General features: G+C 60.0%; 190 protein-coding genes, 3 tRNA genes, 1 other RNA gene, 1 pseudogene and 1 riboswitch (1 of these 196 only partly in view). Of the genes and pseudogenes, 111 read left to right on the top strand and 84 right to left on the bottom strand.

Going from position 1 to position 230686, the window contains the following annotated elements; all coding sequences use genetic code 11:
* The 3 genes from I7X13_RS01985 to I7X13_RS01975 form a co-directional block, all read left to right on the top strand.
* A protein-coding gene (locus I7X13_RS01985) for a beta strand repeat-containing protein (RefSeq protein ID WP_198074150.1) crosses the window boundary here: on the top strand, window positions 1–2476 show its 3' portion. It extends 1745 nt beyond the left edge of the window; 2476 of the gene's 4221 nt are visible here — the last part of the coding sequence; its start codon lies beyond the left edge, outside the window; the stop codon is at window positions 2474–2476.
* A gap of 151 nt (window positions 2477–2627) precedes the next feature.
* On the top strand, window positions 2628–3128 hold the full coding sequence (locus I7X13_RS01980; RefSeq protein WP_198074149.1) for a cytidine deaminase: 501 nt from the start codon (window positions 2628–2630) through the stop codon (window positions 3126–3128).
* Window positions 3129–3151: 23 nt separating this feature from the next.
* Window positions 3152–3805 (top strand): alpha/beta hydrolase, encoded by a 654-nt coding sequence (locus I7X13_RS01975; protein WP_198074148.1) that lies wholly within the window; start codon window positions 3152–3154, stop codon window positions 3803–3805.
* 57 nt (window positions 3806–3862) lie between these two features.
* Here I7X13_RS01975 and I7X13_RS01970 read toward each other — a convergent pair whose 3' ends face one another.
* The 4 genes from I7X13_RS01970 to I7X13_RS01955 form a co-directional block, all read right to left on the bottom strand.
* Complete coding sequence (locus I7X13_RS01970) at window positions 3863–4609, bottom strand: SDR family NAD(P)-dependent oxidoreductase (protein WP_198074147.1); 747 nt, start codon at window positions 4607–4609, stop codon at window positions 3863–3865.
* A 90-nt stretch (window positions 4610–4699) separates the two neighbouring features.
* A complete protein-coding gene (porT, locus tag I7X13_RS01965) occupies window positions 4700–5446 on the bottom strand; it encodes a type IX secretion/gliding motility protein PorT/SprT (RefSeq protein ID WP_198068098.1) in 747 nt (248 codons plus the stop codon).
* A gap of 5 nt (window positions 5447–5451) precedes the next feature.
* Window positions 5452–6180 carry a bifunctional demethylmenaquinone methyltransferase/2-methoxy-6-polyprenyl-1,4-benzoquinol methylase UbiE gene (gene ubiE, locus I7X13_RS01960; RefSeq protein ID WP_198074146.1) on the bottom strand — a complete coding sequence of 243 codons (729 nt, stop codon included), beginning with the start codon at window positions 6178–6180 and terminating at the stop codon, window positions 5452–5454.
* Window positions 6181–6358: 178 nt separating this feature from the next.
* Entirely contained in the window at window positions 6359–8608 is a 2250-nt protein-coding gene (locus I7X13_RS01955) for an OmpA family protein (protein WP_198074145.1), read from the bottom strand.
* Window positions 8609–9044: 436 nt separating this feature from the next.
* Between I7X13_RS01955 and yihA the strand changes: the two genes are divergently transcribed.
* The 3 genes from yihA to I7X13_RS01940 all read left to right on the top strand — a co-directional run bounded on the left by yihA (window position 9045) and on the right by I7X13_RS01940 (window position 10959).
* Entirely contained in the window at window positions 9045–9665 is a 621-nt protein-coding gene (gene yihA / locus I7X13_RS01950; protein ID WP_198068095.1) for a ribosome biogenesis GTP-binding protein YihA/YsxC, read from the top strand.
* An 83-nt stretch (window positions 9666–9748) separates the two neighbouring features.
* Complete coding sequence (locus I7X13_RS01945) at window positions 9749–10207, top strand: energy transducer TonB (RefSeq protein WP_198068094.1); 459 nt, start codon at window positions 9749–9751, stop codon at window positions 10205–10207.
* Window positions 10208–10329: 122 nt separating this feature from the next.
* Window positions 10330–10959, top strand: a complete 630-nt coding sequence (locus tag I7X13_RS01940) for a DUF5606 family protein (protein WP_198074144.1) — start codon at window positions 10330–10332, stop codon at window positions 10957–10959.
* A gap of 73 nt (window positions 10960–11032) precedes the next feature.
* Here the strand turns inward: I7X13_RS01940 and fbp are convergent, their stop codons facing one another.
* Entirely contained in the window at window positions 11033–12091 is a 1059-nt protein-coding gene (gene fbp, locus I7X13_RS01935; protein ID WP_198074143.1) for a class 1 fructose-bisphosphatase, read from the bottom strand.
* Window positions 12092–12263: 172 nt separating this feature from the next.
* On the opposite strand from fbp, the gene I7X13_RS01930 reads away from it, so the two are divergent.
* The 4 genes from I7X13_RS01930 to rsgA all read left to right on the top strand — a co-directional run bounded on the left by I7X13_RS01930 (window position 12264) and on the right by rsgA (window position 16573).
* Window positions 12264–13550 (top strand): aspartate kinase, encoded by a 1287-nt coding sequence (locus I7X13_RS01930; RefSeq protein ID WP_198074142.1) that lies wholly within the window; start codon window positions 12264–12266, stop codon window positions 13548–13550.
* A 167-nt stretch (window positions 13551–13717) separates the two neighbouring features.
* Window positions 13718–14302 carry a peroxiredoxin gene (locus I7X13_RS01925; RefSeq protein ID WP_198068090.1) on the top strand — a complete coding sequence of 195 codons (585 nt, stop codon included), beginning with the start codon at window positions 13718–13720 and terminating at the stop codon, window positions 14300–14302.
* A gap of 47 nt (window positions 14303–14349) precedes the next feature.
* A complete protein-coding gene (locus I7X13_RS01920) occupies window positions 14350–15615 on the top strand; it encodes a 3-deoxy-D-manno-octulosonic acid transferase (protein WP_198074141.1) in 1266 nt (421 codons plus the stop codon).
* Window positions 15602–16573, top strand: a complete 972-nt coding sequence (gene rsgA / locus I7X13_RS01915) for a ribosome small subunit-dependent GTPase A (RefSeq protein ID WP_198074140.1) — start codon at window positions 15602–15604, stop codon at window positions 16571–16573. The genes I7X13_RS01920 and rsgA overlap by 14 nt, the downstream gene beginning before the upstream one ends.
* 85 nt (window positions 16574–16658) lie before the next feature.
* On the opposite strand, the gene I7X13_RS01910 is transcribed toward rsgA, so the two are convergent.
* Window positions 16659–17294 carry a fasciclin domain-containing protein gene (locus I7X13_RS01910; RefSeq protein ID WP_233454634.1) on the bottom strand — a complete coding sequence of 212 codons (636 nt, stop codon included), beginning with the start codon at window positions 17292–17294 and terminating at the stop codon, window positions 16659–16661.
* 197 nt (window positions 17295–17491) lie between these two features.
* Between I7X13_RS01910 and I7X13_RS01905 the strand changes: the two genes are divergently transcribed.
* The gene (locus tag I7X13_RS01905; RefSeq protein WP_198068086.1) at window positions 17492–17950 is read left to right on the top strand and encodes a peptidylprolyl isomerase; all 459 of its coding nucleotides are present in this window, start codon (window positions 17492–17494) and stop codon (window positions 17948–17950) included.
* 73 nt (window positions 17951–18023) lie between these two features.
* On the opposite strand, the gene I7X13_RS01900 is transcribed toward I7X13_RS01905, so the two are convergent.
* Entirely contained in the window at window positions 18024–18605 is a 582-nt protein-coding gene (locus tag I7X13_RS01900) for a DUF3109 family protein (protein ID WP_198074139.1), read from the bottom strand.
* Between the two features lie 192 nt (window positions 18606–18797).
* Here I7X13_RS01900 and I7X13_RS01895 point away from each other — a divergent pair, with 192 nt between their 5' ends.
* From I7X13_RS01895 to I7X13_RS01880, 4 genes are all read left to right on the top strand, one after another.
* Complete coding sequence (locus tag I7X13_RS01895) at window positions 18798–21047, top strand: ATP-dependent helicase (RefSeq protein ID WP_198068084.1); 2250 nt, start codon at window positions 18798–18800, stop codon at window positions 21045–21047.
* A 125-nt stretch (window positions 21048–21172) separates the two neighbouring features.
* Window positions 21173–21904, top strand: coding sequence for a DUF4290 domain-containing protein (locus tag I7X13_RS01890; RefSeq protein ID WP_198074138.1), 732 nt, complete (start codon window positions 21173–21175; stop codon window positions 21902–21904).
* 123 nt (window positions 21905–22027) lie between these two features.
* The gene (murA, locus tag I7X13_RS01885) at window positions 22028–23332 is read left to right on the top strand and encodes a UDP-N-acetylglucosamine 1-carboxyvinyltransferase (RefSeq protein ID WP_198074137.1); all 1305 of its coding nucleotides are present in this window, start codon (window positions 22028–22030) and stop codon (window positions 23330–23332) included.
* A 147-nt stretch (window positions 23333–23479) separates the two neighbouring features.
* Complete coding sequence (locus I7X13_RS01880; protein ID WP_198074136.1) at window positions 23480–24355, top strand: DUF4349 domain-containing protein; 876 nt, start codon at window positions 23480–23482, stop codon at window positions 24353–24355.
* Between the two features lie 78 nt (window positions 24356–24433).
* Here the strand turns inward: I7X13_RS01880 and I7X13_RS01875 are convergent, their stop codons facing one another.
* The 7 genes from I7X13_RS01875 to I7X13_RS01845 form a co-directional block, all read right to left on the bottom strand.
* The gene (locus I7X13_RS01875; protein WP_211531937.1) at window positions 24434–24772 is read right to left on the bottom strand and encodes a phage holin family protein; all 339 of its coding nucleotides are present in this window, start codon (window positions 24770–24772) and stop codon (window positions 24434–24436) included.
* A gap of 26 nt (window positions 24773–24798) precedes the next feature.
* Window positions 24799–25890, bottom strand: coding sequence for an agmatinase family protein (locus I7X13_RS01870; protein ID WP_198068080.1), 1092 nt, complete (start codon window positions 25888–25890; stop codon window positions 24799–24801).
* Between the two features lie 175 nt (window positions 25891–26065).
* Complete coding sequence (locus I7X13_RS01865) at window positions 26066–26698, bottom strand: chemotaxis protein CheC (protein ID WP_211531936.1); 633 nt, start codon at window positions 26696–26698, stop codon at window positions 26066–26068.
* A gap of 55 nt (window positions 26699–26753) precedes the next feature.
* Window positions 26754–28394: a chemotaxis protein CheA gene (locus I7X13_RS01860; RefSeq protein ID WP_198074135.1), complete on the bottom strand. Its 1641-nt coding sequence runs from the start codon at window positions 28392–28394 to the stop codon at window positions 26754–26756.
* A 108-nt stretch (window positions 28395–28502) separates the two neighbouring features.
* Window positions 28503–28889: a response regulator gene (locus tag I7X13_RS01855; RefSeq protein WP_198068078.1), complete on the bottom strand. Its 387-nt coding sequence runs from the start codon at window positions 28887–28889 to the stop codon at window positions 28503–28505.
* 70 nt (window positions 28890–28959) lie between these two features.
* Complete coding sequence (locus I7X13_RS01850; RefSeq protein WP_211531935.1) at window positions 28960–29490, bottom strand: chemotaxis protein CheW; 531 nt, start codon at window positions 29488–29490, stop codon at window positions 28960–28962.
* Between the two features lie 41 nt (window positions 29491–29531).
* Window positions 29532–33929 carry a methyl-accepting chemotaxis protein gene (locus I7X13_RS01845; RefSeq protein WP_233454633.1) on the bottom strand — a complete coding sequence of 1466 codons (4398 nt, stop codon included), beginning with the start codon at window positions 33927–33929 and terminating at the stop codon, window positions 29532–29534.
* 283 nt (window positions 33930–34212) lie between these two features.
* Here I7X13_RS01845 and topA point away from each other — a divergent pair, with 283 nt between their 5' ends.
* Window positions 34213–36705: a type I DNA topoisomerase gene (gene topA / locus I7X13_RS01840; RefSeq protein WP_198074134.1), complete on the top strand. Its 2493-nt coding sequence runs from the start codon at window positions 34213–34215 to the stop codon at window positions 36703–36705.
* Window positions 36706–36773: 68 nt separating this feature from the next.
* Window positions 36774–37637, top strand: coding sequence for a DUF4846 domain-containing protein (locus I7X13_RS01835; RefSeq protein ID WP_262895081.1), 864 nt, complete (start codon window positions 36774–36776; stop codon window positions 37635–37637).
* Here I7X13_RS01835 and I7X13_RS01830 read toward each other — a convergent pair whose 3' ends face one another.
* Entirely contained in the window at window positions 37638–38306 is a 669-nt protein-coding gene (locus I7X13_RS01830; RefSeq protein WP_213019002.1) for an HAD family hydrolase, read from the bottom strand.
* Window positions 38307–38473: 167 nt separating this feature from the next.
* Between I7X13_RS01830 and I7X13_RS01825 the strand changes: the two genes are divergently transcribed.
* The 3 genes from I7X13_RS01825 (at window position 38474) to I7X13_RS01815 (ending at window position 40669) form a co-directional block, all read left to right on the top strand.
* Complete coding sequence (locus tag I7X13_RS01825) at window positions 38474–39190, top strand: pirin family protein (RefSeq protein WP_198074132.1); 717 nt, start codon at window positions 38474–38476, stop codon at window positions 39188–39190.
* A gap of 187 nt (window positions 39191–39377) precedes the next feature.
* The gene (locus I7X13_RS01820) at window positions 39378–39962 is read left to right on the top strand and encodes a nitroreductase family protein (RefSeq protein WP_198070450.1); all 585 of its coding nucleotides are present in this window, start codon (window positions 39378–39380) and stop codon (window positions 39960–39962) included.
* Window positions 39959–40669, top strand: a complete 711-nt coding sequence (locus tag I7X13_RS01815; protein ID WP_198074131.1) for a pirin family protein — start codon at window positions 39959–39961, stop codon at window positions 40667–40669. The genes I7X13_RS01820 and I7X13_RS01815 overlap by 4 nt, the downstream gene beginning before the upstream one ends.
* A 174-nt stretch (window positions 40670–40843) precedes the next feature.
* Here the strand turns inward: I7X13_RS01815 and I7X13_RS01810 are convergent, their stop codons facing one another.
* Window positions 40844–41665, bottom strand: coding sequence for an alpha/beta fold hydrolase (locus I7X13_RS01810; protein ID WP_198074130.1), 822 nt, complete (start codon window positions 41663–41665; stop codon window positions 40844–40846).
* Window positions 41666–41978: 313 nt separating this feature from the next.
* On the opposite strand from I7X13_RS01810, the gene I7X13_RS01805 reads away from it, so the two are divergent.
* The 4 genes and pseudogenes from I7X13_RS01805 (at window position 41979) to I7X13_RS22010 (ending at window position 44346) form a co-directional block, all read left to right on the top strand.
* Window positions 41979–42395 carry a pyridoxamine 5'-phosphate oxidase family protein gene (locus tag I7X13_RS01805; RefSeq protein ID WP_198074129.1) on the top strand — a complete coding sequence of 139 codons (417 nt, stop codon included), beginning with the start codon at window positions 41979–41981 and terminating at the stop codon, window positions 42393–42395.
* Between the two features lie 52 nt (window positions 42396–42447).
* The gene (locus tag I7X13_RS01800) at window positions 42448–43131 is read left to right on the top strand and encodes an SIR2 family NAD-dependent protein deacylase (protein WP_198074128.1); all 684 of its coding nucleotides are present in this window, start codon (window positions 42448–42450) and stop codon (window positions 43129–43131) included.
* A 244-nt stretch (window positions 43132–43375) separates the two neighbouring features.
* Entirely contained in the window at window positions 43376–43618 is a 243-nt protein-coding gene (locus I7X13_RS01795; protein ID WP_198070445.1) for a hypothetical protein, read from the top strand.
* A gap of 171 nt (window positions 43619–43789) precedes the next feature.
* A pseudogene (locus I7X13_RS22010) lies at window positions 43790–44346 on the top strand (metal-dependent hydrolase).
* A 139-nt stretch (window positions 44347–44485) separates the two neighbouring features.
* Here I7X13_RS22010 and I7X13_RS01780 read toward each other — a convergent pair.
* Window positions 44486–45982, bottom strand: coding sequence for an FAD-dependent monooxygenase (locus I7X13_RS01780; protein ID WP_198074126.1), 1497 nt, complete (start codon window positions 45980–45982; stop codon window positions 44486–44488).
* 112 nt (window positions 45983–46094) lie between these two features.
* On the opposite strand from I7X13_RS01780, the gene I7X13_RS01775 reads away from it, so the two are divergent.
* The 3 genes from I7X13_RS01775 (at window position 46095) to I7X13_RS01765 (ending at window position 52330) form a co-directional block, all read left to right on the top strand.
* The gene (locus I7X13_RS01775; RefSeq protein WP_198074125.1) at window positions 46095–49814 is read left to right on the top strand and encodes a BamA/TamA family outer membrane protein; all 3720 of its coding nucleotides are present in this window, start codon (window positions 46095–46097) and stop codon (window positions 49812–49814) included.
* A 200-nt stretch (window positions 49815–50014) separates the two neighbouring features.
* Window positions 50015–51238 (top strand): BamA/TamA family outer membrane protein, encoded by a 1224-nt coding sequence (locus I7X13_RS01770; protein ID WP_198074124.1) that lies wholly within the window; start codon window positions 50015–50017, stop codon window positions 51236–51238.
* 102 nt (window positions 51239–51340) lie between these two features.
* Complete coding sequence (locus tag I7X13_RS01765) at window positions 51341–52330, top strand: Ppx/GppA phosphatase family protein (protein WP_198070440.1); 990 nt, start codon at window positions 51341–51343, stop codon at window positions 52328–52330.
* A gap of 185 nt (window positions 52331–52515) precedes the next feature.
* On the opposite strand, the gene ppk1 is transcribed toward I7X13_RS01765, so the two are convergent.
* The 7 genes from ppk1 to I7X13_RS01730 all read right to left on the bottom strand — a co-directional run bounded on the left by ppk1 (window position 52516) and on the right by I7X13_RS01730 (window position 59775).
* A complete protein-coding gene (gene ppk1, locus I7X13_RS01760) occupies window positions 52516–54861 on the bottom strand; it encodes a polyphosphate kinase 1 (RefSeq protein ID WP_233454632.1) in 2346 nt (781 codons plus the stop codon).
* A 54-nt stretch (window positions 54862–54915) separates the two neighbouring features.
* Window positions 54916–55299, bottom strand: a complete 384-nt coding sequence (locus tag I7X13_RS01755) for a RidA family protein (RefSeq protein WP_198074573.1) — start codon at window positions 55297–55299, stop codon at window positions 54916–54918.
* Window positions 55300–55430: 131 nt separating this feature from the next.
* Window positions 55431–57425: a DNA topoisomerase (ATP-hydrolyzing) subunit B gene (gene gyrB / locus I7X13_RS01750; protein ID WP_198074123.1), complete on the bottom strand. Its 1995-nt coding sequence runs from the start codon at window positions 57423–57425 to the stop codon at window positions 55431–55433.
* Between the two features lie 238 nt (window positions 57426–57663).
* Window positions 57664–59148 (bottom strand): T9SS type A sorting domain-containing protein, encoded by a 1485-nt coding sequence (locus I7X13_RS01745; RefSeq protein WP_198070438.1) that lies wholly within the window; start codon window positions 59146–59148, stop codon window positions 57664–57666.
* A gap of 294 nt (window positions 59149–59442) precedes the next feature.
* Window positions 59443–59516: transfer RNA gene (locus tag I7X13_RS01740), tRNA-Arg, on the bottom strand.
* A gap of 19 nt (window positions 59517–59535) precedes the next feature.
* Window positions 59536–59609 (bottom strand) — tRNA-Pro (locus I7X13_RS01735).
* Window positions 59610–59684: 75 nt separating this feature from the next.
* Window positions 59685–59775: transfer RNA gene (locus I7X13_RS01730), tRNA-Ser, on the bottom strand.
* A 229-nt stretch (window positions 59776–60004) separates the two neighbouring features.
* Between I7X13_RS01730 and I7X13_RS01725 the strand changes: the two genes are divergently transcribed.
* The 11 genes from I7X13_RS01725 (at window position 60005) to I7X13_RS01675 (ending at window position 76245) form a co-directional block, all read left to right on the top strand.
* Window positions 60005–60985: a VWA domain-containing protein gene (locus I7X13_RS01725; protein ID WP_198070437.1), complete on the top strand. Its 981-nt coding sequence runs from the start codon at window positions 60005–60007 to the stop codon at window positions 60983–60985.
* Window positions 60982–61989, top strand: a complete 1008-nt coding sequence (locus tag I7X13_RS01720; protein WP_198074122.1) for a hypothetical protein — start codon at window positions 60982–60984, stop codon at window positions 61987–61989. The genes I7X13_RS01725 and I7X13_RS01720 overlap by 4 nt, the downstream gene beginning before the upstream one ends.
* A 148-nt stretch (window positions 61990–62137) precedes the next feature.
* Window positions 62138–63322 carry an acetyl-CoA C-acyltransferase gene (locus tag I7X13_RS01715; RefSeq protein ID WP_213019001.1) on the top strand — a complete coding sequence of 395 codons (1185 nt, stop codon included), beginning with the start codon at window positions 62138–62140 and terminating at the stop codon, window positions 63320–63322.
* A gap of 123 nt (window positions 63323–63445) precedes the next feature.
* Window positions 63446–64891, top strand: coding sequence for a toxin-antitoxin system YwqK family antitoxin (locus I7X13_RS01710; RefSeq protein WP_198074121.1), 1446 nt, complete (start codon window positions 63446–63448; stop codon window positions 64889–64891).
* Between the two features lie 560 nt (window positions 64892–65451).
* On the top strand, window positions 65452–67986 hold the full coding sequence (locus I7X13_RS01705) for a TonB-dependent receptor domain-containing protein (RefSeq protein ID WP_198074120.1): 2535 nt from the start codon (window positions 65452–65454) through the stop codon (window positions 67984–67986).
* 178 nt (window positions 67987–68164) lie between these two features.
* Window positions 68165–69535: a serine hydrolase domain-containing protein gene (locus I7X13_RS01700; protein ID WP_198074119.1), complete on the top strand. Its 1371-nt coding sequence runs from the start codon at window positions 68165–68167 to the stop codon at window positions 69533–69535.
* A 63-nt stretch (window positions 69536–69598) separates the two neighbouring features.
* A complete protein-coding gene (gene hisS / locus I7X13_RS01695) occupies window positions 69599–71032 on the top strand; it encodes a histidine--tRNA ligase (RefSeq protein WP_198074118.1) in 1434 nt (477 codons plus the stop codon).
* A 107-nt stretch (window positions 71033–71139) separates the two neighbouring features.
* Entirely contained in the window at window positions 71140–72633 is a 1494-nt protein-coding gene (hutH, locus tag I7X13_RS01690; protein ID WP_198074117.1) for a histidine ammonia-lyase, read from the top strand.
* A gap of 131 nt (window positions 72634–72764) precedes the next feature.
* Window positions 72765–74747, top strand: a complete 1983-nt coding sequence (locus tag I7X13_RS01685; RefSeq protein ID WP_198074116.1) for a T9SS type B sorting domain-containing protein — start codon at window positions 72765–72767, stop codon at window positions 74745–74747.
* 117 nt (window positions 74748–74864) lie between these two features.
* On the top strand, window positions 74865–75203 hold the full coding sequence (locus I7X13_RS01680; RefSeq protein ID WP_198070429.1) for a YbaB/EbfC family nucleoid-associated protein: 339 nt from the start codon (window positions 74865–74867) through the stop codon (window positions 75201–75203).
* Window positions 75193–76245, top strand: coding sequence for a glycosyltransferase family 2 protein (locus tag I7X13_RS01675; protein ID WP_213019000.1), 1053 nt, complete (start codon window positions 75193–75195; stop codon window positions 76243–76245). Before I7X13_RS01680 ends, I7X13_RS01675 begins: the two co-directional genes overlap by 11 nt.
* A gap of 210 nt (window positions 76246–76455) precedes the next feature.
* Here I7X13_RS01675 and I7X13_RS01670 read toward each other — a convergent pair whose 3' ends face one another.
* Window positions 76456–76674 (bottom strand): PspC domain-containing protein, encoded by a 219-nt coding sequence (locus I7X13_RS01670; RefSeq protein ID WP_198070428.1) that lies wholly within the window; start codon window positions 76672–76674, stop codon window positions 76456–76458.
* A gap of 162 nt (window positions 76675–76836) precedes the next feature.
* Between I7X13_RS01670 and I7X13_RS01665 the strand changes: the two genes are divergently transcribed.
* The 3 genes from I7X13_RS01665 (at window position 76837) to I7X13_RS01655 (ending at window position 80144) form a co-directional block, all read left to right on the top strand.
* Window positions 76837–78645, top strand: coding sequence for a tetratricopeptide repeat protein (locus tag I7X13_RS01665; RefSeq protein WP_198074115.1), 1809 nt, complete (start codon window positions 76837–76839; stop codon window positions 78643–78645).
* A 2-nt stretch (window positions 78646–78647) separates the two neighbouring features.
* A complete protein-coding gene (locus I7X13_RS01660; protein ID WP_198074114.1) occupies window positions 78648–79079 on the top strand; it encodes a hypothetical protein in 432 nt (143 codons plus the stop codon).
* An 81-nt stretch (window positions 79080–79160) separates the two neighbouring features.
* Window positions 79161–80144 carry a pyruvate dehydrogenase complex E1 component subunit beta gene (locus I7X13_RS01655; RefSeq protein WP_198070426.1) on the top strand — a complete coding sequence of 328 codons (984 nt, stop codon included), beginning with the start codon at window positions 79161–79163 and terminating at the stop codon, window positions 80142–80144.
* A gap of 70 nt (window positions 80145–80214) precedes the next feature.
* Here I7X13_RS01655 and I7X13_RS01650 read toward each other — a convergent pair whose 3' ends face one another.
* Entirely contained in the window at window positions 80215–81621 is a 1407-nt protein-coding gene (locus I7X13_RS01650) for a hypothetical protein (protein ID WP_198074113.1), read from the bottom strand.
* Between the two features lie 157 nt (window positions 81622–81778).
* On the opposite strand from I7X13_RS01650, the gene I7X13_RS01645 reads away from it, so the two are divergent.
* A complete protein-coding gene (locus I7X13_RS01645; RefSeq protein WP_198074112.1) occupies window positions 81779–82351 on the top strand; it encodes a DinB family protein in 573 nt (190 codons plus the stop codon).
* Window positions 82352–82409: 58 nt separating this feature from the next.
* On the opposite strand, the gene I7X13_RS01640 is transcribed toward I7X13_RS01645, so the two are convergent.
* Together I7X13_RS01640 and I7X13_RS01635 are read right to left on the bottom strand one after the other, a co-directional pair.
* Window positions 82410–82838 (bottom strand): acyl-CoA thioesterase, encoded by a 429-nt coding sequence (locus I7X13_RS01640; protein ID WP_233454631.1) that lies wholly within the window; start codon window positions 82836–82838, stop codon window positions 82410–82412.
* Window positions 82839–82932: 94 nt separating this feature from the next.
* On the bottom strand, window positions 82933–83676 hold the full coding sequence (locus tag I7X13_RS01635) for a class I SAM-dependent methyltransferase (protein WP_198074111.1): 744 nt from the start codon (window positions 83674–83676) through the stop codon (window positions 82933–82935).
* Between the two features lie 149 nt (window positions 83677–83825).
* On the opposite strand from I7X13_RS01635, the gene I7X13_RS01630 reads away from it, so the two are divergent.
* Both I7X13_RS01630 and I7X13_RS01625 read left to right on the top strand, forming a co-directional pair.
* Window positions 83826–84002: a DUF2256 domain-containing protein gene (locus tag I7X13_RS01630; RefSeq protein WP_198070422.1), complete on the top strand. Its 177-nt coding sequence runs from the start codon at window positions 83826–83828 to the stop codon at window positions 84000–84002.
* 91 nt (window positions 84003–84093) lie between these two features.
* Window positions 84094–84396 (top strand): hypothetical protein, encoded by a 303-nt coding sequence (locus tag I7X13_RS01625; RefSeq protein ID WP_198070421.1) that lies wholly within the window; start codon window positions 84094–84096, stop codon window positions 84394–84396.
* 100 nt (window positions 84397–84496) lie between these two features.
* Here I7X13_RS01625 and I7X13_RS01620 read toward each other — a convergent pair whose 3' ends face one another.
* A complete protein-coding gene (locus I7X13_RS01620) occupies window positions 84497–85330 on the bottom strand; it encodes a molybdopterin-dependent oxidoreductase (protein ID WP_198074110.1) in 834 nt (277 codons plus the stop codon).
* 15 nt (window positions 85331–85345) lie between these two features.
* The gene (locus I7X13_RS01615) at window positions 85346–86071 is read right to left on the bottom strand and encodes a cytochrome b/b6 domain-containing protein (RefSeq protein ID WP_198074109.1); all 726 of its coding nucleotides are present in this window, start codon (window positions 86069–86071) and stop codon (window positions 85346–85348) included.
* A gap of 278 nt (window positions 86072–86349) precedes the next feature.
* Here I7X13_RS01615 and I7X13_RS01610 point away from each other — a divergent pair, with 278 nt between their 5' ends.
* From I7X13_RS01610 to I7X13_RS01600, 3 genes are all read left to right on the top strand, one after another.
* On the top strand, window positions 86350–87774 hold the full coding sequence (locus tag I7X13_RS01610; RefSeq protein ID WP_198074108.1) for a site-specific integrase: 1425 nt from the start codon (window positions 86350–86352) through the stop codon (window positions 87772–87774).
* Window positions 87775–88140: 366 nt separating this feature from the next.
* Window positions 88141–89640 carry a hypothetical protein gene (locus I7X13_RS01605; protein ID WP_198074107.1) on the top strand — a complete coding sequence of 500 codons (1500 nt, stop codon included), beginning with the start codon at window positions 88141–88143 and terminating at the stop codon, window positions 89638–89640.
* Between the two features lie 21 nt (window positions 89641–89661).
* Window positions 89662–90003 (top strand): hypothetical protein, encoded by a 342-nt coding sequence (locus I7X13_RS01600; protein ID WP_198074106.1) that lies wholly within the window; start codon window positions 89662–89664, stop codon window positions 90001–90003.
* A gap of 91 nt (window positions 90004–90094) precedes the next feature.
* On the opposite strand, the gene I7X13_RS01595 is transcribed toward I7X13_RS01600, so the two are convergent.
* From I7X13_RS01595 to I7X13_RS01585, 3 genes are all read right to left on the bottom strand, one after another.
* Entirely contained in the window at window positions 90095–90613 is a 519-nt protein-coding gene (locus I7X13_RS01595) for a hypothetical protein (RefSeq protein WP_198074105.1), read from the bottom strand.
* Window positions 90614–90643: 30 nt separating this feature from the next.
* Complete coding sequence (locus I7X13_RS01590) at window positions 90644–91429, bottom strand: hypothetical protein (protein WP_198074104.1); 786 nt, start codon at window positions 91427–91429, stop codon at window positions 90644–90646.
* 403 nt (window positions 91430–91832) lie between these two features.
* The gene (locus I7X13_RS01585; RefSeq protein WP_198074103.1) at window positions 91833–92495 is read right to left on the bottom strand and encodes a recombinase family protein; all 663 of its coding nucleotides are present in this window, start codon (window positions 92493–92495) and stop codon (window positions 91833–91835) included.
* A 172-nt stretch (window positions 92496–92667) separates the two neighbouring features.
* Here I7X13_RS01585 and I7X13_RS01580 point away from each other — a divergent pair, with 172 nt between their 5' ends.
* Window positions 92668–93000, top strand: a complete 333-nt coding sequence (locus tag I7X13_RS01580) for a hypothetical protein (protein WP_198074102.1) — start codon at window positions 92668–92670, stop codon at window positions 92998–93000.
* A gap of 446 nt (window positions 93001–93446) precedes the next feature.
* Here I7X13_RS01580 and ffh read toward each other — a convergent pair whose 3' ends face one another.
* On the bottom strand, window positions 93447–94811 hold the full coding sequence (ffh, locus tag I7X13_RS01575) for a signal recognition particle protein (RefSeq protein ID WP_198070418.1): 1365 nt from the start codon (window positions 94809–94811) through the stop codon (window positions 93447–93449).
* A 158-nt stretch (window positions 94812–94969) separates the two neighbouring features.
* Here ffh and I7X13_RS01570 point away from each other — a divergent pair, with 158 nt between their 5' ends.
* Both I7X13_RS01570 and I7X13_RS01565 read left to right on the top strand, forming a co-directional pair.
* Window positions 94970–96274, top strand: coding sequence for a glycosyltransferase family 4 protein (locus I7X13_RS01570; protein ID WP_317191511.1), 1305 nt, complete (start codon window positions 94970–94972; stop codon window positions 96272–96274).
* Entirely contained in the window at window positions 96222–99740 is a 3519-nt protein-coding gene (locus I7X13_RS01565) for an FG-GAP-like repeat-containing protein (RefSeq protein ID WP_317191510.1), read from the top strand. The genes I7X13_RS01570 and I7X13_RS01565 overlap by 53 nt, the downstream gene beginning before the upstream one ends.
* 74 nt (window positions 99741–99814) lie before the next feature.
* Here I7X13_RS01565 and I7X13_RS01560 read toward each other — a convergent pair whose 3' ends face one another.
* Together I7X13_RS01560 and I7X13_RS01555 are read right to left on the bottom strand one after the other, a co-directional pair.
* Window positions 99815–100744: a hypothetical protein gene (locus tag I7X13_RS01560; RefSeq protein WP_198074100.1), complete on the bottom strand. Its 930-nt coding sequence runs from the start codon at window positions 100742–100744 to the stop codon at window positions 99815–99817.
* Between the two features lie 2 nt (window positions 100745–100746).
* Complete coding sequence (locus I7X13_RS01555; protein ID WP_198074099.1) at window positions 100747–102219, bottom strand: MBOAT family O-acyltransferase; 1473 nt, start codon at window positions 102217–102219, stop codon at window positions 100747–100749.
* A 233-nt stretch (window positions 102220–102452) separates the two neighbouring features.
* Here I7X13_RS01555 and pseB point away from each other — a divergent pair, with 233 nt between their 5' ends.
* The 13 genes from pseB (at window position 102453) to I7X13_RS01490 (ending at window position 116800) form a co-directional block, all read left to right on the top strand.
* On the top strand, window positions 102453–103472 hold the full coding sequence (gene pseB, locus I7X13_RS01550) for a UDP-N-acetylglucosamine 4,6-dehydratase (inverting) (protein ID WP_198070414.1): 1020 nt from the start codon (window positions 102453–102455) through the stop codon (window positions 103470–103472).
* Between the two features lie 16 nt (window positions 103473–103488).
* On the top strand, window positions 103489–104673 hold the full coding sequence (gene pseC, locus I7X13_RS01545; RefSeq protein WP_198074098.1) for a UDP-4-amino-4,6-dideoxy-N-acetyl-beta-L-altrosamine transaminase: 1185 nt from the start codon (window positions 103489–103491) through the stop codon (window positions 104671–104673).
* A gap of 115 nt (window positions 104674–104788) precedes the next feature.
* Window positions 104789–105442, top strand: coding sequence for a pseudaminic acid biosynthesis-associated methylase (locus tag I7X13_RS01540; protein ID WP_198074097.1), 654 nt, complete (start codon window positions 104789–104791; stop codon window positions 105440–105442).
* Window positions 105442–106176, top strand: coding sequence for a cytidylyltransferase domain-containing protein (locus tag I7X13_RS01535; protein ID WP_198074096.1), 735 nt, complete (start codon window positions 105442–105444; stop codon window positions 106174–106176). The genes I7X13_RS01540 and I7X13_RS01535 overlap by 1 nt, the downstream gene beginning before the upstream one ends.
* Complete coding sequence (locus I7X13_RS01530) at window positions 106173–107063, top strand: class I SAM-dependent methyltransferase (RefSeq protein WP_198074095.1); 891 nt, start codon at window positions 106173–106175, stop codon at window positions 107061–107063. The genes I7X13_RS01535 and I7X13_RS01530 overlap by 4 nt, the downstream gene beginning before the upstream one ends.
* Window positions 107064–107084: 21 nt before the next feature.
* Window positions 107085–107837, top strand: coding sequence for a class I SAM-dependent methyltransferase (locus I7X13_RS01525; RefSeq protein WP_198070409.1), 753 nt, complete (start codon window positions 107085–107087; stop codon window positions 107835–107837).
* A gap of 57 nt (window positions 107838–107894) precedes the next feature.
* Window positions 107895–108521 (top strand): GNAT family N-acetyltransferase, encoded by a 627-nt coding sequence (locus I7X13_RS01520; RefSeq protein WP_198070408.1) that lies wholly within the window; start codon window positions 107895–107897, stop codon window positions 108519–108521.
* Entirely contained in the window at window positions 108505–110457 is a 1953-nt protein-coding gene (locus I7X13_RS01515; protein WP_198074094.1) for an NAD-dependent epimerase/dehydratase family protein, read from the top strand. Before I7X13_RS01520 ends, I7X13_RS01515 begins: the two co-directional genes overlap by 17 nt.
* Window positions 110458–110602: 145 nt before the next feature.
* Complete coding sequence (locus I7X13_RS01510) at window positions 110603–111250, top strand: HAD family hydrolase (RefSeq protein WP_198070406.1); 648 nt, start codon at window positions 110603–110605, stop codon at window positions 111248–111250.
* A 120-nt stretch (window positions 111251–111370) separates the two neighbouring features.
* On the top strand, window positions 111371–112414 hold the full coding sequence (gene pseI / locus I7X13_RS01505; protein ID WP_198074093.1) for a pseudaminic acid synthase: 1044 nt from the start codon (window positions 111371–111373) through the stop codon (window positions 112412–112414).
* 92 nt (window positions 112415–112506) lie between these two features.
* Complete coding sequence (locus I7X13_RS01500; protein ID WP_233454630.1) at window positions 112507–113850, top strand: hypothetical protein; 1344 nt, start codon at window positions 112507–112509, stop codon at window positions 113848–113850.
* Window positions 113851–113880: 30 nt separating this feature from the next.
* Window positions 113881–115251 (top strand): DUF7033 domain-containing protein, encoded by a 1371-nt coding sequence (locus I7X13_RS01495; RefSeq protein ID WP_198074092.1) that lies wholly within the window; start codon window positions 113881–113883, stop codon window positions 115249–115251.
* Window positions 115252–115321: 70 nt separating this feature from the next.
* Complete coding sequence (locus I7X13_RS01490) at window positions 115322–116800, top strand: oligosaccharide flippase family protein (protein ID WP_198074091.1); 1479 nt, start codon at window positions 115322–115324, stop codon at window positions 116798–116800.
* 134 nt (window positions 116801–116934) lie between these two features.
* On the opposite strand, the gene I7X13_RS01485 is transcribed toward I7X13_RS01490, so the two are convergent.
* The 6 genes from I7X13_RS01485 to I7X13_RS01460 all read right to left on the bottom strand — a co-directional run bounded on the left by I7X13_RS01485 (window position 116935) and on the right by I7X13_RS01460 (window position 127986).
* The gene (locus tag I7X13_RS01485; protein WP_198070402.1) at window positions 116935–120081 is read right to left on the bottom strand and encodes an efflux RND transporter permease subunit; all 3147 of its coding nucleotides are present in this window, start codon (window positions 120079–120081) and stop codon (window positions 116935–116937) included.
* Window positions 120082–120661: 580 nt separating this feature from the next.
* Window positions 120662–123820, bottom strand: coding sequence for an efflux RND transporter permease subunit (locus I7X13_RS01480; protein WP_198074090.1), 3159 nt, complete (start codon window positions 123818–123820; stop codon window positions 120662–120664).
* A gap of 168 nt (window positions 123821–123988) precedes the next feature.
* On the bottom strand, window positions 123989–125068 hold the full coding sequence (locus I7X13_RS01475) for an efflux RND transporter periplasmic adaptor subunit (protein ID WP_198070400.1): 1080 nt from the start codon (window positions 125066–125068) through the stop codon (window positions 123989–123991).
* A gap of 110 nt (window positions 125069–125178) precedes the next feature.
* Window positions 125179–126489, bottom strand: a complete 1311-nt coding sequence (locus I7X13_RS01470; RefSeq protein WP_198070399.1) for a TolC family protein — start codon at window positions 126487–126489, stop codon at window positions 125179–125181.
* A 137-nt stretch (window positions 126490–126626) separates the two neighbouring features.
* A complete protein-coding gene (locus I7X13_RS01465; RefSeq protein WP_198074089.1) occupies window positions 126627–127391 on the bottom strand; it encodes a DUF937 domain-containing protein in 765 nt (254 codons plus the stop codon).
* 256 nt (window positions 127392–127647) lie between these two features.
* Window positions 127648–127986 carry a tetratricopeptide repeat protein gene (locus I7X13_RS01460; RefSeq protein ID WP_198070397.1) on the bottom strand — a complete coding sequence of 113 codons (339 nt, stop codon included), beginning with the start codon at window positions 127984–127986 and terminating at the stop codon, window positions 127648–127650.
* A gap of 154 nt (window positions 127987–128140) precedes the next feature.
* On the opposite strand from I7X13_RS01460, the gene I7X13_RS01455 reads away from it, so the two are divergent.
* The 4 genes from I7X13_RS01455 (at window position 128141) to I7X13_RS01440 (ending at window position 131465) form a co-directional block, all read left to right on the top strand.
* A complete protein-coding gene (locus I7X13_RS01455; RefSeq protein WP_198070396.1) occupies window positions 128141–128881 on the top strand; it encodes an electron transfer flavoprotein subunit beta/FixA family protein in 741 nt (246 codons plus the stop codon).
* Window positions 128882–129004: 123 nt separating this feature from the next.
* Window positions 129005–129982 carry an electron transfer flavoprotein subunit alpha/FixB family protein gene (locus tag I7X13_RS01450; RefSeq protein ID WP_198070395.1) on the top strand — a complete coding sequence of 326 codons (978 nt, stop codon included), beginning with the start codon at window positions 129005–129007 and terminating at the stop codon, window positions 129980–129982.
* Between the two features lie 211 nt (window positions 129983–130193).
* Window positions 130194–130826, top strand: a complete 633-nt coding sequence (locus tag I7X13_RS01445; protein WP_198070394.1) for a bifunctional nuclease family protein — start codon at window positions 130194–130196, stop codon at window positions 130824–130826.
* A 102-nt stretch (window positions 130827–130928) separates the two neighbouring features.
* Window positions 130929–131465, top strand: coding sequence for a YfiT family bacillithiol transferase (locus I7X13_RS01440; RefSeq protein ID WP_198074088.1), 537 nt, complete (start codon window positions 130929–130931; stop codon window positions 131463–131465).
* A gap of 76 nt (window positions 131466–131541) precedes the next feature.
* Here I7X13_RS01440 and I7X13_RS01435 read toward each other — a convergent pair whose 3' ends face one another.
* Both I7X13_RS01435 and I7X13_RS01430 read right to left on the bottom strand, forming a co-directional pair.
* Complete coding sequence (locus I7X13_RS01435) at window positions 131542–132357, bottom strand: ABC transporter ATP-binding protein (protein WP_198070392.1); 816 nt, start codon at window positions 132355–132357, stop codon at window positions 131542–131544.
* Between the two features lie 21 nt (window positions 132358–132378).
* On the bottom strand, window positions 132379–133110 hold the full coding sequence (locus tag I7X13_RS01430) for an MlaE family ABC transporter permease (protein WP_198070391.1): 732 nt from the start codon (window positions 133108–133110) through the stop codon (window positions 132379–132381).
* Window positions 133111–133200: 90 nt separating this feature from the next.
* On the opposite strand from I7X13_RS01430, the gene I7X13_RS01425 reads away from it, so the two are divergent.
* Window positions 133201–133932 carry an SDR family oxidoreductase gene (locus I7X13_RS01425; RefSeq protein WP_198074087.1) on the top strand — a complete coding sequence of 244 codons (732 nt, stop codon included), beginning with the start codon at window positions 133201–133203 and terminating at the stop codon, window positions 133930–133932.
* 6 nt (window positions 133933–133938) lie between these two features.
* Here the strand turns inward: I7X13_RS01425 and I7X13_RS01420 are convergent, their stop codons facing one another.
* Entirely contained in the window at window positions 133939–134736 is a 798-nt protein-coding gene (locus I7X13_RS01420) for a GIN domain-containing protein (RefSeq protein WP_198074086.1), read from the bottom strand.
* A gap of 27 nt (window positions 134737–134763) precedes the next feature.
* Here I7X13_RS01420 and I7X13_RS01415 point away from each other — a divergent pair, with 27 nt between their 5' ends.
* The 4 genes from I7X13_RS01415 (at window position 134764) to gldG (ending at window position 139090) form a co-directional block, all read left to right on the top strand.
* Window positions 134764–135456, top strand: a complete 693-nt coding sequence (locus I7X13_RS01415) for an SDR family oxidoreductase (RefSeq protein ID WP_198074085.1) — start codon at window positions 134764–134766, stop codon at window positions 135454–135456.
* Between the two features lie 118 nt (window positions 135457–135574).
* A complete protein-coding gene (gene gldA / locus I7X13_RS01410) occupies window positions 135575–136483 on the top strand; it encodes a gliding motility-associated ABC transporter ATP-binding subunit GldA (protein WP_198074084.1) in 909 nt (302 codons plus the stop codon).
* Between the two features lie 151 nt (window positions 136484–136634).
* Window positions 136635–137360: a gliding motility-associated ABC transporter permease subunit GldF gene (gene gldF / locus I7X13_RS01405; RefSeq protein WP_198074083.1), complete on the top strand. Its 726-nt coding sequence runs from the start codon at window positions 136635–136637 to the stop codon at window positions 137358–137360.
* Complete coding sequence (gene gldG / locus I7X13_RS01400) at window positions 137360–139090, top strand: gliding motility-associated ABC transporter substrate-binding protein GldG (protein WP_198074082.1); 1731 nt, start codon at window positions 137360–137362, stop codon at window positions 139088–139090. The genes gldF and gldG overlap by 1 nt, the downstream gene beginning before the upstream one ends.
* Here gldG and I7X13_RS01395 read toward each other — a convergent pair.
* Entirely contained in the window at window positions 139087–139524 is a 438-nt protein-coding gene (locus I7X13_RS01395) for a BLUF domain-containing protein (protein WP_198074081.1), read from the bottom strand. The genes gldG and I7X13_RS01395 overlap by 4 nt on opposite strands.
* 237 nt (window positions 139525–139761) lie before the next feature.
* Between I7X13_RS01395 and dnaN the strand changes: the two genes are divergently transcribed.
* Together dnaN and gldC are read left to right on the top strand one after the other, a co-directional pair.
* Window positions 139762–140886 (top strand): DNA polymerase III subunit beta, encoded by a 1125-nt coding sequence (dnaN, locus tag I7X13_RS01390; RefSeq protein WP_198070383.1) that lies wholly within the window; start codon window positions 139762–139764, stop codon window positions 140884–140886.
* Window positions 140887–141006: 120 nt separating this feature from the next.
* On the top strand, window positions 141007–141351 hold the full coding sequence (gene gldC / locus I7X13_RS01385) for a gliding motility protein GldC (protein ID WP_198070382.1): 345 nt from the start codon (window positions 141007–141009) through the stop codon (window positions 141349–141351).
* 110 nt (window positions 141352–141461) lie between these two features.
* Here the strand turns inward: gldC and I7X13_RS01380 are convergent, their stop codons facing one another.
* The 5 genes from I7X13_RS01380 to I7X13_RS01360 all read right to left on the bottom strand — a co-directional run bounded on the left by I7X13_RS01380 (window position 141462) and on the right by I7X13_RS01360 (window position 147070).
* Window positions 141462–142007, bottom strand: coding sequence for a hypothetical protein (locus I7X13_RS01380; protein ID WP_198070381.1), 546 nt, complete (start codon window positions 142005–142007; stop codon window positions 141462–141464).
* Between the two features lie 132 nt (window positions 142008–142139).
* Entirely contained in the window at window positions 142140–142679 is a 540-nt protein-coding gene (gene dcd / locus I7X13_RS01375) for a dCTP deaminase (RefSeq protein ID WP_198070380.1), read from the bottom strand.
* Window positions 142680–142738: 59 nt separating this feature from the next.
* Window positions 142739–143650: a hypothetical protein gene (locus I7X13_RS01370; RefSeq protein WP_198070379.1), complete on the bottom strand. Its 912-nt coding sequence runs from the start codon at window positions 143648–143650 to the stop codon at window positions 142739–142741.
* Window positions 143651–143791: 141 nt separating this feature from the next.
* Complete coding sequence (gene hemL / locus I7X13_RS01365; RefSeq protein WP_198074080.1) at window positions 143792–145090, bottom strand: glutamate-1-semialdehyde 2,1-aminomutase; 1299 nt, start codon at window positions 145088–145090, stop codon at window positions 143792–143794.
* A 108-nt stretch (window positions 145091–145198) separates the two neighbouring features.
* The gene (locus I7X13_RS01360; RefSeq protein WP_198074079.1) at window positions 145199–147070 is read right to left on the bottom strand and encodes an ABC transporter substrate-binding protein; all 1872 of its coding nucleotides are present in this window, start codon (window positions 147068–147070) and stop codon (window positions 145199–145201) included.
* A 151-nt stretch (window positions 147071–147221) separates the two neighbouring features.
* Between I7X13_RS01360 and I7X13_RS01355 the strand changes: the two genes are divergently transcribed.
* Window positions 147222–147902, top strand: a complete 681-nt coding sequence (locus tag I7X13_RS01355; protein ID WP_198074078.1) for a DUF1361 domain-containing protein — start codon at window positions 147222–147224, stop codon at window positions 147900–147902.
* 34 nt (window positions 147903–147936) lie between these two features.
* On the opposite strand, the gene I7X13_RS01350 is transcribed toward I7X13_RS01355, so the two are convergent.
* Together I7X13_RS01350 and I7X13_RS01345 are read right to left on the bottom strand one after the other, a co-directional pair.
* Entirely contained in the window at window positions 147937–148440 is a 504-nt protein-coding gene (locus I7X13_RS01350; RefSeq protein ID WP_198074077.1) for a DUF1648 domain-containing protein, read from the bottom strand.
* 75 nt (window positions 148441–148515) lie between these two features.
* The gene (locus I7X13_RS01345; RefSeq protein ID WP_198074568.1) at window positions 148516–148950 is read right to left on the bottom strand and encodes a DUF1810 domain-containing protein; all 435 of its coding nucleotides are present in this window, start codon (window positions 148948–148950) and stop codon (window positions 148516–148518) included.
* A gap of 164 nt (window positions 148951–149114) precedes the next feature.
* Here I7X13_RS01345 and I7X13_RS01340 point away from each other — a divergent pair, with 164 nt between their 5' ends.
* Window positions 149115–152126: a M1 family metallopeptidase gene (locus I7X13_RS01340; RefSeq protein ID WP_198074076.1), complete on the top strand. Its 3012-nt coding sequence runs from the start codon at window positions 149115–149117 to the stop codon at window positions 152124–152126.
* Window positions 152127–152269: 143 nt separating this feature from the next.
* On the top strand, window positions 152270–153637 hold the full coding sequence (gene dgt / locus I7X13_RS01335) for a dGTP triphosphohydrolase (RefSeq protein ID WP_198074567.1): 1368 nt from the start codon (window positions 152270–152272) through the stop codon (window positions 153635–153637).
* A gap of 307 nt (window positions 153638–153944) precedes the next feature.
* Here the strand turns inward: dgt and I7X13_RS01330 are convergent, their stop codons facing one another.
* Entirely contained in the window at window positions 153945–154649 is a 705-nt protein-coding gene (locus I7X13_RS01330) for a type 1 glutamine amidotransferase (RefSeq protein ID WP_198074075.1), read from the bottom strand.
* Between the two features lie 173 nt (window positions 154650–154822).
* Complete coding sequence (gene guaA / locus I7X13_RS01325; protein ID WP_198074074.1) at window positions 154823–156358, bottom strand: glutamine-hydrolyzing GMP synthase; 1536 nt, start codon at window positions 156356–156358, stop codon at window positions 154823–154825.
* Between the two features lie 218 nt (window positions 156359–156576).
* Between guaA and ffs the strand changes: the two genes are divergently transcribed.
* The 8 genes from ffs (at window position 156577) to I7X13_RS01285 (ending at window position 162217) form a co-directional block, all read left to right on the top strand.
* Window positions 156577–156674: signal recognition particle sRNA small type (gene ffs, locus I7X13_RS01320), an RNA gene on the top strand.
* Window positions 156675–156860: 186 nt separating this feature from the next.
* On the top strand, window positions 156861–157517 hold the full coding sequence (gene fsa / locus I7X13_RS01315; RefSeq protein ID WP_198074073.1) for a fructose-6-phosphate aldolase: 657 nt from the start codon (window positions 156861–156863) through the stop codon (window positions 157515–157517).
* 105 nt (window positions 157518–157622) lie between these two features.
* The gene (locus I7X13_RS01310; RefSeq protein WP_196288256.1) at window positions 157623–157826 is read left to right on the top strand and encodes a fructose-6-phosphate aldolase; all 204 of its coding nucleotides are present in this window, start codon (window positions 157623–157625) and stop codon (window positions 157824–157826) included.
* A 5-nt stretch (window positions 157827–157831) separates the two neighbouring features.
* Window positions 157832–158518, top strand: coding sequence for a cell division ATP-binding protein FtsE (locus I7X13_RS01305; protein ID WP_198070369.1), 687 nt, complete (start codon window positions 157832–157834; stop codon window positions 158516–158518).
* A 31-nt stretch (window positions 158519–158549) separates the two neighbouring features.
* Window positions 158550–159446, top strand: coding sequence for a glycosyltransferase (locus I7X13_RS01300; protein WP_198074072.1), 897 nt, complete (start codon window positions 158550–158552; stop codon window positions 159444–159446).
* Window positions 159447–159489: 43 nt separating this feature from the next.
* Entirely contained in the window at window positions 159490–160641 is a 1152-nt protein-coding gene (locus I7X13_RS01295; protein WP_233454628.1) for a DegT/DnrJ/EryC1/StrS family aminotransferase, read from the top strand.
* Window positions 160642–160650: 9 nt separating this feature from the next.
* Window positions 160651–161682: a Gfo/Idh/MocA family protein gene (locus tag I7X13_RS21855; protein ID WP_317191509.1), complete on the top strand. Its 1032-nt coding sequence runs from the start codon at window positions 160651–160653 to the stop codon at window positions 161680–161682.
* Window positions 161683–161719: 37 nt separating this feature from the next.
* A complete protein-coding gene (locus tag I7X13_RS01285) occupies window positions 161720–162217 on the top strand; it encodes a TlpA family protein disulfide reductase (RefSeq protein ID WP_198074071.1) in 498 nt (165 codons plus the stop codon).
* An 18-nt stretch (window positions 162218–162235) separates the two neighbouring features.
* On the opposite strand, the gene I7X13_RS01280 is transcribed toward I7X13_RS01285, so the two are convergent.
* Window positions 162236–163180 (bottom strand): DUF3078 domain-containing protein, encoded by a 945-nt coding sequence (locus tag I7X13_RS01280; protein WP_198070364.1) that lies wholly within the window; start codon window positions 163178–163180, stop codon window positions 162236–162238.
* Window positions 163181–163355: 175 nt separating this feature from the next.
* Here I7X13_RS01280 and I7X13_RS01275 point away from each other — a divergent pair, with 175 nt between their 5' ends.
* The 3 genes from I7X13_RS01275 to I7X13_RS01265 are packed head-to-tail and all read left to right on the top strand — an operon-like array spanning window position 163356 to window position 167351.
* The gene (locus I7X13_RS01275) at window positions 163356–163814 is read left to right on the top strand and encodes a BLUF domain-containing protein (protein WP_198074070.1); all 459 of its coding nucleotides are present in this window, start codon (window positions 163356–163358) and stop codon (window positions 163812–163814) included.
* Between the two features lie 53 nt (window positions 163815–163867).
* Entirely contained in the window at window positions 163868–166888 is a 3021-nt protein-coding gene (locus I7X13_RS01270) for a PD-(D/E)XK nuclease family protein (protein ID WP_198074069.1), read from the top strand.
* 10 nt (window positions 166889–166898) lie between these two features.
* On the top strand, window positions 166899–167351 hold the full coding sequence (locus tag I7X13_RS01265; protein WP_198070361.1) for a nucleoside deaminase: 453 nt from the start codon (window positions 166899–166901) through the stop codon (window positions 167349–167351).
* An 89-nt stretch (window positions 167352–167440) separates the two neighbouring features.
* Here the strand turns inward: I7X13_RS01265 and I7X13_RS01260 are convergent, their stop codons facing one another.
* From I7X13_RS01260 to I7X13_RS01215, 10 genes are all read right to left on the bottom strand, one after another.
* Window positions 167441–168199 (bottom strand): enoyl-CoA hydratase/isomerase family protein, encoded by a 759-nt coding sequence (locus tag I7X13_RS01260; RefSeq protein WP_198074068.1) that lies wholly within the window; start codon window positions 168197–168199, stop codon window positions 167441–167443.
* 1 nt (window position 168200) lies between these two features.
* Window positions 168201–170264, bottom strand: coding sequence for a phenylacetic acid degradation bifunctional protein PaaZ (paaZ, locus tag I7X13_RS01255; protein ID WP_198074067.1), 2064 nt, complete (start codon window positions 170262–170264; stop codon window positions 168201–168203).
* Between the two features lie 70 nt (window positions 170265–170334).
* Complete coding sequence (locus tag I7X13_RS01250) at window positions 170335–171510, bottom strand: 3-hydroxyacyl-CoA dehydrogenase NAD-binding domain-containing protein (protein WP_198074066.1); 1176 nt, start codon at window positions 171508–171510, stop codon at window positions 170335–170337.
* A complete protein-coding gene (locus I7X13_RS01245) occupies window positions 171507–172292 on the bottom strand; it encodes an enoyl-CoA hydratase-related protein (RefSeq protein ID WP_198074065.1) in 786 nt (261 codons plus the stop codon). The genes I7X13_RS01250 and I7X13_RS01245 overlap by 4 nt, the downstream gene beginning before the upstream one ends.
* Window positions 172293–172435: 143 nt before the next feature.
* Window positions 172436–172945, bottom strand: coding sequence for a 1,2-phenylacetyl-CoA epoxidase subunit PaaD (gene paaD / locus I7X13_RS01240; RefSeq protein ID WP_198074064.1), 510 nt, complete (start codon window positions 172943–172945; stop codon window positions 172436–172438).
* Window positions 172939–173742: a 1,2-phenylacetyl-CoA epoxidase subunit PaaC gene (gene paaC, locus I7X13_RS01235; protein ID WP_198074063.1), complete on the bottom strand. Its 804-nt coding sequence runs from the start codon at window positions 173740–173742 to the stop codon at window positions 172939–172941. Before paaC ends, paaD begins: the two co-directional genes overlap by 7 nt.
* A gap of 11 nt (window positions 173743–173753) precedes the next feature.
* Window positions 173754–174041 carry a 1,2-phenylacetyl-CoA epoxidase subunit PaaB gene (gene paaB / locus I7X13_RS01230; protein ID WP_198070354.1) on the bottom strand — a complete coding sequence of 96 codons (288 nt, stop codon included), beginning with the start codon at window positions 174039–174041 and terminating at the stop codon, window positions 173754–173756.
* Between the two features lie 116 nt (window positions 174042–174157).
* On the bottom strand, window positions 174158–175108 hold the full coding sequence (gene paaA / locus I7X13_RS01225; RefSeq protein WP_198074062.1) for a 1,2-phenylacetyl-CoA epoxidase subunit PaaA: 951 nt from the start codon (window positions 175106–175108) through the stop codon (window positions 174158–174160).
* A 60-nt stretch (window positions 175109–175168) separates the two neighbouring features.
* Window positions 175169–176248 carry a 1,2-phenylacetyl-CoA epoxidase subunit PaaE gene (gene paaE / locus I7X13_RS01220; protein WP_198074061.1) on the bottom strand — a complete coding sequence of 360 codons (1080 nt, stop codon included), beginning with the start codon at window positions 176246–176248 and terminating at the stop codon, window positions 175169–175171.
* Between the two features lie 2 nt (window positions 176249–176250).
* Window positions 176251–176829 carry a TetR/AcrR family transcriptional regulator gene (locus I7X13_RS01215; protein WP_198070351.1) on the bottom strand — a complete coding sequence of 193 codons (579 nt, stop codon included), beginning with the start codon at window positions 176827–176829 and terminating at the stop codon, window positions 176251–176253.
* A gap of 711 nt (window positions 176830–177540) precedes the next feature.
* On the opposite strand from I7X13_RS01215, the gene I7X13_RS01210 reads away from it, so the two are divergent.
* The 3 genes from I7X13_RS01210 (at window position 177541) to I7X13_RS01200 (ending at window position 181293) form a co-directional block, all read left to right on the top strand.
* On the top strand, window positions 177541–178083 hold the full coding sequence (locus I7X13_RS01210) for a TetR/AcrR family transcriptional regulator (protein WP_198070350.1): 543 nt from the start codon (window positions 177541–177543) through the stop codon (window positions 178081–178083).
* Window positions 178084–178270: 187 nt separating this feature from the next.
* Window positions 178271–180058 carry a chloride channel protein gene (locus I7X13_RS01205; RefSeq protein ID WP_198074060.1) on the top strand — a complete coding sequence of 596 codons (1788 nt, stop codon included), beginning with the start codon at window positions 178271–178273 and terminating at the stop codon, window positions 180056–180058.
* Window positions 180055–181293: a BaiN/RdsA family NAD(P)/FAD-dependent oxidoreductase gene (locus I7X13_RS01200; RefSeq protein WP_198074059.1), complete on the top strand. Its 1239-nt coding sequence runs from the start codon at window positions 180055–180057 to the stop codon at window positions 181291–181293. Before I7X13_RS01205 ends, I7X13_RS01200 begins: the two co-directional genes overlap by 4 nt.
* 128 nt (window positions 181294–181421) lie before the next feature.
* Here the strand turns inward: I7X13_RS01200 and I7X13_RS01195 are convergent, their stop codons facing one another.
* A complete protein-coding gene (locus I7X13_RS01195) occupies window positions 181422–181682 on the bottom strand; it encodes a hypothetical protein (protein ID WP_198070347.1) in 261 nt (86 codons plus the stop codon).
* Window positions 181683–181876: 194 nt separating this feature from the next.
* Here I7X13_RS01195 and I7X13_RS01190 point away from each other — a divergent pair, with 194 nt between their 5' ends.
* Entirely contained in the window at window positions 181877–183325 is a 1449-nt protein-coding gene (locus I7X13_RS01190) for a diadenylate cyclase (RefSeq protein WP_198070346.1), read from the top strand.
* Window positions 183326–183373: 48 nt separating this feature from the next.
* Here I7X13_RS01190 and I7X13_RS01185 read toward each other — a convergent pair whose 3' ends face one another.
* The gene (locus I7X13_RS01185) at window positions 183374–184366 is read right to left on the bottom strand and encodes an aldo/keto reductase (RefSeq protein ID WP_198074058.1); all 993 of its coding nucleotides are present in this window, start codon (window positions 184364–184366) and stop codon (window positions 183374–183376) included.
* 330 nt (window positions 184367–184696) lie between these two features.
* On the opposite strand from I7X13_RS01185, the gene I7X13_RS01180 reads away from it, so the two are divergent.
* The 8 genes from I7X13_RS01180 to I7X13_RS01145 all read left to right on the top strand — a co-directional run bounded on the left by I7X13_RS01180 (window position 184697) and on the right by I7X13_RS01145 (window position 192339).
* Complete coding sequence (locus I7X13_RS01180) at window positions 184697–185155, top strand: hypothetical protein (RefSeq protein ID WP_198070344.1); 459 nt, start codon at window positions 184697–184699, stop codon at window positions 185153–185155.
* Between the two features lie 10 nt (window positions 185156–185165).
* On the top strand, window positions 185166–185861 hold the full coding sequence (locus tag I7X13_RS01175) for an SCO family protein (RefSeq protein WP_198070343.1): 696 nt from the start codon (window positions 185166–185168) through the stop codon (window positions 185859–185861).
* A gap of 187 nt (window positions 185862–186048) precedes the next feature.
* A complete protein-coding gene (locus I7X13_RS01170; RefSeq protein WP_233454627.1) occupies window positions 186049–186414 on the top strand; it encodes a c-type cytochrome in 366 nt (121 codons plus the stop codon).
* Between the two features lie 246 nt (window positions 186415–186660).
* Window positions 186661–187590 carry an enhanced serine sensitivity protein SseB C-terminal domain-containing protein gene (locus I7X13_RS01165; RefSeq protein ID WP_198074056.1) on the top strand — a complete coding sequence of 310 codons (930 nt, stop codon included), beginning with the start codon at window positions 186661–186663 and terminating at the stop codon, window positions 187588–187590.
* Between the two features lie 242 nt (window positions 187591–187832).
* Complete coding sequence (locus tag I7X13_RS01160) at window positions 187833–189188, top strand: M28 family metallopeptidase (protein WP_198074055.1); 1356 nt, start codon at window positions 187833–187835, stop codon at window positions 189186–189188.
* A gap of 90 nt (window positions 189189–189278) precedes the next feature.
* Window positions 189279–190070, top strand: a complete 792-nt coding sequence (locus I7X13_RS01155) for a hypothetical protein (protein ID WP_198074054.1) — start codon at window positions 189279–189281, stop codon at window positions 190068–190070.
* 86 nt (window positions 190071–190156) lie between these two features.
* Entirely contained in the window at window positions 190157–190915 is a 759-nt protein-coding gene (locus I7X13_RS01150; RefSeq protein ID WP_198074053.1) for a slipin family protein, read from the top strand.
* Window positions 190916–190992: 77 nt separating this feature from the next.
* The gene (locus tag I7X13_RS01145; protein ID WP_198074052.1) at window positions 190993–192339 is read left to right on the top strand and encodes a T9SS type A sorting domain-containing protein; all 1347 of its coding nucleotides are present in this window, start codon (window positions 190993–190995) and stop codon (window positions 192337–192339) included.
* 89 nt (window positions 192340–192428) lie between these two features.
* Here I7X13_RS01145 and I7X13_RS01140 read toward each other — a convergent pair whose 3' ends face one another.
* On the bottom strand, window positions 192429–193292 hold the full coding sequence (locus I7X13_RS01140) for a DUF2911 domain-containing protein (protein WP_198074051.1): 864 nt from the start codon (window positions 193290–193292) through the stop codon (window positions 192429–192431).
* Window positions 193293–193431: 139 nt separating this feature from the next.
* On the opposite strand from I7X13_RS01140, the gene I7X13_RS01135 reads away from it, so the two are divergent.
* Both I7X13_RS01135 and I7X13_RS01130 read left to right on the top strand, forming a co-directional pair.
* Entirely contained in the window at window positions 193432–194937 is a 1506-nt protein-coding gene (locus tag I7X13_RS01135; protein ID WP_198074050.1) for an SDR family oxidoreductase, read from the top strand.
* 177 nt (window positions 194938–195114) lie between these two features.
* Window positions 195115–196992 carry a prolipoprotein diacylglyceryl transferase family protein gene (locus tag I7X13_RS01130; protein ID WP_198074049.1) on the top strand — a complete coding sequence of 626 codons (1878 nt, stop codon included), beginning with the start codon at window positions 195115–195117 and terminating at the stop codon, window positions 196990–196992.
* 12 nt (window positions 196993–197004) lie between these two features.
* On the opposite strand, the gene I7X13_RS01125 is transcribed toward I7X13_RS01130, so the two are convergent.
* On the bottom strand, window positions 197005–199584 hold the full coding sequence (locus I7X13_RS01125) for a type IA DNA topoisomerase (protein ID WP_198074048.1): 2580 nt from the start codon (window positions 199582–199584) through the stop codon (window positions 197005–197007).
* A gap of 148 nt (window positions 199585–199732) precedes the next feature.
* Window positions 199733–200458, bottom strand: coding sequence for a GAF domain-containing protein (locus I7X13_RS01120; RefSeq protein ID WP_198074047.1), 726 nt, complete (start codon window positions 200456–200458; stop codon window positions 199733–199735).
* Between the two features lie 202 nt (window positions 200459–200660).
* Here I7X13_RS01120 and I7X13_RS01115 point away from each other — a divergent pair, with 202 nt between their 5' ends.
* Window positions 200661–201119 (top strand): hypothetical protein, encoded by a 459-nt coding sequence (locus I7X13_RS01115; protein WP_198074046.1) that lies wholly within the window; start codon window positions 200661–200663, stop codon window positions 201117–201119.
* 59 nt (window positions 201120–201178) lie between these two features.
* Here I7X13_RS01115 and I7X13_RS01110 read toward each other — a convergent pair whose 3' ends face one another.
* Together I7X13_RS01110 and I7X13_RS01105 are read right to left on the bottom strand one after the other, a co-directional pair.
* Window positions 201179–202639 carry an amino acid permease gene (locus I7X13_RS01110; protein WP_198074045.1) on the bottom strand — a complete coding sequence of 487 codons (1461 nt, stop codon included), beginning with the start codon at window positions 202637–202639 and terminating at the stop codon, window positions 201179–201181.
* 232 nt (window positions 202640–202871) lie between these two features.
* Window positions 202872–202963: riboswitch (SAM riboswitch) on the bottom strand.
* A 228-nt stretch (window positions 202964–203191) separates the two neighbouring features.
* Window positions 203192–205171 carry a TonB-dependent receptor plug domain-containing protein gene (locus I7X13_RS01105; RefSeq protein WP_198074044.1) on the bottom strand — a complete coding sequence of 660 codons (1980 nt, stop codon included), beginning with the start codon at window positions 205169–205171 and terminating at the stop codon, window positions 203192–203194.
* Window positions 205172–205397: 226 nt separating this feature from the next.
* Here I7X13_RS01105 and I7X13_RS01100 point away from each other — a divergent pair, with 226 nt between their 5' ends.
* Window positions 205398–207884, top strand: coding sequence for a M1 family metallopeptidase (locus tag I7X13_RS01100; protein ID WP_198074043.1), 2487 nt, complete (start codon window positions 205398–205400; stop codon window positions 207882–207884).
* Between the two features lie 131 nt (window positions 207885–208015).
* Here the strand turns inward: I7X13_RS01100 and I7X13_RS01095 are convergent, their stop codons facing one another.
* The 6 genes from I7X13_RS01095 to I7X13_RS01070 form a co-directional block, all read right to left on the bottom strand.
* Window positions 208016–208753: a carbonic anhydrase gene (locus I7X13_RS01095; protein WP_198070326.1), complete on the bottom strand. Its 738-nt coding sequence runs from the start codon at window positions 208751–208753 to the stop codon at window positions 208016–208018.
* Between the two features lie 168 nt (window positions 208754–208921).
* Window positions 208922–209116, bottom strand: a complete 195-nt coding sequence (locus I7X13_RS01090) for a hypothetical protein (protein ID WP_198074042.1) — start codon at window positions 209114–209116, stop codon at window positions 208922–208924.
* A gap of 16 nt (window positions 209117–209132) precedes the next feature.
* Window positions 209133–210776 carry a SulP family inorganic anion transporter gene (locus I7X13_RS01085; protein WP_198074041.1) on the bottom strand — a complete coding sequence of 548 codons (1644 nt, stop codon included), beginning with the start codon at window positions 210774–210776 and terminating at the stop codon, window positions 209133–209135.
* Between the two features lie 257 nt (window positions 210777–211033).
* Complete coding sequence (locus I7X13_RS01080) at window positions 211034–212434, bottom strand: sensor histidine kinase (protein ID WP_198074040.1); 1401 nt, start codon at window positions 212432–212434, stop codon at window positions 211034–211036.
* Window positions 212435–212638: 204 nt separating this feature from the next.
* Complete coding sequence (locus tag I7X13_RS01075) at window positions 212639–213319, bottom strand: response regulator transcription factor (protein ID WP_198070322.1); 681 nt, start codon at window positions 213317–213319, stop codon at window positions 212639–212641.
* A 101-nt stretch (window positions 213320–213420) separates the two neighbouring features.
* A complete protein-coding gene (locus I7X13_RS01070; protein WP_198074039.1) occupies window positions 213421–213609 on the bottom strand; it encodes a hypothetical protein in 189 nt (62 codons plus the stop codon).
* A 448-nt stretch (window positions 213610–214057) separates the two neighbouring features.
* Between I7X13_RS01070 and I7X13_RS01065 the strand changes: the two genes are divergently transcribed.
* From I7X13_RS01065 to I7X13_RS01055, 3 genes are read left to right on the top strand one after another with little or no spacing between them, the layout of a single operon-like run.
* Window positions 214058–214654, top strand: coding sequence for a (2Fe-2S)-binding protein (locus I7X13_RS01065; protein ID WP_198074038.1), 597 nt, complete (start codon window positions 214058–214060; stop codon window positions 214652–214654).
* A gap of 24 nt (window positions 214655–214678) precedes the next feature.
* Window positions 214679–215704, top strand: a complete 1026-nt coding sequence (locus tag I7X13_RS01060; protein WP_198074037.1) for an FAD binding domain-containing protein — start codon at window positions 214679–214681, stop codon at window positions 215702–215704.
* Window positions 215701–217941 carry a xanthine dehydrogenase family protein molybdopterin-binding subunit gene (locus I7X13_RS01055; protein ID WP_198074036.1) on the top strand — a complete coding sequence of 747 codons (2241 nt, stop codon included), beginning with the start codon at window positions 215701–215703 and terminating at the stop codon, window positions 217939–217941. Before I7X13_RS01060 ends, I7X13_RS01055 begins: the two co-directional genes overlap by 4 nt.
* A 77-nt stretch (window positions 217942–218018) precedes the next feature.
* Here I7X13_RS01055 and arr read toward each other — a convergent pair whose 3' ends face one another.
* Window positions 218019–218456 carry an NAD(+)--rifampin ADP-ribosyltransferase gene (arr, locus tag I7X13_RS01050; protein WP_198074564.1) on the bottom strand — a complete coding sequence of 146 codons (438 nt, stop codon included), beginning with the start codon at window positions 218454–218456 and terminating at the stop codon, window positions 218019–218021.
* A 196-nt stretch (window positions 218457–218652) separates the two neighbouring features.
* A complete protein-coding gene (locus I7X13_RS01045) occupies window positions 218653–219579 on the bottom strand; it encodes a hydrogen peroxide-inducible genes activator (protein WP_198070317.1) in 927 nt (308 codons plus the stop codon).
* A 202-nt stretch (window positions 219580–219781) separates the two neighbouring features.
* Between I7X13_RS01045 and katG the strand changes: the two genes are divergently transcribed.
* The 4 genes from katG (at window position 219782) to I7X13_RS01025 (ending at window position 228488) form a co-directional block, all read left to right on the top strand.
* On the top strand, window positions 219782–222034 hold the full coding sequence (gene katG / locus I7X13_RS01040; RefSeq protein ID WP_198074035.1) for a catalase/peroxidase HPI: 2253 nt from the start codon (window positions 219782–219784) through the stop codon (window positions 222032–222034).
* Window positions 222035–222591: 557 nt separating this feature from the next.
* A complete protein-coding gene (locus I7X13_RS01035; RefSeq protein WP_198074034.1) occupies window positions 222592–223677 on the top strand; it encodes an efflux RND transporter periplasmic adaptor subunit in 1086 nt (361 codons plus the stop codon).
* A gap of 169 nt (window positions 223678–223846) precedes the next feature.
* The gene (locus I7X13_RS01030; protein ID WP_198074033.1) at window positions 223847–227038 is read left to right on the top strand and encodes an efflux RND transporter permease subunit; all 3192 of its coding nucleotides are present in this window, start codon (window positions 223847–223849) and stop codon (window positions 227036–227038) included.
* Window positions 227031–228488: a TolC family protein gene (locus I7X13_RS01025; protein WP_198074032.1), complete on the top strand. Its 1458-nt coding sequence runs from the start codon at window positions 227031–227033 to the stop codon at window positions 228486–228488. The genes I7X13_RS01030 and I7X13_RS01025 overlap by 8 nt, the downstream gene beginning before the upstream one ends.
* 124 nt (window positions 228489–228612) lie before the next feature.
* Here the strand turns inward: I7X13_RS01025 and I7X13_RS01020 are convergent, their stop codons facing one another.
* From I7X13_RS01020 to I7X13_RS01010, 3 genes are all read right to left on the bottom strand, one after another.
* The gene (locus tag I7X13_RS01020) at window positions 228613–229092 is read right to left on the bottom strand and encodes a hypothetical protein (RefSeq protein ID WP_198074031.1); all 480 of its coding nucleotides are present in this window, start codon (window positions 229090–229092) and stop codon (window positions 228613–228615) included.
* A 68-nt stretch (window positions 229093–229160) separates the two neighbouring features.
* Window positions 229161–229640, bottom strand: coding sequence for a GNAT family N-acetyltransferase (locus I7X13_RS01015; protein WP_198074030.1), 480 nt, complete (start codon window positions 229638–229640; stop codon window positions 229161–229163).
* A gap of 138 nt (window positions 229641–229778) precedes the next feature.
* Entirely contained in the window at window positions 229779–230660 is an 882-nt protein-coding gene (locus I7X13_RS01010) for an SDR family oxidoreductase (RefSeq protein ID WP_198074029.1), read from the bottom strand.
* Window positions 230661–230686 lie beyond the last annotated feature (26 nt).

The following is a 230686-nucleotide window of genomic DNA, read 5'->3' as shown; positions in this document are numbered from 1 at the left end:
CGTGACGGCCAGCCTGCCCAATGGCCAGGCCGACAGCAACGCCACCAACAACAGCCGCACCACCACGGTGTACACGGCCCTGCGCGGCACCTACACCATCAACCAGCAGCTGCCCACCGGCGGCACCAACTTCGCCAGCTTCGCCGATGCTGCCACCCGCCTGAACGGCGGCGGCATCAGCGGCCCGGTGCGCCTGAACGTGCTGAACGGCCCTTACCAGGAGGCTTTTGTGCTGGGCGTAGTGCCCGGCGTGAGCGCCACCGACACGCTGGTAGTGGACGGCGGCAGCGCTAAGCAAACCATCAGCTTTGCCGGCACCGCTTCGCAGCAAACCGTTGTTTCGCTGCTCGATACCGACTACGTGACCCTGCAAAACCTGACCATCGACGGGTCGGGCGGTACTACGTTCAGCAACGGCGTGCAGCTGGTGGGCGCGGCCGAAAACAACCGCATTCAGGATTGCAACATCCTGGTGTCGTCCACCCTCACGTCGGGCAGCTTCGGCATCGTGGCCCTTAACCCGTTTGGCGCGCTAGTGCCCCCCGGCAACGCCAACAACCTGCGCCTCGAGCGCAACGTCATCAGCGGTGGCTATGGCTCCATTCAGATTAACGGCCTGTCGACGACGAACCGCGTGGCCGGCCTGCGCATCAGCGGCAACGACCTGCGCGACTTCTACCAGCGCGGCATTGAGCTGTCATCGAGCACCGGCGCCCGCCTGCTGGCCAACAACATTTCCCGCCCCACCCGCACCAGCAATTTGACCACGTTCTACGGCATTTACTGCATCGGCAACGTGAGCACGGCCATTGAGCGCAACCGCATTCACGACCCGTTCACAACGACCGTTACCACCGGCGCCTACGGCATTTACTACATCAACAACAGCGGGCTGGCGGGCCAGGAAAATGACGCGGTCAACAACATCATCTACAACTTCAACGCAGCGGGCCAGGACTACGGCATCTACAATGCGTCTTCGTCCTACTGCCGCTACTACCACAACACCATCTCGTTCGACAACACGGCCAACGCCGGCAGCATCAACTGCTACGGTTTTTACCAGGTCACCGCTTCGACCAACATCGACTTCCGCAACAACCTGATAAGCATCACGCGCGGCGGCACGGGCAGCCGCTACGCCCTGTATTTCAGCACCACTACCTCGTCCATCCTTTCCGATTACAATGATTTGTACCTCGGCACGGGCACCGGCTTCTACACCGGTTACTACTCCACCAACCAGGCCACGCTGGCCAACTGGCAGGCCGTGAACAGCAGCGCCTACGACCAGCACAGCTTCCAGACCAACCCGCAGTTTACGGCCGCCGCCACCGGCAACCTGCTACCCACCGCCATCGGCCTCGATGCCTCGGGCACGTCGGCCGTGCTCACGCGGGTGCCGCGCGACATTGTGGGCGTGCAGCGCGGCAGCACCCCCGACGTAGGCGCGTTTGAGCTGACCGTGGTAGCCAACGACGTAGCCGTGGTGAGCATTGATGCCCCTGTCACGCCCGCCGTGCTGGGCGCCAACCCCGTCACGGTGACCATTCGCAACGGCGGCACGGCCGTGCTGACGTCTGTCACGCTGGCCTACGCCATTAACAACGGCGCCACCCCGGCTACCAACCAGCAAACCTTCAGCGGCTTGAGCCTGGCCGCCGGCGCCACCCAGCAGCTCACGTTCAGCACCGGCGTCACCCTCACCCAAACCACCAGCTACACGCTCACCGTGACCGGCAGCCTGCCCAATGGCCAGCCCGACGGCAACGCCGCCAACAACACGCAGACGGTGACGTTCGACCAGCCGCAGCTGCTCAACGACGAGCCCTGCGGTGCCGTGGCCCTCACCGGCCAGGTCAGCAGCACCAACGCCAACGCCACCACCAGCATTGGCGGCGGCCTGGCCAACGCGCTGCCCACCTGCGCGGGCAGCCAGGCCCCGAAGGATGTGTGGTTTACTTTCACGCCCAGCAGCAGCAGCTTCACGCTCTACACCAGCGGCACGGCCGCCGGCACGGTGCGCGTGTTTTCGGCCACCAGTTGCTCGGCCGGTTTCGCGCAGGTATTCTGCCGGGCCAGCGCGGGCTCCAACCAAAACGTGGGCAACGTAGCCATTACGGGCCTCACCGCCGGGCAGCGCTACTACCTGGCCGTGTCGGGCTACAGCTCGAACGATGCCGGCGGGCCGTTCACCCTCGGCCTGAGCCCGCTCAGCACCCGCTCGGCCCTCGACGCCCTGGTGCGTCTCTACCCCAATCCCGTTACTGGCGGCGAATTCACCCTTGAAGTACAAGGCCTTGCCCCCGCCGCCGGCACCGTGGCCTTGTACAACGCCCTGGGCCAAACCGTCCGCACGCAGGCGCTGGCCGCTGGCACCCAACAGCTGGCCACCCGCGGACTGGCCCCGGGCCTTTATACCCTGCGCGTGCAGCAGGGCACCGATGTGCTGCTGCGCAAGGTGGTGGTTGAGTAATTAGTCATTACGCAACCGGTTGCCGACGTTCCGGCCCATTCGTTTGGGCCGGAACGTTGTGCTTTAAGCAAAATCGTTTGCCCGGCCGGTTGGCAACTTAAGCAAAAGTGCGGCAACCGTATTACCTTCGCCGCCCCCTAATCCCATCCGCATGGCCCGCAATTCCCGCCAGCAGCTTATTGACTTCGATGAGCTGGACGCCGCTACCGACCTCACCCCCGCTGAGCACACCACCTGGCAGGCCGCCCGCGATGCCACCGCGCACGCCTACGCCCCCTATTCCGGCTTCCATGTCGGGGCCGCGCTGCTCCTCGCCGATGGTACCCTTTTCAAAGGCACCAACCAGGAAAATGCCGCTTATCCCAGCGGCCTCTGCGCCGAGCGCACGGCCCTGTTTGGCCTGGCCGCCGCGCAGCCCGGCCACGCGCCCATCGTGGGCATGGCCGTGGCCGCCCGCCCCCGCCACGGCAGCTTTGGCCCTGCCCTTCCCTGCGGTGCCTGCCGCCAGGTAATGCTGGAATACGAAAGCCGCCAGGGTCAGCCCATCCCCCTGCTCCTGCCCGGCCGCGATGGTACCATTCTGCGCTTCAGCACGCTCAGCGCCCTCATGCCCTTTTGCTTCTCCCCCGACGACCTGCCGCCCGTTGGGTAGCCAGTCGTCGGCCCCACGGTTTCATGGAGCGCCATATCACCGTTGCCCGTACCGCCCGCTACCAGCAGCTGGGCATTTTATCATCCCAAACGCGGCGTGTTTGGTTCGTCTGCCACGGCTACGGGCAGCTGGCGGCGTATTTTGTTCGCCACTTCGCTTTTCTGGCCGAAGCCGACCCGGCCACCGTCATCATCGCCCCCGAAGGCCTCTCGCGCTTCTACCTCAGCGGCAACGGCGGCCGCGTAGGCGCCAGCTGGATGACCCGCGACGACCGCCTGCACGAAATCCAAGACCACGTCAACTTTCTCAACCAGCTGGCCGCAGCTGTGCTGGCCCAATGCCCGCCCGATGTGCACGTGACGGTGCTGGGTTTTTCGCAGGGCACGGCCACCGTGGGGCGCTGGCTGGCGCAGGCGGCGTTCCGGCCCGCGCATCTCATTCTCTGGGCCGGTGGCTTTCCTGAGGACCTTGCCCCCACCGCCGCTAGCAAACTTCTGAAAGGCCTGCTGCTTACCATCGTCATCGGTACCGCCGACGAGTACATTTCAACCGCCCAGGCCGAGCAGCAACACCAGCAGCTACAGCAGTTCGGAGCCGCAACCCGGCTGCTCACTTTCGCCGGCAGGCACGAGCTGAACCGTGCCCTCCTGGAACAGTTGGCCGCGGTGAGAAAATAACAAAGCCCCACCGCATACGCTTTTGCGCAGCCGCGGGGCTTTTCTGTTTGCAGCAGATTACTTCCGGTTAATCGTCGTGGCCGCGCCCTGCGCCCCGGCCAGCACCAGCACCTCGGCAATGGTTACGTGCGGCGGCCGGGTCACCATAAACACAATTACCTCGGCAATATCCTCCGGCTTGAGCGGCTCGAAGCCCTCGTACACCTTTGCCGCACGCGCCTCATCACCTTTAAATCGCACCTGCGAAAACTCGGTTTCCACGGCTCCAGGATTTACTTCGGCCACCCGCACGCCGGTGGGCAGCAGGTCGAGACGCATGGTTTTGGTGAGCATTTGCACCGCGGCTTTGCTGGCGCAGTACACATTGCCGTTGGCATAGGCTTCCTGCCCGGCAATGGAGCCTATGTTTAGAACGAAACCCGTTTTGCGGGCCGTCATGCCCGGCAGCAGCGCGTGGGTCACGTTCAGCAGGCCGCGCACGTTGGCATCCAGCATCTCATCCCAATCGGCCGGGTCGCCGGCTTGGATGGGGTTCAGCCCATGCGCTCCGCCGGCGTTGTTCACCAGTACATCCGGCGCCCGCAGTGCCTCAGGCAATGCTGCCACGGCCGCATCCACGGCCGCCCGGTCGCGCACATCGAACGTGAGCACGTGCACCTGCACCGGGGCCAGCTCCGCTACCAGCTCATCCAGCCGTTCGCGCCGCCGCCCAGTCACCACCAATTGGTAGCCGGCCTTGGCCAGCGCCACCGCCGTAGCCCGGCCAATGCCCGACGAAGCGCCGGTTATAAAAGCAGTTTTCATATAGTTTGAAATGAAAAGTCGGCATTGAGTAGTCAACTGCCGGAACCACATGGTCCAACATTTGGCTACCCAATACCGACTACAAGTAAATCAGTTTTGAATGTTGATGTACAGCGTCACCGAATTGGTGCTGATGCTTTGCAGGCTATTACTGAATACATCATTGTGGCCCACGAGCAGGTTTTTCAGCCCGTGCGAAAACCGAATTTCCGGGGCCAGTTTAAACAGCGGGTAGAACAGGTCCAAGCCCACGCCATACTCCAGCGTCAGGTCGCTGCCGAGCGCCTGAAGCTGATTACGCAATGGGTCGCTGCGGCGGTTGCTGGCCGTGAGGCTGGGGCTGATGCCCGCAATCATGTACATCCGCGAGTTGCGCCGCCGGTCCGACTGGTACTTAATCAGCAGCGGAAACTGCACCACCGTCGAGGTCACTTCCTGCGTAACTACTGAATCCGGCACTGGGTAATTTCGCGGCGTAAATTCCACTTTCCGCGTCAGGAAATTAACCCCCGGCGCAAAGCGAAAAATAAACGGCGAGCGAGGCCCGCCAATCCGCGCGTCGCCAATAAAACCCACCCCCAAACTTGGGCTGTAGATGGAATTGGCCGTCACGTACTGGTTACTGATATACGAGCTCGACTGCTCAATCACGAACCGCGAAGCCGAGCCGCTGATGTACATGCCCGGATGAAACCACCGGTCGTCGTAGCCCGGCAGATTATTCACCGTGATGGATTTGAGCGTGCCGTTTTTGCCCCGGTTAGCCCGCGACTGGGCTTTGCGCTGCGCCATTGCGGCCGTGGGCAGCAGCAGCGCCAGCACGCCCAGCAGCAGCAAGCGCTTTATTTCTGCGCGGTGTAAATGGAGCTTATGCCGAAGGTGAGTGGTTGCCATGCAGGTTCTTTGAAGCCAACTTTGGTCAGTATAGCCAGGAAATCGGGGCCGTCGGGGAAGGCCTGCACCGATTCGGGCAGGTACGTATATGCTGACTGGTCCTTGGAAATCATCTTGCCAAAAACCGGCAGCACCCGACTGAAATAAAAATTATAGGCTTGCTTGAGCGGGAAAGCGGTTGGTTTGCTGAACTCCAGCACCACCAGCTTGCCGCCGGGCCTAAGCACCCGCCGCATTTCGGCCAAGCCTTTTTCTAAGTGCGCAAAATTGCGCACGCCAAACGAGGCCGTCACCGCGTCGAACTCGTTGTCTCCAAACGGCAGGTTTTCCGAGTCGCCGAGCTCCAGCTGAATGCGGTTGCCCAACCCTTTGGCAGCAAGCTTGCGCCGTCCTACCTCCAGCATCCCTTCCGAAATATCGACGCCCGTTACCTGGGCATCGGGCGCGGCCGCCCGCAGGGTTTCAATCGCGAAATCGGCGGTGCCGGTGGCAATGTCCAGAATGCGGGCCGGGCGCAGGGTTTTCAGCTCGTCCACCGCCTTGCGCCGCCAGTAGATGTCGGTGCCGGCACTGAGGAAATGATTGAGAAAATCGTATTTGCCCGCGATGGAGTTAAACATCTGGGCAACCTGCGATTTCTTATCGGCGGAATTGTCTTTGTAGGGTACGACGGCCATGTGCGGGCGCAAAGAACGTTAATGAAGCAGGAAAATTGTTCTCCCCCAACGCCCAATTGGGCTGGTTTGTTAGCAGGCGCCGCCAGAAAAGAATAGCGACACTTTTGAACGCTTGATAATAAAAGCGGGCCGGACAAATTGCCCGGCCCGCTTCCCAACTTAGTAGGCTGAACGATAATTAGTTCTTGCCTTTTACTTTGGTTTTTTCGCCGCTGGCGTCTTTGGCTTTGGCGTCGAGTTCACCGTCTTTGGTGATGGTCTTCGATTTGTCGCCGGCCGAGCCTTTGGTTTTCACCTTCACTTTGTCCGAGTCCTCATCCACCTTGGTTTTCACCTTGGTGCCGTCGGCCATCTTCACTTTGCTCTTGCCTGGGTTCAGCGGAGCAGTCGTGGTCGTGGTGGTGGTCGAGGAACCGCTCATGCCCGTGCCCGTACCGCTGGTCGGAGCATTCATGGTCGGCATGGTTTCGCCTTCCTTCAGCACCACCTTGAACTCATCGCGACGGTTAAGCTGCATGTTCTCAGGCGAATCGTTCGGCGCTGCCGGACGACGCTCGCCGTAGCTTACGGTCGTCATACGGGCCTCGGCAATGCCTTGCTTCTTCAGGTAGTTGAAGGCGGCGTTGGCGCGGTTCTGGCCGAGTACCATGTTGTACTCGTCGGTGTTACGCGAGTCGCAATGGCCTTCTACCGAGATGTTGATGCCGGGGTTAGCCGTCAGCACCTGGCTGATTTCATTCAGGGTCTTAATCGACTCCGGACGCAGCTTGTACTTGTCAGTATCGAAGTAAATGTTCTTGGTAGCGAACATATTCACCGCCGACGTATCTACGAAGTTGATGTAGAAATTCTTCGTGATAGTCGTCGAGTCGTTCGTCGAAACCGGCACGGCAAATTCCTGCGTCTCAATCGGCTTGCCGTCCTTGCTCACGGCCACTTGGTAGGTACGGCCCGAAAGCACGGCTACCTGGTAAGCACCATCCGGCTTGGTCACGTCGCGGAAGCTCAGGGCCGTTTTATCAGCCTGCGAACCGCTGAATACCAGCTCCACACCCGGAATCACCGTGGTGCTGTCTTTCGACGAGAACACCTTACCAACGATGTTGGCGTTCTTGATGTAGTTGATGGTGTAGATGTCCTTTTCCCCGTAGCCACCAATGCGGTACGAGCTCAGGTAAGCATACGAGCCGTCGGGGCTCAGGCGGTAGTAGGAGTCATCATCCGGCGTGTTCACGGGGTAACCCATGTTCTGGGCCGGGCCCCACTTGCGGCCAGCCTCGTCGTACTCCGACTTGAAGATGTCGTAGCCGCCCATGGTGTTGTGGCCGCGCGACGAGAAATACAGCGTTTTGCCGTCCTTGCTTAGGTAAGGGCTGTCGTCGTCGTACTTGGTGTTGATGTTGGCACCCAGCGAGCGGGCCGTACCCCAGTCCGAGCCCGTGGAGGTGCGGGTAGCAGTGTACAGGTCCAGCGTGCCGTCTTCCGAGTATTTGCCGGTCGAGAAGTAGATGGTCAGGCCGTCCGGCGTGATGTAAGCATCCGACTCAAACGCTTTCGAGTTGATGTTGCCATCCAGAGGCTTGGGAGCCGTCCAGTCGCCGCCGCTCTTATCCGTCACGAAGATGTCGCCGTTGTTGTCGTTGCGGTACATCAACATTTTGGTATCGTTGTCGAACAGCTGAATCGAGGCGTCGTGGCCTTTGCCGTTCAGCACACCGCTCAGCGAGCGGGGCTTCTGCCAGTTCTCGTCATCTACGCGGGTGGCTTCGAAGATGTCTTCGTAGTACTCACCGTCGGCAGCAACGCTTTTGTTTTTCTTGTCGCTCACGCTGCCGCTGGCACCGGTCACGCTCTCGCCACGCGAGGTGAAGATGAGGATTTTATCATCCGACGAAATCACGGGGCTGTGCTCCGAGAACTGCGTGTTGATGGTAGGACCCAGGTTTTTTACAAAGATGTCTTTGGGCGAGTTGAATTGTACCTTGGCATTCTTGCTGTGCTGAATGAGCTGGGCCAGTTCTTCTTTACGCTGGTCGTTTTTCTTCAGCGTTGCGTTGTAAGCCTGGAAGTGGGCCACGGCCTCGTCGAAGTTGTAGTTGAGGTGGTCAACGCGGCCGAGCCAGTATTCCACGTCCTTCGAAACCTTCGGCTTCAGCTTCTGCGCTTTGTAGATGTAGTCGCTGGCCTTCTCCTTGTCGAACGACATATAGGAGATACCGGCGTTGAACAGCGCTTTGGCATTGTTCGGGTCTTTGGCCAATACCTTTTCGTAGTAAGGCAGGGCCGCGCGATAGTTTTCCTGCTCGAAGAACTTGTTGCCGGTTTTCAGGTCCTTACGCGTGCTTTGCGCCTGTGCCGGGGAGGCGATGGTGGCGGTGAGGGCAACGGCGCACGACGCTTGCAGTAACCTTCTGGATAAGTTGTCCATTGGAGGAGAGGTTTGAAAAAAAGAAATTTCTGAAGGGATTGTAAGAGCAGAATGCGCCGCCGGAAGCAGCCGCAGAAAACTATATTTTGGGCTTATACTGAAAAACCACGATAGGGTTAGGCTTTAATGCACATTTGCGCAGAAGGTAACCGATTACAGGGCCGAAAAGCCCGAACGACGCCGCGTCAGGGCAGCGCCAATGGCGGGCAAAGATAGGCTGTTTGCTTACGAAAAGCGGTTTTTGGCAAAATTTCGGCCATTTGGGTGTGGTCGAGTGCGGCGGCAGCGGCCTGCTGGTTTGGCGGGCATGCCGCGCAAATATAGAAGCACCAATGAAATAGCCATTCATTGGTGCATTTTTATTTATTCATCATCGGGTTGCATTCCAGCGTAATTTTGCGGCTCGTTAATTTCCCGTTTATTTCCCGCCCTATCCATGATTATTCACGACGCGCGCTTTCTGACCAGTAATTCGCGGGCCGATTTGTGCCCCGCTCCTACACTGCCCGAATACGCATTTATCGGCCGTTCCAACGTGGGCAAATCGTCGCTTATTAATATGCTGACGGAGCGCAAAGCACTGGCCAAAACGTCGTCTTCGCCGGGCAAGACGCAATTAATTAACCATTTTATCATCAACGACAATTGGTTTCTGGTCGATTTGCCGGGCTACGGCTACGCCAAGGTGAGCAAAGCCGCGCGCGCCGAATGGGCTAAGATGATTAATTACTACCTGCGCAACCGGGCCAACCTGATGTGCGTGTGCGTGCTGATTGATTCGCGCCACGCGCCGCAGGCCGTCGATTTGGAATTCATGGAAAAGCTGGGCGAGGAAGGCATTCCGTTTGTAATGGTATTCACGAAAGCCGACAAGCAATCGACGGCCCAGACCAAGGCACTGGTGACGGAGTACTTGCGCAAGATGAGCGAAATCTGGGACGAGCTGCCGCGCTATTTCCTCACCTCGGCCGAAACGGGATTGGGGCGCGATGAAGTGCTGGACTTTATTGCGGAGGTAAACAGTGAATGGAAGGCCGATGCCGCCGCCAATGCGTAGATTGGCCCTTAAATTGCCAACCGCCCACTGGCCCGCATGGGCTGCTGTTAACCCCTGTTTCCCCGCCCCTCTTTATTAACATCATGACCAAAAACATTTCCATTCCGCAGCTGGCCCTAGGCCTGCTGCTTGTAGCGGCCGCGCCGGCCGCCGCCCAAACCACTCCTAACACTGCGCCGCCGAAATCCCAGACGGAGCAAGGTACCGGCATCGGCTCGGTGGGCAAATCCATCCCTGTGGCCGAATACTACGAGGGCGGCCAGACGGCCATGTACGAGTTTATTGCCAAGGAGCTGAAATACCCGCCGCTGGCCAAGCGCAACCGCATCCAGGGCCAGTGTATCATCAGCTTCCAGCTCAACGCCGATGGCACGATGCAGGACCTGCGAATTGTGAAGCAATTGGGCGGCGGCACGGGCGAAGAAGCCCTGCGCGTGGTGCGCCTGCTGAAGTTTAAAAAACCGGAACTGCCCATTCGGGCCAGTCTGCCCATCGTGTTCAAGCTCGGCGTGACGGGCTCGAACGCGTTGGATGCACAATAATCCGTAGTTTTGCCCTGAAGAAGGACGAATGAGGAATGAAGCTGATGAAATGCCCTCACGGCGTTTCTAGCTTTATTCCTCATTCTTTGTTCTTTCATTCTTCATTCTCAATATTCCCAAAAATGCCCTACGAATTGCAAGAGTTGGCCGCTATCAGCGGCATGCCCGGCCTGTACCGCCTGGTGCGCGCCGCCCGCCACGGCGTGCTGGTCGAAAGCCTCGACGAAAAAGCAACCCGCACGCTGGCCCCGGCCCGCAACAAAGTGTCGCTGCTGTCGGAGATTTCCATCTATACCCAGGACCCCGAAGAAACAGTGCCGCTGACGGAAGTATTCGAGCGCATTTATCAGAAGCACGGCGCGGCCTCGCCCGTGACGTCGAAGTCGAGCGAAGGCGAGCTGACCGATTTCCTGGCCGGCGTGATTCCCGACTACGACCGGGACCGCGTGTACCTATCTGATATCAAGAAACTGGCCTCCTGGTACGGCATCGTGAGCAAGCACCGCCCCTACCAGGAAGCGGCTGCCGCTGACGCTGCCACCGAAGAAACTCCGGCTGCTCCCGCTGCCGAAGAGACTCCGAAGGCCAAAGCCAAATCGACCAAAGCCGCTAAAGCGGCAGCCACCGAGCCCAGCGCCGACGAGCCCCTGAGCACCGGCGGCGTGATTGGCGCAGCGGATGCTGCTCCGGCCGCCGAAGGCAACCCGGAAGCTGCCGCCCCGGCCAAGAAAAGCCGCAAGAAGGCCGAGTAGTTTCGACCTGATTAATAACAAAAAAGCCGCTCCCGAAATCAGGAGCGGCTTTTTTGTTAGCTGAATGCTTGGCTTATTTTGCAGTGTCGGCTTTGGCTTTGGGCTCTTTGGCAGGCTGCTCTTTGGGAGCTTGCTGGGCCTGGGCAATGAGGGCCTCGGCCTGCTCTACCAGCTCTTTGCTGCCAATGAAAATGGGGCAGCGCTCGTGCGGGGCCTGGGGCTCGATTTCCATGGTGCGGCGGTGGCCGTTACTGCTTTTGCCGCCGGCTTGCTCCACAATGAAGGCCAGCGGATTGCACTCGTACATGAGGCGCAGCTTGCCGTTGGGGCTTTTAGCGGTGGCAGGGTAGATGTAGATACCGCCTTTGAGTAGGTTGCGGTGGAAATCAGCCACGAGCGAGCCGATGTAGCGAGCCGAGAAGCTCTGGTCCTTGCACTGCTGCACGAAGGCGGCCACGCCGGGCGAGAACGAGTCGGAGCTGCCCTCGTTGATGGAGTAGATAGTACCGGTTCGGGGCGTAATAATGTCGGGGTGCGAGAGGAAAAATTCGCCCAGCGAATGCTCGTAAGTGAAACCGTTGACGCCATTGCCGGTCGTGTACACCAGCATGGTGCTGGAGCCGTAGATGACGTAACCGGCGGCCACCTGGTGGGTACCGGGCTGCTGGCAGTCGGCGGCGGTGCCCTCGCGGCCGGTGGGCGACACGCGGCGGTAGATGCTGAAAATGGTGCCGATGCTGACGTTGACGTCGATATTTGAGGAACCGTCGAGCGGGTCGATGGCCACCACGTACTTGCCTTGGTTGTTGCCGGTCTGAATCATCTCGTCATCTTCTTCGGAGATGATGGTGCAGACTTCACCGCCGTTGCGCAGGGCGCGGATGAAGCGAATGTTGGCAATGACGTCGAGCTTCTGCTGGTCCTCGCCCTGCACGTTCTGGCTGCCGTAGGCGCCGGCAATGTCGATGAGGCCGGAGCGGTTGATTTCGCGGTTAACTATCTTGGCAGCCAGGGCGATATCGCGCAGCAGCTGGGATAACTCCCCCGTGGCGTAGGGAAAATCTTCCTGCTTGCGCATGATGAAACGGTCGAGGGTAGTGCCGACGGGCAGGGCCAGTTTATTGTGGTCCATATAGCGGATTGGGAATCGAATTGAGGTAGCGGGAATGCCCAACAAAGCTACTCTAGCCGGGGCGAAGTGCAATCGGTTGCGTTTAAACGCGGAGTGTTACACCCTGCTTCGAAACAGTAAGGCGCTGCCCTAAAAACCGCATTTGCGGACGGCGGCGCTACTTTTGAGGCCTATGGAGAAAGTACAGGGACTTCAGGTGTATAAATTCGGCGGCGCGTCGGTGAAGGATGCGGCGGCTATTCTGAATCTTCGGAAAATTGTCGGTTCCCATTCAGGGCCGCTGGTGATTGTGGTGTCGGCGATGGGGAAGACGACCAACGCGCTGGAGGAAATTTTTGACCTTGCTTATCATGGCAAAGACTATGCTGATGCATTAAATCGTGTTGAGGACTTTCATCGAAACACCGCTGCTTCGCTAGCAGCTGGTGCCGGTCCTTATATGATGGATGATATTAACGAAGGATTTCGGGATGCCTTCGATGCATTGGAAGCACAATTGGCAGTTGTAAGCACCTTAAAGGACTACGACGAACAATACGACCAAGTCGTCAGCTACGGGGAATTGCTAGCCTCAGAGTTTGTGGCCCACGTATTGAACGATTTACGGCACACTAGATGGCTCGATTGCCGTTCACTGTTACGCACGAACGAAAGCTGGCGGGAAGCGCAAGTTGACTGGCAGGCAACGGAAGAAAATCTTCGCGACAAGGTGTTACCGTGCTTTCAACAAGTTCGAACTATTGTCACGCAGGGCTTTATCGGCGGCACGGCCGATGGTCGCACCACCACCCTCGGCCGCGAGGGCTCCGACTACACGGCCGCCATCTTAGCCTACTGCCTGCGGGCCGAGTCGGTGACCATCTGGAAAGACGTGGCGGGTCTGCTGAACGCGGACCCCAAAATCTTCCCCGACACGGTGCGCTACCCTGAAATCAGCTACCGCGAAACCATTGAGATGGCCTACTACGGAGCATCGGTCATCCACCCCAAAACGCTGAAACCGCTGGCCGACCGCAACATTCCGCTGCGCGTGAAGTCGTTTCTGGACCCGGCGGCGGAAGGCACGCTCATTCACGACTGCCAGCACCCGGCGCTGGCCCCGGCCTTCATTCGGAAGACCGACCAGGTGCTGCTGTCTTTCGCCAGCAAGGACTTTTCGTTTATCTCGGAGGAGAACATGGCGGTGATTTTTGCGGGGCTGGCGCAGGCCAAGCTCAAGATTAACGTGATGCAGAACTCGGCCATCAGCTTTTCGGTGTGCGTCGATTATTCGGAGCGGCGGGTGCACCAGCTGTTGGATTTGCTGCGGGCGCAGTTCACGCTTCATTATAATACCGGGCTCACGCTGTTCACCATTAAGAACTACGATGCGGCCAGCATTGCGCGCCTCACAGCCGGCAAGCGCCTGCTGCTTGAGCAGCGCACGCGGCACACGTTTCAGTTCGTGTGCCAGGACTGAAGCGGGGCGCATGAGCCAACCCAGGCAGTAAATAAAGCGTTTGTCATCCTGAGCGTAGCGAAGGACCTTCTCACGGTTGAGCAGCGATGTGCTGACGTTAGAAGGTCCTTGGCTACGCTCAGGATGACAAATTGCGCAAGCAACTAACCAACAATTTCCCCTTCCGCATGGCAGTTCTCGTGGGCAAGCGCGCCCCTTCCTTTAAGGCCACGGCCGTGATTGACGGCAAGGCCGAAGAAGAGTTTTCGCTCGACCGCTACCTGGGCAAGAAGCATGTACTGTTCTTCTTCTACCCGGCCGATTTCAGCCGTGTGTGTCCCACCGAAATACTGGCGTTTCAGGACCGACTGGCCGAGTTTGAGCAGCGCGGCGTGGCCGTGGTAGGCTGCTCCACCGATTCGCACTACGCCCACCTGGCCTGGCAGGAAACGCCGCGCGCGCAGGGCGGCATAGGGGGCGTGACGTACCCGCTGGTGGCCGATGCTACCAAAACCATCTCGGCCAACTACGACGTGCTGGGCGGCCACTACGACTATACCGAGCAGGCCGAAATGACCTTCGTGGGCTCGCCCATGGCTTACCGGGGCTTGTTTTTGATTGACAAGGATGGCATCGTGCGGCACCAGCTGGTGAACGACCGGCCGCTGGGCCGCAGCCTCACAGAAGCCCTACGCATGATTGACGCGTTGCAGTTCTACGAGAACAACGGCGAGGCTTGCCCCGTGGATTGGGAAGCTGATAAGGCAGTTTAATCGTGGCCCGAAACATCGACTGGGCGCGTAGTGCGTAATTTTGGGGCTTGCTTTTTCTCTACGATATCGCCCTGGGCCTGTACGGCCTGCTGCTGCGGCTGTTAGCGCCGTTTGTACCTAAGGCTGCCGCTTGGGTGACGGGTCGGCGCGGGCTGCTGGCTCACATCCGCCAGACCATTGGGGCCGATGCCGCGCCCCGCGTGTGGTTTCACTGCGCCTCGCTGGGCGAGTTTGAGCAGGGCCGCCCGCTGATTGACACCTACCGACAGGCACACCCCGGCACCAAAGTGGTACTAACCTTCTTCTCGCCTTCGGGCTATGAAGTGCGCAAGAACTGGCCGGGAGCCGACTACATCTTCTACCTGCCGCTGGATACCCGCGCCAATGCCCGCGCCTTTCTGGACGCGGTGCAGCCCCGGCTGGTGGTATTTGTGAAGTACGAATTCTGGTATCATTTCCTGAGCGAGGCGTTTCGGCGGAGAATTCCGGCCATCGTGGTGTCGGCCATCTTCCGGCCCGAGCAGGTATTTTTCAAGCCCTGGGGCGGCTTTTTTCGGAAGATTTTGGGCCGGTTCGCGCACATCTTTACGCAGAACGAAGCCTCGGCTCAATTGCTGCGCGACGCAGGAATGGACAGGGTAAGTATCGCAGGCGATACTCGTTTCGATACGGTGGTCGCTACCGCGCTGGCCCCAGCCCGCGCGCTGCCGCTCGTGGATGCCTTCGTGGCCGATGGCGCGCCCGTGCTGGTGGTAGGCAGTTCCTGGAACGAAGACCTGCCCGTGCTGCGCCCCCTGCTGGAGCGCTACGGCGCCGAATTGCGCGTGCTCATCGCCCCGCACGAAGTGACGGAAACCAACATACGGCAAGTGGAAACCACGCTGCCCGGCCCGGTGCAGCGCTATTCGCAGGCCGAGGCCGCTACTGTGGCCCAGGCCCGCGTGCTGCTGTTCGACAACGTGGGGTTGCTGAGCCAACTCTACCGTTTTGGGGAGTATGCCTACGTGGGCGGCGCCTTTGGCAAGGGCCTGCACAACACGTTGGAAGCCGCTGCCTTCGGGCTGCCGCTGTTCTTCGGGCCTACCTACGCCAAGTTTCAGGAAGCCGTGGAATTGGTGGAACTGAAGGCCGCGTTTCCGGTGCGGGACGGGGCCGAGCTGCTCGCGGCCTTCGCCTTCCTGTGGAACGACGACGCTGCCCGCTTGCGCCTCCAAGACACGATTCTCGACTACGTGCACGACCAGGCCGGGGCCACGCGCACCATCATGGCTGCCCTGCGCACCCTCACCCCTGCTCCCAATGAAAACCGCTGATTCCTACCTCCCCGATGGCCCCACCGGCCTGCTGCACGGCATCGTGGTGAAGTCCACGGGCTCGTGGTACCTCGTGCGCGGCCTCGAAACCGGGCAGCTGTACCGCTGCCGCCTGCGCGGCAAATTCAAGATAAAGGGTCTGAAAGCCAGCAACCCGCTGGCCGTGGGCGACCTGGTCGATTTCAGCATTGAGGCCCAGACCGAGGGTGCGGGCGTTATCTCGCACATCGCGCCGCGCCGCAACTACATCGTGCGCAAGTCGGTGCACAAAACCGGCCACGTCCATATCGTGGCGGCCAATATCGACCAGGCGCTGCTCGTGGTTACGCTGGTGTCACCGGCTACCTCGTTTGGTTTTATCGACCGCTTTCTGGTTACGGCCGAGGCCTATCACATTCCCGTCACGCTGCTGTTTAACAAGACTGATTTGTACGACGAGGACGGCTTCGAGTATCAGGCCCAGATTGCGGGCATGTACGCCAGCCTGGGCTACCCCAGCCGCACCTGCGCCGCCACCACCGGCGAGGGTGTGGCCGAAATCGACCAATTACTCGACAGCAAGGTGAGCTTGTTGGCGGGCCATTCCGGCGTGGGCAAAAGCACGCTCATCAACGCGCTGGTGCCCGACCTCGACCTGAAAACCGCCGAAATCAGCGAGTTTTCGGATAAAGGCGTGCACACCACCACCTTCGCCGAAATGCTGGAAGTGCGCCCCGGCACCTTCATCATCGACACGCCCGGTATCAAGGAACTGGGCCTTGTGGATTTGCCGCCCGCCGAGCTGGCCGGCTACTTCCCCGAATTCCGCGCCTTGCTGGGGCAGTGCCGCTACCACAACTGCCAGCACACCCACGAGCCCGGCTGCGCCGTGCGCGAAGCCGTGGACCAGGGCCGCATTGCCCTGCCCCGCTACGACAGCTACCTGAGCATGCTGGCCGGCGAGGATAACCGGCACTAACGCCTTCGGCTCAAAGAAGAATGAGGGATGAGGAATTACCCAAATGGCAATTCTTCATCCCTCATTCTTCTTCAAATGCAGCGACTTACTTGGCGGTAGGCAGCACCACGCTGTCAATTACGTGGGTTACGCCATTGCTCGAAATCACGTCGGCGATTTGCACGGTGGCGGGGGCATCTTTGCCGTTGCCGACCATAATCTGGCCATTTTTCACCGAGATGTGCAGCTTCTCGCCGTTCACGGTGGTCAGTTCCTGCCCGTCTTTCAGGTCGGCGGCCACGAGGCGGCCTGGGATGACGTGGTAGGTAAGCACGCCTTTGAGTTTCTCTTTGCTGGCGGGGTCCATCAGGCCGGCTACGGCACCTTTGGGCAGCTTATCGAAGGCCGCATTGGTGGGCGCGAACACGGTAAAGGGGCCCGCGCCGCTCAGGGTTTCTACCAAGCCCGCCTGCTTCACGGCGGAAACGAGAGTGCTTACGCTTTTCGCACCAGAAGCATTGGCAACAATGTTTTTATCAGCCGTCATGGCCACACCGTCCACCATCACGCCCTCGGGCTTGGCCATGCGGGCCGAATCGCCGGCCACGGCGGCGATGGAATCGGCCGGGTTTACGGTGCTCACGGTTTCGGTTTCGGTAGTAGCGGGCTTGTCGTTGCCGCAGCTAGCCAGCATGAGGGAGGTAGCGAGGGCAACCAACATGGGAGCAAAAGATTTTTTCATGAAATCAGGTGACTGTGAAAGAAGAAAAATGGGTAAGTAAAAAATCATTAACGGCGTAAATGTCCCTACGGCTGTGAGCTTACGTAGTAACGGCCCGTCCCGGTTGTTTCGTAAGTCTATCAAATTATTACCTTCGCCGGCCGAAAGCAGCACCTGCTTCCGGCAAATCCGTTTAATCCGCTAAAAATCCGCGATTCATGAAAACTGCCGAAATCCACACCAAAAAAGGTGTCATGAAAGTTGAGTTCTACGAGCAGGACGCTCCGAACACTGTTAAAAACTTTACCGACCTCGCCAAAAAAGGCTACTACGACGGCCTGAAATTCCACCGCGTCATCCCGAATTTCGTGATTCAGGGCGGCTGTCCCAACACCCGCGAAGGCGCGAAGGGCATGCCCGGCACCGGCGGCCCCGGCTACAAAATCGACTGCGAAACCAGCGGCGACCACCAGTACCACGAGCGCGGCGCGCTGAGCATGGCCCACGCCGGCAAAAACACCGGCGGCTCACAGTTCTTCATCGTGCACGACCGCCAGAACACCGCCCACCTCGACCGCGTGCACACGGTATTCGGCAAAGTGGTGGACGGCGTGGATGTTATCGACAAGATTCAGCCCAACGACGAAATCGAGAAAATTGTGGTGACGGAGGCGTAGTTTCCGGACCAGTTTGAAATGTAGAACGTCATGCAGGGCTCAGCATGACGTTCTTTTTTTGTGGTGCTCGCCCCTACTTCTTCCCTTCCGGCGACGGGTTCTCAATTTCCTGCACCAGCTGCCCGTACCAGTCCTCGCCGTACTTGCGAATCAGGGGCTCCTTGAGAAACTGGTACACTTTCACCCCCAACTTGTTGCCAAAGTCGCAGGCCGGGTTGCAGATGTTCCACCGGTCGTAGTTTAGCGCGTCGAAGCCTTCGTACTTCGTGATGCGAATCGGGTACAGGTGGCAGCTGATGGGCTTTTTAAACGTGGTGGCGCCTGCCAGATAGGCCTGCTCGATGCCGCATTTCAGAATGCCGCGCTCGTCCCAGAGTGCGTAGGCGCACTCCTTGTCGTCAATTGTTGTTGTGCTGAAGTCGCCTTCCCAGTCTTTGATGTAAAGGCCTTGGGCCTCGATGGCGGCTTGGCCGGCCTCGGTCAGGAAGGGCTTGATATTGGCGTATTCCTGCTCCAGAATCTTCAGCTCGGGCTCTTCGAGCGGCGCGCCGAGGTCGCCCTCCACGCAGCAGGCGCCTTTGCAGGCGTCGAGGTTGCAGACGAAAAAGTTGTCGGCGATGTCATCGGAAATGACCGTTTCCTGGATAATAATCATTGTAGGTAGGGTGCGGGGCTTGCCCCCGCCCGCCGTTGAACGACATGTAAGAGTGGCGTATGCGACGGGCGGGGGCAAGCCCCGCACCCTACGATTAACCAGTACAAAGATAAGCCTTGATAAGGGGCGACAGGCTTTGCACCGGGGCTCCGTACCTTTGTAGACCCGCCCAAAAGGCGGCTTATTTCGCACATGGCACTAGATTATCTTTCCCTCCTGAATCCATCGCAAGGCGCCGCGGTGATGCAAACCGAAGGCCCCTGCATGATTATCGCCGGCGCTGGCTCGGGCAAAACCCGGGTGCTCACCTACCGCATCGCCAACCTGCTCGAAAAAGGCGTCGACCCGTTCAATATTCTCGCGCTCACCTTCACCAACAAGGCTGCCAAGGAGATGCGCGCCCGCGTGGAAAAAGTGGTGGGCCCCGCCGCCCGCAACCTGTGGATGGGCACATTCCACTCGGTTTTTGCCAAAATTTTGCGCTCGGAGGCCGATAAAATTGGTTTCCCCCGCAGCTTCACCATCTACGATACGCAGGACTCGAAAACCCTGATTGGGCAGATTGTGAAAGAACTGGAGCTCGACGACAAACTCTACAAGCCCAGTTTGGTACTTGGTCGCATTTCGGCCGCCAAGAACAAGCTGATTTCGCACAACCAGTACCTGAACGACCCGGCTATCAAGGCCGACGACGAGGCGGCGCTGCGGCCCAAAATTGGCGTTATCTACCAGCAGTATTTTCAACGCTGCCTCAAGGCCGGCGCGATGGATTTCGACGACCTGCTGTTTAATACCAACGTGCTGTTTCGGGACCACGCCGACATTCTGAACAAATACCAGAATATGTTCCGGTTTGTGATGGTGGACGAATATCAGGACACCAACTATTCGCAGTATTTAATTACCCGCAAACTCGCGGCTAAGGAACGGAATATCTGCGTGGTAGGCGACGATGCGCAAAGTATTTACGCCTTCCGCGGCGCCGATATTTCGAATATTCTGAATTTCGAGAAGGACTATCCCGAATTACAGGTATTTAAACTGGAGCAGAATTACCGTTCCACTAAAAATATTGTGTGGGCCGCTAATTCGGTGATTAAAAATAACCAAGCGCAATTGCGCAAGGACGTTTTTTCGGAGAATGAGGACGGCACGCTGATTGAGGTTATCAAAGCCGCTTCGGATAACGAGGAAGGCAAACTGGTGGCCAATTCCATCTTCGAGGACAAGATGAACGGGCATTTGTCGTACGACGATTTTGCCATTCTCTACCGCACCAACGCGCAAAGCCGCGCGATGGAAGAATCGTTGCGAAAATTAAATATCAAATATAAAATCGTTGGCGGCCTGTCGTTTTATCAGCGCAAGGAAATCAAGGATTTGGTGGCGTATTTGCGGCTCACGGTCAACCAAAACGATGAGCAGGCCATTCGCCGGGTAATTAATTATCCGAAGCGCGGAATTGGCGATACCACCATCAGCAAATTGATAACCACGGCCGACGAAGCCAACCACACGCTGTGGGAAGTAGTGGCCCATGCCGACCAGTTTATGCCGGCCCGCGTGAGCAATCCGGTGGTGGGATTTGCTGAGAAGATTAAGAGCTACATTGTGGTTGCCGAGAAGGAGGATGCTTTTGAAGCAGCCAAATTCATTGCCAAGAACTCCGGAATGCTGGAGGAGCTTTATGCGGATAAAAGCATCGAAGGCCTTTCGCGCTACGAAAACATTCAGGAGTTGCTGAATGGCATCAAGGAATACGTGGACGACCCCGAGCGCGAAGACAAAAGCCTCGGCGCGTTCCTGCAAGACATTGCGCTGGTAACGGATTCGGACCTGAAGGACGCCGCCCAGGAAGGCGAGGCCGTAACGCTGATGACCATTCACTCAGCTAAAGGCCTGGAATTCCGCAATGTGTACATTGTGGGCATGGAAGAAAACCTCTTCCCGAGCCAGATGATGATTACATCACGGGCCGATTTAGAGGAAGAGCGCCGCCTGTTCTACGTGGCCATTACGCGGGCCGAAAAGAAGCTCACGCTGAGCTACGCCACCTCGCGCTACCAGTGGGGCAACCTGCGCAGCTGCGAGAAAAGCCGCTTCTTAGATGAGATTGACCCGCAGTACGTCAACTTTAAGTTTGCCGCCGGGCCGGGCGCGGGCGAAGGCTCACCGTTTCAGCACGTCTTTGAGCGCCGCTCGAACCTGATTCCGACACCACCGCGCAAGGTACAGGCCACCAAATACGTAGCCCCGGCCGACTTTGCGCCTTCCGATACCTCCAAGCTGCAAACCGGCCAGCGCGTGGAACACGCAAAGTTTGGCTTCGGCACGGTGAGCGCGCTGGAAAACCAGCAGGGTACTACTAAAGCCACCATTCAGTTTGAGGAAGTGGGCGAGAAGGTGCTGTTGCTGAGCTTCGCCAAGCTGCGGGTACATTAGAGTTGAGTGAGGAAGTAGAGACGCAAAATATTGCGTCTCTACTTCCCTTTTGCGCATAACCGACCCCTTCTCACGCCGTATCTTTGGCCTGAGCCCTGCCCTCGGCAGCCTCTCTCCTGCTTTTTATGACCGATATTAATTCCCTGCCCTTCCACCTGCAGCTGCTGGTGCGTGAATATGGGCACAGCACTTACCTGCTCATTCAGGGCCTCAAAGACATTGAGGACGTGGGCGAGCGTACCAAGCGCGCCTCGGCAATTGTGCAGCTCATGCTGCGCCTGCAGCCGGCCCTGCGCGATTTGCCCGAAATCCAGACTCGCCTCTGGAACCACCTGCACGCCATGGCCGGCGAAGACGTGGCCCTGGAAGCGCCCGTGGCCCTGCGCAGCCTCACGGTACGCACTGAGAAGCCCAGCCGTGTGCCTTACCCGCGCACCGCTCCCAAGCTGCGTGCATATGGTGCTGCCATCGAAGCCCTGATTGCCAAGGCCCTCACCCTGGAAGATGCCGCCGAGCGCGAGCAGGCCACCATCCAGATTGGCCGGACGATGAAGTTCCTCTACCGCCAGCACAACAAGGAAAACGCCAAGGACATGACCATTCTGCGGCACATGAGTGAACTTTCGGGCGGCCAGCTCAAGCTCGACCCGGCCGTGGTGGACAGCGAAAACCTTTTTGAAATGCCGGCTGCTCCGGCAGGCAGCAAGCCGTTCATCGTGCCCCAGCCCCAGCAGCGCGAAGGCCGCGACCGCCGCGAAGGCCGCGACCGCGACAACCGGGGCAATGGCTTCGGCAACAAAAACGGCAAGAAGCGTAAAAAAGGCCGTAGCCAGGAGCCTCAGCAGCCCCCTCAATAGTTTTCTCTTTTACCTCTTGTCATCCTGAGCGCAGCGAAGGACCTTATCATGAGGAACAGTTTGTTCCAGCGTGGTAAGGTCCTTCGCTGCGCTCAGGATGACAGATTTTTACTCTTAAATTATATGGCTGCATTTGAAGTACGCGGCGGCAAACCACTGCGCGGCGAAATCACGCCCCAGGGCGCCAAAAACGAAGCCCTCCAGATTCTCTGCGCGGTATTGCTGACCCCGGAACCCGTCACCATCAGTAATATTCCCGACATCCGTGACGTCAACAAGCTAATCGAGCTGTTGCGCGATATGGGCGTGAAAGTGGGCAAGCTGGCTTCCGACACCTATATTTTCCAGGCCGAGGACGTGAACCTCGACTACATGGACACGCCCGAGTTTGTGGCCCAGGCTGGCGCGCTGCGCGGCTCGGTGATGATTCTTGGCCCCATGCTGGGGCGCTACGGCCGCTGCCAGCTGCCCAAGCCCGGCGGCGACAAAATCGGCCGCCGGCCGATGGATACACACTTTCTGGGCCTCGAAAAGCTGGGCGGCAAGCTCACGCTCGAAGGCACCGACTTTTACCGCATCAAGGTCGATGGCAAGCTCACGGGCACTCACATGCTGCTCGACGAAGCCTCGGTAACCGGCACCGCCAACATCCTGATGGCCGCCGTGCTAGCCGAGGGCACCACCACCATCTACAACGCTGCCTGTGAGCCTTATCTGCAGCAGCTCTGCCGCATGCTGGTGCGCATGGGAGCTAATATTCAGGGCATTGGCTCGAACCTACTCACCATCGTAGGCGTGGAGAAGCTGGGCGGTACCGAGCACCGCATGCTGCCGGACATGATTGAAATTGGCTCTTTCATCGGCCTCGCGGCCATGACAGGCTCCGAAATCACCATCAAAGACTGCCAGATTCCGGAACTTGGCCTCATTCCCGATACCTTCCGCAAGCTGGGTATTCAACTGGAATTCCGGGGTGATGACATCTTCATTCCTGCGCAGGCGCACTACGAAATTGCCACCTACCTCGACGGTTCCATCCTGACGGTGAGCGACCACACCTGGCCCGGCTTCACCCCCGATTTGCTTAGCATCGTGCTGGTGGTGGCCTGCCAGGCCAAAGGCACGGTCCTCATCCACCAGAAGATGTTTGAGTCGCGCCTGTTCTTCGTCGATAAGCTCATCGACATGGGCGCGCAGGTGATTCTCTGCGACCCGCACCGCGCCACTGTAATCGGCCTCGACCAGCGCACGCGCCTGCGCGGCATCACCATGACCTCGCCCGATATCCGCGCGGGCGTGGCCCTGCTCATCGCCGCGTTGTCGGCCGAAGGCAAAAGCACCATCGAAAACGTGGAGCAAATTGACCGCGGCTACCAGAACATCGACACGCGTCTCCAGGCGCTGGGAGCGGATATTCGCCGCCTGTAATAAGCCTGCTTATCGATTCCTAAAAATGCCCGGCCCTTCCGCCGGGCATTTTTTATTGCCAGCTATATGGGTTACTTCTGGTTGTGCGTTGGCATAAAAGGAGCTGCGCAGCTACTGTTTCTGGTTTCACTTTTTACGGAATGAATCATGAAATCCTCCCTCAGCATTGCTGTTGGGCTGGCAGTCCTGCTGTGCGGCTGCAGCCACGCCAAGAAAGAAAGTGTTGCCGTTGCGGACGTGGCGCCGCAATACATGATGAGTGCACCGGCCGCGCCGCCACAGAGTTCGGATTCGGACGATAAGGAGGCTACGGCCGACGTGATTCCGGGTCCCCGGCCCTACATCGAATCCGTCGTGGCTCCCTCCCGCCTGCTCATCTACCACGCTGATTTACGCCTGAAAGTGGCCAGCTTGCCTCGCGCCAGCACCCGCCTCGACAGCCTTGTGCACCGCAACGGTGGCTACCTCAGTGCGGCCACCGAGGTGCGGGCCGATGGCGAATGGCGTCAGGCTATGACCATTCGTGTGGTCCCATCTCGCTTTGAGCCGCTGATGGCTGCGCTCGGTGGCCTGGGTACCGTGGAGGAAAAAAAGCTGACCACCGACGATGTTACGGCCCAACATGCCGACGTGGCCGCCCGCCTCGCCACCAAACGGGCCGTCGAAAAGCGCTACATCGACCTGCTGGCCCGCGCCCGCAAAATCAGCGAAGTGCTGGAAGTCGAAGGAAAAATCGGCGAGGTGCGCGAAGAAATCGAAAGTACCGAAAGCCGCCTTAAAACGCTCAACGATGAAGTGGCCTATTCCACCATCTCTCTCACCTGTTACCAGCCCCTGCCCCATTCCGTACCCGAAGCACCGGTCGTATCATTTGCCAGCCGCTTGGTAGAATCGTTCTACACCGGCTGGACTCTGATTACCAGCCTACTGATTGGCATGGTGGCCATCTGGCCCTTCCTACTGCTCGGTGGGGTTGGGTGGTGGGCCGTGCGCCGCTGGCGGCGAAGCATTGCTCAAGCCTAGCGGGTAACAAAAATCCCCGCCGCAGTACCGATAATGGCATAGCAGCGGGGATTTTTGTTTCAGGACGACGCCTGGGACTCAATCCATCACCAAATCCACCACAGCATTCACTACCGACAGCGCCAGGCTGAATAACAGGGCGTTGAAGAAGCCGTGCACATCGAAGCTGCTCATCAGGAAATCGGCCAGCTTCACAATGATGACGTTGATAACCAGCAGAAATAGGCCCAATGTGAGCACCGTGATAGGAAAGCCCAAAATTTGCAGAATGGGTTTCACGATGGCATTCAGAATGCCCAGCACGATGACCAGTATAGCTGCGCTGCCCACGCCGCCCAGCGCCACGCCCGGCAGCACCATGCTGAGGCCATACACCAGCACGGCGGTGAGAATGAATTTGAGAATGAATCCTATCATGGCAAAAGGGTTAAGGTGAAAGAAGCTTACTCGGCCTGCATGCCCTTAGCAGTCAGCCGCCCTTGCGATACGGCCATCCAGTTGCAAAGTTGGTAGAGCAGGCGTGCGCCCACGATGGCGTTCCACTCTGTGTCGCCGGGTGCTACTTCGTTCAGGTCGCAACCGATGATTTGGATGCCCGCCCGCACAATGGCACGCAGCAGATAAGTAGCTTCTTCAAACTCCAGGCCGCCGGGCACGGGCGTGCCGGTACCGGGGCATAGCTTGGGGTCGAGGCCGTCGATATCGAAGCTGATGTACACTTTTTTGGGCAGTTGCGCGATGATTTTGCCGCACACCTTCTTCCACGACTTCTTGGCGAACTTCTCGTCGCTCAGAAACCGCTGGCTGAACAGCGCCACCCGGCCATTGGACTGGTCGATGACGTCGGCTTCCTGCTGGCAAAAGTCCCGAATGCCCACCTGCACGAGTTTCTTCACCTGCGGCAGCTCCAGCGCATTGTGCATGATGCTGGCGTGCGAATATTTGAAACCTTCATAAGCGGGGCGCAGGTCGCAGTGCGCGTCGAACTGCAGGATAGCGAATTCGTCGTGGCGCTCGGCCAGCGCGTGCAGGTAGCCCAGCGGCGTGCTATGGTCGCCGCCCAGTACCACCACGCCCTTGCCGGCATCGAGCAGGGCACCGGTTTTGGCTTTCAGCCACGCCAGCATCTTGTCGCCCTCGGCAGTGGCCTGAGCTGGTACCTTTTCGTGCTTTTTGCGGTCGGCTTCGGGTTGGCCTTCTTCCAGCCAGCCAATGTAATCGGCGGCCAGTGGGCGCAGCTTGCGGCTGGCTTCGGCAATGGTTTCGTCCGCTTCCTCCATGGCCAGGCCGAGCTTCCAGGCATTGGGCACATCGGAATCGTACAGGTCGACCTGCAGCGAGGCATCGCGGATGGCGGCCGGGCCATCGGCCGTGCCGGCGCGGTAGCTCACGGTCACCTCCCACGGCACGGGCACTACTACCACCTGCGCCTCTTCGGGCGTGAAGGGCAGGCCAAACAGGCCACTGTCCGCATCGCCAGGCGCGTTGGGGTCGAAGGAAGCTATTTTTTGGGCGAGGGCGTCCGCTTTAGCCATTGGAATTGGTACGTAGGTAAACAGTAAGGTTGAATGCGAAAAATAACGTCATGCCGCGCCGGCTGTTGCATTCCCAGGCACACCAGCCAGTTCAGCGAACGGGCTCGCGGGAGAGTTGCAACGGCCGGCGCGGCATGACGGGCCGGAACGCAGTTAAGCATTCCTTAAAAGATTATTAGGCCGACATCTGGCTACCCAGAAAGTCGTAGCTGCGTATGATTTCCAGGATTTTCTGGAATGTCACGCGGTCAAAAAACAGCATCAACGGCAGTTCAACCGTGTTGTCGCGGTCCGAAAACTGCGTGATAACCGAGAAGATGAGCGGCTGCAGCTGTTGCGCCGGCAACAGGCTCTGCAGGTTCTCCGCAATATCACCCTTAGGGGCCACGGGTGGCGCACCATAGATGTTGGCCTTGAGAATGTTGGCCAGCTGCGTTACCAACGCCCCGGTAATGATGTTGCTTATTTCGAGCAACAGCGACTCCTGCAACTCGTTCAGCTCCAACGTTTCAGGGGTTTGCATGCGCAGGCACACCCGCGAGAGGCGCTGCACGTGCTGTCCGGAGAAGAACATGAGCGTGGTGCCATTGAAATCACCCCGGATATCGGACTGAATGGGCACATGACGGGTCTGGTATTCGCGCACCCGGTGCAGGATATCGTCGCTCATCAGCAAGTCAATATTCGGCACTTCAAGTAACACCCGCTCCTGGGCGATAACGGCGAATGAATCGGCGGCACGAGCCAAGCCAATGTTAAGAATCTCGCGGATTATATCACGCTCTAACTCAGTCATCGATAAATCCATAACGTCAAAGATAGGGGAAAGTGCAGCTGCGAGGACTGGGGTGAAAGTAGGAAAATTAAGGGCGTTTGGTCAGAAACAGGCGAGTCAGGGCCGGCACATCCAGCACCAGGCACACTTGCCCGCTGCCGAGCAGGGTAACTCCACCAAACAGGTCGATGGTATCCAAGGGCTTACTCAAGGGCTTGATGACAATATTTTGCTGCCGGATAAACCGGTCAACCAGCAAGCCCAGGCGGCGGTTATTGTAGTTCACAACCAGCACCTGCTGGGCACCGGTCATGTCAGCTTTGTCGGCGAAAGGCAGCATTTCGTCGCCTTCGTCGTGCAGCAGCATCCGCAGCGGTATTAGCGGCACGGCCTGCCCCTGCACGTGCGTTACCAGCACGCCGCCCACTACCGAAATCTTGTCAGGTTGCAGGGCGAGCACCGTGTCGGTGTGCATCAGCGGGATGGCGTAAGGACGCTCGTCTACTTCAATCAGCAGCGCGCCCTTCACGGCAATGGACGTGGGCAACACCAGCGTAAACGTGGTGCCAACGCCCAACTGCGATTCGACCCGCAGCTGCCCGCCCAACGAGTCGAGGGCCAGCTTCACCACATCGAGGCCCACGCCACGGCCCGAAATGTCGGTAATCTTGCTGGCCATTGAGAAACCGGGCTCAAACAGAAAAGCCCACACCGCCTGCTCGTCTAGATTAGCGGCTGCGCTGGCCGTGGTCAGGCCGCGCTCCACGGCCTTGCGGCGCACGGCTTCGGTGTCAATGCCCCGGCCATCGTCGCGCACCTGAATGAGCACATCGTCGCGCTCGGTCAGGGCCGAAAGGGTGAGGTGGCCTACCGCCGACTTGCCCGCTGCGGACCGCTGGGCCGTGGTTTCGAGGCCGTGGCTGACGGCGTTGCGCACCAGGTGGAGCAGGGCATCGGTAATGATTTGCAAGATGTTGCGGTCAATCTGCACGTCCTGTCCGCTGAGGGTTAGCTCAACTTCTTTGCTTTCGGCGGAGGCCACGTCGCGCACCACACGGGGAAACTTATTCAGCAGCACACCCACGCCTACCAGGCGAGCATCCATCACGCTGTACTGCAAGTCGTCGGAGATGCGGAACAGGTGCTGGGCAGTAGCAAGCAACGCTGGGTTACCAATTTCCTGCGCCAGGGTCATAATCCGGTCACGGTCGATAACCAGCTCCCCTACCAGATTCAACAGATTGTCAAGCTTTTTAACCTGAATGTACACCAGGTCGGAAAGCTCCATTTTTTTACCCGACTCTTCCTCTGTTTCTACCTCTTCGGTTTCTTCCAGAATTGGCTCTTCGCCCCGCACCAGGAGGTCAAGGTTATCAAGCAACACCGTGGCATCCGGCAGCGGCTGGCCGGCTCCCACCGCCCGAATCATGTTGCCCAGCGCGTCAACCCCGGCAAAAACCACTTTGATAAGGGAACCACTGAACGTGCGTTCCTGGTCCCGAATCAGCCCGAACAGGGTTTCAAGATGGTGCGCCACCTCGCCCAAATCGGTGAAGCCCATGGCACGGGCATTGGCCTTGAGGTTGTGCATGAGCCGGAACAACTCATTCAGAGCCGGGCCGGCATCGGGGTTGCGCTCAAGCTCGCTCAAATGGCGGCTCATGGAGTCGTAATACTCCAGCGCTTCGGCCATGAAAAGCTCCCGGTATTCCTGGTCGCGCGTTTTCATCAGGCCTGAGAAATTGAGTTGATAAACCAACTTTCCGGCGCGCACAGACACATCCCACCGTTTCCGATGAGATGTAGTGGGGCAACGGAATGTTGTCGCAGCAGCACCTTACGCAGCTTGTTCAGAAGCGTCGTTTTGCAGCGCCGCACCCACAATTTCCAGCACTTTCTCTTCCGAGAACGGCTTTACGATATAAGCCAAAGCACCGTTTTCAATGGCTTCGGTCACAATAACCTCCTGGCCCACTGCACTACACATCACCACCTTGGCGGTGGGTTGAATCTGGCGGAGGCTTTTGAGCACGTCCAGGCCAGTGTTGTCGGGCAGAATTACGTCGAGGGTAATGAGGTCGGGGGAAGTTGATGCGGCCATTTCCACCGCTTGTGCGCCGTTTGCTGCCTCGCCCACTACTTCGTAGCCGGCATCAGTGAGCATGTTTTTGAGCATCGTACGCATGTAAAAGGAGTCGTCGACGATGAGGATGCGCTTATTCATGGAATTGGGGAACGTAAGATTTAACGGGTAGCCGAGCAATGTTGCGGGCCACCCTTGTACGGGGCCGGGGCTACGAAGATGCCGTTTTGCCCGGCAGGCGCATCACTTCGCTTGGCGTCAGAAGCTTGCGCATGTCCAGCACGATGATGATGCCGCCTTCGGGCAGTTTGGCAATGCCTTCGAGGTACTTGTCGCGGGTGCTGGAATCCTGCACGAATTCGGGGGCCGGCTCAATCTGGCTCAGGGGCATGGTGAACGGTCGCGGTACTTCGCGCACCATCAGGCCCAGCACGTAATCGGCGGCTTCGACGGCAATGGTGTAGCTGCGCTCAGGAATTGGCCGACCAACCGGCCGCAGCCGGAACCGCTCTTCCAGGTCCAGAATGGCAATAATATCGCCGCGCAGGTTGGCAATTCCTTTGATGAAAGGCGGGGTTTTGGGCATGCGCGCCACGTCGGGCGTGACGGTCACCTCCTTCACCTGCTCGATGCGAATGCCGTAATCCTCATCGCCCAGACGGAACACGATAAGCTGCACCAGTTCGGCGGGCTTGGCGCGTTCGGTCTTGGCTATAGGAGCGGTTATTTCAGTCTCAGCCATGCGGGATTAGTCGAAAAAGGGCTAAACGAATGGATTGAGAATTATTTGGCTTTCGCTTTAGACTTTACCGCAGCTTTGTTGGCCTGGCCGTTTTTCGCAACCTGACCATTTTTTGCAGCTTTGCCATTAACAGCAGCCTCGGGCTGAGGCTTTTCCGCCTGGGCTGCCTGCGCCCGTGCCGGGCGCTCGCGGCGGGCAGGAGCTGGCGCTGCGGCGGGCACTGCGACTTCGGCACGGGCACGGCGGGGATTGGACTGCCGGCCGGTTTCAGCGGCAACTGGCGCGGCATCGCTACGGCTCTGGGCGCGGCGGGCGGCCATGCCATTCTGCGCTTGTGGCGCGGCGTCGTACGATTCGCGGGCGCGGTACGTATCGCGGGCACCACGGCGCACAGGCTCCGGCTCGGGCTCCGGCTCGTAGGAACTGAGCTGGAAGGTTTCGAGGCCGGCCTGGAGGTCGTCGGCAATGTCGGTGAGGCGCTGCGAGCTGGTGGTCAGCTCCTGCATGGCCGTCGATAGTTGCTTAGCTGTGCCGGCTACCTGCTGCGTGCCGGTAGCCGTTTGCTCAGCAATGGCTACCACTTCTTCCACGTACTTCACCACGTCGCCAATCGAAGTTTTCTGTACCTCGGTAGCCGTGAGAATGTCGCGCGAGGTGCGGAGCGTTTCGCCTGAACTGGTGGCAATGTTTTTAAAGGCCGAGCTGGCTTCGAACGTGGCGTTCTTGCCTTTCAATACGCGGTTTTCCATGGTCGAAATAGCCGTGGCTGCCGTGGTCGTATCCTTTTTCACGTCGTCAACCAGCGTGGCAATTTCGTTGGCCGAACGGCGGGAGCTTTCAGCCAGCTTCCGGATTTCCTCGGCTACTACGGCGAAACCACGGCCGGCTTCCCCGGCGCGGGCTGCTTCGATGGCGGCGTTCAGAGCCAGCAGGTTGGTTTGCGAGGCGATGTCTGTGATTACGCCCAGCGACTTGCTAATTTCGCCCGAACGGGTGCTCAATACTTCGATAGTGCGTGAAGTTTGCGAAGCGGCGCTGGATATCTCTTCCATGTTTTTCACCACTTCGGCCACCGTTTTCAGACCGAGCTGCGAGGTTTGCTCACCCAAGATTGCCGATTTGTTCACGACGTCGGCCTTGTTGGCCGTTTCCTTGGTGGCCTGCATGATTTCTTCAATCAGCTTAAAGGCCTGGTCGGTTTTCAAAGCCTGGTTCTGAGCACCTTCGGCCATCTGCTGCATGGCCAGGGCCACATCGACGGTTACGCGGCTCATTTCCTGTCCTTTGCCAGCCATTTCTTCCGAAGAAGTACCCACAATCTGCGACGAGTCGTTGATTTCGCCGAGCAGCTCGTTCAGGTTTTCGACGGCAAGGTTCAGGGCGTCGGCCATGGCCAGAATGTCGCCCGTGGTCGGCACGTCTACGCGCTGAGTCAGGTCGCCTTCCGAGATGGCGCGCACCACGCGGGCCACTTCCAGCACCGGCGAGGCGATGGATTCGAGCAGGGCGTTGAGCGTATCCACCAATTCTTTCCAGCTACCCGACACGCCGCCTACCGTGGCGCGCTCGGTCAGTTTGCCTTCCACACCGGCTACTTTCGCCACGCGGCTAACTTCGACGGCGAGGCGGTTTAGGTCATCCACCATGCTGTTGATGGTGTCGGCCAGGTCGGCCACTTCGCCTTTGGCTTGCAGCGTCAGCTTCTGCGTCAAGTCACCCTTCGATACCGCCGTCACAACTTTCACGATGCCCCGCACCTGCGTGGTGAGGTTGGAGGCCATGTAGTTTACGTTGTCGGTCAGTTCCTTCCACACGCCGGCCACGTTCGGCACACTGGCCTGGCCACCCAGTTTGCCTTCGGTACCTACTTCCTGCGCCACACGGGTTACCTCGCCGGCGAAGATGTTCAGGGAGTCCACCATCTGGTTCAAGTTGTCCTTCAGGTCCAACAGCTCGCCATTGACGTTTACCGATACCTTCTGGCTCAGGTCGCCGCGCGATACGGCGGTGGCCACGTTGGCAATGTCCCGCACCTGAGAAGTCAGGTTGCTGGCCATCGTGTTTACGTTGTCCGTCAGGTCTTTCCAGGTGCCGCGCACGTTGGGCACTTTGGCTTGGCCGCCGAGTTTGCCTTCGGTACCTACTTCGCGGGCCACGCGGGTTACTTCGTCACCGAAGATGTTGAGCGAGTCCACCATTTCGTTGAGGTTTTCCTTCAACTGGAGCAGCTCGCCGCGCACGTTAACCGTGATTTTCTGCGAAAGGTCGCCTTTGGCTACGGCCGTTGCTACGTTGGCAATGTCCCGCATCTGCGAAGTCAGGTTGCTGGCCATCGTGTTCACGTTGTCCGTCAAATCCTTCCAGGTACCCGAGACTTTCGGCACGTTGGCCTGACCGCCGAGGATACCCTCCGTGCCCACTTCGCGGGCCACGCGGGTTACCTCGCCGGCGAAGATGTTGAGCGAGTCCACCATTTGGTTCAGGTTGTCCTTCAGGTCCAGCAGCTCGCCTTTTACATCTACCGTGATTTTCTGCGAAAGGTCACCTTTCGATACGGCGGTTGCTACGTTGGCAATGTCTCGTACCTGACTGGTCAAGTTCGAGGCCATCGTGTTCACGTTGTCGGTCAGCTCTTTCCAGGTGCCGCCTACGCGGGGCACTACGGCCTGGCCGCCGAGTTTGCCTTCGGTACCTACTTCGCGGGCCACGCGGGTTACTTCGTCGCCAAAGATGTTGAGCGAGTCCACCATCTGGTTGAGGATGTTCTTCAGCTCCAGGATTTCGCCCTTCACGTTTACCGTCATCTTCTGGCTCAAGTCGCCGCGGGCTACGGCCGTGGCCACGTTGGCAATGTCCCGTACCTGCGAGGTAAGAGCTGCGGCCATGTCGTTTACGTTGTCGGTGAGGGCTTTCCACACACCGGCCACGTTTGGTACGCTGGCCTGGCCGCCGAGTTTACCTTCAGTTCCCACCTCCTGGGCCACGCGGGTTACCTCGCCGGCAAACAGGTTGAGGGACGCCACCATCTGGTTCAGGTTCTGCTTCAGCTGCAGGAATTCGCCTTTTACATCAACGGTAACCGTCTGCGTCAGGTCACCTTTAGCTACGGCCGTGGCTACGTTGGCAATGTCTCGTACCTGACTAGTCAGGTTACTAGCCATGTAGTTTACGTTGTCCGTCAGGTCTTTCCACACACCGGCCACGCTGGGTACCGAGGCCTGGCCGCCGAGGCGGCCTTCGGTGCCTACTTCCTGCGCCACGCGGGTTACCTCGCCGGCAAACAGGTTCAGCGAGTCCACCATCTGGTTCAGGTTCTGCTTCAGCTGGAGCAGCTCGCCTTTTACATCGACGGTTACTTTCTGGCTCAAGTCGCCTTTAGCTACGGCCGTTGCTACGTTGGCAATGTCCCGCACCTGAGAAGTCAGGTTGCTGGCCATGTTGTTTACGTTATCCGTCAGGTCCTTCCACACGCCGGCCACGTTCGGCACGCTGGCCTGGCCGCCGAGTTTTCCTTCCGTACCCACTTCCTGCGCCACGCGGGTTACCTCGCCGGCAAACAGGTTCAGCGAGTCTACCATCTGGTTCAGGTTCTGCTTCAGCTGCAGGAATTCGCCTTTTACATCAACGGTAATCTTTTGCGACAAGTCGCCTTTAGCTACCGCAGTTGCCACGTTGGCGATGTCTCGTACCTGCACGGTGAGGTTCGAGGCCATGTTGTTTACGTTGTCGGTCAGGTCTTTCCAGATGCCGCCCACGTTGGGCACCGAAGCCTGGCCACCGAGCTTCCCTTCGGTGCCTACCTCTTGCGCCACGCGGGTTACCTCGCCGGCGAAGATGTTCAAGTTGTCAATCGTTTTGTTGATAGTTTCGGCCATCAACTTAAAGTCGCCCGATACCGGAATCTGGAAGCTTTCGTCCAGATTGCCGCGGCTGATGTTCTTCAGTACCTTGCCCACTTCCAACACTGGCACGGCGATGCTGTCCACCAGGCCGTTGATGTTGTTTACCATGTCGCGCCAGAAGCCGGCAGCGCTATCGGCCGAGGCCCGAGCTTTCAGGTTGCCTTCCACCCCGGCCACTTTCGAGATGCGCGACACCTCGCCCCCTACCCCGGCAATCATGTCCACCATCGAGTTGTAGGCTTCCGCGATTTCGGCGAAAATGTCGTCGTTCTGCTTGGTGAGCCGCACCGACACGTCGCCCTTCTTAAAGGCATCAAGCGCGTAAAGCACCCGATTGAGCTGGTCGTTTACGTAGCCCGGGTCCTGGGTGTCGACGGAGCCGCGCGAGCCGCCCTTCTTGCGGGTCAGGTCGTTGTTGGTGCGCACCACGTCGAGCGCTGAAACAGCGCCGGCGTCCGGCGTTGCGCCGTCAATGACATCCGTAGGAGTTGCAGCGGCACGCCGAGCCTTGGGTCGCGGATTCTGGGGGGAAGCCATATTAATAGTATGGGAATCGATTCAGGAAGGGGAAAGCTAATCGGGAGGGCGAAGTACGGGGGTTAGCCGCGAATAAGCAAAGATAACCCCGCCCGGTACGGCGCTGAACCCGCCGGGCTGCTGACTCGTTCCCGAGGCGCGGCTCCGGCCGGATTATTGCTACCGGATGCGGCTGCTAAGATTTAAGCGGCATCTTTGCGGCCAATTTTAACTTTTCGTCGCAGCTGGTCGTTTCACCTTCACAGTTACCCCTCTCCTACTGCCGCACCCCTTACCCGCCCACATGGTCAAGAATTTAGTTATCGTCGAGTCGCCGGCCAAGGCGAAAACCATTGAAGGCTACCTCGGCCAGGATTTCGTGGTGCGTTCCAGCTACGGCCACGTCCGCGACTTGCCGAAGGACAACAATGCCATCGATATTGCCAACGGTTTCAAGCCCACCTATGTGGTTTCGGCCGACAAGCGCGAGCTCATCGCGCAGCTAAAAAAACTTTCGAAGGAAGCCGAAACCGTCTGGTTGGCGAGTGACGATGACCGCGAGGGCGAAGCCATCTCGTGGCACCTGGCCGAAACGCTGAACCTGCCCGAAGCCAAAACCAAGCGCATCGTATTCCGCGAAATCACCAAAAACGCCATTCTGGGTGCTATTGCCGACCCGCGCACGGTGAACCAGGACCTGGTGAATGCCCAGCAGGCCCGCCGCGTGCTCGACCGCCTCGTGGGCTTTGAACTGAGCCCGGTGCTCTGGAAAAAGGTGAAGCCCGGCCTGAGCGCTGGCCGTGTGCAGAGCGTGGCCGTGCGGCTGGTGGTGGAGCGGGAGCGCGAAATCAGCCAGTTTTTGCGGGCAAGCGCCTACCGCGTTGTGGCCCGCTTTGATGCCGGCCGCGGGGCCATGCTGGAGGCCGAGCTGCCCACTCGTTATAAGACGCGCGAAGAAGCCGAGGCCTTTTTGCAGCGTTGCGTGGGGGCGTCGTACCAGATTGAGAGCCTGGATAAGAAGCCCGGCAAGCGCAGCCCGGCCGCGCCATTTACCACGTCCACGCTGCAGCAGGAAGCTTCGCGCAAGCTGGGCTTCTCGGTGGCGCAGACAATGAGCGTGGCGCAGAAACTGTACGAAGCCGGTAAAATCAGCTACATGCGCACAGACTCGGTGAACCTGAGTCAGGAAGCACTGGCGGGCGCACAGGCGGCCATCACGGCAGCTTATGGGGCCGAATACCACCACACGCGCACATTCAAAACCAAGTCGGCCTCGGCCCAGGAGGCGCACGAAGCCATTCGCCCCACGGATTTCAGCGCGGTGAAAGCGGGCTCGGATGCGTCGGAACAGCGGCTGTACGACCTCATCCGCAAGCGGGCCATGGCTTCGCAAATGGCGGAGGCGGTGATTGAGCGCACCACGGCGGTTATCGGCATCAGCACCCAGCCGGGCGTAACACTAACGGCCAGCGGCGAGGTGATTACCTTCGAGGGCTTCCTGAAAGTGTATGCCGAGAGCAAGGACGAGGAGGAAGAGGACGACGCCAAAGACGGCGAAAGCAGCTTCTCGCGCGGCCTGCCGCCACTGAGCGTGGGCCAGAACCTGCCCTTGCAGCGCCTGAGCGCCACGGAGCGGTTTTCGTCGCCGCCGGCGCGCTACACCGAGGCTTCGCTGGTGAAAAAGCTGGAGGAAATGGGCATTGGCCGGCCTTCAACTTACGCCCCGACCATCAGCACCGTGCAGAAGCGCGGCTATGTAGAGAAGGATTCGCGGGAGGGCAAGGAGCGCAAATTCCACGTGTTGACGCTGGACGGCAACGCGGTGCAGACCGAAGTAAAAACCGAGAACTACGGCGCTGAGAAAGCCAAGCTGTTTCCCACCGATACGGCCATGGTGGTGAACGACTTTCTGGTGGCGCACTTTCCGGTGATTGTGGACTACCAGTTCACGGCTAAGGTGGAGGACGAGTTCGACCAGATTGCCAACGGCCACGAAAACTGGACGCAGATGCTGACGGGTTTCTACGGCAAGTTCCACGCGACTATTGAGGCCGGGCAGGACATCGACCGCAGCACCGTGGGCGGCACCCGCGAGCTGGGCGTGCACCCCGAAACCGGCGAGCGTATCTCGGCCCGCCTGGGTAAATACGGCCCCTACGTGGCCCTGGGCGACACCGAAGGCGAAACCAAACCGGCCTACGCCAACCTGCGCAAGGGACAGTTCATTGAAAGCATCACGCTCGAAGACGCGCTGGAGTTATTCAAGCTGCCGCGTGTGGTGGGCGAGTTCGAGGATAAGGCCATGACGGCCGCGCTGGGCCGTTTCGGTCCTTATATCCGCCACGACAGCAAGTTCTTCTCTCTTACCAAGGAGCAGGACCCGCACACCATCACGGCCGAAGAAGCCGTGGCCCTGATTGAGAACAAGCGCAAAACCGACGCCGAGCGCCTCATCAAAAGCTTCCCCGAAAACCCCGATATTCAGGTGCTGAACGGCCGTTTCGGTCCTTACATCGTGGCGGGCAAGAAGAACGTGAAGATTCCCAAGGGCGAAGAGCCTACCGAACTCACGCTGGAGCGCTGCATCGAGCTGGCCGATGCCACGCCCGAAAAGCCCAAAGGTGGCCGATTCGGCAAAAAAGCTGCTCCCGCCAAGGAGGAGAAAGACGCGGATGCGCCGGCTAAAAAAACCGCCAAGGCCACCGCTAAAAAACCAGCGGCCAAAAAGAAGCCTGCTGCCAAGAAGCCGGCCACGAAAACTGCCACCGCTAAAAAGCCCGCTGCTAAGGCAAAATAATTTTTGCGCCCTGGCGTTCAGACCGTCCAAAAAGCCCGCACTTCGCGGGCTTTTTTGGGTTTTCGCTTATGCTGTTTAGTCGCCTGTTGCTTCCGGTTGCGTTGTCCTTAATTCTCGTGAGTGCGTCGCCCGGACCCGAGGGACGTCCGGTTGACCTTGCTTACCCGTGGCTGGAGGCATGGGTCCCGGTCGGCCAGACTTTGGCGACCCGCTTTTTGCCTCCCGCCGGCTGCCAACGAGTGCCCGTGGCCGCCAGCTCGTGGGGCGAGTGGCTCCGCTGGCTGCCCCTGAAGCCGGCTGGTACCAAAGCCCGCCTCTACAACGGCCAGCTAAAGGACCGGCAAGACGTGGTGGCGGCGGTGGTCAACATCGACGTGCCGCCCCAGGATTTGCAGCAGTGCGCCGATGCCGTGATTAGGCTGCGGGCCGAATACGGTTTTAGCCACGACCCGAACAAGGTGCATTTTCACCTCACCACGGGCTATGATTTCTGGTTTTCGGACTTTGTGGCCGGGCGCACGTTTCGGGTAGCCAACGAGGAGGTGCTACCAGCAACCCGGCCCGCCGAAGCGCCCACCCACGCGGCGCTGGTCCGCTACCTGGTGCCCACGTTCGGGTACGCGGGCACGAAGTCGCTGAGCCGGGAGCTGCGGCCGGTGCCGCTGGCGCAGGTGCAGCCCGGCGACGTGCTCATTCACGGCGGCGCGCCCGGCCACGCGGTACTGGTAGTTGATGTGGCCGAGAACCCGGCCTCGCACCAGAAATATGTGCTGCTGGCCCAGAGCTATATGCCGGCCCAGAGCATTCACGTGCTTCGCAATATTGATGCACCGGCACTCGGCGCCTGGTTTGCCGTACCCGGGCCGGCCGGGGCCGAGTTTGATACGCCGGAGTGGACGTTTGCCCGCGAGGAGTTGAAGCGGTTTGAATAGCTACGCTTTAACCGGCACAATGGCTTCAATGCTGACCGCGCTCAACTCATCGAAACTCCGAATAATGCGGTCGGCCTGGTGCAGGTCCTGGCCTTCGGAATGGGGACTGAGGTAGGCGATGCAATAAATTCCGGCCGCCTTGGCCGCGGCTACGCCGTTGGCCGCGTCTTCGATGACGATGCACTTGGTGACGGGGGTTCCGGCCAGTTCGGCGGCGCGCAGGAAGATGGCCGGGTTGGGCTTGGACTCGGCAAAGTCTTCGCCGCTAATGCGGTAGGCGAAGTACTCGCCCAGTCCGAAACGGTCGAACACCCGGGCAATGGTGGCTTTGGAGGCTGAAGATGCGACTACCAGCTGCACGTCGTGGCGGCGCAGGTCTTCGATGAGCACCCGCACGCCGGGCAGCAGGTCGAGACTGGCATCTTCGTCAAAAGACTGGTTGAACAACTCGCGCTTGCGCATGACCATGGCTTCCACGTCCTGCCTGAGGCCATATTTCTGCTTAAGCAGCTGGAAGACGTTGCGCGTCGATTTGCCCAGAAAAGTCGCATACTCGGCGGCCGAAACGGGAATACCCAGTTCGGCAAACTGCGTGAAGAAAGCGTGGCGGTGAATGGGCTCGGTGTCGATAATAACGCCGTCCATGTCGAAGATTACCGTGTGAATCATGAAAGTGGAAGCAGGAGAATAACCAGGGCAAAGGTACCGGCTGGCCGCACAGCCCCTGCCCGCAACAGAAATAATAGAAGTTGGAAAACTTTTCTATCGGAAATGATGTATATACATCAAATGTATCTACATTTGTCACACCAACGCATCTAACTAACGCCCCTATCATGGCTAACACCGTTCTGCATCCCGCCAACACCCGAGGCCACGCCAACCATGGCTGGCTCAATTCCTTTCACACCTTCAGCTTTGCCGGCTACAACAACCCCGAGCGCGTGCACTTCGGCGCGCTGCGCGTGCTGAACGACGACACCGTGGCCGGCGGCATGGGCTTCAGCAAGCACCCGCACGACAACATGGAGATTATCTCCATCCCGCTCTCCGGCGACTTGGAGCACCAAGATTCGATGGGCAACAAAACCGTCATTCGCCAGCACGACGTGCAGGTGATGAGCGCCGGCACCGGCGTGGCCCACTCCGAGAAAAACCACAACCAGCATCAGGAAGTGAAATTTCTGCAAATCTGGGTGTTCCCGAAAGAGCGGGGCATCAAGCCAAACTACGGCCAGGAAACCTTCGCCCCGGAGGCCCGCCACAACCAGCTGCTGCAAGTGGTATCGCCCGCCGGCGACGGCACCAACCCGCATATCAATCAAGATGCCTGGTTCCACATCGGCAACCTCGATAAAGGCTTTGCGACCGACTATGCCGTGAAAAAATCCGGCAACGGCGTCTACGCTTTCGTGCTGGAAGGGGACGTGACCATCAACGGCCAGGCCCTGCACCGCCGCGACGGCTTCGGCATCTGGGACACCGAGAAACTCGAAATCAGCGCCGACAGCAACGCCGAGTTGCTGCTGATGGAAGTGCCGATGCAATTTTAATTGTTCTGGCGGTTCGCCTCACTCCTCAGCCCCCGCTCCGGTGGAGGGGGCGCCTGCCGAACATTTATGCGACCTTTCTTGCTAATAAGCTTCAAACAACTAACCTACTAAATCAACCCAGCCGCGCCGCCTTGGCTCTCCCTCTCCACCGGAGCGGGGGCCGAGGAGTGAGGCGAACCGCCAAAACATGAAACCCGCCCCCACCACCTACCCCGTTCACGAGCTCATTCGCAACCGTTGGAGCCCCCGCTCCTTCTCCGCGCAGCCCGTGGAGCAGGAAAAACTGAATCAGGTATTTGAAGCTGCTTCCTGGGCGTTCAGCGCCATGAATTTGCAGCCCTGGCAGTACATCTACGCGCACAAGGCCGACACCGAAGCCTTCCAGAAAATCCTCGATTGCCTGATGCCCGGCAACCAGCCCTGGGCCAAAAACGCGCCCGTGCTCATCATCGCCCTGGCCCAAACGGCCAACGCCGACGGCCAGCCCAACGGCGCGGCCATGCACGACCTCGGCGCTGCTAATGCCACTCTCTTCCTTGAAGCCACCGCGCTGGGCCTGCACGGGCACGTGATGGGCGGCTTCGACCGCGACAAGACCCGCCGCGAGTTCAATCTGCCCGACAACCTCACGCCGGCCGTGGTAATGGCCCTCGGCTACATCGGCGAGGCCGAGCAGCTTGAAGAACCCTTCCTGAGCCGCGAAAAGGCCGCCCGCAGCCGTAAACCGGTAGCTGAATTCGCCTTCCGCAACGAGTTGCCCGCCGCGCAATGAAAACCCGCCTCACCCGCGCCGCCGAGCGCGGCCTCAAGGACATTGGCTGGCTGAAAAGCAACCTCTCGCTCAGCTTCGGGCCGTATGCCGACCCGGAGCGCAGCGGCTTCGGCCTGCTCCGCACCTTCAACGACGACGTAGTGCAGCCCGGCGGCGGCTTCGGCATCCACGGCCACGCCAACATGGAAATCATCTCCGTGATGCTGGCCGGCAGCATGAACCACAAAGACACCCTCGGCTACACCGAAGTGGTGCACCAGGACTGGGTGCAAATCATGAGCGCGGGCAGCGGCCTGCGCCACGAGGAGCACAACGTGGGCGACACCGACGTGAATTTCCTGCAAATCTGGATTGAGCCCAAGCTCCAGAACATCGGCCCGCGCTACCAGCGCCGCCAGTTTCCGGAAGCCCAGCGCGTGAACCAGCTCACCACCATCGTGAGCAATGAGGAAGGCACCGCCCACTGCTGGATAAACCAGAACGCGAAACTATCCCTCGGCTACTATACTGAGACGCAAACAGTGAATTATAGCTTCATGCCGCTGAATAAGCTGCTGTTTCTGTTCGTCATCAGCGGCAGCGTAACGGTGGCCGGCCAGGAAGTGCGGGAGCGCGACAGCCTCGGCATCTGGGACACGGACCGCGTGAGCATTGAAGCGGCAGCTGGTGCGCGGTTTCTGCTCATCGAGTGCCCGATTAACCATTAAATGAGAGGCGTAGAGACGCATAATTGCGTCTCGTCATTGGACAATATCTGAACGATGCGGCCGACGAGACGCAATTATGCGTCTCTATAACCGGCCCATGTCCCTGATAACACAAAAAAAGCTGCCCCATACCAGGGCAGCTTTTTTGTTACAGTACAAACCCGCGTCAACGCCCTACCCTTGAATAAAGGCCAGCAAATCGGCGTTGATGGTGGCGGCTTCCGTGGCGGGCATGCCGTGCGGGAAGCCGGGGTACGAAATCAGCTTGCCGTGCTGCAGCAGCTTGATGGACTTGGCGCTGCTAATGCCGAACGGCACAATCTGGTCGTCCTCGCCGTGCAGCAACAGCACGGGCACGGTCACGCTTTTCAGGTCTTCGGTGAAATCGGTTTCCGAGAATGCCTTGACGCCGAGGTAGTGGGCATTGGCCCCGCCGTTCATGCCCTGCCGCCACCAGTTGTCGCGGATGCCCTGCTTCACCTGGGCGCCCGGGCGGTTGTAGCCGTAGAACGGCAGGGTGAAATCCTGAAAATACTGCGCTCGGTTGGTGGCCGTGCTCTCCCGAATTTCATCAAACACCGCCATGGGCACGCCGTCGGGGTTGGCGGGGGTTTGCGCCATGAGGGGCGGTACGGCGCTGATGAGCACCGCCTTGGCCACGCGGCCCCGGGCCGCCCGAGCGGCGTAGCGAATGGCCACGCCCCCGCCCGTGGAATGGCCGATGTGCACGGCATCCTTGAGGTCGAGGTGGTCGGCTAGCTCGATGATGTCGGCCACGTAGGTGTCCATGTCGTGGCCGGTGGCGGCTTGCCCTGAGCGGCCGTGCCCGCGGCGGTCGGCTGCAATCACCCGGTAGCCTTTGTTCAGGAAAAACATCATCTGGGAGTCCCAGTCGTCGCTCGAGAGCGGCCAGCCGTGGTGAAACACCAGCGGCTGGCCGGTGCCCCAGTCCTTATAATAGATTTCGGTACCGTCTTTAACCTTGAGAGTTGCCATAAGTACGTTGCAGAAAATGAGGTAAGAAAAGGCATCAGGGTCCTGGCGTTGGTATGCCGCCTGGTGGCCCGGCTGCGTAAAGCTAACCGCCAGGCGGCTAAATATAATGTTTCCTAAATATTAACTATTATCTCATCAGTATCCGCAGCGGTAAACCGGCTTCCCCGCCTACTGGCTGGCCCCGTAGCCCACCACTAAGCCCTTAGTAACGCCAGCCCTAACCGTTTCAAAACCCACTGCCTCCAGCGGGCTTTTTTATAAACAACCGCTCCCCTCCCAACGTATTCTGCGCTCACGCATTTCCCCCATCCTCATGGCCGAAACCACCCTTAAAGCCGTCGCCGCCAAAATGGCGAAGCTCGACATCACCCTGCTCACCACTCACACCAGCCGCGGCCACCTCAGCACCCGCCCCATGAGCAACAACGGCGACGTGGAATACGACGGCAACTCTTATTACTTCACGTATGAGGGCTCCCGCACGGTCAGCGACATCACCGAGAACCCCCACGTCAGTCTCGGCTTCTCCGGCCCCGACTGGCTCTATGTGTCGGTGGTAGGCACGGCCACCCTCATCCGCCAAAAAGCCACCTTGGAAAAGCACTGGCTGCCGGAGCTGAAACGCTGGTTCAAGGACGGGATAGACACGCCCGGCATCGTGCTGATTCGGGTGCAGGCCAAGCGCATCAAGTTCTGGCACGGCGAGGAAGAAGGTGAGCTGACGCTGTAGGTGCGCGTTACCCAACTCCTACCCTCACACCAATACCCTCTCACCTCAAAAAATGAAACACCTCGTCGTCCTCACCGGCGCCGGCGTCTCGGCCGAGTCCGGTATCCGCACCTTCCGCGACACCAACGGGCTGTGGGAAGAGCACCGCGTCGAAGACGTGGCCTCGCCCGAGGGCTTCGCGCGCAACCCGGCCCTGGTGCTCGATTTCTACAACCAGCGCCGCGCCCAGGCCCGCACGGTGCAGCCCAACGCCGCCCACCTGGCCCTAGCTGGGTTCGAAGAAGAACCCAACTGGCGCGTCAGCATCATCACCCAGAACGTAGACGACCTGCACGAACGCGCCGGCTCTACCGACGTGCTGCACCTGCACGGCATGCTGAACCAGATGCGCTCAGTGGCCGACGAAACCACTGTCTACGACTGCCCCGGTGACATCAAGCTGGGCGACCTCGCCCCCGACGGCCACCAGCTCCGCCCCCACATTGTGTGGTTTGGCGAGATGGTGCCCGCCATCGAAGAAGCCGCCGAAACCGTGAGCACCGCCGATGCCCTGCTGGTGGTAGGCACCTCCCTGCAAGTGTACCCGGCCGCCGGCCTGCTGCACTACGCCCCCGCCACCTGCCCCGTCTTCGTCATCGACCCGCACCAGCCCGAAGCCGGCCGCCGCGGCGTGCGCTACGTGGCCGAGGCCGCCAGCACGGGCGTGCCCAAGGTGCTAAGGGAGCTGGCGGGATAGCGGCGTTTGTCATTGCGAGTGAAGCGCAGCGGAACGCGGCAATCCGTCCTATCAAAACTCAGACACTTTCTCTTTTACCAGAAAGCCCGATACTTCGCAATGTCTGGGCTTTGTCTTTGTCACATCTCAGGAATGGTCGCTGAGCGAGGACGGATTGCCGCGTTCCGCTGCGCTCCACTCGCAATGACAGGCGAACCCCAAAAAAATCACCCACCAAATACCTTCTCTTTTCTACCTTAGCGCCATGTACAGACTCGTCACCAAATACCAGCTTCTCGGCCTCCGCAAGGAACACGACGCCGCCCACCAGCACAATCACATGATGCTAAGGCCCATTGCCGGCGTGCCCGAAGCCTTCGAAACCGAGCAGGCTGCCTTCGACTGGGCCCTGAGCAACCACGAAGACCTGCGCCATCACCCCGAATTCGTGGTGTTGCCCGTGCACCACATGGTCATGACCTGGCAGCCCGAGGATGCCCCCCTCTAAGGGCGGCTTCTGGGCCGAATTCTGGCCCAAAGCCCTTATCATCGTGGCCCTCATCGCCGCCCTCTGGTTGCTCGAACACTACGGCATTATCCGACGCTGGTAAACGACTTTTTGCGCTGGTCCGCCTGCCCTTGGTAGGCGGACCAGTCGCGTTTTTCCCTAACCCACTTTATGGCTTCCGCATTTGGCCATGCCGCCCTGGGGGCTACTCTGGGCAAGCTCCTGCTCCCCGACCGCCGGCACTGGCCCTATTGGGTGGCTGCTGCCCTCTGCGCCGCCCTGCCCGATGTGGACTCCGTAGGCTACCGCCTGGGCGTGCCGTATGACAGCCTCTGGGGGCACAGGGCCTCACGCATTCGCTGCTGGCCGCGGCTGTAGTAGCTGCGGTGGGCGCCCTGCTGGGCCGGCTGCCCCGCCCCGGCCAGCGGCCACCCGCTAGGCGGCTCGCGCTGCTGCTGTTTTTGGCCACCGCCTCGCACGGCCTGCTCGATGCGATGACGACGGGCGGTCTGGGGGTAGCCTTTTTCAGCCCCTGGCACCCGGAGCGCTACTTCTTTCCCTTCCGGCCCATCAAAGTATCGCCCCTGAGCATCCGGGGGTTCTTTGGCGCTAAAGGGCTGCGGGTGCTGGCCAGCGAAGCCCTGTGGGTGGGCCTGCCGTGCCTGCTGCTGTTGGGCTGGCAGCAGCTATGGACTGGCCAGCGTAGGGAGAAGCCGGTGCTACGCTAACGCTTAGCAAATATGCTGACCGATGTAGAGACGCAATATTTTGCGTCTGGTCGTGGAACGAGGATAACTACATACACGAACATGGATAAGCAACGACGAGACGCAAAATATTGCTTCTCTACTCACTTGCAGATGCGGCCTACTGCCTCAGCCACTGCCGGGCATAGGCGGCAAATTCCATTTCATTAAACGCGGCCACCACCATGCCCACGTAGCCATCGGGCCGCACCACGTACAAGGTACCAGGCGCTTCGGTAGCGGTGGGAGCAATTTGTGTGGCGGCTAAGTTGTGCGCCGCCGCCCACGCCTGCGCCGCCGGCACCGGGCCAACGTGCAGCAGGTGCCAGCCCACGGGCCGCAACGCCTCGTAGCGCCCGGCAGCCCAGGGCAGGCGCTGCCCGCCTGCCACGCCCCCGGCCCGGCCCCGGCTCAGGGGCGAATGCGGGTACTTAATGCCTATTTGAGAGATGGTACGAAACATCAACCGGCGGATGGCGGGCACGCGCACGGCCAGCGGCAGCAGTAGCGGCGCCACCCAGCTGCGCACGAAGCTGGCCCAGGCCGTGGCCCGCGTGGCGCCAGTGAACGCGCGGTCGGTGGTGGCCACCAGCTGCCGCGCAAAGGGGATGCGTTCCGCTTCGTAGGTATCGAGCAGGGCTTCGGGCGCGGTGTGCTGCAGCACGGCGGCGAGTTTCCAGCCCAGGTTCACGGCATCGCCGAGGCCGGTGTTCATGCCCTGCCCGCCGGCCGGGCTGTGGATATGGCCCGCGTCGCCCACCAGAAACGCCCGGCCTTGCCGGAAGTGGTCGGCCACTCGGTGGTGCACCCGGTAGGTGGCAAACCAGCTCACCGACTGCACCCGGACGTGCTCGGTCGCCTCCAGCCCCGGCTGCACGGTGGCAAAGGTGGCGGCTTCCGGGGCCAGCCCATCGGGCAGCAGGCCGATAATGCGCATCCGCCCCTGCGGCATCGGAAAGAAGGCGTTGAAGGTGCGCGGGGCCAGCGATACTTCCAGCATCCGCCCCAGCCGGACATCTTCGTCCAGGCCCTCGGTCACGGTATCGGCCACGAAGAAAACCTGCTCGTACGTCCCGCCCGGAAAGCCGATGCCCAGCGCGTGCCGCACGGCCGAGTGGGCCCCATCGCAGCCCGCTACGTAGGCTGCAGTCACCGTTTCGGGCGGTTGGCCAGGGGCCTGTAGGGTGGCAGTGGCCCCGGCCGCTTCCTGCGTGAGGCCCGTGAGGCTGGTGTTCCACTCCACGGCCACACCGTAAGGCACCAGTGCCTCGCGCAGCAGCCGCTCCGTCTGGTCCTGCGAGATTGTGAGGGCATAGGGAAACGGGCTCAGCCCCTCGCCAATGCGGCCCAATGGCAGCTTAGCCGCTACGTGCCCTTTCCGGCGCAGGGCCACGCCGCGCACCATTTCGCCCTGCGCGATGAACGTTCCGGCAAATCCATGCCGGTCGAGCAGCTCCAGGGTGCGGGCGTGCATGACCAAGGCCCGGCTCAGGGGCGAAGGGCCCGGCAGCGGGTCGATAATACGGGGGCGCAGGCCGTGGCGGCACAGCTCCAGCGCCAGCATCAGGCCCGAAGGGCCGGCCCCGGCAATCAGCACGTTAGCAGCAGTTGGGTTCATCGGCGAAGTCGGCTGGTGGGCCGGTAAATATAGCCGAATGCGTCTTTCAGCTCGCCGGAAATAACCGCATGCTACTCCTCTGCCGTAGAAGAGGGTTATACCTTCTTCGCTTATGCCTTTTCGCTACGTTCGCGCCCTGATTGCCGGGCTGTTTCTCACTGCTTCGGCTCCCGGTTTTGCCCAGGCCCCGGCCCACACCGTTTTCCTGCTGGGCAATACTGCGCAGGCCGATTTACCCGCCGCCCGCCTTAAGCTGCTACGCGCCACGCTGGAGCAGCAAACCGGCCCTTTCACCGTGGTGCACCTCGGCGACATCGTGAGCAATACCGGCCTCGTGGCAAAAGGCGACACCGCCCTGGCCCAGGCCGAGCGCAACCGCGCCGACCAGCTCATTGCCCTGGTAAAGGGCCTGCCACAGGGCAAAATCTATTTCCTGCCCGGCGATAAGGACTGGGCCAACTCCGGCCCCGCCGGCCTCAAAGCCGTGCGCCGCCTCGAAAAGTACATCGAGAAGCAGCTGCCCGGCCAGAATGCCTTCATCCCCACCAACGGCTGCCCTGGCCCCGAAGTGGTGGACGTGGCCCCGCTGGTGCGCCTAGTGGCCATCAACACGCCGTGGTTCACGCACCCCTTCGACCGCCCCGAGGCGCCCGACACCGACTGCAAAACCCTCACGAAAGAAGAATTCCGTGAGCAGCTGCAGGACCTGATTGACGACACCAAGAACAAGAACGTGTTGCTGCTGGGCCACCACCCCGTGGTGACCAATGGCGTGTACGGCGGCCACGAGCCGCTTTCGCGCCATCTCAGCCCGCCGGTGTTTGGCACCATCTACGCGGCCTACCGTCAAAACGTGGGCACCCCCCGCGACCTGGCCAACCCGCGCTATCAGGAGCTGAAAAAAGAGCTGCTGAACACCTTGCAGAGCAACCCCGGCGTCATTTACGCCGCTGCCCACGATTTCAGCCTGCAAGTCACGCCTTTTCAGGGTAACTACCATGTTGTTAGCGGCAGCTTCGCCGAAAGCGAGCACGTGGGGGCCAGGGGCCAGTCGCTCTACAGCAAAAGCGAGGAAGGTTACACCACCCTCGAATACTTCGCCGATGGCACGGTAAAAACGCACGTTTTCACCTTTGATGATAAAGGCCAGGCCGCCAAGGGCGCTTATACTGCTACCCTTTTCCGCTCGGCCTGCGCTGAGGGTGGCGACCAGAAAGCGCCCGCCAACCCATTCATCACCACCTGCCCCGGCGCGACCAAAACCGTAGCCGAAGCCAAGCCCGATGCGCCATTCCAAGTCACAACTACCGTAGTACCCGGCCCCGAATACAAGCCCACCGGCAGCCGCGACTTCTTCATCGGCAAAATCTACCGCTCGTCGTGGCTGCAGCCCGTCACGGTGAAAACCCTGGATTTGACCACCGAAAAAGGTGGCCTGCGCCCCACCGGCAAAGGCGGCGGACGCCAGACGACCTCGCTCAAGCTCATTGCGGCTGATAGCTCGGAGTACGTGTTCCGCTCCGTGGATAAGGACGTGACCAAGATTCTGCCGCCCGAGCTGCGTAACTCCATTGCCTCCGACGTACTGCGCGACGTGACGGCCACGGCCAACCCGTACAGCAACTTGCCCATCAGCTACATGCTGGATCAGACGGACATTCTGCACGCCCGCCCGCGCCTGTTTCGCCTACCTGACAACCAACAGCTCGGCCCCTACCGCGAAGAATACGCCAACCTGCTCGGCACCCTCGAAGACTCGCCCAAAGACCCGAAGCCCAATCTGCCCGGCTTCGGCGGCTCCGATGAGGTGACGCGCAGCTTCGGCCTGTTCCGCAAGCTCTATAAGGACCACGACAACCACGTGGACGCGCCTGCCCTTGCCCGCGCCCGCGCCTTCGACATGCTGGTGGCCGACTTCGGCAAGCACGAGGACAACTGGAAGTGGGCCGGCTACAAGCAGAAGGACGGTGGTACGCTCTACCGCCCCATCCCGCGCGACCGCGACCAAAGCTTCACCCTCTGGAACGGCTTCCTCACCTACCTCGCCAACCGCGAGTGGGCCGTGCCCAGCATCGAAGGCTTCAACTCCGAGTTTCAGGACATGAAAAGCCTGAACTGGCCCGCCCGCCACCTCGACCGCTTCCTACTCCAGGACCTCACCCGTGAGCAGTGGCAGGAAACCGCAAAGTACCTGCAAGCCAAAATCACCCCTGCCGTTATCGACGGAGCCACCGCCCAGCTGCCGGCCGAAATCCAAACGCTTTCGGCCCAGGACATCAACCGCAAGCTTAAAGCCCGCATTCAGGAGCTGCCCAAGGCCATCGATGAATATTACCTGCTGCTGGCTCGCCGTGTAGATGTGGTGGGCTCGAACAAAGGCGAGGTATTCCAGGTGAACCGGATGCCTGATGGCCAGGTGCGCGTGCAGATGTTCGACCGCGCCGGCGACACCGACAGCCCCATAGGCACGGCCTTGTTCGACCGCACCTTCAAGCCCAACGAAACCGAGGAAGTGTGCCTCTACGGCCTCGGTGGCAAGGACGTGTTTTCCATCACCGGCGACGGGGGCAAGCATAGCATTCTGGTGCGCGTGATTGGCGGCGACGGCAAGGATAAAATCGGCGACAGCTCCACGGCCAGTGGCCTGCGCGCCCGCACCAAAATCTACGACCTGCCCGACACCGAAATGCAGCTCGGCCCGGAGTCGGACAACCGCACCAGCACGCGGCCAAGCGTGAACGAGTACGACCGCGAGCAGTTCGAATTCAACTCCTATCGCCCCAGCATCGGCCTGTTCTACAACGCCAACGACGGCTTCGGGGCCAGCGCGGGCATCACCTTCCTGCGGCAGGGCTTCCGCAAGCCGGGCTACAAGAACATGTACTCGTTCGATGTGCAGGGCAGCATCAACGGCCTGTTCCAGCTCACGGCCAGCACGCGGCACCGCTACGCCATCGGCAAGGTCGATGTGGGCGCTTCGGCCAGCTACGGCAGCTATTTCCCCTTCTACCGCTTCTTCGGGCTGGGCAATAACACCGGCTTCGACCAAACGCTCTACGACAACAAGTTCTACAACGCCCGCTACCAGGGGTACACCGTAAATGCCTTCCTGGAGCGTACCTTCCTGCAACGTAGCGTACTCCGCGTGGGGCCTACGTTTGAGAACTACACCAGCGACTTCGCCGGCAACACCTACCTCGGCACCATCGATACCCGCCCTGCCGACGTTCGGCCCAACACCGCCGCCCAGCGCCTAGTGGGCCTCAACGGTGTGTTCGACCTCGACCTGCGCAACCGCCCCAGTTTTGCCCAGCGCGGCGTGCGCATCCGGGTGCAGCACGACAGCTACCGCCAGCTCAGCAGCACCAAAAGCAACTTCGGCCTCACCCAGGGCTTCGCCGAGTATTACGGCACGGCCAAAATCGGCCTGCCCGTTACCCTTGTGCTGAAAGGCGGCGGGGCCAAAAACTACGGCCCCGACAGCGACATTCCGTTCTATAAATTCGCCAGCCTGGGCCAGAACGAGGGCCTGCGCGGCTACTATCGCAACCGCTTCAGCGGCGACGCCAGCCTGTACTACAACACCGAGCTACGCCTCGCCCTTGGCCAAATCAAAAACGGCTTCCTGCCCTTCTACTACGGCGTGTTTGGCTTCTACGACCAGGGCCGCGTGTATTACCAGGACGCCTCGCTCGGCGGCTGGCACTCGGGCTACGGCGCGGGCTTCTACATTGCCCCGGTGGTTGAAACCCTGGCCTTTGCCGTTTCTTACCAGAAGTCGGTGGAAAGCTCGCTCATCCAGTTCGGACTAGGCTTCCGGTTGGATAAGTAATTGATACCAAACGGTGATTTGGGCTGGCATGCGTCTTCGATGCATGCCAGCTTTTTTTTGACGGCTCCAGCTGCCGTACCGTCGACCCGCCCCGGCCATTGGACGAGTAGCCAATCGTTCGATGTAACCTTCCGGTAATTTCGGGGTCTATGCCAAAACAGCCGGCTGAAAGCGGTTCGGTTTTATTGGGTTTTACCACTATGTTATCTTGGCTACGGGCCTTTTTTCTGCGGTGCCAGCTGCCTCTGGCAATCGGGCTGGGCCTGGCCCTGAGCAGTGCGCTAACTGCGCAGGCGCAGCATGCCCCGCTCCTGCCGGCCTCTGCCGATGTGGAGGACGTGGCCCGGCTGGCTTTCTCCCGCCTGCCCGCGCACGATTCGCTGTCAATGGAGCACGGTCAGAAAGCCCTGCTGGTAGTGCCCGTGCTCGGCTACACGCAGCAAACCGGCGGCATTGCGCAGCTGGCATTTAGCATGGCCTTTGCCCGCCCGGCGGCCAACGTCTCGACGGTGCTGGCCGGGGCTGCCTACACTGCCAACGACCAGCTCATCATCACGGCCACGTCCTCCATCTGGCTGCCCGACAACCGCTGGTATTTCGTGGGCGACTGGCGGCTAATGCGCTACCCCCAAAGCACCTACGGCCTGGGCATGTACACCAGCACCACCGACCGCGTGGTGAGCATGAACTACAACTACCTGCGCGTCTACGAAAGCGCGCTGCGGCGCGTGGCCCCAGCCTGGTACGTAGGCCTGGGCTATCAGCTCGACTACCACTGGGACATTGTGAGCCGCAACAGTTTCCGCGAGGTAAGCCGGATTTCGCGCTACCGTTTCGGGGTTGAGGGCATGTCGGTATCGTCGGGGCCGGTTTTGTCTCTGCTGCACGACAGCCGTGCCAATGCCATCAATCCACAGGGCGGCGAGTATCTCAGCACCCAGTTGCGCACCAACCTGAAAAGATTCGGCAGCACCACCGCCTCCGACATGCTGCTTATCGACGCCCGCACCTATCTGCACCCTTCACCGCGCTCAACCAATATCCTGGCCTTCTGGTCCTACAACGTCCTCACCATCGCCGGCAATCCCCCCTTCCTCGACCTGCCCAGTACCGGCTGGGACACCTACAGCAACACCGGCCGGGGCTTCATCCAGGGTCGGTTTCGGGGCGATAACCTGCTCTACGGCGAGGTGGAATACCGCTACGGCATCACTCGCAACCACTTGCTGGGCGGCGTGGTCTTCGCCAATGCCCAGAGCGTGACCGAGCAGGAAAGCCGGCGCTTCGAGAAAGTGGTGCCCGCCGCCGGTGCCGGCCTGCGCCTGCGCCTCAACAAGGTTTCCAACACCAACCTGGCCATCGACTACGGTTTCGGGGCCGACGGCTCCAATGGCTTGTCGCTGAACCTGGGCGAGGTTTTTTGAGTAAGCAGGGATTTAGCAAAGCTGCCCGCCTGGCAGCCAAAACCAATGCCCAAAGCCCCGCCCGGCGGCTTACCTTTGGGCTTTATTTACCCCTGCTCCTGCATGAATTTCCCCCTTCGCAAGCTCGCCGCTATTGATATTGGGTCCAACGCCGTTCGTTGTCAGATATCGGCCGTGCTGTATTACGAAGGACGCTACCGTCTCAAGCGCGTCGAGTACGTGCGTTTCCCCATGCGCTTGGGCGAGGACGTGTTTGCCAGCGGCGAGATTTCGCCCGCCAAGGAGGAAAAATTCGTCAAGTTCCTGCACTCGCTGCGCCTGCTGATGGAAGTGCACGACGTGGCCCACTACCTCGTGTGCGCCACCTCGGCCATGCGCTCGGCGGCCAACGGCGCGGCCATTGCCGCCCGTGTGCGCCAGGAGTTGGGCATGGAAATCAAGGTAATCGATGGGCAGGACGAAGCCTTCTACATCAACCGCGTCATCGAGCACGTTCTGGAAGACAAGCGCCACTACCTGCACATCGACGTAGGCGGTGGCAGCACCGAGTTCAACATCTACCACGACCGCCGCAAGGTGGCCGCGCAGTCGTTCGAAATCGGCTCCATCCGCCGCATGCAGCAGGAAGAAAGCGGCGAAGTCGGCACCGACGCCCAGGCCGAGCTCTGGACCCGCATGGAAGCCTGGGTGCGCGCCAACGCCCGCAAATACCACGTCACCCGCGCCATCGGCACGGGCGGCAACATCAACAAAATCTACAGCCTCACTTCTTCGGACCCCGATAAGCACATCACCCGCCGCGCCATCGAAACCACGCTCAAGCGCCTCTCCGGCCTTAGCATGACCGAACGCGTGAACGTGGCCATGCTCAACCCCGACCGTGCCGACGTCATCATTCCCGCTGGCCATATCTACCTCTCGGCCATGCAGTGGGCCAACGTCAATACCATGGTCGTGCCCGATATCGGCCTGAAAGATGGCATGCTCCAGGCCTTGTTCGAGGAGTTTTTCGACGAGCTAAGCCCCGACGGCGGCCACCCCGCCATCCTCCCCGTCCCCGACGTGCAGAATCAGCCCGCCGAAATGGAGTAATCCTGTCATTACGAGGCCGCAGCCCGCGTCAATCCGGCCCGTCAAAACCAGCCACGCCCTTATGCTAAAAAGCCCCGATACTTTACCGTATCGGGGCTTTTTGTTTATAAAATGGCTTTGTCACATCTCAGGGTGGCCCTTATTGAGAGAGCGGATTGCCGCCTCGCTCGCAATAACAGGCATTGCTACACCTTTGCTGCTCCCACCGCCGCTTCATCGATATGCCCCACGGGCGTGGCATCGTCCTCACACACATCGTCGGGCTCTCCACCTTCGCCGAAGGAATCGTCTTGCGCACTGGCTTCCACGGATTCCAATGCGGCCGCCGCTTCCGAGGCTTCCTGTGCGGCTGCCGCTTCGGCGCGGCGTTGTTCCTGCACGCCCAACAGGGCCAGCAGGCCTTCGGGCGTGGCAGTGGCCAGTTGGGCTTCGTCGCGCTTGAAAAAGTCCTTGTGCACGTTCACCACGGGCTCGCCGGGAGCCGGATGCTGCCGAATGTAAGCACCATCTTCCCGCATCACGTAGCTATTCTGGTTGTCCATCATATTCATCATCAGAATATTAATGGCTTCCCGCTTAAGCTGCGGGTTCACAATCAGGAACAAAGCCTCAATTCGCCGGTCGAACGAGCGCACCATCACATCGGCCGAGCCGGCGTACACCTTGGCATCGCCGCCGTTGTGGAAGTAGAATAGCCGCGTATGCTCCAGGAATTCACCCACGATGCTGCGCACCTCAATGTTCTCGCTCAACCCTGGCCGCCCTGGCCGCAGGCAGCAAATGCCGCGCACGATAAACCGAATGGGCACGCCTGCTTTAGCCGCACGGTAAAACTCGTCGATAATCTCCTTGTCTTCCAGCGAGTTCATCTTCATCACAATGCCGCTGGGCAGGCCTTTCTTGGCGTGCTTCACCTCCTCCCGAATCAGGTGAATGAGCTGCTGCCGCATGTCCTTCGGCGCCGTGATGAGGTATTCGTAGTCGTCGGGCTGCGAGTGGCCGGTGATTACGTTGAAGAATTCCGACACGTCGTGCCCGTACACGTCATTGGTGGTGAGCAGGCTAACGTCGGTGTAGAGGCGCGAAGTCTGCTCATTGTAGTTGCCCGAGCCGATGTGCACGTAGCGCGTTACCTTCTCGCCTTCCTTGCGGATTATCATGAGCAGCTTGGTGTGCGTCTTGTACTTGCTCACTCCGTAAATCACGAAGCAGCCCGCCTTTTCCAATCGCGCCCCTTCCCGGATGTTCTTTTCCTCGTCAAACCGCGCCTTCACCTCAAACAGCACCGAAACGTGCTTGCCGTTCTCAGCCGCTTTCAGCAGCGCAGCCGAAACGCGGGAGTCGTCGGCCAGGCGGTAAATGGTTTGCTTGATGCCCAACACGTGCGGGTCCACGGCCGCCTGTTCCAGCAGCCGTACCATCGGCTCGATGCTGTTGTAAGGGTGGTGCAGCAGCACGTCGTGGTGCTTGAGGTAATCAAACAGATTATCCTCGGCGCCCTCAGGTAGACTAAGCGGCTGCACAGTGGCGGGCATTTTAGCCGTTTTGCCCCGGAAATTGGGGTGGCGCACAATCTGCCACAAGCCTTTCAGGTCAATCAGCGAATTGATAACAAATACGTTACCGTTATCAATATTCCACCGCTCGCGCAGCACATTCATCAGCGTAATCGAGGCATTGGGCTCCACTTCCACGCGCACCACGCGGCCACGCTTACGGGTTTTCAGGCCCACCTGAATTTCCTTGATGAAGTCGTTATCAATATCGTCCGACTCCTCCAGCGTGAAATCCCCGTTGCGGGTGATGCGGAACAAGTCGGCCGACACAATTTCCACGTTGCGAAACAGGCGGGGCAGAAACTCGCGCACCACTTCCTCAATTGGCACAAAAATGACTTTGTCCTTGCGCGTGAGTTCAAAAAACCGCGTCAGGTTCTGCGGTATCTGCACGAAGGTGAGACGCTCTTGCCCTTTTTCAGCCTCGCCATCCAGCCCCACCGCAATGCCACTGCCAATGCGCGTAACCACCCCGAAGATTAGCATCTGGTTCATCATCAGCGGGAAACCGTGGTACGAGTCGTACACCATCGGCGTGAGCAGCGGAAACACGGTATTCTTGAAATAACCGTCGGCCTTTTTCACTTCAAGCTCCGTCAGGTCGCTCATCTTGAGAATGTTGAAGCCGTTCTTTTCGAAGTTGGGCTTCAACTCATTCAGATACGTCAGGCTTTGGTCATTCACAAAGCGGTGCGCGAAGTCGAGCAGCTTGCGCCGGAAAGGCAATTCCCGCAAACCCGAGTAGTCAATCCGCTCCTTGCCGTAGTCGAGGTAATTATACAGCGAGCCCACCCGAATCATGAAAAATTCGTCCAGGTTCGAGCTGGTGATGGCCAGAAACTTAAGCTTATCAAACAGGCCCCGGCTAGCGTCCTGCACCTGGTCGAGCACGCGGTAGTTAAACCGTAGCCAACTCAAATCGCGGCTGATGTACTTGCTTTTGCGGATAAGGTCGGCGGACTTGAAGAGCTTCATAATGGATGAGGATGACAGAGCAAAATACGTGAAAGATGCCCCGGGAATAACACTCTACGCGGAAATAATGGCCGTGGCTTCAATTTCGACCAACAATCGCGGGTCAATCAGCGCCTTAACTTCCAGCATGGAAGCCGTCGGTCGGATGGTCGCAAAAACTTCGCCGTGGGCCCGCCCTACTTCTTCCCACTGCGAGATGTCAGTCACGAACATGCGCGTGCGCACCACATCCTCAAACGATGCACCGGCTGCATTAAGTGCCGCGCCGATTTTCTCGAGCACGCGTCTGGTCTGGGTGTAGGCATCGGTGCCGGTCACGGTATCGCCGTCCTGCGCGGTGGTGCCGGCCACTTCCACCACGTTGCCCACGCGCACGGCGCGGGAATAGCCCACCACAGCTTCCCAAGGCGCGCCCGAAGAAATTAATTGTCGCATCAGTTCCAAAAGTTTTTCAAGCCTCACCCGAAGCCCAACGATACAAAGCAAACCCAAAAAAGAAGGGCAACCGCAACCGGCTGCCCTTCCCTACTCAGTTAAATCCGTCTAATCCGCAGAATCTGCGGTCCGGATTACACATCCAGCTTCGCGTACTTGGCGTTGCGCTCGATGAAGTCGCGGCGCGGAGCCACTTCGTCGCCCATCAGCATCGAGAACAGGTGGTCGGCTTCGGCGGCCGATTCCACCGTTACTTGCTTCAGGGTGCGGGTGGTGGGCTGCATGGTCGTCGTCCAGAGCTGCTCGGCGTTCATCTCGCCCAAGCCTTTGTAGCGCTGCACGTTCACGGTTTCGGGCTTGCCGCGGCCGAGCTCTTCCTGGGCCTGGGCACGCTCCTCTTCGGTCCAGCAGTAGCGCTCCTCCTTGCCCCGCTTCACGAGGTAGAGCGGCGGCAGGGCGATGTAAATGAAGCCCCGGTCCACCAGCTCGCGCATGTAGCGGAAGAAGAAGGTCAGAATCAGGGTCCGAATGTGCGAACCGTCGATGTCGGCGTCGGTCATGATGATGACCTTGTGGTAACGCAGCTTGTCGAAGTTCAGCGGGCCGGTTTCGGCGCCCTCTTCATCGGTAGTAAAGGCCAGCGACTTGCGCTCGTTGAAGCTCACGCCCAGCGCGGTAATCATGTTCTTGATTTCCTCGTTTTCCAGAATGCGGTGCTCCTGGGCTTTCTCCACGTTCAGGATTTTGCCACGCAGCGGCAGAATGGCCTGAAACGCCCGGTTGCGGCCCTGCTTGGCCGTGCCACCGGCCGAGTCGCCTTCGACTAGGTACAGCTCGCAGGTTTCGGGGTCCGACTCCGAGCAGTCGGCCAGCTTGCCCGGCAGGCTGTTCGATGACAGCACACCCTTGCGCTGCACCATATCCTTGGCCTTACGGGCGGCGATGCGGGCCTTGGCGGCCAGAATCACCTTCTCCATGATTTTGTTGGCCTGGTTGGGGTTTTCGTCCAGGTACTGCGTCAGGATTTCGCCCACCACCGAGTTCACCGCGCCGCTCACTTCGGAGTTGCCCAGCTTGGTTTTGGTCTGGCCTTCAAACTGCGGTTCGGCCACCTTCACCGAGATAACGGCCGTGAGGCCCTCGCGGAAGTCGTCGCCGGTAATTTCCACTTTGGCTTTCTCGAACAGTTTGTTCTTGTCGCCGTAGTTTTTCAGCACCCGCGTCACCGCCGAGCGGAAACCACCCACGTGCGTGCCGCCCTCGATGGTGTTGATGTTGTTGACGTAGGAATAGACGTTCTCCTGGTACGAAGTATTGTACTGCAGGGCCACTTCCACGGGCGTGCCGCCCTTCTCACTTTCCACGTAAATGGGCTCCGAGAGCAGCGAAGGTCGCTGCTCGCCGTCGAGGTACTGCACGAAGTCGCGCAGGCCGCCGGTCGAGAAGAATTCCTCGCCTCGGAATTCACCGCCTTCCACCTTCTCACGACGGTCGGTGAGGGTGATGCGGATGCCTTTGTTCAGATAGCTCAAGTCGCGCAGGCGGCCGGCAATGGTGTCGTAGCGGTACTCGGTTTCGGGGAAGATGGTAGGGTCGGGCAAGAACTGCACCTCGGTGCCGTGCTCATCGGTGTCGCCAATTTCCTTGACGTCGTACTGCGGGAAGCCGATTTTATATTCCTGCTGGTACACGTGGCCTTTGGTGCGCACGGTTACTTTCAGGTCTGAGCTCAGCGCGTTCACGCAGCTCACGCCCACGCCGTGCAGGCCGCCCGACACCTTGTAGGAGCCTTTGTCGAACTTGCCGCCAGCGTGCAGCACGGTCAGCACCACTTCTAGGGCCGACTTGCCTTCCTTGGCGTGGTAGCCTACCGGAATGCCGCGCCCGTTGTCGCGCACGGTGATGGAGTTGTTTTCGTTAATAGTAACGTTAATCAGGTCGCAGTGGCCGGCGAGGGCTTCGTCGATGGAATTATCGACCACTTCCCACACCAAATGGTGCAAGCCCTTCAGGCCGGTGTCGCCGATGTACATGCTAGGCCGCTTGCGCACGGCCTCCAATCCTTCGAGTACTTGGATGCTGTCGGCCGAATAGTCCGACTGCGGAGTTTTTGCTGTTGTTTCGCTCATGAGGGCGGGATTAAATCAGGTCATAAAACCGCCCCACGGGCGGCTAGGTACTGAACACTCAAAAGTACATATTTAATCCCATTTTGAGTATTTTTCGCGCCATTTATCCTCGGATTTTTTCATTTCCCCACACTTCAAAAACAGCTTCTTGCTCATCCATTTTGAGGGCGGCAATTCGGCACAAAAAAAGGGCCTTTCTCTGCAGAGAAAGGCCCTTTTCCAGAAGTAGCCGAGCTACTTAGTCAATCACAATCTTCTGGGTAGCCAGGCCGGCCTCCGTGCGGATTTGCAGGGTGTACACGCCGGTTTTCTCGCCGCTCAGGTCGAGGTTGATTTTGCGCGAGCCGATGGCAGCCGCGTTCAGCGTCTGCGACTTCACCTGACGGCCCAGAGCATCCGAAACGGTCAGTTGTGCGCCCGTTTTCAGTTCCGAACCCAGGTCCACGTTGAACACGCCCGAAGCGCTGGGGTTGGGGTACACATTCAGGGCACTCTGCAGGGCCGCATTGCGGGTTGCGGTACCCGTGATGGCACCGGCGTACTTGTAGATACCACCTACGCCGTTAACGTCGGTGTACAAGCCGCTGTAGCCAGCCGTGGTGCCAGGAGTGGTACCGGGAACCAGGTCCATGCTAAAGAAATAGCCGGGAGCATTCAGGGTAGTACCCGAGAGCGTGATGGTCGTCCAGTTCACACCATCGGTGCTGTAGGACGAGCCGAAATCTTCCGGAGCCTGGTTGGTGGCAGGCACGGGGAAACGCGGGCCGGTGCTGTAGTACACCCCGTTCACGGCATCGAGGTCGTTGCGGTAGAAGTTACCGTTGGCGTTGTTGGTGGGGGTAATCTGCGACCAGGTAGCACCGCCGTCGGTGGTACGGGCGTAAGTTACCGACGAAACCTGGTTGTTAGCCGTGTTGTAGCCGAAAGCAATGCCGTTGTTGGCATCCTTGAAGGCAACCTTGTCAATCAGGTAAGTAATTGGGGTAGGAGCCGATGCCGTCCAGGTCAAGCCTTTATCGGTCGATTTGAACACCCGAACCTGCGCAGTCTGGCTCGACGAAGCCATGCCAACCCAGATGGTGTTGCCCAGCGCGAAGTAAGCACCGGCGTTGCCGTACTCGTTGGCGAGCGGCGCAGGAATGTTGCTGGTCAGACGGTTCCAGGTGGTGCCGCCGTCGGTGGTACGCAGAATTTCAAAAGCACCGTTGGTGGGGTCGCCCAGGGCTACGCCAGTGGTTGCATCGAACATGTGCACCCAGTTGCAGAAACCGCCGGCAAACTGTGCAGCCGTCGTTACTTTAGTCCAGGACTGGCCACCGTTGGTGGTTTTCACAATCTCGCCACCGTAGGTAGCGGCACCATCAAAAGTGCTGCCCGGGAAGGAGCACGCTACTGCGGTGGTAGCGTTGATTCCGGAAATATTGCCGACCGTAGAGCTTTTGGTGGGGCCGGAGGTTACGGAAATTTCGCCCCAATCGAATTGGTCACCAGCGGCGTTGTTGCTGCGGATAAAGTTTCTTGGAATAGAAGCAGGAGCGGTTGATGCTACCTTGTCGGAAGTTACCCCCCACACCATCGTTGGCGAGAGCGTGCTGAGGTTAACAATGTTGGACTGGCCCAGAATGTTGCTGGTGGGCACGTTTACAATCGTCCAGGGATTAGTTTGCGCATTGGCGTGACCGGCAAACCCGAGCAGACCCAAAAAGAGTAGGGATTTTTTCATGGCAACTGGGTGAAATTTGAGGGGGATATTGGGGTTAAAACGGGTGGCTAAAAAGAACAGGCAACTGCCATCGGGTAGCTATTCACTAAACGAAAGAGTTTGTTTTCGGGGTCCAAGATAAGCAGGGATGTCGGTTTAACTGCAAAATAACCGACTTGTTTCGCAGAAAATGGCATTGACCATAGTCCTTCACACTCATATCTGAGGCTTCGTCGCGCTGACCAGTCTTTGTTTTGCCACCGTCTGGCCCCAGAATGCAAAAGGCCCTCCCGTTCCAGGGAGGGCCTTGTACAGTGGCCCCGTTTGGATTCGAACCAAAGACCGACTACTTAGAAGGTAGTTGCTCTATCCAGCTGAGCTACGGGGTCGAAACGGGGCAAAAAAATGTCGGGGTGGCAGGATTCGAACCTACGACCTCCTGGTCCCAAACCAGGCGCGATACCGGGCTACGCTACACCCCGAAAAAAATAATGTTGAGTTAAGAAAACGACTTGTTGGTTGGAGCCCCAACGAGCTGCTTTCGCAACCCAACATTATGGTGGAGAAGGGGGGATTCGAACCCCCGGTAACCTTTAGAGCTACGGCAGTTTAGCAAACTACTGGTTTCAGCCACTCACCCACTTCTCCGGCTGTTGTTCGCTTCCGTCCGAAGCGGGTGCAAATATACGGGCCGAAGTGAAAGAGCCATGCTTTTACCGAAAAAAATATCTGTGCCGCTAAAATATCCGACACACGTTGCGGGCCTATTTGCTAACTGTCTCAGGTCGTTGGATTGTTAATTGAGGCTGGCTAATTGATGTAAAAAAATGAGTGACCCGGCCGGCCGCAGTAATATTGGGCTCATTACAGACCAAACGTGCTGACTTGGGCTTATCCTGATTTTGTAGTGGCGGCGCTAGCGCTGGGCCTAATACTGGGCCTGCTGGTGTGGCACTGGCGGCGCGGTGGCCGGCTGGCGCACCTGCTGGGCAGCCGGCCGCGGCATCGCGGCTGGAAGGCCTTGCTGCGCATAGTGGCAGGCGGCTTGCTCCTGGCGGCCGTGCTCGGCCCGTCGCTAGGGGTGAGCCAGCGGCCCGTGCGCACGGCTGGCAAAGACGTGTGGCTGCTAGTCGATGTGTCGCGCTCGATGGATGCCACCGACGTGGCCCCTACCCGCCTGCTACGCGCGCAGGCCGAGTTGCAGGACTTGGTGGCCCAGTTCCCGGCCGACCGGCTGGGACTGGTGGTGTTTGGGGCGGAGGCAGTGGTACAATGTCCGCTCACGTATGACCAAGCGGCAGTGCAGACCTTTATTGCCACGCTGCGCACCAGCTTGCTGCCGGCTGGTCCCACCACGCTACAGGCACCGCTGGAATTGTTGTTGAGCCGCCTGACTGTGGCTCCCAGCACCGGTAGCCCTGCTCCGCCCCGCGCCACGGCCCTGGTGGTGGTGAGCGACGGCGAGGACTTTGGCGAGAACCTGGAACCCACGCTGCGCGCCCTGGGCCGCACCGGGGCCCGCATATATACCGTGGGCGTGGGCACAGCGGCGGGGGCCAAAATCCCCAAAGCCAATGGCAGCTTCGTGGTGGATGGCCGGGGCCGGGCCGTGCAAACCCGCCTGCGTGAAGGCCCGCTGCTGCAGCTGGCGGCCCAAACGGGTGGGCAGTATGCAGAGCTGACCAACCAACAGAACGGGTTCGGGCCGCTGCTGCGCTCGTTGCGGGCCATGCAAGGCACCGCCGAACAAGTGCGTACCGTGGCCGTGGCCGACAACCGCTACCGCTACCCATTGGCAGCGGCCCTGCTGCTACTGGCGCTGGACGTGGCGCTTACCATCACCACTATCCGGCCATGAAATACGCGGCGCTACTACTAGTAATGCTGAGCGGCCCGGCATGGCACCTGCTGACGGGGGTTCGCGACCGAAACGTAGCGGTGGCCGACGCCACAGCGGCGTATGCCCGGGGCAATGCGGCACGCGCGGCACAGGCATTTTCGGCGGCGCTGGCGGCCCAACGCCAGAAAAGCCCCGACCCGCGCCTGGTGCTCAACCTGGCCCATGCCCAGCTGCTGGCCAACCAGCCGGGTGCCGCGCAGGCTACTTACGGGCGCTTGCTGACGGGCACGCCGGCCCGTATGGGCAGCATTGCGAGGCAGCAGCTGGCGGTGCTGGCGGCACAGCGGGGCGAACTGGCGCAGGCCTTGAGTCTGCTGCGGCAGGCGCTGCTGCTCGACCCATCCAATGCCGGGGCGCGGTTCGACTTTGAAGCGGTGAGCGACTATCTGACCCGCCGGCCCAATAGCCCGCAGATTTCGGCCCCGCCCAAAACACCGGCTCCCGCTAAGCCCAAAGATTCGAACGAGAAGGATTCAGCTGAGAAAAATAAGCCGGGGGAAAAAGCGGGTACGGACCGCAAGGGCGAAGCCGATGACAATAAGCCGTCGCCGCCCTCCCCGACCGCACCCCAGGCCAGCCGGCCCGATGCCGCCGGCCAGCCGGACAACCAGCGCCCAGCCGAAAACCCCGGCAATGCCGCGAACGGCGGCCGCGCTCCCGGCAATGGCCCGACCCAGCCCGTGGCTAGTGGTGCCACACCCGGTACCCAGCGCGGCCTGGACCGCACGAGCGCCACCAATGGAGCATCGGCGGCAGGCCGCAGCAACCGGCCCGGCTCCGATGCCGCCACGGCCGCCGACCTCAGCCTGCAAACCCAACGCGAGCGCCTGCAGGCCATGAACCTAAGCCCGGTCCAGGCCCGGCAGCTGCTGGAAACGCTCCGGGCGCAGGAGCAACAGTATTTGCAGCAGCTCACACGCCTAGCGGCGCAGAAACCCGACCCCAACAAACCGACGTGGTAAGATTTTTTGCCTGATTCAGGAAGTCATTCTTTGTCGCAACTCCTCAATGCTAACAACTGTTAGGCAGGTCGGTGGTTGGGGCGTAGTAAATCCGTACTTTTGCGGCCTGATTCAACCTCCCACCCCAACCCTTTCAGTTTCCTGAATTATGCAGATTAAAGAAGTTGTCATCATCTCGGCCGTTCGCACGCCGATTGGTTCGTTTGGCGGGGCACTGTCGTCGCTGTCGGCTACTGAGCTGGGCGCTATTGCCCTGAAAGGCGCGCTGGAGAAAGCCGGCGTGGCGGGCTCCGAAGTGGAGCAGGTGATTATGGGCAACGTGATTTCGGCCAACCTGGGCCAGGCCCCGGCCCGCCAGGCGGCCAAGAAAGCCGGCCTGCCCGACTCTGTGGAATGCACGACCGTGAACAAGGTGTGTGCCTCGGGCTCGAAAGCCATTATGATGGCGGCGCAAAGCATCATGCTGGGCCAGGCCGAGGTGGTGCTGGCCGGCGGTATGGAGAGCATGAGCAACGTGCCCTATTACCTCGACAAAGCCCGTTTCGGCGCTAAATATGGCCACGGCCAGATGATTGACGGGCTTGTGCGCGACGGCCTCTGGGACCCGTACCACGATTACGCCATGGGCAACGCGGCCGAAAACACGGCCAAGGAAATGGGCATCACCCGCGAGCAGCAGGACGCTTTTGCTATTGAGAGCTACACCCGTAGTGCTGCCGCCGCCAAGGCCGGCAAAAAGAAGGACGAAATTGTGCCCGTGAGCATTGAGAGCCGCGGCAAAACCACCGTCATAGAAGACGATGAGGAATACACCAAAGTTGATTTTGCCAAAGTACCCGGCCTGAAGCCCGCCTTCATCAAAGACGGCGGCACCGTGACGGCCGCTAATGCCTCGACGCTCAACGACGGTGCCGCCGCCGTGCTGCTGATGAGCCGCGAGAAAGCCGAGGCCCTGGGCCTCACGCCCATCGGCCGCATCCTGGGCTTCGCCGATGCCGAGCAGGCGCCGGAGTGGTTCACGACTTCGCCCGCGCTGGCCATTCCGAAGGCCCTGAAAAACGCCGGCAAGACGGCCGCCGACGTGGATTTCTACGAAATCAACGAGGCATTCTCGGTGGTTTCGCTGGCCAACAATAAGCTGCTGAACCTGGACGGCGGCAAGGTGAACAAGTACGGCGGCGCCGTGAGCCTGGGCCATCCGCTGGGCGCTTCAGGCGCACGCATCGTAACCACGCTGATGAACGTGCTCAAGAACGAGGGCGGTAAAATCGGCGTGACTGGCATCTGCAACGGCGGCGGCGGCGCCAGCGCCATTGTGGTGGAGGCGCTGTAGCCGTTTCACACTCACTGAATTTAGGAAGCCCCGTCGTTTGAAACCGGCGGGGCTTTTTTTGGCCCGAATTTTAGCAGGAAGCCCCATCTGCACGGAAATAGCAATTCCTGCGTTCTTTCGCCTATGAAATATTTGTTGCCTTTGTTGTTGCTGCTGGCCCTCCCCTCCCACGGGCAGCAGCTGAAACGATTCATCACCTATTACGACTCGCTGAAAACCACCAAGCGCGAGGTGTATACCGCTCTGGTAGCGGCCGATACCGTGCCGCAGGGCAGCTACAAGCGGTTTTACCGCAACGGCAAGCTCGAGCAGCAGACCAGTTTCCGGCAGGGCAAGCGCGATTCGGCTTACGTGGAGTTTCACCCCAGCGGCACGCGGCGGCTGGAGGCTACTTACCAGGACGGCATCCGGCAGGGTCCGTTCAAAACCTATTACGACGATGGCAAGGTGGCCCAGGCCGGTTTTTTCGTGGACGATGAGCCCAATGGCGACCTGACCTACTACCACCCCGACGGCTCCATTCGGCTGAAAACCACGCTGGTGAAAGGCCAGCCCAACGGACCGCTGAGGGCCGTGTACCCCGATGGCAAGACCCAAGCCGAAATAAACTACGATAACGGCCAGCCCAACGGCGCGGTGAAATTCTACTACCCCAACGGCGCGGTGCAGAGCGAGGGTAGCTTCACGCGCGGGCTACTGTCGGGGCCCTACAAAACGTATTACCCGAACGGGCAGATTGAGGTAGAAGTGCTGGCCGACAAGAACGGCCGGGGCCGCTACCGCAGCTACTACCAGAGCGGCAAGCTGCAGACGGAGAGTACCTACGCGCCGGCCCCGCTGGTGCAGCGCCCGATAAAAAACCAGCTCGGCGACGACCTGACCAAGCGTGTGGCCCCGCCCACCGGCACCAGCAACCTCGACGGGCCGGCCACCAGCTACTACGAGAGCGGCCAGGTGAAAAGCAAGCTCACGTACCGCAACGGCATCCCAACGGGCAAGGGCGTGGAATACTTCGTGACCGGCAACCCGCACGAGGAAACCGACTACAGCAACTCCGGCAAAGACCGTAAGATTGTGCGCTACCAGGACGTGGCGGGCAAGGTGATGCAGGCCGAAGAGCAGTACAAGAACAACCGTCCCACTGGTACCTGGCGCGAGTTTTACCCCGACGGCAAGGCCGTGCGCAAGCAGGAAACCTACGGCCCCAGCGGCCGCCTGGTGGGCGACCGGCTCACCTATTTTGAAAACGGCCAGGTACAAACCCGGCAGCCATATTTGAATGGTTTTCTGGGCGGCGTGGGGCAGGAATACTTCCCCTCGGGCAAGCTGCGCAAGGAAACCACCTACGTGCGCAGCCAGATTCAAGGGGCGTTTAAAGAATACCGCGAGAATGGCACCGTGGCTGTGAGCGGCCAGTACCGCAACAGCCGCCAGAGCGGCGTGTGGACCTATTACAAGGAAGACGGCACCACCGTGGACCGTACGGTGACCTACCGCAACGGCCAGCAGGTGACTGACCCCATCAAGCAGCCCAAGGCCAAGCCGCGCCCGCCGCTGAAGCGGAAGTAACGGCTTGTAATTGAAACATATATAGTGTCATGCAGAGCGCAGCGAAGCATCTTTACCTTCACCACTAACCTTATTTGATTGCGTTGTACGGTAAAGATGCTTCGCTGCGCTCTGCATGACCACCCTATCAAAGCCCTGCCCTATTTGGCGGGGCTTTTTTTACGCATTCGACCCGATTCCTAACAACTCAGGCAACCGCCGGAAGCAACCCGGCATCTAACGCTTCAAACCCTATTTCTCTGCCAGGGCCGCTGAAGGCCTGATGCCAAAATTATTTTTTTGGCGCTTACAAGCTGAATTTCAACTGGTAACAATTTCAAAAGCTTTGCTTAACAGAAATTTATTCAACCAGTACCTTGTGTTACAAAGTACCTGCTTTACATTTGTTCCATACAAGGCCTAGTAGCTGCCGTCAGCGTGTACCAAAGACGGCCCGCTACCCGGCGTGGCTTCACACTCACCGGGGATTCGGGCCCCGGACCCCTCACCTCCCCAGCGGAACCGCGGCCGCTGCCGGACCTGAGCCGCCCCTCGCCCGACCTCATCTTTTTCGCTGCACCATGAAAACCTTTTTCACTCCGCTCACTGGTTTTTACTTCGGCCGCCTGCTGCTGGCTTCGGCTACAATGCTCTTTTTGCCCATCGGGGCAGCCATGGCCCAGACTGCTGGCCCCGGCCGCGTGAGCGGCAGCCTGGTGGAAGCCGGCTCTGGCCAGGCCGTGCCATTCTCCGATGTGCTGCTGCTGCGTGCGGCTGATTCTACCTTCGTGGCGGTGGCCCAGACCACGGAGCAGGGCACTTTTAAAGCAGCGACGTTGCCCTTGGGCACCTACTTGCTGCGGGTGCAGGACCTGAACTATGGCGTGCTGCGCCGCCGCTTTACCCTCACGGCCGCTGCGCCTTCGCTGGAATTATCGGGCCTTCAACTAAGTGCGGCCAAGGCTACCAAGCTGAGCGAAGTGGTGGTGACGGGCCAGAAAGCCGCTGTGGTGGAGGAGTTGGGCAAGCGCGTGATTAACGTGGACAAGGACCTGGGCAGCGTGGGCGGCACGGCGGCCAACGTGCTCCAAAACGTGCCCTCGGTGAGCGTGGATGTGAACGGCACGGTGAGCATGCGCGGCACTTCCAACGTGACCATCCTCATTGATGGCAAGCCCGCCGGCGTGAGCAACGGCGGCACCGGTGGCCCCCGCCTCGACCAGATTCCGGCCTCGCGCATTGCCCAAATTGAAGTAATTACCAACCCCTCGGCCAAGTACGACGCAGCCGGCGGCGGCGGGGTTATCAACCTGATTACCAAAAAAGAAACCCGTACCGGCACCAACGGCACGGCCGCCTTCAACCTGGGCACCGCCGACAAATACAGCGGCAACCTGAACCTGAGCCGCAAGGTGGGCAAAGCCACCTGGACGGCCGGCTACAACGGCCGCGACGTGACCTACCTCAACCACGGCCACAGCGAGCAGACGGCCCTGCTAGGCCCCGGCGAAACCGTCCGCACCACCCAGGTGGGCGTTGGCAACGAAATTCACCGTAACCACTCGCTGGAAATGGGAGTGGAACTGGAATTGCCCAAAAACCAGAGCCTAAGCCTGAACGTGAGCCCCAAAACGGAGCGCAACATCGAAGGCGAAAGCCAGGACCTGACCCAGCAAACCAACGGTGGCCCGGTGCAAAAAACCGTTGGCCGGCAGGACCTCGACGTGAAAGTGAAAATCCTGGAAGCCGACGGCAACTACCGCCGCACCTGGGAGGCTCACAAAGGCCGTGAGCTGACCGCTAACTTCGGTACGGTGATAATCGATGCCAACGTGCCGGTGGTGCAGCGGCAGTACGCCGAGGCTGGCTCGGTGGGCGTGCCGCAGCCCGGCACCCGGCAGCAGCTCGATTTGCTGGCCAACATTCAGTTTGGGCAGGTGGACTACGTGCACCCGCTGGCCGACGGCAAAGGTCGGCTTGAAATGGGCGCCAAAGTAGAACGCCAGAGCAACCACGGCAGCAACAGCTTCGGCTACGCCACCAGCGAAACCCGTCCCAACGACTTCCAGGACGACCCCGCCCGCTCGCTCACCTATACGTCCAACCAAGTGGTGCCCGCTGCTTACGTCACCGCCCAGCACAGCTTTGGCAAGAAGTGGAACGCCCAGGCCGGCCTGCGCTCCGAATACACGTACCTAAGTGGCAGCATTCAGGGCGGCGAGGGCATTGCCCAGCGCGGCAGCCTCCGCCAGGACTACCTGAGCTTCTTCCCCTCGGCCCTCATCAGCCGCGACTTTGGCAAGGAAGCTGGCCAGAACCGCCTGCAGCTGAGCTACGCCCGTCGCCTCAATCGCCCCAACTTTATGCAGCAGCTGCCGCTGGCCATTTACCAGGACCCGCGCAGCTACCGCCTTGGCAACCCGCGCCTGCAGGCTGAATTCAGCCACAACATTGAGCTGGGCCACCAACTCACCATTGGGCAGGCCACCATTACCAGCACCGCGTTTGCCCGCATCACCACCAACTCCATCCAGCGCCTGCGCTTCGTGGACACCCTGGCCACCCGCCTGGCTGGCAATGCCGGCCTAGTGACGGCCGAAACCTACGCCAACCTGGGCACCACCACCAACCTCGGGGCCGAGTTCAGCCTCAACCAGCCCCTGGCCAAGTGGTGGCGGATGAATGCCAGCACCAGCCTCTACCGCGCCCAGATTGCCGGCAACGGCATCGGCAACAATCGCACGGGCTTCATCGCCACGGCCCGCCTCACCAACAACTTCACCATCCGCCCCACCCTCGATTTGCAGCTGAGCGGCAACGTGCGCTCGGCCCAACTCACGGCCCAGGGCCGGCAGCTGGCCTCCGGGCAGGTCGACATTGCCCTGCGCCAGCGCCTGTTTTCGGACCGTGCCGCCCTCACCCTGCGCATTGCCGACTTGCTGAACACCCAGCAGTACCGCAACGAAATCGCCACCGACGTGCTGAGCAGCACCCGCTATTCCAAAGACGAAAGCCGCGTGGGCTGGCTGGGCTTCACTTGGTACATCGGGGCCAGCAAGGCCAAGCCGGGCCGCATCGAGGCCGCGCCCCAGGGCGGCGGCGGCTTCGGCGGCTGAGTTACCCCACTTCCGTTTGCCACCCCGCTTTTCTCACCTTCTTCTTTCTGCGAAAAACCCCGTCGTCGGCTTGGCCGGCGGCGGGGTTTTGTATTACCGAGGCAGCCACATTTGTTGCCTTGCTACAGCGCATGCTGCCATCTAGCCCGCCATTCCGGCTGACTACCTTTGCCGGCCTATGCGGAAATCTCCTTCATCACAAGCCTTTTATTTAACAGTAACGAGTCGTTGGCTGCTTCTATTGGCGGGCGGGACGCTGCTGCCCCTGCGCGCGCAAGGCCAGTCACTGAACACGGCCAAGCTGGATAGCCTGCTGACTTCGCTGGCCACCAACCAGAAAATGATGGGCAGCGTGGCCGTGATGCGGGCAGGCCAGGTAGTGTATAGCCGGGCGTTTGGCTTTGCCCAGCTTCGGCCGCCGCTCGCCGCCACGCCTGCCACGCGTTACCGCGTCAACTACCTGCACCAACTGCTCACGACGATATTGACGTTTCAGCTGGTGGAAGAAGGCAAGCTGACGCTGAACACCCCGCTGGCTCGGTTTTTACCCAAGTTTCCCCGCGCTGCTGACATCACCATCGAGCACTTGCTGACCGAGCGTAGCGGCCTGCGGGCCCGGGCCTACCCACCGGGCAAGCCGATGACCAGCGCCCAGCTGCTGGATTTTATTGCCGAGCCGGTGGCCCCGGCGGAGATATTTCCCGGCGTGCCCTACGTGCATGCCAACTACGTGTTGCTCGAACACGTCATCGCCCAACTCACCAAACAAACTTACGCCCAGGCCCTGCAAACCCGTATTCTGGATCGGGCCGGCATGCACGACACCTACTTTAGCCGTGTCCCCTCCCCGCAGCAGCAGGAAGCCCTGGCCTTCGAAAAACGCGCCAGCGGCTGGCAGCCCAGTCCCAATCTCAATTTTGCGGGCCCCACCGGCACGGGCACCCTCGTATCGACTCCGGCCGACCTCAACCGCCTTTCGGAAGCCCTGTACGAGGGCCGGCTGGTATCGGCGGCTCACCGGCAGGAAATGGAGCAAGGGCACGATGGGAACCCGCACCTCATTGGCAGCAGTGGGCAAAACAGCCGCTGGCCACAGCCGCTCTACTCCTACCAAGCCGACCTAAGCTCGGCCAACGACTACAGCGCCATGGCCAGCTATAGCCCCACCGAAAAGCTTTCGGTGGCATTTTGCAGCAATGCGCGGGCTTACAGCATCAACCAGGTTTGGGAAGGTATCCGCAGCATCTGCTTTGCAAAGCCTTACCGGCTGCCCGTCTTCACTACCTCCAGCTACGTGCCCGAATCTGCCGACCTTGACCGATGTGTGGGTGAATACGCCAGCAGCATGATTGGCTTGTTTTTCAGCGTAAAGCGGGAGGGCAATACCCTGCGCCTGGAGTCGCCGCGCGAAGGCAACATGACGCTGGAACCGGTGAGCAAGGGCGTTTTTCGCTACGAAGAGCGGGGGGCGCGCATCGAATTCGCGCCCGATTTTTCGGCCTTTCTTTATCAACAGAACCGCATGAATTTAGCCTATTTCAAGCGTTAGCCTGGCCACCCCACCCCTTCCCACTCCACGCTTGCGAAACGGGTATCTACCTTTGCCTGCGTTATGCAAAAACCGAGTATTCCCAAGGGCACCCGCGACTTTGGCCCCGCGCAGGTGGCGCGCCGCCAGCACATTTTCAACGTTATCCGCCGCACGTTCGAGTCGTTTGGCTTTGCGCCGCTCGAAACGCCGACGCTGGAAAACCTGTCCGTCCTCACCGGCAAGTACGGCGACGAGGGCGACCAACTCCTGTTCAAAGTGCTGAACTCCGGCGATTTTGCCAAGGACGTCACGGCCGAGGACCTAACCACCGGCTCGAAAGCCCTGCTGCCCAAAGTGGCCGAAAAAGGCCTGCGCTACGACCTCACCGTGCCCTTCGCCCGCTACGTGGCCATGAACCGCGGCACCTTAACTTTCCCCTTCAAGCGCTACCAGATGCAGCCCGTGTGGCGCGCCGACCGCCCCCAGCGCGGCCGCTACCGCGAGTTTTACCAGTGCGATGCCGACGTGGTGGGCACCGATTCGCTGCTCTGCGAAGCCGAAATCGTGCTCATGATTGCCCAGGTAATGGATGGCCTTGGCCTGCACGATTTCACCATCAAAATCAACCACCGCGGCGTGCTGCGCAATATTTACCAGGCGCTAGGCGGCGAGGGCCGCGAAACGGACTTGTTTGTGGCCATCGACAAGCTCGATAAAATCGGGCGCGACGGCGTGACCAAGGAGTTGCTGGAACGCGGCTTCTCAGAAGGCACCATCGAAACCCTGTTTGCGCTGCTCACGGTGGAAGGCAGCTACGAAGAGAAGCTCCAGCGCCTGCTGGCCGGCTTCGTGACGGCCGGCGTGGAACCCGACGGCACCCGCCCCACCGCCGCCGATGACGCGGCCGCGACGGATGAAATCACGGCCCGCTACCGCGGCCTTACCGAGCTGGCCGAGGTGCGCGACCTGCTGGTGGCCTCCGGCTTTCGGCAGTTCGACCGGCTCGAATTTGACCCCACGCTGGCGCGGGGCCTCTCCTACTACACGGGCTGCATTTTCGAAGTCAAAATCAACAACGTGCAGATGGGCAGCGTGAGCGGCGGCGGGCGCTACGACAACCTCACCGGCTCCTTTGGCCTGCCGGGCGTGTCGGGCGTGGGCTTTTCGTTTGGCGTGGACCGGCTGTATGACTGCCTGGAAGCGCTGGACCTGTTCACCCAGACCGGCGAGACGCCTACCCGCTGCCTCCTCACGCACTTCGATTTGGCCAGCGGCCGGGCGGCCCTGCCGCTGCTGGCGCAGCTACGCGCCGCCGGCATCCCTAGCGAGCTTTATCCCGACGCGAGCAAGCTGCAAAAGCAGTTCAAGTACGCCGACGCCAAGGGCATTCCGCTGGTCATCGTGCTCGGGCCGGAGGAAATCGCGGCCGGCGTGGCCAAAGTCAAAATCATGGCTTCCGGCGTGGAGCGCGTGCTACCGCTGGGCGAAGTAGTGGCTGCCCTCACGGTAGAGTAGTGTGAGAAGTACCAGTAAGCTGCTTCACGAAAACTCCCCTCCTCAAAAAAGGAGGGGAGTTTTTTTCGTTCTTTGCGGTCCCCAACCGCCCCTCACCCCCCTTTTTAATGCCCACCCACACCATTTCGCCCGCGCAGCCCCTCACCCTGGCCGCGCTGGCCGCCCTGCTGGCCGACAGCCGCCCGGTCGAACTCGGCGCCGACGCGAAGGCTCAGATTGCCGCCTGCCACACCTACCTGCACGAGCGCCTGGTGCACGACGACCAGCCGATTTACGGCATCAACACGGGCTTCGGCTCCTTGTATAATGTGGGCATCGCGCCCCAAGAGCGCACCCAGCTCCAGGTTAACCTGATGATGTCGCACGCCTGCGGCACCGGGGCCGAAGTGCCCCAAAACCTCGTGCGCCTCATGCTGCTGCTCAAGGCCCAGAGCCTGAGCTACGGCCACAGCGGCGTGCAGGTGGCCACCGCCGAGCGCCTCGTGGCCATGTACAACCGCGAGATGCTGCCCGTGGTGTACGAGCAGGGCAGCCTCGGAGCTTCCGGCGATTTGGCCCCGCTGGCCCACCTCTGCCTGCCCCTGCTGGGCCTGGGCGAAGTAAATTACCAGGGCTACCGCCTCAGTGCCGAGGACGCCTTGAGCCTCTTCAGCTGGGAGCCCCTCACCTTGCAGGCCAAGGAAGGCCTGGCCCTGCTCAACGGCACCCAGTTTATGCTGGCCTATGCCGTGGATGGCGTGCTGCGCGCCCAGCGCCTGGCCGCCGCCGCCGATGTCATCGGGGCGCTTTCGACGGAAGCCTTTGGCGGCTGCACGCACCCGTTCAATGAAAACCTGCACCGCATCAGGCCCCACGCCGGGCAGGTGCTGGTAGCGAAACGCCTGCGCGAGTTACTGGCCGGCTCCGAGCTGCAAACCCAGCCCCGCCTGGCCGTGCAGGACCCCTATTCCTTCCGCTGCCAACCGCAAGTGCACGGGGCCTCGCGTGATGCCCTGGCCTACGTGGCCCAGGTGGTCGAAACCGAGTGCAACTCCGTCACCGACAACCCCAACATCTTCCCCGACGAAGACCTGATTCTGAGCGGCGGCAACTTCCACGGCCAGCCCCTGGCCCTGGCCCTCGACCACCTGGCCATTGCCATGGCCGAGCTGGGCAGCATCTCGGAGCGCCGCACCTACCAGCTCATTTCCGGCCAGCGTGGCCTGCCCACCTACCTCGTGGCCGAGCCCGGTGTGAACTCCGGCTTGATGATTCCGCAGTACACCGCCGCCGGCATCGTGAGCCAGAACAAGCAGCTTTGTACGCCGGCTTCGGTGGACAGCATCGTGAGCAGCAACGGCCAGGAAGACCACGTGAGCATGGGCGCCAACGCCGCCACCAAGGCCCGCCGCGTCATCGAAAACGTGGAGCAGGTGCTGGGCATCGAACTGCTTACGGCCGTGCAGGCGCTGGCCTTCCGCCGCCCCGGCCGCACCTCCGAGGCCCTGGAGCGCGTGGTGGAAGCCTTCGGGCAGGAAGTGAAATTCGTGGTGCGCGACCGGGTGCTGTACCCGGATTTGCACAAAGCCGCGGCCTTCGTCCGTAAGTTTGACTGGCAGTAAAAGCCGCTGGCCTTACTTCTGGCAAAAAATCATTTCTGGTAAATGGGAATGAATGTGCCGACATGGGCGCTATACTGCTTCATCCTGCGTTACGAAGGCTGCCCGATGCAAGCGCACGAAGCTGATAAAATATGAAGCTGCTGAACCGCTATTTCTTATTGCTCCTGCTGTGGCTGCCGGGCCAGTTAGCTTGGAGCCAGTGCGAAACACTGCCCAACGACCCCACGGCATTTGTGGCGCTCGATGCCAACGGCATGGAAATAACGTCCTTTTGCGTGGGCCAGCCGGTGCATTTCGTGCATACTCGGCCCACCACCGGCGTGTTGAGCTACGGCGTGTTGCGGGGCACGGGGGTCACATTTTTCTCCTCCACTCCCCGCTGTTTCCCCCCCAACTACCTGCCGTATACGTATACTCCCACATTAGCCGAAGTAGGCCCGGTCACGGTATCGGAACTAAATAATGTGATTGGTAATCCCATCTACTACTACCGCGTTTACAACGTTTACGACACGCCGCCGCCGGCCTTCACGGTAGCGCCCTGCCCCGCCAACCAAGCCTTGGTCACGATAACTGACACGGGTTACGATACCTACACCTACACTTTTCAGACGCCCACTGGCTCTACCGGGTCGGCTTCGATTGGCCGGGGGCCAGGGGTGATTCCCGTGCCAGTCGGCGCCACCTCTATCACCCTTACCGGCCACTTTAATACCAACGGCTCGTGCGAGAGTCGCCCTTCGGTACAGCCCATCACGCTAGCCGCCCCAGTAAAGCCCACTCTTACCAGCCTCACGCTCAGCGGGCCGGTGCCCAACGGCACGGCTACGCTGGCCGTGGGCAACCTGCCGGCCGGCTACCTCTACACTTTGCAGGTTGACACCGGTACCGGTTTCCAGGATGTGCCCAGCGTAACCATAAGCCCCGGCAGCCCTCCGCTCAGCGTGCCCAACGCGGCGGCTGGCCGCTACCGCATTGCCCGCAAGGACTACTGCGGCGGCAGCCCGGATGCCTCAGTCGCCATCGGCACGCTGAGCCTTACCGGTGCGTCGGCCCGCAACCGCAACCAGCTGCTGCTGGACGACAAAGGCGGCCCCGGCACCACTTACACCGTCACCCGCAACGGCACGTCTATTACCTCCCTGGTGCCCATTAGCGGTGGGCTGGAGGATACCGACGTGGTGTGCGGCAGTACTTATAACTATGTGGTAACGGCCACTCAGCCGGGCGGCGGAGTGGCCATTTCCAATTCGTTTCCCATCCGCACGGAATCAAGCCTGCCGCCACCCCAGCCCCTCCTGGTCGCCAGCTTCAACCTCAATAACGTGGTGGTGCTGACACCGACGCTGGCCACGCCCACCCTGCCCGTTGGCAGTTCGCTCCGCTACAGCCGCACGGCCGGCAGCAGCGGAGCGGTCGATTTCGGCACCGCTACCTCACTGCGCGCGCGCCGCGATTCCACCGACCTGGCCACCCTCAAAGCCAGCCCGCCCTGCTACACCGTGCGGCTGGCGGATACCTGCCGCAACGTCTCGCCCCCCAGCTCTGCCACTTGCCCGGCCATCCTCTCAGCCAGCGCCGCCGATGCCGACGGCAGCACCGCCGCCCTCACCTGGACACCCTTCACCGGCCCCGAACCAACCATTCTGGCCACCTACGCCCTCCAGCGCCTCGCCGCCGACGGCTCCGTGCTGAGTTCCGTGGCCGTGACTGGCAACACCTACACCGACCTCACCCCACCCACCGACCGCCAGGTGTTGCACTACCGCCTGCAAATTAGCGGCGCGGGCCTGCCGGCGGGCACGTTCAGCTATTCCAACCTGGCCAGTGTCACGCGGCAACTCACGCTTACCATTCCCACCGCCTTCACGCCCAATGGCGACGGCCTGAACGACGTGCTCGAAGTGAAAGGCAAGTACCTGAACAACTACACTTTTGTGGTAGTAGACCGCAACGGCCAGCAGGTTTTTCGCGGCACCCAACGCAGCGAAACCTGGGACGGCACCATCAAAGGCCACGCCCCGGTGCCGGGCGCGTATGTGTGGCGTTTTCAGCAGGATAACGAGGACGGCACGCTGTTTTCGGCCACGGGCGCAGTCACTATTCTGAAGTAGAACCGCGCTTCGCCACCACCTTTGCGGGGAATTTTGGCCGAATACGACAGCGCAAAGCATCCTTTTGTGCCCTTTAGGTGTTCACTGCTAACTGAAAACTGTTAACCGAAATACAATATGGCATTCGACATCACCGGCATGATGGGCAAAGTGAAAGAGCTGCAGGACAAGATGCAGCAGGCCCAGCAGGAAATTCAGCACATCACGGCCACGGGCGAAGCCGGCGGCGGCATGGTGCGCGCCACGGCCAACGGCCACCGCAAAATCCTCAAGCTTGAAATTGACGAAACCCTGCTCACTCCTCAGGACCGCGACATGCTAGCCGACCTCGTGGTAGCTGCCGTGAACAAGGCCCTCGACGAAGCCGCCGAGCTGGCCCGCCAGGAGCTGCAGCGCAAAACCAGCGGCCTGATGCCCAACGTGCCCGGCCTCGATTTGAGCGGTTTTGGGGCCTAACACTGCGGCCCCGAGCGGCGTGTGCGCCGACGTGGCCATCGTCATCCTGAACTGGAACGGCGCCAAATTCCTGCACCGCTTCCTGCCCGGCGTTGTCGCCCACGCCGACGGCGCCCGCGTCATCGTGGCCGACAACGCCTCCTCTGACGACTCGGTGGAGCTGCTGGCCCGCGACTTTCCCACCGTGGAGCTGCTGCTGCTGGAGCGCAACTGGGGCTTTTGCGAAGGCTACAACCAGGCATTGGCGCAAGTCGACAGCCCATTTTTCGTGCTGCTGAATTCCGACGTGGAAGTCACGCTGGGCTGGCTGCGCCCCTTGCGCGGCCTGCTCGAAGCCAACCTGCGAATCGCCGCCGTGCAGCCCAAAATCCTGTCCCAAATCGACCCCACGCTATTCGAATACGCAGGAGCCGGGGGCGGCTACCTCGACCGCCTGGCTTACCCCTTCTGTCGCGGCCGCCTTTTCGATACCCTCGAAAAGGACCTGGGCCAGTACGACGACCCGCGTCCCGTGGCCTGGGCTACCGGCGCCTGCCTCATGGTGCGGCGCTCGGCCTGGCAAGCCCTCGGCGGTCTGGAGCCGGCTTTTTTTGCGCACATGGAGGAAATCGATTTCTGCTGGCGCCTGCAGAATGCAGGCCACGAAGTCTGGTACCACGGCGGCAGCGCCGTGCAACACGTGGGCGGCGGTACCCTGCACAAGTCCAATCCCCGCAAAACCTACCTGAATTTCCGCAATGGCCTAGCGCTGCTGTATAAAAATGCCGCGCCTGGCGAGCTCTACGGTCCCCTCTTCCAGCGCCTCGTGCTGGATGGCGTGGCCGGCCTACGGTTCTTGTTAAGTGGAGAAGTGGGGAATTTCTGGGCCGTGTTGCGGGCGCATTTCAGCTTCTACAGCAGCTTCGGGTACTGGCGCAAGAAGCGGCAAGCAGCCCGGCCGCACTTGCGGGTGCAGGACCGCGCCGGGGTTTACAACGGCAGCTTGGTCTGGGCCTACTTTGGCAAAGGCAAGCGCAAATTCAGCGAGTTGGGGCTGAAATAAAGACGCCTGTCATTGCGAGTGGAGCGCAGCGAAACGCGGCAATCCGTCCTCTCGCAGCGACCAACCCTGAGATGTGACAAAGCTTTTTTTAACAATAAGAAGCCCCGACGCTACGAAGCATCGGGGCTTTCCGGTTAACGGAAGTGTCTAGCATTTACAGGACGGATTGCCGCGTTTCGCTGCGCTCCACTCGCAATGACAAACGACAGCTTACAAATCCCAAACCGTGCTGCGCTGCTCGCGCATGGCGCGCCGCACATTCATCCAAAACGCGCCAGCGAAATACAGCACGATGGGCGAGCCAAACGTGAAAAACGAGGCATACACAAACGACAGCCGGACGCTGCGGGTGCTGAAGCCCCACTTCTGCGCCAGGGCCGAGCACAGGCCGAAGGACTGCGTTTCGAGGTAGTCGGTGAAGCGTTTCATGGGCGGTAGCGGCTAGCGAAAATCAGTTTCTCTGGGCTAAGATAAGGCATTGGCCAGGCAAGGGCAACGGGCCCGGTGTAATTTCGCCCGCCTGAAGCCGACTAATTTCGAGGCTTCTACGTTAGAAAGGGCGGTTTTTGTTTTCCCACCTCAGGTGTTTTAATGCGTAATTCTTTGCGGCCAGTGGCCCACGGGCTGCTGGCAGCCACCGTATTTTTCTCGGCCTGCACCCTGCCCCGGGTGCTGAAGCAGGCCGAAGCCGGACGCACCGTGGTGGCGCGCCCCGCCGTGCTCACGGCCTCGGGCGATGCCGTGCCCTTCGCCGTGGAAGCCCGCGTGCCGGCCAACCACCTGCACAAAGGCGTGGCCTACGAGTTGCTGTTGCGCTACCGCTACGAGCACGGCCTTCGCGAAGACACCCTCGGCCGCATCACCTTCACGTCGGGCAATTTTGTGTACGACGACGAGCACAAGGGCCAACTCCTCGCCACCCAGAAATTCACCCTGCCCAACACGCCCGGCCGCAACCCCGGCGAGCTGCTGGCCCACGCCCAGGTGCGCGAACTAAAAAAGAACGGCAAAGTCCTCAGCGCCCCCGCCGATGTACGCGTGGCCCGCGGCATTGCCGACCCCGCCCGCCTTGTGGTGCGCGAAGACACCACCCTGGCCCTGCTGCCCGAGCGCGCCAACAACAACATGAGCGGCACCCGCGTGCTGCCCTTCTTTTTCGATGAGGACAAATGGTTTATCCGGGGCTACCTGGGCACCAACGTGGCCGCCCTCGAAGACCTGATTGACGCCAACCAGCACACCCGGCAGGTGCTCATCATCGCGGGCCACTCGCCCGATTCTACTGACGCTCATAACCGCCTGCTGGCCAGCAAGCGCGTCCGCATGCTGCTCTACTACTACAAGCAGCGCGTGAAAAACTTCTCGTATCTCAATAAGAACGAGGACATCCACTACGACACACTGGCCTACGTGCGCAAGTGGGACACCTTCCTGCAAAAAGTCACGACCTCGGCCCTGAAAGCCGACCAGATTGACTCCGTTGTCACGCTCATCAACGACACCAAAGGCACTTTCGAGCAAAAAGAAAAGGCCCTGCACCGGCTTTCTTCCTTCGATTACATCGAGCAGTACATCTACCCGGTGCTGCGTTTCGGCACCGTAGCCGTCACCTACACCGCCCCCAAGCGCTACGATTCGGAGGTCTATTTGCTCTCGAAAAAGATTGTGGAGAAGCAAGTCGAGACCGACGCCCTCACGCCCGAAGAGCTGCGGTATTCGGCCACGCTCACGCCGCTGCTGGCCGAAAAGCAACGCATCTACGAAGTTTCGGCCGCCAATACCAACAGCTGGGAAGCCTTTCACAACCTGGGCGTGGTGCTGCTGATGCGCGCCGAGAAAGAGCCCACCGACAAAATCCAGAAGGCCTATTACCGTCGTGCGGCCGTCAATTTTACGCTGGCCGCCCACCGCAACCCCACGGCCGAGTTTTTCTACCATGCCGCCACCGCCTACCACCGCGCCGGTGACCGCCTCGAAGCCCTCCAGAACTACGACTACGCCATCAAGCTGGGCGGCCCGCACCCGCTGCTGCGCAAAATATTCTCCGACCGCGCCGCGCTGGAAATCGAAGTCGGCCAGCCCGATGAGGCCCTGCGCAGCCTCCAATACGCAGGCCCCAGCTACCAGAACGCCCTCAACCGCGCCCTCATCGAAGTGGGCCGCGAGCACTACGAACTGGCCCAGGAGCAATACCAGCTGGCCCAAACCTTGCGCCCCACGGCCGCCGCGCCCATCTACGGACTGGCCGTGGTGGCCGCCCGCCAGCAAAACGAAGCCGCCGTGGGCACCTTTCTCAAACAGGCCGTGGCCCTCGACCGCGCTTACGCCCAGCGCGCCGTGGAGGACCTGGAGTTTCAGGATTACGCGCAGGGCAAGGTATTTCGGGAGGCGTTGAAATAAGGATGAAGCTAGTAAATTTCTCTCTTGGCACTGATGCTATTTCGGTAGAATGGCAGGGGCAGAATATTGACCTGCATAACTGCTATGACTTCCAAAGCATAAGATATGATGTTATTGGCAGTACGCTGGAACTTAGTTGGAAAGTCTCTCCAGAATCTTGGGCAGCTAACGAGAAGCTCAGCAGCCTAAGATTAATATTCAAAAACATTATCTACCTCCAAGTGAAAGCGAGGGACGAGAAATGCTTAGCGGCTGATGATTTGTGCTTGGCTAGTTTATCATTTCATCCAAAAGAGCAGCGTGATGAGTTTGAAACTATTGTTCTTGGCGTCGCTTCAGAATCAGACGACCTCACCTTTTTCTTTGAGAGTGATTGGGGTATTATAGTAAATTCTGAGAGTGGAGAATTAATTCCAGTACTGCGGACGGAATAGCCCTTTCCACTTTGGCCCAACGCCCGTGCCTGTCGTAGCTTTGCCGAACGGCTGAAAACCGGCTTTATTCTAAAGAAAACCATGCGTCAAATTCAATTCCGTGAGGCCTTGCGCGAGGCCCTGTCCGAGGAAATGCGCCGCGACCCGCGGGTGTTCCTCATGGGCGAAGAAGTGGCCGAGTACAACGGCGCCTACAAAGTAAGCCAGGGCATGCTCGACGAGTTCGGCCCCGAGCGCGTGATTGACACCCCGATTGCCGAGCTGGGTTTTGCCGGCATTGGCGTGGGCGCGGCGGCCAACGGCCTCATTCCCGTCATCGAGTTTATGACCTTCAACTTCTCGTTGGTGGCTATCGACCAGGTGATTAACTCAGCGGCCAAGCTCTACTCGATGTCGGGCGGCCAGTACTCCTGCCCCATCGTGTTCCGCGGCCCCACGGGCAACGCCGGCATGCTCAGCAGCCAGCACTCGCAGAACTTCGAGAACTGGTACGCCAATACGCCCGGCCTGAAAGTAGTCATTCCCTCGAACCCCTACGACGCCAAAGGCCTGCTGAAATCGGCCATCCGCGACCCCGACCCGGTGATTTTCATGGAGTCGGAGCTGATGTACGGCGACAAGGGCGAAGTGCCCGAAGAAGAGTACCTGCTCGAAATCGGCAAAGCCAACATCGTGCGCCAGGGCAAGCACGTGACGCTGGTGAGCTTCGGAAAAATGATGAAAGTGGCCTACGCCGCTGCCGATGAGCTGCTCAAGGAAGGCATCGAAGCCGAAGTAATCGACCTGCGCTCGGTGCGCCCGATTGACTACGACACGCTCATCGCCTCGGTGAAGAAAACCAACCGCATGGTGGTTATCGAAGAAGCCTGGCCGCTGGCCAGCATCTCGGGCGAGCTGGCCTACATCGTGCAGCGCCGTGCCTTCGACCACCTCGACGCCCCCGTTATCCGCATCACCTGTGCCGACGTGCCCCTGCCCTACGCCCCCACCCTCATCGAAGCCTCGCTGCCCAACGTGGCCCGCGTGGTGAAAGCCGTGAAGGAAGTGACCTACGCCAAGGTGTAAGGCTGAATTTTGATAACAAAAAAGCCCCGTTAGCGAAAGCTGACGGGGCTTTTTTGTGCTACTCGCCGCGCTATTCCTGCGGAGCCTCGCTCGGCGGGCGCAGCTGGCCAGCGGTGGCTTCGGATAATTGCCAGCAGCCCCACAGCCAGCCGGCCGCGATTATGGTGCAGGCCAGCCGGCGCACGGGTGAGCCCAATCCGCGCCACCACGCGCCCGGCTGCCACATTCCTGCCACCACTGCCAGCACCAGCAGATGCAGCGGCAGCAGAAAACGGCATTCCATAAGTGTGGGCAGCACCAGCAGGCACGGCAGCAGCAGCGCCAGAAGCGTGCCCACCGCCACGGGACTCTGGCCCCACCGCCGGCTCCGCCACGCCGCTACCGTCAGCCATGCGCCCAAACCCAGCAGCGCATAGTTCAGCAGCCGCAGCACCGCCTGGGCGGGCGGGTGCAACTGCCGGGGATAAGGCGTTGGGAAACGGATATCCAGGCCGTTGAACAGGTGGCGCAGGTAGCGCCCGCTAGTAGCAACTGGATGGCGCAATGCAAACTGCACATACTGGCCGTAGCTGTTGAAGCGCTGGCCGGGCTCACTGGCCAGCGCACGCTGGCCAGCTGAGTCCGCGTAAACCAATGAGCGGTAGCTTTCCGGAACCAGACTGGATTCGTAGCGCTGGAAAGCAGTGCCCCAGGTCAACTGCTTCAGGTAGAGCGGCGCGGTACCGGGCTGGTGGGCCAGCACCAACGGAGTTGGCTGCTGGAAATACCGCTGGTTGATGAGCAGCTGCGGCAGCCACACCAACGCCAGCCCGGCTACCAGTGCTGCGCTTCTCCGCCAAAATCCCGAGCGGGAGCCTATGGCCGGTGAAGACTTTGGCACCAATAGCCACAGCACGCCCGGCGCACTGGCCAGGTAAATGGGCCGGATGTTGATGGCCGCCGCCAGTAGCAAGCCGGCCAACACCGCCCAGCCCCAACTGCGCCGCGCCAGCGCCGCCAGGCCCAGCAGCAACAGCGCCAGCGCCGGCATATCGCTGAGGGTGAAGTTGAAATAGTCGCGCCAGAAAATAAACGTGAGCCCCAGTAGCACCAGCCACCGGCCGCCGCTTACGGCGCGGCCCGTGGCTTGCGCCCACAGCTGCGGTATGGCAATGCCGAACAGCACCGCCGCCCAGCCCGCCCCCAGCACCCGCGCTCCAGTGAGCATCGACCAGCCCGTGAGGTGGCACAGCAGCCGCGCCGGCAACACCAGCAGCGGTCCCAGGTAGCCCCGCAGCGGCGCATCGAAAGCCAGCAGGGAATAGTGCCCGTTTTGTGTGAATTTCAACGACAGCTCCCAGTATTCAGCCGCATCGAAGCGGAACTGGCTGACCGTGTAGCCACTTAGCGGCAGGTAGAGGGCATAGAGAGTCAGTACGGCCAGCACCCGCCAACGGGCAGGCCACGCAACCGAGAGAAACGATGAATTAATGAGCATGGATGGCGCAAAACTAGGTAGCGGCCGCAGCTTATGCCCCAAACCAATTGCCAGGGCCGCAGACTTCCCCAAAATCCGGCCGCGAAACCAATCAAATTGTCGCCGTACCTTTTACGCCTGCTCTGCCGTAAGGCTCTTTTTCATCCTCCCCACCCACATGAATCACCGCCTTCACCTCAAATTCGAACAGCTCGAACGGGCCACCGAGCGCCTGTTGGCTTCGGCCGAAGCCCTGGGGCCCGACCAAAACACGGCCCCCGCACCGGGCAAATGGTCGGCTGTGCAGGTGGTGCATCACCTGTTCTATATCGAGGAAAATATCCTGAAATACATTCAGAAGAAGCTGCAGGCCGAGGAGATTTTGCCTAAGGTCAGCTTCTTTACCCGGTTGCGGGTACAGCTGGTGCGCCTGCTGCTGCGCCTACCAGGCCTCAAGTTCAAAGCGCCGCGCGGGGTGGCCACCCTCACCGACACCGGCGAGGTGCCCACCCTGCCCGAAATGCGCAAGTCCTGGGAAGCGTCGCGCCGCCAGCTGGAGCGGCTACTCAACGAGTTTCCGAGCCGGCAGCAGAACCGGGCCATCTTTCCGCATCCGCGCTCCGGCCGCATCACCATCTATCAGGTAATGGAACACCTAGTAGACCACTTGCTCCACCACCAGCAGCAGCTAAACCGCATTACCAAGGCGCTGCGACCCGCCAGCAGAGTACAGGTCGATGCCCAGGCTTGAGACCAGCAGCAAAAAAATGCCCCCCGAAACGACATTTCGGGGGGCGCTTTTTTGCGGGCTACTTCACCGGCGCTTCGTATAGCGGCAGCTCGCGGAAGGCCGTGCTGAGCTCGGCGGGCGGCGTGGTGAGCTTGCGTTTGTCAAGGTCGAGCCAGGCACCGTCTACGGCCACTGTGGCGGCCACGCGGCCATCGGCTTTATAAATGGTGTGGGTGATGCTCCAGCGCGTGCCGTCGTCGTTCACACTGCGCAGGCGGCTATCCACCCGGATTTCTTCGCCGATGTGAATTTCCTTGAGGAAGGTAGTCTCTTCGCGGAACAGAATGGGCCCCAGGCGCAGGCGTGCAAATTCTTTAATGTCGTAGCCCCATTCGGCTAATAAAACCAAGCGCTGGTCGGCGGCGTAGTCGGCGTAGGCGGAGTGGCGCATGTGGCCGTTCGGGTCCATGTCGGCCCAGCGGGTGCGGTAGGTGATGGCGTTGGTCAAGATTTCAATGCTTGTTTTACTAATTCAAACTCTGATTTTTAGCCGATGTTTGGCAGGCCTTTTCACCGATTAATGACAATCAGTAAGCTGGTGTTTAGCCTTTTACTCCCTGCGGCATAAGGCGCACCAGGTACTGGTCGTTTTCGTCCTCGCTAAGGAATTCGGCGGTGTAGCCGGCGGTTTCGGCCGCGTCGTTAAGTAGCGCAGCATCTACAAACAGCCAGGGAAAAGGTTCGCCGGTGCGGCCGTCGTAGCTGAGCGTGTACTCGACCTCGCCGTAGTATGGGCCGTTGAGGTTGATGAGCAGCGCGCCGTCCTCGTCTTCGTAGAGGTAGCGCACGTCGGAGGACGTGGCCAGAATCTGGCCGTCGGGGGCCAGCAGGGTGCGGGCGTGGGCCAGAAATTTATCGAGGCCGTCGAGGGTCCCGGTGAGGCCGAGGCCGTTCATGAGCAGCAGGATGGTGTCGTAGGGCAGTTCGGTAGGCGGCAGCGGGGCAAATAAGTCGTGGCGGGCTACGGTGAGCACGCCGCGCTCGTTCATCACCTGGACCGCGCCGGCCGACACGTCCACGGCCTTCACGTGCTGGAAGCCCCGGTTTTGCAGCTCCAGGCTGTGGCAGCCGGCCCCGGCCCCCAGGTCGAGCACGCGGCCCCGGCTTTCGTCGAGGGCCAGGCGCTCCAACTCCGGCATTTGCAGCACGGTACGGAAAAAGTAGGCGGCGGGCAGCGGCTCGTCATCGGCGGCGCTGCAATGCACGGTCACGGTGGCGCCGGACTTGCCGTGGTGGTAGTCGAGCAGGGCCTGGCCCAGCACATCGGGGGCGGTGGTTGTGGTCATAGAGAATTAAAAGCGCATTCTGAGGCAGCAGCGCGCGCCACCTCGCCAAAGGTTGAGGCCACTACGCTTCGCGACCAGCCAACGGCCAAAATTACCCAAAACTTCGCGCCGGGGCCGCCCGTTTGGCTAATACTTCCTAATCCCACGTTATGCTTCCCGCCAAACTTCGTAAAGGCCAGCTGCCCACCAAAATCTGCGTCACCTGCGGCCGGCCCTTCGAGTACCGCAAAAAATGGCGCGCCAACTGGGACGACGTGAAATATTGCGGCGAAAAGTGCCAGCGCAACCGCCCCGCCGCCGGAGCAGCCGGCGCAACCGCAGCGTAGCCGCCCGGCACGGCCGTATCTTTTGGGGCCGGGGCTGCGTTGAAAAGCTCCTCACCGCTTACCTATTTGCTGGTTTTCCAGCCGCTTTTTTATGGCCTCCAACCTCGACTACCTCAACCCCAACCTGATTCCCCTCGAAGAAAAGGTAAACGCCTACCTGGAAATGGAGAAAGAGCTGCGCCGCGCCGCCCACGACCCCAACAGCGGCGCTCAGCCGGCCCAGCACTCGCCCGCCGATTTGTCGCGCCTCGAGCAGGAAATCATTGCCCTGCTCCCCACCCGCGACGAATGGGTGAAGGTGAACCTGGGCTACGGCCCCAGCCGCGTGGGCGCGTGGCACGTGCCCGCCCTCGGCAGTCAGCCCGAGCGCTACGAGCTGCGCGTGGTGCATTAAGTGGATTAATGGGTTGGTGGAATGGTGGGTTTGTGTTCAGAACACGCAGTGTGCGCCAACAGAACATCACACCCGCTATTCCACCAACCCACCAACCCAGTCAATGGCCCGAATCCCAGTCGTAGCCCAGCTCGGCCCAATAATCTTTGGGGCGAGTATCGGCAAAGGCAATGGTGCCGATGCGCTTGAGGTGCTTGATGCCGTATTTGAGGGGCGTGACGAGGCGGAGCGGCGCGCCGTGAGCAGCAGTGAGCGGCTCCCCGTTCATTTCGTAGCACAGCAGTGTTTGCGGATGCAGGGCACTGGCTATGTCGAGGCCCACATAGTACTGTTCGTCAGGCGTTAGCATGCCCACGTAGGGCGCGAGGTCGGCGGGTGGGTTGAGCGGGTCGGCGGGGCGGCCGCTGCGGGTGGCCAGCGGGTAGCGGGCCAGAAAATCTGACAGCCGCGCCCCGGCCCAGTGCACCACCACGCTCCAGCCCTCAATGCACTTAAGCTCGGTAACCATCTCCACTTTGGGCAGGGCCTTGATGTCGGCGAGGGTGAACTCCTGGGTTTTGCCAGTGCCGTAGCCCTGCACCCGCATCCGCCAGGTGGCGGGGTCTACTTCGCCATCGAGGCCCACGTCGCCGTTTTCGCGGGGCGTTTTGGCGCGGCTGCGGGCAAACTCGGGCGCCAAGCGCGTTTCTTTGAAATAGGCCTGGCTGAGGCGGCCGTTGGCATCGAGCACCTTGCGCAACGGGCGCGGAATGCCCTCGTCGGCGGGTTGCGAAATCAGCCAGTCCCAGCCCCCAATCCCAATCAAGCCAGCCAAACCCAAGCCAATAAACGAGCGCCGCGAGCGACGGCGGGCCTCGGCCAGCACGGCCGCTTCAGGCTGCAACGGAGCGCCCGGCTGGTCGAGCGGTGCGGGCGCGGAAGAATGGTCAGTCATACCGAACAGCGGCAATTAGTTGGAAGAAAGAGTTGCATCGGCGGCGGGCAGCGAAGTAGGGCCGGCCACCACCTGGTGCGTGGTCGAGTCGACTTCCACCACCTCGAAGCCGGCCACCATGGCGCGAAAATTATTCCAGCCCGCCCGCACCACCTGCGCAATGTGCACGATGAAAAACAGCACATACCCGATGGTAAGTGCGAAATGAATGATGCGGGCAAACTCATACCCGCCCAGCAGCTGCGTGAGCCAGGCAAACTGCGTAGGCTTGTAAATGGCCAGCCCCGTGAGCACCGACCCCATACCCATGATAATGACCGAGGTATAGGCAATCTGCTGTGCGCCGTTGAATTTGCGCACTGGTAGCGGCTTTTTGTACAGGCCCAAATCGTGCAGTGTCACCAACAAGGCTTCCTTGAACGAGTGCCGGGTGGGCAGCAGGTAGCGCCATTCGCCTGAAAGCAAGGTGTAAAACACGTACAGCAGGCCGTTCAGGAAAAACACCCACATCAGCACAAAGTGCCAGCTCATGCCCTGCGCCAGCTTGTGGTCGATGTGGAAGGCCTCGTAGAACGACTGCGGAAAGAACTTGACCAGCGTGGTCTTGCCCCAGCCCAGGCGGTACACATCGTTGGCCCAATATATCCACATCCCGCTCCAAATCATGAGGGCAAGAACCGGGAAATTGACCCAGTGGAACCAACGAATGGCCAGCGGATGCTTTTCGACAAGCTGCTTCATAAAAACACAAAAGGTGCAATGGAACGACCGCAAGGTACGCCGGGCGCTACTACCCGTCCTTTTCTCAGCCTGACGCAGGCAGTGCGGTTTCCTTACAGCAAGGGCAAAAAAAAGAGGCGCCCCAAAGGGGCGCCTCTTTCCATACCAAAACACCTTAAAAAACTATAATTCTTATTTTCAATGTGTTATAAAATATTATAATTCATTTGTGGACAAGTTTTGGACAAGTTTTTTCTGTGCCGTAATTTGTAATATCAACCTAAACGGCCACATTGGGAATGTACAAGATTTACTATAAGCTTCGCTCAAACAGAAAAGATGGTGCTCAGAAAGTGTATGTTATGCTTAAAGCTGATAACGGGGCAGAGTTAACTCGTGCCACTGGTGTATCATGCTTACCTGCACATTTCAACCAGAGTCAAGGAAAGCTCAACAGTAAAGACAAGCTTTGCGTTGAGAAAAATGAGGTCATTCAGGCGCTTGTACGCGACTTTGAAGCAGCGGCCAGACGAGTAGCCATTGAAGGCCATGAGATAACCAAGGCGGCGCTAGAAGCGGCATTAGTGGCAGAGGCAAACCTTAAGGCCAAGAATCAAGAACTTGCCCAAAAGCTTGAATCGGACTCACAGCAGAAGTTCATTCCCAATCTCAAGAAGGTGGTTGCTGGATTGCGAGAGGAATTGGCTCATCAAGAAGCCAAACTTGGCTACTTCCAAAGCATCGACAGCGAAGAATCAGTCACAAGACCACGCGATTTGTTTACAGCCCGTATTGATGAATTCATTCGTGTAAGTCCGGTGGCGCATAAGCGCCCATCCACGAAGAACAGCTATATCTACTTGAGGCAGACTATTGAGCGGTTCAACAGATATCTACAAATCCAAGATATCAACTTGGCCACGATGAACGCGCTCCAAAACTGGTTACTTGAAACACCAATTTTGACTGTTAAAAAGCAAACCTTGCGCCGTAACTCAAGCGTGAGAAATATTTTGATTCACACGAAAGCAGTTTTCATGTGGTTTGCTGATGATTTGAGGTTACCAACTGCTTTTTTTCGAAAATTCAAGATGGTTGATGACAATGCAAACGAAAACCATGTCTATCTCACTGCGAAGGAGTTGGAAGAATTTGCATCTCATCCGCTTCGTGCTGATGCTGAGTTATTAGAAAGAGCGAGAGACCAATTCATTCTACTATGCTCAACCGGGTTGAGACATATTGATGGTGTCGTTACTAAAGCAGATGTATTCGACGCACAAGATGACAAAGGCAATCATTACAAAGAGTTGCGCTTGCACCAACAGAAAACCAGCAAATGGGTGAATATTCCGCTTATGCCTCGTGCGCTTGAAGTACTTGAGAGAAACAATTATCAGCTTAAGGCCATAAAAAACAACCATTTTAACCAAGCACTGAAGCAAATAGCCAAGAAAATTCCTTCACTTCAGCACATCCACACCCAAATGAACTATAACAAATCGGAGGCAATTCCCGATTCTCGGCCCAAATGGGAGTTTATTAGTACCAAGTGTGGGCGTAAAACGTTTACAGACTGGTGCTTTACAAACGATGTAAGCGAAACGACAGTAGCGGAATGGTTGGGGCATAAAAGTACCATGATGGTGCAGCAGCATTACAAAGCCAAAGGTGATATTGCTAAAAAGGAAGCCCACAAAATCCTTTTCAAACAACCAGCTTAACCATACAGCATTTTATTACATATATGACATATTATTCTATATATATATCATACAGTTATCAACTACACCCACGGTATATACCATAAGTGCCCGAAAAGGTACATTAAACTAAAAGTCAGATAATTACGCGAGCGAAAATGCAGAATCATTAAAAAATCTGTTTGATGTTTTTTTTTTTGCTACCCTGTCACCTATTATTGGTTGAAACCGGTCATGTATCCTACTGATTGGTTCTGAAACGCATCATGATACATGCGTTGGGTGAAAATCAGGTTTTGGTAATTTTCCTGTGCCCCTATCCTATCAGCTAACAATAACCGTCACTATCAAGGTGAATATAATAATACTAAAGTTATAAATTATGAAATGCCCCGCCCTTGTAATTCGCAAAAGGTTGAAATCAATTTATTCCATCCTGCCAATCTGAATTTAAACGAGCTGAATACAACTTTAACCGGCCTTCGAAACATACCTGCACTTAAAAAAGGCATTATACTCATTAATACATATATAATCAAAAAGACATTCGGAAGAACTGAAAACACATTTGGTAACGCTTATATTCCAGTACATTCAGACATATTCAGGCGTTTCATTGGTGATGATTATCCGCAGGTTGTTGAGCGGCTAATCACAAACCGTTTATTGGAGCGCCTTGAGTGCGATGAACATGGTAATGGTCGTGGCATTCTTGCTGATGGGCGAACAGTCGATTACAGTAAAGGGTACTATCAGAAGCCTAGTGCTGACTGCTCATTCCAAGGTCAGAGTAAATCATACAGGATTCCAAACCACTTATATGGAAAGGATATAAAATTTATTAGGCAAAAGGAGACTGTTACCAAACGTGGTACCCAGAAATTAAATGCGGTGAATCACCGCACGAAAGGCATAACCGAAAAATACCGTGAATACGTGCGCTCTATGATGCGTACTGTGGTCATTTTGGACTCAGTTCTATCAAGGGCAGCAATCGAAGCACTGTGGGCAGAAAATAGCGTTAGACTGACAGCAGAAGATTTCATTGACATCTTCAATCATTCCCCTTTTAATGAAACGGTTGTAGATTTCTTTGGAAATCGCGTATTCTCACAAGTGGTATATAGCCCAAAGTCAATACGTGAGTTTTATCGATTTCGTGATGATTTGGATTCGCCTATTGTTGAGCTTGACATCGTTAATTCTCAGCCTGCAATATTTGCCTCGTTGAGTGCAAATCTAATTATGCGTTTTGCGCCTGAGTGCGATGAAGCTATACCATACTTCGAAGCGGTGGCCAATTGCGAAGACTACCAATTCTTTCAGCAGTTGTGTTTTGATGGTACGATATACGAAACCATCAGTGACCGCTTCAACAGGATGTATGGTGAGAAGCTGATGATGCCATTGAGCCGAAAAGATGCCAAAACTGTCTTCTATACTGCCGCATACAGCGACTATGAGTATTTGGACAGCCTCAATATTCATGAGGTGCAGCACAAGCTTAATTCTTCACTGGCTTATGGCGTGGAGACTGATATTGAAAAGTACCAAAAGCAACTTCATAGTGTCAGAAGCTTCGAAGTATTCAAATCCCTATTCCCCTCAGTACATCGGTTATTCACTCAACTCAAGACGCTGAATTGGCCGCACCTATGCGCAAAGCAATACGCAAATAATTGTCTTTTAGCGCAGAGGGTTGAAAGTAGCCTAATTTTTACGGTCTTGGTTAAAGCGTTGGTTAACGCGGGAATAGAAAAGGTGGTGACAATACATGATGCCATTTTTCTACGTGAACAAGATGAAGCCCAAGCCCGTGAAATCATACAAACTGAACTATCCAATCTTAATCTCAAGCTTAAACTAAAACCGGCGCGACATAAATAACGAATAATTACTTTATATAAAATGAAAAATCTAAAAACAATAATTGACTATATCAATAAAGTTGTTGCCCATGAGCCATACAACGATAATTTAATACTTGAATACAACGCTGGTGATGAATGCGATACTTTCACTATCAATATTGTTCATCAAGAAACGCAAACTTACAGATGGCATCTGAGCGAGGCAGGTATAATATCGCAATTATCAATACTTTGCATACAACAAGGCCCAAGGCACTTTAACAAGCTCTCCTTTAAAGTGGAAAATTGGGCAGAAGTCATCAAGCAAACTCCTTTCAATCAAAATGCAAGACTATGTTTTGAAGATTTCAGTGACTGGGCATCGACATTGCAGTTGTGAAATTATGCCGTAATTTCTCACAAGGCATGACATGCTAATGCCCAGCCCATCGGTAAAAGAGAAGGCCCGCTAGTTGCGGGCCTTCTCAAATTCATTGAGCTGTATTAGTCCAAGCTGGCAGTCCTGCTGAATTAAAAAGCGGAGCTTGCATACCGGCCTTGGGTATAATGGGGTCAAAAATATAGACCGCATCAAGGTATTGAGCCGCCATATTTTTCAGAGCCTTGTCCCCTGTGTAAAAGCACTCGACCTTATTTGCTACAGCTACACCCAATATCATTAGGTCAAATTTAAAACGATTACGAAAATTGGGAGAATGCTCAGAATAGATATCCTTCCAACGGTCTTTATTGTCGTTCCAGATTTTTGCACTTACTGCCGCTGTGTTTGCATCTAAGGCCGGTGTCCTGAAATTTATGTTACAATAGCTTAAGTGGTCTGCCCGCTCTTTTGCGTCGCTGACCAACGCAAGCAATTCAGTAATAATTGGGCATGGCATTATTACTTTCTTCTTGGACCGGTCTAAATCATTTAACAACGCTACGCTTAAAGCAATGCGGTCTTCTTGGCCAGCAGTAGCCGTTTTTTTGATGGCCCAAATGGCTATCATCGAATCAATGCAAACCAGTGCCATCGGCGCTTATTCTAGGGGTGTGTCGTTATTTAAAAGAGCGGCTTCTATGTTGTCCACGGCATCCCAATGATGCCCTAACAATGCACTCAATCCCGCAAATGCTTCTTTGTTAGTTGCCGGTGGAGCGTAATGAATCAAACTCTCGATGGTAAAATCCAGCAATTCGTTATCATACGTTGACCAGCTAGCCATGCCTTTTAATGCGACATTGCTATATAACTTAGCTCCAAGCTGCTTAGCCAAAGCTTGCGAAATGACATTGCATGTAATAATGCTACCATTATCAAGCTCAACCCTAGCCGTTGGGGACTTGCCACCTACGCGCTTTATCTCTCCATACAGAACTGTTTCTCCGATTATACGAGTCGAAGATGGGGAAATATCTGTATCCGGTCTAATAGAGGCAAATGGCTCATCTTGGTACAAGAAATCCGCGACGCAATTCTTCGCCCTGACTAGTTTCTGAATTTCTTGAAACTCGCGTATGGTTCGGGTTGGAATGATAGAATAATCGCCGGAATTGATTGAGCCGGTAATGGCGAGAAAAGCCGCCAAAAATGATTTCGTCTTATGGGATATAAAGCCAAGGCCGAGACTTGCATCTTTTACGGATACTAAGCTCAGGGAAAAATCTTTGCTGGTTGCGCCATCTTTTGCCTCCAAATAGTATTGGAATGCATGTTCAAGTTGGGTTATAAGCTTACCAACCTCACGCGCTCTAAATGTTTCTGGAGAAACACCGTTGCCGTGCAGTCGAAAACTAAAGTCTTGGTGAGCTGGGGTTTCTTCCATAAACGGGGGACCAAATCTATAAAGATTAATCTAAAATAGCCGTTGGTCACATCAGTACAGACCCATTTATGTTGAAATACTTCTCGTTATAGTACAGTTTTGCACCAATAAGCCGCATTTAGGGCATATTAAAACTGTTTTGGTACATAGTAAAAAGTCAACTGAAACGGCAGTAAAATACAATAAAAACTATATTTCTGAAGTACCAGCCCATTTTTTTGGCAAAAATTTTATGTACGGACCCACCACATTTCCACTCCAACTTCTAAAACTGGCAGAAATTGCAGGATACTGTTTCAGAGCCAGACTCCCCCTCTGGGGGGGAAGAGGAGGAGGGGGTAACGAGAGGAGCCGCCGGGGGAGTGGCAGCAGAGCACTTACCAGATAAGCCCGCCTTTGCTTATCATGCCGTAGCTTTTGGAGACTTCAGACGCAACACAGACTTAGCAGTGAATAAACAGCCGCGCCGGGTACGATATCCAGTATGGTTCAGCCTTTCAGCCATTGCTGCCAATGTCAAGTTTTGAGCTGATAACAGGTCGATAAGTTGGCGAGCTTGTAGGTTGGCTTTATCGTTAGCTGCGTTGGTTTGAATTGCTGCCGTACCTGCTGCCCTCGCAGCCGCCGTTAGGTTAGCAGGGGTTCCCATCGATTCGCCTCTTACTTTCTTCGCTGCAAGTGCTGCCTTGGTGCGTTGGCTTATCATAGCAGCTTCTTGCTCCGCAAGAGCCGCGAATATGTGCAAGGTGAAAGGGGTTGCGGTTGGGTTGTCTACTGCCACGAAGTCAACACCCGTTTCCATGAGGGTTGCAATGAAAACAACGTTGCGGGCAAGCCTATCTAACTTGGCTATAACAAGCCTTGCCCCTGTCCGTTTGGACTCTTCAATTGCTGCTGCCAGTTTCGGGCGGTTGTTCTTTTTTCCACTCTCAATCTCGACATATTCAGATTGTACGCTATCTGCATCTTTGATGAAGCCAGCAACCATGCTCCTTTGCGCTTCCAACCCCAAACCTGATGCCCCTTGGCGTTGGGTACTTACCCGCAGGTACGTTACAAATTTCATGGGTTCGGGGCTGTCGGTGAAGCTATGCCCAAAGATATGAAATATTGTGGCATTTCACAAACGGACGTTTAAGATTTGCCAATTTCGATTAGCTGTCAAATTGGAGGTTGGCTACACTGTTGCGCATCTATGGGGATTCGTAGCTTTGCGCCTAAACCAAACCCCAAAACGAATGAAGTTTATTATCAATTTTCACTACCACGAAAACAACTCTGAACCAGCAAAACAAGTCTACTTGATGGACTCGAAAGGGCAGAAGTTGGAGGTCACATACAGTGACGGAGGTCTTCTTCCTAATGTTGGTGACGAAGTCGTCATCTTACGCCAAACCGTGGTGCAGGTGGACGGCACCAGCACGAGTGGCATGGAGCCCACTACAGGCTTGGTAGAGAAGCGTACCTTTCTCTTCGTTGACTCCGATACTGTTGCTGTTAACATCGTTATAGCCAAGAGCCAAGCCTCAATAGTTGACTTTGTTAAGTCTATGGCTGACAGCCTCAAATAATACGTTGGCCGTTTGATTGGGCTTATCCAGTGACATGTTATTCTCCTTGGTCCATGGTTCCTTAAACACCCACTACGGCAAGGATTTTGCTGTAAAGTACTATAAACCAATACTTCGGCCTCTGTTCAATTCTTGTCCATTCGTGGACAAGAATTGTCCACGAAATGCCGTTTTTTGTGGACAAATGTTGTGAAATAGCAGCCAATCCCGCACTTAATCCGTTGATTTTGAGGCATAAAAAATAGGCGGTAGGGAAACCCCGCCGCCTATCCATACCAAAACACCTTAAAAAACTATTCTTTCACGAGGAGGCTAACAAGAATTGCACCAAAAAATTCCCACGCTCCAGAATTTTATTGAAATTGCTTATCCATTAGCTATTTGAAGCCACAAAAAAGGCCCAGACGCAATGCCTGGGCCTTTTCTTCAGCGGAGGTGCGAAGCACTTAGCGCATCATGCCGCCGGGGCCGCCTTTCATACCGCCCATCATCTTGGCCATCTGAGCCATGCCGCCCTTGGTCTGGCTGAGCTTGTTCATGGTGCGCATCATTTTGCGCATATCCTCAAACTGCTTCATCAGCGCGTTTACCTGCTGAATATCAGTGCCGGAGCCTTTGGCCAGACGTTTTTTGCGCGAGCCGTTGATGAGGTCGGGATTGGCGCGCTCCTGCTTGGTCATGCTCTTGATGATGGCCTCGACGGGCTTGAAGGCGTCGTCGTCGATTTCCACGTCCTTCATGGCCTTGCTCATGCCCGGAATCATGCCCATCAGGTCCTTGATATTGCCCATCTTCTTGATTTGCTCCAGCTGCGAGAGGAAGTCGTCGAAGTTGAACTGATTCTTGCGAATCTTGGCGTTGATGCGCTTGGCCTCATCCTCATCAAACTGCTGCTGAGCACGTTCCACCAGCGAAATCACGTCGCCCATGCCCAGGATGCGCTGGGCCATGCGGTCGGGGTAGAACAGGTCGAGCGCGTCCATCTTCTCGCCCGTCGAGATGAACTTGATGGGCTTGGTGACCACGGCCCGGATGCTAAGGGCCGCGCCGCCGCGCGAGTCGCCGTCGAGCTTAGTAAGCACCACGCCGTCGAAATTCAGGCGGTCGTTGAAGGTTTTGGCGGTGTTCACGGCGTCCTGGCCGGTCATCGAGTCCACCACAAACAGCGTTTCGCTGGGGTTGATGGCCGACTTCACGGCCTCAATCTCGCGCATCATCTGCTCGTCCACGGCCAGGCGGCCGGCGGTGTCGATGATGACGACTTTTTTGCCGTTTTTGCGGGCGTAGTCGATGGCGTTGCGTGAGATTTCGACGGGGTTCTTGTTCTCGACTTCCGAGTACACTTCCACGCCAATCTGCTCGCCGAGCACCTTTAGCTGGTCGATGGCGGCCGGGCGGTACACGTCGCAGGCCACCAGCAGGGTATTGCGGCCCTGCTTTTTAACGTAGCTGGCCAGCTTGCCGGCGAAGGTAGTTTTGCCCGAGCCCTGCAGGCCTGAAAGCAGAATCACGGCCGGGTCGCCCTTGATGGTAATATCCTTTTTCTCGCCGCCCATGAGCTCGGTGAGCTCATCATAAACGATTTTGACCATGAGCTGGCCCGGCGACACCGCCGTGAGCACGTCGCGGCCCATGGCTGAATCTTTAATTTTGTCGGTTACTTCTTTGGCAACCTTGTAGTTAACGTCGGCGTCGACCAGCGCGCGGCGGATTTCCTTGATGGTGGCCGCGACGTTGATTTCGGAGATGCTGCCCTGGCCCTTGAGGGTTTTAATGGCCCGGTCGAGCTTGGTGGAGAGATTATCGAACATTGAATCGCTGATTTAGCGCTGATTGTAACGGATGAAGCTGATTTGGTGCGGGGCGGCCCCTCGAAATCAGGCTGCAACGGAACCCCAAAAGTAACCACAAAAGGCCGAAAACCGGCAGCGGGCGTACCTTCGCGGCCCGCTTTCTGTTTCCGGTTGCCGTGTCATCATCCCGCCCTCTGCGCCTGCTCGTTATCACCTACTATTGGCCGCCATCGGGCGGGGCCGGCGTGCAGCGCTGCCTCAAGTTTGTGAAGCACCTGGGCCATTTTAACGTGGAGCCCACCGTGATAACCGTGGCCGTGGACCAGGCCACTTACCCTGTGCTCGACGAAAGCCTACTGGCCGAAGTGCCGCCAGCCGTGCGCGTTATCCGCACCAAAACATCTGAACCGTTTGAGAGCTACAAGAAGCTGACGGGCCGCGCCGTGCCCTACGGCGGCTTCGCCAACGAAGGCAAGCCGGGGCTGATGCAAAAGGCGTTGCGCTTCGTGCGCGGCAACCTGTTCATCCCGGACCCGCGCCGGGGCTGGAACCGTCACGCCCTGGCGGCAGTGGAGAAATTATTGGCCGCCGGCGAACAGTTTGATGCCGTGCTCACGTCGTCGCCGCCCCACTCTACCCAACTCATCGGCCTGGCACTGAAGCACCGCCACGGCCTGCGCTGGCTGGCCGACATGCGCGACCCCTGGACGGACATTTACTACTACAAAGACCTGCACCACACGCCCCTGGCTTCCTGGCTCGATGCGCGCTACGAGCGGCAGGTGCTGACCCAGGCCGATGCCGTGCTAGTGACCTCGCCCGAAACCAAGCGCTTGTTTTCAGCCAAGCTGCCGGAGCTGCCAGCCGCCAAATTCCACGTGTTGCCCAACGGCTACGACGAGTCGGATTTCCGCCAGCCTTCGCAGCCGCCCACCGACTGCCTGCGCATCACGCACACCGGCACCATCACCGAGCTCTACCACATCAGCCGCCTGCTAGAAGCCGTGGCTGCTTGCGCCGTTGCCCACCCCGACGTGCCGCTGCGGCTGCGCTTTGTGGGCCAGGTGTCGGCTCAATTGCGCGGACAGATTGAGCAGGCCGGCCTGTTGCCGCTTACAGAGTTTATTCCTTTCGTGCCGCATGATAAGTCGGTGGAATACCTGCTGGGCGCCTCGGCTCTGCTCATGGCTATTCCGGATGTACCGCGCAATTTTGGCATCCTGCCCGGCAAAGTGTTTGAGTATCTGGCGGCCAGCAAGCCCATTCTCTGCGTAGGTCCGGCCGGCTCCGATGCCGACAACCTGCTTCGGGAATGCGGCGCGGGCCAGGCCCTGCCTTACGAAGACCTCGCCCTAATGCGCGAAACACTGGAAGCGCTGGTGGCACAGTGGCGCGTTAATCCAAACCTTGATTTGCCGGTGGCAAGTCATGCGCGCTACTCGCGCCGGGCGCTGGCGGGCAAGTTGGCGGCACTTGTGTAGCCAAGCAGGAATTGAGCTGTCAGCCACTTACTTTGATTTCATTTTTATTCACCTTTCCTTTTTTATGACCATACGTTTCTACCACATCAAACTTGCGGGAATAACGCTATTACCGGGTTTGCTGATGCTATCGGCGGCAGCACAGCCTTCTATTACAGCAGTTTCACCGGCGGCCAATCAGAAGGCGGCGGTGCGTACCTCGCCGGTCACTGTTCGATTCAGCCAGCCGCTTGTGGCGGGTTCAGAGGCTGCCTTACGGGTTTTTAGCAGCCAGCGCGGTGGTTTGCGCACGAACTCCAGCGGCACCACCACTCTCAATAACGACCAGTTGACATTTGCCCCGACTTACGATTTCCGGCCGGGCGAAACTGTGCGCGTAGGCGTGACTACCGCCGCTCGCAGCAGCGCCGGGGCGCTGGCAACGCCGCGCCTTTTTCAGTTTACGGCGGCGGCAACCGGCGGCTATGGCACCTTCAGCGGTGGCTCAGACCCGAGTGTAGGTATTAGCCCTTATAATGTGACCGTGGCCGACGTGGACAACGACGGCGACCTAGACTTGCTATCGCCCACTTTCAGCGGCTCTTCAGTTAGCGTCCGGCTCAACAATGGCAGTGGGAGCTTTGGCGGTGGGTCGAACCCCAGCGTAGGCAGCCAGCCGCGCAGCGTGACGACTGCTGATATTGACAGCGACGGTGACCTTGACCTGCTGACGGCCAACTACAACGCTAATTCCGTGAGTGTGCGCTTCAACAACGGGAGCGGCACTTTTAGTGGTAGCACCGACTATACGGTAGGCAGCCAGCCCCAGAGTGTGACCACGGCAGACCTGGATGGAGACGGCGACCTCGATTTTCTGGTGGCCAACGGAGCCAGCGACAACGTGATGGTGCGAATGAACGACGGCGTGGGCAATTTCAGCGGCGGCTCCACCGTCAGCGTTGGTACGCTGCCCTTCAATATTCAAACCGGTGATGTGGATGGCGACGGCGACCTGGACCTGCTAACAGCCAACTGGGGTACAGCCAGCACTACGGTCAGCATCCGATTGAACAACGGCAATGGAACATTCAGCGGTGGGTCGGACCCAATACTAGACAGCCGGCCGCGCTGGGTGGCGCTTGGAGACCTTGACGGAGATAACGACCTGGATTTGATGAGTGCCAACTTTGGAAGCAACAACGCCAGCGTGCGCTTCAACAACGGCAGTGGCAGCTTTGGGGGCGGGACCGAATATTCGACTGGTACCGGCCCAACCAGCATCGCAGCCGCCGACCTTGACGGGGATGCCGACCTGGACATGGTCGTGGTTAACTTTAATTCGAACAATGTAACCGTGCGCCTGAACAACGGGGCCGGCAGTTTTGGTAGCAGCAGTACCGTTTCGGTGGGCACTAACCCCAACGGCGTGGCGGCGGCTGATATTGACAACGACGGTGATTTGGACTTCCTGGCGGCCAACTTTGCCAGTGCTACCATCAGCGTCCGGCTCAATCAACTTTCCGCCCTGCCTGATTTGGTGGTGAGCACGCCCCAGAACGTGAACGGTACTTACGGCAACGTAACCATCACCGGCCCGGCTACGGGCGGCGCGGGCACGGCCACCCTCACCGGCGGCCTCACGGTGGTGGGCACCCTCACAGTGCAGGATGGTGGCACGCTGCTGACCAACTGCCAGCCACTCACGGGTACGGGCAACTTTGTGCTGGCCGCCGGCGGTACCCTGGGCATCTGCGATGCGGCGGGGATTGAAGCAACGGGCAACGTTGGCTCGGTGCAGTTGAGCGGCAGCCGCAGCTTCAGCAACGATGCCAGCTATACCTATAACGGTACCGTGGCGCAGGTAACGGGTGGGGCATTACCTAATCAGGTTCGCAACCTGACCACGACCAATGCCAATACCGTGACCTTGAATGCAGCCGAAACGGTGATGCAGGTGCTCACGGTAGCCGGTGCTGGCAACCTCGTGCTGAACGGCAAGAGCCTGACTTTGCCCTCGGGGGCCACCGGCACGGCTTTGGCGGTAAATAGCAGTACGGGCATTGTGCAGGGCAATACTGCTCTGGTGCAGCGCTACCTCGACCGCAGCGTGAATAATGGCTTGGGCTACCGGCACTACAGTTCCCCGGTGGCAGCCACTACGGTAGCCGATTTGGCAACGTCCGGTTTCGCGCCGGTGCTGAATCCCGTTTACAACACCTCGCCCACGCCGGGTTCGGTCAAGCCCTTCCCCACGGTGTACGGCTATGACCAGAGCCGCCTGGCCACTACGACCAACTCCTCTAGCGCCTTTGATAAGGGCTGGTTTTCGCCGGCGGGTACTGCCGATGCACTGACGCCGGGCCGCGGCTACACCGTGAACATCATGGCGTCAGAAACCGTTGATTTCAATGGCACCCTCAACACCGGTGACCTGACCTTGCCGCTGGCCCGCAACACGGGCGCAACCGCCGCCGATGCCGGCTGGGCCTTCGTAGGAAACCCCTACCCCGCACCGCTCGACTGGAGCCTGGTAAGCGGTACTGACCGCCCCAACCTCGATGCGGCCATGTATGTGTTCGAGAGCAGCAGCCAATTCCAGGGGAATTATCGCACCTATGCCAACGGCGTCGGGGGTAGCCCGCTTATTGGCAGTAGCCAGGGCTTTTTTGTGCGGGTGAGCGAGGGCCAGTCGGGGGGCAGTCTCACGTTTCGCAATGCCCAGCGCGTGACCAGTTACGCCACGCAAGTGCCCGTGCGCCGAGGCACTGCCGAAACCCGCCCGCTGGTACAGCTTGCGCTACAAGGCACCACCGGCCCGGCCGATGCGCTGTTTGTGTACGCTGAGACCGGGGCAACTTCCGGGCTCGATTCCCAATACGATGCCGTGAAGCTGCTCAATTCCAGCGGGCTGAACCTGGCCGCGCTGGCTGTGGGCGGCCCGGCCCAGGCCATCGCGGGCCTGCCTCAATTCACACCGGCCACGGTTGTGCCGCTGAGCATTGGCGTGCCCGCCGCAGGTAGCTACACGCTGCGCGCCGAGCAGTTGCTCAACCTTCCCACCGGCCTGGATGCTTACCTGATTGATGCCCAGACCAACCAGCAAATCAACCTGCGCCAGCAGGCCAGCTACTCGTTCGCGGTAACTGCTCAGCAAGCAGTTCAAGCACAAACCAGGCGCTTTGAGCTTCGGTTTGGCCCAGCGGCCGGTCCGCTGGCAACCAGCGCGGCGCTAGCTGCAGCCGATGTGGTGCTATACCCCAACCCGGCCCACGCCACTTTTTCGGTGCTGGTTCCCAAAATGACTGCCGACACCCCAGCAAAAGCCACCCTTTTCAATAGCTTGGGCCAGCAGGTTCGGGGCAATATTCATCTTTCCGCCAGCGGCGCGGCCACGACTGTTGACGTAGCCGACCTGGCCAAAGGTGTGTACACGCTGCGTATTCAGTTGGGCACGGCATCCATCGCCAAGCGGTTAGTAGTTGAGTAAATCACTCTTATTTTGAATAAAAAAGGCTTTCCAGATGCTTGGAAAGCCTTTTTTATTTCTTTGTAATCTTGATATCACTTCCGCTGAAGCTTGGTGGCTAAATCCGCCGCCAACTGCTGGCTGAACGCTGCGCTGGCGGCTCGTTGCAGGTGGTTGCCGTCGGTAGTTGCGTACGGCTCGACGCTGTAATCCAGGTACGCAACGGAAAAGTCAGCAGCCGTATGGCGCATCAATTGGTCGAAACCAGGCTGATAAACCTGCTCTAGTTGCAGTAGCGACTGGCCGACCGGCAGGCGCACCAGCACCACGCGGCCATGCGGCTTCAGAAAGGCAATGGTTTGGCGCAGAGCCTGCAAACGGCCTTCGGATAAGTGCTGGCTGGCGGCCAACAGGCGGTAATCCTGTAGTTTACGGGCGGTGCGGGCGCGGACCTGGGCACTGTCGGTGCCGATGTTCACTTCGAGCCAGCCGTCGGGATGCAGGCGTTCGGTGGCGGTGGCGAAGTCGAGGGGCAGGCGGTAGAGCGGCTTGGTTTGGTAACGCGTGAGGTAGGGCAGGTTAGGGTTCTGGCTGACCTGGTGGAGCTGGCCGATGAAGGACTGGTCTTCCGGAAACGCCCCTTCCGGACCAGTGAGCGACAGCGACCACGGGTCGACGGCTAGGATGAACAGACCGTTGCGCACTTCGGGCCGCAGCTTGCGCCGGATGCTGGCCAGATAGGCCGGGCCGTAGGGCGAGTGCGTGAGCGTGAAGGCATAATTCAACAGCGGCCCCTCGCACTGTCCATCCAGCCGCGCCGCCAACACCGCCGGCCGGATGCCCTGCGCCGCCCGCGACGTGCCCAGAACGAGCGAGCCAGCCGGCGGGCTCGTGAAGCGCCCATAAAATGCATCGACTCCACCCCGCAGCACTACCGGGGCCAGCAGCGTAACGCCCAGCAGGCCCGCCCCGCCCAGCAGGCCCAGGCGCAGCAACAATTTGGTAACCGCAGTCCGCGCAGGCATTTTCAGAACTGGAAATAAATGAACGAAGTGCTGTTAAAAACACCCAGGTACAGAATAAGCAGGGCCAATCCTACGTAGCCCACCCAGCGGGTGGCGAAGGGCTGCGCGGCCAGCCACACCTGCGGGCTGCGCCGGCTGGCGAAGTATTCTACCAACAGCATCAACCCCACGCCGAGGGCGGCCACGGCCAGCTCGGGCCGGTAGTGCTGGGAGAAATCGAGCAGCAGCGTGGCTAGCTGCCGGCCGTGCAGATTCTGCCAGCCGCTGAATAAATGCTGGCTGATAAACAGAGCATCACTCAACGTATTGGCCCGGAAGAATATCCAGGCGTAGGCTACCAGCCCGAACGTGATGAGGACGCCCACGCCCCGCCGCAGGCCCGGGCGCGCCGCAAGCCCCGTGAACTGAGCCAGCCGCTCGCGCCAGGGCCGCGCCCAAGTGCTGAGCACCAGATATAGACCGTGCAGACCACCCCATACCAGAAACGTCCAGTTGGCTCCGTGCCAGAGGCCGCTTACCAGGAACACCACCAGCAGGTTAACATAGGCCCGACCTGGCGCTACCCGGCTGCCACCCAGCGGGATATACAGATAATCCCGAAACCAGCTCGAAAGTGACATGTGCCAGCGCCGCCAGAACTCCGGCACCGAAGCCGATTGGTAGGGCTGCCGGAAGTTCAGGTTAAAATCGAAGCCCAGCACCCGCGCGGCGCCGCGCGCCATGTCGGTATAGCCCGAAAAGTCGCCGTAAATCTGGAAGGTGAAGGCCAGCGTGGCCAGCAGCAGCAGCGGGCCTTCGGGGTGCTGGCGCGGGTTGTTGAACACGGGGTTGACGAGCAGGGCCAGGCGGTCGGCCACCACCACTTTTTTGAACAGGCCCCAGGCCATGAGCCGCAGCCCGCTCACGATACGGGCATAATCAAACTGATGCTCGCGCCGGAACTGCGGCAGCATGTGCCCGCCACGCTCGATAGGCCCGGCCACCAGCTGCGGAAAAAACGCCACAAACAGCGCGAACCGTCCGAAATTCCGCTCCGCTTCCAGCCGGCCCTGGTACACATCAATGATGTAGCCCACCGACTGAAATGTGTAGAACGACACCCCCACCGGTAGCAGCAACCCCAGCGCCGGCCCGGTACCAACAGGCAGGTGCAGCGCCGTAGCCAGCTGTACAATCCCGTCCCGAAAGAAATTGAAGTATTTGAAAACGAACAGCGTGCCCAGGTTGCTGGCCAGGCTGAGGTAGAGCCACGGCCGCCGCTGCTGCTTGGTGGGCAGCTGGCTCATGCGGTAGCCGCTGTAGTAGTCGAGCAGCGTGGTGGCCAGCAGCAGCAGCGCATACACCGCCCGCCAGCTCATGTAGAAGTAGTAGCTGGCCAGCAGCAGCAGGGTATTGCGCCAGCGCGGCGGCAAGCCATAGTACAGCCCGACAACTACCGGGAAAAAGACGAGGAAATGAAGGGAATTGAATAGCATTCGCAATGCAGAAGCAGCTCCGCAGGCCAAAGGTCGGGAGCGGCGGGCGTTTTGTGCGTGGTGTTTGTCATCCTGAGCGCCGCGAAGGACCTTGTTACGGCTGCTTCAACTGAGTTATGGCAAGCCATTCAGCGGTGAGAAGGTCCTTCGCGGCGCTCAGGATGACAGACAAATTCAGTCGCCAACCACCGAATGCCCTACTTTTGCAGTCCTGTTTTGGCTTATCAATTTTCATGGCTCTCGACCTCAACCACAAATCCATCCTCGTCACGGGGGGCACCGGCTCTTTCGGCAAGCAATTCGTCCGTACCGTTTTCGAACAATTTCCGCTGGTGAAACGCCTCGTGGTGTTTTCGCGCGACGAGCTGAAGCAGTATGAGATGAGCCAGGAATTCAGCCCGGCCAAGTACCCGGCCATTCGCTATTTCATTGGCGATGTGCGCGATGGCGAACGCCTGCACCGCGCCTGCGAAGGCATCGACATCGTAATTCACGCCGCTGCCCTCAAGCAGGTGCCCGCCGCTGAGTACAACCCGATGGAATGCATCAAAACCAATATTTTCGGGGCCGAAAATGTGATTAACGCTGCCCTCGACTGCGGCGTGAAGGACGTGGTGGCCCTGAGCACCGACAAGGCGGCCGCCCCTATTAACCTCTACGGCGCCACCAAGCTGTGCTCGGACAAGCTCTTTGTGGCGGCCAACAACATGAAAGGCAAGCGCGATTTGCGCTTTTCGGTGGTACGCTACGGCAACGTAATTGGCTCGCGCGGCTCGGTGGTGCCCTTCTTTTTGCAGCAGCGCCACACCGGCGTGCTGCCCATCACCCACCCCGACATGACGCGCTTCAACATCTCGCTGGAGGAAGGCGTTGACCTCGTGCTCTATGCGCTGGAGCACGCCTGGGGCGGCGAGATTTTCGTGCCGAAAATCCCTTCCTACAAAATCACAGAAGTGGCCCGCGCCATCGGCCCGGAGTGTGAACAGAAAATCGTGGGCATCCGCCCCGGCGAGAAGCTGCACGAGGCCATGATCACCGAAACCGACGCCCTTAGCACCGTCGAGCTGGCCCGCTACTACGTCATTCTGCCCTCGATGCCGACCTGGAGCGTCGATAAATTCATCGAAGAATTTGATGGTAAGCGCGTGCCGCTGGGCTTCCAGTACGACTCGGCTAACAACGAGGAATGGCTGGATGCGGAGCAGATTCGGGAGGAAATCCGCCTGCACGTCGACCCGGAATTTGCGGTTTAAGTAACTTGCCGGCCTAATGTCTGAAGCCCGCTTCCACCCCACCCGGCCCCTGCCCTACGGCCGCCAGCACATCACTGCCGCCGACATCGCCGCCGTTACGGCCGCCCTGCAGGCCGACTACCTCACGCAAGGTCCTACCGTAGCCGAGTTTGAGAAGCAGTTTGCCGCCTACGTGGGGGCCCGCTACGCCGTGGCCGTAAGCAATGGCACCGCCGCCCTGCACCTCTGCGCCCTCGCCCTGAACGTGCAGCCCGGGCAGCGCGTCATCACCACGCCCCTCACCTTCTCGGCCTCGGCCAACTGCGTGCGCTACTGCGGCGGCGAAGTGCATTTTGCCGACATCGACCCGGCCACGGGCTTGATTGATTTGGGGAAGGTCCGGGCTTTGCTGGCAGACCACCCCAAAGAGTATTTCACCGGCCTGATTCCCGTTGATTTTGCCGGGCTGGCCGTGAACCTGGAAGAAGCCCGACAGTTGGCCGACGAGTTTGGCCTCTGGATTATTGAGGACGCCTGCCACGCACCCGGCGGCTTCTTCATCGACTCCCAAGTCCGGGAACAACGCTGCGGCAACGGCAATTTTGCCGACCTCGCCATTTTTAGCTTTCATCCGGTAAAGCACATTGCCACCGGCGAAGGCGGCATGATTACCACCAATTCTGAGGCGCTGTTTCATCACCTGCTGCGCCTGCGCACCCACGGCATTACCCGCGACCCGGCTGACCTGCGGCGCGAACCCGACGGCGGCTGGTACATGGAAATGCAGGAGCTCGGCTACAATTACCGCCTGCCCGATTTCAACTGCGCCCTCGGCCTCAGCCAGCTCGCCCGCGCCGATGAGGGCTTAGCCCGCCGCCGCCAGCTGGCCGCACAATACGATGCCGCCTTTGCGCAGCTGCCCGGCGTCACGGTGCTGGCCCCCGGCCGCCCCGGCCACGCCTACCACCTCTACGTCATCGAAGTAGCCGACCGCAAAGGCCTGTATGATTTCCTGAAAACCAGGCAGATTTTCACGCAGGTCCACTACATTCCGGTGCACCGGATGCCTTATTACGAAGACCTGGGCTGGCGCGAAGGCGATTTTCCGCTGGCCGAAGCTTACTACGCCCGCTGCCTCAGCATCCCGCTCTTCCCCACGCTCACCGATGAGGAACAAGCCTACGTGGTGGCGTGCATCACTGCGTTTTTAGTTAAGAGTTAGAAGTTTAAAGTGAAGAGTTGAAAAGCGGACTGATGTTCACAGTCACAGCTCAATCACCTTCTATCCATCCTCCTGCTAAAACTCTTAACTCCTAACTCTTAATTCACAACTTCCCTTGCAGCACACCCAACAAGAAGATTTCTGGGCCGGCGATTTCGGCCGTGAATACACCGACCGCAACTCGCGCCCGCTCGATGAGTGGAATGCCTTTTACCGCGACCTCTACGGCCATACCAAGCTGGAAATGAACGCCGAATTTCTCGGCGAGCTGCCCCGCGAGGCCCGGATTCTGGAAGTGGGCTGCAACACCGGTATGCAGTTGGTAGGCCTGCAGGCGGCCGGTTTCACTAACCTGTACGGCGTTGAGCTGCAACAATATGCCGTAGAGAAGGCCCGCGACTTTGTGCGCGGTGTGAACATCCTGCAAGGCAGCGGCTTCGACCTCCCCTTCAAGGACAACTACTTCGACGTGACCTGCACCAATGGCGTGCTCATTCACATTGCCCCGAAAGACCTGCCGCGCATCATGGGCGAAATGGTGCGCACCTCGCGCCGCTACATCATGGGCTACGAGTATTACGCCCCCGAAACCACGCCCATTAAGTACCGTGGCAACGAAGGTTTTCTCTGGAAAACCGACTTCGCAAAGGTGTTTCTGGACAACTTCCCGAACCTGCGGCTGGTGAAGCAGAAGCTTTACCCCTACATCAACGATGCCGAGCGCGGCAACCAGGACGTGGTGTACCTGCTCGAAAAAATCTCCGCCTAATGCAGCGCGCCGGCATCATTTCGCAGGTGCGGATGGGCAGCACCCGGCTGCCGAGCAAGGTGCTGCTGCCCGCCGCCAACCGCCCGCTGCTGGACTACCACGTAGCCCGCGCCCGGCAAAGCGGCCTGCCCATCTACTTGGCCACCACCACTGAGCCGGCCGACGACGTGCTGGCCGCCTACGCCGAAACGAACCAGATTCCTTACCATCGGGGCAGCGAAACCGATGTGCTGGCCCGCTACTACGAAACGGCGCAGAAATTTGGCCTCGACGTGGTTGTGCGCGTCACCTCCGACTGCCCGCTGGTAGACGGCCCGCTGATTGGCGCCGCCGTGGAGCGGTATCTGGAAGAAGGCAACCCGCTGGTATACCGCTCCAATTCCATCGTGCGCACGTTCCCGCGCGGGCTGGACTTCGAGATTTTCTCGATGGAAATGCTGGCCGAAGCCTACGCCAACGCCACGCTGCCGTATGAGCGGGAGCACGTCACGCCCTACCTCAAGGCCAACCCGGCCACGGTGGGTCGGGTGGTTTACCGCGACGAGGTGTGGCCCGGCGGCGACTTCAGCCGCTTCCGCATCACCCTGGATACGGCCGAGGATTACGCCGTGCTGAAGGCACTAATCGAACAGCACCACGCCGACCAGTTGAACGTGCCCGACTTGCTGGCCCTGCTCGAAGCGCACCCCGAAATCATGGCCCTGAACGCGCACATCGAGCAAAAAACCACATGACCCTGCCCGATACCATTCGCCAGAACGAGTTCGGCTTCTATGAAATCAAGAATAAGCCGACCCCGGAAGAGCTGCGCGACTACTACGCCAAGCGGTACTATCAGGAAAACCTGACGACGTACCAGCCCGTGTACCCGGCCGAGGAGCTGGAGCACATCGAGGGCAAGTTGCGCCTGCGCCACTGGGTACTGGAGCAGCTACGCGGTGCGGCCAGCGGCGCCGGCTCCTTTCTCGATATCGGCTGCGGCGAGGGCTGGGCGCTGGATTACTTCCAGCGGCAGGGCTGGGATGTGCTGGGCCTGGATTTCAGCAGCTTCAGCGTGGAGAAATTTCACCCGGCGCTACGTGAGAAACTACGCACCGGCGACTTATATGAGGAGGTGCAAAAACTGGTGAAAACGGGCCAGCAGTTCGACGTGCTCTGGCTCGATAACGTGCTGGAACACGTCTTGGAACCTGCCGACCTGCTACGCCAGTGCCGGGCTTTGGTGAAGGCCAATGGCGTGCTGGTAGTAGACGTGCCCAACGATTTTTCGGCCCTGCAACAGCACTTGCTGGACACCAGCCAAATCGACCGGCCCTTCTGGGTAGTGCTACCCGACCATCTCTCGTATTTCACTCAGTCCGGCCTGCGCAATCTTGCAGAATCCACTAATTGGCAAGTTGCAAAAGTTATTGGTGACCAGCCTATTGACCTAAACCTGTTAAACCCGGCCACTAATTATGTAATGGACCGCGCGGCCGGCAAAGGTGCCCACCAATCCCGCCTGGCGCAGGACAATTTTCTGCTTCGCACCGCTCCACTGCCGGCCGTGGCGGCTTATTACGAAGCGCTGGCCGGCGTTGGGCTGGGCCGCAGTATTGTTGCATTTTTGCAGCCGGCCTAAACGTCGGCCAACGCCTTAATCATGTCCATTTCCTCTCCTATTTCCGTGCTCAGCGGGGCCTCTGCGCCCGAGCAGTCGCGCCGCGAAGGCTTCGCCCAAACCCTGCGCGAGTCGCCGATTCCGAACACTGAGCTGCTCAACAACCTGGGCCTGTACCTGAACCGGCAGACGTTTTCGCGCTTGCTGTTCTTCACCGAACTCTACCAGCAAATCATCCCGGTGCACGGCGTGGCCATGGAATTTGGGGTGCGCTGGGGCCAGAACCTAGCGCTGATGCACGCCCTGCGCGGCATCTACGAGCCGTTCAACTACAACCGCAAAATCATTGGTTTCGACACCTTCGGCGGTTTCCCGTCGGTAGATGCCAAGGACGGCAAGCTGGTAAAAGAGGGCGACTACGGCGTGACCGAGAATTATCAGGAATACCTCACCCAAATCCTGGCCCTGCACGAGGCCGACAGCCCCATCCCGCACAAGCGCAAGTTTGAGCTGGTGGCCGGCGATGCCTCCGAAACCGTGCCCCGCTACCTGCGCGACCATCCCGAAACCGTCATCGCCTTCGCCTACTTCGATTTCGACATCTACGCCCCCACCAAAGCCTGCCTCGAAGCCATCCGGCCGCGCCTGACCAAAGGAGCCATTGTGGCTTTCGATGAGCTGAACTGCCCGGAATTTCCCGGTGAAACGCTGGCGTTTGACGAGGTTTTTGGCGTGGCCAACTACGCCCTGCGCCGCAGCCCGCTCAACCCGCTGATTTCTTATCTGGTGGTGTAGGAACGCGCCATGGCGCGTTCTGCGTCAGGCAGCTAAATACGACCTACAACCATTCTAATGATTGAACGCGCCATGGTGCGTTCCTACCGCGTGCCTACCTACCGCCCCCTCCCCCAGGCCGAATACCGCCACGGCGCTTATCGGCTCGTTCCCATCAGGTATGAAGACCGGGAGCCCATTCGCGCCTGGCGCAACGCCCAGTTGCAAGTGCTCCGTCAGGCGGCGCCGCTTACCGCCGAGCAGCAAGAAACTTATTTCCAGCGCGTAGTGCTGCCGTTGTTTGAGCAGGAACAGCCGGGGCAGCTTCTCTTCTCGCTTCTTCATGAGGATGAACTAATTGCCTACGGCGGACTGGTGCATATTTCCTGGGCCGATTTGCGGGCCGAGGTTTCCTTTCTGGTAGAGCCGACACGAGCCACTCAGGCTGATACCTATCGGCAGGATTTTCTGGCGCACTTGCGGTTACTGGGCCAGGTGGCGTTTGAAGGGTTGAAATTCAACCGCTTGTTTACCGAAACCTACGATATCCGGCCCGCGCACATTGCCATTTTAGTAGAAGCTGGTTTCCAGTTGGAAGGCCGTTTGCGGCAGCATATCCAGCTCGCGCCGGGTACTTTTACCGACTCACTGATGCACGGCCAGCTGGCCGCCGACTATGCCACAGCCTTTGGAACTGCCCTTTAAACGAATTTTCATCAGCGGCGGGGCCGGCGTAATTGGTCAGGAAATGACGCGCCGCCTGGCTTCGATTAATGCGGATATTCAGGTACTGGTGGGCGACATTAAGCCGCGCCCGGCCGACTTTCCGGCCCAGTTCCAGTACCGGCAGGGCGATTTGAATTTCCTCACCGAGGCCGAAATTGCAGATTTTGCGCCCGACTTGTTCATTCATCTCGCCGCCACCTTCGAGCGCAGCACCGAAACCTACGGCTTCTGGGAAGAGAATTTCCGGCACAATGTGCAGCTCAGCCACCACTTGATGACGGTGCAGAAAGACTTGCCGTCGTTGCGCCGCGTAGTATTTGCCTCCAGCTACCTCATCTATGACCCGGCGCTTTACAACTTCGCTGAAGTGCCGGCCGCGCCCCGCAGCCTGCGCGAAACCGACCCCATCCTGCCCCGCAACCTGACGGGCATGGCCAAGCTGGCCCACGAAATCGAGCTGCGCTTTCTCGATACGTTTCGGGCGCAGCAGTTCAGCACGGTGGCTCCGCGCATCTACCGGGGCTACGGGCGCAATGGGCGCGACATTACCTCGCGCTGGGTGCGGATGCTGCTGGCCGGCGAGGAAATCACGGTGTATGGGGCCGAGTCGTTTTTCGATTACCTCTACGCCGCCGACACAGCCGAAGGCCTGCTCCGCCTTGCCGCCGCCGAAACCGTGACCGGCCTCGTGAACCTGGGCACTGGCCGCGCCCGCCGCGTGGCCGATGTAGTGGAAGTGCTGCAGCAGAATTTCCCCGGCATGCGGGCTAAGTACGTGGCCTCCGACATTCCGTTTGAAGCGTCACAGGCCGATATGACCTTGTGGTCGAGCCAGATAGACTGGCTGCCTCCAACTACGCTTGAAGTAGCCATTCCCGAAATCATTGCCTTTGAGCGTGCCCGTCAGGACTCGCTTGCTGCCACGGAGGCATCGGCCGCCAAAGGGCCGGGCCACGTGCTCATTAGCAGTATTTCGGCCAAAGTGCCGCTGGCTCACGCGGTAAAAAATGCCGCCAGGCGCCTGAATCCCGGCATCAAAATAGTGGGCGGCGACCTCAATCCGCAGGCCCTCGGTTTTCACTTCACCGATGAAAGCTGGGTAATGCCCATGACGACCGACGAGCACCTGCTCGCCATCATCGGTGAGTGCCAGGCCCAGGGCATCACCCGCATTATCCCTACCCGCGACGGCGAGCTGGCCTTCTGGAGCCGGCACCGCGCCGCCCTGGCCGACGCCGGCATTGCCGTGCTGGTGAGCCCGCCCGAAGCCGTACAACGCTGCCTCGACAAGCTCGAATTCAGCACCTTTGGCCAGGAAAACGGCTTACCCATCATCCCCGCCAGCCTCAGCATCGACACGCTGGCCGGCGACCAGCCCAATCCCAACGCCGCCTTTGTGGTGAAGGAGCGGTACGGGGCCGGCTCGCTCAGCCTGGGCCTCAACCTGCCCTACGCCGCCGCCATAGCCCACGCCCAAAACCTGACGGAGCCCATTTTCCAGCCCTTCATTCAAGGCCGCGAAATTAGTGTGGATGGCTACGTGAGCCGCGCCGGCCGGGTGCACGGCCTCATTGCGCGCACCCGCGACGTAGTGGTGCGCGGCGAGTCGCAAATAACCACGACTTTCCACGACCCGCAGCTGTTGGACCGCCTCACGCCCGTCATCGAACAGCTGGGGCTCTACGGTCCCTTCGTGCTGCAAGCGTTGCTCACCCCGGATGGTGGCCTGCACATCATCGAATGCAATAGCCGCTTCGGCGGGGCCTCCACGCTGGGCATCGCGGCGGGAGTTGATTCCTTTTTCTGGTTTCTGCAGGAAGCAGCGGGGGCTGATTTGCAACAGTTTCCGTTCCGACCGGTGGCGGGGCCATTGCAGCAGGTGCGGATGGCCACGGATGTGGTAGTAGCGGTGTAGAGACGCAATATTTTGCGTCTCGTCGTTGAGCAGCTTGCGCTGAACGACCAGGAATAAGCCGTTCGAACCAATATCTAAACAACATTAGCTAACGCAGCCAACGACGAGACGCAAAATATTGCGTCTCTATACCGTTCCAGTCACCATGCCCGTTCTTGTTTTCGACCTCGACGACACGCTTTATCCCGAATTAAGCTACGTGCACAGCGGGTTTCGGGCCGTGGCGGATTTTCTGAGTCCGCTACTAGAAGTGCCGGCCGAAACGCTGGCGGCAGGTATGATTGCCGATGAAGCCGTGCAAGGCAGGGGGCAAGTCTTTGATAACGTGCTGCGGCAGCACGGCAAATGGAGCAAGGCGCTGGTGGCAGCCTGCCTCCGCACTTACCGGCAGCACCGGCCCACGCTGAGCCTGTATCCGGATGCCGAGCGCTGCCTCACGCGTTTCGCCGATTGGCCGCTTTACATCGTGACCGATGGCCACAAGGAAGTACAGGCCCGCAAGGTTGCCGCGCTGCACCTGGCCAGCCGGGTGCGCCACGCCTACCTCACCAACCGCTACGGCCGCCATCGCGCCAAGCCTGACCCGCACGTATTCCAGCTGATTTGCCGGCGCGAAGGCGTGACGCCGGAAGAAGTAACTTACGTGGGCGACAACGTGCGCAAAGACTTTGTAGGCATCAAGCCGTTGGGTTTCAAAACGGTGCGCATTCTGCGGGGCAACTACGCCCACTACGAAGCCGATGCTGCCCACGAAGCCGACCGGAGCATTCATTCGCTGGATGAGCTGGTGTAACGTGGACTCGGCGAGTCCGGGCCTGAGGTACAGGCAATAATTGACGGGATTCTTATAGGCGCGGACCCGCAGAGGCCACGCTACAGTACCTTTGCGCTTCCGTTTCGCATTCCTGAAATCATGACCGAAATCACCATCGGCGGCCGTCCGGTTGGCCCCGCGCACAAGCCGTTTATCATCGCCGAAATGTCCGGCAACCACAACCAGAGCCTTGACCGTGCGCTGGCCCTGGTCGATGCCGCCGCCGCTGCTGGCGTTGATGCCCTTAAGCTTCAAACATATACTGCCGATACCATCACGATGGACACCGGCTTTGCCATCGACGAGGAAGGCCAGTCGCTCTGGGAGGGCAAGAACCTGTACAAGCTTTATGAAGAAGCCCACACGCCCTGGGAATGGCACGCCGAGCTGTTTGCCCGCGCCCGGCACCATGGCATGCTGGCCTTTAGCTCGCCGTTTGACGAGACGGCGGTGGATTTCCTGGAAACGCTGGACGTGCCGGCTTACAAAATTGCCTCTTTCGAAAACGCGCACTGGCCGCTGCTGCGCAAAGTGGCCGCCACTGGTAAACCTGTGATTGTGAGCACCGGGGCTGCCACCCTGGCCGAGATTGACGACGCCGTGCGGGTGCTGCGCGAAGCCGGCTGCCGCGAGCTGGTGCTGCTGAAATGCACCAGCACTTACCCCGCCTCGCCAGCAAATACCAACCTCCGCACCATCCCGGTGCTGGCCGAAACCTTTGGCTGCCCCATCGGCCTGAGCGACCACACCATGGGTGTGGGCGCGAGCGTGGCCGCCGTAGCCCTGGGCGCCTGCGTCATCGAAAAGCACTTCACCACCAGCCGCGCCGAAGGCGGCGTAGACTCTGCGTTTTCGCTGGAGCCACACGAGTTGAAAAGCCTAGTCGAGGAAACCGAGCGCGCCCACCAGGCGCTGGGCACGGTACAGCTCTGCATACAGACTGGCGAGGAGAAAAGCCGCCTCTACAAGCGCAGCATTTATGTATCGAAGCCGATTGCGGCCGGCGAGGAATTCACAACCGATAACCTGAAAATCATTCGCCCCGGCGACGGGCTGTGGCCGCGCCACTGGGAAACGGTGCTGGGCCGCAAGGCCGCTAAGGACCTGAAACCCGGCACTCCGCTTACCTGGGAAGCCATTTAGGGTGTGGGGGTGTGGGCGTATGAGGGTATGAGGGTATGAGGGTATGAGGGTATGAGGAAGCTACTTAAGCAGGATTTTCAGGTTTCGCACGTATGACAACTTCGCCAACGGCAATAACCCATGCCCCCATACCCTCCCACCCTCAGACCCTGATTGAGCGCCTGCGCGATATTCTGCAGCTGCGCTTCACGGAAATTTTCGCAGGGCTGCCCCCAGCGGCGCTGGCCGATATTTCGCCGGCCAACCCGCTGAAACGGCTGGCGCGCGTGCTGGGCTACGCGGGCCTGCGGCTGGTAGGCAATATCGTTAAGCCCATCAAAAACCGTGACGACCTGCACGGCAAAGTCTGGCTCTACGTGGTGAGTGCCAACAACTACGATGCGCTGGAGTTCATCCGGCAAGCCCGGCCGGATGCGGTGCTGGTAGCTGGTCAGGCCAAGAATATCGGGCGCTACAACGCGGCCGTAAACCGGTTGTCGCTGCGCCGCAAGCTGCTGTATTACTGGCAATTTCCGCTGGCTTTTTTCGGCTTGCTGAAAACGGATGGCGGCCGGGCGTGGCGTTTTTTTGACTTTATTTTCTACGCCATCGGATACTACGAGGTGTACCGGCGTGCGCTACGGCATTACCGGCCCCGGGCCGTAATTTTCTCCAACGACCACAACGACGACACCCGCTCCCTGCTGCTGGCCTGCCGCGCCGAGGGCGTGCCCACCGCCTACGTGCAGCACGCCAGTGTGAGTGCCAATTTCCCACCCCTGGGCTTCGACCTGAGCCTGCTGGAAGGCCAGGATGCGCTGGATAAGTACCGCCTCTGCGGCCCCGTGCAGGGCAGGGTTGAACTGGTAGGAATGCCCAAGGCCGATGCCTACCTCAGCCAGAAAAATACCGCGCCGGCCGTGCGCCGCGTGGGCATCGCCTGCAATATCCACGACCCCATGCCGGCCCTGGTCGATACGCTGGTGTACCTGCTACGCGAGTTGCCGGAACTCACCTTCACGCTGCGCCCGCACCCCAGCGACGGCCGCGACTTTGAGCCGCTGCGGAAGCTGCTGCCGGCCCTGCAATGGTCGAGCGCCCGGCAGGAAAACGTGTTCGACTTCCTGCTGCGGCAGGATGCGCTGGTGGCCGCCGACACTTCCACCCACCTCGAAGCTACGCTGCTGAACGTGGCCAGCATCTACTTCCGCTTCGGCACCTTTGCCCTCACCAACGACTACTACGGCTACGCCGCCCGGGGCCTCGTAGAGCGGGCCGATGCGCCTGCCGAGCTGACGGCCGCCCTGCGCCGATACGCCCACCACAAACCCGCCGACCTCTACCTACGGGCAGTGTACTACAATGCCACGCTGGGCACACCTGACGAAGGCCGCAGCCAATTGCGCACCGCCGCAATACTAAACAATTGGCTGAATCAATCCACTTCAACCAGCTGATATACAGCTTATTTTTTAGATAAAATCCATATGCCATCGGCTATTGCATTGCCCCCGATAAGTGCCGTTCCGGTTTCGGCCGAAATGCGGCTGGCCTATGTGTGGCGGCATTTTCGGATGGCCTATGTGAATGTGCCCGAGGCGCTGATTGGCTACGTCGGGAGCCAGCGGCCCATTGAAGTAGCTGACCTGGCGGACGGCTTTTTTCAGGACCAAAGCCCCTACCCGGCCGCCCCGAACTACCGCAACTGGGCCGGACAGCAGGTGCCGTTTTTCTTTGATAATCGGAGCGAGGAATCGCTGCTTAGCCGGCAGCCCGGCCGTGTCGTCGTCAACGCCGACATCATCTCGGCGGCTTTCTACCTGCTCAGCGGCTGGCAGGAATACTTTTCTGATGCACGCGACCGGTACAGGCGTTTCCCCTACTCGGCCAGCGTGCAAAAGCAGTACGGCTTCGTGGCGCTACCGGTAGTGAACTACTATTTCGACGTGCTGAAAACAGCGGTGGAGCACGTCACTGGTCAGCCGCTGATTGCGCGGCGCTGGAACTGCTCAGCCCCCTTCGCGGCTTTCATCACGCACGACATCGACAGCCTGCGCAGCGCATGGAAAGCGCCCGCCAAAGCCGCATTGAAACAAGGTCAGCTTGGGCGTTTCGGCCGGCAATTGTGGCGGCGCCTGACGCAGCCCGATGCCTGGGACAACCTGGAAACCGTGGCCGACGCCGTCGCGGAATACGGCGCGGCATCCACGTTTTTCATCCTGCCGGAGTCGCGCCCGAGTGCCGACGGCACGCCGAATGCCGACTATACCCTTACCTCCGCGCTACGCCAGCGTCTGGCAAAACTCAAGCAGCAGGGCGTTGAAATTGGCTTGCACGGCAGCATCGGAACGGCCGCCGATTTGGGCCAGCTGGGCCGGGAAATTGAAACGCTGAAGCCGAACCACGAAGGCCTGCGCTTTCACTACCTGCGCTGGGAGCCGCGCACGACCCCGCCCTTGGTTGAGGAAGCGGGAAGTTTTGCCTACGACTCTACGCTAGGCTTTGCCGAGCATTTCGGCTTTCGCAATTCCTACTGCCTACCGTTTTATCCCTTCAACTTCTCAACGGGTGCCGCATGTAAATTCCTGGAAATCCCGCTCAATGTGATGGACGCTACCTTGCGCCATCCCAATTATTTACAGCTGCAACCCGAGGAAATTCTGCCCACTCTACGGCCGATGTTTGAGGAGATTGAACGGTTTGGCGGGGTGGCCACCGTGCTTTGGCACAACGACCATTTCGACCCGGCTAACCTCGTAACCGGCCCGCGCCAGTTCGCCGAAATCATGCGGCATCTGCAGCAGCGAGGCGTGGCGTTTCTGACGGGAAGCCAGATTGTGGCCGAACTTTGCTGCTGAGCGAATGGATTGGAGCCTTCGTTAACAACGCCCTGGTCCATTCACTCATTCACCCATTCACCCATTCACTTTGGGCATCGTTCAGCGCCAGGGCATACGCAACACCCTGATTTCCTACGTCGGGCTGGCCATCGGCTTCGCTAACACCATTCTGGTGCTGCCGCGGCTGCTTTCGCCGGCCCAAATTGGCCTCACCGCCAGCGTATTGCTTCCACTCGCGACTATTGGTGCGCAGGTGGCTTCCTTCGGCTTTGCCAATATGGGCATCCGCTACTTTCCGTTTTTCCGGAACCAGGGGCGCAACCACGCAGGTTTCTTCCCGCTGCTGCTGGGGCCGCCGCTGCTGGGCTTTGTGGTGGTAGCGCTGGCCATGCTGGTGGGTAAGCCGCTGCTGCTGCAATGGTATGCGAAGAAAGACGCGGCACTTCTTGCGCCGCACTACCTCGCGGCCATTGCGCTGGCGGGCTGCATCATGCTGGGCTCGCTGCAGGATGCTTATCTGCGCTCGCTCTACCATACCTCCTTTTCTTCGTTTTGCCAGGAAATCCTGCTCCGGCTGATGCTGGTGGGCGCTGCTGTGGCTTATAGCCAAGGCGTTATCAGCTTCCACGGCTTCGTGCTGGCTTATGTGGGGGCGTATGCGGTAGTGGCGGTGCTGCTGACCCTTTACTTAGCGGCAATCGGCGAGCTGCACCTGCGGCCCACGCGAGCAGCGCTGCGCATCAAGCCGCTACGCGAAATGCTGGGCTTTGGGGCGTTCGTGCTGCTAAGCAACATCTCGGGCACGGTGCTGCTCAACATCGACAGCCTGATGGTGGGCACCAAAGTAAGCCTGGCGGCAGCCGGTATCTACCTCATCGCCACCAATGTAAGCACTGCTTTGGTTCTACCCTTCCGGGCGCTCTACAAGACGGCCTTTTCGCTCATTGCCGAGTACTGGAAGGAAGACAACATGGCCAAAATGGCTGACTTCTACCGTCGCAGCACTCGCATCAACACGCTGCTGGGTTGCTACCTGGCACTAGGCATTGGCCTGAACCTCAATTTCATTTACGGGCTCATTCACCGGCCCGAGTACGCGGTGGGCACTTCGGCCGTGCTCCTGCTATTAGCCGGCCGGCTATTCGACGGCATTACCGGCGTTAATGGCATTATCGTGGCCACATCGCCCCGGTATCGGTTCGATTTGGTGTTTAATATCTCGCTAGCGGCGGCGGTAGTCGTGCTCAACTGGTTGCTGATTCCGCGCATGGAACTAGCCGGCGCGGCCCTGGCCTACTGCATTGCGCTGGTAAGCATCAACACTGTGCGGACCTGGTTTGTGTGGCGAAACTACGGCATGCAGCCCTTCGATAGCAGTACGGTTCGTATTCTGGCCGTGGCCGCGGGCGCTGGTTTCATCGCCTGGATACTGCCTGAAACCGGCAATGCTTTCCTGACGCTGCTGATGCGCGGCGGCGTGCTCACGGTACTGTATGGGGCCGGTGTGCTGCTCACGGGCACTGCCCCGGAAGCCGTGGCACTGCTAAACAAAGTGCGCAGGCGTTGACCAATGTAGAGCCGCAATATTTTGCGTCTCGGCGTTGAACGATGACGTGGGCATGACGGCAGCACAGTACAGCACCCAAACGGCGCGGACAACGAGACGCAAAATACTGTGTCTCTACATTGGTCTTGATGTGGTTACGCGCCCACCAATACCGGCCGCTCCTCCATGCGCTTGGGCGCCGGGCCGTCCTGGTGCATTTCGCGGTAGAAAAAGGCAAAGATGAGCGGGAAAATCAGCAGCGTGAGTACCGTGGCCGTCACCAGCCCGCCGATGACGACGATGGCCAGCGGCTTCTGCGTTTCGGAGCCGATGCCGGTGCTCAGGGCGGCCGGAAACAGGCCAATCATGGCCATGAGGGCCGTCATCACCACGGGGCGCACGCGCGAGGCCACGCCCAGACGCAGGCTCTCGGCTAAGCTCATTTTTTTACGCAGGTTTTCCTTGAAAACGGTGATGAGCACAATGCCGTTTTGAATACATATCCCGAGCAGGGCAATGAAGCCAATGCCGGCCGAAATCGAGAAGTTGACGCCCGTAAGGTGCAGCGCCGCGATGCCGCCGATAAGGGCAAATGGCACGTTGGCCAGCACCAGCGCGGCATCCTTGCCGTTGCCAAAAGTGATGAACAACAGAATGAAAATGATGACCAGCGACACCGGCACCACCTGGCTCAGGCGCTTGGTGGCCCGCACCTGGTTCTCGAACTCGCCGGCCCACTCGATGCGGTAGCCCTTGCCGAGCTTGATGGTCTGGTCCATTTTTTTCTGAGCTTCGGCGATGGTTGAGCCCATGTCGCGGTCGCGGATGGAAAACTTCACGGCGATAAAGCGCTGGCCATTATCGTGGTACACAAATGCAGGGCCGTTCTCGGTTTTGATGGTGGCAATTTCCTTGAGTGCCACCTTGCCGCCCCGGATGGTGGGCACGCGCAGCTCGCCAATCTTAGCTTCCGTGTCGCGGTCCTGCTTGGGGTAGCGCACGGTCACGTCGAACTTGCGCTCGCCTTCGTAAATCTGAGTCGCTGCCTTGCCGCCCACAGCCATTTCCACTACTGTTTGGGCATCAGACGTTTGGACGCCGTAGGCCGCCATGCGGGTCTGGTCGAGGCGCACGCTCATTTCGGGCTGGCCCAAGTTGCGCAGGATTCCCAGGTCTTTCACGCCGCGCACGCCGCTGAGCACTTTCATCACTTCGTTGGCTTTGCCGTCGAGCTCCTTGAGGTCGTTGCCGAAAATCTTGACGGCCAGCGCCGCATTGATGCCGGCCACCGCCTCTTCCACGTTGTCGATGATGGGCTGCGAGTAGTTGAAAATGATGCCGGGGTACTCCTTCAGCTTCTTGTCCATCTCGTCAATCAGCTGCTCCTTCGTGATGTTGCGCTTCCACTCCTCCTTGGGCTTGAGGTTGACCTGCGCCTGCACATAATAGATGCCCGACGGGTCGGTACCGTCGTTGGAGCGGCCGGTCTGGCTCAGTACGGACGTCACCTCTGGAAACGAGCGCAGGATGCGGCGGTAATTGGCCGCCATCTTGTTGGTTTCCGTCAACGAAGACGACATCGGCAGCTTGGTTTCGACCCACAGCGCGCCCTCGTTCAGCTCCGGCAGGAATTCCGAGCCCAGCAGCTTGAATGAGTACAGGCCCGCCACCACGATGGCCATGGTCACCCCAAAGCTCAGCAGCTTATGCCGGTAGGTGAAGCCAAAGGCACTGGTCACAATGTTATCGAAGAAGTTCACCACCGGGTTATTCTTCTCCTTCACGTCCTTGTTCAGCAGCAGCGAGCACAGCACCGGCACCAGCGTCAGGGTCAGAATCAGGGCACCCACCAGCGCAAAGCCCAGCGTGTAGGCCAACGGGCTGAACATCTTGCCTTCCACTTTCTCAAAGGCAAAAATGGGCAGCAGGCAGGTCAGAATAATCAGTTTGGCGAAGAACACAGCCTTGCCCAGCTCGCCGCCGGTCTTCTTAATCATGCCCAGCTTGGCGAGTTTGTTGAACCGTTCCATGCCCACCTGATGGGCCTTGTGGTCGAGCACCACAAAAATGCCCTCCACCATCACCACGGCTCCGTCGATGATGATGCCGAAGTCAATCGCACCCATGCTGAGCAGGTTGGCGCTCATGCCTTTCAGCCGCAAGCACACGAAAGCAAACAGCAGCGCCAGCGGCACCACGACGCCCACCGTGAGCGTGGTGCGCCAGTCGGCCATGAAGATGAGCACGATGAGCGTGACCAGCACAATGCCCTCAATCAGGTTGTGAATAACGGTGTGCGTGCAGTGGTTCATCAGCACGTCGCGGTCGTAGAATGTTTTGAGGTACACGTCGTTGGGCAGCACCTTCTCATTCAGCTCCGCGATTTTAGCCTTCACGCGGCCCAGCACCTCGGCCGGGTTTTCGCCCTTGCGCATGATGACAATGCCCTCCACCACATCGGACTGGTCGTCGAGCCCGGCCTGGCCCACGCGGGGGGCGTTGCTCTCGGTCACTTTGGCCACGTTGCGCACCAGCACGGGCACGTTGTTGATGTCCTTGACGATGATGTTGCCGATGTCTTCCGGCTTAGTGAGCAGGCCGATGCCGCGCACCACGTAGCTCTGCGAGTTCTTCTCAATCACGTCGCCGCCCACGTTCATGTTCGACTTCTGCACGGCCTCGAACACCTCCAGCGGCGTCATGTCGTACTTGGCCAGCATGGCAGGGTTCACGCTGATTTCGTACACCTTACGCGTGCCGCCAAAGGCCGCGATGTCGGCCACGCCGGGCACCGATTTTAGCTGCCGTTCCACCGTCCAGTCTTGAATTGCCAGCAGTTCGTTGGTGCTGCGGCCGGTGCGGCTCTGCACCGTATAGCGGAAAATCTCGCCCGTGGGCCCGTAGGGCGGCTGCACATGCGAGTCGCACCCGACCGGCAGATTCACTCCGCTCAGCAGGTTGTTTACCTGTTGTCGGGCGAAGAAGTCCTCTACGTTGTCCTCGAAGTTTATCTTGAGCACCGACAGGCCAAACATGCTGATAGAGCGCATGTTGCTTTTCATTTGCACCGAATTCATGGCCACCTCAATGGGCGTGCTCACAAACCGCTCCACCTCCTCGGCCGAGCGGCCGGGCCAGAGGCTCACGATAATCATCTGTGTATTGGTAACGTCCGGAAACGCCTCGATGGGCGTGTGCACGTAGCTGTAGGTGCCGCCTGCGACGAGCAGCGCCGTCATGAAAAAGATGAAGAAGCGGTTCTTCAGCGAGAAGGCAACGATGCCGGAAATAAACTTATTCATGCAAGTGCGGGGTGGGAAGCAGCGGAGCGGCGGGTTGCAGTAGCGGCCGGATTAAGTCAGCTTCGGCCGGAAGATGAGAATCTGGTGAAAAGTTGATGAGATAACAATGAGGATTTTATGAAGCGGTGAATTATATATGAAGCCCCAACGCATGAAAAAAGCCCGCTGCCTAATAAGGCAGCGGGCTTTTTTTGTCAGCATTAATCCATCACTGCCAGCCGAGCAGCGCATTCTGCCCCGCGGTACGGCTTGCTTTCGCCCTACCGCACGGTTAAACTATCTCACCACACGGCTCTTCCTGAAAAGGTGAAGCCCCAACTGGTGGAACAGCTGGGGCTTCGGGAAGCAGGTGGTACGTACACTTAACTCCTGTCGCTCATGAGAAAGGTTCGTGCGGCGAAGATACGGCGTAAAGCCGTGCTTCGTAAACCTATACCGCCGGAGATTCCGAAAAGCTTCTGGTGGTGGCTTTTCCTGGAGATAACCAAAGTGGCCTTGGCCGCGGCGGCTCGCCACTGGATTAGCTAACAGTTGGCAACGGGCGGGCCCTCAGCCTGGCCCGTTGCTTTTCATGCCTACCTTAATGAGGCGTTGTTGGCTCCACATAGCCTTGCTCGCCGGGCAGCGGCACGTATTTAGTGTGCTCCGAACGGTAGAACCGTTCGAATACCAGCGGGAACACGAAGAGCGTGAGGATAGTACCCGTTATCAGGCCGCCGATTACCACGATGGCCAGCGGTTTGGAAGTCTCCGAGCCGATGCCGGTGCTGATGGCGGCCGGCATCAGACCGATGGTGGCCATGAGAGCCGTCATCACCACGGGCCGCACCCGCGAAATTACGCCTTCGTTGATGCTGTGGTCGAGCGAGTGCTTTTTCACTAGGTTCTGCTTGAAGACGGAGATGAGAATCACGCCGTTCTGGATACAGATACCAAACAGGGCGATGAAACCGATACCGGCCGAAATTGAGAAGTTGGTGTGGGTGATAAGCAGCGCCGCAATGCCACCGATGATGGCAAACGGTACGTTGAGCAGCACCAGCCCCGCATCTTTCAGGTTGCTGAAGAGGATGAACAGGATGAAGAAGATGAGGCCCAACGAAATGGGCACCACTTGCGTGAGGCGCTGCTGGGCGCGGCGCTGGTTCTCGAAGTCGCCGGTCCATTTCTGCTCGTAGCCGGCGGGCAGCTTCACGTGACGGTTCACTTTTTCCTGGGCTTCCTTGATGGTTGAGCCCATGTCGCGCCCCCGGATGCTGAACTTCACGGCGGCGAAGCGGCGGTTATCGTCGCGGTAAATCAGGCTGGGGCCGGTGACGGAACCGATGTTGGCAATTTCGGAAAGCGGAATGGTTTTGCCCGATTGCGTGGGCACCATCAGGGCCGCGATTTCGGCGGGCGTCTGGCGGTACTGGGGCTCGTAGCGCACCCGAATGGGGAACTTGCGCTCGCCCTCGTAGAGTTGGGTGGCTTCCTTACCGCCCACGGCCATTTCCAGCACCGAGTTGGCGTCCGACTTATTCACACCGTAGCTGGCCATGCGGCGCTCGTCGAGGTCAACGTGAAACTCTGGCTGGCCGATGTTGCGCAGCACGCCGAGGTCGTCGATGCCTTTCACCGTTTTCAGCACTTCGTACACTTCACGGGCCTTAGCCTCCAACGTGGCCAGGTCGGTGCCGTAAATCTTCACCGCAATCGAGCCCTTGACGCCCGAGGCGGCCTCCTCCACGTTGTCGGTGATGGGCTGCGAGAAGTTAAAATCCACGCCCGTGAACTTGTCGAGCTTGGCCTTCATGCGCTCCACCAAATCCTCGCGGTAGGCCTTCGACTTCATTTTCTTCTCCACCTCTGGCGTGTGCTTAAGCTGCACCAGAAACTCGTTGTTGTAGAAGCCCGTGGGGTCGGTGCCGTCATTGGGCCGGCCGGTCTGGCTCACCACGTCGCTCACCTCGGGGAAGCTCAGAAAGTCGCGCCGCATCTGGTTGCACAGCTCATTTGAGGACTCCAGGCTAATGCTCAGCGGTAGCTGCGCCCGTACATAAATCGAGCCTTCGTTGAGTTCCGGCAGGAATTCTGAACCCAAAAACGAGAAGGAATACAAGCCCACCGCCGTCACCACGAAGGCGATGACAAGCGTGGCCGTTTTGCGGGCATAGGTGAAACGGAAGAAGCGGTTAGCTCCATTGTTCACGGCCCGCACGAAGAAGTTTTCTTTCTCCTTCACGTCCTTTTTCAGCAGGATGCTGACCAGCACCGGCACCAGCGTGAGGGTAAAAATCAGGGCGCCCAGCAGGGCAAAGCCCAGCGTCCAGGCCAGCGGGCTGAACACCTTGCCTTCTACTTTCTCGAAGGAGAAAATGGGCAGCAAGGCTGTGATAATAATGGCCTTGGCAAAGAAGATGGACTTGCCCATGTCGCGGCCCGATTTCTTAATCAGGCCCAGCTTCGAGAGCTTGTTGAACCGCTCCATGCCCAGTTCGTGTGCCTTGTGGTCGAGGGCCACGAACAGGCCTTCTACCATTACCACGGCCCCGTCGATGATGATGCCGAAGTCAATGGCACCCATGCTGAGCAGGTTGGCGCTCATGCCGCGCAGGCGCAGGCAGATGAAGGCAAACAGCAGCGCCAGCGGGATAATCACCGACACAATCACCGTGGTGCGCCAGTCGGCCATGAACAGAAACACGATGAGCGTCACCAGCACAATACCTTCCATCAGGTTGTGAATCACCGTTTCCGTCGAGAAATCGATGAGCTGCTGCCGGTCGTAGAAGGTTTTCATCTTCACATCGGGCGGCAAGATTTTCGAGTTCAACTCGGCCACCTTATCGTGCAAGCGGGCAATGACTTCCGAGGGGTTTTCGCCCTTGCGCATCACCACAATGCCTTCGAGCTTATCGTCTTCGAACCCCCGGCCTACCTGGCCTAGGCGCGGCAGGGCGCTTTCCGTTACTTTGGCCACGTCGCGTACCAGAATGGGCACGCCGTTCACGTTCTTAATCACCGTGTTGGTGATGTCGGAGATGTTGTTGAGCAAGCCGATGCCGCGCACCACGTAGTTCTGCTGGCCCTGGTTTATCACGTCGCCGCCCACGTTGATGTTGGAGCGCTGCACGGCGTTGTAGAGGTCGAGCGGCGTGAGGTCGAAATCCTGCAGCTTGCCGGGGTTCACCGCAATTTCGTAGTCTTTCACCTCGCCGCCGAAGCTGTTCACGTCGGCCACGCCGGGCACGGCTTTCAGGTTGCGCTCAATCACCCAGTCCTGCAGGGTTTTGAGCTCGCGCACGGTTTTGGTTTTGCTTTCCAGCGTGTAGCGGTAAATTTCGCCGGTGGGGCCGTAGGGGGGCTGTACATCGGGCGTGATGCCGTCGGGTAGGTCTACTTCGCGCAGCAGGTTGTTCACCTGCGGGCGGGCAAAGGCATCGTCCACGCCGTCGTCAAAAATCACCTTCACCACCGACAGCCCAAAGAGCGTCGTACTGCGCACCGAGGCCTTTTTCTGCACCGGATTCAGGGCAATTTCGATGGGCACGGTCACGAACTTTTCCATCTCCTCGGCCGAGCGGCCGGGCCACTGTGTGATGATGGTGATTTCGGTGTTGGTCACGTCCGGAAACGCCTCAATGGGCGTGTTGCGGTAGCTCACCACGCCCATCACCACCACCACGAGCGTCATGAGGAAGATAAAGCCCTTGTTCTTGAGCGAAAAGGCGATAATGCCTTGAATGAACTTATTCATTGGTAGGGACTTGGGGTCTTGGGAACATAGGGTCTTGGTTTTTCTTTTCGTCGCTCAATGGGAGGAAATAGCCGGCGAAAACCGGACGAAACTGGACGTAAGGGCCCGGCCTGGCTGGTCTGTCGACCACCAAGTACCCAAGACCCTAAGTCCCCAAGCCCCTAAAATTTAGTCATTCAGCTCGTCGTACACGAGCAGCTGGTCCTTGGCAATCACCACGTCGCCGGGCTTCAGGCCAGAACTCACGTAGCTGTAGTCGCCCACGGTTTTGCTGATGGTCACGGGGCGGGTTTCGACGTGGGTGCGGTCCTTGTACACCATCACGAAGTTGCGGTCCTTATCAAACACCACCGATTTGGCGGGCACGGCCAGGGCTTTCGCCCCTTCCGTATTCTCCACTCGCACCTGGGCGTACATCTCGGGCTTGAGCAGGTAACCGGGGTTTTCGAGGCGCACGCGCACCTTCATCACCTTGCTGTCGGGGTCGAGCACGTTGAACACCTTGTCAATCTTGCCCCGGAAGTGCTTGTCCGGGTAGCTCAGTGTAGTCACATCGGCCGAGTAGCCTTCCTTCACCTTCGAGATGTCCGACTCGAACACGTTGGCCATAATCCAGACATCGTCCAGGTCGCTCACCGTGAACAGGTTGCCCACGTTGTCGTTATTAAACTGCTCATGGTCGGTGGCATTCTTCTCAGTGATAAAGCCCGAAATCGGGGCTCGCAACTCGTACATGCCATCCTTGCCGATGCCGTACACGCTGAGCTGCTTCACGTTTTTGCCCACCGTGCCGCGGGCTTTGGTTACTTCCGCGCGAGCCAATACCACATCGCGCTCCGAGTTCAGGCCAGCTTTGAACATATCCTCGGCCACGGCCAGGTTCTTGCGGGCAATGTCAAGGTCAGAGCTGGCGGCCGTTGTCTGGTTTTGCACATCGGCAATCTCGCCCGATTTGATGACGGCCAACACCTGACCCTTGCTCACCTTGTCGCCGAGTTGCACTTTTAGCTGCTCCACTACGCCGCCCACCAGCGGGTACACCTTCACGGTTTTGTCGCCGTCGGTGGCAATTTCGCCGGTCAGCACCAGCTCGTCCTGCACCGGGCGCAGGCGCACCGTGTCGAGCACAATCTGCTGCATCATGGTGTCGGACAGGCGGAAGCCCTCCTTCTTTTCTTCTTTGACTTCGGGTTTGGAGCAGCCAACCAGGGTTACGGCGGTTAGCAATGCCAGAAAGGAGCGGTTCATTATTTTAAGCTGATAGCCAATAGCTGTTAGCTGTTAGCTTTTGATGATTACAGTGAGATTGATTGCCCGAGAAGCTGAAGCCCAATAGCCATTGGCTATCGGCTTAAAAATTACTGGTCGGCGCGGAAGATGGGCTTGCCCACGGCAAAATTCAATTGCTCGAAAGCTCGCACACGGTTGGCCCGCAAGGTATTCAGCTGCACCAGGTTATTTTTATAGGACTCGAAAAAGTCCAGGTATTCCACCACGCTCAGGATGCGCTTAGCGTAGCTCTGCTCGATGCCCACCATGAGGCGAGCAAATGGCGCGGTGTCGCGGTCGGTGTTCTGAAACAGCTCATCGTTGCGGGCGGCCAGCTGGTAGGCTTGGTGCACCTCGTTCTGCACCACCAGCTGCTGCTGGTCCACCTGCAGTTTGCTACCGGCAATCTGGGCCTTCGCCGCCTGGATATTGCCCTGGTTGCGGTTGAAAATCGGCACGGCAATGCCCAAGGTTAGTGCCTGGTAGTTGTTGATGTAGGAGCCGGCTTTATCGTAGGTGTAGCCCACGGCCAAGTCGGGCGTGGCCAGCTTTTGCTGGAGGCGCAGGTTCAGGTTTTGCTGCTCCAGCGTAGCGCGGCGGGCATTCAGGTCGGTACGCAGCACCAGGGCCGTATCGGCCAGTTGCTGCTCCGAGTAGTTTTTCAGGCTTAGGTCGCGGGTCTTGTCTACGTCCACCAACGGCACAAATTGGCTACCCGTGGCATCGCGCACCAGCACGTGCAGGTCGGTTTGGTCCGAAGCCACGTCGTTGAGCAGGTTCTGCCGCTCGCTTTGCAGCGTGAACAGAAAAGCCCGCAAGCGAATAACCTCTTTCAGGGCAATGTTACCCTTCTCAAACTGCGTCTGGTACAGGCTCACGGTGCGCGTCAGCGAAGCAATTTCGATGGCGTAGGCCGTCAGGGTCCGCTGCTTGAAATACAGGTCGTAGAACGTGGTGCGCAGTTGGTAGCGCAGGTTGCGCAGCAGGTCCTGCAGGTTGTACTGCTCCACCACGGCGTTTTGCTGGGCAGCCTGGCCGGCCGCCTTGCGCCGCCCGGCTAATGAAAACAGCTGCTGCACCGTCACAATGGCTTCGCTGCCCACCGTGCCCTCAGGCACCGTGGGGCGTGAAATTTTGCGGCGCAGCACATCCTGCTCCACATAAATGGTCGGGTTGTCGATGAGGCGGGCCTGCACGGCTTGGGCCTGCGCTACCGTCACGTTGTATTGCTGGGCCAGCACGGCTAGGTTGTTTTGAAAGAAGCGTTGCTCGGCATCGGGCAGCGTCAGGCGGACGGTGTCAGTTGGGGTAGCCTGGACAGCCGGGGTGCTTTGGGCGGCTGCCGGCTGAGCGGCCAGGCACCACGCTCCAAAAAGAACCAGAAAAGGGAAACGGGACATAATGGGCGTTGATTTCCTGACAAAGGTGCCAGTACCTGTATGAGGATAAAATGAATGTTTCATTTACCCCTTGAACGCCCTCTAAACCTCGGTGAACGCCCATTTTTGAGGGGGTCAATTCTTGGCAGGTCGTGTGGCTACCACACGGCTGGCGTTGCCCGGGTCATCCCGCCGGCAACTTGCGCAGCCATCAGGCACCAGCCATGCACCAACTGAGCAGAACCCACTGGCAGTACATGGGCCAACAGGCCCACGCGCACGCTGCTCATGCCCAGCAACACGGTAAGCATCAAGGCCCAGGAAATAACTCGCCCCTGCCGGGTGCGGCCCTTCGCTGGCTGGGTGGTGGCCGTTAGCCCCAAGGCATCGGCCACGGCCCGCAAGTCACCGGGCAACAAGTTATTCAACCGGTTTTTGATGCTAATAAGATTTGCCGTGACTGCCGCCGCCGACAAGCGGTTCCGCTCGGCGTACTGGCCCAGCAGGCCCGGCAGCACCGCCCCCACCAGCATCAGCAAGGTGCTGGCGGTGGTGCGTTTCACCTGTGCATAGCGGCTGACCGAGGCTGCGATGGTTTGCCAGGAATTGCCGAACAGCACTAGCAGCAGCGTTTCGCCCTGCATCATGGCGCTGCCGGCTTCCTGGCCCCCTCCCAGAATGCCCAGCATCCCGGTCACGCTGCCCAGCCCATACGGCGTTGTTAAATACGCCCGGTTGCTCCATTCAAAAAGCAGTTGCGCATCCGAAGCTTCGGCTTTCCGGGCCATGCCGCCCATCATCACGGGCAGCACGCCTTGCAGGGCGCGTTTCATGCCGTTTTCGCCCTCGCCCAGGCGGGCGGCCAAGTGGCTAATTAATTCTCTGGGAAAGGCCCGGGTAATGGCAGAAAACAACGCAGACATAGCAGAACAGTAAGACGTGGTAGAACCTCTCTTTCGGTGTCACTGCAAAGTAGCTAATCAGTAAAGGCATAAGATTTACCTGCCCGGCAAAACTCAATTTTATGCCGACGAACCTAAGTAATTGCCCGCCGAATGAAATCACCTTTCACGGCTTTGGCACAGCTTTCCTGCAATTACAATTAGCCAATATTCTCGTATTCTCGGCACTACTGCATTTCAGGAGCCCTGACTGGCGGGCTCCCGCTCTTAGCGTTGGCTAATCATCTTCATAATCAAGCCCAAGGCAGCTGTTCAGCGCTTGCAGCAGTTCGCTGGCGGCGTGTTGCTGGCCTGCGCTGCGGGCTACTTTCAGCCCGGCCCGGTACACCTTTTCGGCCTCATCCTTCTTGCCAAACTGTTCCAACAGCTTGCCGGCGTGGTAGTAAGTCCCCACGTAATCGGGGTGCTCGGTTAAGAGTTTGTGATAAAATTCCCAGGCGCGTTCCGGCTCTTGGGTGCGGTATTCGGTTGCCAGGGCATATATGGTGAAGGCATCGGTGGGGTCGTCGGCGTAGAAAGCCAATAACTGTTGCAAACGCGTGGCAGGAGTGTTCATCAGGGCGGGAGTTTTGTTTACCTTTGGGGCAAAATTGCGGCTTTTCCCTCGCATATCCCTCGCTAAAGATTGGCTGCCGGAAACCGGCAAGCTACTATAGGTTGTTATGCATGCAGCCTTTTTCATTCGATTTCGCCACCCTAATCCCGCTTAGATGAAGTTTCTGGTTTGTATTTCCAACGTGCCCGACACGACCACCAAAATTGCCTTCACCCCCGATAACAAGGAGTTCAACAAGGCTGGGGTGCAGTTCGTGATTAACCCCTGGGATGAGTACGCCCTCACCCGCGCCATCGAGTTGAAGGAAGCTGCCGGTAGCGGCACCGTCACCGTCCTCAACGTGGGCGAAGCCGACACCGAGCCGAACATCCGCAAGGCGCTGGCCATTGGGGCCGATGATGCCATTCGGGTGAACGCCGCGCCGCAAGACGCCTACTTCGTGGCCGAGCAGATTGCGGCCGTGGCCAAAGAAGGCGCTTACGACGTGATTTTGATGGGCAAGGAAAGCATCGACTACAACGGCTTCCAGGTGCACGGCATGGTGGGCGAGATGCTCGGCATCCCCACGGTGGCCCCGGCCATGAAGCTGGACATGAGCGGCAACACCGCCACGCTGGAACGCGAAATCGAAGGCGGCAAGGAAATCGTAACCGTGAACACGCCCTTCGTGGCCTCTTGCCAGCAGCCCATGTGCGAACCCCGCATCCCCAATATGCGCGGCATCATGACGGCCCGCACCAAGCCCCTGAAAGTGGTTCCCGCCGTAGGCGAGCCTGCCCGCACCACCGTGGCCGAGTACGCGCTGCCCCCCAAGAAGCAGGGTGTGAAGCTCATCGACGCCGAAAATGCCGGTGAGCTCATCAAGCTGCTCCGCAACGAAGCAAAGGTTATCTAATTCGTCTGTCATGCTGACGAAGGAAGCATCTTATCACGGCTGCCTTCGTTTGCTCTAACTAACTCAGCGGCGCGAGCGTGATAAGGTCCTTCGCTGCGCTCAGGATGACAAAAACAAAAAACCATGTCTGTATTAGTTGTAGTTGAATGCGCTGACGGCGAAGTAAAAAAGTCGTCGCTCGAAGTTGCCTCCTACGGGGCGCAGGTGGCTGCCCAGTTGGGCACTACCGCCACGGCAATTGCCGTAGGCGAAGCCAATGAGGCCAACTTGGCCAAGCTCGGCGAGCAAGGCATCACGAAAGTGCTGTTCGATGCCGAGCCCCGCCTCAAGGATTTCGTGAACAATGCCTACACCAAGCTCATTGCTACGGCAGCCGAGCAGGAACAGGCTAAAATCATCGTGCTGGCCAATTCCAACATTGGCGCGGCAGTAGGCTCGCGCCTGTCGGTGCGGCTGAAGGCCAGCTTGGCTACCAACGTAGTAGAACTGCCCAAAACTGACGGCGGCCAGTTCACGGTGAAGCGTGGCGCATTCTCGGGCAAGGCGTTTTCGGACGTGGTGCTGAGCGGCGACCGCAAAATCATTGCCGTGAAGAAAAACTCGACCGAAGCCAAGCACGACGCCGGCAAAACGGCCGAAGTAACGAGCTTCGCCGCCCAGCTGTCGGACGCGGACTTTGCCGATGCGCCCACGCAGGTGGTGATGCAGGACCAGGCCGGCGGCATTTTGCTGCCCGAGGCCGAGCTCGTGGTATCGGGTGGTCGCGGCATGAAAGGCCCCGAGAACTGGAACCTCATTGAGGACCTGGCCAAGGCGCTGGGCGCGGCCACGGCTTGCTCCAAGCCCGTTTCGGACGTGGACTGGCGCCCTCACCACGAGCACGTGGGCCAGACCGGCATTACCATCTCGCCGAACCTGTACATTGCCTGCGGCATTTCGGGTGCTATCCAGCACCTGGCCGGCGTGAACAGTTCGAAGGTGATTGTGGTCATCAACAAAGACCCGGAAGCGCCTTTCTTTAAAGCGGCCGATTACGGCATCGTGGGCGACGTTTTTGACGTATTGCCCAAGCTAACCGCCGCCGTGAAGGCCCTTAACTAGATTTACGTGCAGGCATTGGGGACTCGGTCCGGTGGTTTTCGCAAGAAGCCCCGGCTCGGGTCCCCAATCTTTTTTCAGCATTTCCGGTTTCTACGGCAGGTTTTGGCCGCAGATGCCCGGACTTTTCTTTATTTGCACGTACATCCTGTCTCCCGGCTTCGGCCCGGCCCCTCCCCCCTTCCGCTTCCAAGACACCCAGTTCCTTATTCCCTTGAAAAAAATCCAGCTTGAAATTCTGGGGCTTTCGTCCAGCCAGTCGCAATCTGGCTCCTTCGCGCTGATTTTGGGCGAGAAGGGCGGCAACCGCCGCTTGCCCATTATCATTGGCATGTTTGAAGCACAAAGCATTGCTATTCAAATAGAAAAGATTAGCCCCAATCGGCCGCTCACGCACGACCTGTTCAAGTCTTTTGCTGAGCACGTACACGTGGTGATTCTGGAGGTGGTGATTTCCGACCTCAAAGAAGGCGTTTTCTATTCGCGCATTGTGTGCTCCGATGGCGCTACGACCTTCGATATCGATGCCCGTCCCTCTGATGCCATTGCCATTGGTCTGCGCTTTGGCGTGCCCATCTACACGGTGGAAGGGGTGCTGAGCGAAGCCGGTATCATCCTTTCCGACCTCGACGAAGCCGAAAGCGAAGCCGAAGAGGACGAAGACGACGAGGATGACGACAACGACACGGACTCGCCCCGTTCCAGCCGGGCCCAGCCCGAGCCCCGCGAGCCCAGTGGCCAGGTTTCGTTGGATGAGCTCACCAAAATGCTGGCTCAGGCCCTCGAAAAAGAAGATTACGAGAAAGCCGCTAAAATCCGCGACGAGCTAAACAAGCGCAACGGCTAAAACCGCGGATTCGACGGTTTTCACGGATTATGTCTTCCTGAATTTGTTGCCCACAACGCTGCCCTCTTCATCGGGGGCAGCGTTTTTGTTTTCTTTGCAGCCATGGATTACAACCTCGACGCACTCAAATACCCCATCGGCCGGCCGCAACTGCCCACGGGCCCCCTGGCCCCCGCCGAGCGCACAGCGCTTATTCAGCAATTGGCGGAACTGCCGGCCCAACTCACGGCTATGGCCCGCCAGGTAGGCGGCGAGGGCCTGCAACACCCCTACCGCCCCGGCGGCTGGACCGGCCGCCAGGTAATCCACCACGTGGCCGACTCGCACATCAACAGCTACGTGCGCTTCCGCCTGGCCCTGACGGAAGACAACCCCACCATCAGCCCCTACGACGAGCAGGCTTGGGCTGAGCTGCCCGATGTAGCCGCCACGCCCATCACGGTGTCGCTCACGCTGCTGGAGGCGCTGCATTCGCGCTGGGTGACGCTGTTATACCACCTAACAGAGGAACAGTGGCAGCGCACCTTTTATCACCCCGGCAACCAGCGCCAATCGACGCTTGACCAGGCGCTGGCGCTCTATGCCTGGCACGGGCGGCACCATCTGGCGCATTTGCAGATGCTGCTACCTAAAGCATAATGTCGTCCTGCTGCTAGGCAAAAAAGCCCGTTCTCTGCGCAGAGAACGGGCTTTTTTGCCTAGCAGCGGGGCAGCGTTAGATGCCGCCGCCGGACTCGCTTTCTTCAGCGAAAGCGGCCATGCCGCCTTCGGTTTCCTCATCGACGCGCTTGGCGGCGCGCACTAGGCTGCTGCTGAAGATGAAGTCGCGCAGCTCGGGTACTGTGGCGTTTAGGATTTCGTCCTTGGTGCCATCCCACAGCTTTTTGCCCTGGTGCAGGAAAATGATGTGCTCGCCAATCTCAATCACCGAGTTCATGTCGTGGGTTACGATGACGGTGGTGATGTTGTATTCGTGGGTGATTTCGTGAATCAGGTTGTCGATTTTGATGCTGGTAGCAGGGTCGAGGCCGGAGTTGGGCTCGTCGCAAAACAGGTAGGTACACTGCGGCGCAATGGCGCGGGCAATGCCCACGCGCTTCTTCATGCCGCCCGAGATTTCAGCCGGCATTTTGTTGCCCGCGTTTTCCAGTCCCACACGCTTGAGGCAGAACTCGACCCGCTCGCGCCGCTCCTCGGGCGACATTTCGGGCGTCAGCATTTGCAGGGGAAATTCCACGTTCTGGGCCACCGTCATCGAGTCGAACAGCGCCGAGCCCTGGAACAGCATCCCGATTTTGCGGCGGATTTCCTGGCGGATATCGATTTTGCTGTTGGTGTACACCGTGCCATCGAAGGTAATGGAGCCGATATCGGGCTTCATCAAACCCACAATGCACTGCAACAGCACGCTTTTACCAGTGCCCGAGCCACCCAGCAACAGGTTGCACTTGCCGGTTTCAAACACGCACGAAATGCCTTTCAGAACGGGGTTGCCGTCGAAGGATTTTTCGATGTTGGATACTTCAATCATATGGTAGCTAGTAGCTAATAATCAGAGCAGCAGCGCCGCCAGAGCGAAATCGGCAATGAGGATGGCGATGATGGAATTGGTTACGGCGCCAGTGCTGGCGGCTCCTACTTCGAGGGCGCCGCCGGTGGTGTAATAACCCTTGAAGGCCGAAATACCCGAAACCAGGAAGGCGAATACCACGGCCTTGATGAGGGCAAACACGATGTTGTAGGGAATGAAATCGGTGCGGATGCCTTCGATGTAGTCCTGAGCCGTCATCACGCCGGTGAGGGTGCCGGCCAAGTAGCCGCCCAGAATGGACAGCAGCATGGCCAGAATAACCAGCAGCGGGAACATGAGCAGGGCCGCCAGAATGCGTGGCAGCACGAGGTAAGACGTGGAATTGATGCCCATTACTTCCAGCGCCGACACTTGCTCGGTGATGCGCATGGTGCCCAGACCGCCGGCGATGCTACTGCCCACTTTGCCCGCCAGCACGATGCTGGTGATGGTGGGGGCCAGCTCCAGAATAGTCATCTCGCGCACCATATAGCCGATGGTGGACTGCGGAATGAGCGGATTGGTTAGGTTGTAGGCAATCTGGACGCAGGTAACGGCCCCGATAAAAGCCGACACGATGGACACGATGACAATGGAATCGACCCCGATAAGGATGGCTTCGTCGATGGTGCGGTTCCAGAGGACGCTGAACCGCTCCGTGCGCACCACCATGCCCCGCAGGAAAAGGACAAACGCGCCGAAAGTTTTAAGCATGAGAATTTGTTGAAAAATAAAAACCGAAGTTTGGGCGCGGCGGTTGCCGCAGGCGAAACTTCAGAGGCTTCGCCACCTTACGTAAATCAGATGAACAGAGCCCAAACGAGCGAAAAATTAATTGTCGTCACTGGCGGCAGCAAAGGTATTGGTCGCGCCGTGGTGGCGCGCTTCCTGCAGGCCGGCTACCCAGTGGCCACCTGCGCCCGCTCGGCTGATGACCTGGCCGCGCTTACAACCGAATTGACGGCCGATGTTCCCGGGGCCTTGCTGCACACGCTACCCGCCGACCTCAGCCAGCAAACCGATTGCGCCCGTTTCGCGGCCTTTGTGCTGGCGCTGGGCCTGCCCGTGGAGGTGCTGGTAAACAACGCTGGGGCCTTCGTTCCCGGCCGTTTGCAGGACGAGCCGGCCGATGGTTCGCAGCTGCGCCAGATGCTGGCCGTGAACCTGCTCAGTGCTTATGACGTGACGCTGCCGCTGCTGCCGGGCCTCATTGCCCAAGGGCACGGACACATTTTCACGGTTTGTTCCACGGCCAGCATCACGGCTTACCCCAATGGCGGCTCCTACGGCATTGCCAAGCACGCGCTGCTGGGCTTCACCAAAAACCTGCGCGAGGAGCTGAAGGCCAGCGGTGTGCGCGTGACGGCAGTATTGCCCGGCCCTACGCTCACGGCCAGCTGGGCCGGGGTGGAGCTCCCCGCCGAACGGTTTGTGCAGGCCGAGGACGTGGCCGAAGCCATATTTTCCACCTACTCCCTTTCGCCCCACGCCGTGGTGGAAGAGCTACTGATTCGGCCGCAGCTGGGCGATTTATGAGTTAATCTATTCCGCTTTTTTGCCGCCCTTGCCGGTTATTTTGATGTCGGTAACCGTGGGGGCGCCGCCGTAGTACAGTGTGCCATTGCCAGCTACGGTACCGGCGAGGGTTTCGCTGGCGCGCGCGTGGGCGTCGCCGTCGCTGTCGCGCGTCAGGGTAAAATAGCAGACCTTGGGCGTTATGCCCTGAGCAAAAAGCCGCCCCGAGCCGCCCAACGTGAAATCCATCCGCTCGGCGGTGCCCTGTATCGTCATATCGCCCAGCTCGTATTGGTCAAGATAAAGCTGGCGGGCTTTCACGTTGAGGTCCATGTCGCCGGCCCCAATAAGGTGAAAGAAGATGGTGTCCTGCACGAACTGGCCTACGGTGCTGGTATTACCCTGGCCGCGCAAAAACATGTTGGTGATGCGCGGCACGTGCAACGTCACTTCGCGGGGCGTGTCGTAGCTGCGGGCCCAGTTGCAGGTGCTGGTATTATTGATTTCGAGCGCGTTGCCTTTGCGGGTGAATACGATGTCGCTGATGAGGTTTTCGCCGGCCCGCACTTCGGCATAGGTTTGGGAATCCTGTACCAGGCGCAGGTCCACGTTGTCGAAGGCTGTGACGGTAACTAGGCCGGCGTCCACGTCGCGGCGCTGGGTGACGATGGCGCCGGTACTTTTCAGGCAATCGGTGCCGTGGCCGGGGCCGCAGGTGCTCAAACCAACCATCAGGGCAAGACCGAATCCGATGCGGCCCATGCCACGCAGTACCCCAAACCCACCCAGGCCGCTAACTTGCGGCCGCAAACTCGTATTGCGCATATTCAGCCTTACTTTTCCCAAAGATAAATGGACCTCACCGGTAAAGTTGCCATCGTTACGGGCGCAAGCAAAGGAATTGGCCGCGCCACCGTCGAAGCCCTGCTGGCGCGTGGCGCGGCCGTAGCTGGATGGGCGCGCACTGCTCCTGCGGGCCTGGTGCACGACCGGTTACAGTTTTTTGAGTGCGATGTGCAGGATGAGCACTCCATTGCCGAAGCCTTCACTAATACGCAGCGCGAGTTAGGTCCCGAAATTCACGTGCTGGTCAACAACGCCGGCTTGGGTATTATGGGTGAGGTTGATGGTTTTAAGACCGAAGACTGGAAAACCATGTTTGATACCAACGTATTGGGCACTTTCCTCTGCACCCGCGCCGTACTTCCGCAGATGAAACGCCAGCACGCGGGCCACATCGTAAACGTGGCGTCGCTGGCTGGCACGGCGGGCACGGCCGGGATGTCCGGCTACTGCGCCACCAAATTCGCGGTGCGGGGCTTTTCGGATGCGTTGTTTAAGGAGGTGCGGCCATCCGGTATTCGCGTTACCTGCGTGATGCCGGGCTCAGTCGAAACCAATTTCAACGGCAAGGAGCCCGGCGCTACGCCCGACCCGCACAAGATGCAGCCCGGAGACATTGCGGCCGCCATTGTGCACGCAATTGGAGCGCCGGACACGACGATGATTTCCGAAATCCAGCTGCGGCCAGCGCAGGTTAAATAGAAAAACGTCATGCTGAGCGCAGTCGAAGCATCTCTACCTCAATACTAATTAATTATTTGCGTAGTAGAGATGCTTCGACTGCGCTCAGCATGACGTTCTTGCGTCAAACAGTTTCAGAATGGTAGAAATTGAAAACCTGACCAAAACCTACGGCACCCAAAACGCCGTGGACAACATCAGCTTCACGGCAGGCAAAGGTGAAATCGTGGGTTTTCTCGGGCCGAATGGGGCGGGCAAGAGCACCACGATGAAAATTGCCACCGGCTACCTCCCCCCCACCGCCGGCACCGTGCGCGTGGCCGGCTACGATGTGCTCACCAATAGTCTGGAAGTGCGCCGCCACGTGGGCTACCTGCCCGAGCACAACCCGCTCTACCTGGATATGTACGTGCACGAGTACCTCGAATTTATTGGCTCGGTGCACGGGCTGAGCGGCTCCGGCCTGCGCAACCGCGTGAACGAGCTGGTGCGGCGCGTGGGCCTGAGCCGCGAGCAGAACAAGCAAATCGGCGCGCTAAGCAAGGGCTACCGGCAGCGCGTGGGCCTGGCCCAGGCCCTGATTCACGACCCGGACGTGCTTATCCTCGACGAGCCCACCACCGGCCTCGACCCCAACCAGATTCTGGAAATCCGCCAGCTCATTCGCGAGGTGGGCGAGGACAAAACCGTCATTTTCAGTACCCACATTCTGCCCGAAGTCACGGCCCTGTGCTCGCGCGTGCTCATCATCAGCCGGGGCAAGCTGGTGGCCGACAGCCCGGTGGCCGAGCTGGCCGCCCGCGCCGCCGGCGAAACCGTGGTCCGCGCCGAATTTGAAGGCGCAGTGGATACTGCCAAGCTCGCTAAGCTCCCCAACGTGCGCCACGTCGAACTCGCGGCCAATGGCGCGGTCCTGCTGCGCACCGCGCCGGGCACCGATGTGCGCGCCGCCGTGTCGCGCCTGGCCGGGCAGGAAGGCTGGATTCTGCTGGGGCTGCGGCAGGAGCAGCAGAGCCTGGAAGAGGTGTTTGGGGAATTGACGAAGTGAGAAAGATTAAATATCTGTCATCCTGAGCGCAGCGAAGGACCTTATGACAACTGAACAACTTGCAGTAAACCATTAGATTTACCCGATATCGGTTAGACGAAGCGGACGTGATAAGGTCCTTCGCTACGCTCAGGATGACAAACGAGAATAAATGCTAACAATCCTTCAAAAAGAATTCAACGCCTTCCTAAATTCCCCCGTGGCCTACGTGGTGCTGGGGGTTTTCCTGGTAGCGACGGGCCTGTTCGTCTGGGTTTTTCCCGATAGCAGCGTGCTCGATTACGGCTACGCCGACCTGCAAACATTATTCAACCTGGCGCCGTGGATTTTCCTGTTCCTGATTCCGGCCCTCACCATGCGTACCTTCGCCGAGGAGAAGAAGGCCGGCACCATCGAGCTGCTGCTGACGCGGCCGCTGACGGATGGCCAGATTATCGGCGGCAAGTATCTGGCCTGCCTGCTGCTGGCGTTGCTGGCGCTGGTGCCCACGTTACTCTACTACTACTCGGTGTACAAGCTGGGTAGCCCCGAGGGCAATATCGACTCGGCCGCGACGGTGGGCTCCTATTTGGGGCTGGCGCTGCTGGCGGCGGTGTTCGCGGCCATTGGCGTGCTGGCCTCGGCCCTCACGCGCGACCAGATTATTGCCTTTCTGGTGGCGGTGGTGGGCTGCTTTCTAGTGTACTCGGGGTTCGATTCGCTGGCATCGGTGCTGCAAGGCAGCGCGGCTTACTACGTGAGCCAGCTGGGCATCGCGGCGCACTACCGCGACCTGAGCAAGGGCCTGGTTGATTCGCGGGACTTGGTTTACTTCTTTAGCGTGGTGGCGGTGGCGCTGCAAGCCACGCGCCTGGCTTTACGGAGTCGTAACTGGTAATGGAAAATACGTTGACTACTTCTCCGGCTGCGGTTCCTGCCCCGACCTCGCGCAAGCAGCGCGACTTGCTCACGTTTGCTGCCATAATCGGCGGGTTGCTGCTGTTCAATTTTATTGCCCAACGCTTCTTCTTCCGACTCGATTTGACCGAGGAAAAGCGCTACACTATGTCGGACGCTACTAAGAAGCTGCTCCGCGACCTCAAGCAGCCGGTTACCGTCACGGTGTACCTCACCGGCGATTTCCCGCCCGCCTTCCGCCGCCTGGAGCAGGGCGTGCGGGAAACCCTGACCGAGTTCCAGGTGTACGGCGGGGCCAACCTGAACTACATTTTTATCGACCCCAGCGCCGGCAGCACCGAAGCCGCCCGCAACGCCTTCTACCAAACGCTTTTCAAAAAAGGACTGAAACCCACCAATCTCGGCGCCACTGAGAACGGCAAGCGCGTCGAGAAAATCATTTTCCCCTACGCTGTGGTGAGCGTGGGCGGGCACGATAAATCGGTGCTCCTGCTGCGCGGCAACCAAGCCGCTCCGGCCGAGGTGCGCCTCAACCAAAGCATTGAAGGATTGGAATATGAGCTGGCCAGTGCCATCCGCACGCTGGTGCCGGCCCTGCGCAAGCGCATCGGTGTGGTGGAAGGCCACGGCGAGCTGACCAACGCGCAGGCCGGCGACATCCTCGGCACCTGGCAGCAGCAGTACGACGTGTTCCGGGTGACGCTGAGCAAGGTGAAGGACCTGAGCGCCCTCGACGCTATCGTGGTGGCCCAGCCCAAAACGCCGTACTCGGAAGATGACAAGTTCAAGCTCGACCAGTTCATCACGCAGGGCGGGCGGGCCATGTTTTTCGTTGATGCGTTGCGGGTTGATTTGGACAGCGTGAGCCGTAATGGGGCCTCGCTGGCCACGCCCTACAACCTCAACCTCGACGACCTGTTCTTCAAGTATGGCCTGCGCCTGAACCAGAACTTGCTGCTCGACCTCAACAGCGGCCAGATTCCGCTCGTGACTGGCCTGGACGGCAACAAGCCCAAAATCGAGCCTATGCCCTGGCAGCTCTACCCGCTCATCAACCGGTTCAGCCCCCACCCCATCACCCGCAACCTCGATGCGGTGTACCTGAAATTCGTAGGCAACCTTGACACGGTGAAGGCCACCGGCATCCGCAAAACGCCGCTGATGACTACCTCACGCTACACCCGCGTGCTGCCCGCCCCGGTTCCCATCAACTTCAACGACGCCCGCCTCGAGCCCAACCCCAAGCTCTACCAGAAGGGCTTCCAGCCGGTGGGCTACCTGCTCGAAGGCCAGTTCACTTCGCTGTTTGCCAACCGCGCCCGGCCCGGTACCCTGCAATTCCAGCCCGAGAAGCTGGCTAACGCCAAGCCGAGCAAAATCCTCGTCATTTCCGACGGCGACTTCATCCGCTCCGACGTCGACCCCAAAACCGGCAACCCCTATCGCCTGGGCTTCGACCGCCTCGCCAACACCGAATTCGCCAACCGCGAGCTGGTGCTTAACGCCACCGATTACCTGCTCGATGAAACCGGCCTCATCGCCGTGCGCGGCAAGCAAATTACCCTTCGCCCTCTCGACAAAGTGAAGCTGGCCGAGCAACGCCGACGCTGGCAACTGCTGAACCTAGGCGCGCCGCTGGCGCTGCTGGGTGCGTTTGGAGCCGTGCGGGCGTGGCGGCGCAAGCGGCGCTTCGCGTCATTTGCGGCTTAGAATCGAACCACTTCGTCGACCACAAAGGAGGCCAACACGGAATGCAGGCCGGCATCGGCGTGCTGGCTCGGCTGGTTTAGATAAGTGTCCTTTGCAGGGTCGACGTAGCCCTGCAGGTGAGTGAACTCCTCGGGTTTCAGGGCTTTGAAGCCCATGGACCACTGCGAGAAATGGCGCGCCGCAATGGGTCCATCGGATAATTTCACCACCCGGCCGTGCCGGGCATCCTGCGCAATGCGGGTGAAGATGTAGCTCACTTCTTTCTCTGTGCCTTCCAGTACCTGCATAATGTCGCCGTTGCTGTAGAGCAGGAGCCCGGTCAGGCCGTGCCCGTGGTTCCAGGTGCGCGACTGGGCGAGCAGGGCGGTGAGTTCGGCTTCGTTCAGCCCGGTGGTAGCCGAGCTCTGGTAGACTAAATGGTGCAGCGTTTCCATGAGGGGAGTGAATTGAATCAGCAAAGAACTTTGCTTACTGAAACGTGCGCAATGGCTGAGTTTAAATTAACGGCTTTCCGGACTTTTCAGCTGCCCAACGTAAATCTGCTATTGATGGTCATTTTTCCGGCTGTTTTATGCTTTAAAACGTCTTTCACCAATCTTGCAGCTGGCTTCCAAACGCCAACCCCGCCGCGTATCTTTGCCCTCCCTTAGCCCCAACCTCAGCCTCGCACCATGAAATTTATTGTCTCTTCCTCCGCGCTGCTCAAGCAGCTGCAAAGCATCAACGGCGTGGTTACGAACAACCCCGTGGTGCCCATCCTGGAGAACTTTCTCTTTGAGATTGAGGCCGGCAAGCTCACCATCACCGCCTCCGACCTGGAGACGAGCATGATAACCGAGCTGCCCGTGGAGGCCCGCGACACTGGCCGCATTGCTGCGCCCGCCCGCATCCTGCTCGATACCCTCAAGAACCTGCCCGACCAGCCCGTGACCTTCACGCTGGACGAGGAAACCTATACCATCGAAATCAGCTCCGCGAATGGCCGCTACAAGCTGGCCGGCGAAAACGCCGCCGACTTCCCCCGCGTGCCAGTGGTGAAGGGCTCGGCCCCGATTGAGATGCCCTCGTCGTCGCTGGCCCGCGCCATTAACAAGACTATTTTCGCAGTGAGCACCGACGAGCTGCGCCCGGCCATGACGGGCATCCTCGTGCAGCTGGCCGACGCGCAGGTGACCTTCGTGGCCACCGACGGCCACCGCCTGCTCCGCTACCGCCGTCAGGACGTGGGCGCCGGCCAAACCGCCAACCTCATCATCCCGCGCAAGGCCTTCAACCTGCTGAAAGGCACGCTGCCCTCCGAGGCCACGCCGGTGAAGATGGAATTCAACCAGAGCAACGCCTTCTTCAGCTTCAACCAGATGCGCCTCGTGTGCCGCCTGATTGACGAGCGGTACCCGGACTACGAGAACGTGATTCCGGTGAGCAACCCCAACAAGCTGGTTATCAACCGCGCCGAGCTGCTGAACTCGGTGCGCCGCATCAGCATCTACTCCAATAAAACCACCCACCAGGTACGCCTGCGCCTGGCCGGCTCCGAGCTGGTGGTTTCGGCCGAAGACCTGGATTTCAGCAACGAAGCTAAGGAAACCCTCACCTGCCAGTACGACGGCGAGGACATGGAAATCGGCTTCAACGCCCGCTTCCTGCTCGAAATGCTGTCGAACATCGATTCGGAGGAAATTACGCTGGAGCTGAGCACGCCCAACCGCGCCGGCTTGCTCATGCCCACCACCCCGGACGACAACGAAAGCATCCTGATGCTGGTGATGCCGGTGATGCTGAATAACTACGTATAACTTTTTGCCTCCAAAACTGTCATCCTGAGCGTAGCGAAGGGCCTTATCACCGCCGAACGACAATCGTTCTGACTTGATAAGGTCCTTCGCTACGCTCAGGATGACAACTTTTTACTCGTTATGAAAAAATCAGAAATCCGCTTCAGCATCGCCCTCGACGACAACAAAGTACCCGAGGCCATCAGCTGGTCGGCTACCGACGCAGGGCCGGATATCCACTTTGCTAAGGCCATCAACATTGCGCTGTGGGACCGGGAACAGGTCGGCACCATGAAAATTGACCTTTGGACCAAGGACATGCCCGTGGACGAGATGAAGCGCTTCGTGGTCGATAACATCGGCTCGATGGCCGAGAACATTGTGACAGCCACCGACGACAAGGAAATGGCCACTAGGATGCGCGCCCTCTGCAAGGAACTATCGGAGTACCTCGACAAGCAGGAGCAAACCCAAGAGCGCCTGTAGCACATTCTTTAGCTGGTGCCGTCTGGAACAGAAATTCCATAAAAAAAGCCCCGCCGGAAATATCCGACGGGGCTTTTATTCAAGGCGCAAGCTGAAGCGTGCGCTATAACTTATCGGGCATTGCGGCCCAAGTTACCAGCCGGGCGGTTGGTGGGCCGGGTACTGGTTGGGGCAATGGAGGCGTCATTAGCGCGGGCCGGCGACGGGTTCTGCACCGAATTGGTGAGCAGAATACTGGCCGACTGATTGGCAAAGTCCCGGTCAGTCCGGTTGTAGACGCTGCGAGAGCCGAAGTAACTGGTGTATTGGTCGTTGCTCAGAAATGCCTGAAATTCCTGGTCCCGCTCTTTGCAGACACCATTACACTGCTCGTCAATCAACTTCTGGTTGCCGGCGTTTTTGCGCTCGATAGCCGCCATCTTGGCGATTTTATCGGCGTTAACGGCGCGGAGCTTAGTGGCCTGGTAGTTGTTCAGATGCAGGTCGCGCACCATCTGTTCGCTGAGGCGGTCGGCGCGGGCTTGCACGGGGTTGAGGCGGGGGCTGGGCTGGGTTTTGTCCTGCACGGCCACGGTGCTGTTAGGCCCCTGCTGGGCAGCAGCAGAACCGGCCAGAAGCGCCAGGAAAAGAGAAGCAAAAGCAGTTTTCGTAGTCATCGTCGTAGGGGTTTCAGTTGCACACTTACGCAAGGACCGGGCCAGCCCTGAGCGGCGCAGTCACCGAATTCAACGAAAAAAAACGAGGCACGGTTCGGATTTATTGTCCTGGCATCGTCCTAACGCTATATTCTACCACTTGTTCTTCCACATCATCGACTCCACCGGCTTATCGGTCTTGTCGTTGTATTTGGCGTTTTCCTTGCGGTTGTAGAAGGTATTCACATCGCCCTGCACGGTGAAATAAATGAGCTGGCCGATGGGCATATTCCGGTACACGCGCACGGGCATCGACACGCTGATTTCCAGCGTCCAATGGTTGCAAAAGCCCACGTCACCCTTGCCGGCGGTGGCGTGAATGTCGATGCCGAGGCGGCCCACGCTGCTCTTGCCTTCGAGGAAGGGCACGGTGGCATGGGTTTCGGTGTATTCCTGCGTCACGCCCAGGTAGAGGCGGCCGGGCTGGAGCACGTAGCCCTCCTCCTCAGGGATTTCAAAGGTGTCGATTTCGTTGTGCTTGCGGGCATCCAGCACTTCATCGCGGTAGGTGGCGAGGTACTTGCCGAGGTGCACATCGTAAGAGTTGGTGCCCAGGCAGCTGCGGTCGTAGGGCTCGATGACGATGGTGCCTTTTTCGATTTCCGCGAGGATTTGCTGGTCGGTAAGAATCATTGAGTTGGGTGGTAATGGGCAATTTGGTTGGCCGTTTTTTAATTTGATTCGGCCAGAAATCAGTCGTCGTCGTGCCGGTACGGGCCGGCGGGTTCGCCTTCCGCTTCCTCGTCTTCATCGTCCTCGTACCGGTCTTCGCGCAGGCCACCGGGGTTGCGGTTGGGGCGCAGGCGGCTGGCGAAACTGCGGGGCTCTGGTTCAGGCTCGGGCTCCGACTCGGCGCTGAGGTTCTTGATGCGGCGGTTCAGAGCCGGCAACACGTTGGTGACAAGGTGGAAGAGCATCCCGGCGCTGGCCAGGCTGAGCAGCAGAGTGAGGTAGTCAAGCCAGTCGTGGCGCGGCCCCGGTCCGGCTGGCACCACGGGGGCGCTGGTGAGCGGGGCTTCGTCGGCTACGGCGGCGGGCGTGGTTTCCGCTTGTGAGCCGTCGGCGTCGTTGGTGGTGAGCGGGGCCGTGACGGGGGCTTCGGGCTGGGCGTCGTTATCGGCAGCAGCAACAGTGGGGCCAGCCGCCGCGCCGGAGTCGTTGAACTGGGCACTGGCCTGCTGAATGAGGCGCTGCTCGGCCCGAATAAGCGATACCCGCTCATCGCGCGGCAGGTTATGAATAAAGAACTCGAAGTTCTTGTCCAACAGCACCGACTTCAGCTGCTTATCAAACTCCGCCAGTGTGAGCGGGCCGTTACCGAAGCGGTTTTTATACCGTTCGGCAATGCCGTTGTAGTTCAGAAACAGCTGCTTGAGCGCCTTATTATCGCCGAAGCCATCGAAGGCGCGGCGCGCGGCGGCGGTGCGCAGCGTGAGCGGAAATTTGCCCCGGGTGAACGACTTGTCATACACCGTTTCCATGGTGCGGAAATTCAGCTCGTCGACGGTTTTATCGAAGAGGCGCTTGTTGGCCTGGGCGGGCGTTTCGGCGTGGGCAAACGCCGCAAAAAACAAAAAAAGGCTTAGCAGACGGAATTTTAGCATCGGGCAAAGGTCGCGGATTTGGATTCAATCCAAATAAATTGTTTTGCAGATTGTGATGCTGAACGCCGTGAAGCATCTGAGAATTGCCGCCCAGCGCCACAAACTCAGATGCTTCACGGCGTTCAGCATGACAGTATGAACCTACAAGCCGTGGGCTTCTTTCAATGATTCGCGGCAGGCGGTCAGGTATTTTTCCACCAGCTCGTCGGTGATGGCCGTGGAGACGAACAGGGCCTCGAATTGCGAAGGCGCTAGGTAGATGCCGCGGTCCAGCATGGCGTGGAAGTAGCGGCCGAAGGCGGCGGTATCGCAGTGCTTGGCATCGTCCAGATTATTCACCGGTTTATCGGTGAAAAACAGGCTGAACATGGAGCCCACGCGGTTCACAGTGTAGTTCAGGCCGAGCTCGGCGGCAATCTGGCGGGTGCCGTCGGCGAGGCGGGCGCTGCTGGCTTCGAGGGCGGTGTAGAGCTCGGGGTGCTCGTGCAGGTAGCGCAGCTGGGCCATGCCGGCGGCGGTGGCCATCGGGTTGCCGGAGAGGGTGCCGGCCTGGTACACTTTGCCAGCCGGGGCCACGCAGTTCATGATGTCTTCGCGGCCGCCGTAAGCGCCCACGGGCAGGCCCCCACCAATGATTTTGCCCAGCGTCGTCATATCGGCTTTGATGCCGTAGAGCTGCTGCGCACCACCCGGTGCGAGGCGGAAGCCGGTCATCACCTCATCAAAAATGAGCACAATGCCGTGTTGGGTGCACAGGTCACGCAGGGCTTGCAGGAAGCCTTCGGCGGGAATCACCAGGCCCATGTTGCCAACGACAGGCTCCAGGATGAGGGCGGCTACTTGATTGGGATTGGCCGCAATGAGGGCTTCAACGGCCGGCAGGTCGTTGTAGGGCGCGGTAAGGGTGTCCTGGGCCACGCCCTGGGTCACGCCGGCCGAGTCGGGCTCGCCGGCGGTAAGGGCGCCGCTGCCGGCCGCAATCAGGAAGGCATCGCCGTGGCCGTGGTAGCAGCCTTCAAATTTGATGATTTTGGCGCGCCCGGTGTAGCCGCGCGCGGCCCGGATAGCCGACATACAGGCCTCGGTACCGGAGTTCACAAGACGGACTTTTTCGATGCTGGGCACCATTTCCCGAATCAGCTCGGCCATTTCCACCTCGCGGTGCGTGGGCGCGCCAAAGCTGAGCGAGTTGGGCAGAGCCTGGCGCACGGCGTCGAGCACAACTTCCGGCGCGTGGCCCAGAATCATCGGGCCCCAGGAGTTGATGAAGTCGACGTAGCTATTGCCGTCCACGTCGGTGAGCCAGGCGCCGTGGGCGCTCTGCATGAAAACCGGCGAGCCACCCACCGAGCGGAAGGCGCGCACCGGGGAGTTTACACCGCCGGGAATGAGTGTTTTGGCACGTTCAAAAAGGGCAGCGGAAGTGGTGAGGTTGGGCATGAAATGATTTTATTAGGTCGGTTTAGGAACGTTCATGCTGAGCGCAGCCGAAGCGGGAGAGATGCTTCGGCTGCGCTCAGCATGACGTTTTATCAATTGTAAAATAATCTAGCGCATCACCTGATACTCCAGGCCGCTGAGCTTGACGATGGGCACCACCTGATTGTCGTGCGCGCCGCCGGGGTAGCTTTCGCCTTCAAAGATGGCACCCGTGGCTTGCGGCGCACTGGACAGGCCGGTTTGAAATGCCGGTCCGTACTGAAACAGCACGTTGCCGAAATACAGCAGCAGCTCGAAGCCCTGACTGGCAAACACCGACGGCGGCAGGTGCTGGCGCTGCAAATACAGCTGCCGGAACCGGCGGAAGCCCAGCGCCTGCTCGTCGTAGTATTTGGGCTGGATGAAGTAGGTGGCGGGGCCGTTGAGCTGGCTCACGTCGAGGCGCGGATTGTCGAGCCAGGAGCCGGGAGCCAGCACGCCGGGGCGCGTGGCGGCGGGCTGTTGTTGCACCAGCCGGAGCGCGTAGGGGCCAATGCGGCGGTTGTCGGACACCACCACCACGTGGCTGGAGGCGGCCAATTCCGGCCCGGCAAAGGCGGCGGCGAGGCTCTCGTCCACATCGGGATTAAAGCGGCGCAGGGCGCTGATTTTGCCGCCCTGTTCCTCAAACGTGGTCTTGTAGGCGGCAGCAAAATCGGCGTCGTCCTTGCTGTCTTCATACAGCACCAGCCCCGGCCGACCGGCCCCAAAGGCATTGAGCGCAAACTGTGCCGCCACCCGCCCCTGCGTGGCCGAGCTGGGTGCAAACAGGTAATGCCACTGGTTATCAACTACTAAATCACCATCCTGCGAGAGCGGGTTGACGCAGACAATCTGGTGTTCGCGGGCGTAGCGGCTCAGCAGCTTCGCGCCTGATTTATAGACCGGGCCGATGAGCATGTCCATGCCGGCCAGCTCGGGCAGGGCCAGGGTTTGCTTCAGGGTGAGGGTATCGGCGCCGGTGTCGTAGGCGAAAAGCTGGATGGGGCGGCCGGCCCGCTGCAGGCTGTCCTGGGCCAGGCGCAGGCCGGCGTAGAGGTCGGTTACGAACTGGTTTTTGCGCTGGGTTTGCCAGCTGGGGTCGGCCAGCTCGAAGGGCAGCAGCACGGCCACGTTGTAGCTGGTTTTCTTCACCGATACGGGCCGGGGGCGCGGCGTGTAGCGGGCGGGGTCGAGGCTGAATTTGGCAATCAGCTCATCGAGCTGCGGACGGTCGGCATCGGTGAAGGCGCCGCCGGCAATGAGGTGGTCGGCGTAGGCGCGGGCCAGGGTGGCATCGTCGGGGTAGCGGCGCAGGTTGCGCTGCCAGGTGTTGCGCTCCTTGATGCGCGGCAGGTAGGTGGCCTTCATGGCCTCGCGCTCGGCCACCAATTTATCAGCAGGAAGCTGAGTCAGGGTTTTGAGGGCCGTGTCGAAGTCCTCCTGCTCAAACGAAACCTGCGCCTGCAGAAACAGCGCATCGGGCATATTCGGGTAGGCCGGATACTCGGTGCGGAGCAGGTTGAGGAGCTGCTCGGCCTCGGGCCATTGCTTAAGGCGGGCGTTGGCCACGGCGGCCAGGTAGGCAGCATCGGCGGCGCGGGCGAAGCGGGCGGTGGGCTGGGCCAGCGGCTCCAGTTGCGCCAGGGCAGCGGCGTAGTTGCCCTGGTCGAGCTGGGTTTTGCCGCTGCGGTAGCGCACGCCGGCTTCGGCGGGCGGCACGGCGGTGGGCTTGGGTTTGGCCAGCTGCGGCTTGGCGGGCTGACTTTTAGCGGGCGCAGCGCTGGCGGGCTGCGGCTTGGTGGGCACAGCAGCACCCGGCTTGGCAACCGGCGGCTTGGTGGCGGGCGCAGGGCTAGTCGGCTGGGGCTTAGCCGGCGTTTGGGCCAGCGCGGGACTGGTGAGCAGCAGGCCGGCTACCAGCCACCGAAGCGGCCGCCGCAGCGAAGGAGTGAACGTCATTGAACCAGAAAACACGCTTGCCCCCGTGGTAAGCCGCGCAAAATTAGCCATAAATGCCTCCCGGCGGACACGCAGCCCGTGGGGCAGAGCTTTGTCGTTTGCCCGAAGCCGACGTAACTACTACCGGCGCTTCGGCATTAACTTTAACCTTATGCAAGCAACCACCCTTTCCGGCCAGCCCTTCACCCGCGCCCGGCTCACGCTGGTGTTCGCCCTGGCCGCTTCCGTGGCCCTGAGCGTCCTGCTGGTGGCGGGCCGCGTGCTGCTGACGGGCCGCCTCACGTTCCTGTTTATGCTCTGGAACCTGTTTCTGGCCGTGGTGCCTTTTGCCCTCAGTACCATGCTGGGCACGGCCAAAGGGCCGCTGCGGGCACGCATGCTGGTGCCGGTGGGCGCGGTGTGGCTGCTGTTTTTCCCTAATGCGCCCTACATTCTCACCGATTTATTCCACCTCGACACCCGCCCCGGCGTGCCGCTCTGGTACGATTTGGCCCTGATACTGAGTTGCGCCTGGAATGGCCTGATGCTGGCCTACGCCTCTCTCTCCGACATGCAGCGGCTGGTGCAGCAGCGCCTGGGATTTGGAGCCGGCTGGGGCTTTGCCGCCGTGGCGCTGCTGCTCAGCAGTTTCGGCATCTACCTGGGCCGCTACCTACGCTTCAATTCTTGGAACATAGTCACCAATCCACTCACGTTGTTTTTCGATATCGTGAACCGGATTCTGCACCCTTTCTCCTTTCCCGGAACATGGGGCGTGACGCTGATTTTTGGGCTGTTTCTACTGGTAGGCTACGGTACGGTACGGCTGATGGGCCGCACGCACGAGCAATAGCATGAGCCTTAAAATCAAGGCATTTCAATACCTCTTAAGCTCGGGCTCGGGATATAGTGACCCAGTACCACAAACCCGGCAGCAAAAAAAGCAACCCTAACGTGACGGGCATAAACCACGCGCCCAAACCGGCCGTCTTTCCGGTGGCCGTTTGCCCGGTTTGAAACACCAGCAGGAGAAAAACAAGCACCATCCCAATTTTCAGACCGCGAGTCAGGCGGATGGCTTCCCGGTACTGGCCCAGCGCGTTGGCGGGCGTGATTTCGGCCGGATAGTTAAGTACGTGGGGGAATTTGCCGGCCGCCGTGAGGGCGGCAAACAGCACAGTGGCTACCAGCGGCAGCAGCAGGAGGCTGCTCTTTTCACCGTAATGGTCAGGCACGCCGGCCCCGTTGAAATGCACCGGAATGGTGGCGGGCAAGGTGAACAGGCCCCAGATAGTCAGGCCCCAAAGCAGAACCAGGGCGCTCCAGGCGAATAGTTCTGTCGCATGGTCGGCCGCCGTTTGGGGCACGTCAATTTTCGGTCTTGCTTCCATTTTCTGGTCAACAGCGGGGCTACTTTTCTTGCTGAAGCATCTATCGCGGCGGTCAGGGTTTCATTACAAAGCGGCTCAGGAATTGGCTGACGCGGCTAGGATGCGCAGCGTTTTCTCGTCCTGGGCTCCCTGATAGAATTTATCCAGCACCTGCCGAAAAACCGGGCTGCTGCCCACCGCCGCAAACAGCGTCATCGAAGACTTTAGCTTCAGGTCGTCGGGGCTGCCGAAAATGTCGTGGGCATTGCTGGAAGCCAGCCCGAGCAACGCCTGGCAAATTTCCAGCAGCCGCGCCCCCAACACGGGATGAGCCAAATATTCTTTCGCTTCCTGGACATCGGCTACGGCGTAGAATCGGGCGGTTTCACTCAGACCCAGGCCCTGAATTTGCGGGAAGATGAACCACATCCAATGGCTGCGCTTGCGGCCATTTCTGATTTCAGACAGTGCTGTTTGGTAGGACGAGGATTGGGCGTCAGTGAATCGTTGGAGGTTGTTTTTGGCAGCCATGGTCATGCGAATTGCTGAACGGTTTGCTGGGAAAGCGGACACCTCTACTTACGATTTCTCACCGATTGCAGCCAATTTCCATCCTCCTGCCTCCCCGCAAGTCGCATACCGCGCCGTAGCTTCGTCCCGTAGGCGCGGCGCTACTCCCGCCCTTGCTTCTGACCATGACCCAACGCATACTCGTCGGCCTGCTGGCCCTGCTACCCGGCCTCGCCCTGGCCCAGCGCCACACGCCCAAGCCCACGCCCCCTAAAGCCGCCGGCCCCTATTTCCAGCAGGAAGTCAATTATTCCATCGACGTGGCGCTCGATGACAAGACCAACTTCCTCACCGGACGCGAGGATTTGGCTTACGTCAACCACTCGCCGCAGGCCCTCGCCTTCATCTGGTTTCACCTGTGGCCGAATGCTTACAAAGACAATTCGACGGCCTTTGCCAGGCAGCAACTGCGCGACGGCAAGAATCGATTCCAGTTCGCTAAGGCAGAGGACCGGGGCTTTATCGATGGGCTCGATTTCAAGGTAAACGGCCAGCCGGCCAAGCTGGTTTTCGACCCCAACAATGCCGACATTGCCAAGCTGGTGCTGCCGCAGCCGCTGGCAGTGGGGGCCACGGCCAGCATCAGCACGCCGTTTCGGGTGAAAATTCCGGCGTCGTTTTCGCGGTTTGGGCACGTGGGGCAGAGCTACCAGATTACGCAGTGGTACCCCAAGCCCGCCGTGCTGGACCGGCGCGGCTGGCACCCCATCCCCTACCTCGACCAGGGCGAATTCTACTCCGAATTCGGCTCGTTCGATGTCACCATCACTCTGCCCTCCAACTACACCGTGGGCGCCACCGGCGAGTTGCAAAACCCCGACGAGCGCGCCCGCATGGACGCCCTAGCCGCCACCGCTGCCAGCAAAACAACCGCCGAGGCTTTTGGCACCGACCTGAAATTCCCAGCCTCCGATGCCACCACCAAAACCCTGCGCTACAAGCAGGACCGCATCCACGACTTCGCCTGGTTTGCCGATAAGCGCTTCAACGTGCTCAAAAGTGGCGTGACGCTGCCCTCGGGCCGCACCGTCACCTCCTGGGTGCTCTTCACCAACCGCGAGGCGACGAAGTGGATAAAAGGCCTGCAGGATGTGAACGATGCCCTCACCTACTACTCGCGCTGGGTGGGCGAGTACCCTTACTCGGCCGCCACCGCCGTGGATGGGGCGCTGAGCGCCGGCTCCGGCATGGAATATCCGATGGTGACCGTGACCCAGCCCGAGGCCATTGTGCACGAGGTGGGCCACAACTGGTTCTACGGCATCCTGGGCTCGAACGAGCGGGACTTTCCATGGATGGACGAGGGCGTGAACACCTACGAGGAAGGCCGTGTGAGTGAGTTGGACACCATCAAGCCCGGCGGATTCATGGGCTTTGCCCAAAGCCCACGCATTGCCCGCACCTTCGGCCTCGAAAAGCTGCCCCGCGCTGCTTTCGACCAAGTGCCTTACCAGGCCCTGGCCAGCCGCGGGCTCGACCAGCCGGTGCAGGGCCTCACCTCGGCCGATTACACGACCCTCAACTACGGCATCGTGGTGTACCAGAAAACGGGCTCGCTGCTGAAATACCTGGCCGGCTACCTCGGGCAGGCCAAATTTGACGCGGCCATGCACCTCTACTACGAGCGGTGGCAGTTCAAGCACCCCTACCCCGAGGACATGCAAGCCGTGTTTGAGGAAAGCACGGGCCAGAAGCTGGGTTGGTTTTTTCAGGGCATGCTGACCAACACGCAGCACTACGACGCCGACCTGCAGACCTTGGCCAGCTTCAACGACGTGGTGAAGGTGCTGGTGCGCACCGACTCGCCCACGCCTTGGGCCGTGCCGGTGTCGTCGGTCGATGCTAACGGCCGGGTGCTCGAAACCCTGTGGACCGCGCCCTTCGGCAACACCGACCCCAATGCCGAGGAAGAAGCCACCAGCCAGCTCAACTTCAAGCGGGCCAACGTGGCGGCTCTGGTGGTGGATGCCAACTACGTGACGCCCGAGCTTAACCGCCGCAACGACCGCCTCACCGTGGCCGACCACCCTTCGCGCGCCACTCCTATCCGCCTGCGACCGCTCGCCAGCGTGGAGCGCTGGGACAAGGCCACCATCAGCTGGCTGCCGGTGCTGGGGGCCAATACTTCGGATAAATTCATGCTCGGCGCGGCGTTCTACAATAACCCGCTGGCCCCCAAGCGCCTGCAATACCTAGCCATGCCCATGTACAGCTTCAGCCGCAACGAGCTGAACGGCATCGGCCGCATTCAGCTGAATGTGCTGCCCCAGCACCTATCGCGGCAGGCCACCATTGCCTTCGACGTGCAGCGCTTCGAGCGCTACATCAAATACGAGCCGAGCGTGAGCTTTGCTTGGCCCCACGCGCCGGGCGCAAGCCCACACCAACGCCTCACCGTCGCCAATACCATTGTGAAAGACGAGGACCGCGACCGCACGGGCGTGTTTCAGGCCGTGACTTACGGCGTGGGCCACAGCAACGGGCTGCAAGGCTGGAGCGCCGGCGTGGACCTGAACCGCATGATTGCCAGCAGCGCCGACGACGCCAACAACCGCCAGGCCCTGCTGCTGCGGGCCAGCGCCAGCTACTTCCGCTTCTATTCGCGGGGCAAGCGGGTGCAGGCACGTCTGTTCGGCGGCCGGTTTTTGCAGCAGCCCAGCAATCCGGAGTTCGTGCTCGGCCTGAGCGGCAGCCCCGACTACCGCCGCCAAACCGCCTTCCTCGACCGCCAGCAGATTTCGCACAGCGTCACGGCCCAGCTCCACCAGACCGACGACCGCGACGGCGCTTTCAAAGGCTACTTGCCCGTGGCCGATACCAAATGGCTCAGCACCGTCAACCTGCAAGCCGATTTGCCCATCACGCGCCTCGCCGTCTTCGCCGATTTTGGGGCAACCCACGACCGGTTCATTACCAGCGAATCGACCACCCGCGCCGCCCAGCGCCTCTACTACGATGCCGGCCTGGTGGTGCCCGTGCTGCGCGACATCCTGCAATTCTACCTGCCCGTGGCCGGGTCGCAGTACGCCAACGGCTTCCCCAGCAACCGCCAAGATTTCACCGACCGCATCCGCTTTGTATTGAATCTGAATACACTCAACCCCTTCCGGCAGCTCGATGAGCAGCTGGCGCGGTAAAATCCATCTGTCATCCTGAGCTTGCGAAGGACCTTCTCACCGCTGAACGATTAGCAGTAATCCAATTCAAATGTGAGAAGGTCCTTCGCAAGCTCAGGATGACAAACGCCTTATTCACCTCCTCCCGTATTCTCTTGACTGAAATGTCCTGGCCCCGCCTGCTCTCGCAGCGCCGCTTCCCCGACCAGCAGTTGCCGCCCGCCAGCGCCGCCCCCGTGCGCGGGGCCTTCGTGCAGGACTACGACCGCGTGGTATTCAGCTCCGCGTTCCGGCGCTTGCAGCGCAAAACCCAGGTGATGCCCCTGCCCGAAACCGATTTCGTGCACACCCGCCTCACCCACTCGCTCGAAACCGCTGTGGTAGGCCGTTCGCTGGGCCGCCTCGCCGCCCGCCACCTCATGGAGGCCGATGCCGAACTGGCCGCGCAATTGCCCAACCTCGACCAGGACTGCGGCGACATAGTGGCTGCCGCCTGCCTGGCCCACGACATCGGCAACCCGCCCTTCGGCCACTCCGGCGAGGATGCCATCAGCAGCTACTTCCTCAGCCCCGCCGCTGCGCCGTATCTGGCACACCTTAACGCCGCCGAAGTGGCCGATTTGCAGCATTTCGAGGGTAACGCGGCCGGTTTCCGCATCCTCACGCACACCTATGCCGCGCACAGCAGCGGCAGCGCCGGCCTGGGCCTCACCTACGCCACACTGGGCGCGTTCACCAAGTACCCGCGCCCCAGCCTGGTGGGCGATGCGGCGAAAGTCGGCGGCGCTTCCGAGAAGAAATACGGCCATTTTCAGACCGAAGCCGCCCGCTTCCGGCACGTGGCGGCCGAGCTGGGCCTGCTGGCCAAAGATGCCGAAGCCGGCTTCTACCACCGCCACCCGTTGGCCTTCCTCGTCGAAGCCGCCGACGACCTCTGCTACCGCATCATCGACTTCGAAGACGGCCTCAAGCTCGGCCTCATTGCCCCCGAAACCGGCCTGCCACTGCTCAAGCGCATGCTCAACGACCCGGCGGACCGCGTGGGTAGCGTGCAGTGGCACGACTGGCGCGAGGAGTTGGGCTACGTCCGTGCCCGCCTCATCGGCAAGCTGGTGAACGAGCTGGCCGCCCTTTTCGCCCACCATGCCCCCGCCATCCTGCGTGGCGAGTACGACCAGTCCCTCATCAAAGAGCTCAGCTGCTGGACCGATTTGCAGGAAGTGCAGCGGCTGAGCATCCACCAGCTCTACCGCAGCCGCCCCGTCCTCGAAATCGAAGCCGCCGGCTTCGAAGTCCTCGGCGGCCTGCTCGACGCCTTCCTCTGCGCCGTATTCGACCACAGCCAGGGCCACCGCAGCCGCAAGCTCCTGTTGCTGCTCCCCGAGCAGTTCCGCGCCGAAGGGCATCAGGCAGATGTTTCGGCCTATGAAAAGATTTTGCTGCTGACGGATTTCGTAGCCGGTATGACTGACCAGAACGCGCTGAGCCTGTACAAGACGATTAAGGGGATTGAGTTGCCGAAGGGGTTTTAAGGCCTCATTTCATTGGCGGGTCCATCGGATGATGAGCCATAAATGCGAATAACATTACCAATACCAAGCCCAAAAACGCCCCACTACTGAGCAATAGCGCGCCAGTCCAAAGCGCTATTCGTACACCCCAGGTTATAGTTTGCGCTTTGATAAAACGGTGCGCAAGCCAGATGCTGACCACAAACGCTGCGAAGGCAACAATTGGAATCAAGTAGTATTGCGTCTCTGTTGACATTGCTTTATTAATGCATCAAAAAGCCGCTTCAGTAACTCGAAGCGGCTTTTTGATGCTCTATTATTTCGAGAATTAATTTTTCAGCAAATTTATTTCCTTAACATGCACCGCCACCAGATTCTCCAGCAGCGACTCCAGCAGCTTGCGTCCCTTCCAGACTGATTTCAGCTTACTGCGAATCTGCTCCGCCGTCTGCACGAATTCCTGCTCTTCGGCCTGCTCGTGCTCTTCGTCGGCCATGAGTTGCTCCACCATAGCCACCGTCATCTCGGGGTGAAACTGGAGCCCAATCACCCCATCGCCCCACACAAACCCCTGCGTAGCCGTAGCCGCCGACATTCCCACGCGCATCGCGCCCGGCGGCACTGTAAACGTGTCGAGGTGCCAATGCAGCACGGCCGCCTTCTCGGGCCACCCGCGCAGCAGCGGGTGCTCCAGCGACTTTGCCGAAAACCGCACCGTCCAGAACCCAATTTCGGGCGCGTGGTTGGGCCGTACCTCACCGCCCAGCGCCTCGGCCACCAGTTGCGCGCCCAGGCAAATGGCCAGCGTAATCTTACCCACTCGCAACGCCTCGCGGATGAAGGCCTTTTCAGCGAGCAGCCACGGCAGGGTTTCCTCATCGTGCACGCTCATGGCCCCGCCCAGAATCAGCAATCCATCGAAATCGGCCAAAGAGGGAAACTGCGGCTGCGGCTCAAAAAGCTTCGTGAACGTGAGCGAATGTCCGTGCGCGGCCAGCCAGTCGGCCGCGTGGCCGGGGCCCTCGTGGGGCATGTGTTGGAGGCAGTGGAAACGCATGGTCATTTTGGTTATTATATAGCAAAGAAAAACGTCATGCTGAGCGCAGCCGAAGCATCTCTACCGCACAAGTAAACCAAATTACTATTGCGTAGAGATGCATCGGCTGCGCTCAGCATGACGTTCTATATAAATTTCAGAAAGAGCGTTTACTCCCACTCAATCGTCGCCGGGGGCTTGCTCGAAATATCGTACACCACGCGGTTGATACCCCGCACCTGGTTGATGATTTTATTGCTCACCTCGGCCAGAAAATCGTAGGGCAGGTGCGCCCAGTCAGCCGTCATGCCGTCTACGCTGGTCACGGCGCGCAGGGCCACCACCCGCTCGTAGGTACGCTCGTCGCCCATCACGCCCACGCTTTGGATGGGCAGCAGCATGGCGCCGGCCTGCCACACATGGGTGTAGAGGCCGTGCTTTTTGAGCAGGTCGATGAACACGCCGTCGGCGCGCTGGAGCAGATTTACTTTTTCGGGGGTGATGTCGCCCAGGATGCGGATGCCCAGGCCGGGTCCGGGGAAGGGGTGACGGTTGAGAATCTCGGCCGGCAGCTCCAGAGCCGCGCCCACCTCGCGCACCTCATCCTTGAAGAGCATGCGCAGCGGCTCCACAATCTTCAGGTTCATCTTCTCGGGCAGGCCGCCCACGTTGTGGTGGCTCTTGATGGTGACCGACGAGCCGTGCACCGACACCGACTCAATCACATCGGGGTAAATAGTGCCCTGGGCCAGCCAGCGCGCGCCCTGCACCTTCTGCGCCTCCCGGTCAAACACCTCAACAAACGTGCGGCCGATGGCCTTGCGCTTGCCCTCCGGGTCGCTGATGCCCGCCAGCGCGGCGTAGAACTCGGGCGCGGCATTCACGCCGGTCACGTTCAGGCCGAGGCCTTCATAAGCTTTGAGTACAGTGGCAAACTCGTCCTGCCGCAGCAGGCCGTTGTCCACAAAAATGCCGTGCAGGCGCGGACCAATGGCGCGGTGCAACAGCAACGCCGCCACGCTGCTATCCACGCCGCCCGAAAGGCCGAGAATCACCTGGTCGTCGGGGCCGATGGTGTGTTGCAGCGCCGTCACGGCCGAATCCACGAAGTGGTCGGGCGTCCACGTTTGGGCGCACTGGCAGATGTCAACCACGAAGTTGCGCAGCAGCAGCTTGCCCTCGGTGGAGTGCGTCACCTCGGGGTGAAACTGAATACCATACGTGTCCTGGCCTTCAATTTTGAAAGCGGCCACCGCCACTTCCGGCGTGCTGGCTATGATGTGGTAACCGGCCGGCAGGCGCTCAATGGTGTCGCCGTGTGACATCCAGACCTGCGACTCCACGTGCATCTCATCCAGCAGCGGCGAGGCCGCATCGAGCGACGACAGCCGCGCCCGGCCGTACTCGCGGATGGTGGCGGGCGTCACCTCGCCCCCGCCCTGCTGGGCCAGCAGCTGCGCGCCGTAGCACACGCCCAGCACCGGCACCCGGCCCAGAATGTGGCTCAGGTCGGGGTTGGGCGAGTCCGCGTCGCGCACCGAGCACGGCGAGCCGGAAAGAATAACGCCCCGAATATCATCGCTAAGGACGAGGTTCGGGGCGTGGGTGTAGGGGTGAATTTCGCAGAACACGTGCAATTCGCGAATGCGCCGGGCTATCAATTGCGTGTACTGCGAGCCGAAATCAAGGATGATAAGTCGTTCCATGGCGCAAAGTTAACCACTGATTTCCGCGGATTTTGCGGATTTCCCGGATTTTGTAGACGATTAACCGACCCGCAAAATATTTTTCGCCGAGCTACACCAACGGGCATTTCCAATGCAATCAGCCGCTTACCTGCGCCCGCGCCTGCTTGCCGGCGCACGGCGGCCACAAAATCCGGTGAATCCGTGTGGAATCCGACGAATCCGTGATTACCTTTGCACCGGCAAGTCAGAACGACCAGCTCCCGCTGAACTCCCCCAGGACCGGAAGGTAGCAAGGGTAGGCGGTTGTAGCGGTGCGATTTTGGCTTGCTTTTTTTTGCCCTTTCTGGTCGGCCCCGACGCTGCTCCGTTCCGCAATTTTGGCGGGCGAATGAGTAGCTTTGGGGCCGATTCTTTTTCGTTTGGGGTCTTAGGGACTTGGGAACTTAGGGTCTTGGTTTTTGGCCAAGACATTCCCTTTTCACACTAAGACCCTAAGTTCCCAAGTCCCTAAGACCCCGTTATGAAATTCTTTCTCGACACCGCCAATCTGGCCGAAATCCGCGAAGCCGTGGAGCTGGGCGTCCTCGACGGCGTGACCACCAACCCGTCGCTGATGGCCAAGGAAGGCATTCGCGGCATCGACAGCGTGATGGCTCACTACCGCCAAATCTGCGAGCTGGTGGACGGCGACGTGTCGGCCGAAGTCATTGCCACCGATTTCGACGGCATCATCCGCGAAGGCGAGGCCCTGGCCGAGCTGCACCCCAACATTGTGGTGAAAGTGCCCATGATTAAGGACGGCGTGAAAGCCATCAAGTACTTTTCCGACAAGGGCATCAAGACCAACTGCACGTTGATTTTCACCGCCGGCCAAGCCCTGCTGGCCGCCAAAGCCGGCGCTACTTACGTGTCGCCGTTCGTGGGTCGTCTCGACGATATCGGCCACGACGGCCTGCAACTGGTTGAGCAAATCGTACAGATTTTCAGCAACTACGGCTACCCGACGGAAGTCCTGGCTGCCTCGGTGCGCCACGTGCCGCACCTCATCCAGTGCGCCGAAATTGGAGCCGACGTGGTGACCTGCCCGCTCAACGTGATTATGGGCCTGTTCAACCATCCCCTCACGGAAAAAGGCCTGGCGACATTCCTGGCCGACCACAAGAAGGTAAATTCGTAATTGAGTTATGAGTTAAAAGTTAGGAGTTATGAGCTCATTGTCAGGTTGCTAATGCGCTTATAGTTCCAACTCATAACTCCTAACTTTTAACTCATAACTCGAAAAATGTATATCATCAAAGTAAAAGGCAAGGCCAAAATCCCCGACTACATTCAGTTGCGGGACGAAGCCTTTGTGCTCATCGCCTATTTCCGGGCCGACCGGCCGCTGAAAGACCTGCACCGCTACGGCCTTGAGGGCAAGGAAACGGAGCTGGCCGCTGTGATTTCGGGGTTGGAGTTTGGCAAATTGCAGCCATTGAGCTTGTAAACCGTATGACCGAGAACGTTATTGAGCTGCACGATGCCACGATAATGCAGGAGCAGCAGGCGGTGCTGCAGGGCGTAACTTTTTCGCTGGAAAAAGGTGAGTTTTGCTACCTCGTGGGCCGCACCGGGTCGGGTAAATCATCCCTCCTGAAAACCCTGTACGCCGACCTGCCGCTGCAAAGCGGCACAGGCACGGTGGCCGGCTTTTCGCTGCCGAAACTACCGGCCAGTAAAGTACCGTACTTGCGTCGCAGGCTGGGCATTGTGTTTCAGGACTTTCAGCTGCTGAGCGACCGCACGGTAGCCGAAAACCTGATGTTCGTGCTCAATGCCACGGGCTGGAAGGGCAAGTCGCAGAAGCAGCAGCGCATTTCGGACGTGCTGGTGCGCGTGGGCTTGAGCGGCGCGGCCAACCGCATGCCGCACCGCCTTTCGGGCGGCGAGCAGCAGCGCGTGGTTATCGCCCGCGCCATGCTCAACGAGCCCGTGCTGCTGCTGGCCGACGAGCCCACCGGCAACCTCGACCCGGACGTGTCGGCCAGCATCATGCAGCTGTTTGGTGAGATTAATAACGCCGGTACAGCAATTCTGATGGCGACGCATAACTTTCAGCTGATAGAGCAATACCCGCACCGCGTATTGACGTGCAAGGACGGCGAACTGCTGGATTCAGCCCGCCGCTTCAGCGCCTAAATTTCGGCCGTCAGGCCGAATTATTTTACCGATGGCAGCAGCCGGTTTATCCGTTTTAATTCCGGTTTATAATCGCGCCGTCGGGGAATTGGTCAATCCGCTGCTTGCCCAGATTGCCGACTGGCCCGGCCCGGTGGAAATTCTGTTGCTCGATGATTTTTCCAGCAATGAATTCCGCCTGATTAACCGGCCACTGGGCGACCTGCCCGGCGTGTGCTACCGCGAACTGCCGCAGAATGTGGGCCGCGCCGCTATCCGCAACCAGCTGGCTGCCACCGCGCAGCACGAGTGGCTATTGCTGCTCGACAACGACAGCCTGTTGCCGGACAATCAGTTTCTGGCCCGCTACGCTGCCGCATTGGGACGCGCCGCCGTGCTCATCGGCGGCACCTGCTACGAAACCGCGCCGCCCACCGACCCCGCCCTTCACCTGCGCTGGCACTACGGCCAGGTCCGCGAAGCCCGCCCCGCCGCCGTGCGCCAGGCCGCACCCTACGGTCAGCTCACCATTAATAATGCGTTGATTCGGGCCGATATTTTCCGGCAATTTCCGCTTGATGAGCGGCTAACCGGCTACGGCCACGAGGACACCAAATTCGGCGTGGAGCTGGCGGCGGCGCAGGTAGCCATTCTGCACCTGGATAACCCCGTGTTGCACGATGGACTGGAGTCGGCGGCCGTGTTCCTGCAAAAAAGCGCGCAGGCCGTGCACAACCTGGCCCAGGTGTACCGCCATGATGGGCTGGGCACCGACTCGCGCCTGCTGCAAATGGCCTTGCGCCTGCGCCGGCTGGGGCTGGCCCCGGCGGCTCGTGCCACACTGGGCGCGGCAGAGCCGGCCCTGCGGCGGCAGCTGCTTTCGGCCGCGCCGCGTTTGCCGCTGCTCGATTTGCTGAAACTCTTCTGGCTGCTACGGGAGCTGGCCTAAGTTTGCTCGGTATCTTTGGCGGCGCTCTTTTCCCGGCTTTGCTTTGATTCTTCCTGCCCCGCCCTCTCCTATCCAGTTACTCGATTTGGCGGCCGAACACGCGGCCCTGCAACCGGCTCTGAATGAGGCCATGCATGAGGTATTGGATACGGCCGCCTTTATTCAGGGGCCGGCCGTGGGCCAATTTGCGGCCGAGCTGGGCGAGTACCTGGGCGGCGTGCACATTATCCCCTGCGCCAACGGTACCGATGCCCTCACCCTGGCCCTCATGAGCCTGGAGCTGCCGGCCGGGGCCGAAATCATCATCCCCGCCTTCACTTACGTGGCCACGCTGGAAGCCGCCGCCCTGCTGGGCCTGCGCCCGGTGCTGGTGGATGCGCTTCCCGATACCTTCAACATCGACCCAGCCGCGGTCGAAGCGGCTATCACGCCGCGCACCGGTGCTATCGTAGCCGTGCATTTGTTTGGGCAATGCGCCGATTTAGAGGCGTTGCGCGCGATTTCCCAACACTACGGTGTGGCCCTGATTGAGGACAATGCCCAAGCCATCGGGGCCACTTTCCAATTTCATAGCGGCGAAATGGCCTTTGCCGGGGCGGTGGGCGAAATCGGCACTACTTCCTTTTTCCCGTCCAAAAACCTGGGTGCGCTGGGCGATGGCGGCGCCCTCCTCACCCGCGATGCAACCCGCGCGGCCTTGCTCCAACAGCTCGCCAACCACGGCCAGAGCCGCAAATACTACCACCAGCGCATCGGCCTCAACTCCCGTCTTGACACTTTGCAAGCCGCCCTGCTGCGGGTGAAGCTGCGGCAGCTGCCCGCCAACACGGCCACCCGCCAGGCCGTAGCCGCCCGCTACGACGCGGCGCTGGCCGGCGTGAGCAGCATTAGCACTCCGGCGCGGGATGAGCGCAGCAGCCACGTTTTTCACCAGTACACAATTCAGGTAGAGGAAGCCGGCCGGCGCGATGAGTTGCAATTGTTTCTCAAAAAGTGCGGGGTGCCCACCATGATTTACTACCCACTGCCAGTGCACGCGCAGCCGGCTTACGCCTATCTGGGCTACCGGGCAGGGCAGTTTCCGGTGGCGGAACGGCTGTGTGGGGCGGTGTTGTCGCTGCCAATTCATCCGCTGCTGACAGTGGAGCAACAGGAGTACATCATCGGGTGCGTTGGGGCTTTCTTTGGAAATTAATTCAATTTCGTGAGCAATTCAACCCCTGAAGTCCGTTTTGTCATTTGCGGTGTGGGCCACATTGGCCGCCGCCACGCCGCGCTGGTCGCCCGCCACGAAGGGGCCGCACTGGCAGCTTTGATTGACACTCGCGCCGACTTGCAGCCTAGCCTCGCGGCGGAGTTTCCCGGCGTGCAGTTCTTCACTTCGCTGGAAGAATACCTGCAAACCGGGCCGCCTGCCGATGTGCTCACCGTGGCTACCCCTAATGGCCTGCACGCCCCGCAGGCGGTGGCCGGCCTGCGTCACGGCCTGCACGTCGTCATCGAAAAGCCAATTGCTCTGCACAAGGCCGATGCCGAAACCATCGTGCACACGGCCCTGCAAACGGGTAAGCTGGTGTTTGGGGTGATGCAAAACCGCTACTCGCCCCCGGCGGCCTGGCTAAAGCAGGTGTACGACGAAGGCCGGCTGGGCCAGGTGTTTCTGGTGCAGCTGAACTGCTTCTGGAACCGCGATGCGCGCTACTACAAGCCCGGCGGCTGGAAGGGCACGCAGGCACTGGACGGCGGCACGCTGTTCACTCAGTTCAGCCATTTCGTCGATTTGCTGTATTGGGTATTTGGAGATATCACCAACATTTCGGCCCGGTTTCGTGACTTCACGCACGAAGGCCTGACGGAGTTTGAGGACAGTGGCCTCGTCACCTTCGACCTGCTGCGCGGCGGCAGTGGCACGCTCAGCTACAGCACCGCCGTGTGGGACCGCAACCTCGAAAGTTCCCTCACGGTGGTGGCCGAGCGCGGCAGCCTGCGCATCGCGGGCCAGTACATGGATAAGGTGGAGTATTGCCACCTCGAAAATTACCAGCTGCCCGCGCTGCCCCCCACCAGCCCCGCCAACGACTACGGCCCTTTCCAAGGCTCGGCCGCCAACCACGTCCAAGTCATCGAAAACGTGGTGGATACCGTGCAGCGCCGCAGCTTCGCTACTACCAATGCGCTGGAAGGCCTGAAAGTGGTGGAGATAATTGAGCGGATTTACGCGCTACGGTCTTCCTGAATTGCCCCAATAAATCAATTCCCTAAACCTTTCCGCCATGAAACATTTCCTGCTGGTTCTACTACTGCTGGTTAGCTCTCCTGCTTTTTCCCAAGACCTTGCCGTTGGTCAGCCCATGCCTGCGTTCACCGTTAGCAACGAACAGGAAACTATCAAATCGCTGAATTTGAAAGGCAAGGTTGTCTTAATCAATTTTTTCGCTACCTGGTGCGGTCCCTGCATGCAGGAGTTGCCACAGATGCAGCAGTTCTGGACCGCGCACAAAAGCAACAAGAACCTGGTAGTGCTGGTAATCGGACGGGAACACTCGCAAAGTGAAATAACCGCTTTCAAAGCCAAGAAAGGGTTCGACCTGCCAATGTATCCGGACGAAAAAAGAACAGTCTACTCGCTTTTTGCCACACAATACATCCCCCGCAACTACCTCGTTGATGCTCAAGGGAATATTGCCTACACATCTGTCGGGTTCGAGCAGCAGGAATTCAACAGAATGACGAGCAAAGTCGAGGAGTTGCTGAAACGCGCGCAGCGCTAGCGCCGGGCGGCTACGCCCCTACTTCTTCGCATCCACGAAGTTCTGGAAGGCGTAGGCCACACCGATGGTGAGGCCCTGCGAGAACTGGATGCTGTGGTCCTGGTCGTAGTCGTAGAGGGCAATGCCATTGAGGGCGACGTTGACGTACTTGCCCACTTTGGCGGTGAGGCCCACGTCGAGGCGGTGGTCGATTTCCTGAAGATTGAGGTGCTCGTAGTTGGCAAATAGCACGTAGCGGGCCTTGAAGTTGACGTTGGGGCTGATGTTGCGGTCGTATTCGGCCAGCACCTGCGCGGCTAGCACTTCGAAGCGGGTGCTGTGGCCGGCTCTCACGCCGTAGGGCGTGTCGCCGAGGGCGGCCACAAACCGTTCGACACGGTTGACCACCGTGAGGCGCGGGGCGAAGGGCGCGAGGCGTACGTGGAAGTAGGTGGTGGGGTGGTATTCGAAGCCATAAGCAGCCGTGATGAAGGCCGGGGCGAAGGAATCGGAGGTGAGCTGGGCGCGGTCGTTGCCGGCGGCGTCGGTATCGTACTTGTAGCCGGGGGCGAACTGCGAGAGCAAGTTCAGCGACAGGAACATGTCCCAACGGTCGGTGAGGGCGCGTCCGTACTTGGTGTCGAGGAAGAGGCGGTCCTGGCCCTTGCGGTAGCCGAGGCCCTTGGTCTGGGAAAAGGCGAAGAGGAAATCGGCTTCGTTGTCGAAGCTGTGCACACCGCTTTTGCGGTTGGCCTTGGCGTTGAACAGGGCGTTGAAGCCGATGGTATTGACGCCACCTCCGCGCCAGTTGGTGCTGAGCAGGGCCTCGTTGAGGCCGAGGCCGGTTTTGATGGACTTGTGCCAAAGGGGGTCGGGCACGGCCGGGGGCGCGGGGGCCGGAATGACGGCGGGCGTGGTCTGGGCCACGGCGGCGGGGGTAGCCAGGGCCAGGGCGGCCAGCAGTAGGAAGTAGCGTTGTTTCATGGCAGGAGAAGGTTGGTTGAGAAAGTAAATAACGGCGTTTCGGCGGCTGATGACTATTCCATGCGCAAGCTCAACATTAATTAAACTCTGCCATTTATCTATCTTTCTGCCAAAGAACAGGCAGCCATTGGTTCATGGTATTGGAAATAGTTTTTTCACCCTTCAGCCGAAGCGTATGAGCCTGTACCAACTCATTTACCAGAGCCAGTCGCTGGTGCCCTTCGACACTCCGGAACTCACCGCGCTGCTCATCCAGTGCCGAGCTAATAACCTGCGCGACGACATTACCGGCCTGCTGCTGTACACCCCCGACGGCCGGTTTCTGCAAGTGCTGGAAGGCACGCCCGAGGCCGTTTGGCGGCTTTATTACCAGCACATCGCCGTCGACCCGCGGCATTTCAGCTGCCGGGTGCTCAGCGAAGGCCCCTGCCGGCACCGCGCCTTTTCCAACTGGCGCATGGGTTTCCGGGTGGCCCAGCCCCAGCACATGCGCACCCTGCTGGGCTACGTGCCGCCCGACTCCCCAGCCCTGCTGGTGCCACGCCCCCACACCCGCCCCGAATTGCTGGAGCTGTTGCACGATTTTGTAGCGCACGGCGAGGTAGAGCCCTGGCTGGAACACCCGCGCATGTAGCCCGGCGGCGCGCTGGCCCTCCCACTACTGCCAGGGCTGGTATCTTTACGCTAATGCCTGCTCCGCCTGCCCCCTACCCCATTGCTGCCCCGGCCACCCCGGGCGCGGCCCCGGTTTCCTTCCTGGCTGCCACCGCGCGCGACCTGCTGGACCGCTACGGTTCCGGCCCGCTCGATGAGCTGTCCGACATTGTGGTCATCGTGCCCACGCGCCGCGCCGTGGTGTATCTAAAGAATGAACTGGCGCTGGCCCTGCCCGGCGGTGCGCCGCTGTGGGCACCCCGCGTGGCCGCCATGGAAGACTACATGGTGGAGCTGGCCGGCGTGCAGGTGGAGGAGCCCATTGCCCTGCAATTGCTGCTCTACGACATCCTGAAAGGCATCGATACCGGGCTCGATTTCGATAAATTTGTGGGCTGGGCGGGCCTGCTGCTCAGCGACTTCTCCAACCTCGACCAGAACCTGGCCGACACGCACAAAGTATTTGAATACCTGAGCGAAGCCAAGGCTCTGGAGCGCTGGGACCTGGCCGAGCTGCCGCCCAAAAGCCAGGCCGCCGCGCACTCGTTCAGCTTCTGGAACCAGCTGGAGCGGGTGTACCACGAGCTGCAGCGCCGCATGAAGGCCAACCACCTCGCCTACCCCGGCCTGGCCTACCGCCTGGCCGTGCAGAAGCTGGAAAAGGCCCTGAAAGACCCCGCCAAACCCGAACCGGCCAAGCATGTGTTCGTGGGCCTGGGCAATCTGTCGAAGTCCGAGGAAAAGCTCATCCGGCTGTTGCTGAATGCGGGCCGGGCCGAAATCCGCTTCGACGCCGACCCGTTCTACCTCGAAAAAAACTCGCCCAACCGCGCCGGCCAGCACCTGCGGCGCTACTTCGAGCAGTGGAAACTGCCGCTCGATAATTTCGGGGGCGGCGTGGAATACCTGCGCGGCCAGGCCCACCACGTCCGCTACCTGGGCGTGGCCAACCCCAGCATGCAGGGCAAGCTGGCCGGCCAGTTGCTGGCCGAAGCCCGCCAGCGCTACCCCGACGCCACTGTGGCCGTCGTGCTGCCCGACGAAACCCTGCTCCTGCCCGTGCTCCACGGCCTGCCGCCCGACGAGGTGCCCGACTATAACGTGACCATGGGCCTGAGCTTTCAGGCCACGCCCCTGTTCAACTTGGTCGATTTGCTGTTTGAAGTGCACCTCACCGGCATTCGGGAGGGCAGCCAGGAAACCGGCTACGGCGTGCCTCGCTACCACCACCTGGCCGTGAGCAAGCTACTGAGCCACCCTTTCCTGCGCCGCTACCAGCACTGGCAGGACCAGCAGGCCGACCAACCCCAGTACCACGGCATCCTCGACCAGGTTTGCCGCGAAATCGTGCGCCTGAATGCCGTGCTCCTGCCCGCCGAGGAACTGCTGAAGCTCGGCGCACACCACCCGCTCATCGAGGCCCTGTTCAAAACCTGGGACAACTGCGACGACATCATCGCCGCCTGCTACACCGTCATCGACCTGCTGCGCCAGGTGTACGCCGCCGAAGTAGCCGACACCGACCGCGAAGCCAGCCTCGGGTCCGAGTATCTGTACCTGTTCTACACCCTCGTCAAGCAGCTCGATTCAGCCTTCGACTGCCGTGAGCAGCGCCTGTCGGTGCGCTCGTTCCGCCGCTTCCTGTACGAGCAGATGGGCCGCACCCGCCTGCCCTTCTCCGGCGAGCCGCTGGCCGACGTTCAGGTAATGGGCTTACTGGAAACCAGAGCGTTGGATTTCGACCACCTCATCATCCTCAGCTGCAACGAGGGCGTGCTGCCGGCACCTAAGCGCCAGCAGTCGTTGTTTCCTTACGACGTCCTCACCACGGCCAACCTCCCGACTTACGCCGATGCGGAGGCCATCACGGCCTACAACTTCTGGCGCCTGCTGCAACGGGCCCAGCGCGTGGATTTGGTGCACGTGCTGCCCGGGGCCGAGGGCATGAAAAGCGGTGAGCGCAGCCGTTTTCTGTTGCAATTGCAGAACGACTTGTTGCCCCAAAACCCGCAGCTTACGCTGGAAGACTTGACCGTTTCCGTAGCCGGCCCGGAGGTTGAAGTCGGCGTGAACCCCTACGAAGGCGACCTGATTCTGGAAAAAGACTCCGAAATGCTGGCCGCCCTGCGCGGCGTGCTGGAGCGCAACATCTCGCCCTCGCGCCTCAACGATTTCCTGGCCTGCTCCCTGCGGTTCTACTTCTCGAAAGTGGCCCGCTTCCACGAAAACGAAGCCGTAGAGGAAACGCTGGAAGCCAGCAGCTTCGGCACCATGATACACGAGGCGCTGGAAAACCTGATGCTGCCCTTCGAGCAGGGTGCCCGCCCGATTACGGCCGCTGACATCCCCGAACTCATTCGCCAGGCCCCGGCCGAGGTACAGCGTGCTCTGCGCCAGGAAGCCAGCGAAAAGCATGCCCGCGCCGACGAAGGCCTGAACCACGTGTATGGCCAGGTAGCCACGCGCTTGGTGGTGCGCCTGCTGGAAAGCCTGACCGAGCAGCCCGGGCTGCTGCCCTTGCGCCTTTTTGGCCTGGAAAAGGAGCTGGCCGCCACCGTTTTCGTGGATGTACCGGGCCAGCCCGAGCAATTAGCCGTGCGCCTCTTCGGCTTCGCCGACCGCGTAGACGAGTTGCCCGATGGCCGCCTGCGCGTGGTCGACTACAAATCCGGCCTCGTAAAAAAGAGCGACCTCCAGTTGCGCGGCTACCGCGACAAGCTCAGCCCCGCCGAGGCCGTGGACCGCCTCCTGCACGAGCCCAGTAGCAGCGCTGATAAGGTGCGCCAGCTCTGGCTCTACCGCCTCATGCTGGCCCACACGGTGCAGCGCGAAACGGCCGATACTTCCATCCTTTCCCTGCGCAACATCGACGAAGGCCTCCTCTCCGCCGACCTCAGCTTCCTCACCGACGGCGGCGAAGACTTCGTAGCCGTTTCCGAAGACTTAGTGCGTAAAATTGCCCTCCGGATTCTCGACCCCGCCGAGCCCATCCGCAAAACCGACGACTTCACCAAGTGCGAGTATTGCCCCTACAAAGGCATCTGCGCGCGATAACATCCCACCCATGCAAGACCAGAAAACCAAAGACGAATTCATGCAAGCCGCCATCGACGAAGCCCGCCTGGGCCGCTCGCAAGGAGGCATTCCCATCGGCTCCGTGCTCGTGCGCGACGGCAAAATCATCGGCCAGGGCCACAACAAGCGCGTGCAGGAAGACTCCGCCATCAAGCACGGCGAGATGGACTGCCTGACCAATGCCGGCCGCCAGCGCAGCTACCGCGACACGGTCATCTACACCACGCTGATGCCGTGCTACATGTGCGCCGGCACCATCGTGCAGTTCAAAATTCCGAAGGTGATGGTGGGCGAGTCGCGCACCTTTGGCGAGTCCCGCGCCTTCCTCGAAAGCCACGGCGTAGAGGTGGTTGACATGGACCTCCAAGAGTGCGTGGATATGATGAATGAGTTCATCGAAGCCGAGCCCACGCTCTGGAACGAGGACATTATGGAGTTGTAAGAACGAGCTTTCCAGGCTCAAACTAAAGAACGGTCGTGCTGGGTTCAGCACGACCGTTCTTTAGTTTATCCGGCGTCCCTTCTGCCGTGTTACTTGCGCAGCACGCGCCGGGTAAAATCCGACAGCACCAGCGTGCCACTGATACCGGCGCGCTCGGTCAGCAGCGTGTCCCAATGCTCGGTACCCTGCCAGAAAACCTGTTTCATTGCCCGGGTAGCATCCGGTGCGTAAGCCGCCATTTTAGCGGCAAAAGCAGCCACCGCAGCATCAAGCGCGGCCACATCGTCCACTACTTCGGCATACAAGCCCTTCTCTTTCGCCCAGTCAGCCGAGCGAAACTCGCCTGCATCCAACGCCAACTGCTGGAAGGCCGACGTGCCAATCTTGCGCTCCACGGCTGGCCCTACCACGAAGGGCCCGATGCCCACCGCCAGCTCGCTCAGCTTCACGGCCGCGTGCTGGGTGGCGAAGCAGTAGTCCGTAGCCGCCGCCACGCCCACGCCGCCGCCCACGGCCTTGCCCTGCACCCGCCCAATGATGATTTTCGGCGCGGTGCGACAGGCATTGATAACCCGCGCAAAGCCGGAAAAAAACTCCAGTCCCTGCGCTTTGGTCTCAATCGTCAGCAGCTCATCGAAGCTGGCCCCGGCGCAGAAGGTGCGGTCGCCCTCGCTTTTGAGGACAATGACTTTCGTGCCCTCGTCCTGTCCGGCGCGGGTGATGGCCTGCGCCAAATCATTCAGCACGCGGCTGGGCAAAGAATTGTGCGAAGGGTGAAAAAAGGTGATGGTGGTGATGCCCGCGGCATCGGTTTCGGCCAGAACGTGGCCGGCGATGAGGGTGCTCATGTTATTCCTGATTTTTCTTTTTTACCATCGTCAAAATCGTGGCCACGGCCACAGTTTCGTTGGTTTCATCGGTCACCGTCACCAGCCAGCGCACAATGCCTTTGGCGATGTCGTTTTCGTCGCGCTTCTCCTGCCCCACTTTCTCTTTCACCGTCAGCTTCACGCCGATGGTGGTACCCGGGTATACAGGCTTGGTGAAGCGGCATTCGTCGAGGCCGTAGTTGAGCAATACCGGGCCTTTGCGCGGGTCCACAAACATGCCGGCCGCTTTGCTAAGCACGTAATAGCCGTGGGCCACCCGGCCGGTGAATAGCGTACCTTCCAGCGAAGTAGCATCGACGTGGGCGTAGAAATTATCGCCCGAAATGCCCGCGAAATTGGCAATGTCGGCCTCCGTCACCGTGTGCTTATGCGTGGTGTAGGTTTCGCCGATTTCCAGCTCTTCGAAGTAGCGCTGGAAAGGGTGTTTGTCGTATTCCACCTGCTTGGCGCCGGTCTGGTACACCTCCGTGATGGCCGTAATCATGCTCGGTGAGCCCTGCAAAGCCACGCGCTGCATAAAGTGCTCCACCCCGCGGATGCCGCCCATCTCCTGCCCGCCGCCGGCCCGGCCGGGGCCACCGTGAATGAGCTGCGGTAGTGGCGAGCCGTGGCCCGTGCTTTCCTTCGCCATCTCGTTGTTCAGCACCAAGATGCGGCCGTGGTTCGTTGCCGCGCCCAGCACAAATTCCTGCGCCGTAAGCGGGTCATTCGTGGCCAGCGAGCACACCAGTGAGCCTTTGCCCATGTTGGCCAGCGTCACGGCCTCGGCCATGTCGTGGTAGGGCATCAGCGTTACCACCGGGCCAAAGGCTTCGATTTCGTGGCTGTCGAGGTGCTTGAATGGCTGGTCGTTGCGCAGCACAATGGGCGAGGTGAAAGCGCCCTTTGCGAAGTTGGCGCCCCGGTCCTTGCCCAGCAGCTCCAGCTCGTCCAGGCTGCCATACACGATGGGCGTGTGCTGCGCCAGGTGCCGCACCCTGTCGCGGAAGATATCAGCCTGCGCCCGGCCAGCCAGCGCACCCATGCGCACGCCTTCGGCCTGCGGGTGGCCCACCGTCGTTTGCGCCAGCAGCTTGCCCAGGGCAATCTGCACGTCTTCGAGCAGGTTTTCGGGCACGATGGCGCGGCGGATGGCGGTGCATTTCTGCCCGCACTTGGCCGTCATTTCCTTGCGGATTTCCTTCACAAATAAGTCGAATTCCGGCGTACCGGGCCGGGCATCCGGCCCCAGCACAGCGGCATTCAGCGAGTCGGCCTCCATCGTAAACGGCACGGCTTCCTCAATGATGCGTGGGTGGGCGCGCAGCTTGCGGCCGGTCGCGGCCGAGCCGGTAAAAGTTACCACGTCCTGATAGGTAACGTGGTCGAGCAAACCCTGCCCCGAACCAACCACTAGCTGCAAAGCCCCTTCCGGCAGAATGCCGGAGGCAATGATTTCACGGACTACGGCCTCGGTGAGGTAGGCCGAGGGCACGGCGGGCTTCACCACGGCGGGCATGCCCGCCAGTAGGTTCACCGCAATTTTTTCCAGCATGCCCCAGATGGGGAAATTATAGGCGTTGATGTGCACGGCAACGCCCTCGCGCGGCACCAGCAGGTGCTGAGCCATGAAGGTGCCGCCCTTGCTCAGGCCCACTGGCTCACCTTCCACGTAAAACGGCTTATCCGGAAACTTGCGCCGCAGCGAAGCATTGGCGAAGAGGTTGCCGATGCCGCCCTCAATGTCAATCCAGGAATCGGCCCGCGTTGCGCCCGAGCGGTAGCTCAGCTCATAAAAAACCTCCTTCTTTTCCTGCAAGTGAAAAGCCAGCGCCTTTAGCATCCGGCCCCGCTCGTGGAAGGTCATTTTACGCAGCTTGGGGTTGCCCACCCGGCGGCCGTAATCGAGGATTTTCTCGAAGTCGAAGCCTTCCGTATTGGCCAGGGCAATGACTTCGCCGGTGCTGGCATCGAGTAATTCCTGGGGCGAATTGCCGCCGGTGCTCCAGCGGCCGAGGGTGTAGTTTTCGAGGGTGGGAGTCATGAGAAAGAAGTTAGCGCATGCTTTAACATGCGCGGGGTAATCATTTCGTTATGAACGAGCTAAGCACATGCTACAACACAGGTTCCGCTACGAGGAATAACGCATTGGCGCGCGCCTTGCGGCGCAACAGCGGGCTGGCGCGGTACCGGTCTTCATGGTACTCGGCGTAGAGGTCGTCGAGGGTGGCCAGCACGCTGGCAGGCCCCAACTCATCGGCCCAGGCCAGCAGGCCTTTGGGATAGTTAACGCCCTTGGTCATGGCCAGCTCCAGGTCGGCGGCCGAGGCTACGTTCAGGGCCAACGCATCCACCGCTTCGTTGATGAGCATGGCTAGTATGCGGCTCACTATCCGGCGGCCCAACACTTCGTCGCGGGTGGGCGCGGGCTGCGCGGCATCAGCAGCATAATTGTAAAAGCCCCGGCCTGATTTCCGGCCGTAATAGCCGGCCTCGAACAAGCGTTTCTGCGAGAAAGAAGGCTTGAAGCGCGGGTCGTAGAAAAAGGCGGTGAACACGGATTCCGTCACGCGGTAGTTCACATCGTGGCCAATAAAGTCCATCAGCGCGAACGGTCCCATGCGGAAGCCGCCCAGCTCCGTCATGGCCCAGTCGATGGTTGCCATGTCAGCGATGCCTTCTTCCATGATGCGAATGGCCTCGCCATAGAAGGGCCGCGCCACCCGGTTCACGATGAAGCCCGGCGTGTCCTGCGTCAGCACGGGCAGCTTGTTCCAGCTGGCTATTAGGGCTTTGATTTTTTCGGCCAGCCCCGCCCGGGTTTGCACGGCCGGAATCACCTCCACCAACTGCATTACGGGAGCCGGATTGAAAAAGTGGATGCCCACAAACCGCTCCGGCCGCTCACAAGCTGCCGCAATCGAAGTCAGCGACAGCGACGAGGTGTTGCTGGCCAGCACGCAATCGGCCGAAACCACGCCTTCGAGCTTGCGGAAAAGCTGCTGCTTCACCCCCAAATCCTCCACAATGGCTTCAATCACCAGCTCGCAGTCAGCGAAATCCTGCATGTCGGCCGTGGCATAGAGGCGGCTGCTGGCTGCTGATGCTGCATCGCTGGTCAGCTTGCCTTTCTCGGCCAGTTTGCGCAGGTTATCCTGAATGCCGGAAACGGCCCGCTCCAGCGCGCCGGCGTGCTGGTCGAGCAAGCGCACGGTATGGCCAGCTGTGGCTACAACTTGGGCAATGCCCGCGCCCATGGCCCCGCAACCAATTATACCAACGGTTTTCATTGGCCGGTGAAGCTGGGTTGACGTTTTTCGAGGAAGGCGGCGACGCCTTCGCGGTAATCGGTGGTATTGCCGGCGCGGAGCTGGTAGTCGCCCTCGGCGCGCAGCTGCTGGGCCACGTCGTTGGCAAACGTGCTGTTCAGGAGCTGCTTGGTATAAGCCAGACCTTTGGTGGGCATGGCGGCCAGCTTGCGCACTAGCGTGGCCACATCCTGGTCGAAGGTTTCGTCGGCAAAAGCCTTGTAAATCATACCCATCTGCACGGCTTCGGCGGCGCTCACTTTGTCGCCGGTCATCATCAGCGCGCTGGCCCGCTGCATTCCAATGAGTCGCGGCAGAAAGTACGTCCCGCCGCTATCTGGAATCAGCCCAATCTTACTGAAAGCTTGAATGAAGGAGGCTGATTCTTTGGCCACTACAATGTCGCAGGCCAGGGCGATGTTGGCACCGGCACCGGCTGCCACGCCGTTCACGGCCGCCACCACCGGCTTATCCAGCTCGCGAATGAGTAGGATAATCGGATTGTAGTGCTTCTCCACGATTTCGGCCACCTCCGGGCTGTCCGGCCCGGTGATTTCGGCCAAATCCTGCCCCGCGCAGAAGGCCCGCCCGGTCCCGGTAATGAGCACAGCCCGCACCGACGCATCGCCCTGGCAATCGCGCAGATGCTGCTGAAACGCCAGCGCCAGCGGCTTATTCACGCTATTAAATACCTCGGGCCGGTTGAGGCGGATAGTGGCAATGCCGTTTTCCAGCGAAAAAATCAGGGGGTCGTTTTCAGGCATAATGGGAGGAGTGTAAAAATTGAACGATTGTAGAGACGCGACATTTCGCGTCTTGGCGTTGCTGATGTTGTTTATATCGCCCCGGCTTTGCTCGTTCAACGAGAAGACGCGAAGTGTCGCGTCTCTACATTGCACATATCAAATCAACTGTGGCATTTGAAATAATCGAACGGCTCACGGCAATCGTCGCATTGATACAGCGCCTTGCACGCCGTAGAGCCGAACTGGCTGACCAGATGCGTATGCTCCGACTTGCATAGCGGGCAGCGCACAGCGGTTTCTTTCCCGAACAGATTGAGCACGTGTCCGCTGGCCGTGCCGTCAATTGGCGGGGCAATGCCGTAAGCTTCCAGCTTCTCGCGGCCGGCCTTGGTCATCCAATCAGTAGTCCAGGCCGGGCTAAGCTGATTGTTGATTGTCAGCTTGGTATAACCTTCTGCCAGTAGCCGCAGCCGGATGTCGGTGGCAATGGTATTCATAGCCGGGCAGCCCGAATACGTGGGCGTGATGGTCACGGTAATCTGCTCACCCTCCACGCGCACGGCCCGCACGATGCCCAGGTCCAGGATGCTGAGCACCGGCACTTCGGGGTCGGTCACCTCCTCCAGCAGCTGCCAGATGTGGGCTTCGGTGGGGGGCGCGGGCGCTACCATGTCAGGCCGGGAAAGGTGCGCTGCATATACTGCAGCTCGGTCAGAATGTAGCCCAAGTGCTCGGTGTGACGGCCATCTTTGCCACCCGTCAGCATGAAAACCTGCTGAGGCACCGCCAACGTAGCTTCTGCCAACACCTGCTCGGCGTGAGCCGCCATTCCGGCCTGAATTTCGGCGTAGTCTGGAATCAGCCCGGCCGCTTGCAGCTCTTTTTCCAGCGCTGTGGGCATGGTCAGCTCCCCCGAAAAGCGCCACAGCTCGGCTATGGCTTTTTCCACGCGTTGGCGGCTTTCTTCCGTGCCATCGCCCAGCCGGATTATCCATTCCGAACTCCACTTCAGATGGTAAGTGGCCTCTTTCAGAGACTTTTCCGCAATTGCAGCCAGCCGCTCATCGGCATTGGTCAGCAACTGCTTGAGAAAATGGTAGTGGAAGTTATCAAACAAAAACTGACGCACCACAGTGTCGGCAAAGTCACCGTTGGGCTGCTCCACCAGCAGCGGGTTGCGGTATTCGGTGGCGCTGCGCAGGTAGGCGAGGTCGTCTTCGGTGCGCCCCTGCCCTTCCAGCTCGGCAGCGTATTGGTAGAGGCTACGGGTTTCGCCCAGCAAATCCAGCGCGATGTTGGCCATGGCCAGGTCCTGCTCCAGAATAGGCCCGTGCCCGCACCACTCGCTCAGCCGATGGCCCAGAACCAAACTAGTGTCGGCCAGCTGCAACACAAACTGGAATAACTGCTGCCGCACCGCTGGCGCGTAGTTGGCCAAAGCCGGATTTTCCGAAGAAGCAAACTCCATATCGCCCTGCATTACATGTGTTTAATAGAATCCGGAACCTGATAAAAGGTCGGGTGCCGGTACACTTTGTCGTTAGCCGGGTCGAAGAAAGCTTCCGCATCATCCGGGTTGGAGGCATGCACATGCTTCGATTCCACCACCCAGATGCTAATGCCCTCCTGCCGGCGCGTGTACACGTCGCGGGCATTCTGGATGGCCATTTGCGCGTCGGCCGCGTGCAGGCTGCCCACATGCTTGTGGTCAAGCCCCTGCTTGCTGCGGATAAAGACCTCCCAAAGAGGCCATTCAGATTGATTCATTGATATTAGCGTGTAGAGACGCGACACTTCGCGCCTCTTCGTTGCTGATGTTATTATGTCTGGCGCGTCCAACGACAAGACGCGAAGTGTCGCGTCTCTACATCTCAGGTTGGCAGTTACGCAGCTGCCGTCTCACGCTCAGCGCGCTTGGCCGCGTGCGCCATGGCGGCTTCGCGCACCCAGGCACCTTCTTCATGCGCTTTCACGCGCGCCCCGAGGCGGTCGCGGTTGCACAAGCCATTGCCCTTCACCACGGCCCAGAACTCATCCCAGTTTACCTCGCCGAAGTCGTAGGCCTGGCGGGCTTCGTTCCATTTCACCAGCGGGTCGGGCACGGTCAAACCCAGGAATTCGGCCTGGGGCACCATCATATCCACGAATTTCTGGCGCAGCTCGTCATTGGTGAAGCGCTTGATGCGCCAGTTCATGCTCTGAGCCGTGTTGGGCGAGTCCTCGTCTTTCGGGCCGAACATCATCAGCGTGGGCCACCACCAGCGGTTCAGGGCCTCTTGGGCCATGGCTTTCTGCTCAGGCGCGCCTTCGCATAGCGTCTGCATTATCTCGAACCCCTGGCGCTGATGAAAGCTCTCCTCCTTGCAAACCCGCACCATGGCGCGGGCGTAGGGGCCGTATGAAGTGCGGCACAGCGGCACCTGGTTCAGAATGGCCGCGCCATCCACCAGCCAGCCCACGCAGCCCATATCGGCCCAGCTTAGCGTGGGGTAGTTAAAAATGCTGGAATACTTGGCTTTGCCCGAGTGCAGGTCGGCCAGCATCTGGTCGCGGGTGGTGCCCAGCGTTTCGGCCGCGCTGTAGAGGTAGAGGCCGTGGCCCGCTTCGTCCTGTACTTTCGAAAGCAGAATGGATTTGCGCTTGAGCGAAGGAGCCCGCGTAATCCAGTTACCTTCCGGAAGCATTCCAACCAGCTCTGAGTGAGCGTGCTGCGAAATTTGTCGAATCAATGTTTTGCGGTAGGCATCGGGCATCCAGTCCTTGGGCTCGATGCGCACGTCGGCATCAATGCGGGCCTGAAACTGCTCTTCCTGGGTCATTTCTAACGTTTCCATACGCTTTCAACAAAGCTTAACTAACAATCGTTAGTTAAAAGTAAGAAATATTATCGGCTGCTACTGGTCAAAATCCACTGCTACCGTTTCGGTAGTAGGCCGGGCCTGGCAGGTCAGCACGTAGCCTTTCGCCACTTCGGTGTCCGATAGCGAATAGTTTACGTCCATTTCGACCTGCCCGGCCGTCACGCGGGCGCGGCAGGTGCTGCACATGCCGTTTTTGCAGGAATAAGGGGCATCCACACCGGTTTCCAGCAGCGCATCCAGGATGGTGTTGCCGTAGTACGACATCTCCAGCACGCGGGTATTGCCGTCGAGTTGTACCGTCACGGTGCTGTGCTTGTCGTCCTCGCCCACGGGCGGCAGCTTGGGTTTGGCCGCGCCGCCCGTCCCGGCATTCGCCGAGCCAAACATCTCGAAATGAATCTTCTCCGGTGCTACGCCGGCATCAGTAAGCGCGGCGCGGACACCATTTATCATGTCCTCCGGCCCGCAGATGAAGCACTCATCAACTTGGGCGGCGGGTACAATCTTGGCGAGAAATTCAGCCGCCTTGGCTTGGTCAATGCGGCCGAACAGCAGGTCCGATTCTCCCTTCTCGCGGCTCAGCACATGGTACACACTGATGCGATTCAGAAATCGGTTTTTCAAGGCTTCAATGCCTTCCTTGAAGATGATGGAATTGCGCCCCCGGTTGCCATACACCAATGTTACCTGGCTGGCCGGCTCGGTCAGCAGCACGGTTTTGATAATGCTGAACACCGGCGTAATACCGCTGCCCGCCGCAAAAAACAGGTAGTTTTTGGCTTGCTCCGAATGCACGGGCGTGTGGAAATGCCCGGCAGGGGGCATCACGTCCAGCTCCTCGCCCACTTGCAAAGCATCCACGGCCAGCGACGAAAACCGCCCCTCCGGCACCTTCTTGATAGCCACCTGCCATTCCCCTTCCAGCGGGCTGCTGCAAATGGAATAGGACCGCCGCAACTCCTCGCCGTTGTGTTCGCGCCGAAACGTTAAATACTGGCCCTGTGTGAAGGCAAACGTCTCGCGCAGCTCGGCTGGCACATCCAGCGATACCACCACACTGTCCGGGGTTTCCCGTTGAATGCGCTTAATTTTAACTTTATGGAAACGACTCATTACTAGTTCTTTGCCAAGCCATTCAGCAGAATGGTCATGATATCTTCTTCCAACTGCTGCGCCGTAACGCCCCGGCCCGGCCGGTACCACAGCTCTACCCAGCGCACTGCCGAAAGGATAGTGAATAACGCTACCGAGGCATTTACAGGCTGGAACTCGCCGGCCGCGATGCCGTTCTCAATCAGCGCCGCAAAGCCCTTCTCATACTGCTTGCGGGCGGCCTTGAACTGCTCCAGCTTGTTATCGGTCAGGTATTTCCAGTCATTATTGGCCACCGACACGGCCGCCCCGTCCTCCAGCATCAGGTTGATGTGCCGGCGCAACAGTTCCTTTAACTTGTCGCCGTTCGAGCCGGCCATCTGCTCCACCTCGGCCAGCTGCGCGATGTAAGTATTGGAAACGTGAAAGCAGAGGTGTTCCAGTATCTCGTCCTTCGACTTGATGTGGTTGTACATGCTGGCCGCTTCCATCCCTACTTCGCCTGCCAGGTCACGCATCGACGTGCCGCCAAAACCCTTCAGCTTGAACAGCTTAGCGGCTTCATCCAGGATAATCTGGCGCTTATTAAGTTTCTTGCTCATGCGTTGAACAAACAAATGCCACTGATGCGCACGAGCATAGTAGTCCCGCTGGAATGCAGCGCAAGGTGCTCAATATCAGAATTGAGAAACATGAGACGTGGAAGCGGCGGTGGGAATTGGATAGCTCAAAGGTACGGCAAGCCTTTAAACTAACAAATGTTTGTTAATACCAACCATCCTACAGTGCTGCCCTGAATTGACGATTAACGCCAATAGCATCGACTCACCTCCGAATTTCGGGCGGATTAACTTGGCACCTTCTATTCTACACCCTCTTAATGCCCAACGCTTGTCATTTTATAAATCTCATTACCAATGTAGTGAGTAAACACTTACAGATAGTGAGCTAACACTCATTTTACAGCAAATAATCTTCTCTACCTTTGTCTCGCTGTCGAACAACATCTCACCCGTTTGCTAGGCAGCCAAATTCCCACGTTCTGTTTAACCAGATGAACTCCCACCCCGTCTGGCAACATTTGCTGAAAATGACGTTGCCTTCGCGCTAGAAGGTTCCAACAACGAGTTTATCAGCCTATTACAGCCGGCTAAGTCGATTTATTTCGATTTAGCCGGCTGTACCTTTTGGGGGTAATACAGGCCAGCGGCTTTTTAACTCGTGCGGGCGGCGTTACTTTACAAAAACACGTATTTTCCTTTATCCGGAGCAGTTTTGATTCGGGTCCTCATCATCTTCATCCGGTCTGGCCAATGACCAGTCATTCCAAAATCGAACAAACGGCCCTGCAGCTCTTCGGTGAGCGCGGGTACGATAACACCTCTACCCTGCTCATCGCAAAGACGGCCGGGGTCTCCGAAGCCTTGTTGTTCAAGTATTTCCTGAGCAAAGAGAAGCTTTTTGAATACCTGATTAAGCAGGGCTTCCAGCGTATTGTGGAAGCCAACCGCGGCATTCTTGCCGAGAAAGACCCGCGCGCGCTGATTGAAAAAACCATTGACCTGCCCTACAAGCTGGTGCACGACGAGCCCGATTTCTGGAAAGTGCAGGACAAAGAGTTCAGCAAGCCGCTGGTGCAGAAGTATTTTCAGCGCTTTATGAGCCCCATCGACAGCCTATTAAAGCAGGCATTTGAGCAGCTCGGCACCGACGACCCGGAAATGATGACGCTGCGACTGTTGCTGCTCATCCAAAGCCTGTGGCGCAACCTGCTGTATGAGCACGACGAAAGCCTGCTGCGTGTGGGCGAGCACCTCAAAAAAACCTATGTACAGGGGCTGCCGCTGCCCGAGTAAGAGGTGATGCCAAGCAAAATGTGATTCGTGCTATCATTAATCAATTAATTGATTAACAGAACGTCAGGTCTCAGCTACTTTTAATTGAACGGGCTGCTACCAAAGCAGGCGAGTGGCAGCTTCAGGTCGTTTACATCTACGGGCCCCAATTTTGCGTTGGTAAAAGTGCCGCCCACTTTTTTTGCCCATGCCCCATCACGCCGTCCACCGCTTGTTGCGCCCGCTACTGGTTTGGCGGGCACGCCACATCAGCGAGCGAATGTACATGCTCATTCTGAGCGTGCTGGTGGGCGGAGCGGCGGGCCTGGCGGCGGTATTGCTCAAGAACGCGGTGCATTGGGGACAGGAAATGCTGCGCATGGGCATCTCGGAGCCGAACCGGGTGTTTGCACTTTCGGTGTACCCAGTTATCGGCATCATGCTTACCGTGCTGTTTACTAAGTGGTTTCTGGGCGGGCAGCTGGGGCGTGGCATCGCCCCGATTATATACAACACAGCCCGCGAGGGCAGCGTGGTGCCGCGCTCGAAGTTGTATTCGCAGCTTATCACAGCCTTTTTTACGGTCACGTTTGGCGGCTCGGCAGGTACCGAGGCCCCAATTTCGGTGACGGGTTCGGCCATTGGCTCCAATGCGGGGCGGGTGTTGCACCTGGACCGGCGGCGCCGCCGCCTACTCACGGGCTGCGGCGCGGCGGCGGGCGTGGCAGCCATCTTCAACTCGCCCATTGCGGGGGTGCTGTTTGCCGTTGAAACCATTCTGTTGGAGCTGCCGGCACAATACTTTATCCCGCTGCTGATTTCATCGGCTACGGCCACGGTGATTTCGAAGGCGCTGTATGCAGGCCAGCCATTCGTGCTCATCACCACCAGCTGGCCGGTTGATGCGGTACCGTTTTATGTGCTGCTGGGGCTGTTCACGGCGTTTTTCTCGGTTTATATGATTCGGACCTACCATTGGTTCGACCATTTTTTCGAGCGCTGGCCGGGGCTGAATTGGCGCAAGGTGCTTATTGCCGGGGCGGCACTGGGCGGGCTGATTTTCCTGTTCCCGACGCTGTATGGCGAGGGCTACAACACGGTGGAGCTACTGCTGCGTGGCCATGCCGAAAATATTACAGACGGCAGCATTTTCTCGGTCTATCAAGACAATAACCCTTGGCTGCTGCTGGTGCTGGTGCTGTTTAGCATGATGCTGAAGGTGGTGGCCACGAGCATCACAGTGGGCGGAGGCGGCAATGGTGGCATGTTTGGCTCGTCGCTGTTTGCCGGGGCGCTGGCAGGGTTTTTCTTCGCCCGGCTCATCAATTTGAGCGGCTTGGTACACATCCCAGAGGTACATTTCGTGGTGCTGGGCATGGCGGGCACGCTGGCAGGCGTGATTCACGCGCCACTCACGGCCATTTTTCTCATCGCTGAGATTACCGGAGGCTATGCGCTGTTTGTACCGTTGATGGTGGTTACGAGCAGTTCTTATCTGATTACCAAATACTTCGAGCCGTACTCGGTGTACACGCGCAAGCTGACGCTGAAAGGCGTGGACGTGTACGCCAACCGCGACCGTGGCCTGCTGGCCCAGCTGGACCCGCGCAAGCTGCTCGAAACCGATTTCATACCCGTGCGGCCCAAAACGACGCTGGGCGAGCTGGTGGAAATTTTCCGCCACTCCTCGCGCAACCTGTTTCCGGTGGTGGCGGCCGGGGGGCGGCTACTGGGCGTGGTCAGCCTCGATTCGGTGCGCGATGCCCTCTTCGATGATGCCCACTACGGCACCACCAGCGTGCGCGAGCTGATGAAGCCCGCCCCGGCCGTGGTAGGCCCGAATGATAACCTGGAGCACACCCTGAGCTTGCTGGACCGCCACGGAGCCTGGGCCCTGCCCGTGTGCGAGGAGGATGGCCGCTATCTGGGCTTCATCCTGAAATCGGCCATTCTGGCGCGCTACCGCAAGCAGCTTATTCAGGAGAGCGAGGCGTGAGTACGAAAACCGTAGCCATTGTGGGCGGAGGGCCAGCGGGTCTGCTGGCAGCCCAGCGGCTGGCTGAGCGCGGCTGGCAAGTGCAGCTTTTTGAAGCGCAGGCTACGGTGGGCCGTAAGTTTCTGGTGGCCGGGCACGGCGGCTTCAACCTGAGTAATGCGGAAGATGCCGAGCCCTTTGCCGGACGCTACGGGACGGAGAGCACCCGTTTCGGGGCTTTGCTGGAACACTTTTCGGCGGCTGACCTGCGGGCCTGGGCCGGCGATTTGGGCATTGAAACCTTTGTGGGCACCAGTGGCCGCATCTTCCCGGTGGCGGCGCACAAGCCGGCCGATTTGCTACGGGCTTGGCTGGGAAGACTGCGCGAGCTGGGCGTTGAAATCACCACTCGGCACCGCTGGCTGGGCTTTGTGGGGGCTGCGGGCTTGCGGCTGCGTGATGAAAGCGCCGGGGCCAGCCGTGAGTTCATCATCGAACCCACCGCCACGGTGCTGGCACTGGGCGGCGCGAGTTGGGCCAAAACCGGCTCCGATGGCGCCTGGGTGCCGCTGCTGCAGGAAATCGGGATGCCGGTGGTGCCTTTCGCGCCAGCCAACTGCGGGGCCGAAATAGCGTGGTCGGCTTTCTTTCGGGAGAAAGTGGGCCGGGCCCCGCTCAAAAACATTGCCCTGCGCGTGAAAGACGGCCCGGCCGTGCGCGGCGAGCTCATGCTCACTGACTATGGCGTGGAAGGCACGCCGGTGTATGCCCTCACCCCGCAGGTGCGGGCAGCGCTGGCAGCGGGCGGCCCGGCGGTGCTGCGCCTCAACCTCAAGCCCGACCTTCCCCCGGCCACACTCCTGCAGAAGCTCCGGCAGCCGCGCGGCAAGGCTTCTTTTCCCGAGTTTCTGAAAAAGACCCTGCACCTGGGGCCACCCGTGCCCACACTGCTGCGCGAGGTAGCGCCCGAGGCGGCAACCCTGGAGCCGGAGGCCCTGGCGGCGCTGCTCACCTCCGTGCCCCTACCCGTAATGGGCCTGCGGCCCTTAGATGAAGCTATTTCTACGGCGGGCGGCATTGCTTTTTCCGCTGTGGATGAGAATCTGATGCTATGGCAGCGGCCGGGCACCTTCGTGGCCGGCGAGATGCTGGACTGGGAAGCACCCACCGGCGGCTACCTGCTGCAAGGCTGCTTCAGCACCGGGGCGTGGGTGGCGCGGGCCATCAGCGAAGGTTGGCTTCCGGGCAAACGCTAGCACGGTGTAGAGACGCATGATTGCGTCTCGTCGGTGAGTTGAACAGAATACAGTTTGACGCGCACCTACCCTACTTAGAGACGCAAATATGCGTCTCTACAGCAAGCGGCCATTAAAGCAAACGGCTTTTACAGCTTTGTTCTCAGGCCGGCTTTTTCCTCGGCTTCGCGCAGAATTTCGCGGGCTTCGCCGAGTAATCGGCGGCCGGGGTCCAGTTCGTCGCGGGCGATGAGGGCAAAGAGCAGGAAAAACGAAACCAGCGGCAATAGCCAGCCCAGCGCAAACCACAGCCAGAACGAGCGGCCCCGGCTATGGGCGCAGTACCCGGTCAGAATCGGGATAAAAGAAATGGCCACCGCCATCACAAAAAGCATGTCGACGAAGAGCATAAGCTTGCGAGGATGGGGCGGTGTGGACGAGCCGGCTACCACGGCCGACAGGGTACCGAAGATACGGCTTTTGGAGAAATGCCTGAAGCACTTGGGCAGGAAATTTGTTTCGGCGCACCACTATCCATCTTTTTTTTGCGTAGTTCGGGGCGAAGCCGGGGCCGCGACGGGTCCCGACCGTTCTGTATTTGCCCATGTGGGAACACCAAAGTCTGTTTCGCGTATCTGCCCAGCTCTTTGCCGAGGGGGTTTTTAATCTCCTCGACCGCAGCCTGCGGCCCGAGGTTTTCTTGTTAGGATTTGCGTCGGCCAAGGAAGGCGACGAGCCCGATGCCGTGGTCCTGGAGCCCACTTCGGTGCGCTACTCGCCATCCGATTTCCGGGATGTGAAACTCAAAGCCACGGCCCTGGAAGCCGACAAAGGCCCCCAGGGCTCGGTGTACCACCTGCACCCCAACGACCACGACCGGTTCGAGAAGCAGCACTGGTACGAGCTCATGTGTCAGGCCACCGAAACCACCCTGCAAAGCCTCACCACCAGCCGCCACGAAAGCCGCCGCTCGTTCTGCTCCACACCGGTGAGTTTACAGGGTTACCTTGTGACGGTAGTGCTCCAGCTCTCGGCCGAGTGTTACGATAATTACTACGCCCTGCCCAAGCCCGGCTCGGGCCGCCCCGCCAACCTGCCCCACGCGGCCGTGCTGGAGTTTATGCACGACTGCACCCGCGCCCTGCGCGAAGCCGACACCGCCGACAACGACCAGCCTGTCCTCGACCGCGACTACAACGAAGTGCTGCGCTCGGCCGGCCGCCGGCTGATGCTTCGCGTGGCCCCCGCCGGCACCCACGGCCTCTACGACGCCTGCAACGGCGTGGCCGCCCTGCGCCACGAGGGCGACGAAGGCATTGGCACCATGCTGGTGAGCCGCCGCCAGCACCCGGCCGTGGTGCCCGTGCTCACCCTGGAAACGCCTGTGCCCATGCGCGACCACCGCTCCATCCGCAAGCTGCTGGAGCTGAGCGAAGGCCACACGGCCCTGATTTCGGATGCCTCGCACGTCTTCGGCCTGGGCCAGCTCGTGCCCGAGTCCGACTCGCAGTTTGAGCCGCTGGTTACGGTGCATTTCACCAACCACTACAGCTGGGAAGTGAGCCACGCCGGCCACGTGCTCATGCGCGTGGTGAGCAACACGCCCCGCCTGCCCCAGGGCCAGGTAGCGGCCGACAACTTCGCCCGCATCGTGCGCATCGTGTTTCCGGCGCTGGACCGCGACAGCATCGAATACCTCTGGGACCTGGCCCAGCAGGCCACCAGCCAGCCCAACGGCACCATCCTGGTCATCACCACCGGCGCGGCCAATGAAGCCAAGCGCCTCACCCGCCAGAGCTTCCGTGTGGTGCCACGCATCATGACGCCCTCCGTGCTACGCCTCGTCACCAACATCGACGGGGCTGTGCTTATCGAGCCCAATGCCATGTGCCACGCTATCGGCGTCATCCTCGACGGGCTGGCCACCGAAAAAGGCGACTCCTCCCGTGGCTCCCGCTACAACGGTGCTCTGCGCTACGTGAATAGCAGCAAATACCCCGTGCTGGCCGTGGTGGTGAGCGAGGATGGGTGGATTGATTTGCTACCATCGTAGCCTCACCCCCGGCCCCCTCTCCCAAAGGAGAGGGGGCCGGGGGTGAGGCTACCCGTTCACCGAGCCCATCATGGCCGCCGGGTAACGCAGACCCGCTGCCGCCTTGCCCTTCGGCGCAATCTCATCCAACTGCGCCAGCTCGTCCTTCGTCAGTTCCACTTCCAGCGCGCCCAGGTTCTCCTCCAGGTATTTCACGCGCTTGGTGCCGGGGATAGGCACCACGTCATCGCCCTGGGCCAGCACCCAGGCCAGGGCCAGCTGGCTGGCGGTGCAGTGTTTCTGCTTCGCCAAATCATTGATGCGGGCCACCAAATCGAGGTTTTTCTGGAAGTTTTCGCCCTGGAAGCGGGGCGTGTGGCGGCGGTAGTCGTCCTCCGCCAAATCCTCGAAGCGCTTAATCTGGCCCGTGAGGAAGCCCCGGCCCAGCGGCGAATACGGCACAAACCCCACCCCCAGCTCGCGCACGGTGGGCAGAATCTCGTCTTCCGGCTCGCGGCTCCACAACGAATACTCGGTTTGCAGCGCCGCGATGGGGTGCACCGCCACGGCCCGGCGCACGGTGGCCGGCGCGGCCTCGCTCAAACCTAGGAAACGCACCTTGCCTTCCTCCACCAGCCGGCTCATGGCCCCCACCGTCTCCTCAATGGGCGTGTTGGGGTCCACGCGGTGCTGGTAATATAGGTCAATATGGTCGGTGCCGAGGCGTTTGAGGCTGCCTTCGCAGGCCGCTTTCACGTACTCGGGCCGGCCGTTGATGCCACGCTTGGTGGGGTCGTTGGGGTCGCGCTGAATGCCGAATTTAGTGGCCAGAATCACGCGGTCGCGTTTGCCTTTGAAGGCGCGGCCCACCAGCTCCTCGTTTTTGTAGGGGCCGTACATGTCGGCGGTGTCAAAGAACGTCACGCCCAAATCCAGGGCGCGGTGCAGGGTACGGGTGCTTTCGGCATCGTCCTGCCCGGCGTAAAAATCGGACATGCCCATGCAGCCCAGGCCCAGAGCCGATACGGTGAGGCCGGAGCGGCCCAGTTGGCGGGTTTTCATATGCGGGGGTTGATGAATTGGTGGATGAATGGGGTAGTGGATGAGTGGATTAAAACCCGTCATCCTGAGCAGAGCAAAGGACCTTCTCGCCGCGCACTGTTTGCAGTGATTACAAAAAGCAACAGCCGTGATAAGGTCCTTCGCTACGCTCAGGATGACAAACCAGTTGACTTCTTCTTTTGATTTCGCGTTTTTTTCCGCGCTGCCGCCCCAACCTCCCTCGCAGCCGCCAAACTTCTTCTCGGTCCCGGCAAGGCCTTCCCCGGTCCAGCCTGCCTTTCCCCGTCCCCCTCACCTTTCCCTCACCGCCGCCGGCCGTACCTTTGCCCCGTGAAAAGCCTCCTCAAAAACGCGCTCCGTGCTGCCGCAGTGGCCTCTGCATCCCTGCTGGCCGCCTGCTCCTCGCCCAATAAGCCCATCGCCGAAAACGGCGCGGCCTCGCCCGCCAGCGCTGCCGAAATGGCCCTCATGAACCAGCACGACTCGCTGATGGCCCAAACCAGCCAGCTCTACGAGCTGAAGGCCAAGCTCTCGGGCTACCATTCTGAAGCGCCCGCGCCCTACATCCACGGCCTGCTGGCCGCCGATAAGGCCATGATGAGCTGGATGCACCAGTATAAAGCCCCCGACACCACGGCCGCCCCCGCCACCCGCCTGGCCTATTTCCAGCAGCAAAAGCTGATTCTCGACGCCGTGCAGCGCCAGTACAAGGCCACCATCGACTCGGCCACTCGCTTCCGCGCCGAGCACCCCGCCGCCGGCGAAGTACCGCCCCCCGCTTCTAAATAAACCCGCCGCTATGTTCAACCGCCTGCTGTTGTGGCCCGCGCTGGCCACCCTCCTGCTCACCTCCGCCTGCACCGAGCCGCCCAAAGAAGCGGCCAAGCTACCCATCATGGGCGAGCGCGACGTGCGGCCCCGCGCCGATGGCGGCCCCGCCGACACGGTATTTGCCACCGTGCCCCGCTTCCGCCTCGTGGACCAGGCCGGCCAGACGCTCACCAACCAGACCTTCGCCGGCCGCGCCTATATCGCCGATTTTTTCTTCGCCACCTGCCCCGGCATTTGCCCCAAAATGCAGGCCGAGCTGCTGAAAGTGTACGCTAAATACGGCCAGGACCCGCGCCTGACCATCCTCTCGCACACCATCGACCCGGCCCACGACAGCATTCCCGTCCTCAAGGATTACGCCCAGCGCCTCGGCATCACCGATGCTAGCCGCTGGCACTTCGCCACCACCGGTGCCCACGGCGAGCCTACCGCCAAGGACACCGTCTTCCAGCTGGCCAAAGCCTACTTCACCGCCGCCCAGCCCGACCAGCAGTCCCCCGGCGGCTTCGCCCACAACGGCACCTTCGCCCTCGTGGATGACCAGGGCCACATCCGTGGCCTCTACGACAGCCTCAACCCCAAGGAAGTGCAGCGCCTGATGACCGAAATCCCGGTGCTGCTGGCCGAAATTGACGGCCGCAAAAAAGGCGTGGCGGGGAGGTAAAATGGAATCGGCCGTTGCGGCCCCAGGTCAGCTGTCATCCTGAGCGTAGCGAAGGACCTTCTCACGTTAGACGATTACAAACGTGAGAAGGTCCTTCGCTACGTTCAGGATGACAAACGTTTTTCATCAGTTGAGCGATAACCCACGCTTCATGCCCTTCCGCCCCCCTATCCTGCTCCCCGGTCTTTTGCTCCTGCTGCTCCTCCCCGGCTGCTTCAGCAACAACCGCCACCAGGGCGAAAAGCTCTACGCCCAGCACTGCGCCAGCTGCCACGGCGACCAGGGCCAGGGCCTGGCCCGCCTCATTCCGCCCCTGGCCGGGGCCGATTACCTGGCGGACCACCGCGCCGAGCTGGCCTGCCTGCTTCGCAACGGCCAGAGCGAGGTAATCGTCGTCAACGGCATTGGCTACCACAACGTCATGCCCAGCAACAAGGGCCTGGGCCCCGCCCAGCTCACCAACCTGCTCAACTACATCGAAAGCCATTGGGGTAACGAGGCCGCGCCCCGCACCATCCGCGAGGTGCAGGCCGATATTGACAAGTGCCACTGAGGGGTTGGACTGGTAGGGGCAAACAGCTGGCATCCTGAGCGCAGCGAAGGACCTTATCACGGCTGACCGATTTGTGGTAGTTCCGCAAGCGGCTCCAACATGACAAGGTCCTTCGCTGCGCTCAGGATGCCAGGCAACTTATTCTAATTAACTCCCCTGCATCATCCTTAATCCTCATTTCACCCGCCCAAAACCCATTTTTCGCCGTAGATTGCACCTCAATCCACTAGCAACACTGAATTCCCCATGGGCCTGCTCGACTTCCTCAAAAACAAACCCGCCGACGAAAAGCCGGCCGCTCCTGCCACCCCCGCCACCCCGTCGGCCCCGGCCGAAAAGCCCGCCGGCGGCCCCCGCTACCAAGGCGCCAAGTTCACGGCCCCGGTAGAGCCGGAGCCCGCTGTGCCCACCTTCCAGATGCCCGAGCCGGCGCCCCTGCCTTTCGAGCCCCAGAACGTGCTGGAGCAGCTCCTGCTGCTGGCCGCCACCGACGAAAACGCCCGCCCCGCCTTCTACCAGGCCCTGTTGCAGGAAGAAATCCTGATGATTCTGGCCCCCATGGAAGGCATCGGCACCGGCGAAGTGACCCTCGCCGAAGGCCAGGAAATCCAGCTTCAAATTCTCAACGATGGCAAGCTGCCCATCTTCTCCTCGCCCCCCCGCCTCACCGATGGTGGCGTTGACAACGGCCTGGTTAGCTATGTGCGCATCCCCGGCCACGCCTTCTTCAACATGGTGCAGGGCCAGGACTGCGTGCTGAACCCCTTCTCGCCCGCCGGCAAGCTCCTGCCGAAGGACGAGCTGGCCGCCTTGCTCTCGGGCCAGCTCACCGGCGCGCTCTCGCCCGCCGGCGGTGATGCCCAGGTGATGCTCAGCCAGCCCGCCGAAGCCCCCCAGGCCGTGGCCGATGCCATTGCCGCCTGGGCCGCCACCCAGCCCCACATCGAAGCTGCCTACCTGGCCCAGATGCAGGTGGCCACCAACCCCGACGTGCCCCGCCTGCTCCTCGCCTTCGTCAGCAGCAACCCCGACCCCAGCTTCATGCAGCAGCTCGGCCCCGTGCTCGAAGGCAAAACTAACGTGTACCAGTTCGTGGATTTGATGCTGCTGGACATGAACTCGGAAGAGGGTGTGAACCCGTATTTCAAAACGATAGAGCCGTTTTATCAGAAATAAGTAGAACATCAAACTCCCCTCCTTGCCAACCGAAGGTCAGCGAAGCTAAGGAGGGGATGTTTTCGCGCCAGCGAAAATGGGGGTGGTTGTGGCGTGTGCGCCGGTCGGAACGTATTTCGGCCAGACGTGCATATGCCCACAACCACCCCCGTTTGGTTTTTAGCCAAACATCCCCTCCTTAGCTTCGCTGACCTTCGGTTGGTAAGGAGGGTAGTCCCGTTTGCTCCTGTAAGTTTACCGCCATGAAACTCGCCGCCCTGCTGCTTCTCGCGCCCTTCGCCGCCTTCGCTCAAAGGCCCGCCCCGCTCCTGCCACCCGCCGACCCCACCATTCAGAAGCTGGTGGATGAAATCTCGGCCAAAAACCTCGAATCCGACATCCGCAAGCTGGTTTCGTTCGGCACGCGCCACACGCTGAGCGACACGCAGAGCCCTACGCGCGGCATCGGCGCGGCCCGCAACTGGGTGCGCGATGAATTCCTGAAATACAGCAAAGCCGGCGGCGGAAGAATGACCGTCGAGATGGACACTTTCACGGTGAAGCCCGACGGCCGCCGCATCAACAAGCCCGTGCTCATGGCCAACGTGCTGGCCACCCTTCCCGGCACCGACCCCACCGATACCCGCGTCATCCTTGTCAGCGGCCACATCGACTCGCGCGTGAGCGACGTGATGAACGCCACCGCCGACGCGCCCGGGGCCAACGATGACGGCTCGGGCACGGTGCTGGTGATGGAGCTGGCGCGCGTGCTGGCCGGCCAAAAGTTTCCCTGCACCCTCAAGTTTGTGGCCGTGCAGGGCGAAGAGCAGGGCCTCTACGGCTCGGGCCACCTGGCCGAGCGCGCCAAAAAAGAAGGCTGGAACCTGATTGCGATGCTCAACAACGACATCGTGGGCAACTCGCACGGCTTCGACCCCGAAATCAGCGACGACAAGCACCTGCGCGTGTTCAGCGAAGGCGTGCCGGCCACCGAAACGCCCGAGCAGGCCAAAATACGTCGCCAGCTTAGCTCCGAAAACGACGCACCCAGTCGCCAGCTGGCCCGCTACGCTGCCCGCATGGCCCAGCTTTACAGCCACGGCCACCAAGTCACCATCGAGTACCGCCCCGACCGATTCCTGCGCGGCGGCGACCACACGCCCTTCAACCAGCAGGGTTTCGCTGCCGTCCGCTTCACCGAGATGAACGAGGATTTCACCCACCAGCACCAGGACCTACGCACCGAAAAAGGCCGCGCCTACGGCGACGTAACCGAGGGCGTAGACTTCGCCTACCTGCGCCGCAACGCCGGCGTGAACCTCGCCACCATGGTCGGCCTGGCCCTGGCCCCTGCCGCGCCCACCAAGGTCGAAGTCCTCACCGCCAACCTTACCAACCGCACCGAGCTGCGCTGGCAGGCCCCCGCCGCCGGCCCCAAACCCAGTGGCTACGTGGTGCTGGTGCGCGAAACCAGCGCCCCGCAGTGGCAGCAGCGCTTCCCCGTGGCCGATACCAAGGCTGACCTTCCCATCAGCAAGGACAATTTCATTTTCGGCGTGGCGAGTATTGATGCGGCCGGACACGAGAGCGTGGCGGTGCTGCCGGTGGTGGGGCGGTAATTTTTCATCCGTCAATCAGCCACTTGAACACCCGTTTTAATGAAATTGCCAGGTCGCTTTTGCCGATACGTCGCCGTCACTTGGTTGGCTATGTTGCCTTTGCTGGCACAGGCGCAATGCGATTATTCTCCTTGGGTAAGTGTTTGGCCCGGCCCCTACCCCGAAGTAATTCAGCCCAAGCAAGTGTTTCTGTTTTCCGGCAATGGGCTGGGCGGTGCGCAGTCGTTGGCGGCTAGATTGCAACAATTTGGCAGCGCCATTCACGTGTATCTATGGTCGGCTCACGATTCAGTTGATTTGCTCGTGCTGGACCGCTTGATTTTCACAGAACCCGCTGATGTTGATTCCCGCACGCAGGTAGTGCTCGCCCCCAGCCGGCCTTTGCTTACGGGCACGGAATACGAGTTGCGCGCTTTTAAAGACAATGAGAACCTGTTTTACCTTTTCAGCCCCGGCCGCTTAGCCCCTGGCCAGAAGCGTGCTACCGCTTACCGCTGGAAAACAACTTCTACCCCTGATACTGTAGCCCCACGCTGGGTGGCCACGCCGGCGGTGAAGGAGAAAAAGTACGAAGCCAACAGCGAAGGCCTGGACAATTATGTGTTGTTCTCCCTGCCGTTGCGCGACAGCTCGCGGTGCCTGGTTAAAGCCACCATACGGCATCCAACAAGTGCTCAATCAGTTACGACTTATCTCATTCCGTGGCAGAATCAGTTGGGCGTTGGCTGGTTCACCTGCGGGGGCGACGTGCACTTTAAATCAGAAGAAGAGTACACAGTTAGCTTCGAGGCCATTGATACCGCTGGCAATCGGGCCTTTGTTAGCGGAATCCCGATTCGGTTCCGAGCACCCAAGCGGGTAGCCTGCTGCTGGGGCAATTAAGAAGCAAAAGACAACGCCTGATGCTGTTGTAATGCCTGCCACCCCGCAGCGATACATCTCCCAAAACTCACCAATCCCAACTCGCTATGTCGCTGTACATCGTTTTACTCGTCGTTGTCCTCCTCCTTTCCGGCATCCGTGTGGCGCAGGAATACGAGCGGGCGCTGGTATTTCGGCTGGGCCGGTTCACGGGGCTGCGCGGGCCGGGGCTGTACTGGATAATTCCGTTTATTGAGCGCCAGCAGACCATTGACGTGCGCACCAAAACCGTGGACTTGGAGCAGCAGGAAACCATCACCAAGGACAGCGTGACCATTAAGGTGAATGCCGTGCTGTGGTTCCGGGTGGTGAACCCGGCCGATGCCATCATCAAGGTGGCCAATTTTAACCAGGCTGTTTATCAATTGTCCGTCACGGCGCTGCGCAACATCATCGGCCAGCACCAGCTCGATGAAGTGCTGCGCGAGCGCGCCGCCATCAACGCCTCGCTGATGCAGATTGTGGACGCCGCCACCGAAAACTGGGGCGTGAAGATTGAGCTGGTCGAAATCAAGGACGTGGAAATTCCGGAGTCCATGCAGCGGGCCATGGCGCGCGAGGCCGAAGCCATTCGGGAGAAGCGCGCCCGCATCATCAAGGCCGAGGCCGAGCTGGAAGCATCGATAAAGCTGACGCAGGGCGCCAAGCAGATGGAAGAAAGTCCCATTGCGCTGGAACTGCGCCGCATGCAGATGCTCTCAGAAATCGGCATCGACAACAACACTACTACGGTGGTGCTCGTGCCGTCCGAATTCACCAACGCCGCCCGTAGCTTCACGCAAATGGTCAGCCAGCCGGAAAAATAATTGCGAGGCCGGGCAACCAACGGATTGGTTTGCCAATCTATCAGGACGAAATCACCCTTTTTCCCCTTTCAACTTTTATGAACAAACATTTCCTTTCCTGCCTCGGCTTTTGCTTACTGGGTTTCTCGGCCCAGGCCCAGTGGGTAAATCAGCCCGTTGGTTTTGCGGCCGATATAGCCCCCTTCTACATCGATGCGGTGGATGCAAATACGGCCTGGACCGTGGGCACGAGCATTGGCTCCACTTACTCGATACCCCAGGTGGCCCGTACCGTGAATGCCGGCCAGAACTGGACCGTGACCAACCTGCCCATCCAGACCGGTGCGGATGAGGACTTCACGGCGCTCTCGGCCATTAGCGCTTCTACGGCCTGGATTACAACGGCACTGAACAATAACTCGGGCGGGCGCATTCTGCGCACTACCGATGGCGGACTGACGTGGACCGTCCAGAACAGCGCCTCTGTATATGCCGCCCCCAGCAGCTACCCGGACCTGATTCACTTTTTCTCGGCCACCGATGGCGTGACCGTGGGCGACCCGCTGCCCGGGGCCACTCAAATGGAAATGTACACCACGACCAATGGCGGCCTTACCTGGACGCCGGTGGCCACCAGCCCCGCTACCCCGCGGGGCGAATACCCGATGAATACAGCGCCGGCGGCGGTAGGCAACCACATCTGGTTTGTCACCATAGCAGGACGCGTGTTTCATTCGCCGGACAAGGGCCTGACCTGGACCGTGGCCAACGTCGCCCCCAGCCTGGGCGGCCCGGCCACCCTCTCCTTCCGCGATGCCCAGAACGGGCTACTCTGCACGCTGGACGACACGGGGGGCCTCAACCACGGGCTGTACCGCACCACCGACGGCGGCGCCACCTGGAGTGCGGTTACTTATACCGGCCCCTTGCACGGCGCGGGCCTGAGCATGGTGCCGGGCACCAACCAGTACGTATCAACCGGTATCGACCTTGGCAACGGCGACCAGGGCTCGTCCTTCTCGCGCGACAACGGCCAGACCTGGGTAGCGCTCGAAAACACCTTCAACCACATCGGTACCGAGTTTGTGAGCCCCACCGTGGGCTGGTCGGCGGGCATACAAATTAAGTCCTCGGGCGTGGCGGGAGTGGTAAACCGCTATAGCGGCACGGCCCTGGCCACCCGCACCGATGCCGGCCTGCAAGCCAGCCTCACAGTGGCGCCCAACCCGGCCCTGGACGGCCGCTTCACGCTGCAAGCGGCCCGCACCACGGCTAGTCCCGCCACCGTGCGCGTGCTGGACGCTACCGGCCGCCTTGTGCAAACGCAGGCCTGGACCAGTGCCACGCCCCTCGCCCTTGACCTGAGCCGCGAGCCCGCCGGCATCTACGTGCTGGAAGTGCAGGCCGCCAGCGGCACCGCTCGCCAGAAAGTGGTGGTGCAGTAAGTTCTGCCTGACTCTTAAGAAAAAACGCCCCGCTGATGATGCGGGGCGTTTTTTGTGCGGTAATAAATCAGATGCAGGAAGCAGAAGCGTTATTTTTTGGCTCCGGCAGCGGTCAGCACTTCCTGGTTCAGGCGCGTGTATTCGGCTTTCGACACTTCGTTTTTATCGTCCTTCACGAATTCCATCGACTTGTTGGCAGCGGCAATGGCCTCCTGGTTTTTGCCTTGCTTCTGGAGCAGTTTGGCTTTCCAGTAATAGCCGTAGTAGCTGGTGGGGTTGGCTTTGATGAACTCATCGAGCCAGCCGATGGCGGGCGTGAGGTCCTTGCCGGTGTTGTAGTAATACTGCGCCGCTGACACGTAGGGCTTCTTTTCGCCCTTCAGGGCCTGCTCAATCTGGCCCATTACCACACGGTCGGGGTCGGCCACGATGGGCAGTGCCACCTGGGTGCGGTCCCAGGTCACAACGAGGTCGGCGGAGGCGGGCTTGAGGTTTTCCACGGCCAGGCTCATGGTTTCTACCGGCGCGGCCAGCTTGGTGGGCCTGGCCTTCACGCGCAGCACGTCGAGGGCCTGCTTGTACTCGTAGCTACCCCACTGGGCGGTGTCGCGGTTCAGGATGAAAGTCCACTCCTTGGCGTCGGGAATGGTGAGCAGAGCGTAGGCCCCGGCCGGCACCGCCTGGCCGTTGATTTTCACTTCCTCGCCAAAGCGCACTTTGGTAACGGTATTGGCCCCAGTGCGCCACACCGTACCATACGGAGCCACTCCGCTCCCAAAGGCCGTGCGCCCGCGCAGCGAAGGCCGCGAATACGTCAGGTCGATGTAGGAGGTGGAGAAGTTCTGGTGGATGTGGGTGGTGGGGCTCAGCGGCGGGATGCTGAACTTGGTCTGGGCCTGAGCCACGGTGGTGAGCAGCAAGCCGGCAGCGAGGAGGTGTAGGGCGTGTTTCATAGGGGCAAAGATGCGGTTTCGGGACCGGGGTTGCGGCACCCGGGCCGCGCCAATGCAGCCGTGACCAAACAAGCGCGCCACCAGCCCGTTACACCAAGTAGGGAGCGCCGCCGCACGTTCCGCGCCCCGCTGCGGACCTATGAAAATTCTGCTCACCGGAGCCACTGGCTACATTGGCCAGCGCCTGCTGCCGCTGCTGGCCGAGGCCGGCCACGACATCATTTGCCTGGTGCGCGACCCGCGCCGCTTCGCCCTGCCCGAAACGCTGCCCGAGGCCCGGCACCCGCAAGTGCACGTGGTGAAAGGCGACCTGCTTCGGCCCCAAACCCTGGCCACCGTGCCCACCGATATCGACGCGGCCTATTACCTCGTGCACTCCATGAGCGGCGGCAATGAAGACTTTTTTCAGCAGGAGCAGCAGTCGGCCCGAAACTTCACCAATTACCTGAACACCACCACGGTCCGGCAGGTCATCTACCTCTCCGGCATTGCCAACGACCACGACCTGAGCGTGCACCTGCGCTCGCGCCGCGCCGTGGAAAACGTGCTGGGCGCGGCCACTACCGCCCGGCTCACCGTGCTGCGGGCCAGCATCATCATCGGCTCGGGCTCGGCCTCCTTCGAGATTATCCGCGACCTTGTGGAGAAGCTGCCCGTGATGGTGACGCCGCGCTGGCTGAACTCGCGCTGCCAACCCATTGGCATCCGCGACATCATGTTCTACCTCACCGCCGTGCTGGATAACCCCGCCTGTTTCGGCCGCGCCTTCGACGTGGGCGGGCCGGATGTGCTCACCTACCGCCAGATGCTGCTAGGCCTGGCCGCCGAGCGCGGCTACCGGCGCTGGATTGTGACGGTGCCCGTGCTCACGCCCCGGCTGTCGTCGTGGTGGCTGTATCTAGTCACGAGCACCACGTTTTCATTGGCCCAAAGCCTGGTCGAGAGCCTGAAAAATGACACCGTGTGCGACCCAGCCAAAAGCATCGACGCCGTAATTCCGCACGAGTGCATGAGCTACCGCGCCGCCCTGGCCCTGGCCTTCCAGCGCATCGAGCAAAATGAGGTGGTAAGCAGTTGGAGCGACGCGCTGAGCTCCGGCGTGATGCGCCAGAACTACATGGACGCCATTCAGATTCCCAAAAACGGCATGTTCTTCGACCGCCAGTTCATGCCCTTCACCCGGCCGGTGGCGGAGGTGCTGGACAATATCTGGCGCATCGGCGGCGAGCGGGGCTGGTACAAAACCGATTGGCTTTGGCGCATACGGGGGCTGATGGACAAGGCCGTGGGCGGCGTGGGCCTGCGCCGGGGCCGCCGCTCGCCCAGCCGCCTCCGCGCCGGCGACCCGCTCGATTTCTGGCGCGTGCTGGTGGCAGACAAAGCCAGCCGCCGCCTGTTGCTCTACGCCGAGATGAAGCTGCCCGGCGAAGCCTGGCTGCAGTTCCGCATCGTGGACCAGCCTGACGGCTCCCACGCCGTGGAGCAGCTGGCCGCCTACCGCCCGCGTGGCCTGGCCGGGCGGCTGTACTGGTACGCGGTGCTGCCTTTCCACGGCATCATCTTCAAGGGCATGGTGAAGAATCTGGTGGAATACCGGGACAGCGCAGTGCCGCCGAAGCAGCAGCCGGCGCTGGCTCAGTCATGAATTCTACCGATAATATTAAAGCCTAGATAATTCATAATTATGCATTGATTATCAGCGCATAATTATGATAAATACCTGATTTCAAAGTCTGATACTTACAGAAATTAGGTTGCAACAGCTTTGGGTAGAACGGTAGGTTTAGGGGCTGCTATCCACAGCAGCTCTAACTGCCCCACCATGCTGCTCCCCTACGCGCCGAACCACGACTACTACGCGCCGTTTTACCTACTGGCCACGCTCACCAACGTGCTGCTGCTGCTCTGGGAAGGCTGGCGGCGCGGCTTCCCACTGCGCCCCTGGCTCACGCTGGTGGCGGCCAGCAGCTTGGCGCTTATCCTGGGCACCAAGCTTATCACCCACCCGCTGGACGAATGGAGTAGCCTGCTATTCACGAATGTCCCTACGGATACGGCGCGCTCCATACTGGGCGGCGGGCTGGCAGCGGTGCTGACGGTGGTAGCCCTGCGCCGCTGGCTGGGCCTGGGTTGGGCCGTGCTTGATGCGCTGGCCTTGCCCCTGTGCGCGGCCCTGGTAGTGCAGTGCGTGGGCTGCGTGCTCACGGGCTGCTGCTTTGGCGAGCCCACTAGCGCCGCCTGGGGCCTCACATATGCGGCCGGCACCCCGCCGTGGTGGGCACAGGTGCAGGCGGGCTTGCTACCAGCCACGGCGGCCCACAGCCTCCCGGTGGCCCCCACGCAGCTGCTGGCCTTACTATTGTGCGCGGTGGTGGGCGGCGTATTGCTGGCTACCCGCAAGCGCCGCTGGCCGGTGGGCTCGTGGCTGCTGCTGCAAACGGGGCTGTTGCTGCTGGGGCGCTTTGCTCAGGGCTTCTGGCGCGATGCGGCCAGTGAGCCGGTGGCCGGCCACGTGCACACAGTGCTGGGTGGCCGGTGGCTGGAATTGCAGCTGTGGCTGCTGCCGCTGGGGTTGCTGGCGCTGGGGCTGTGGGCATGGCGGGTGCGGCAGGGCAAGGCTATTGCAGTTTCAAGTGGCTCGGTTGTCACCCCTATAAGTCTCATACGACGGCTCATCATCGTGGCGGGTATGCTGGGAATCACGGCGCTTCTGGGTCCGGCAGCGCTCACGCTTCCGGAAGTGCTGGCCGTGAAGGCACTACTGCTGGCAGTGCTGATTGCGGAAACGGGTGCGGCTCTGGCTACGGCCGCGACTGTGCCAAAGCTTCGTTTGGCCGGGCTGCCGCTCAGCCTGCTGCTTATCGGTGTTATTGCCGTCACGACTGCACAGACCCCGGCTCCTGAGCAAACCCCGGCTCCCGGCGGCAGTCCCACTCACACCGTGACCGTAACCGGGGGCGTGCTGGAGAACCACCACGATGCGGATGAGAAAATTCTGGTGAATAACTCCGGTTGCAGCGGCAGCCAGCGGCTGGCCCTGCAACAGCAGGCTGCGGCTGTGGGCGGCGAAGTAGCGTTTGAAACCGCCGCAGAAACCAATGCATTTGGCCAGCCCGTCAATAGAACCCATACTTGGGGCGGAGGCCTGTGGGTGGGTCAGCAGCGCATCAACGCGCAGCCTCTGCCCGACCCCAACGGCCGTTATCCCATCACCGACCGCGACACTACTTTCCGCCCATTGCTATTCGATGTGCACGTATACAAGCAAATTCACAGGGAAAACGGCTGGCGCAGCATCGATGCGCGGTTTGGCCTGCACATGGGCCAGCTGGGGTACTTCAGCTATTTTGGGGGTGCCGAGTCGCGCGGGGGCACCTATGTAATGCCAGAGCTCATGCTTCGGATGGGCAAACCGTCAGTAGCCTTTGGGCAGGCTGACTTTTGCTACGGAGCCGAAAACGCGCTGGGTGCCCATACCTCGCGCCTGGGGGTGGGTTCCGGCTTGGGAATTACGAATGGACCACAGCTATTGGTGGGCTATGCGCATTCGCCGCACAACCCCAATCCAAGCATGGGGTTTGCCAGTGCCCTGTTGCGCCTGCCCAGCCGCCCCTCACTCAGTTTGGAGCCCTACTTTGCCACCGACCTTGGCCGACACAACAGATTCAGCCTGAAGTTGAACTACTGCATCAGCCGGTAGTAGGGACACTCCCTACCCAAACACCGGCACCACGCGCCCTTCCTCTACCTTCAGCGCGGCATCGTACTTATTTCCGGTTTTAGAAGAGATGAAGCCGCGGATAACGCTGGTTTCGCCCTTGCGCAGCAACTGCTTGAGCTGGGTTTCGGTGAGCTGCTTGCCGCCCCACTCGAAGGCCACGCGGAACTGGCAGTCCTCGCGGAAGCGTGAGCAGCCGTAGGCCGCCTTGCCCTTGAGCATGGTGCCCAGCTTGCACACCGGGCACGGAATCAGACCCGAGTCAGGCGCGGCGCCGGGTTTGCTGTCGGCCACTTGCAGCAGCATGGGCTGAAAGCTGGTGTCGAGGCCAATGGCGGCGTCGAACTTCTGGCCTTCGGCCCCGATGAAGCCTTTCATCACCGGCGTGCGGCCTTTGGCGAGCAGGGCTTTCACCTGCGGGTCGCTCAGCTTTTTGCCGTGCACTTCGGCCGGCAGGCGGAAGGTGCAGCCCTCGCGGAAACGCACGCAGCCGAAAGCGGTTTTGCCGCGCACGACGTGGCCGGTTTTGCACGCCGGGCAATAGCCCAGGCCGTTGGCGCCGGGCAGCGTGGCCGCGCCGGGGGCTTTCGTGGCTTTGGTACCGGTCATGCCGGCGGGCACTTTGCTGCTGGCTGCGCCGCCAGCCTGGGCCTGCTGCACCGCCAGCTCGGCACTGCCGGACGTGACCATGCGGCCCCGGCCGTCGTTCTTCACCTCGGCCACCATCTCGCGCACCAGGGCCGAGAGCTCGCCCAGGAAGCCTTCCGATGACAATTCGCCGCGCTCAATCTGGCGCAGCTTGTGCTCCCACTGCCCCGTCAGCTCCGCCGATTTCAGCGTGGGGTTTCGAATCAGGCCAATCAATTCCACACCGGTGGGCGTGGGCACGATGCGCTTTTTTTCGCGCTTGATGTAGTTGCGCTTGAACAGCGTTTCGATGATGGCGGCGCGGGTGCTGGGGCGGCCAATGCCATTTTCCTTCATGGCCTGGCGCAGCTCCTCGTCGTCGATGTTGCGGCCGGCCGTTTCCATGCCGCGTAGCAGCGTGGCCTCGGTGTAGTCCTTGGGCGGCTGGGTCATCTTGCTTTCCAGGCGCGGGTCGTGGGGCCCGCTTTCGCCTTTCACGAAGTTGGGCAGCACGGTAGAAACCGCGTCATCGTCGGCTTCGGCGGCACCGGCGGCTCCCGGGGCGGGCGCGGGCTTGGGGGCGGCCTGCTGGGTGGGGTCGCCGTACACCACGCGCCAGCCGGGGTTCAGAATCTGGCGGCCGCGCACGCGGAACGGGCGCTCGGCGGCTTCGGCCAGCACGGTGGTGTTGCTCACCTCGCAATCGGGGTAGAAGGCGGCGATGAAACGACGCACGATGATGTCGTACACGCTGGTTTCCATGCCGCCGCCGGGGCCGGCCGCGCCCGTCGGAATGATGGCGTGGTGGTCGGTGACTTTGTTGTTGTTGAAAACCTTGGGCGTCTTCGGAATCTTGGCCGCCAGTAGCGGGCCGGTCAGCGCATCGTAGCCGATGCCGCGCAGGATGCCGGGGATTTTCGGGTACTGGTCGTCGGGCAGAAAGGTAGTGTCGACGCGCGGGTAGCTCACGGCTTTCTTCTCGTAGAGGCCCTGCACGATTTTCAGCGTGTCTTCAGCTGATAAACCAAGCTGGTTGTTGCACTGCACCTGCAGCGAAGTCAAATCGAACAGGCGCGGCGGGGATTCGCGGCCTTTCTTAATCTCCACATCCGTAACACGCAATGGGGCGGGGCGCACGGCTTCCAGGGTTTCGCGGGCTTCCTCCTCGGTCACGAAGTAGCCCAGGGCGCGCAGGCGGCTCTTGGTGTCGGGCGCGGCGTCGGCGTCTTTGGCCTTATCCGGCGACGCCATGTGGCTGAAAAGAGTGCCCCGGTATTCGGTTTTCAGCACCCAATACGGCTCCGGTTTGAAGTTCTGAATTTCGTGCCAGCGCTCCACCAGCAGGGCCAGCGTGGGGGTTTGCACCCGCCCGATGCTCAGCAGCTGCTTGTCCTGGTAGGTGGTGTATTTGAGAGTGAACAGACGCGTGGCGTTCAGGCCCAGCAGCCAGTCGCCCACGGCGCGGCTCTTGCCGGCCTGATACAACGAGTCGAATTCCTTGGCCTCGCGCAGGTTTTGGAAGCCCTGGCGAATGGCCTCTTCCGTCAGCGACGAAATCCAGAGGCGCTTCACGGGCTTGCGGCACTTGGCCTCCATCAGTACCCAGCGCTGGATTACTTCCCCTTCCTGCCCGGCGTCGCCGCAGTTTATCACTTCGGTGGCCTCGTCCACCAGCTTTTTAATGGTGTGAAACTGCTTCACTACGCCCTCGTCGCGGCGCATGAGCTTGATACCGAACGTGTCCGGAATCATGGGCAGGTTGTGCAGGCTCCAACGCTTCCACTCGGGCTGGTAGTCGTCGGGCTCCTTGAGCTGGCAGAAGTGGCCGAAGGTCCACGTCACCTGGTAGCCGTTGCCTTCCATGTAGCCGTCCATGCGGCGGGTGGCGCCCAGCACGGTGGCAATTTCACGGGCCACGCTGGGCTTTTCGGCAATGCAAACTATCACGGAATTCGGGTTGATTTAGGGGCTGCGCCGAGTGTTTTTCGGCGTAGAGAATCAACAAAGGTAACCGCGAAAAAGGTCGGATTGGAGCAACTGCGCTAGGTGCTGGCGCAAGTTCAGCGCAGCTAATGTGGACCAACTGTGTGCTTGCCTATGCCACCCCCGCCAGCACTATTTGTAGCTCACGGTACAGCGTCTGGGCCAGGTAGCGGGCCTCGTCGAGGCGTGACTCGGCGTATTGGTGGGCTTCGGCGGTGTCGGCGGTTTCCCACTGGTTCAGCTCAGCCAGGGTGGCCAGGCGGGTGAGCGACTGCTGCACAGTGGCGTCGAGGCGAGTGGGCAGGGCCTCGGGAACGGTGAAGCCGGCGGCCAGAGCGGCCTGCAGGCGCAGCAGTTCCTGGGCCACCTGCGCCAGGTCCTTCAGCAATAAGCCCTCCGAGGGGGTGAGCTGGCGGGGGCGGTGGTCCATGACGCAGAGGCTGCCGACGGCCATTCCATTGGGGGCGTACAGGGCTTGGCCGGCATAGAAGCCAAGTTGCATTTGCTGGGCCACAAAGGGATTTACGAGGGCGCAGGGCTCGGCCGCGATGTCGCGGAACTCAGTGAGTTCGTCGCTAAGGATGGCCACCGAGCACATGCTGTCTTCGCGGTTCACCACCAGGGCCTCGGGCAGGCCCTCGTTGCCGATGAACACCACGTCGTCGGCCCGCACCAGGCTCACCAAGGCAATGGGCATATCGAATACCTTGGCCACGATGCTCACAAAATCATTGAAGACCTCCTGCCCCGGTGTGCCCAGCACCTGGTAGGGCTGCAGGGCCGCGAGGCGCTCGTGTTCGTGCGAAGGTATCAGGCCGGGGTATTGAGTGGGGGTCATGGATAAGCTCGGGATTCAGCCGCCAACTGCTTGAACGGGAATAAAAGTTCTGCGGGAAGTGCAATGGCAAAGGTATTGGGCCGGGGATGATGGTTGGCTGAAATTATGCAACGGCTCCCGAGTGCTGGCCGAACGTGCACTTCTGCCCCACAACCGCCCGCCCGGGCCGCCGTAGAACCGGCACACCTTCCCCTATTCTTCTATGGCCCGTGTTATCGTCGGTTTATTCACCAGCGCTTCCGAAGCGGAATTTGCCGCCACGCAGGCGCAGGCCGCCGGGCTCGCTCCTGGCAGCATCCGCATCGCCACCCAGCAAACCCTGCAAGCCCAAAACCTGCCCGACGCCGGCGCCCCCGCCGAACCCTTCCGCGAAAGCGTGACGCGGTTTTTTACGGACCTGTTTAGCGGTAATCAGCTCGATGATGCCCAGGCCCACATTGCCGCCACCGGCCCCGAGCACGCCGTGGTCACCATCGAAACCAACACGCCCGGAGAAGCCGAGCAGGCCCGCGCCGTCCTCGACCGCTGCGGGGCGGTGGATGTGTACAAGCAGCGCCCCCTCGTGCCCACCGCTCCGGAAGGAGAAATTGACCTGGAAGGCGACCTCAGCCGCGTGCGCGACGATGAGGAGCTGGACGCGAACGGGCTGACCACGCATTAAATCGACGGCATGGCTTTCCCGCAGTGTGCCTTTTTCACTGCGCACACTGCGGGAAATTTTTAGCGCGGAAGTTCGGCTTTCTGCTGCGCCAGCCGCAGCTTGCTGTTGCGCTTGCCGTAGCCGAAGTAGATAGCCATGCCCAGCGCCAGCCACACCACCAGGCGCAGCCACGTTTCCCAGGGCAGCGAGGCCATCATCACCAGGCACACGAGGATGCCCAGAATCGGCACTACCGGCACCCACGGCGTGCGGAACGAGCGCGGCGCGTCGGGGTTGGTGCGGCGCATGATGAGTACGCCGAGGCACACCATCACAAAGGCCAGCAAGGTGCCGATGCTCGTCATTTCGCCCACCACCGAGATGGGCACGAAGCCCGCAAACAGCGCAATGAACGAGCCCAGCAGCAGGCTGGACTGGAATGGCGTGTTGAACCGGGGGTGCAGCCGCGAAAACACCGGCGGCAGCAGCCCATCGCGCGACATCGAGAAAAACACCCGCGATTGCCCCAGCAAATCGACCAGAATAACCGACGTGTAGCCCACCAGAATGGCCAGAATTACGGCCGATGACAGCCAGGCGTAGGGCGTTTTCTCGATGGCAATGGCCACGGGGGCGGCGCTGTTCTTGAACTCCGTGTACTTGGCCAAACCGGTCAGTACGTGCCCAAACAGCACAAACAGTACCGTGCACACCGCCAGCGAGCCCAGAATGCCCACCGGCATATTGCGCTGCGGGTTCTTGGTTTCCTGCGCCATGGTGGCCACGATGTCGAAACCGATGAACACGAAAAAGATAACGCCCGCCCCGCGCAGAATTCCGCTCAGCCCGAACTCGCCGAAGGTACCCGTATTGGCCGGGATATAGGGTTGGTAATTGGCCGGGTCGATGTATTTCCAACCCAGCGCGATGAACACCAGCACCACGGCCACCTTCAGGGCCACCACCAGTGCATTGAACCACGCCGAGCCTTTGGTGCCGCGCGTGACGATGGCCGTGATGGCCAGCACAATGAGCATGGCCGGCACGTTCACGTAGCCGCTCACGGTGCTGCCATCCGCTAGCGTAGCCGACTCAAACGGCGACATCACCAGCCGCGCCGGAATGTGCAGCCCGTATTTGCCAAGAAACTTGATGAGGTACTGCGACCAGCTGATGGCCACCGTGGCCGCGCCCACCGAGTATTCGAGCACCAAATCCCAGCCGATAATCCAGGCGAACAGCTCGCCCATGGTGGCATACGAATAGGTGTAAGCCGAGCCCGACACCGGCACCAGCGCCGCAAACTCGGCATAGCACAGTGCCGAAAATGCGCAGCCCACCGCCGCCACAATAAAGGAGATGGTAACGGCCGGCCCGGCGTTGTTGGCCGCCGCGATGCCGGTGAGCGAGAACAGGCCCGCCCCAATAATAACCCCGATGCCGATGGCAATCAGGCTCACGCCATTCAGGCTGCGTTTGAGGGTGTTCGCCCCCGTTTCGGCTGCCTCCGCGCGGAGCAGCTCCAGTGATTTTTTCAACATAACAGATAGAAGCGCGCCACGCCACCGCTCCATCCGGAGCGGTCGTGCCGCAAAGCAAAAAGCCCGTAAAAAAGAATGAAACCGCGCCGGCCGTAGCCTCAGCTACGCCGCGCTACTGCCCGGAATCAACAGCAACAACAGCCCGCGAACATCCGGCCCACCGGTAACAAACGTGCACGAAAAACACCAGAAAAAGCAAGCGAAGCAGCGGAAACGGCAGGCACGGCAGTTGTTTTTATATGGTCAGGAATTGGCACCGGGCCGCGGTTGCGGGTGGTTGCCGGCGCGTCTTCGAGCCTGTCTCTCAGCGCCTCTGTATAAAAACAATCCTTCCGGGAGGAGGAATTGATAGGGCAAAGGTACGGCCGGATGGGCGAACCCACGCGTAAAACCTCACCCCCGACCCCTCTCCTTGGGGAGAGGGGAGCCACGGCGGCGCAAAAAACGTTTTCCTCATGACGCAAAAAAAGCCCTGACTCGTTTGGGCCAGGGCTTTCTAATCGGAGCTTTTGTCAGGCTCCTCTCTCCGCTGGAGAGGGGACGGGGGTGAGGTTATTTCCGCAGCGCCACACGCACACCGGCCATCAGCCAGCGGCTAGGCATTTGCGCCCCCAGCAGGTCGGAGTATTTGGCATCGAACAGGTTCTGGGCCTGGCCCACCACCCACAGGCGCTCGGGCAGCAGCGCCACGTCGAGGCGGCCGTTGATGACCACGTAGTCAGGAGTCAGCTGCGCATCGTTCACGGTGGCGCTGGGTGTGGTGTTCTGGCTGGCACGCTGCTTATACACCCCGCCCAGGCTGGCCGTGAAGCGGCGATGCACTAGGCTCACGTTGCCGCTGATGAGCTGCCGGGCCACGTTGCTTAGGTATTGCGACACGATGCTGCCGTCCACGTTCAGATGGGTGTAGGTGTAGCCCACGCTGCCTTCGAGGCGCAGGCCTTGGCTAAGCTGGGCGCGGGTGCTGGCTTCAAATTCGAGGCCCTGCGTGCTCACGGCAAACAGGTTCTGGGCGTAGCGGTAGGTGCTGGCCGCGTTCAGGTTGGTGAAGCCGGTGCCGGCCTGCACTTCGGTGCCAGGCGTGGCCACGTAGTCAATCAGGTTGCGGCCGTAGCGGTTGAAGTAGGTGCCGCGCAGCACGAGGGCAGGCAGCGGGTGGAAGTCCAGGCCGCCTTCGTAGCTCCAGGTGCGCTCGGCTTCGAGACCGGGGTTGCCCACGTTGAAGCCGTTGGGCACGATGCCGGGCCGGATAGCCGAGTTGTATTGCTCGGTAAAATTCGCGGCTCGGATGGCGCGGCCCACGGCGGCGCGCACGGTCAGCTTCTCGCCCAGCAGCTGGCTGGCCGTAAGTTGGGGCAGCACTTCGGTGCCGTAGGCTTGGTCGTGGTCGAGGCGCAGGGCGGCGGTCAGGTTCAGGCCGGCGGTGGGCATGAGGCCGGCCACGGCGAATGCGCCTTGGTGCCACACAGCGTGGTCGCCACGGTCATTGCTGCGCACGCTGCGGCGGTCGGCCTGGCCGCCCAGGGTCAGCTGCACCTTGTCGGAAAAGCGCAGCTGGTGCTGGGCCTGCACGTTGAGGTAGTGCATAAGGTGGTCGCTGGCCGCCGAGGTGGGCGTGTACACATAGTAATCGGTGCTGCTGGTGCCCACCAACTGCAATTCGGTGCGGGCGCGGGTGCTCCAGTCGTAGCGCAATTGCCCCTGGTACCAGTCACGCGAGGTGGTTTCGCGGGCGCGGTCGCCGGCGTTGGTGGTGTAGAAATTCTGGGCGTTGTAGTCGCGCCGGTCGAAGCTGGCGCGGGCAGCGGCGCTCAGCTTATTGTTGATTTTGTAAGCGCCCGAGAGCGAGTAGGTATTCAGCTTGAAATCATTGCGAAGGCCGCCGGGCAGGCTCAGCAGCTGGCCGCTAGCGGTGTTGTTGAGGATGCCGCCGGCCAGCCGCAGGCCCTTATCCTGGCCGTAGAAGCCGGCGTTGGTAGTTTTCAAATCGTACTCACCGGCCATGAAGGTGCCGCCGATTTCCACGCCATCAGGCCGGTGGGTGGCGGCAAAGGTTTTGGTGACAATGTTGACGAAACCGCCCACGGCATCGGGGCCGTAGAGGGCTGCGCCGGGGCCGCGCACCACTTCAATCTGCTCAATCTCGGCCGGCGTGATGGGCAGGTAGCCCGCGAAGTGGCCCGTGAGCGGGTCGTTCAGCCGCATGCCATCGAGCAGGATGAGCACCTGATTGAAGGTGGAGCCGCGCAGTGTGATATCGGCTTGGGTGCCGAAGTTGCCCCGGCTCTGCATCTCGATGGCCGGCAGTAAGCGCAGCAGGTCGTCGAGCGAGGCCACCGGGTACTGGCTGAGGGCGCGGCCGGGCACTACGGTCACGTAGCGGCCCGTCTGGCCGGCCACCTGGTCGAGGCGGGTGCCGTACACGGTTACTTCGTTCAGGGCGCGGGTGCTGTCGGCCGGGGTGCTTTGAGCCAGGGCATTAAAGGTGAAAAAGGTGCAGAAAAGTGGGCTGGCGTAGCGCGTAAGTCGCATTAATTGGTGGGTTGGTGGGAGTGCAAAGTTATGGCCGATGTAGGGGCGGGGATTTCCCCCGCCCGGGCGTATGGCCCATTTCCAATGATTCCGGTAAACACATGGGCAGGGGCAGGCCCCGCCCCTACCCCTTGCATCTGCTACTTTCGCCTTCGCGTCAGGCAACGTTGCCTACACCGCCGCGTCCTTCGCGCGAAATCGATTTTCACTCACCCGAAGTTTCTCTATGAAGCATCTTTTCGCGCTGGGCCTGCTGAGCCTGGCGGCCTCCACGCCGGCTTTTGCGCAGGCTCCCACCCCGCCCGCGGCCAAGTCCGAATCTCCCTACCGCGCCTCGGCCACCAAGATTAATGACCTGGTGCACACCAAGCTCGACGTGCGTTTTGACTACGCCAAACGCCACCTGCTGGGCAAAACCTGGATTACCCTTAAGCCCCACGCCTACCCTACCGACTCGCTGCGTCTCGACGCCAAAGGCATGGACATCAACACGGTGGCCCTGATGAATGGCAGCGCGCAAACGCCGCTCAAATACGACTACGCCGATGGCATGAACCTGCGCATTAACCTCGGCCGCACCTTCAAGCCGGGCGAGGAATACACGATTTACATCGACTACGTGTCGAAGCCGGACGAGCTGAAAGTAAAGGGCTCGGCCGCCATCACCGATGCCAAGGGCCTGTATTTCATCAACCCCGACTCGACCGTGAAGGGAAAGCCGGTGCAAATCTGGACGCAGGGCGAGACCGAAGGCTCATCGGCCTGGTTCCCCACCATCGACCGCCCCAACCAGAAAACCACCGAGGAAATCTCGATGACCGTGCCCGCTAAGTACGTCACGCTCAGCAACGGCCGGATGGTGAGCAGCACGCCCGCCGGCCCCGGCCTGCGCACCGACGTATGGGAAATGGAACTGCCGCACGCGCCCTACCTATTCATGATGGCGGTGGGCGACTTCAAAATTTATAAGGACACCTGGCGCGGCAAGGAGGTGAATTACTACCTCGAACCCAAGTACGCGCCCTTCGCCAAGCAGATTTTCGGCAACACGCCCGACATGATGGAGTTTTACTCCAACCGCCTCGGCGTGGAGTATCCATGGAATAAATACAGCCAGATTGTGGCCCGCGACTACGTGAGCGGGGCCATGGAAAACACCACCGCCACCCTGCACGGCGAGCAGGTGCAAATGACCGACCGTGAGCTGATTGACCGCGAGTACGGCTCCGAATCGGTGATTGCGCACGAGCTATTCCACCAGTGGTTTGGCGACTACGTGACGGCCGAAAGCTGGTCCAACATCACCGTCAATGAGACAATGGCCGACTTCTCGGAAGGCCTCTACGCTGAGCACAAGTACGGCAAGGATGCCGCCGATGCCCACTACTACCGCTACCTGCGCCGCTACCTGGCCAGCCCCCGCGATGCCGCCAAAACCCTCGTGCGCTTCCACTACGACGAGCAGGAAGAGGTTTTCGACCTAGTGAGCTACCAGAAAGGCGGCGCCATCATGGACATGCTGCGCACCTACCTGGGCGACGACGTATTCTTCGCCGGCCTCCAGAAATATCTCAAGGACAACGCCCTCGGCAATGGTGAGGCACACCAGATGCGCCTCGCGTTTGAGGCCGTGTCGGGCCAGGACCTGAACTGGTTCTGGAACCAGTGGTACTTCGCACCGGGCCACCCCATCGTGACCATCGACTACGCCTGGGACGCGGCCAAAAAGGCCGAAACCGTGACCGTGAAGCAGACCCAGACGGGACAGACCTTCCGCCTGCCCTTCACCATCGACTACTACGTGGGCGGCAAGGTGATGCACCAGCCCGTGACCATGGCGGAAGCCACCCAGACCTTCACCATGCCTCTTTCGGCCAAGCCCGACCTGGTGAACGTGGATGCAAACAAGAAGACACTTTGGCTGAAAACCGATAACAAATCGATGGCCGAGTACGCCTACCAGTACGCCCACGCGCCCCGCTACGTCGACCGCCGCGAGGCCCTCGATGCGGCTATTAAAGAACAGACCAGCAGCGAAGTGGCCCGCAAACTGCTCCTGGCCGGCCTCAACGACAAGTTCTACAACCTGCGCCTCGTCGCCATCGAAGGGCTGAAGCTGGACGATGCCGCCGTGGCCAAGGCCGCTGCCCCCGCCCTGCGCAAGCTGGCCGCCACCGAAAAAGAGTCTCTGGTGATTGCCAGTACCCTCAAAGCCCTGGCCAAGCTCAAGGATAAGAAGGACGAGAAGCTGTTCAATCAGCAGCTCAGCAGCCAGTCGTACAGCGTGCAGGGTGCTGCCCTGGGCGGCCTGGCCGCAGTGCAGCCGGCTCAGGCCCTGGCCCGCGCCAAGGCCCTCGAGAGCGACAGCCACGATGCGCTGGCCCAGGCCGTAGTGGCTACCTATGCCCAGGCGGGCGGTGCCGACCAATGGACCTACGTGCGCAACAAGTTCGACGAAGCGCGCCCCCAGGGCAAGTTCAACCTGATTGAGCCGCTGGCTAATATGATGGGCCGTCTCGACGACCCGGCCGCCTTTAATGAAGGCGTGACCCGCCTGCGCGAGCTTGGCATGAAATACAAGCAGTATTCGGCTGATAAATACGCCATCAAGCTGCTGGGCGATGCTTCCAAAGCTCAGACCGGCCGCGCTCATGCCACCGAAAACCAAGCTGCCGCGGCCAAAGCCGTAGCCGAGCTGCAAGTCAGCAAATAGCCGCACCCAGTGGCCGCCCAGACCTGATATCCCGGACGGCATCATATAAAAAAGCCCTGCCGCAATGCGCGACAGGGCTTTTTTGTGGGTGGTTGGCAGCTATTTGGGGAAAACGGAAGGTTTCGTTGAGCTTACTTTTTCTCGGCTACCGCTTTCTTTTCGACTACCGCCTCCTTGGCCGGGTCGTGCTTGGGGCCTTCGTAGGTACTGGCGTCCTTATCTGGTGCCGTGGTTGCGGCTTCGGTACCGTAGATGTGCTCCATGTCTACAATTACGTCGTCGCCGTCTACGTTCAGGTCTTTGAGCACGCCGTCGGCAATGTCGTACACGAGGCCGTGCAGGCGGGGCGGGTTGTCGCCGCGCATGGCGTTCTGGATGATATTGGTTTTGGCTAGGTTGCGCACCTGCTCAATCACATTCAGCTCCACGAGGCGACGGGCGCGCTGGTTGTCATCCTTGATGCGCAGGTACTCGGCCTCGTGCAGGCGGATGACGTCGCGAATGTTCACCAACCAATTGTCAATCAGGCCGTACTGCTTGTTGGCAGCCGCGGCGGCCACACCGCCGCAGCCGTAGTGGCCCACCACCAGAATGTCCTGCACGCCCAGCACTTCCACGGCGTATTGCAGCACGCTCAGCAGGTTCATATCGGCCGGCACCACCAGGTTGGCAATGTTGCGGTGCACAAACATCTCGCCCGGCCCCGTGCCCGTAATGCCCGAAGCCGGCACCCGCGAATCGGAGCAGCCAATGAACAAGTACTTCGGCTTCTGGCCATTGGCCAAGTTCTTAAAAAAGTTGGGGTCCTTCGCGTTGCGGTCGGATACCCATTTCTTGTTGTTCTCGAGAATTGTGCTGAGTCCAGCCATAGTAAAAAGGGAAATTTCATCGCGGAGCAGCTGCCAAAGCAGTGTCCCGGCGGGTGATGCCCCGCAGCCCGGCCGGGCTGCGTTGCGGTGAGGCGCTGCCAAGGTAGCACCAATCAGTGGTTGAAAATGAATTGGCGCAGGGTTCTACGGCCGGAGCCCTGGCACCGTTCAAAAGTAGCGGCGGCGCTCACCCAAGCAGCCATTAGCCGGACGCCGCGTAATGAGTGGCCGCGTGCCGCGCGACACCGTGAGCGTAGGCGCACACGCCGCCACCGGGTGCGCTTCGCCGGTAACGGCCGCGGCACCAGGCACCGGAGCATCAGCGGGTGGGGCCGGCAGCGGGCTGGTTGTCGGATGGTTCATGGGCTGGGAGTTCAACTTAATGTGCCCCCAGCGCCACCTGCCGGATGCCGCGCAACTCGAGCTTAATGCCCCGGGCCGGAGCCGCCTGCCGGAAGGCCTCGATGGCTTCGAGCACGTCGTGGTCGATAACATCGGAGCGGGTGCCGTCGAGGATAACGCGGCTGTCGGCGGGCAGTTGGTCCAGCGTGGTCACGATGCTGGCTTTGTTGAGGAAGGAAACGTGCTCGGGCAGGCGCAAGTGCAGCGGGGCGGCGGGGTTTTCGGCGTTGTCCTCTGGGTCGTCACGGCGCAGGTAAGAACCGGCCTTGGCGTTGTCCTTCAGGATGAAGAAAAAGCCCAGCACCAGTCCAATGCTCACGCCCTTCAGCAAATCGGTGAAAAGTACCGCCACGATGGTGATGATGAAGGGCATGAACTGTGCCCATCCCAGCCGCCACTGCTTGCGGTAGAGCGCCGGCGTAGTCAGCTTAAAGCCCACCGTCAGCAGCACGGCGGCCAGTGCCGAGAGCGGAATCAGATTCAGCACCGCGCCCAGAAACAGCAGGCTCGTGAGCAGCAGCAGGCCGTGAATGAAAGCGGACATTTTGCTCTGAGCGCCAGCCGCAATGTTGGCCGAGGAGCGCACGATAACGGCCGTAAGCGGTAGGCCGCCCAGCAGGCCGCTCACCAGGTTGCCCGCGCCCTGCGCCATTAGCTCGCGGTTGGTGGGCGTGTGGCGCTTCTGCGGGTCGAGGTTGTCGACGGCTTCTACGCTGAGCAGCGTTTCGAGCGAGGCCACGATGGCAATGGTGAACGCCACACCGTAGGTGGCGGGCCGGCGCAGCGCTTCGAAATCGGGGAAGGTCATTTCGCTGGCCAGCTGGCCCAGCGAGGTCACGACCGGCAGCTTTACCAGGTGCTCGGGACGCACTTGTAGCTCAGGAGCTACTTTTTTCAGCAGGTAATTGATAGCCACCGAAGCCAGCACGGCAATCAGCGCGCCGGGCACCAGCCGCGACCAAGACTGCCGCTTCACAGGAGCCGTGTTCCAGAGCAGTAGAATCACCAAGGACACCACGCCCACCAGTACCGAGCCGGGGCTCAGCCCCTTCATGGCCGCGCCAATGGCCGAGAACGTGTTCATGCCGTTGAACTGCAGAAAGTTCATGTCCTCAAAATAGTCGGCATCGGCCCCAAAGAAGTGCGGCAGTTGCTTCAGAATGAGAATAATACCGATAGCAGCCAGCATGCCGCGAATGACGGCCGCCGGGAAGTAGAGCGCAATAATGCCCGCCCGCGCCAGCCCCAGAATAATCTGGATAACGCCTGCCACCACCGTGGCCGCCAGTACCGCCGGCCACGAACCCAGCGTGGCAATGGCCGACAGCATCACCACCGTGAGGCCAGCCGCCGGCCCACTCACGCTCACCGCCGAGCCGCTCAGCACGCTCACCAGCACGCCGCCTACGATGCCCGCAATCACGCCCGCCAGCAGCGGCGCGCCCGAGGCCAGCGAAATGCCCAGGCACAGCGGCAGCGCCACCAGAAATACCACCAGCCCCGCCGGCGCATCCTGCCCGATGGTGCTAAACAGCGACGCCTTTGGCCGGGGATTCGCCGGCGCAACCGGCGGCACGATAGGTGAGCCGGTGCGGGCCGGAGAAGAAATTACCTGGGTCATAACCTTGAGGTTGCAGCCAACGCCGAGCATCTGGCTTTGGGGAATTCTGAATACAAGGTTACCGAGGCGCTATTAAGGTCGAATTAAAGGGGAATTAAAAGGAAATTAAAACAGGGAATTACTCCGAAATAAAACAAAAGGACGGTAATGCAGAGCGTAGCGAAACATCTTTACCGAGGAAGTGAATCTGACGATTGGATTGCGTTGCGCGGTAAAGACGCTTCGCTACACTATGCACGACTCAACATCCGCCCAACTCAACTCCGCTCCGGCACCGGCCATTCCAGCCACACCTGCGTGCCTTGGCCAGGCTCACTTTCCACGCGCACCGTGCCGCCGTGCAGCGCCATGATGCGCGCCGCCAGCGGCAGCCCGATGCCGTGCCCCGGCACCGCCCGCGCCGACGCCGCCCGAAAAAACGGCACGAACACCTGCTGTAAATCGGCGGCCGAGAGGCCGGGGCCTTCGTCGCTCACCAGCAGCGACAGGTGATTACGGCGGTGGGCCAGCGTGGCCGTCACAGTGCCGCCGGTGTCCTTCGAAAATTTGCAGGCATTGTCCAGCACATTGAGCACAGCCGACAGTATCAGCGCCTCGTTGCCGCGCACGACGAAGGACTCTGTTTCCCCAAAATCGAGGTCGACGCGGCAGGTGGGGTGGCGGCGCAGCAGCTGCTCGTGCGCCTGCAGCAGCAGGTCGTCGAGGCTGACAGCCGCCATGGGCACTTGCGAGGGGTCGTCGGAAGCGCGGGCAATCTGCAGCAGGCCATTGGTGAGGCTATTGAGCTGCCGGGCCGAATCGAGGGTGCTTTGCAGCACGCGGCGGTACTCGGCGGGCGGGCGCTCGGCTTGCAGCAGCGACACTTCCAGCTCGCCGATGAGGGCCGTGAGCGGCGTGCGCAGCTCGTGCGAGGCGTCGCGCACGAAGGTGCGCTGGCCCACAAAGGCCGCTTCCAAGCGGTCGAGCAGGCGGTTGAAGCGCTGGGTAAGCAGGCCAATTTCGTCGGTGGTTTCGCCGGTGCGGGTCAGGCGCTGGCTCAGGTCGGTGGCAGTGATGCCGTCGACTTCGCGAACCATGCGGCGCAGAGGGCGCAGCGCCCGCCCGGCAAAAAACCAGCTGCCCGCTCCCGCTGCCGCCACCGCCGCCAGAAACCCCAGCGCCAGCAGTTGCCGCAGCTCGTCCAGCTGCTGGCGGCTGTCTTCATCCACCGATGAGGCCACCACCACCAGCGGCCCCATGCGGGCATCGCGGTAGAGCAGGCCCACGGTTTCGTGGTAGTTGGTTTCGGGCTCCAGCACGGCTTGGCCGGTGCGGCGTACCTCGGCCAGCCAGGCCGGCGGCGCGGGCCGGGCGGCCCCCTGCCCTTCCCGGAAAACCAGCCGATTTTTAGCGTCATACACCCGGCCCTGCTCGGCGGGCAGCGTGCGGTAGAGCTGGCGCAGGTAGCGGCGGTAGGAAGCTTCTTCGCCGACATCGGCGCGGCCCTCCTGCCCGGCTACGTAGGCGTGCCCCACCACCAGCGTGCGCTTGAACAGGCTCTGAGTAAACTCATTACGCCGCGACTGCTGCGTAGCAAAGTAGATAACCAGCGCAAACAACAGCAGCGTCACGGCCAGAATAGACCCGAACTGGAGCGCAAGACGGAGGCGAATGGACATAGGTTAGGAGGTAGTGGAAGTGGCCGTCTGTCATTGCGAGCGAAGCGCGGCAATCCGTCCTTTCGATGCGACCAGCCTAACAATGTGATGAAGCCTTTTCTGGGGAGTATAGGCTCAGGTTAATTTAGGGTTTGTCACATCTTTGAGTTGGTCGCATCGAAAGACGGATTGCCGCGCTTCGCTCGCGATGACAGACCGCCCCGCTCACCCCTCCGTTTTCATCACATACCCCATCCCCACCAGCGTGTGAATCAGCTTGGGTTCGAAGCCCTTATCCACCTTCTTTCGCAGGAAATTGATGTACACGTCAATCACATTTGAGCCCGTATCGAAGCTCAAATCCCAGACGTGTTCCAGTAAATCGGCCCGTGAAACAACGCGGTTCTGATTCCGCAGCAGGTACTCCAGCAACGCGAACTCGCGGGCGGTGAGCTGGATGGCCTGGCCGGCGCGCTCAACGCGCTTGGCGCCGGGGTCGAGGCTGAGGTCGGCCAGATGGAGGACGGCCTTGGGGGCGGGGGCTTCGGTGCGGCGGCGCACGAGGGCGCGCAGGCGGGCCAACAATTCGTCGAAGGCGAAGGGCTTGACGAGGTAATCGTCGGCCCCGGCGTCGAGGCCACGAATTTTGTCATCGGTTTCGCCCAGCGCAGTGAGCATGAGGATGGGCACGCCAGGGTCGTGAGCGCGCACCTGCCGGCACACTTCCAGGCCGCTGAGGCCGGGCAGCATCTGGTCCAGAATGAGGCAGTCGTAGTGAGTGGTTTGGGCGCGGCTCAGGCCCAGCAGGCCATCGGCGGCCAGGTCGACGGTGTAGTCCTGCTCCGTCAGGCCTTGGTACAGGAAGGCCGCCACGGAGGGCTCGTCTTCAACTAACAGAATTTTCATGGGGCCGGAAGGTAGGGCCGCCAGCCCGAAAATATCGGCGGCCCCTCCCCTGACGCATCGTCCAGGAAAGGGGCCGACCGGTCGGCGGCGGAGCCGCAAGATTAACGAAACGCGACCGAATGACTGGCCACGTGAACCGGCCGGGCCGCCGGTGCGCTGGTGGAAGCCGGCTCCGTGTTCAGCTCATTAGCGCCCAGCGGCGCGGTCTGCCAGCGGATGCCCGCCAGCAACAAGCCAAACAGAACCGAAGCCAGATAAAAGCGGAAATAGCGTTGGAAATTCTTTAGCATAACAATCGAGCGTAAATAGCCGCAAGTCAGTGGCGTTGCGGGCCTTTTTCACTACAAAATTACCTTTTGCACCTACCGCCATTGCGTAATCTGGCTTAATCCCAAGGCTGCACAGGACGAATCCGGCCATTTTCTCGCCGGACGATATCAGTATTGCTCTGACCGCCTAGTTTCCTGGCTGACGGTGTAGCAATCTGCATACAAAACGCCTTATGCTTCAGCGCTATATTTCCAGGAATACAACCATAATTTTCCCTAGCTAGCTGTCCGCGACAAAATAGTAAGCGGGGCACTAAGCAGCGCTTATGCTTGACAAGCAATAATTAGAAAGCATCAGGTTGTGCTTATCAGGATTTCCGATGATTCTAAATTATGTCCTACCCATAACGTGAGCCAAATCTGTGCGTAAGCCGGGAGCACGCTTCTCCTTACTGCATCACACCTTCCCATGAGTCAACGATTTATTCAGCAACCGTTGGGCCCTCCCGCCCCCACGTTAGCCCCCACCCAGCCCGTCAGCCTCCACATCAACGGCCAGGCCCATACCCTTTACATCGCGCCCTGGACTACCCTGCTCGACGCCCTGCGCGAGTACCTCGACCTGACCGGCACCAAGAAAGGCTGCGACCACGGCCAGTGCGGCGCCTGCACCGTGCTGGTCGACGGCAAGCGCATCAACTCCTGCCTCTCGCTGGCCATCACGCACGAAGATTCGCGCATCCAAACCATCGAAGGCTTGGGCACCGAAGATAAGCTGAGTCCGCTGCAACAGGCCTTCATCGACCACGACGCCTTCCAGTGCGGCTACTGCACGCCGGGCCAGATTTGCTCGGCCCAGGGCCTCATCAACGAGGGCAAGGCCAAGACCGAAGCCGAGGTACGTGAGCTAATGAGCGGCAACGTGTGCCGCTGCGGTGCCTACCCCAACATTCTGAGCGCGGTGATGGAAGTGCTGCACAACGAAGGCTTAATCATGGAGGACAAAGCTTGGTCGGCCGGCGCCACCGAGCCGGAGATAGCGCCCGTTGAGCCGCCGAAAAAGTAATTCCTTCCTCCTCATTTCAGCCTGATGAATACGTTCACTTTTAGCCAAGCCACCGGCGTGGCGGCCGCCGTGCAGGACAATGCTGCGCACGACGGCGCGGCCTACCTCGGCGGCGGCACCAACCTGATTGACCTGATGAAGGAAAACGTGGCCCGCCCCACGCACCTTATCGGCCTCAAAAAGCTAGGCCTCGACGCCATCGAAAACCTGCCCGACGGCGGCTTGCGCCTCGGCGCCCTCGCCACCAACGCCGACACCGCCTACCACCCCGAGGTGGAGAAGCGTTACCCGTTGCTGAACCAGGCTATTCTAGCCGGGGCCAGCCCGCAGCTACGCAACATGGCCACCGACGGCGGCAACCTCATGCAGCGCACCCGCTGCTACTATTTCTACGACCTGGCCACTCCCTGCAACAAGCGCGAGCCCGGCTCGGGCTGCTCGGCCATTGGCGGCTACACCCGTGTGCACGCCATTCTGGGGGCTAGCGAGCATTGCATTGCCACCCATCCCTCCGATATGTGTGTGGCCCTGGCAGCCCTCGACACCACAGTGCGCGTGAGCGGGCCCAACGGCGAGCGCACCATCAAGTTTGAGGATTTCCACCGCCTGCCCGGCGACCAGCCCGAGCGCGACAATACCCTGGAGCCCGGCGAACTCATCACCGGCCTCGACCTGCCCGCCAAAGGCTTTGAGAAAAACTTCAGCTACCTGAAGCTGCGCGACCGCACAAGCTATGCCTTCGCGCTGGTGAGCGTGGCGGCGGCTCTGGAGCTGGACGGCAACACCATCAAAGACGCCCGCCTGGCGCTGGGAGGCGTGGCCCACAAGCCCTGGCGCGATAAGGAAGCCGAGGCCCTGCTCATCGGCCAGCCCGCCACGGCCGACACCTTCCGCGCCGCCGCGGCCAAGGTGCTGACCGGTGCCAAAGGCCAGGGCACCAACAACTTCAAGATTGAGCTGGCCAAGCGCGCCATCGTGCGCGCCCTCAAGCAAGCCACCGAAATGAATCAGGCCCTCGACGCCAACGCCTTCCAAAACTCCAACCCATGAGCCACTCCACCGACTACATCGGCAAGCCCACCAACCGCGTCGATGGCCCGGCGAAAGTGGCCGGCACCGCCAAGTACGCTGCCGAATTTAACGTGCCCAACCTGCTCTACGGCTACGTGGTGAGCAGCCCGATTGCCAAAGGCAAAATCACGAAAATCGACGCCGCGCCGGTGCTGGCGCTGCCGGGCGTGCAGCAGGTTTTCTCGCACGAGAACGTGCCCTCACTGGCCTGGCTCGACCGCAGCTACAAGGACGACGTGGCCCCCGGCGGCTCGCCCTTCCGCCCGCTGCACGACGCCGAAATCAAGTTCAGTCAGCAGCCCGTGGCCCTGGTAGTGGCCGATACGTTTGAGCTGGCCCGTTATGCCGCCTCTATCCTGCACATTGAGTACGAGGAAGAAGCCCACGAAACCGAGCTGGTGAAGCACATCGACGAGGCCTACGAGCCCGGGCGTGGCAAAACCGGCTACAAGCCACCCAAGTCGCGCGGCAACTTCGGCAAGGGCTGGAAGCAGGGCGTGGCGCATATGGAGGCGCAGTACTCGCACCACGCCCAGCACCACAACCCCATGGAGATGTTTGCCAGCACCGTGGAGTGGCTGGGCGATAAGAAGCTGAACATCTACGACAAAACCCAGGGCGCCTTCAACAGCCAGCAGTACGTGATGAAGGTGTTTGGGCTGAGCAAGGACCAAGCGCGCGTGGTGTCGAAGTACACCGGCGGCGGTTTCGGCTCGGGGCTGCGGCCGCAATACCAGTTGTTTCTGGCGGTGCTGGCGTCGCTGGAGCTGCAACGCTCGGTGCGCGTGTCGCTCACCCGCCAGCAGATGTTCAGCTTCGGCCACCGGCCCGAAACCTTGCAGCACGTGGCCCTGGCCACCGCCGAAGACGGTTCGCTCACCGGCATCAACCACTTCGCCGTGGCCGAAACCTCGCAGTTTGAGGACTTCACCGAAAACGTGGTGGGCTGGAGCGGCACGCTCTACGACTGCAAAAACGTAAGCCTGGGCTACCGCCTCAGCAAGCTTGACGTGTACACGCCGCTCGACATGCGCGCGCCGGGCGCGGCCTCGGGCTCCATCGCCCTGGAAATTGCGATGGACGAAATGGCTTACGCCGCCGGGCTCGACCCGCTCGAATTTCGAATTCGCAACTACTCCGATTTCGACCAGGCTCAGGACCTCCCCTACTCAAGCAAGGCCCTGCGCAAGTGCTACGCCGAGGGCGCGGCCAAATTCGGCTGGGACCGGCGCACGGCCACGCCCGGCTCCATGCGCGACGGCAAATTGCTGGTGGGCTGGGGCATGGGCGGCGGCATCTGGGATGCCTCCAAGCAGCCTGCCGTGGCCAAAGCCAGCCTCGACGCCGACGGCCACCTCACCGTGAGCAGCGGCACCAACGACATTGGCACCGGCACCTATACCATCATGACGCAGATTGCGGCCCAAAGCATGGGCCTGCCCCTCGACGCCGTCACCTTCGTGCTGGGCGACACCGAGCTGCCCGAGGCCCCCGTGCAGGGCGGCTCCTGGACGGCGGCGTCCATCGGCAACTCGGTGGTGGAGGCCTGCACCAAGCTGGGCGAAGCCCTGCTGAAACAGGCCCAGAAAATGGACCACCCGGCCTTCAAGGATGCCAAAATCGACGACGTGGAATTTGCCAATGGCCAGCTGCGCCTGCGCGCCGACGCCACCCAAGCTGTGGTGCTGCGCGACCTCGTGCAAGCCAGCGGCGAGCCCAAAATGGAAGCCGAAAACTCCACGACGCTCGCCAAGCTGGAGCTGCTGAAGCCGCCCACGCACTCCATGCACGCCCACAACGCCGTGTTTGTGGAAGTGAAGGTGGACCCCGAGCTGATGACCGTGCACGTCACCCGCGTGGTGAACGCCGTGGCCGCTGGCCGCATCCTCAACCCCAAAACGGCCCGCAGCCAGGTCATGGGCTCCGTGGTGTGGGGCATCAGCTCGGCCCTGATGGAAGAGTCGGTGATGGACCACCGCTTCGGCCGGTACATGAACCACAACTACGCCGAATACCACGTGCCCGTGAACGCCGATATCCACGACATCGATGTGATTTTCGTGAGCGAGGAAGACGACAAGGTGAACCCGCTCGGCGTGAAAGGCATCGGCGAAGTGGGCCTGCTGGGCGTGGCCGCCGCCGTGACCAACGCCATCTACCACGCTACCGGCCAGCGCGTGCGCGACCTACCCGTAACGATTGACAAGCTATTGTAGCGGCTAGCGCTGCCGACGTGACACGAAACGCCCCGCAACTGGTTGGTTGCGGGGCGTTTTTGCGCTTGCGATTTTGACTAGTTGATAATTTTCGCGTTCGGATTCGCTCTCATTGTCGCCAGCCTTTCGTGCCACTGCTGAAGCTCTTCCGGTGTCAGTCTCACCCATTCCGTTAATTCACCCACAATTTTCAAGGGTGCCTGGCTGCGGTATGAACGAGTTGGGTTGCCAGGAAATTTCTTATCCGTCACGTTCGGGTCATTTTCAAAGCTTCCCGTCGGCTCAACGATATAAACCCGGTCAATTCCTTCACCCTTAGCCAGGGCCGCAGCGAGGCCGGCGCCATTTGGTAGGGCGGTGAAATAGATATGATTCATCACGACTTCGGGGTGATAATTCGAGTTGAACCCGGCGGTTAGCAACTCACCAATCGGCAAAGCAGCTTTCGTCCCATGGTAAAAGGGGCCGTTGTCGAGCACAGCAGATTCGCCAGATTCGATGTTTTCGTTTTCCATTCTTTTAACGCTGTTCGTGAAAATATTGCCTCTCGTAAAAGTCGTCAGCAAAGTGTAGAGACGCATATTTACGTCTTGTCGTTGAACGGTTTAGGTCGAATGGTACTGTCGGCAAGTGGATGGTCCCGACGACGAGACGCAAATATGCGTCTCTACATAACCAGGTGCACTTACTAAATAGGCTAAAAGTCAACTTCTATCGCCACCGCACCTTCTCCCCTGCCTTGCCCGCCCGCAACCGTTCAGGCACGCTCGCCAGAATTAGCTCGCGCAAGGCCGTGAGCAGGGCCGTTCGCACGAAGCTGTGGTGCACCACCAAGCTCACTTCGCGCACCGGGGCGGGGGCCACGAAGCGCTTGAGCAAGGGGTTGGTATCTACCTCGTCGAGCACGGCCAGCTCGGGCACCAGCGTATAGCCATCCTGGTGCCGCACCAATTCTTTCAGCGTTTCGATGGAGCCGCTTTCGTAGGCCACGGCCCCGGGGGCGGTGCTACGCCCGCACAGGTTCAGCACCTGGTTGCGGAAGCAGTGGCCTTCCTGCATCAGCCAGAGGCCGGCGCTGGGCAGGTCGGCCGGGCGAATAGCGTCGAGGGCGGCCAGCATGTGGTTTTCGGAGGCCAGTACCAGGAACGGCTCATCCAGCAGGGGCAGTTCGTGCAGCAGCGGGTCGTCGAGCGGCGTCACCAGCAGGCCCACGTCGAGCCGGTAATCCTTAAGGCGCCGCATAATTTCCTCCGAGCGCAACTCTTCGATGTGTACGCGCAGCTGCGGGTAGGCCGTGGTGAGGCCCACCAAGAAGCGCGGCACGAGGTACGGGGCCAGCGTGGAAATAACGCCCAGGCGCAGCTCGCCCACCACTTCGCCTTTGGCCGCCTGCACCACTTCGCGCAGCTGCTGGGCCTCGCGCAGCACGCGCCGAGCCTGAGCAATTACCTGGGCCCCCACGGCCGTGGGCTCGATGCGGCGCTGGGTGCGGTCGAACAGTAGCACGCCCAGTTCCTCTTCCAGCTTTTGCACCTGCACGCTGAGGGCGGGTTGGCTCACGCAGCTTTTTTCGGCAGCGAGGCCGAATTGGCGGTGAGTATCCAGCGCTACCAGGTAGCCAAGTTGTTGAAGCGTCATAGCAGAACCGCAGCGAGTATAGGTTTTGCTTATAAAGTTATAAATAAAATCGATTTTGATTATGCAAACAGCCGGATTAGCTTTGTGCAAAGCTGGTGTTCGCGGCTCTGATTCCGCCTCTGCAACTGCTTTCCAACGCAAATTCGCAAACTTTTTTACCTCGTCAGTCCTTTACAGGGCCGACTCCAACAACACTTCCAACATGAGCGCCAACTTGCACGACCTTCCCCCGGAAAACTCCATCCTCCACGACCTCAACGCGGATGCTTCGCAGTGCCCGTTCCTGAACGGCGAGGTGAAACAGACCGCCGGTGGCGGCCGTACTAACCGTGAATGGTGGCCCAACTTGCTCAAGCTGAGCATTCTGCGCCAGCACTCGACCCTGACCGACCCCATGGACCCGGGCTTCGACTACGCCGAGGAGTTCAAGAAGCTGGACCTGAACGCCGTGAAGCAGGACCTGTTTGCTCTGATGACCGACTCGCAGGACTGGTGGCCGGCCGACTATGGCCACTACGGCCCCTTCTTCATTCGGATGGCCTGGCACTCGGCCGGCACCTACCGCATTGCCGACGGCCGCGGCGGCGCGGGCGCTGGCATGCAGCGCTTCGCCCCCCTCAACAGCTGGCCCGACAACGCCAACCTCGACAAAGCTCGCCTGCTGCTGTGGCCCATCAAGCAGAAATACGGCAAGCAGATTTCCTGGGCCGACCTCATGATTCTGGCCGGTAACTGCGCTCTGGAGTCGATGGGCCTGAAGCCGTTCGGCTTCGCCGGCGGCCGCGCCGATGTGTGGGAGCCGCAGGAAGAAGTGTACTGGGGTCCCGAAACCGAGTGGCTCGGTGACAAGCGCTACCAGGGCGACCGGCAGCTCGAAAACCCGCTGGCCGCCGTGCAGATGGGCCTCATCTACGTGAACCCCGAAGGCCCGGACGGTGAGCCCATCCCCGAGCGTTCGGCCCGCGACATCCGCGAAACCTTCGGCCGCATGGCCATGAACGACGAGGAAACCGTGGCTCTGATTGCCGGTGGCCACACCTTTGGCAAAACCCACGGCGCGGCCGACCCGGCCAAGTTTGTGGCCCGCGAGCCTGCCGGTGCCCCTATTGAGGAACTGGGCCAGGGCTGGCGCAACAGCTTCGGCAAAGGCCACTCGGAGCACACCATCACCAGCGGCCTTGAGGGCGCCTGGACGAGCACGCCCGCGCAGTGGGGCAACGGCTACTTCAACAACCTGTTCGGCTACGAGTGGGAGCTGACCAAGAGCCCCGCCGGCGCCCACCAGTGGCGCCCCGTGAACGGCGGCGGCGCGGGCACCATCCCCGATGCCCACGACCCGGCCGTGACCCACGCGCCCTTCATGCTGACCTCGGACATTGCCCTGCGCGTAGACCCAATTTACGAGAAGATTTCGCGCCGCTTCCATGAAAACCCCGATGAGTTTGCCGATGCCTTCGCCCGCGCTTGGTTTAAGCTGACGCACCGCGACATGGGCCCGAAAGAGCGGTATCTCGGTCCCGAAGTGCCCACCGAGGAGCTGCTCTGGCAAGACCCCATCCCGGCCGTCACCTACCAAACCATTGACGACCAGGACGTGGCCGCGCTGAAAGGCAAAATCGCCGATTCCGGCCTCACCGTGCAGCAATTGGTGTCCACGGCCTGGGCTTCGGCCTCCACCTACCGCGGCTCCGATAAGCGCGGCGGCACCAACGGCGGCCGCCTGCGCCTTGCCCCGCAGCGCTACTGGGAAGTGAATAACCCCGCCCAGCTCTCCACCGTGCTCAACAAGCTCGGCGGCATTCAGCAGGAATTCAACGCGGCCCAGACCAGCGGCAAGCAGGTTTCGATGGCCGACCTCATCGTGCTGGCTGGCGTGGTGGGCATCGAGCAGGCCGCGAAAGCAGCCGGCCACGTCGTAACGGTACCCTTCACTCCCGGCCGCGCCGATGCCTCGCAGGAGCAAACCGACGTGCAGTCGTTCCAGGCCCTGGAGCCGGTGGCCGATGGCTTCCGCAACTACCTGCGGCCGCAGCCCCGCGCCGCCGCCGAGGAGCTGCTGATTGACAAAGCCCAGCTGCTGACCCTGACCGCCCCCGAGCTGACGGTGCTCTTTGGCGGCCTGCGCGCCATCAACATCAACTTCGATGGCTCGAACAACGGCGTGTTCACCGACCGCCCCGGCGCGCTCACCAACGATTATTTCGTGAACCTGCTCGACCTGAACACCACCTGGGCCAGCACCTCGGATGCACAAAACTCTTTCCAGGGCCGCGACCGCAAAACCAATTCCTTGAAGTGGACTGGCACCCGAGTAGACCTGATTTTCGGCTCGAACTCTGAGCTGCGCGCGCTAGTGGAGGTGTACGCCTTCGCAGATGCTCAGGAGAAGTTCGTGAAGGACTTCGTGGCCGTGTGGGCCAAGCTCATGAACCTCGGCCGCTTCGACCTGGCCTAGGCGTAATGCCGCCGCCAGTACTACCGCCCCACTAGGCGCGGCGGCAGCTGAAGCCTCAACAGAAACGCCCCGCAACGGATTCGTTGCGGGGCGTTTTGCTTTCCATAAGTTGGCAAAATGTGCTTAACAGGCGCTTATGCATTGGGCCTTCAAAATGAAGTAAGCCAATCTGGGTCCGTTGTTATCGCAAATGAAAAATAAAAAAACGTCTTCATAAACCTTCATTTTCGCTTCATGCCGCCGGGGGGAAGTTTGTAGAGTCAATCAACTACACCGGCCGCGCGGCCTTGTCCTTCCCACCCTACTAGGCGCGCTTTTTGGCTTGGTTTGGCTCCGGCAGGGTTGCCGGGGGTCATGGGCGCTCTGCTGTTTGGGCGGCGCTTTTCGCGAAGTATGTCTAATTCCACCCCGGCTTTTCCGGTCCTGCCCCACCTGTCTGCAGCGCCCAGCGTCGCGGGCTTTCCCAGTTTCATTGCGGGCTTGGCTTGAGAGCGCAACACACTGCTGCACTGTTTTTTATGCAATACCCCCCGCTTGTCACGTTACCCCAGGTTCTTATGAAAAGAGTATTCATGCTGCTAAGTTGCGGCGTTTTGTGCTACGCCACCGGCTGCAAGGAAGAGAAAAAGCAAGTAGAAGAGCAGATTAGGTTCGTGGCTACCAGCCCTTTGCAAAAGGATACCACCATCACGAAGGAGTACGTGGCCCAGATTCACTCCTACCAGCGTATCGAGCTGCGGGCGCTGGAAAAGGGCTACCTGGAGAAGATTTTCGTGGATGAAGGCCAGCGCGTGGCCCAGGGCCAGACCATGTTCCAGATTAAGCCCACCGTGTACCAAGCCGAGTTGAAGAAGTCGCAAGCCGAGGCCCACTTCGTGCAGATGGAATACCAGAACACGAAGAACCTGGCTGACAAGAACATTGTGTCGAAGAGCGAGCTGGCACTGGCCCAGGCCAAGTACGACAAGGCCAACGCCGACGTGTCGATGGCCCAGGCCCACCTGCAGTTCACCACGGTGAAGGCCCCGTTCAGTGGCATTATGGACCACTTCCAGGCCCGGCTGGGCAGCCTCGTGGATGAAGGCGACCTGCTGACCACCCTCTCGGACAACAGCAAAATGTGGGTGTATTACAACGTGCCCGAAGCTGAATACCTGTCTTACAAGGCCCACGCGAAAACCAACGACAAGGCCGCGCACGTGAAGCTGCGCATGGCCAACAACGAGATATTTGACCAGACCGGCGTGGTGCAAACCATTGAGGCCGACTTTAATAACGAAACCGGCAACATCGCCTTCCGCGCCACCTTCCCCAACCCCGATGGGCTGCTGCGCAACGGCGAAACCGGCAGTGTGCTGATGACCGTGCCGCTGAAAGGCGCCGTTATCATTCCGCAGAAAGCCACGTTCGAAATCCTCGAAAAGAAGTACGTTTTCGTGGTTGATAAGAACAACGTGGTGCACCAGCGCGAAGTGAAAATCGCCTCCGAAATGCCAGACCTCTACATCATCGGCTCCGGCATCACCACCAACGACCGCATCCTCCTGGAAGGCCTGCGCAAGGTGAAAGACGGCGACAAGGTGGCTTACGATTACAAGGCGCCGCAGGGGGTTATCACGAATTTGAAGGTGACAGCTGAGTAAGCGCTTTGACGCTGAATCAGAACGTCATGCCGAGCGCAGCCGAGGCATCTGCGTGCCGAAGTAATCAATGCCGCTACAACGAAGAGAGCGAGATGCCTCGGCTGCGCTCGGCATGACGGCCCTTATCGCTCAATCGGCCTTCCAATAATATCCACACAGCCAGAAGAATATGTTTAGTAAATTCATTCGCAGGCCCGTATTTGCCATTGTTATTTCGGTGTCCATCCTGCTCATGGGCGGGCTGGCCATCATGCAGCTGCCTACGTCGCAGTTTCCGGAGATTTCGCCGCCCCTCGTGATGGTGAGCGCCTCCTACCCCGGCGCTAGCGCCAAGGTGTTGACCGAGTCGGTACTGATTCCGCTGGAACAGGCCGTGAACGGGGTGCCGGGCATGAAGTACATGACCTCCGACGCCGTATCGGCTGGTGAGGCCAACATTCAGATTGTGTTTAACCTGGGCACCAACCCCGACCAAGCGGTGGTGAACGTGAACACCCGCATTGCACAGGTGCTCAACCGCTTGCCGCTGATTGTGCAGCGCGAGGGCGTGATTGTGAACCGGGTGGTGCCTAACATGCTGATGTACGTGAACTTGTACTCGAAAGACAAGAACACGGACATGAAGTACCTGTTCAACTTCGCCGGCGTGAACATGATACCCGAGCTGCAGCGCCTCGGCGGCATTGGCCGGGCCAGCATCCTGGGTAGCCGGCAGTACGCCATGCGCGTGTGGCTGAAGCCGGACCGCATGCGTGCCTACAACATCTCGGTGGACGACGTAATGAAGGCGCTCGACGAGCAGAGCGTGATTGGCTCGCCGGGTCGTATCGGCCGCGCCGATGGCAAGAATGCACAGTCGCTGGAATACGTGCTGAGCTACCAGGGTCGCTTCAACGACGTGGAGCAGTATAAGAACGTGATTCTGCGGGCTAACGCCAACGGCGAAAGCCTGCACCTGAAGGACGTGGCCAACGTGGAGTTGGGCTCGGAATACTACGACATCTACTCCAACCTGAACCAGTACCCTTCGGCCGCTATCGTGCTGAAGCAGACCTACGGCTCGAACGCTTCGGATGTAATTAAGGAGGTGAAGGCCAAGCTGGAAGAGCTGAAGAAAACCAGCTTCCCGCCCGGCATGGACTACAAAATCACCTATGACGTGTCGAACTTCCTCGACGCCTCGATTGAGAACGTGATTCACACCCTGCGCGATGCCTTTATTCTGGTGGCGCTGGTGGTGTTCATCTTCCTCGGCGACTGGCGCTCGACGCTGATTCCGGCGCTGGCCGTGCCGGTGTCGCTGGTGGGCTCGTTCATTGCGATGCAGGCGTTCGGCCTCACCATCAACATGATTACGCTGTTTGCGCTGGTGCTGTCGATTGGTATTGTGGTCGATAACGCCATTGTGGTGATTGAGGCGGTGCACGCCAAGATGGACGAGCAGCATCTATCACCCTATAATGCTGTGAGACAGGTGGTGGGCGAAATCAGCGGTGCCATTATTGGTATCACCATCATGATGACGGCCGTGTTCATTCCGGTGTCGTTCATGAGCGGCCCGGTGGGCATTTTTTACCGCCAGTTCTCCATTACCATGGCCACGGCCATCGTGATTTCGGGCCTCGTGGCTCTGACATTGACGCCGGTGCTTTGCGCCATGATTCTGAAAAACCACCACGGCGAGCCCAAGAAGAAAACGCCCTTGCAGCGCTTCTTTGACTGGTTCAACCGTGGCTTTGAGAAGCTGACGAATGCTTATGTGGGCCTGCTGCAGCGCATCGTGGCCAACCGCATTGTGACTTTCGTGATGCTGGTGGCCTTCGGGCTGGGCATCTGGGCTATTTCGGCAGGTCTGCCGGCCGGCTTTATTCCGAGCGAGGACCAGGGCCTGATTTACGCCATTGTGCAGACGCCGCCCGGCACCACGCTTGAGCAAACCAACGCCGTGTCGAAACGCCTGCGCGACCTGGCCAAGGACGTGCCCGGCATCGCCAACATCTCGACGCTGGCCGGTTACGAAGTACTCACCGAAGGCCGCGGCTCAAACGCCGGTACTTGCTTGATTGACTTGAAGCCGTGGTCGGAGCGCAAGGAATCCATTGCTGAGATTGTAGAACAACTTGAAAAGAAAGCCAAGGAGATTCCCGGCGCGACCATCGAATTCTTCGAGCCGCCGGCAGTACCGGGCTACGGCGCCGCGGGTGGTTTCCAGCTGCAGCTGCTCGACAAAACGAACACCGGCGATTACAAGCAGCTGGAAAAAGTGAACAACGAATTCATCGCCAAGCTGAAAAAGCGCAAGGAGCTGGCGGGCGTGTTCACCTTCTTCTCGGCCAACTACCCGCAGTACGAGCTCAAGATTGACAACGAGCTCGCTATGCAAAAGGGCGTGAGCATCGGCAACGCCATGAACACGCTGAGCATCTTGGTGGGCTCGACCTACGAGCTGGGCTTCATCAAGTACCAGCGCTTCTTCAAGGTGTTTGTGCAGGCCTCGCCGGAGTACCGCAAGCTGCCCGAGGACATCCTGAACATGTGGGCCAAGAACGACAAAGGCGAAATGGTGCCCTTCTCGGCCTTCATGAAAATCGTGAAGACGCAGGGTGCCAACGAAATCAACCGCTACAACATGTACACCACCGGCTCCATCCGGGGCGGCGCCGCACCGGGCTATAGCTCGGGTGAGGCCATCAAGGCAGTACAGGAAGTGGCCGAGAGCCTTCCCCACGGCTTCGGCATCGACTGGGGCGGCCTGTCGAAAGACGAAGTGAGCCGCGGCAACGAGTCGACCGTGATTTTCCTCATCGTACTGGTGTTCGTGTACCTGGTGCTGGCCGCGCAGTACGAAAGCTTCCTGCTGCCGCTGGCCGTGATTCTCTCGCTGGTAGCGGGTGTGTTTGGCTCGTTCCTCTTCATCAAGATGTTCGGCCTGGCCAACGATATCTACGCTCAGGTAGGTCTGGTAATGCTCGTCGGTCTGCTGGGTAAAAACGCAGTACTTATTGTGGAATTCGCGGCCCTGAAACACGAGGAAGGCATGAGCGTCCGCGACGCGGCCATCGAAGGTGCCAAAACCCGATTCCGCCCGATTCTGATGACCTCGTTCGCCTTCATCGCCGGTCTGATTCCGCTGGTGGTGGCTACGGGTGCCGGCGCCATCGGCAACCGCACCATTGGTAGCTCGGCTTTGGGCGGCATGCTGTTCGGTACCGTGTTCGGGGTAATCATCATCCCCGGCCTGTACTACTTCTTCGGCACCCTGGCCGGCAACAGCAAACTGATTAAGGATGAGAACGAAGCCCCCATCCTGGAAGGCGTAGAGCCCCGCGTGAAACTAGAAGAAATGGAGCCTTATGCTTAAGAAACGAATTTATCAAGCCCTCGGCGCGGCCAGTCTGGCCCTCGCCGTAGGTGCCTGCAAAACGCCCGAACTGGTCGTAAAAAATGAAAACCGCAACGTGCCGGGCAGCTATTCTACCGCTGCCCCGGCCACGTCGGCCGGCACGCTCGACAGCGCCAACACCGGCCGCGTGCAGTGGAAGCAATTTTTCACCGACCCCAACCTGCAGGAACTCATTTCAACCGCCCTGCAAAACAACCAGGAGCTGAACATCACGCTCCAGGAAATCGAGATTGCCAAAAACGAAATCCGCGCCCGCCAGGGTGAGTATCTGCCCTTCGTGAGCCTCGGCGCCCGCGCCGATGTGGAGAAAGTGGGCCGCTACACCCTGCAAGGCGCCACCGAGGAGCAGGTTCAGATTCAGGAAGACCGCCGCACGCCCGACCCGCTCACCAACTTCCAGGTTGGCGCCTTTGCCAACTGGGAGGTCGATATCTGGCACAAGCTGCGCAACGCCAAGAAGGCCGCAGCCGTCCGCTACCTGGCCACCGTGGAGGGCAAGAACTTCATGGTGACCAACCTAGTGGCTGAAATCGCCAACTCCTACTACGAGCTGCTGGCCTACGACAACCAGCTGGCCATTGTGAAGCAGAACATCGGCATCCAGAGCAACGCCCTGGAGCTGGTGCGGCAGCAGAAGGAGTCGGCCCGCGCCAACGAGCTGGCCGTGAAGCGCTTCGAGGCTCAGGTAGAACACACCCGTGCCCTGCAATTCAAGCTGCAGCAAAGCATCATCGAAACCGAGAACAAGCTGAACTACTTGGCCGGCCGCTACCCACAGCCGGTGGCGCGCAACACGCAGTCGTTCAACGACCTGCTGCCGGCCACCATTCAGGCCGGTTCGCCCGCGCAGCTGCTGGCCAACCGCCCCGATATCCGGCAGGCCGAGCAGCAGCTCACCGCCGCCAAAATCGACGTGCAGGTAGCCCGCGCTAACTTCTATCCCTCGTTGGGCCTCTCGGGCGGCGTGGGCCTGGCCGCCTTCACGCCCGGCCTGCTGGTGAGCACGCCCCAGTCGATGCTCTACGCACTAGGCGCTGACTTTGCCGGCCCGTTGTTCAACCGCAACGGCATCAAGGCGGCCTACTACACCGCCAATGCTGCGCAAACCCAGGCTGCCTACCAGTACGAAAAGACGGTGCTGAATGCCTACGTGGAGGTGTCGAACCAAGTCGCCAACATAGGCAACCTGGCCAAGAGCTACGACGCGAAAGCCAAAGAAGTGGCCGCCCTCAACCAGTCGGTGGACATCTCCAACAGCCTCTTCCGCTACGCTCGCGCCGAATACACGGAAGTCCTCTTCACCCAGCGCGACGCCTTGGAGTCGAAGTTTGACCTCATCGAAACCCGCATGCAGCAGCTCAACGCCACGGTGAACGTGTACCGCGCCCTGGGCGGCGGCTGGCAATAACCGCGAGTAGCTGAAGCAGCTTAGGCCGCAAAAGAAACGCCCCGTAACCGATTGGTTGCGGGGCGTTTTTGTTGGGTTTTGACAAAGATGCTGAATCATCATTAACAGCAATTTCTTTTCTGCCTTAGAAAGGTCGCCCTACCCCTTTTTTGAATATTAAGCAAAATGCCTCACCAGCTTGGCCATACAGCTTTTCATAGCCGTCAAGGCTGTTTATATAATTGTCAAGCTGATTATTCTTCAATGTCGTTACCGATTGCAAATCCGAAACCTTGAAGGGAAACTGACTATTATTCGGGTTTGTACTGTGCAGAAATAGTGCGTCGCTTGCACTATCAAAGTCAAGCAGAACAGCATACAGCTGAAATTTGGGATTTAGACTTTGGGTCTTGCCAATCAACATATCAAAATGCCGAAACAGCTTATCCAAATGCGGCTTCCTTCTCTTGAAACTACTATTACCGTAGCCATACCAATCAAAGTGGTGATGCCAGTTATCAAACCAAGTTCCAGCATTAAGCCAAGGCATTTTATCAAAGTCGCTTGCAGTAGCAAGGTTTCGGTAATACCGTTTGAGCCCTCTGTGCTTTTTGAATCCATTCATGACGCCAAATAATTAACCTTGATTGCAATACCGAACCCATAGTAATACCGTCTACAATTGCCAAATCGTTAGTCCGAAAGTTTGTAGATAAATTCTTCAATTTCAGATTGCCGCGCATTAGCAAAGCCTTTATCCGTTCCCGTTTTCACAAAGCCACATTTCTCCAGCACCTTTTGTGAGCCGTAATTATCGAAAGCCACACCGCCATAAATGGGTCTGGCTTGTTCGATTTTCAGGAATTCCAACAAAGCATTTGTGGCGATGCCGCGGCCCCAAAATTTCTTATCAATCCAGTAAGTAATTCCTGCTTCTCCGTGCAACATGAATTTCGCTATACTACCCACAATTTCTCCGTCGACTTTTATTGTCTGCATGTTTATTGTCGGGTCGGCTAAATGGGTTGAATACTTTTCGATATAAGCCTCCTTGTTGCTCGGGTCTTTCGAGGTGAACGCGGCTAAACGGGTTGCTTCTTCGTCAAGTTGAAATTCAAACAGCATGTCTAAATCGTTTCTTACCGTTTTGGTCAGGGTGATGTTTGTTGTCATTGCACGGAATCCTTGGAGCGCTTCAATCTACCCAGCATTGGCCGAATACCCGCTATTGCGACTCAGAAAAGGGCAATATTCTGTTAAAAGAAATGCCCCGCAACGAAGTCGTTACGGGGCGTTTCTTTGGCTTCGATTCTACTTGCTGAAATAATCTCCGTGCTCCAAATCCGCCAGCAGGCCGGGCTGGGTGGGGTGCCAGCCCAGCCGCTGCTGCGTGAGGGCGCTGGAGGCGGGCATGTCCAACCCGACAAATCGCGCCATCCAGCCGAAATGGCCGGCGGCCTCCTCGGGCTTTTTAGATACGACGGGCAGGTTCAGGTGCCGGCCGATGATGGCGGCGATGTCGCGCAACGGAATGCCCTCATCGGCCGCGCCGTGGTAGCGGGCACCGGCGGTGCCTTGCTCCAGGGCCAGCCGGTAAAGGCGAGCGGCATCGAGCCGGTGCACGGCGGGCCAGCAATTGTAGCCTTCGCCCACGTAGGCCGCCTCGCCGGTTTGGCGGGCAATATTGATGAGTGTCGGCACGAAGCCGTGGTCGTTGTGGTCGTGGACCGAGGCAGCCAGGCGCACCACCATCGCTCGCACGCCCTGCGCGGCGAGTTCCATTGCTACTGCTTCCGACATGCGAAGCGAGGCGGCGGGAGAATCGTCTTCTGTGGCGGGGCGGCCCAGGTTGAAGCCCGCCAGCCCGGCCGTGACGATGAGCGGCCGCTCGGAGCCGGCCAACGCTTTGCCGAGTGCTTCAATGGCGCGCCGGTCAGTTTGCCCGGCCGCCTCGTATTCCACAAAATTGTGATTGTAAGCGGTGTGGATGACGCCATCGGCGGCCGCCGCACCGCGCTGCAGGCTGCCGAGGTCATCGAGCGAGCCGCGGTGTACCTCTGCGCCAGCCGCAGACAGCACCTGGGCCGACTCCTCGGAGCGGGCGAGGCCGAGCACCCGGTGGCCCGCGCCGAGTAATTCCTGAACGATGGCGGAGCCGACAAAACCCGACGCGCCGGTTACGAAAACACGCATGTGATGGTCGTTTTTAATTGGTGATT

The organism is Hymenobacter negativus, assembly GCF_016056375.1.
In the GTDB taxonomy this organism is placed as follows: Bacteria; Bacteroidota; Bacteroidia; order Cytophagales; family Hymenobacteraceae; genus Hymenobacter; species Hymenobacter negativus_A.
The sequence above is the reverse complement of the archived record's forward strand: the minus strand, read 5'-3'. Positions and strand labels throughout refer to the sequence as shown.

What these genes read in the sequence shown, in the direction of transcription:
- I7X13_RS01895 (WP_198068084.1), top strand. Translation starts at nt 18,798, where the DNA reads ATGGCACTAGATTATCTTTCCCTCCTGAATCCATCGCAAGGCGCCGCG.
- I7X13_RS01770 (WP_198074124.1), top strand. Translation starts at nt 50,015, where the DNA reads ATGTTATCTTGGCTACGGGCCTTTTTTCTGCGGTGCCAGCTGCCTCTG.
- I7X13_RS01975 (WP_198074148.1), top strand. Translation starts at nt 3,152, where the DNA reads ATGGAGCGCCATATCACCGTTGCCCGTACCGCCCGCTACCAGCAGCTG.
- I7X13_RS01360 (WP_198074079.1), bottom strand. Translation starts at nt 147,070, where the DNA reads ATGACGTTCACTCCTTCGCTGCGGCGGCCGCTTCGGTGGCTGGTAGCC.
- I7X13_RS01610 (WP_198074108.1), top strand. Translation starts at nt 86,350, where the DNA reads ATGTACAAGATTTACTATAAGCTTCGCTCAAACAGAAAAGATGGTGCT.
- I7X13_RS01830 (WP_213019002.1), bottom strand. Translation starts at nt 38,306, where the DNA reads ATGATTCACACGGTAATCTTCGACATGGACGGCGTTATTATCGACACC.
- I7X13_RS01280 (WP_198070364.1), bottom strand. Translation starts at nt 163,180, where the DNA reads ATGAAACAACGCTACTTCCTACTGCTGGCCGCCCTGGCCCTGGCTACC.
- I7X13_RS01260 (WP_198074068.1), bottom strand. Translation starts at nt 168,199, where the DNA reads ATGAGCACCCTCATCGCCGGCCACGTTCTGGCCGAAACCGATGCCGCG.
- I7X13_RS01055 (WP_198074036.1), top strand. Translation starts at nt 215,701, where the DNA reads ATGAGCCACTCCACCGACTACATCGGCAAGCCCACCAACCGCGTCGAT.
- I7X13_RS01350 (WP_198074077.1), bottom strand. Translation starts at nt 148,440, where the DNA reads ATGGAAGCAAGACCGAAAATTGACGTGCCCCAAACGGCGGCCGACCAT.
- I7X13_RS01595 (WP_198074105.1), bottom strand. Translation starts at nt 90,613, where the DNA reads ATGATAGCCATTTGGGCCATCAAAAAAACGGCTACTGCTGGCCAAGAA.
- I7X13_RS01665 (WP_198074115.1), top strand. Translation starts at nt 76,837, where the DNA reads ATGCGTAATTCTTTGCGGCCAGTGGCCCACGGGCTGCTGGCAGCCACC.
- I7X13_RS01475 (WP_198070400.1), bottom strand. Translation starts at nt 125,068, where the DNA reads ATGAACCGCTCCTTTCTGGCATTGCTAACCGCCGTAACCCTGGTTGGC.
- I7X13_RS01095 (WP_198070326.1), bottom strand. Translation starts at nt 208,753, where the DNA reads ATGGCTGGACTCAGCACAATTCTCGAGAACAACAAGAAATGGGTATCC.
- I7X13_RS01955 (WP_198074145.1), bottom strand. Translation starts at nt 8,608, where the DNA reads ATGGACAACTTATCCAGAAGGTTACTGCAAGCGTCGTGCGCCGTTGCC.
- I7X13_RS01270 (WP_198074069.1), top strand. Translation starts at nt 163,868, where the DNA reads ATGCCTGCTCCGCCTGCCCCCTACCCCATTGCTGCCCCGGCCACCCCG.
- I7X13_RS01415 (WP_198074085.1), top strand. Translation starts at nt 134,764, where the DNA reads ATGGACCTCACCGGTAAAGTTGCCATCGTTACGGGCGCAAGCAAAGGA.
- I7X13_RS01780 (WP_198074126.1), bottom strand. Translation starts at nt 45,982, where the DNA reads ATGAACCCAACTGCTGCTAACGTGCTGATTGCCGGGGCCGGCCCTTCG.
- I7X13_RS01435 (WP_198070392.1), bottom strand. Translation starts at nt 132,357, where the DNA reads ATGATTGAAGTATCCAACATCGAAAAATCCTTCGACGGCAACCCCGTT.
- I7X13_RS01635 (WP_198074111.1), bottom strand. Translation starts at nt 83,676, where the DNA reads ATGACCACAACCACCGCCCCCGATGTGCTGGGCCAGGCCCTGCTCGAC.
- I7X13_RS01100 (WP_198074043.1), top strand. Translation starts at nt 205,398, where the DNA reads ATGAAGCATCTTTTCGCGCTGGGCCTGCTGAGCCTGGCGGCCTCCACG.
- I7X13_RS01660 (WP_198074114.1), top strand. Translation starts at nt 78,648, where the DNA reads ATGAAGCTAGTAAATTTCTCTCTTGGCACTGATGCTATTTCGGTAGAA.
- pseI (WP_198074093.1), top strand. Translation starts at nt 111,371, where the DNA reads ATGACCGAAATCACCATCGGCGGCCGTCCGGTTGGCCCCGCGCACAAG.
- I7X13_RS01510 (WP_198070406.1), top strand. Translation starts at nt 110,603, where the DNA reads ATGCCCGTTCTTGTTTTCGACCTCGACGACACGCTTTATCCCGAATTA.
- I7X13_RS01580 (WP_198074102.1), top strand. Translation starts at nt 92,668, where the DNA reads ATGAAGTTTATTATCAATTTTCACTACCACGAAAACAACTCTGAACCA.
- I7X13_RS01370 (WP_198070379.1), bottom strand. Translation starts at nt 143,650, where the DNA reads ATGCTAAAATTCCGTCTGCTAAGCCTTTTTTTGTTTTTTGCGGCGTTT.
- dgt (WP_198074567.1), top strand. Translation starts at nt 152,270, where the DNA reads ATGTCCTGGCCCCGCCTGCTCTCGCAGCGCCGCTTCCCCGACCAGCAG.
- I7X13_RS01080 (WP_198074040.1), bottom strand. Translation starts at nt 212,434, where the DNA reads ATGTCCATTCGCCTCCGTCTTGCGCTCCAGTTCGGGTCTATTCTGGCC.
- I7X13_RS01430 (WP_198070391.1), bottom strand. Translation starts at nt 133,110, where the DNA reads ATGCTTAAAACTTTCGGCGCGTTTGTCCTTTTCCTGCGGGGCATGGTG.
- I7X13_RS01855 (WP_198068078.1), bottom strand. Translation starts at nt 28,889, where the DNA reads ATGAATAAGCGCATCCTCATCGTCGACGACTCCTTTTACATGCGTACG.
- paaZ (WP_198074067.1), bottom strand. Translation starts at nt 170,264, where the DNA reads ATGACTCCCACCCTCGAAAACTACACCCTCGGCCGCTGGAGCACCGGC.
- I7X13_RS01150 (WP_198074053.1), top strand. Translation starts at nt 190,157, where the DNA reads ATGTCGCTGTACATCGTTTTACTCGTCGTTGTCCTCCTCCTTTCCGGC.
- gldG (WP_198074082.1), top strand. Translation starts at nt 137,360, where the DNA reads ATGGAAAATACGTTGACTACTTCTCCGGCTGCGGTTCCTGCCCCGACC.
- I7X13_RS01590 (WP_198074104.1), bottom strand. Translation starts at nt 91,429, where the DNA reads ATGGAAGAAACCCCAGCTCACCAAGACTTTAGTTTTCGACTGCACGGC.
- paaB (WP_198070354.1), bottom strand. Translation starts at nt 174,041, where the DNA reads ATGAATCAATCTGAATGGCCTCTTTGGGAGGTCTTTATCCGCAGCAAG.
- I7X13_RS01450 (WP_198070395.1), top strand. Translation starts at nt 129,005, where the DNA reads ATGTCTGTATTAGTTGTAGTTGAATGCGCTGACGGCGAAGTAAAAAAG.
- gldC (WP_198070382.1), top strand. Translation starts at nt 141,007, where the DNA reads ATGAAAAAATCAGAAATCCGCTTCAGCATCGCCCTCGACGACAACAAA.
- I7X13_RS01565 (WP_317191510.1), top strand. Translation starts at nt 96,222, where the DNA reads ATGCGCGCTACTCGCGCCGGGCGCTGGCGGGCAAGTTGGCGGCACTTG.
- I7X13_RS01940 (WP_198074144.1), top strand. Translation starts at nt 10,330, where the DNA reads ATGCCCTACGAATTGCAAGAGTTGGCCGCTATCAGCGGCATGCCCGGC.
- I7X13_RS01275 (WP_198074070.1), top strand. Translation starts at nt 163,356, where the DNA reads ATGAGCCTGTACCAACTCATTTACCAGAGCCAGTCGCTGGTGCCCTTC.
- I7X13_RS01930 (WP_198074142.1), top strand. Translation starts at nt 12,264, where the DNA reads ATGGAGAAAGTACAGGGACTTCAGGTGTATAAATTCGGCGGCGCGTCG.
- I7X13_RS01845 (WP_233454633.1), bottom strand. Translation starts at nt 33,929, where the DNA reads ATGGCTTCCCCCCAGAATCCGCGACCCAAGGCTCGGCGTGCCGCTGCA.
- I7X13_RS01145 (WP_198074052.1), top strand. Translation starts at nt 190,993, where the DNA reads ATGAACAAACATTTCCTTTCCTGCCTCGGCTTTTGCTTACTGGGTTTC.
- I7X13_RS01680 (WP_198070429.1), top strand. Translation starts at nt 74,865, where the DNA reads ATGGCATTCGACATCACCGGCATGATGGGCAAAGTGAAAGAGCTGCAG.
- I7X13_RS01440 (WP_198074088.1), top strand. Translation starts at nt 130,929, where the DNA reads ATGGATTACAACCTCGACGCACTCAAATACCCCATCGGCCGGCCGCAA.
- I7X13_RS01670 (WP_198070428.1), bottom strand. Translation starts at nt 76,674, where the DNA reads ATGAAACGCTTCACCGACTACCTCGAAACGCAGTCCTTCGGCCTGTGC.
- I7X13_RS01305 (WP_198070369.1), top strand. Translation starts at nt 157,832, where the DNA reads ATGACCGAGAACGTTATTGAGCTGCACGATGCCACGATAATGCAGGAG.
- I7X13_RS01655 (WP_198070426.1), top strand. Translation starts at nt 79,161, where the DNA reads ATGCGTCAAATTCAATTCCGTGAGGCCTTGCGCGAGGCCCTGTCCGAG.
- I7X13_RS01520 (WP_198070408.1), top strand. Translation starts at nt 107,895, where the DNA reads ATGATTGAACGCGCCATGGTGCGTTCCTACCGCGTGCCTACCTACCGC.
- I7X13_RS01485 (WP_198070402.1), bottom strand. Translation starts at nt 120,081, where the DNA reads ATGAATAAGTTTATTTCCGGCATCGTTGCCTTCTCGCTGAAGAACCGC.
- I7X13_RS01045 (WP_198070317.1), bottom strand. Translation starts at nt 219,579, where the DNA reads ATGACGCTTCAACAACTTGGCTACCTGGTAGCGCTGGATACTCACCGC.
- I7X13_RS01480 (WP_198074090.1), bottom strand. Translation starts at nt 123,820, where the DNA reads ATGAATAAGTTCATTCAAGGCATTATCGCCTTTTCGCTCAAGAACAAG.
- I7X13_RS01215 (WP_198070351.1), bottom strand. Translation starts at nt 176,829, where the DNA reads ATGAGCAAGAAACTTAATAAGCGCCAGATTATCCTGGATGAAGCCGCT.
- I7X13_RS01585 (WP_198074103.1), bottom strand. Translation starts at nt 92,495, where the DNA reads ATGAAATTTGTAACGTACCTGCGGGTAAGTACCCAACGCCAAGGGGCA.
- I7X13_RS01650 (WP_198074113.1), bottom strand. Translation starts at nt 81,621, where the DNA reads ATGCTCATTAATTCATCGTTTCTCTCGGTTGCGTGGCCTGCCCGTTGG.
- I7X13_RS01765 (WP_198070440.1), top strand. Translation starts at nt 51,341, where the DNA reads ATGAATTTCCCCCTTCGCAAGCTCGCCGCTATTGATATTGGGTCCAAC.
- I7X13_RS01185 (WP_198074058.1), bottom strand. Translation starts at nt 184,366, where the DNA reads ATGAAAACCCGCCAACTGGGCCGCTCCGGCCTCACCGTATCGGCTCTG.
- I7X13_RS01395 (WP_198074081.1), bottom strand. Translation starts at nt 139,524, where the DNA reads ATGGAAACGCTGCACCATTTAGTCTACCAGAGCTCGGCTACCACCGGG.
- I7X13_RS01605 (WP_198074107.1), top strand. Translation starts at nt 88,141, where the DNA reads ATGCCCCGCCCTTGTAATTCGCAAAAGGTTGAAATCAATTTATTCCAT.
- I7X13_RS01140 (WP_198074051.1), bottom strand. Translation starts at nt 193,292, where the DNA reads ATGAAACACGCCCTACACCTCCTCGCTGCCGGCTTGCTGCTCACCACC.
- I7X13_RS01890 (WP_198074138.1), top strand. Translation starts at nt 21,173, where the DNA reads ATGACCGATATTAATTCCCTGCCCTTCCACCTGCAGCTGCTGGTGCGT.
- topA (WP_198074134.1), top strand. Translation starts at nt 34,213, where the DNA reads ATGGTCAAGAATTTAGTTATCGTCGAGTCGCCGGCCAAGGCGAAAACC.
- I7X13_RS01065 (WP_198074038.1), top strand. Translation starts at nt 214,058, where the DNA reads ATGAGTCAACGATTTATTCAGCAACCGTTGGGCCCTCCCGCCCCCACG.
- I7X13_RS01945 (WP_198068094.1), top strand. Translation starts at nt 9,749, where the DNA reads ATGACCAAAAACATTTCCATTCCGCAGCTGGCCCTAGGCCTGCTGCTT.
- paaA (WP_198074062.1), bottom strand. Translation starts at nt 175,108, where the DNA reads ATGGAAACGTTAGAAATGACCCAGGAAGAGCAGTTTCAGGCCCGCATT.
- pseC (WP_198074098.1), top strand. Translation starts at nt 103,489, where the DNA reads ATGTCTGAAGCCCGCTTCCACCCCACCCGGCCCCTGCCCTACGGCCGC.
- I7X13_RS01020 (WP_198074031.1), bottom strand. Translation starts at nt 229,092, where the DNA reads ATGAATGGATTCAAAAAGCACAGAGGGCTCAAACGGTATTACCGAAAC.
- I7X13_RS01615 (WP_198074109.1), bottom strand. Translation starts at nt 86,071, where the DNA reads ATGAAGCAGCTTGTCGAAAAGCATCCGCTGGCCATTCGTTGGTTCCAC.
- I7X13_RS01910 (WP_233454634.1), bottom strand. Translation starts at nt 17,294, where the DNA reads ATGAAAAAATCTTTTGCTCCCATGTTGGTTGCCCTCGCTACCTCCCTC.
- I7X13_RS01560 (WP_198074100.1), bottom strand. Translation starts at nt 100,744, where the DNA reads ATGCCTGCGCGGACTGCGGTTACCAAATTGTTGCTGCGCCTGGGCCTG.
- I7X13_RS01345 (WP_198074568.1), bottom strand. Translation starts at nt 148,950, where the DNA reads ATGGCTGCCAAAAACAACCTCCAACGATTCACTGACGCCCAATCCTCG.
- I7X13_RS01925 (WP_198068090.1), top strand. Translation starts at nt 13,718, where the DNA reads ATGGCAGTTCTCGTGGGCAAGCGCGCCCCTTCCTTTAAGGCCACGGCC.
- I7X13_RS01035 (WP_198074034.1), top strand. Translation starts at nt 222,592, where the DNA reads ATGAAAAGAGTATTCATGCTGCTAAGTTGCGGCGTTTTGTGCTACGCC.
- pseB (WP_198070414.1), top strand. Translation starts at nt 102,453, where the DNA reads ATGGCTCTCGACCTCAACCACAAATCCATCCTCGTCACGGGGGGCACC.
- I7X13_RS01285 (WP_198074071.1), top strand. Translation starts at nt 161,720, where the DNA reads ATGAAACATTTCCTGCTGGTTCTACTACTGCTGGTTAGCTCTCCTGCT.
- I7X13_RS01420 (WP_198074086.1), bottom strand. Translation starts at nt 134,736, where the DNA reads ATGCGCAATACGAGTTTGCGGCCGCAAGTTAGCGGCCTGGGTGGGTTT.
- I7X13_RS01070 (WP_198074039.1), bottom strand. Translation starts at nt 213,609, where the DNA reads ATGCTAAAGAATTTCCAACGCTATTTCCGCTTTTATCTGGCTTCGGTT.
- I7X13_RS01310 (WP_196288256.1), top strand. Translation starts at nt 157,623, where the DNA reads ATGTATATCATCAAAGTAAAAGGCAAGGCCAAAATCCCCGACTACATT.
- hisS (WP_198074118.1), top strand. Translation starts at nt 69,599, where the DNA reads ATGCAAAAACCGAGTATTCCCAAGGGCACCCGCGACTTTGGCCCCGCG.
- gyrB (WP_198074123.1), bottom strand. Translation starts at nt 57,425, where the DNA reads ATGAGCGAAACAACAGCAAAAACTCCGCAGTCGGACTATTCGGCCGAC.
- I7X13_RS01495 (WP_198074092.1), top strand. Translation starts at nt 113,881, where the DNA reads ATGCCATCGGCTATTGCATTGCCCCCGATAAGTGCCGTTCCGGTTTCG.
- I7X13_RS01795 (WP_198070445.1), top strand. Translation starts at nt 43,376, where the DNA reads ATGTACAGACTCGTCACCAAATACCAGCTTCTCGGCCTCCGCAAGGAA.
- I7X13_RS01525 (WP_198070409.1), top strand. Translation starts at nt 107,085, where the DNA reads ATGTCCATTTCCTCTCCTATTTCCGTGCTCAGCGGGGCCTCTGCGCCC.
- I7X13_RS01025 (WP_198074032.1), top strand. Translation starts at nt 227,031, where the DNA reads ATGCTTAAGAAACGAATTTATCAAGCCCTCGGCGCGGCCAGTCTGGCC.
- I7X13_RS01710 (WP_198074121.1), top strand. Translation starts at nt 63,446, where the DNA reads ATGAAATATTTGTTGCCTTTGTTGTTGCTGCTGGCCCTCCCCTCCCAC.
- I7X13_RS01300 (WP_198074072.1), top strand. Translation starts at nt 158,550, where the DNA reads ATGGCAGCAGCCGGTTTATCCGTTTTAATTCCGGTTTATAATCGCGCC.
- I7X13_RS01980 (WP_198074149.1), top strand. Translation starts at nt 2,628, where the DNA reads ATGGCCCGCAATTCCCGCCAGCAGCTTATTGACTTCGATGAGCTGGAC.
- I7X13_RS01860 (WP_198074135.1), bottom strand. Translation starts at nt 28,394, where the DNA reads ATGAAAACGCGCGACCAGGAATACCGGGAGCTTTTCATGGCCGAAGCG.
- I7X13_RS01115 (WP_198074046.1), top strand. Translation starts at nt 200,661, where the DNA reads ATGGCCCGTGTTATCGTCGGTTTATTCACCAGCGCTTCCGAAGCGGAA.
- I7X13_RS01685 (WP_198074116.1), top strand. Translation starts at nt 72,765, where the DNA reads ATGAAGCTGCTGAACCGCTATTTCTTATTGCTCCTGCTGTGGCTGCCG.
- I7X13_RS01775 (WP_198074125.1), top strand. Translation starts at nt 46,095, where the DNA reads ATGCCTTTTCGCTACGTTCGCGCCCTGATTGCCGGGCTGTTTCTCACT.
- I7X13_RS01175 (WP_198070343.1), top strand. Translation starts at nt 185,166, where the DNA reads ATGTTCAACCGCCTGCTGTTGTGGCCCGCGCTGGCCACCCTCCTGCTC.
- I7X13_RS01500 (WP_233454630.1), top strand. Translation starts at nt 112,507, where the DNA reads ATGACAACTTCGCCAACGGCAATAACCCATGCCCCCATACCCTCCCAC.
- I7X13_RS01155 (WP_198074054.1), top strand. Translation starts at nt 189,279, where the DNA reads ATGTTGCCTTTGCTGGCACAGGCGCAATGCGATTATTCTCCTTGGGTA.
- I7X13_RS01165 (WP_198074056.1), top strand. Translation starts at nt 186,661, where the DNA reads ATGGGCCTGCTCGACTTCCTCAAAAACAAACCCGCCGACGAAAAGCCG.
- I7X13_RS01265 (WP_198070361.1), top strand. Translation starts at nt 166,899, where the DNA reads ATGCAAGACCAGAAAACCAAAGACGAATTCATGCAAGCCGCCATCGAC.
- guaA (WP_198074074.1), bottom strand. Translation starts at nt 156,358, where the DNA reads ATGGAACGACTTATCATCCTTGATTTCGGCTCGCAGTACACGCAATTG.
- fbp (WP_198074143.1), bottom strand. Translation starts at nt 12,091, where the DNA reads ATGGACCACAATAAACTGGCCCTGCCCGTCGGCACTACCCTCGACCGT.
- I7X13_RS01625 (WP_198070421.1), top strand. Translation starts at nt 84,094, where the DNA reads ATGGCCTCCAACCTCGACTACCTCAACCCCAACCTGATTCCCCTCGAA.
- arr (WP_198074564.1), bottom strand. Translation starts at nt 218,456, where the DNA reads ATGGAAAACGAAAACATCGAATCTGGCGAATCTGCTGTGCTCGACAAC.
- paaD (WP_198074064.1), bottom strand. Translation starts at nt 172,945, where the DNA reads ATGGTAGCGCCCGCGCCCCCCACCGAAGCCCACATCTGGCAGCTGCTG.
- I7X13_RS01085 (WP_198074041.1), bottom strand. Translation starts at nt 210,776, where the DNA reads ATGACCCAGGTAATTTCTTCTCCGGCCCGCACCGGCTCACCTATCGTG.
- I7X13_RS01030 (WP_198074033.1), top strand. Translation starts at nt 223,847, where the DNA reads ATGTTTAGTAAATTCATTCGCAGGCCCGTATTTGCCATTGTTATTTCG.
- dnaN (WP_198070383.1), top strand. Translation starts at nt 139,762, where the DNA reads ATGAAATTTATTGTCTCTTCCTCCGCGCTGCTCAAGCAGCTGCAAAGC.
- I7X13_RS01645 (WP_198074112.1), top strand. Translation starts at nt 81,779, where the DNA reads ATGAATCACCGCCTTCACCTCAAATTCGAACAGCTCGAACGGGCCACC.
- paaE (WP_198074061.1), bottom strand. Translation starts at nt 176,248, where the DNA reads ATGAGTCGTTTCCATAAAGTTAAAATTAAGCGCATTCAACGGGAAACC.
- murA (WP_198074137.1), top strand. Translation starts at nt 22,028, where the DNA reads ATGGCTGCATTTGAAGTACGCGGCGGCAAACCACTGCGCGGCGAAATC.
- rsgA (WP_198074140.1), top strand. Translation starts at nt 15,602, where the DNA reads ATGAAAACCGCTGATTCCTACCTCCCCGATGGCCCCACCGGCCTGCTG.
- I7X13_RS01425 (WP_198074087.1), top strand. Translation starts at nt 133,201, where the DNA reads ATGAACAGAGCCCAAACGAGCGAAAAATTAATTGTCGTCACTGGCGGC.
- I7X13_RS01380 (WP_198070381.1), bottom strand. Translation starts at nt 142,007, where the DNA reads ATGACTACGAAAACTGCTTTTGCTTCTCTTTTCCTGGCGCTTCTGGCC.
- I7X13_RS01250 (WP_198074066.1), bottom strand. Translation starts at nt 171,510, where the DNA reads ATGAAAACCGTTGGTATAATTGGTTGCGGGGCCATGGGCGCGGGCATT.
- I7X13_RS01535 (WP_198074096.1), top strand. Translation starts at nt 105,442, where the DNA reads ATGCAGCGCGCCGGCATCATTTCGCAGGTGCGGATGGGCAGCACCCGG.
- ffh (WP_198070418.1), bottom strand. Translation starts at nt 94,811, where the DNA reads ATGTTCGATAATCTCTCCACCAAGCTCGACCGGGCCATTAAAACCCTC.
- I7X13_RS01880 (WP_198074136.1), top strand. Translation starts at nt 23,480, where the DNA reads ATGAAATCCTCCCTCAGCATTGCTGTTGGGCTGGCAGTCCTGCTGTGC.
- I7X13_RS01820 (WP_198070450.1), top strand. Translation starts at nt 39,378, where the DNA reads ATGAAACCCGCCCCCACCACCTACCCCGTTCACGAGCTCATTCGCAAC.
- I7X13_RS01900 (WP_198074139.1), bottom strand. Translation starts at nt 18,605, where the DNA reads ATGATTATTATCCAGGAAACGGTCATTTCCGATGACATCGCCGACAAC.
- dcd (WP_198070380.1), bottom strand. Translation starts at nt 142,679, where the DNA reads ATGATTCTTACCGACCAGCAAATCCTCGCGGAAATCGAAAAAGGCACC.
- I7X13_RS01810 (WP_198074130.1), bottom strand. Translation starts at nt 41,665, where the DNA reads ATGGCAACTCTCAAGGTTAAAGACGGTACCGAAATCTATTATAAGGAC.
- gldA (WP_198074084.1), top strand. Translation starts at nt 135,575, where the DNA reads ATGGTAGAAATTGAAAACCTGACCAAAACCTACGGCACCCAAAACGCC.
- I7X13_RS01075 (WP_198070322.1), bottom strand. Translation starts at nt 213,319, where the DNA reads ATGAAAATTCTGTTAGTTGAAGACGAGCCCTCCGTGGCGGCCTTCCTG.
- I7X13_RS01705 (WP_198074120.1), top strand. Translation starts at nt 65,452, where the DNA reads ATGAAAACCTTTTTCACTCCGCTCACTGGTTTTTACTTCGGCCGCCTG.
- hutH (WP_198074117.1), top strand. Translation starts at nt 71,140, where the DNA reads ATGCCCACCCACACCATTTCGCCCGCGCAGCCCCTCACCCTGGCCGCG.
- I7X13_RS01530 (WP_198074095.1), top strand. Translation starts at nt 106,173, where the DNA reads ATGACCCTGCCCGATACCATTCGCCAGAACGAGTTCGGCTTCTATGAA.
- I7X13_RS01970 (WP_198074147.1), bottom strand. Translation starts at nt 4,609, where the DNA reads ATGAAAACTGCTTTTATAACCGGCGCTTCGTCGGGCATTGGCCGGGCT.
- I7X13_RS01130 (WP_198074049.1), top strand. Translation starts at nt 195,115, where the DNA reads ATGCTGCTCCCCTACGCGCCGAACCACGACTACTACGCGCCGTTTTAC.
- I7X13_RS01060 (WP_198074037.1), top strand. Translation starts at nt 214,679, where the DNA reads ATGAATACGTTCACTTTTAGCCAAGCCACCGGCGTGGCGGCCGCCGTG.
- I7X13_RS01195 (WP_198070347.1), bottom strand. Translation starts at nt 181,682, where the DNA reads ATGCTCTTCGTCGACATGCTTTTTGTGATGGCGGTGGCCATTTCTTTT.
- I7X13_RS01805 (WP_198074129.1), top strand. Translation starts at nt 41,979, where the DNA reads ATGGCCGAAACCACCCTTAAAGCCGTCGCCGCCAAAATGGCGAAGCTC.
- I7X13_RS01015 (WP_198074030.1), bottom strand. Translation starts at nt 229,640, where the DNA reads ATGACAACAAACATCACCCTGACCAAAACGGTAAGAAACGATTTAGAC.
- I7X13_RS01835 (WP_262895081.1), top strand. Translation starts at nt 36,774, where the DNA reads ATGCTGTTTAGTCGCCTGTTGCTTCCGGTTGCGTTGTCCTTAATTCTC.
- I7X13_RS01210 (WP_198070350.1), top strand. Translation starts at nt 177,541, where the DNA reads ATGACCAGTCATTCCAAAATCGAACAAACGGCCCTGCAGCTCTTCGGT.
- I7X13_RS01455 (WP_198070396.1), top strand. Translation starts at nt 128,141, where the DNA reads ATGAAGTTTCTGGTTTGTATTTCCAACGTGCCCGACACGACCACCAAA.
- I7X13_RS01745 (WP_198070438.1), bottom strand. Translation starts at nt 59,148, where the DNA reads ATGAAAAAATCCCTACTCTTTTTGGGTCTGCTCGGGTTTGCCGGTCAC.
- I7X13_RS01340 (WP_198074076.1), top strand. Translation starts at nt 149,115, where the DNA reads ATGACCCAACGCATACTCGTCGGCCTGCTGGCCCTGCTACCCGGCCTC.
- I7X13_RS01870 (WP_198068080.1), bottom strand. Translation starts at nt 25,890, where the DNA reads ATGGCTAAAGCGGACGCCCTCGCCCAAAAAATAGCTTCCTTCGACCCC.
- I7X13_RS01245 (WP_198074065.1), bottom strand. Translation starts at nt 172,292, where the DNA reads ATGCCTGAAAACGACCCCCTGATTTTTTCGCTGGAAAACGGCATTGCC.
- I7X13_RS01465 (WP_198074089.1), bottom strand. Translation starts at nt 127,391, where the DNA reads ATGTCTGCGTTGTTTTCTGCCATTACCCGGGCCTTTCCCAGAGAATTA.
- I7X13_RS01905 (WP_198068086.1), top strand. Translation starts at nt 17,492, where the DNA reads ATGAAAACTGCCGAAATCCACACCAAAAAAGGTGTCATGAAAGTTGAG.
- yihA (WP_198068095.1), top strand. Translation starts at nt 9,045, where the DNA reads ATGATTATTCACGACGCGCGCTTTCTGACCAGTAATTCGCGGGCCGAT.
- ppk1 (WP_233454632.1), bottom strand. Translation starts at nt 54,861, where the DNA reads ATGAAGCTCTTCAAGTCCGCCGACCTTATCCGCAAAAGCAAGTACATC.
- I7X13_RS01460 (WP_198070397.1), bottom strand. Translation starts at nt 127,986, where the DNA reads ATGAACACTCCTGCCACGCGTTTGCAACAGTTATTGGCTTTCTACGCC.
- ubiE (WP_198074146.1), bottom strand. Translation starts at nt 6,180, where the DNA reads ATGGCCGTCGTACCCTACAAAGACAATTCCGCCGATAAGAAATCGCAG.
- I7X13_RS01715 (WP_213019001.1), top strand. Translation starts at nt 62,138, where the DNA reads ATGCAGATTAAAGAAGTTGTCATCATCTCGGCCGTTCGCACGCCGATT.
- I7X13_RS01090 (WP_198074042.1), bottom strand. Translation starts at nt 209,116, where the DNA reads ATGAACCATCCGACAACCAGCCCGCTGCCGGCCCCACCCGCTGATGCT.
- I7X13_RS01865 (WP_211531936.1), bottom strand. Translation starts at nt 26,698, where the DNA reads ATGGATTTATCGATGACTGAGTTAGAGCGTGATATAATCCGCGAGATT.
- paaC (WP_198074063.1), bottom strand. Translation starts at nt 173,742, where the DNA reads ATGGAGTTTGCTTCTTCGGAAAATCCGGCTTTGGCCAACTACGCGCCA.
- I7X13_RS01205 (WP_198074060.1), top strand. Translation starts at nt 178,271, where the DNA reads ATGCCCCATCACGCCGTCCACCGCTTGTTGCGCCCGCTACTGGTTTGG.
- I7X13_RS01190 (WP_198070346.1), top strand. Translation starts at nt 181,877, where the DNA reads ATGTGGGAACACCAAAGTCTGTTTCGCGTATCTGCCCAGCTCTTTGCC.
- I7X13_RS01620 (WP_198074110.1), bottom strand. Translation starts at nt 85,330, where the DNA reads ATGACTGACCATTCTTCCGCGCCCGCACCGCTCGACCAGCCGGGCGCT.
- I7X13_RS01630 (WP_198070422.1), top strand. Translation starts at nt 83,826, where the DNA reads ATGCTTCCCGCCAAACTTCGTAAAGGCCAGCTGCCCACCAAAATCTGC.
- I7X13_RS01700 (WP_198074119.1), top strand. Translation starts at nt 68,165, where the DNA reads ATGCGGAAATCTCCTTCATCACAAGCCTTTTATTTAACAGTAACGAGT.
- I7X13_RS01160 (WP_198074055.1), top strand. Translation starts at nt 187,833, where the DNA reads ATGAAACTCGCCGCCCTGCTGCTTCTCGCGCCCTTCGCCGCCTTCGCT.
- I7X13_RS01720 (WP_198074122.1), top strand. Translation starts at nt 60,982, where the DNA reads ATGAAATACGCGGCGCTACTACTAGTAATGCTGAGCGGCCCGGCATGG.
- I7X13_RS01555 (WP_198074099.1), bottom strand. Translation starts at nt 102,219, where the DNA reads ATGCTATTCAATTCCCTTCATTTCCTCGTCTTTTTCCCGGTAGTTGTC.
- hemL (WP_198074080.1), bottom strand. Translation starts at nt 145,090, where the DNA reads ATGCCCAACCTCACCACTTCCGCTGCCCTTTTTGAACGTGCCAAAACA.
- katG (WP_198074035.1), top strand. Translation starts at nt 219,782, where the DNA reads ATGAGCGCCAACTTGCACGACCTTCCCCCGGAAAACTCCATCCTCCAC.
- gldF (WP_198074083.1), top strand. Translation starts at nt 136,635, where the DNA reads ATGCTAACAATCCTTCAAAAAGAATTCAACGCCTTCCTAAATTCCCCC.
- I7X13_RS01110 (WP_198074045.1), bottom strand. Translation starts at nt 202,639, where the DNA reads ATGTTGAAAAAATCACTGGAGCTGCTCCGCGCGGAGGCAGCCGAAACG.
- I7X13_RS01355 (WP_198074078.1), top strand. Translation starts at nt 147,222, where the DNA reads ATGCAAGCAACCACCCTTTCCGGCCAGCCCTTCACCCGCGCCCGGCTC.
- I7X13_RS01330 (WP_198074075.1), bottom strand. Translation starts at nt 154,649, where the DNA reads ATGCCCCACGAGGGCCCCGGCCACGCGGCCGACTGGCTGGCCGCGCAC.
- I7X13_RS01135 (WP_198074050.1), top strand. Translation starts at nt 193,432, where the DNA reads ATGAAAATTCTGCTCACCGGAGCCACTGGCTACATTGGCCAGCGCCTG.
- I7X13_RS01010 (WP_198074029.1), bottom strand. Translation starts at nt 230,660, where the DNA reads ATGCGTGTTTTCGTAACCGGCGCGTCGGGTTTTGTCGGCTCCGCCATC.
- fsa (WP_198074073.1), top strand. Translation starts at nt 156,861, where the DNA reads ATGAAATTCTTTCTCGACACCGCCAATCTGGCCGAAATCCGCGAAGCC.
- I7X13_RS01105 (WP_198074044.1), bottom strand. Translation starts at nt 205,171, where the DNA reads ATGCGACTTACGCGCTACGCCAGCCCACTTTTCTGCACCTTTTTCACC.
- I7X13_RS01600 (WP_198074106.1), top strand. Translation starts at nt 89,662, where the DNA reads ATGAAAAATCTAAAAACAATAATTGACTATATCAATAAAGTTGTTGCC.
- I7X13_RS01850 (WP_211531935.1), bottom strand. Translation starts at nt 29,490, where the DNA reads ATGGCTGAGACTGAAATAACCGCTCCTATAGCCAAGACCGAACGCGCC.
- I7X13_RS01470 (WP_198070399.1), bottom strand. Translation starts at nt 126,489, where the DNA reads ATGTCCCGTTTCCCTTTTCTGGTTCTTTTTGGAGCGTGGTGCCTGGCC.
- I7X13_RS01875 (WP_211531937.1), bottom strand. Translation starts at nt 24,772, where the DNA reads ATGATAGGATTCATTCTCAAATTCATTCTCACCGCCGTGCTGGTGTAT.
- I7X13_RS01815 (WP_198074131.1), top strand. Translation starts at nt 39,959, where the DNA reads ATGAAAACCCGCCTCACCCGCGCCGCCGAGCGCGGCCTCAAGGACATT.
- I7X13_RS01800 (WP_198074128.1), top strand. Translation starts at nt 42,448, where the DNA reads ATGAAACACCTCGTCGTCCTCACCGGCGCCGGCGTCTCGGCCGAGTCC.
- I7X13_RS01825 (WP_198074132.1), top strand. Translation starts at nt 38,474, where the DNA reads ATGGCTAACACCGTTCTGCATCCCGCCAACACCCGAGGCCACGCCAAC.
- I7X13_RS01120 (WP_198074047.1), bottom strand. Translation starts at nt 200,458, where the DNA reads ATGACCCCCACTCAATACCCCGGCCTGATACCTTCGCACGAACACGAG.